This is a genomic window from Streptomyces sp. NBC_00354 (assembly GCF_036106915.1).
Lineage (GTDB): Bacteria > Actinomycetota > Actinomycetes > Streptomycetales > Streptomycetaceae > Streptomyces.
The window spans coordinates 5,815,538-6,040,861 of record NZ_CP107983.1 but is presented as its reverse complement, the minus strand read 5'-3'; the positions used below and the strand labels follow the sequence as shown (position 1 = coordinate 6,040,861).

The 225,324-nt window shown below is 72.0% G+C and carries 207 protein-coding genes, 1 other RNA gene and 1 riboswitch (2 of these 209 only partly in view); of the genes, 93 read left to right on the top strand and 115 right to left on the bottom strand.

Annotated elements, in window-relative coordinates; all coding sequences use genetic code 11:
- On the top strand, window positions 1-23 hold the final stretch of the coding sequence (locus OHT74_RS27695; protein ID WP_328621716.1) for a DUF4396 domain-containing protein. Its footprint begins 511 nt before the window's first position; 23 of the gene's 534 nt are visible here — the last part of the coding sequence; the start codon falls outside the window, past its left edge; the stop codon is at window positions 21-23.
- Window positions 24-36: 13 nt separating this feature from the next.
- Here OHT74_RS27695 and OHT74_RS27690 read toward each other — a convergent pair whose 3' ends face one another.
- Window positions 37-669 (bottom strand): sulfite oxidase-like oxidoreductase, encoded by a 633-nt coding sequence (locus OHT74_RS27690; protein WP_266667809.1) that lies wholly within the window; start codon window positions 667-669, stop codon window positions 37-39.
- Between the two features lie 201 nt (window positions 670-870).
- Here OHT74_RS27690 and bfr point away from each other — a divergent pair, with 201 nt between their 5' ends.
- The gene (gene bfr / locus OHT74_RS27685) at window positions 871-1,350 is read left to right on the top strand and encodes a bacterioferritin (RefSeq protein WP_030291847.1); all 480 of its coding nucleotides are present in this window, start codon (window positions 871-873) and stop codon (window positions 1,348-1,350) included.
- 29 nt (window positions 1,351-1,379) lie between these two features.
- Here the strand turns inward: bfr and OHT74_RS27680 are convergent, their stop codons facing one another.
- On the bottom strand, window positions 1,380-1,619 hold the full coding sequence (locus OHT74_RS27680) for a (2Fe-2S)-binding protein (RefSeq protein WP_328621715.1): 240 nt from the start codon (window positions 1,617-1,619) through the stop codon (window positions 1,380-1,382).
- A gap of 171 nt (window positions 1,620-1,790) precedes the next feature.
- The gene (locus tag OHT74_RS27675) at window positions 1,791-3,155 is read right to left on the bottom strand and encodes a class II 3-deoxy-7-phosphoheptulonate synthase (protein WP_443047580.1); all 1,365 of its coding nucleotides are present in this window, start codon (window positions 3,153-3,155) and stop codon (window positions 1,791-1,793) included.
- 256 nt (window positions 3,156-3,411) lie between these two features.
- Between OHT74_RS27675 and OHT74_RS27670 the strand changes: the two genes are divergently transcribed.
- A complete protein-coding gene (locus tag OHT74_RS27670) occupies window positions 3,412-5,322 on the top strand; it encodes an anthranilate synthase family protein (RefSeq protein WP_328621714.1) in 1,911 nt (636 codons plus the stop codon).
- Here OHT74_RS27670 and OHT74_RS27665 read toward each other — a convergent pair.
- The 6 genes from OHT74_RS27665 to OHT74_RS27640 all read right to left on the bottom strand — a co-directional run bounded on the left by OHT74_RS27665 (window position 5,319) and on the right by OHT74_RS27640 (window position 10,708).
- On the bottom strand, window positions 5,319-5,633 hold the full coding sequence (locus tag OHT74_RS27665; RefSeq protein ID WP_328621713.1) for a hypothetical protein: 315 nt from the start codon (window positions 5,631-5,633) through the stop codon (window positions 5,319-5,321). The two genes, OHT74_RS27670 and OHT74_RS27665, sit on opposite strands and share 4 nt — an antisense overlap.
- A gap of 68 nt (window positions 5,634-5,701) precedes the next feature.
- The gene (locus OHT74_RS27660; protein WP_328621712.1) at window positions 5,702-6,700 is read right to left on the bottom strand and encodes a 2-hydroxyacid dehydrogenase; all 999 of its coding nucleotides are present in this window, start codon (window positions 6,698-6,700) and stop codon (window positions 5,702-5,704) included.
- Window positions 6,701-6,805: 105 nt separating this feature from the next.
- Window positions 6,806-7,834 (bottom strand): 6-phosphofructokinase, encoded by a 1,029-nt coding sequence (locus OHT74_RS27655; RefSeq protein WP_328621711.1) that lies wholly within the window; start codon window positions 7,832-7,834, stop codon window positions 6,806-6,808.
- 176 nt (window positions 7,835-8,010) lie between these two features.
- Entirely contained in the window at window positions 8,011-8,655 is a 645-nt protein-coding gene (locus tag OHT74_RS27650; protein WP_048480546.1) for a response regulator, read from the bottom strand.
- Between the two features lie 50 nt (window positions 8,656-8,705).
- Window positions 8,706-9,917 (bottom strand): MacS family sensor histidine kinase, encoded by a 1,212-nt coding sequence (gene macS / locus OHT74_RS27645; protein ID WP_328621710.1) that lies wholly within the window; start codon window positions 9,915-9,917, stop codon window positions 8,706-8,708.
- Between the two features lie 59 nt (window positions 9,918-9,976).
- Complete coding sequence (locus OHT74_RS27640) at window positions 9,977-10,708, bottom strand: lysophospholipid acyltransferase family protein (RefSeq protein WP_266673110.1); 732 nt, start codon at window positions 10,706-10,708, stop codon at window positions 9,977-9,979.
- Window positions 10,709-10,868: 160 nt separating this feature from the next.
- Here OHT74_RS27640 and OHT74_RS27635 point away from each other — a divergent pair, with 160 nt between their 5' ends.
- A complete protein-coding gene (locus OHT74_RS27635; protein WP_266667795.1) occupies window positions 10,869-11,648 on the top strand; it encodes an alpha/beta hydrolase in 780 nt (259 codons plus the stop codon).
- A complete protein-coding gene (locus tag OHT74_RS27630) occupies window positions 11,641-12,201 on the top strand; it encodes a hypothetical protein (RefSeq protein WP_266667793.1) in 561 nt (186 codons plus the stop codon). The genes OHT74_RS27635 and OHT74_RS27630 overlap by 8 nt, the downstream gene beginning before the upstream one ends.
- Window positions 12,202-12,252: 51 nt before the next feature.
- Here the strand turns inward: OHT74_RS27630 and OHT74_RS27625 are convergent, their stop codons facing one another.
- The 6 genes from OHT74_RS27625 to OHT74_RS27600 form a co-directional block, all read right to left on the bottom strand.
- Entirely contained in the window at window positions 12,253-13,026 is a 774-nt protein-coding gene (locus OHT74_RS27625; protein ID WP_328621709.1) for an endonuclease/exonuclease/phosphatase family protein, read from the bottom strand.
- A 59-nt stretch (window positions 13,027-13,085) separates the two neighbouring features.
- On the bottom strand, window positions 13,086-14,027 hold the full coding sequence (locus OHT74_RS27620) for an ROK family glucokinase (RefSeq protein WP_266667789.1): 942 nt from the start codon (window positions 14,025-14,027) through the stop codon (window positions 13,086-13,088).
- Between the two features lie 61 nt (window positions 14,028-14,088).
- Entirely contained in the window at window positions 14,089-14,577 is a 489-nt protein-coding gene (locus OHT74_RS27615; protein WP_328621708.1) for a DUF5304 domain-containing protein, read from the bottom strand.
- Between the two features lie 76 nt (window positions 14,578-14,653).
- Complete coding sequence (locus OHT74_RS27610; RefSeq protein WP_266667786.1) at window positions 14,654-15,901, bottom strand: ArsA family ATPase; 1,248 nt, start codon at window positions 15,899-15,901, stop codon at window positions 14,654-14,656.
- Window positions 15,902-15,904: 3 nt separating this feature from the next.
- Complete coding sequence (locus OHT74_RS27605; RefSeq protein ID WP_053785166.1) at window positions 15,905-16,345, bottom strand: SRPBCC family protein; 441 nt, start codon at window positions 16,343-16,345, stop codon at window positions 15,905-15,907.
- 144 nt (window positions 16,346-16,489) lie between these two features.
- Window positions 16,490-17,272, bottom strand: a complete 783-nt coding sequence (locus OHT74_RS27600; protein ID WP_266994027.1) for a metallophosphoesterase family protein — start codon at window positions 17,270-17,272, stop codon at window positions 16,490-16,492.
- 229 nt (window positions 17,273-17,501) lie between these two features.
- Between OHT74_RS27600 and OHT74_RS27595 the strand changes: the two genes are divergently transcribed.
- On the top strand, window positions 17,502-19,298 hold the full coding sequence (locus OHT74_RS27595) for an AMP-dependent synthetase/ligase (RefSeq protein WP_266667781.1): 1,797 nt from the start codon (window positions 17,502-17,504) through the stop codon (window positions 19,296-19,298).
- Window positions 19,299-19,310: 12 nt separating this feature from the next.
- Here OHT74_RS27595 and OHT74_RS27590 read toward each other — a convergent pair whose 3' ends face one another.
- The 8 genes from OHT74_RS27590 to OHT74_RS27555 all read right to left on the bottom strand — a co-directional run bounded on the left by OHT74_RS27590 (window position 19,311) and on the right by OHT74_RS27555 (window position 28,541).
- The gene (locus tag OHT74_RS27590) at window positions 19,311-20,927 is read right to left on the bottom strand and encodes a GMC oxidoreductase (protein WP_266667779.1); all 1,617 of its coding nucleotides are present in this window, start codon (window positions 20,925-20,927) and stop codon (window positions 19,311-19,313) included.
- Window positions 20,928-21,045: 118 nt separating this feature from the next.
- A complete protein-coding gene (locus OHT74_RS27585; protein WP_266999390.1) occupies window positions 21,046-21,807 on the bottom strand; it encodes an SDR family NAD(P)-dependent oxidoreductase in 762 nt (253 codons plus the stop codon).
- A gap of 164 nt (window positions 21,808-21,971) precedes the next feature.
- Complete coding sequence (locus OHT74_RS27580) at window positions 21,972-23,114, bottom strand: glycosyltransferase family 4 protein (RefSeq protein WP_266667777.1); 1,143 nt, start codon at window positions 23,112-23,114, stop codon at window positions 21,972-21,974.
- A 56-nt stretch (window positions 23,115-23,170) separates the two neighbouring features.
- Window positions 23,171-24,301, bottom strand: a complete 1,131-nt coding sequence (locus OHT74_RS27575; RefSeq protein ID WP_328621707.1) for a hypothetical protein — start codon at window positions 24,299-24,301, stop codon at window positions 23,171-23,173.
- A 25-nt stretch (window positions 24,302-24,326) separates the two neighbouring features.
- On the bottom strand, window positions 24,327-25,370 hold the full coding sequence (locus OHT74_RS27570; protein ID WP_328621706.1) for a C40 family peptidase: 1,044 nt from the start codon (window positions 25,368-25,370) through the stop codon (window positions 24,327-24,329).
- 244 nt (window positions 25,371-25,614) lie between these two features.
- Entirely contained in the window at window positions 25,615-26,643 is a 1,029-nt protein-coding gene (locus tag OHT74_RS27565; RefSeq protein WP_266667773.1) for a C40 family peptidase, read from the bottom strand.
- A 253-nt stretch (window positions 26,644-26,896) separates the two neighbouring features.
- Window positions 26,897-28,261 (bottom strand): NYN domain-containing protein, encoded by a 1,365-nt coding sequence (locus OHT74_RS27560; protein WP_328623405.1) that lies wholly within the window; start codon window positions 28,259-28,261, stop codon window positions 26,897-26,899.
- Between the two features lie 40 nt (window positions 28,262-28,301).
- A complete protein-coding gene (locus tag OHT74_RS27555) occupies window positions 28,302-28,541 on the bottom strand; it encodes a hypothetical protein (RefSeq protein ID WP_030291802.1) in 240 nt (79 codons plus the stop codon).
- A 127-nt stretch (window positions 28,542-28,668) separates the two neighbouring features.
- Here OHT74_RS27555 and OHT74_RS27550 point away from each other — a divergent pair, with 127 nt between their 5' ends.
- Complete coding sequence (locus OHT74_RS27550; protein ID WP_266667770.1) at window positions 28,669-29,391, top strand: rhomboid family intramembrane serine protease; 723 nt, start codon at window positions 28,669-28,671, stop codon at window positions 29,389-29,391.
- Complete coding sequence (locus tag OHT74_RS27545) at window positions 29,388-29,669, top strand: Lrp/AsnC ligand binding domain-containing protein (RefSeq protein ID WP_030291798.1); 282 nt, start codon at window positions 29,388-29,390, stop codon at window positions 29,667-29,669. The genes OHT74_RS27550 and OHT74_RS27545 overlap by 4 nt, the downstream gene beginning before the upstream one ends.
- Window positions 29,670-29,901: 232 nt before the next feature.
- On the opposite strand, the gene OHT74_RS27540 is transcribed toward OHT74_RS27545, so the two are convergent.
- The 6 genes from OHT74_RS27540 to ctaE form a co-directional block, all read right to left on the bottom strand.
- The gene (locus tag OHT74_RS27540; protein ID WP_443047579.1) at window positions 29,902-31,317 is read right to left on the bottom strand and encodes an aminotransferase class V-fold PLP-dependent enzyme; all 1,416 of its coding nucleotides are present in this window, start codon (window positions 31,315-31,317) and stop codon (window positions 29,902-29,904) included.
- A 219-nt stretch (window positions 31,318-31,536) separates the two neighbouring features.
- A riboswitch (SAM riboswitch) is annotated at window positions 31,537-31,653 on the bottom strand.
- Window positions 31,654-31,744: 91 nt separating this feature from the next.
- Window positions 31,745-32,809: an anthranilate phosphoribosyltransferase gene (gene trpD, locus OHT74_RS27535; protein WP_266994033.1), complete on the bottom strand. Its 1,065-nt coding sequence runs from the start codon at window positions 32,807-32,809 to the stop codon at window positions 31,745-31,747.
- Between the two features lie 167 nt (window positions 32,810-32,976).
- Entirely contained in the window at window positions 32,977-34,602 is a 1,626-nt protein-coding gene (gene qcrB / locus OHT74_RS27530) for a cytochrome bc1 complex cytochrome b subunit (RefSeq protein ID WP_328621705.1), read from the bottom strand.
- Window positions 34,599-35,657, bottom strand: coding sequence for a cytochrome bc1 complex Rieske iron-sulfur subunit (gene qcrA, locus OHT74_RS27525; protein WP_328621704.1), 1,059 nt, complete (start codon window positions 35,655-35,657; stop codon window positions 34,599-34,601). The genes qcrB and qcrA overlap by 4 nt, the downstream gene beginning before the upstream one ends.
- Window positions 35,654-36,463, bottom strand: coding sequence for a cytochrome bc1 complex diheme cytochrome c subunit (gene qcrC, locus OHT74_RS27520; protein WP_266667761.1), 810 nt, complete (start codon window positions 36,461-36,463; stop codon window positions 35,654-35,656). Before qcrC ends, qcrA begins: the two co-directional genes overlap by 4 nt.
- Before the next feature lie 76 nt (window positions 36,464-36,539).
- The gene (gene ctaE, locus OHT74_RS27515) at window positions 36,540-37,160 is read right to left on the bottom strand and encodes an aa3-type cytochrome oxidase subunit III (protein WP_266629975.1); all 621 of its coding nucleotides are present in this window, start codon (window positions 37,158-37,160) and stop codon (window positions 36,540-36,542) included.
- Between the two features lie 198 nt (window positions 37,161-37,358).
- Between ctaE and OHT74_RS27510 the strand changes: the two genes are divergently transcribed.
- On the top strand, window positions 37,359-37,763 hold the full coding sequence (locus tag OHT74_RS27510) for a hypothetical protein (RefSeq protein WP_266667759.1): 405 nt from the start codon (window positions 37,359-37,361) through the stop codon (window positions 37,761-37,763).
- Window positions 37,764-37,962: 199 nt separating this feature from the next.
- Here OHT74_RS27510 and OHT74_RS27505 read toward each other — a convergent pair whose 3' ends face one another.
- The 4 genes from OHT74_RS27505 to ctaC form a co-directional block, all read right to left on the bottom strand.
- Window positions 37,963-39,210, bottom strand: a complete 1,248-nt coding sequence (locus OHT74_RS27505; RefSeq protein WP_266667757.1) for a L,D-transpeptidase — start codon at window positions 39,208-39,210, stop codon at window positions 37,963-37,965.
- A gap of 115 nt (window positions 39,211-39,325) precedes the next feature.
- Window positions 39,326-39,724, bottom strand: a complete 399-nt coding sequence (locus tag OHT74_RS27500) for a cytochrome c oxidase subunit 4 (RefSeq protein ID WP_266629969.1) — start codon at window positions 39,722-39,724, stop codon at window positions 39,326-39,328.
- The gene (gene ctaD, locus OHT74_RS27495; protein ID WP_266667755.1) at window positions 39,721-41,451 is read right to left on the bottom strand and encodes an aa3-type cytochrome oxidase subunit I; all 1,731 of its coding nucleotides are present in this window, start codon (window positions 41,449-41,451) and stop codon (window positions 39,721-39,723) included. The genes OHT74_RS27500 and ctaD overlap by 4 nt, the downstream gene beginning before the upstream one ends.
- Complete coding sequence (gene ctaC, locus OHT74_RS27490) at window positions 41,448-42,422, bottom strand: aa3-type cytochrome oxidase subunit II (protein WP_266667753.1); 975 nt, start codon at window positions 42,420-42,422, stop codon at window positions 41,448-41,450. The genes ctaD and ctaC overlap by 4 nt, the downstream gene beginning before the upstream one ends.
- Window positions 42,423-42,705: 283 nt before the next feature.
- On the opposite strand from ctaC, the gene OHT74_RS27485 reads away from it, so the two are divergent.
- Window positions 42,706-44,085 carry a cysteine desulfurase/sulfurtransferase TusA family protein gene (locus OHT74_RS27485; RefSeq protein WP_328621703.1) on the top strand — a complete coding sequence of 460 codons (1,380 nt, stop codon included), beginning with the start codon at window positions 42,706-42,708 and terminating at the stop codon, window positions 44,083-44,085.
- A gap of 64 nt (window positions 44,086-44,149) precedes the next feature.
- On the opposite strand, the gene OHT74_RS27480 is transcribed toward OHT74_RS27485, so the two are convergent.
- Window positions 44,150-45,127 carry a carbohydrate kinase family protein gene (locus OHT74_RS27480; RefSeq protein ID WP_328621702.1) on the bottom strand — a complete coding sequence of 326 codons (978 nt, stop codon included), beginning with the start codon at window positions 45,125-45,127 and terminating at the stop codon, window positions 44,150-44,152.
- A gap of 132 nt (window positions 45,128-45,259) precedes the next feature.
- On the opposite strand from OHT74_RS27480, the gene OHT74_RS27475 reads away from it, so the two are divergent.
- Window positions 45,260-45,493 (top strand): hypothetical protein, encoded by a 234-nt coding sequence (locus OHT74_RS27475; RefSeq protein WP_266667747.1) that lies wholly within the window; start codon window positions 45,260-45,262, stop codon window positions 45,491-45,493.
- Window positions 45,494-45,607: 114 nt separating this feature from the next.
- Window positions 45,608-47,056: a hypothetical protein gene (locus tag OHT74_RS27470; protein WP_328621701.1), complete on the top strand. Its 1,449-nt coding sequence runs from the start codon at window positions 45,608-45,610 to the stop codon at window positions 47,054-47,056.
- An 88-nt stretch (window positions 47,057-47,144) separates the two neighbouring features.
- Here OHT74_RS27470 and erpA read toward each other — a convergent pair whose 3' ends face one another.
- Window positions 47,145-47,501, bottom strand: a complete 357-nt coding sequence (gene erpA / locus OHT74_RS27465) for an iron-sulfur cluster insertion protein ErpA (protein ID WP_008738845.1) — start codon at window positions 47,499-47,501, stop codon at window positions 47,145-47,147.
- A 306-nt stretch (window positions 47,502-47,807) separates the two neighbouring features.
- Here erpA and nadA point away from each other — a divergent pair, with 306 nt between their 5' ends.
- Entirely contained in the window at window positions 47,808-48,995 is a 1,188-nt protein-coding gene (gene nadA, locus OHT74_RS27460; RefSeq protein WP_266667743.1) for a quinolinate synthase NadA, read from the top strand.
- Window positions 48,996-49,076: 81 nt separating this feature from the next.
- Here the strand turns inward: nadA and OHT74_RS27455 are convergent, their stop codons facing one another.
- From OHT74_RS27455 to OHT74_RS27445, 3 genes are all read right to left on the bottom strand, one after another.
- Window positions 49,077-52,217, bottom strand: coding sequence for an efflux RND transporter permease subunit (locus tag OHT74_RS27455; protein ID WP_328621700.1), 3,141 nt, complete (start codon window positions 52,215-52,217; stop codon window positions 49,077-49,079).
- A 199-nt stretch (window positions 52,218-52,416) separates the two neighbouring features.
- Window positions 52,417-53,118, bottom strand: coding sequence for a response regulator transcription factor (locus OHT74_RS27450; protein WP_328621699.1), 702 nt, complete (start codon window positions 53,116-53,118; stop codon window positions 52,417-52,419).
- 39 nt (window positions 53,119-53,157) lie between these two features.
- Window positions 53,158-53,991 carry an adenosylcobinamide-GDP ribazoletransferase gene (locus OHT74_RS27445; protein ID WP_328621698.1) on the bottom strand — a complete coding sequence of 278 codons (834 nt, stop codon included), beginning with the start codon at window positions 53,989-53,991 and terminating at the stop codon, window positions 53,158-53,160.
- Window positions 53,992-54,078: 87 nt separating this feature from the next.
- Here OHT74_RS27445 and OHT74_RS27440 point away from each other — a divergent pair, with 87 nt between their 5' ends.
- Entirely contained in the window at window positions 54,079-54,849 is a 771-nt protein-coding gene (locus tag OHT74_RS27440; protein WP_266667735.1) for a hypothetical protein, read from the top strand.
- A gap of 72 nt (window positions 54,850-54,921) precedes the next feature.
- Here the strand turns inward: OHT74_RS27440 and pspAA are convergent, their stop codons facing one another.
- Window positions 54,922-55,200, bottom strand: a complete 279-nt coding sequence (gene pspAA, locus OHT74_RS27435; protein ID WP_266667733.1) for a PspA-associated protein PspAA — start codon at window positions 55,198-55,200, stop codon at window positions 54,922-54,924.
- A 13-nt stretch (window positions 55,201-55,213) separates the two neighbouring features.
- Window positions 55,214-56,008 (bottom strand): PspA/IM30 family protein, encoded by a 795-nt coding sequence (locus OHT74_RS27430; protein ID WP_078987145.1) that lies wholly within the window; start codon window positions 56,006-56,008, stop codon window positions 55,214-55,216.
- 322 nt (window positions 56,009-56,330) lie between these two features.
- Here OHT74_RS27430 and OHT74_RS27425 point away from each other — a divergent pair, with 322 nt between their 5' ends.
- The gene (locus tag OHT74_RS27425) at window positions 56,331-56,939 is read left to right on the top strand and encodes a DUF3043 domain-containing protein (protein WP_266667731.1); all 609 of its coding nucleotides are present in this window, start codon (window positions 56,331-56,333) and stop codon (window positions 56,937-56,939) included.
- 65 nt (window positions 56,940-57,004) lie between these two features.
- Complete coding sequence (locus OHT74_RS27420; RefSeq protein ID WP_266667729.1) at window positions 57,005-57,748, top strand: class I SAM-dependent methyltransferase; 744 nt, start codon at window positions 57,005-57,007, stop codon at window positions 57,746-57,748.
- A 74-nt stretch (window positions 57,749-57,822) separates the two neighbouring features.
- On the opposite strand, the gene OHT74_RS27415 is transcribed toward OHT74_RS27420, so the two are convergent.
- Complete coding sequence (locus tag OHT74_RS27415) at window positions 57,823-58,035, bottom strand: hypothetical protein (protein WP_266667727.1); 213 nt, start codon at window positions 58,033-58,035, stop codon at window positions 57,823-57,825.
- Between the two features lie 114 nt (window positions 58,036-58,149).
- On the opposite strand from OHT74_RS27415, the gene OHT74_RS27410 reads away from it, so the two are divergent.
- The 5 genes from OHT74_RS27410 (at window position 58,150) to OHT74_RS27390 (ending at window position 64,445) form a co-directional block, all read left to right on the top strand.
- The gene (locus tag OHT74_RS27410) at window positions 58,150-59,379 is read left to right on the top strand and encodes a bifunctional adenosylcobinamide kinase/adenosylcobinamide-phosphate guanylyltransferase (RefSeq protein WP_328621697.1); all 1,230 of its coding nucleotides are present in this window, start codon (window positions 58,150-58,152) and stop codon (window positions 59,377-59,379) included.
- Window positions 59,380-59,450: 71 nt separating this feature from the next.
- Window positions 59,451-60,524 (top strand): nicotinate-nucleotide--dimethylbenzimidazole phosphoribosyltransferase, encoded by a 1,074-nt coding sequence (gene cobT, locus OHT74_RS27405; protein WP_328621696.1) that lies wholly within the window; start codon window positions 59,451-59,453, stop codon window positions 60,522-60,524.
- A gap of 36 nt (window positions 60,525-60,560) precedes the next feature.
- Window positions 60,561-62,459, top strand: a complete 1,899-nt coding sequence (locus OHT74_RS27400; protein ID WP_328621695.1) for a phosphatidylglycerol lysyltransferase domain-containing protein — start codon at window positions 60,561-60,563, stop codon at window positions 62,457-62,459.
- Entirely contained in the window at window positions 62,456-63,190 is a 735-nt protein-coding gene (locus OHT74_RS27395) for a hypothetical protein (protein ID WP_328621694.1), read from the top strand. Before OHT74_RS27400 ends, OHT74_RS27395 begins: the two co-directional genes overlap by 4 nt.
- Before the next feature lie 82 nt (window positions 63,191-63,272).
- Window positions 63,273-64,445, top strand: coding sequence for a sensor histidine kinase (locus OHT74_RS27390; protein WP_328623404.1), 1,173 nt, complete (start codon window positions 63,273-63,275; stop codon window positions 64,443-64,445).
- A 22-nt stretch (window positions 64,446-64,467) separates the two neighbouring features.
- Here the strand turns inward: OHT74_RS27390 and OHT74_RS27385 are convergent, their stop codons facing one another.
- The 5 genes from OHT74_RS27385 to OHT74_RS27365 all read right to left on the bottom strand — a co-directional run bounded on the left by OHT74_RS27385 (window position 64,468) and on the right by OHT74_RS27365 (window position 71,168).
- The gene (locus OHT74_RS27385) at window positions 64,468-65,304 is read right to left on the bottom strand and encodes an endo alpha-1,4 polygalactosaminidase (RefSeq protein ID WP_328621693.1); all 837 of its coding nucleotides are present in this window, start codon (window positions 65,302-65,304) and stop codon (window positions 64,468-64,470) included.
- Window positions 65,301-65,948, bottom strand: a complete 648-nt coding sequence (locus tag OHT74_RS27380) for a spherulation-specific family 4 protein (protein ID WP_266673102.1) — start codon at window positions 65,946-65,948, stop codon at window positions 65,301-65,303. Before OHT74_RS27380 ends, OHT74_RS27385 begins: the two co-directional genes overlap by 4 nt.
- A gap of 45 nt (window positions 65,949-65,993) precedes the next feature.
- A complete protein-coding gene (locus OHT74_RS27375) occupies window positions 65,994-67,532 on the bottom strand; it encodes a hypothetical protein (protein WP_328621692.1) in 1,539 nt (512 codons plus the stop codon).
- Window positions 67,529-69,049, bottom strand: a complete 1,521-nt coding sequence (gene pelF, locus OHT74_RS27370) for a GT4 family glycosyltransferase PelF (protein WP_328621691.1) — start codon at window positions 69,047-69,049, stop codon at window positions 67,529-67,531. The genes OHT74_RS27375 and pelF overlap by 4 nt, the downstream gene beginning before the upstream one ends.
- Window positions 69,050-69,140: 91 nt before the next feature.
- Window positions 69,141-71,168 carry a hypothetical protein gene (locus tag OHT74_RS27365; protein WP_328621690.1) on the bottom strand — a complete coding sequence of 676 codons (2,028 nt, stop codon included), beginning with the start codon at window positions 71,166-71,168 and terminating at the stop codon, window positions 69,141-69,143.
- Window positions 71,169-71,514: 346 nt separating this feature from the next.
- On the opposite strand from OHT74_RS27365, the gene OHT74_RS27360 reads away from it, so the two are divergent.
- From OHT74_RS27360 to OHT74_RS27330, 7 genes are all read left to right on the top strand, one after another.
- Complete coding sequence (locus OHT74_RS27360; RefSeq protein ID WP_266667709.1) at window positions 71,515-73,047, top strand: leucyl aminopeptidase; 1,533 nt, start codon at window positions 71,515-71,517, stop codon at window positions 73,045-73,047.
- A gap of 343 nt (window positions 73,048-73,390) precedes the next feature.
- Window positions 73,391-74,779, top strand: coding sequence for a dihydrolipoyl dehydrogenase (gene lpdA, locus OHT74_RS27355; protein ID WP_266667707.1), 1,389 nt, complete (start codon window positions 73,391-73,393; stop codon window positions 74,777-74,779).
- Window positions 74,780-74,832: 53 nt separating this feature from the next.
- Entirely contained in the window at window positions 74,833-76,611 is a 1,779-nt protein-coding gene (gene sucB / locus OHT74_RS27350; protein ID WP_328621689.1) for a 2-oxoglutarate dehydrogenase, E2 component, dihydrolipoamide succinyltransferase, read from the top strand.
- A 117-nt stretch (window positions 76,612-76,728) separates the two neighbouring features.
- Window positions 76,729-78,090, top strand: a complete 1,362-nt coding sequence (locus OHT74_RS27345; protein WP_328621688.1) for a lipase/acyltransferase domain-containing protein — start codon at window positions 76,729-76,731, stop codon at window positions 78,088-78,090.
- A gap of 86 nt (window positions 78,091-78,176) precedes the next feature.
- Entirely contained in the window at window positions 78,177-78,800 is a 624-nt protein-coding gene (locus tag OHT74_RS27340) for a GntR family transcriptional regulator (RefSeq protein WP_030291700.1), read from the top strand.
- A gap of 221 nt (window positions 78,801-79,021) precedes the next feature.
- A complete protein-coding gene (aceE, locus tag OHT74_RS27335; protein ID WP_266994057.1) occupies window positions 79,022-81,703 on the top strand; it encodes a pyruvate dehydrogenase (acetyl-transferring), homodimeric type in 2,682 nt (893 codons plus the stop codon).
- Window positions 81,704-81,971: 268 nt separating this feature from the next.
- Window positions 81,972-82,490, top strand: coding sequence for a DUF4240 domain-containing protein (locus OHT74_RS27330; protein WP_266667699.1), 519 nt, complete (start codon window positions 81,972-81,974; stop codon window positions 82,488-82,490).
- Here the strand turns inward: OHT74_RS27330 and OHT74_RS27325 are convergent.
- The gene (locus tag OHT74_RS27325) at window positions 82,487-83,257 is read right to left on the bottom strand and encodes an SDR family NAD(P)-dependent oxidoreductase (protein WP_328621687.1); all 771 of its coding nucleotides are present in this window, start codon (window positions 83,255-83,257) and stop codon (window positions 82,487-82,489) included. The two genes, OHT74_RS27330 and OHT74_RS27325, sit on opposite strands and share 4 nt — an antisense overlap.
- 87 nt (window positions 83,258-83,344) lie before the next feature.
- Here OHT74_RS27325 and OHT74_RS27320 point away from each other — a divergent pair, with 87 nt between their 5' ends.
- Window positions 83,345-84,028 (top strand): TetR/AcrR family transcriptional regulator, encoded by a 684-nt coding sequence (locus OHT74_RS27320; protein WP_328621686.1) that lies wholly within the window; start codon window positions 83,345-83,347, stop codon window positions 84,026-84,028.
- Window positions 84,029-84,236: 208 nt separating this feature from the next.
- Complete coding sequence (locus tag OHT74_RS27315; protein ID WP_328621685.1) at window positions 84,237-85,334, top strand: trypsin-like serine peptidase; 1,098 nt, start codon at window positions 84,237-84,239, stop codon at window positions 85,332-85,334.
- 62 nt (window positions 85,335-85,396) lie between these two features.
- Here OHT74_RS27315 and OHT74_RS27310 read toward each other — a convergent pair whose 3' ends face one another.
- Both OHT74_RS27310 and glnA read right to left on the bottom strand, forming a co-directional pair.
- The gene (locus OHT74_RS27310; protein WP_266994061.1) at window positions 85,397-85,720 is read right to left on the bottom strand and encodes a hypothetical protein; all 324 of its coding nucleotides are present in this window, start codon (window positions 85,718-85,720) and stop codon (window positions 85,397-85,399) included.
- Between the two features lie 189 nt (window positions 85,721-85,909).
- Window positions 85,910-87,319: a type I glutamate--ammonia ligase gene (gene glnA, locus OHT74_RS27305; protein WP_266667689.1), complete on the bottom strand. Its 1,410-nt coding sequence runs from the start codon at window positions 87,317-87,319 to the stop codon at window positions 85,910-85,912.
- Window positions 87,320-87,503: 184 nt separating this feature from the next.
- Between glnA and OHT74_RS27300 the strand changes: the two genes are divergently transcribed.
- Window positions 87,504-87,971, top strand: coding sequence for an RDD family protein (locus tag OHT74_RS27300; protein ID WP_266667687.1), 468 nt, complete (start codon window positions 87,504-87,506; stop codon window positions 87,969-87,971).
- A gap of 107 nt (window positions 87,972-88,078) precedes the next feature.
- On the opposite strand, the gene OHT74_RS27295 is transcribed toward OHT74_RS27300, so the two are convergent.
- From OHT74_RS27295 to OHT74_RS27240, 12 genes are all read right to left on the bottom strand, one after another.
- Window positions 88,079-88,777: a DUF4191 domain-containing protein gene (locus tag OHT74_RS27295; protein WP_266667685.1), complete on the bottom strand. Its 699-nt coding sequence runs from the start codon at window positions 88,775-88,777 to the stop codon at window positions 88,079-88,081.
- Window positions 88,778-88,787: 10 nt separating this feature from the next.
- Complete coding sequence (locus tag OHT74_RS27290) at window positions 88,788-88,985, bottom strand: SCO2195 family GlnR-regulated protein (protein WP_266673099.1); 198 nt, start codon at window positions 88,983-88,985, stop codon at window positions 88,788-88,790.
- 384 nt (window positions 88,986-89,369) lie between these two features.
- Window positions 89,370-90,317 (bottom strand): lipoyl synthase, encoded by a 948-nt coding sequence (gene lipA, locus OHT74_RS27285; protein ID WP_266667683.1) that lies wholly within the window; start codon window positions 90,315-90,317, stop codon window positions 89,370-89,372.
- 111 nt (window positions 90,318-90,428) lie between these two features.
- A complete protein-coding gene (gene lipB, locus OHT74_RS27280; RefSeq protein WP_328621684.1) occupies window positions 90,429-91,226 on the bottom strand; it encodes a lipoyl(octanoyl) transferase LipB in 798 nt (265 codons plus the stop codon).
- 77 nt (window positions 91,227-91,303) lie between these two features.
- Window positions 91,304-91,609, bottom strand: coding sequence for a hypothetical protein (locus OHT74_RS27275; RefSeq protein ID WP_328621683.1), 306 nt, complete (start codon window positions 91,607-91,609; stop codon window positions 91,304-91,306).
- 160 nt (window positions 91,610-91,769) lie between these two features.
- Window positions 91,770-92,105: a tyrosine-type recombinase/integrase gene (locus OHT74_RS27270; RefSeq protein WP_443047576.1), complete on the bottom strand. Its 336-nt coding sequence runs from the start codon at window positions 92,103-92,105 to the stop codon at window positions 91,770-91,772.
- Window positions 92,106-92,461: 356 nt separating this feature from the next.
- Window positions 92,462-92,716, bottom strand: coding sequence for a hypothetical protein (locus tag OHT74_RS27265; protein ID WP_328621681.1), 255 nt, complete (start codon window positions 92,714-92,716; stop codon window positions 92,462-92,464).
- A 129-nt stretch (window positions 92,717-92,845) separates the two neighbouring features.
- A complete protein-coding gene (locus OHT74_RS27260) occupies window positions 92,846-93,070 on the bottom strand; it encodes a hypothetical protein (protein ID WP_328621680.1) in 225 nt (74 codons plus the stop codon).
- Entirely contained in the window at window positions 93,070-93,282 is a 213-nt protein-coding gene (locus OHT74_RS27255) for a hypothetical protein (RefSeq protein WP_266667671.1), read from the bottom strand. The genes OHT74_RS27260 and OHT74_RS27255 overlap by 1 nt, the downstream gene beginning before the upstream one ends.
- A 90-nt stretch (window positions 93,283-93,372) precedes the next feature.
- Window positions 93,373-94,203, bottom strand: a complete 831-nt coding sequence (locus OHT74_RS27250; protein ID WP_328621679.1) for a helix-turn-helix domain-containing protein — start codon at window positions 94,201-94,203, stop codon at window positions 93,373-93,375.
- Window positions 94,200-94,697 carry a DUF6879 family protein gene (locus OHT74_RS27245; protein WP_328621678.1) on the bottom strand — a complete coding sequence of 166 codons (498 nt, stop codon included), beginning with the start codon at window positions 94,695-94,697 and terminating at the stop codon, window positions 94,200-94,202. The genes OHT74_RS27250 and OHT74_RS27245 overlap by 4 nt, the downstream gene beginning before the upstream one ends.
- Entirely contained in the window at window positions 94,681-94,887 is a 207-nt protein-coding gene (locus OHT74_RS27240; RefSeq protein ID WP_328621677.1) for a hypothetical protein, read from the bottom strand. The genes OHT74_RS27245 and OHT74_RS27240 overlap by 17 nt, the downstream gene beginning before the upstream one ends.
- Window positions 94,888-95,274: 387 nt before the next feature.
- Between OHT74_RS27240 and OHT74_RS27235 the strand changes: the two genes are divergently transcribed.
- Window positions 95,275-96,738 carry a regulator gene (locus OHT74_RS27235; protein WP_328621676.1) on the top strand — a complete coding sequence of 488 codons (1,464 nt, stop codon included), beginning with the start codon at window positions 95,275-95,277 and terminating at the stop codon, window positions 96,736-96,738.
- 77 nt (window positions 96,739-96,815) lie between these two features.
- On the opposite strand, the gene OHT74_RS27230 is transcribed toward OHT74_RS27235, so the two are convergent.
- From OHT74_RS27230 to OHT74_RS27220, 3 genes are all read right to left on the bottom strand, one after another.
- Complete coding sequence (locus OHT74_RS27230; RefSeq protein ID WP_328621675.1) at window positions 96,816-98,072, bottom strand: FAD-dependent oxidoreductase; 1,257 nt, start codon at window positions 98,070-98,072, stop codon at window positions 96,816-96,818.
- Between the two features lie 212 nt (window positions 98,073-98,284).
- Window positions 98,285-99,178, bottom strand: coding sequence for a TIGR01777 family oxidoreductase (locus tag OHT74_RS27225; protein WP_328621674.1), 894 nt, complete (start codon window positions 99,176-99,178; stop codon window positions 98,285-98,287).
- 179 nt (window positions 99,179-99,357) lie between these two features.
- Window positions 99,358-100,059 carry a VIT1/CCC1 transporter family protein gene (locus OHT74_RS27220; protein WP_266667657.1) on the bottom strand — a complete coding sequence of 234 codons (702 nt, stop codon included), beginning with the start codon at window positions 100,057-100,059 and terminating at the stop codon, window positions 99,358-99,360.
- Between the two features lie 89 nt (window positions 100,060-100,148).
- Here OHT74_RS27220 and OHT74_RS27215 point away from each other — a divergent pair, with 89 nt between their 5' ends.
- Window positions 100,149-101,318, top strand: a complete 1,170-nt coding sequence (locus OHT74_RS27215; protein WP_443047575.1) for a PP2C family protein-serine/threonine phosphatase — start codon at window positions 100,149-100,151, stop codon at window positions 101,316-101,318.
- Between the two features lie 170 nt (window positions 101,319-101,488).
- Here OHT74_RS27215 and OHT74_RS27210 read toward each other — a convergent pair whose 3' ends face one another.
- On the bottom strand, window positions 101,489-101,746 hold the full coding sequence (locus OHT74_RS27210; protein WP_266629880.1) for a hypothetical protein: 258 nt from the start codon (window positions 101,744-101,746) through the stop codon (window positions 101,489-101,491).
- A 107-nt stretch (window positions 101,747-101,853) separates the two neighbouring features.
- Between OHT74_RS27210 and OHT74_RS27205 the strand changes: the two genes are divergently transcribed.
- The 3 genes from OHT74_RS27205 (at window position 101,854) to OHT74_RS27195 (ending at window position 104,524) form a co-directional block, all read left to right on the top strand.
- A complete protein-coding gene (locus OHT74_RS27205) occupies window positions 101,854-102,219 on the top strand; it encodes an ArsC/Spx/MgsR family protein (protein WP_266667655.1) in 366 nt (121 codons plus the stop codon).
- A gap of 89 nt (window positions 102,220-102,308) precedes the next feature.
- Window positions 102,309-103,877, top strand: coding sequence for a MocR-like pyridoxine biosynthesis transcription factor PdxR (gene pdxR, locus OHT74_RS27200; RefSeq protein WP_328621673.1), 1,569 nt, complete (start codon window positions 102,309-102,311; stop codon window positions 103,875-103,877).
- Between the two features lie 38 nt (window positions 103,878-103,915).
- Window positions 103,916-104,524 (top strand): hypothetical protein, encoded by a 609-nt coding sequence (locus tag OHT74_RS27195; RefSeq protein ID WP_328621672.1) that lies wholly within the window; start codon window positions 103,916-103,918, stop codon window positions 104,522-104,524.
- A 48-nt stretch (window positions 104,525-104,572) separates the two neighbouring features.
- On the opposite strand, the gene OHT74_RS27190 is transcribed toward OHT74_RS27195, so the two are convergent.
- Window positions 104,573-105,502, bottom strand: coding sequence for a Gfo/Idh/MocA family protein (locus OHT74_RS27190; RefSeq protein WP_328623402.1), 930 nt, complete (start codon window positions 105,500-105,502; stop codon window positions 104,573-104,575).
- 236 nt (window positions 105,503-105,738) lie between these two features.
- On the opposite strand from OHT74_RS27190, the gene glnII reads away from it, so the two are divergent.
- Both glnII and OHT74_RS27180 read left to right on the top strand, forming a co-directional pair.
- Window positions 105,739-106,758, top strand: coding sequence for a glutamine synthetase (gene glnII / locus OHT74_RS27185; RefSeq protein WP_266667649.1), 1,020 nt, complete (start codon window positions 105,739-105,741; stop codon window positions 106,756-106,758).
- Between the two features lie 512 nt (window positions 106,759-107,270).
- Window positions 107,271-107,867, top strand: coding sequence for a winged helix-turn-helix domain-containing protein (locus OHT74_RS27180; protein WP_266667645.1), 597 nt, complete (start codon window positions 107,271-107,273; stop codon window positions 107,865-107,867).
- Window positions 107,868-107,972: 105 nt separating this feature from the next.
- Here the strand turns inward: OHT74_RS27180 and OHT74_RS27175 are convergent, their stop codons facing one another.
- Both OHT74_RS27175 and OHT74_RS27170 read right to left on the bottom strand, forming a co-directional pair.
- Window positions 107,973-109,514, bottom strand: a complete 1,542-nt coding sequence (locus OHT74_RS27175; RefSeq protein ID WP_328621671.1) for a PepSY-associated TM helix domain-containing protein — start codon at window positions 109,512-109,514, stop codon at window positions 107,973-107,975.
- Between the two features lie 88 nt (window positions 109,515-109,602).
- On the bottom strand, window positions 109,603-110,355 hold the full coding sequence (locus OHT74_RS27170) for a hypothetical protein (RefSeq protein ID WP_328621670.1): 753 nt from the start codon (window positions 110,353-110,355) through the stop codon (window positions 109,603-109,605).
- Between the two features lie 65 nt (window positions 110,356-110,420).
- Here OHT74_RS27170 and OHT74_RS27165 point away from each other — a divergent pair, with 65 nt between their 5' ends.
- The 8 genes from OHT74_RS27165 to OHT74_RS27130 all read left to right on the top strand — a co-directional run bounded on the left by OHT74_RS27165 (window position 110,421) and on the right by OHT74_RS27130 (window position 119,039).
- Window positions 110,421-111,023 carry a rhomboid-like protein gene (locus tag OHT74_RS27165; RefSeq protein ID WP_328621669.1) on the top strand — a complete coding sequence of 201 codons (603 nt, stop codon included), beginning with the start codon at window positions 110,421-110,423 and terminating at the stop codon, window positions 111,021-111,023.
- A 155-nt stretch (window positions 111,024-111,178) separates the two neighbouring features.
- Entirely contained in the window at window positions 111,179-111,976 is a 798-nt protein-coding gene (locus tag OHT74_RS27160; protein ID WP_328621668.1) for a tyrosine-protein phosphatase, read from the top strand.
- 97 nt (window positions 111,977-112,073) lie between these two features.
- Entirely contained in the window at window positions 112,074-114,017 is a 1,944-nt protein-coding gene (locus tag OHT74_RS27155; RefSeq protein ID WP_443047574.1) for a hypothetical protein, read from the top strand.
- 163 nt (window positions 114,018-114,180) lie between these two features.
- Window positions 114,181-115,641: a hypothetical protein gene (locus tag OHT74_RS27150; protein WP_443047733.1), complete on the top strand. Its 1,461-nt coding sequence runs from the start codon at window positions 114,181-114,183 to the stop codon at window positions 115,639-115,641.
- 121 nt (window positions 115,642-115,762) lie between these two features.
- Window positions 115,763-116,659, top strand: a complete 897-nt coding sequence (locus OHT74_RS27145) for a metal-dependent hydrolase (protein ID WP_328621666.1) — start codon at window positions 115,763-115,765, stop codon at window positions 116,657-116,659.
- Entirely contained in the window at window positions 116,656-117,702 is a 1,047-nt protein-coding gene (locus OHT74_RS27140) for a PDR/VanB family oxidoreductase (RefSeq protein WP_328621665.1), read from the top strand. Before OHT74_RS27145 ends, OHT74_RS27140 begins: the two co-directional genes overlap by 4 nt.
- Window positions 117,703-117,732: 30 nt before the next feature.
- Window positions 117,733-118,461, top strand: coding sequence for a TetR/AcrR family transcriptional regulator (locus OHT74_RS27135; RefSeq protein WP_266667629.1), 729 nt, complete (start codon window positions 117,733-117,735; stop codon window positions 118,459-118,461).
- A gap of 41 nt (window positions 118,462-118,502) precedes the next feature.
- Window positions 118,503-119,039 carry a GNAT family N-acetyltransferase gene (locus OHT74_RS27130; protein WP_266667627.1) on the top strand — a complete coding sequence of 179 codons (537 nt, stop codon included), beginning with the start codon at window positions 118,503-118,505 and terminating at the stop codon, window positions 119,037-119,039.
- Here the strand turns inward: OHT74_RS27130 and pulA are convergent.
- The gene (gene pulA / locus OHT74_RS27125) at window positions 119,026-124,368 is read right to left on the bottom strand and encodes a pullulanase-type alpha-1,6-glucosidase (RefSeq protein WP_328621664.1); all 5,343 of its coding nucleotides are present in this window, start codon (window positions 124,366-124,368) and stop codon (window positions 119,026-119,028) included. The two genes, OHT74_RS27130 and pulA, sit on opposite strands and share 14 nt — an antisense overlap.
- Before the next feature lie 97 nt (window positions 124,369-124,465).
- Window positions 124,466-126,175 (bottom strand): carbohydrate-binding module family 20 domain-containing protein, encoded by a 1,710-nt coding sequence (locus OHT74_RS27120; RefSeq protein ID WP_328621663.1) that lies wholly within the window; start codon window positions 126,173-126,175, stop codon window positions 124,466-124,468.
- Window positions 126,176-126,662: 487 nt separating this feature from the next.
- On the opposite strand from OHT74_RS27120, the gene OHT74_RS27115 reads away from it, so the two are divergent.
- Both OHT74_RS27115 and OHT74_RS27110 read left to right on the top strand, forming a co-directional pair.
- Window positions 126,663-127,727, top strand: a complete 1,065-nt coding sequence (locus OHT74_RS27115) for a gluconolaconase (protein ID WP_266667621.1) — start codon at window positions 126,663-126,665, stop codon at window positions 127,725-127,727.
- A 53-nt stretch (window positions 127,728-127,780) separates the two neighbouring features.
- Entirely contained in the window at window positions 127,781-128,938 is a 1,158-nt protein-coding gene (locus OHT74_RS27110) for a hypothetical protein (RefSeq protein WP_328621662.1), read from the top strand.
- Window positions 128,939-129,009: 71 nt separating this feature from the next.
- On the opposite strand, the gene OHT74_RS27105 is transcribed toward OHT74_RS27110, so the two are convergent.
- The 5 genes from OHT74_RS27105 to OHT74_RS27085 form a co-directional block, all read right to left on the bottom strand.
- A complete protein-coding gene (locus tag OHT74_RS27105) occupies window positions 129,010-130,029 on the bottom strand; it encodes a LacI family DNA-binding transcriptional regulator (RefSeq protein WP_443047572.1) in 1,020 nt (339 codons plus the stop codon).
- Window positions 130,014-131,624, bottom strand: coding sequence for a glycoside hydrolase family 13 protein (locus tag OHT74_RS27100; RefSeq protein ID WP_266994090.1), 1,611 nt, complete (start codon window positions 131,622-131,624; stop codon window positions 130,014-130,016). Before OHT74_RS27100 ends, OHT74_RS27105 begins: the two co-directional genes overlap by 16 nt.
- A gap of 75 nt (window positions 131,625-131,699) precedes the next feature.
- Complete coding sequence (locus tag OHT74_RS27095) at window positions 131,700-132,572, bottom strand: sugar ABC transporter permease (RefSeq protein WP_266667613.1); 873 nt, start codon at window positions 132,570-132,572, stop codon at window positions 131,700-131,702.
- Window positions 132,569-133,597 (bottom strand): carbohydrate ABC transporter permease, encoded by a 1,029-nt coding sequence (locus OHT74_RS27090; protein ID WP_053785089.1) that lies wholly within the window; start codon window positions 133,595-133,597, stop codon window positions 132,569-132,571. The genes OHT74_RS27095 and OHT74_RS27090 overlap by 4 nt, the downstream gene beginning before the upstream one ends.
- 8 nt (window positions 133,598-133,605) lie before the next feature.
- Entirely contained in the window at window positions 133,606-134,877 is a 1,272-nt protein-coding gene (locus tag OHT74_RS27085; protein ID WP_266667606.1) for an extracellular solute-binding protein, read from the bottom strand.
- Window positions 134,878-135,099: 222 nt separating this feature from the next.
- On the opposite strand from OHT74_RS27085, the gene OHT74_RS27080 reads away from it, so the two are divergent.
- The 3 genes from OHT74_RS27080 to OHT74_RS27070 all read left to right on the top strand — a co-directional run bounded on the left by OHT74_RS27080 (window position 135,100) and on the right by OHT74_RS27070 (window position 138,763).
- Complete coding sequence (locus OHT74_RS27080) at window positions 135,100-136,728, top strand: glycoside hydrolase family 13 protein (RefSeq protein ID WP_328621661.1); 1,629 nt, start codon at window positions 135,100-135,102, stop codon at window positions 136,726-136,728.
- Window positions 136,729-136,754: 26 nt separating this feature from the next.
- On the top strand, window positions 136,755-137,801 hold the full coding sequence (locus OHT74_RS27075; RefSeq protein WP_266994092.1) for a LacI family DNA-binding transcriptional regulator: 1,047 nt from the start codon (window positions 136,755-136,757) through the stop codon (window positions 137,799-137,801).
- Window positions 137,802-137,869: 68 nt separating this feature from the next.
- Window positions 137,870-138,763 (top strand): phosphatase PAP2 family protein, encoded by an 894-nt coding sequence (locus tag OHT74_RS27070; RefSeq protein ID WP_266667602.1) that lies wholly within the window; start codon window positions 137,870-137,872, stop codon window positions 138,761-138,763.
- A gap of 24 nt (window positions 138,764-138,787) precedes the next feature.
- On the opposite strand, the gene OHT74_RS27065 is transcribed toward OHT74_RS27070, so the two are convergent.
- Window positions 138,788-140,314 (bottom strand): IPT/TIG domain-containing protein, encoded by a 1,527-nt coding sequence (locus OHT74_RS27065; RefSeq protein WP_328621660.1) that lies wholly within the window; start codon window positions 140,312-140,314, stop codon window positions 138,788-138,790.
- Between the two features lie 172 nt (window positions 140,315-140,486).
- Here OHT74_RS27065 and OHT74_RS27060 point away from each other — a divergent pair, with 172 nt between their 5' ends.
- Window positions 140,487-140,963 (top strand): hypothetical protein, encoded by a 477-nt coding sequence (locus OHT74_RS27060; protein ID WP_328621659.1) that lies wholly within the window; start codon window positions 140,487-140,489, stop codon window positions 140,961-140,963.
- Between the two features lie 132 nt (window positions 140,964-141,095).
- Here the strand turns inward: OHT74_RS27060 and OHT74_RS27055 are convergent, their stop codons facing one another.
- Both OHT74_RS27055 and OHT74_RS27050 read right to left on the bottom strand, forming a co-directional pair.
- Window positions 141,096-141,353, bottom strand: a complete 258-nt coding sequence (locus OHT74_RS27055; protein ID WP_328621658.1) for a DUF397 domain-containing protein — start codon at window positions 141,351-141,353, stop codon at window positions 141,096-141,098.
- A complete protein-coding gene (locus OHT74_RS27050; protein ID WP_328621657.1) occupies window positions 141,350-142,198 on the bottom strand; it encodes a helix-turn-helix domain-containing protein in 849 nt (282 codons plus the stop codon). Before OHT74_RS27050 ends, OHT74_RS27055 begins: the two co-directional genes overlap by 4 nt.
- A 378-nt stretch (window positions 142,199-142,576) precedes the next feature.
- On the opposite strand from OHT74_RS27050, the gene OHT74_RS27045 reads away from it, so the two are divergent.
- A complete protein-coding gene (locus OHT74_RS27045) occupies window positions 142,577-143,434 on the top strand; it encodes a helix-turn-helix domain-containing protein (protein WP_328621656.1) in 858 nt (285 codons plus the stop codon).
- Window positions 143,435-143,630: 196 nt separating this feature from the next.
- Window positions 143,631-144,860, top strand: coding sequence for an esterase/lipase family protein (locus OHT74_RS27040; protein WP_443047571.1), 1,230 nt, complete (start codon window positions 143,631-143,633; stop codon window positions 144,858-144,860).
- A 127-nt stretch (window positions 144,861-144,987) separates the two neighbouring features.
- On the opposite strand, the gene OHT74_RS27035 is transcribed toward OHT74_RS27040, so the two are convergent.
- Window positions 144,988-147,975 carry a bifunctional [glutamine synthetase] adenylyltransferase/[glutamine synthetase]-adenylyl-L-tyrosine phosphorylase gene (locus OHT74_RS27035; protein WP_328621655.1) on the bottom strand — a complete coding sequence of 996 codons (2,988 nt, stop codon included), beginning with the start codon at window positions 147,973-147,975 and terminating at the stop codon, window positions 144,988-144,990.
- Window positions 147,976-148,559: 584 nt separating this feature from the next.
- On the opposite strand from OHT74_RS27035, the gene OHT74_RS27030 reads away from it, so the two are divergent.
- Together OHT74_RS27030 and OHT74_RS27025 are read left to right on the top strand one after the other, a co-directional pair.
- Window positions 148,560-150,599 (top strand): PIG-L family deacetylase, encoded by a 2,040-nt coding sequence (locus OHT74_RS27030; RefSeq protein WP_328621654.1) that lies wholly within the window; start codon window positions 148,560-148,562, stop codon window positions 150,597-150,599.
- 216 nt (window positions 150,600-150,815) lie between these two features.
- Window positions 150,816-152,906: a PIG-L family deacetylase gene (locus tag OHT74_RS27025; RefSeq protein ID WP_328621653.1), complete on the top strand. Its 2,091-nt coding sequence runs from the start codon at window positions 150,816-150,818 to the stop codon at window positions 152,904-152,906.
- Between the two features lie 63 nt (window positions 152,907-152,969).
- Here the strand turns inward: OHT74_RS27025 and OHT74_RS27020 are convergent, their stop codons facing one another.
- On the bottom strand, window positions 152,970-153,638 hold the full coding sequence (locus tag OHT74_RS27020) for a histone deacetylase (protein WP_266667584.1): 669 nt from the start codon (window positions 153,636-153,638) through the stop codon (window positions 152,970-152,972).
- An 86-nt stretch (window positions 153,639-153,724) separates the two neighbouring features.
- A complete protein-coding gene (locus tag OHT74_RS27015; protein WP_266667582.1) occupies window positions 153,725-155,086 on the bottom strand; it encodes a glutamine synthetase family protein in 1,362 nt (453 codons plus the stop codon).
- 218 nt (window positions 155,087-155,304) lie between these two features.
- Between OHT74_RS27015 and OHT74_RS27010 the strand changes: the two genes are divergently transcribed.
- The 4 genes from OHT74_RS27010 (at window position 155,305) to OHT74_RS26995 (ending at window position 157,668) form a co-directional block, all read left to right on the top strand.
- Window positions 155,305-155,688 carry a hypothetical protein gene (locus OHT74_RS27010; protein WP_328621652.1) on the top strand — a complete coding sequence of 128 codons (384 nt, stop codon included), beginning with the start codon at window positions 155,305-155,307 and terminating at the stop codon, window positions 155,686-155,688.
- 72 nt (window positions 155,689-155,760) lie between these two features.
- Window positions 155,761-156,414 carry a DUF3105 domain-containing protein gene (locus tag OHT74_RS27005; RefSeq protein WP_266994107.1) on the top strand — a complete coding sequence of 218 codons (654 nt, stop codon included), beginning with the start codon at window positions 155,761-155,763 and terminating at the stop codon, window positions 156,412-156,414.
- Entirely contained in the window at window positions 156,411-157,127 is a 717-nt protein-coding gene (locus OHT74_RS27000) for a DUF305 domain-containing protein (protein ID WP_328621651.1), read from the top strand. Before OHT74_RS27005 ends, OHT74_RS27000 begins: the two co-directional genes overlap by 4 nt.
- A gap of 121 nt (window positions 157,128-157,248) precedes the next feature.
- A complete protein-coding gene (locus tag OHT74_RS26995) occupies window positions 157,249-157,668 on the top strand; it encodes a CBS domain-containing protein (RefSeq protein ID WP_266667574.1) in 420 nt (139 codons plus the stop codon).
- Here OHT74_RS26995 and OHT74_RS26990 read toward each other — a convergent pair.
- Both OHT74_RS26990 and OHT74_RS26985 read right to left on the bottom strand, forming a co-directional pair.
- The gene (locus tag OHT74_RS26990; RefSeq protein ID WP_328621650.1) at window positions 157,653-158,597 is read right to left on the bottom strand and encodes an alpha/beta fold hydrolase; all 945 of its coding nucleotides are present in this window, start codon (window positions 158,595-158,597) and stop codon (window positions 157,653-157,655) included. The two genes, OHT74_RS26995 and OHT74_RS26990, sit on opposite strands and share 16 nt — an antisense overlap.
- Window positions 158,594-159,322 (bottom strand): DUF998 domain-containing protein, encoded by a 729-nt coding sequence (locus OHT74_RS26985; protein ID WP_328621649.1) that lies wholly within the window; start codon window positions 159,320-159,322, stop codon window positions 158,594-158,596. Before OHT74_RS26985 ends, OHT74_RS26990 begins: the two co-directional genes overlap by 4 nt.
- A 71-nt stretch (window positions 159,323-159,393) precedes the next feature.
- Between OHT74_RS26985 and OHT74_RS26980 the strand changes: the two genes are divergently transcribed.
- The 4 genes from OHT74_RS26980 (at window position 159,394) to OHT74_RS26965 (ending at window position 164,878) form a co-directional block, all read left to right on the top strand.
- Window positions 159,394-159,966 carry a hypothetical protein gene (locus OHT74_RS26980; RefSeq protein ID WP_328621648.1) on the top strand — a complete coding sequence of 191 codons (573 nt, stop codon included), beginning with the start codon at window positions 159,394-159,396 and terminating at the stop codon, window positions 159,964-159,966.
- 112 nt (window positions 159,967-160,078) lie between these two features.
- The gene (locus OHT74_RS26975; protein WP_328621647.1) at window positions 160,079-161,698 is read left to right on the top strand and encodes a multicopper oxidase family protein; all 1,620 of its coding nucleotides are present in this window, start codon (window positions 160,079-160,081) and stop codon (window positions 161,696-161,698) included.
- A gap of 125 nt (window positions 161,699-161,823) precedes the next feature.
- The gene (locus OHT74_RS26970) at window positions 161,824-163,059 is read left to right on the top strand and encodes a DUF4190 domain-containing protein (RefSeq protein WP_328621646.1); all 1,236 of its coding nucleotides are present in this window, start codon (window positions 161,824-161,826) and stop codon (window positions 163,057-163,059) included.
- A 64-nt stretch (window positions 163,060-163,123) separates the two neighbouring features.
- The gene (locus OHT74_RS26965; RefSeq protein ID WP_266667562.1) at window positions 163,124-164,878 is read left to right on the top strand and encodes an NAD+ synthase; all 1,755 of its coding nucleotides are present in this window, start codon (window positions 163,124-163,126) and stop codon (window positions 164,876-164,878) included.
- Between the two features lie 63 nt (window positions 164,879-164,941).
- Here OHT74_RS26965 and OHT74_RS26960 read toward each other — a convergent pair whose 3' ends face one another.
- Entirely contained in the window at window positions 164,942-165,970 is a 1,029-nt protein-coding gene (locus OHT74_RS26960) for an endonuclease/exonuclease/phosphatase family protein (protein ID WP_266667560.1), read from the bottom strand.
- Window positions 165,971-166,310: 340 nt separating this feature from the next.
- On the opposite strand from OHT74_RS26960, the gene panB reads away from it, so the two are divergent.
- The 3 genes from panB (at window position 166,311) to OHT74_RS26945 (ending at window position 169,165) form a co-directional block, all read left to right on the top strand.
- Entirely contained in the window at window positions 166,311-167,171 is an 861-nt protein-coding gene (gene panB / locus OHT74_RS26955; RefSeq protein WP_266629775.1) for a 3-methyl-2-oxobutanoate hydroxymethyltransferase, read from the top strand.
- A 120-nt stretch (window positions 167,172-167,291) separates the two neighbouring features.
- Window positions 167,292-168,317: an ATP-binding cassette domain-containing protein gene (locus OHT74_RS26950; RefSeq protein ID WP_328621645.1), complete on the top strand. Its 1,026-nt coding sequence runs from the start codon at window positions 167,292-167,294 to the stop codon at window positions 168,315-168,317.
- A complete protein-coding gene (locus tag OHT74_RS26945) occupies window positions 168,314-169,165 on the top strand; it encodes an ABC transporter permease (RefSeq protein ID WP_266667554.1) in 852 nt (283 codons plus the stop codon). Before OHT74_RS26950 ends, OHT74_RS26945 begins: the two co-directional genes overlap by 4 nt.
- 59 nt (window positions 169,166-169,224) lie before the next feature.
- Here the strand turns inward: OHT74_RS26945 and OHT74_RS26940 are convergent, their stop codons facing one another.
- Window positions 169,225-172,557, bottom strand: a complete 3,333-nt coding sequence (locus OHT74_RS26940; protein ID WP_328621644.1) for an AfsR/SARP family transcriptional regulator — start codon at window positions 172,555-172,557, stop codon at window positions 169,225-169,227.
- 72 nt (window positions 172,558-172,629) lie between these two features.
- On the opposite strand from OHT74_RS26940, the gene OHT74_RS26935 reads away from it, so the two are divergent.
- Window positions 172,630-173,430 carry a site-2 protease family protein gene (locus tag OHT74_RS26935; protein WP_328621643.1) on the top strand — a complete coding sequence of 267 codons (801 nt, stop codon included), beginning with the start codon at window positions 172,630-172,632 and terminating at the stop codon, window positions 173,428-173,430.
- A 12-nt stretch (window positions 173,431-173,442) separates the two neighbouring features.
- Here OHT74_RS26935 and OHT74_RS26930 read toward each other — a convergent pair whose 3' ends face one another.
- Both OHT74_RS26930 and npdG read right to left on the bottom strand, forming a co-directional pair.
- On the bottom strand, window positions 173,443-173,628 hold the full coding sequence (locus OHT74_RS26930; protein ID WP_266667548.1) for a hypothetical protein: 186 nt from the start codon (window positions 173,626-173,628) through the stop codon (window positions 173,443-173,445).
- Between the two features lie 246 nt (window positions 173,629-173,874).
- The gene (npdG, locus tag OHT74_RS26925) at window positions 173,875-174,603 is read right to left on the bottom strand and encodes an NADPH-dependent F420 reductase (RefSeq protein ID WP_266667546.1); all 729 of its coding nucleotides are present in this window, start codon (window positions 174,601-174,603) and stop codon (window positions 173,875-173,877) included.
- Window positions 174,604-174,718: 115 nt separating this feature from the next.
- Between npdG and OHT74_RS26920 the strand changes: the two genes are divergently transcribed.
- Complete coding sequence (locus OHT74_RS26920; protein ID WP_328621642.1) at window positions 174,719-175,324, top strand: hypothetical protein; 606 nt, start codon at window positions 174,719-174,721, stop codon at window positions 175,322-175,324.
- An 18-nt stretch (window positions 175,325-175,342) separates the two neighbouring features.
- Here OHT74_RS26920 and OHT74_RS26915 read toward each other — a convergent pair whose 3' ends face one another.
- Window positions 175,343-175,582, bottom strand: a complete 240-nt coding sequence (locus OHT74_RS26915; RefSeq protein ID WP_328621641.1) for a hypothetical protein — start codon at window positions 175,580-175,582, stop codon at window positions 175,343-175,345.
- Between the two features lie 82 nt (window positions 175,583-175,664).
- On the opposite strand from OHT74_RS26915, the gene map reads away from it, so the two are divergent.
- A complete protein-coding gene (gene map, locus OHT74_RS26910) occupies window positions 175,665-176,522 on the top strand; it encodes a type I methionyl aminopeptidase (RefSeq protein ID WP_328621640.1) in 858 nt (285 codons plus the stop codon).
- Between the two features lie 173 nt (window positions 176,523-176,695).
- Window positions 176,696-177,343, top strand: coding sequence for a biliverdin-producing heme oxygenase (locus OHT74_RS26905; protein WP_328621639.1), 648 nt, complete (start codon window positions 176,696-176,698; stop codon window positions 177,341-177,343).
- Window positions 177,344-177,403: 60 nt separating this feature from the next.
- On the opposite strand, the gene OHT74_RS26900 is transcribed toward OHT74_RS26905, so the two are convergent.
- The 3 genes from OHT74_RS26900 to OHT74_RS26890 form a co-directional block, all read right to left on the bottom strand.
- Window positions 177,404-178,075: a PhzF family phenazine biosynthesis protein gene (locus OHT74_RS26900; protein ID WP_266667536.1), complete on the bottom strand. Its 672-nt coding sequence runs from the start codon at window positions 178,073-178,075 to the stop codon at window positions 177,404-177,406.
- Window positions 178,076-178,094: 19 nt separating this feature from the next.
- Entirely contained in the window at window positions 178,095-179,504 is a 1,410-nt protein-coding gene (locus OHT74_RS26895; RefSeq protein WP_328621638.1) for an HtaA domain-containing protein, read from the bottom strand.
- Between the two features lie 79 nt (window positions 179,505-179,583).
- Complete coding sequence (locus OHT74_RS26890; protein ID WP_328621637.1) at window positions 179,584-181,062, bottom strand: HtaA domain-containing protein; 1,479 nt, start codon at window positions 181,060-181,062, stop codon at window positions 179,584-179,586.
- Between the two features lie 125 nt (window positions 181,063-181,187).
- On the opposite strand from OHT74_RS26890, the gene OHT74_RS26885 reads away from it, so the two are divergent.
- The 6 genes from OHT74_RS26885 (at window position 181,188) to efeU (ending at window position 187,802) form a co-directional block, all read left to right on the top strand.
- On the top strand, window positions 181,188-182,225 hold the full coding sequence (locus OHT74_RS26885) for a heme/hemin ABC transporter substrate-binding protein (protein ID WP_328621636.1): 1,038 nt from the start codon (window positions 181,188-181,190) through the stop codon (window positions 182,223-182,225).
- An 85-nt stretch (window positions 182,226-182,310) separates the two neighbouring features.
- Complete coding sequence (locus OHT74_RS26880) at window positions 182,311-183,360, top strand: FecCD family ABC transporter permease (protein ID WP_328623400.1); 1,050 nt, start codon at window positions 182,311-182,313, stop codon at window positions 183,358-183,360.
- Window positions 183,361-183,362: 2 nt separating this feature from the next.
- A complete protein-coding gene (locus OHT74_RS26875; RefSeq protein WP_443047732.1) occupies window positions 183,363-184,235 on the top strand; it encodes a heme ABC transporter ATP-binding protein in 873 nt (290 codons plus the stop codon).
- A gap of 185 nt (window positions 184,236-184,420) precedes the next feature.
- On the top strand, window positions 184,421-185,569 hold the full coding sequence (gene efeO, locus OHT74_RS26870) for an iron uptake system protein EfeO (protein ID WP_266667526.1): 1,149 nt from the start codon (window positions 184,421-184,423) through the stop codon (window positions 185,567-185,569).
- 21 nt (window positions 185,570-185,590) lie between these two features.
- Window positions 185,591-186,907, top strand: a complete 1,317-nt coding sequence (efeB, locus tag OHT74_RS26865; protein WP_328621634.1) for an iron uptake transporter deferrochelatase/peroxidase subunit — start codon at window positions 185,591-185,593, stop codon at window positions 186,905-186,907.
- A 25-nt stretch (window positions 186,908-186,932) separates the two neighbouring features.
- On the top strand, window positions 186,933-187,802 hold the full coding sequence (gene efeU, locus OHT74_RS26860; RefSeq protein ID WP_328621633.1) for an iron uptake transporter permease EfeU: 870 nt from the start codon (window positions 186,933-186,935) through the stop codon (window positions 187,800-187,802).
- Window positions 187,803-187,861: 59 nt separating this feature from the next.
- Here efeU and OHT74_RS26855 read toward each other — a convergent pair whose 3' ends face one another.
- The 3 genes from OHT74_RS26855 to OHT74_RS26845 all read right to left on the bottom strand — a co-directional run bounded on the left by OHT74_RS26855 (window position 187,862) and on the right by OHT74_RS26845 (window position 190,131).
- Entirely contained in the window at window positions 187,862-188,440 is a 579-nt protein-coding gene (locus OHT74_RS26855; protein ID WP_328621632.1) for a GNAT family N-acetyltransferase, read from the bottom strand.
- The gene (locus OHT74_RS26850) at window positions 188,437-189,297 is read right to left on the bottom strand and encodes a PhzF family phenazine biosynthesis protein (protein WP_266667518.1); all 861 of its coding nucleotides are present in this window, start codon (window positions 189,295-189,297) and stop codon (window positions 188,437-188,439) included. Before OHT74_RS26850 ends, OHT74_RS26855 begins: the two co-directional genes overlap by 4 nt.
- A gap of 72 nt (window positions 189,298-189,369) precedes the next feature.
- Window positions 189,370-190,131, bottom strand: coding sequence for an SDR family oxidoreductase (locus OHT74_RS26845; protein ID WP_328621631.1), 762 nt, complete (start codon window positions 190,129-190,131; stop codon window positions 189,370-189,372).
- Window positions 190,132-190,239: 108 nt separating this feature from the next.
- Here OHT74_RS26845 and OHT74_RS26840 point away from each other — a divergent pair, with 108 nt between their 5' ends.
- Together OHT74_RS26840 and OHT74_RS26835 are read left to right on the top strand one after the other, a co-directional pair.
- Entirely contained in the window at window positions 190,240-191,595 is a 1,356-nt protein-coding gene (locus OHT74_RS26840) for a multidrug effflux MFS transporter (RefSeq protein WP_328621630.1), read from the top strand.
- Window positions 191,596-191,736: 141 nt separating this feature from the next.
- Window positions 191,737-192,744 carry a small ribosomal subunit Rsm22 family protein gene (locus tag OHT74_RS26835; RefSeq protein WP_328621629.1) on the top strand — a complete coding sequence of 336 codons (1,008 nt, stop codon included), beginning with the start codon at window positions 191,737-191,739 and terminating at the stop codon, window positions 192,742-192,744.
- A 3-nt stretch (window positions 192,745-192,747) separates the two neighbouring features.
- On the opposite strand, the gene ddaH is transcribed toward OHT74_RS26835, so the two are convergent.
- Entirely contained in the window at window positions 192,748-193,578 is an 831-nt protein-coding gene (gene ddaH / locus OHT74_RS26830) for a dimethylargininase (RefSeq protein WP_443047569.1), read from the bottom strand.
- A 111-nt stretch (window positions 193,579-193,689) separates the two neighbouring features.
- On the opposite strand from ddaH, the gene OHT74_RS26825 reads away from it, so the two are divergent.
- Together OHT74_RS26825 and OHT74_RS26820 are read left to right on the top strand one after the other, a co-directional pair.
- Window positions 193,690-194,319, top strand: coding sequence for a TetR/AcrR family transcriptional regulator (locus OHT74_RS26825; protein WP_328621627.1), 630 nt, complete (start codon window positions 193,690-193,692; stop codon window positions 194,317-194,319).
- Window positions 194,320-194,531: 212 nt separating this feature from the next.
- Window positions 194,532-195,278, top strand: coding sequence for a bifunctional DNA primase/polymerase (locus tag OHT74_RS26820; protein ID WP_266667503.1), 747 nt, complete (start codon window positions 194,532-194,534; stop codon window positions 195,276-195,278).
- A gap of 55 nt (window positions 195,279-195,333) precedes the next feature.
- Here OHT74_RS26820 and yaaA read toward each other — a convergent pair whose 3' ends face one another.
- Entirely contained in the window at window positions 195,334-196,134 is an 801-nt protein-coding gene (gene yaaA / locus OHT74_RS26815; protein ID WP_266667501.1) for a peroxide stress protein YaaA, read from the bottom strand.
- 242 nt (window positions 196,135-196,376) lie between these two features.
- On the opposite strand from yaaA, the gene OHT74_RS26810 reads away from it, so the two are divergent.
- Window positions 196,377-196,640: a hypothetical protein gene (locus OHT74_RS26810; RefSeq protein ID WP_266667499.1), complete on the top strand. Its 264-nt coding sequence runs from the start codon at window positions 196,377-196,379 to the stop codon at window positions 196,638-196,640.
- A gap of 51 nt (window positions 196,641-196,691) precedes the next feature.
- Here the strand turns inward: OHT74_RS26810 and OHT74_RS26805 are convergent, their stop codons facing one another.
- Both OHT74_RS26805 and OHT74_RS26800 read right to left on the bottom strand, forming a co-directional pair.
- Window positions 196,692-197,579: a hypothetical protein gene (locus OHT74_RS26805; protein ID WP_328621626.1), complete on the bottom strand. Its 888-nt coding sequence runs from the start codon at window positions 197,577-197,579 to the stop codon at window positions 196,692-196,694.
- Window positions 197,576-198,313 carry a MerR family transcriptional regulator gene (locus tag OHT74_RS26800; protein WP_266667495.1) on the bottom strand — a complete coding sequence of 246 codons (738 nt, stop codon included), beginning with the start codon at window positions 198,311-198,313 and terminating at the stop codon, window positions 197,576-197,578. The genes OHT74_RS26805 and OHT74_RS26800 overlap by 4 nt, the downstream gene beginning before the upstream one ends.
- A 79-nt stretch (window positions 198,314-198,392) precedes the next feature.
- Between OHT74_RS26800 and rnpB the strand changes: the two genes are divergently transcribed.
- The 3 genes from rnpB (at window position 198,393) to OHT74_RS26785 (ending at window position 199,461) form a co-directional block, all read left to right on the top strand.
- An RNA gene (gene rnpB / locus OHT74_RS26795) (RNase P RNA component class A) lies at window positions 198,393-198,794 on the top strand.
- Window positions 198,795-198,934: 140 nt separating this feature from the next.
- Entirely contained in the window at window positions 198,935-199,210 is a 276-nt protein-coding gene (locus tag OHT74_RS26790) for a type II toxin-antitoxin system Phd/YefM family antitoxin (RefSeq protein ID WP_266667493.1), read from the top strand.
- Window positions 199,207-199,461: a Txe/YoeB family addiction module toxin gene (locus tag OHT74_RS26785; protein ID WP_328621625.1), complete on the top strand. Its 255-nt coding sequence runs from the start codon at window positions 199,207-199,209 to the stop codon at window positions 199,459-199,461. The genes OHT74_RS26790 and OHT74_RS26785 overlap by 4 nt, the downstream gene beginning before the upstream one ends.
- 61 nt (window positions 199,462-199,522) lie before the next feature.
- On the opposite strand, the gene OHT74_RS26780 is transcribed toward OHT74_RS26785, so the two are convergent.
- From OHT74_RS26780 to OHT74_RS26770, 3 genes are read right to left on the bottom strand one after another with little or no spacing between them, the layout of a single operon-like run.
- Window positions 199,523-200,854: a bifunctional RNase H/acid phosphatase gene (locus tag OHT74_RS26780; protein ID WP_328621624.1), complete on the bottom strand. Its 1,332-nt coding sequence runs from the start codon at window positions 200,852-200,854 to the stop codon at window positions 199,523-199,525.
- Complete coding sequence (locus tag OHT74_RS26775) at window positions 200,854-201,597, bottom strand: zinc ribbon domain-containing protein (RefSeq protein WP_266999400.1); 744 nt, start codon at window positions 201,595-201,597, stop codon at window positions 200,854-200,856. The genes OHT74_RS26780 and OHT74_RS26775 overlap by 1 nt, the downstream gene beginning before the upstream one ends.
- A complete protein-coding gene (locus tag OHT74_RS26770; RefSeq protein ID WP_266667487.1) occupies window positions 201,594-202,451 on the bottom strand; it encodes a Nif3-like dinuclear metal center hexameric protein in 858 nt (285 codons plus the stop codon). The genes OHT74_RS26775 and OHT74_RS26770 overlap by 4 nt, the downstream gene beginning before the upstream one ends.
- Before the next feature lie 294 nt (window positions 202,452-202,745).
- On the opposite strand from OHT74_RS26770, the gene OHT74_RS26765 reads away from it, so the two are divergent.
- On the top strand, window positions 202,746-203,810 hold the full coding sequence (locus OHT74_RS26765; RefSeq protein ID WP_328621623.1) for a hypothetical protein: 1,065 nt from the start codon (window positions 202,746-202,748) through the stop codon (window positions 203,808-203,810).
- Here the strand turns inward: OHT74_RS26765 and OHT74_RS26760 are convergent.
- A complete protein-coding gene (locus OHT74_RS26760; RefSeq protein WP_266667484.1) occupies window positions 203,746-204,987 on the bottom strand; it encodes an ROK family transcriptional regulator in 1,242 nt (413 codons plus the stop codon). The genes OHT74_RS26765 and OHT74_RS26760 overlap by 65 nt on opposite strands.
- Window positions 204,988-205,091: 104 nt before the next feature.
- Here OHT74_RS26760 and OHT74_RS26755 point away from each other — a divergent pair, with 104 nt between their 5' ends.
- The gene (locus OHT74_RS26755; RefSeq protein ID WP_266667482.1) at window positions 205,092-205,361 is read left to right on the top strand and encodes a hypothetical protein; all 270 of its coding nucleotides are present in this window, start codon (window positions 205,092-205,094) and stop codon (window positions 205,359-205,361) included.
- Window positions 205,358-205,948, top strand: coding sequence for a hypothetical protein (locus OHT74_RS26750; RefSeq protein ID WP_328621622.1), 591 nt, complete (start codon window positions 205,358-205,360; stop codon window positions 205,946-205,948). Before OHT74_RS26755 ends, OHT74_RS26750 begins: the two co-directional genes overlap by 4 nt.
- Here the strand turns inward: OHT74_RS26750 and OHT74_RS26745 are convergent.
- From OHT74_RS26745 to OHT74_RS26735, 3 genes are read right to left on the bottom strand one after another with little or no spacing between them, the layout of a single operon-like run.
- Window positions 205,945-206,886, bottom strand: coding sequence for a 3-oxoacyl-ACP reductase (locus OHT74_RS26745; protein WP_328621621.1), 942 nt, complete (start codon window positions 206,884-206,886; stop codon window positions 205,945-205,947). The two genes, OHT74_RS26750 and OHT74_RS26745, sit on opposite strands and share 4 nt — an antisense overlap.
- A gap of 14 nt (window positions 206,887-206,900) precedes the next feature.
- Window positions 206,901-207,980: a Zn-dependent alcohol dehydrogenase gene (locus OHT74_RS26740; protein ID WP_266667476.1), complete on the bottom strand. Its 1,080-nt coding sequence runs from the start codon at window positions 207,978-207,980 to the stop codon at window positions 206,901-206,903.
- A 25-nt stretch (window positions 207,981-208,005) separates the two neighbouring features.
- Window positions 208,006-208,860 (bottom strand): MaoC/PaaZ C-terminal domain-containing protein, encoded by an 855-nt coding sequence (locus OHT74_RS26735; RefSeq protein WP_328621620.1) that lies wholly within the window; start codon window positions 208,858-208,860, stop codon window positions 208,006-208,008.
- Window positions 208,861-209,121: 261 nt separating this feature from the next.
- Between OHT74_RS26735 and OHT74_RS26730 the strand changes: the two genes are divergently transcribed.
- The gene (locus OHT74_RS26730; RefSeq protein WP_328623399.1) at window positions 209,122-209,538 is read left to right on the top strand and encodes a DNA-binding response regulator; all 417 of its coding nucleotides are present in this window, start codon (window positions 209,122-209,124) and stop codon (window positions 209,536-209,538) included.
- Between the two features lie 118 nt (window positions 209,539-209,656).
- Window positions 209,657-210,085, top strand: coding sequence for a hypothetical protein (locus OHT74_RS26725; RefSeq protein WP_266667472.1), 429 nt, complete (start codon window positions 209,657-209,659; stop codon window positions 210,083-210,085).
- A gap of 12 nt (window positions 210,086-210,097) precedes the next feature.
- Here OHT74_RS26725 and OHT74_RS26720 read toward each other — a convergent pair whose 3' ends face one another.
- The 8 genes from OHT74_RS26720 to OHT74_RS26685 all read right to left on the bottom strand — a co-directional run bounded on the left by OHT74_RS26720 (window position 210,098) and on the right by OHT74_RS26685 (window position 219,876).
- On the bottom strand, window positions 210,098-210,613 hold the full coding sequence (locus OHT74_RS26720; RefSeq protein WP_328621619.1) for a YcxB family protein: 516 nt from the start codon (window positions 210,611-210,613) through the stop codon (window positions 210,098-210,100).
- 43 nt (window positions 210,614-210,656) lie between these two features.
- Complete coding sequence (locus OHT74_RS26715) at window positions 210,657-211,850, bottom strand: lipid-transfer protein (RefSeq protein ID WP_328621618.1); 1,194 nt, start codon at window positions 211,848-211,850, stop codon at window positions 210,657-210,659.
- 12 nt (window positions 211,851-211,862) lie between these two features.
- A complete protein-coding gene (locus OHT74_RS26710; protein WP_328621617.1) occupies window positions 211,863-213,995 on the bottom strand; it encodes an acyl-CoA dehydrogenase in 2,133 nt (710 codons plus the stop codon).
- Between the two features lie 72 nt (window positions 213,996-214,067).
- The gene (locus OHT74_RS26705) at window positions 214,068-215,645 is read right to left on the bottom strand and encodes a serine/threonine-protein kinase (protein WP_328621616.1); all 1,578 of its coding nucleotides are present in this window, start codon (window positions 215,643-215,645) and stop codon (window positions 214,068-214,070) included.
- 67 nt (window positions 215,646-215,712) lie between these two features.
- Window positions 215,713-217,275: a serine/threonine-protein kinase gene (locus OHT74_RS26700; RefSeq protein WP_328621615.1), complete on the bottom strand. Its 1,563-nt coding sequence runs from the start codon at window positions 217,273-217,275 to the stop codon at window positions 215,713-215,715.
- Window positions 217,272-218,804: a serine/threonine-protein kinase gene (locus OHT74_RS26695; protein WP_328621614.1), complete on the bottom strand. Its 1,533-nt coding sequence runs from the start codon at window positions 218,802-218,804 to the stop codon at window positions 217,272-217,274. Before OHT74_RS26695 ends, OHT74_RS26700 begins: the two co-directional genes overlap by 4 nt.
- Window positions 218,805-218,807: 3 nt before the next feature.
- On the bottom strand, window positions 218,808-219,068 hold the full coding sequence (locus OHT74_RS26690; RefSeq protein WP_328621613.1) for a DUF397 domain-containing protein: 261 nt from the start codon (window positions 219,066-219,068) through the stop codon (window positions 218,808-218,810).
- The gene (locus OHT74_RS26685) at window positions 219,028-219,876 is read right to left on the bottom strand and encodes a helix-turn-helix domain-containing protein (protein ID WP_328621612.1); all 849 of its coding nucleotides are present in this window, start codon (window positions 219,874-219,876) and stop codon (window positions 219,028-219,030) included. Before OHT74_RS26685 ends, OHT74_RS26690 begins: the two co-directional genes overlap by 41 nt.
- 147 nt (window positions 219,877-220,023) lie before the next feature.
- On the opposite strand from OHT74_RS26685, the gene OHT74_RS26680 reads away from it, so the two are divergent.
- Both OHT74_RS26680 and OHT74_RS26675 read left to right on the top strand, forming a co-directional pair.
- A complete protein-coding gene (locus OHT74_RS26680) occupies window positions 220,024-220,425 on the top strand; it encodes an ATP-binding protein (RefSeq protein ID WP_328621611.1) in 402 nt (133 codons plus the stop codon).
- An 83-nt stretch (window positions 220,426-220,508) separates the two neighbouring features.
- Window positions 220,509-221,513, top strand: coding sequence for a polyprenyl synthetase family protein (locus OHT74_RS26675; RefSeq protein ID WP_266673076.1), 1,005 nt, complete (start codon window positions 220,509-220,511; stop codon window positions 221,511-221,513).
- Between the two features lie 18 nt (window positions 221,514-221,531).
- Here the strand turns inward: OHT74_RS26675 and OHT74_RS26670 are convergent, their stop codons facing one another.
- Both OHT74_RS26670 and OHT74_RS26665 read right to left on the bottom strand, forming a co-directional pair.
- Entirely contained in the window at window positions 221,532-221,687 is a 156-nt protein-coding gene (locus tag OHT74_RS26670) for a hypothetical protein (RefSeq protein WP_328621610.1), read from the bottom strand.
- A 185-nt stretch (window positions 221,688-221,872) separates the two neighbouring features.
- The gene (locus OHT74_RS26665; RefSeq protein WP_328621609.1) at window positions 221,873-223,384 is read right to left on the bottom strand and encodes a serine/threonine-protein kinase; all 1,512 of its coding nucleotides are present in this window, start codon (window positions 223,382-223,384) and stop codon (window positions 221,873-221,875) included.
- Between the two features lie 133 nt (window positions 223,385-223,517).
- On the opposite strand from OHT74_RS26665, the gene OHT74_RS26660 reads away from it, so the two are divergent.
- On the top strand, window positions 223,518-225,324 hold the 5' portion of the coding sequence (locus OHT74_RS26660; protein ID WP_328621608.1) for a serine/threonine-protein kinase. It continues 20 nt past the right edge of the window; only the first 1,807 of its 1,827 coding nucleotides appear in the window; it begins with the start codon at window positions 223,518-223,520; its stop codon lies beyond the right edge, outside the window.

Below are 225,324 nucleotides of genomic sequence, written 5' to 3'. Positions count from 1 at the left end.
TCGTGCACCGGTACCACCGCTGAGGGCGGACACCCCCTACAGCTCGGGGCCGTCCCCCGGCTCCTCCTGGTACGAGTAGCGCTGTTCGCGCCAGGCGTCGCCGATGTTGTGGTAGCCGCGCTCCTCCCAGAAGCCACGGCGGTCGGCGGTCATGTACTCGACGCCGCGGACCCACTTCGGGCCCTTCCAGGCATACAGGTGCGGGACCACGAGCCGCACCGGGAAACCGTGCTCTGCGGTGAGCAGTTCACCACCCTCGTGGGTGGCGAAGACGGTGCGGTCGGAGGCGAAGTCGGCCAGCCGCAGATTGGAGCTGAAGCCGTACTCGGCCCACACCATCACATGCGTGACCTGCGGCGACGGCGGCGCCAGGGCAAGGATGTCGCGGGCGAGGACCCCGCCCCATTCGGCGCCCTGCATGCTGAACTTCGTCACGCAGTGCAGGTCCGCCACGACCGACTCGAACGGCAGGGCCGTGAATTCCTCGTGGTTCCAGCAGTGCTTGTCACCGTCGGCGGTGGCCCCGAAGACGCGGAACTCCCAGCGGTCCGGCTTGAACTTGGGGACCGGGCCGTAATGGGTGACCGGCCAGCCGCGCTGCAACCGCTGCCCCGGGGGAAGCTCCAGCTGCTCTACTCCCGGAGATTCCCGGCTTTCCGGCTGACCCATGCCTCCATGGTGACAGACGTGGCGGGGTGGTCACGACCAGGTATGCCCCTATACGGGCAAGTCATGGCAACTCACACTAAGGAGGCACTTACTGGACGGCCTCCTGCGGCGGTGCAAGGATGCGCGCACTCCCCCGGCCACGGCTGGGAGGTACCCCCAGACCCGTCACACAGCTGACATTGCCTGGAAGGAGCCTCTGCGATGCAGGGCGACCCCGAGGTCCTCGAGTTTCTGAACGAGCAGTTGACCGGCGAGCTCACGGCGATCAACCAGTACTGGCTCCACTACCGGATCCAGGACAACAAGGGTTGGACCAAGCTCGCGAACTACACCCGTGCCGAGTCCATCGACGAGATGAAGCACGCGGACAAGATCACCGAGCGCATCCTCATGCTGGACGGGCTGCCGAACTACCAGCGGCTCTTCCACGTACGGGTCGGCCAGACACTGACGGAGATGTTCCAGGCGGACCGGCAGGTCGAGGTCGAGGCCATCGACCGTCTCAAGCGCGGGATCGAGGTGATGCGCGGCAAGGGTGACGTGACCTCGGCGCGCCTCTTCGAGGAGATCCTGGGGGACGAGGAGCACCACATCGACTACCTCGACACCCAGCTGGAGCTCATCGAGAGCATCGGGGAGCCGCTCTACATCGCGCAGCTGATCGAGCAGCCGGAGAGCTGAGCCCCAGCGAGACCCTGCGGGCTCACGCCTTAGGCGGCTTCCGCGAGCTCCGGCTCGACGGCGAGCACGGCTGCCGCGTTGCCCTTCTCCAGCAGCTCCCGGCGCGGGCAGGCCCCGCGGCCCAGGATGCCCTGGATGGTGCGTACGCAGGATCCGCAGTCGGTGCCGGCCTTGGTGACCGAGGCGATCTGGCGGGGGGTGCAGGCCCCGGCGGCCGCGTGATCCTTGACCTGCTTGTCGGTGATCCCGAAGCAAGAGCAGACGTACACGCGGTTCACCTCCCTGGCAGGAATGGTCTCTGCAGCCATCCCCTATTCGGTGAGGCTTACCTAACCGTACCCAAAGTGAGGCTTACCTAAAAGCCCTGGCAACGACTGTGGGGCACGGATCACATCGATCCGTGCCCCACAGTCGTACGTTTCTACGTATTCAAACGGTGCTTACTGATCGCGGTACATCTCGGCGACCAGGAACGCCAGGTCCAGGGACTGGCTGCGGTTGAGCCGCGGGTCGCAGGCCGTCTCGTAGCGCTGGTGCAGGTCGTCGACGAAGATCTCGTCGCCGCCGCCCACGCACTCGGTGACGTCGTCACCGGTGAGCTCGACGTGGATGCCGCCCGGGTGCGTGCCGAGGCCCTTGTGGACCTCGAAGAAGCCCTTGACCTCGTCGAGCACGTCGTCGAAGCGGCGCGTCTTGTGGCCGGAGGCCGCCTCGAAGGTGTTGCCGTGCATCGGGTCGGTGACCCAGGCGACGGTCGCGCCCGAGGCCGTGACCTTCTCGACCAGCTCGGGGAGCTTGTCGCGGACCTTGTCGGCGCCCATGCGGACGACGAAGGTCAGCCGGCCCGGCTCGCGCTCGGGGTCCAGGCGGTCGATGTACGTCAGCGCCTCGTCCACGGTGGTGGTCGGGCCGAGCTTGATGCCGAGCGGGTTGGCGATCTGCGAGCAGAACTCGATGTGCGCGTGGTCCAGCTGGCGCGTGCGCTCACCGATCCAGACCATGTGGCCGGAGGTGTCGTACAGCTTGCCGGTGCGCGAGTCGGTGCGGGTCAGCGCGCCCTCGTAGTCGAGCAGCAGCGCCTCGTGGGAGGCGTAGAACTCGACGGCCTTGAACTCGGCCGGGTCGGTGCCGCACGCCTTCATGAAGTTCAGCGCGTTGTCGATCTCCCGCGCGAGCTGCTCGTAGCGCTGCCCGGACGGGGAGGACTTCACGAAGTCCTGGTTCCAGGCGTGCACCTGGCGCAGGTCGGCGTAGCCACCGGTGGTGAAGGCGCGCACCAGGTTCAGCGTCGACGCGGACGCGTGGTACATGCGCTTCAGCCGCTCGGGGTCCGGGATCCGGGCCTCTTCGGTGAAGGCGAAGCCGTTGACGGAGTCGCCGCGGTAGGTCGGCAGGGTGACGCCGTCGCGGGTCTCGGTGTCCTTGGAGCGCGGCTTGGAGTACTGGCCCGCGATGCGGCCGACCTTGACGACGGGCACGGAGGCCGCGTACGTCAGGACGGCGCTCATCTGGAGCAGCGTCTTCAGCTTGGCTCGGATGTGCTCGGCGGACACGGCGTCGAAGGCCTCGGCACAGTCGCCGCCCTGCAGCAGGAACGCCTCGCCCTTGGCGACGGCTCCCAGACGGGCGCGCAGCTGGTCGCACTCGCCCGCGAAAACGAGCGGAGGATACGACTCGAGGTCCGCGACGACAGCGCGCAGTGCCTCGGCATCGGGGTACGAAGGCTGCTGCGCCGCGGGAAGGTCTCGCCAGGTCGCCTTGGCGGCGGGGGCTTGGGTTTCAGCGTTCACGGTCACCTCGTACACATTACGGCGTCTTGCGCCACGTCCAGCCCGGCGCCCACTCCGTGAGACGGGTGTCTCTGCCGGGGCGGGTGGGCTATCGTCGGCGGCATGTACGCGCTCTCGAACCAGAACTGGTGGTGGCCCGCTCCCGGCGGCCCACTTCTCGCGCGTACCCACTGACACGCACGACGCGAAGGCCGCCCGAGGGGCGGCCTTCGGTGCTTTCCGGGCCCGGCCGCTCCTCTTCACCCCGCCGATGGAGAAGGACGCCCGCCCCATGGATACCAGCCGCCTGGAACCCAGCCGCCTGCTCGGCCTGCTCGACGACTCCTGCCCGCCGTTCGCCCTGCTGCGCCGCCGGACCCCCGGCCGCGACCACGACGCCGTCGAGGTGCTGATCGGCCCGGTCCACGAGGCCGGGCGCCTCGCCGAGCTGCCCGTACGGGAGCTGCCCACCCTCGCCCTCGTCCCGTTCCGGCAGATCCGCGAGCGCGGGTTCGACGTACGCGACGACGGCACGCCGCTGAGCGTGCTGGCCGCCGAGGAGGCGTACGAGGTCCCCCTCGCGGAGGCGCTGGCCGCGCTGCCGGACCATCCGGTGCGGGTCGAGGGCGGCGGCTTCGACGTCCCCGACGAGAAGTACGCGGCGACCGTCGAGCGGGTGATCCGGGACGAGATCGGCCGCGGCGAGGGCGCGAACTTCGTCATCCGGCGCACGTACGAGGGCCGGATCGACGGCTTCGGGCGGGCCGACGCGCTCGCGCTGTTCCGGCGGCTGCTGCTGGGCGAGCGGGGTGCGTACTGGACGTACGTCGTGCACACCGGGGACCGGACGCTGGTCGGGGCCAGCCCCGAGGTGCACGTGCGGATGTCCGGAGGCACCGTCGTGATGAATCCGATCAGCGGCACCTACCGCTATCCGGCCGGGGGCCCGACGGCCGAGTCCCTCCTCGCCTTCCTCGGCGACCGCAAGGAGACCGAGGAGCTCTCCATGGTCGTGGACGAGGAGCTGAAGATGATGTGCACGGTCGGCGACCGGGGCGGGGTCGTCGTCGGGCCGCGGCTGAAGGAGATGGCGCACCTCGCGCACACCGAGTACGAGCTGCGCGGCCGGTCCTCGCTGGACGTACGGGAGGTGCTGCGCGAGACGATGTTCGCGGCGACGGTGACCGGGTCGCCGGTGCAGAACGCCTGCCGGGTGATCGAGCGGTACGAGGCCGGCGGGCGCGGCTACTACGCGGGGGCGCTGGCCCTGCTGGGCGTGGACGCCTCGGGGTCCCAGACGCTGGACTCCCCGATCCTGATCAGGACCGCGGACATCGCGGCGGACGGCACGCTGCGGGTGCCGGTGGGCGCCACGCTGGTCCGGCACTCGGACCCGGCGGGCGAGGTGGCGGAGACGCACGCGAAGGCGGCCGGGGTGCTGGCGGCGCTCGGGGTCCGCCCGGCGGCCCCGCGGCCGGCGTTCGGGGCGACCGGCCTCGCGGCCGACCCCCGGGTCCAGGCGGCCCTCGCGGCGCGCCGCCAGGACCTGGCGCCGTTCTGGCTCCGGATGCAGGACCAGCCCCCGGCCCGGGTCGGCCACGTGCTGGTGGTGGACGGGGAGGACACCTTCACGGCGATGCTGGCCCATGTGCTGCGGGTGACGGGGCTGGAGGTGACGGTACGCCGCTACGACGAACCCGGGCTGCGGGAAACGGCCCTGCCCTGGACCGGCCCGATCGTCCTGGGCCCGGGGCCGGGGAACCCGGCGGACGCGGCCGACCCGAAGATGCGGATGCTGCGCGGGCTGGCCGGCGAACTGCTGGCCGGGCACCGGCACGGGCTGCTGGGCGTCTGCCTGGGCCACGAGCTCCTGGCGGCGGAACTGGGCCTGCCGCTGATCCGCAAGGCGGAGGCGGCGCAGGGGGCGCAGACGCGGATCGACCTGTTCGGGGTCGAGGAGGTGGTCGGCTTCTACAACACGTACACCGCGCACTGCGACGACGCGCTGGCCGGCCGGCTGGCCGCCGAGGGCGTGGAGGTCTCCCGCGATGCCGCGACGGGCGAGGTCCACGCCCTGCGCGCGCCCGGCGCCGCCGTCGCGGGCCTCCAGTTCCATCCCGAGTCGGTCCTGACCCTGCGCGGAGCCGAGCTGCTGCGCGAGCTCCTGTCCGGGGTGACGGCCCCCGTCCGGCCGAGGTCTTAGCCGGGCAGGCCGGCGGGTCCGGCGGGGCCCGCCTTCGCCTCCCGGCGGGCCCGCACGTCGCGCACGCCCTTCCACGCGATCACCACGCCCAGCAGGGCGAGCGCGCCGACCGCGATCTCCCAGTGCTCCCCGGCCAGGGCGAAGGAGGTGACGAGCACCGCCCCCAGGCCGTGGTCGGCGGCGTCGAGCAGCGACCCGGTCCGCCTGCCGGGTCCGGCCCGGCGGGCGCTGCGCAGCGACCGTACTGCGAGCAGGAGGCTCACCAGCGCGAGGGCGAGCAGGGCCCAGCGGGCCACCACGGGTATGTCCATGCGGCCGAATCTAGGCCCCTGCGCCCGCTGCGCTCATGGCCGGGGGCTGAACTCCGGCCGAACTCCCGTCAGCCGGGGACCAGGGTGTTCTCGGAGCGGCGGCCGGCCAGGTAGTCGGCGACGTTGCCGACCGTCGTCTCGATGATCTGGCCCACCGCGTCGTGCGTGTAGTACGCCTGGTGGGAGGTGACCACCACGTTCGGGAACGTGATCAGGCGTGCCAGGGTGTCGTCCTCGACGGCTTCCAGGGACTTGTCCAGGAAGAACAGCCCGGCCTCCGCCTCGTACACGTCGAGCCCGACCCCCTCGAAGCGCCCGGACCGCAGCTCGGACACCAGCGCCTGCGAGTCGATCAGCCCGCCGCGGCTGGAGTTCACCAGGATCGCGTCGTCCTTCATCATCCGCAGCGCGGCCGCGTCGATGATGTGGTGCGTCGCCTCCAGCAGCGGCAGGTGCAGGCTGACCAGGTCCGCGGACGTGAGCAGCTCCTCCTTGTCCACGTACTTCATGCCCAGCTCCACGCATGCCGGGTTCTGCACGACGTCCCAGCCCAGCAGGTTCATGCCGAAGCCGTGCGCGATCCGGGTGAACGCCTCGCCGATCTTGCCGGTGCCGAGCACGCCCACGGTGCGGCCCCGCATGTCGCGGCCCATCAGCCCGTTCAGCCGGAAGTCGAAGTCCCGTGTCCGGTTCGACGCCCGGACGATCCGCCGGTTCACGGCCATCGCCAGGGTCCAGGCGAACTCGGCGACGGAGTAGGGGGAGTAGTACGAGACCCGGCTCACGGTCATGCCGAGCTGCCGGGCCACGTCCAGGTCGATGTTGTTGAAGCCGGTGGACCGCTGGGCGATCATCTTCGTCCCGCCCCCGGCCAGGGTCCGCAGCACGCGCCCGTTCAGATCCGAGTTCACGCTCGACGAGACGATCTCGTACCCGGCAGCGATCGGGGCGGTGTCCTCGGTGAGGAACACGTTCAGGCAGCGCACCTCGTGGTGCCCCGCGGCCGCGAACGCCTTCTCGATCAGCGGCTGCTCGTCCCCCTGCACCCCGAATGCCAGGATTTCCACGTTCGCTCCCGTGCTGCGCGATGGGTCGGACCGGAAGAGTCGGACCATGGGTCGTTTCGTCACCTTACGGCCGTTACGACCCACAGCCCGCCCGCCCGCTCCGGCTCAGCCGAAGAACACCCCGACCTCCTTGTACAGCGCCGGGTCCACGGTCTTCAGCTTCGCCGTCGCGTCCGCGATCGGCACCCGCACGATGTCCGTCCCCTTCAGCGCGACCATCTTCCCGAAGTCACGGTCGTGCACGGCGTCGATCGCGTGCAGCCCGAACCTCGTCGCCAGCCACCGGTCGAACGCGCTCGGCGTGCCCCCGCGCTGGATGTGACCGAGCACCGTGGTCCGGGCCTCCTTGCCCGTCCGCGCCTCGATCTCCTTGGCCAGCCACTCCCCCACGCCCGACAGCCGGACGTGCCCGAACGAGTCGGTGGTGGCGTCCTTCAGCACCATCTCCCCGTCCTGGGGCATGGCCCCCTCGGCGACCACCACGATCGGCGCGTAGCTCGCCTTGAACCGGGAGGTCACCCACGCGCACACCTGGTCCACGTCGAAGCGCTGCTCCGGGATGAGGATGACGTTGGCGCCGCCCGCCAGCCCCGAGTGCAGGGCGATCCAGCCGGCGTGCCGGCCCATCACCTCGACGACGAGCACCCGCATGTGCGACTCGGCCGTGGTGTGCAGCCGGTCGATGGCCTCCGTGGCGATGCCCACCGCCGTGTCGAAGCCGAAGGTGTAGTCCGTGGCCGACAGGTCGTTGTCGATGGTCTTCGGGACGCCGACGCACGGGATGCCGTACTCCCCGTACAGCTTGGCGGCCACGCCCAGGGTGTCCTCGCCGCCGATCGCGACGAGGGCCTCGACCTCGTACTTCGCGAGGTTCTCCTTGATCTGCCGGACCCCGTTCTCCTGCTTGAACGGGTTGGTCCGCGAGGAGCCGAGGATGGTGCCGCCGCGCGGCAGGATGCCGCGGACGGCGGGGATGCCGAGGGGGACGGTGTCGCCCTCGACCGCGCCGCGCCAGCCGTCCTTGAACCCGACGAACTCGCACGCGTACTCCTGGACGCCCTTGCGGACGACGGCCCGGATGACCGCGTTGAGCCCCGGGCAGTCGCCGCCGCCCGTCAGCACTCCGACCTTCATGGAATCTCCCTTCGCCACAGGGCCCACCGAGCCCGCATGACGGTCACGCTAGTGGTGACTCAGGTCACAGCAAGGGCCTGGGAAGGGTCAATTCCGGTGGAATTACGGGGCGTTGCGTCCCCCCGTTCACTCGTACGAGGACGTAGGTACGACGTACGACACCGCGCGCGCCCCCGTTACGCGTCGTCGAGGCCGCGCTCTATCGCGTACCGGACGAGCTCCACCCGGTTGTGCAGCTGGAGCTTGCCCAGGGTGTTCTGCACATGGTTCTGCACCGTGCGGTGGGAGATGACGAGTCGCTCCGCGATCTGCTTGTACGAGAGCCCCTTGGCCACCAGCCGCAGCACCTCGGTCTCCCGGTCGGTCAGTTGCGGGGCCTTCGGCTCGTCGGGGGCGGCGGGCGCCGGGTCGGTGGCCAGGCGCCGGTACTCGCCGAGCACCAGACCGGCCAGGCCCGGGGTGAACACCGGGTCGCCGGCCGCGGTGCGGCGGACCGCGTCGATCAGCTCCTGGGCGCCCGCGGACTTGAGCAGGTAGCCGGTCGCGCCGGACTTCACGGCCTCCAGGACGTCGGCGTGCTCACCGCTGGCGGACAGGACCAGGACGCGCAGCGCGGGGTTGGCGCCGACGAGCTCCTTGCAGACCTGCACCCCGGGCATGCCCGGCAGGTTGAGGTCGAGGACCAGGACGTGGGGGGCGGCGGGCACGGCCCTGCGGACCGCCTCGGGGCCGTCGCCTGCGGTGGCGACCACGTCGAAGCCCGCGGCGGCCAGGTCGCGGGCGACCGCGTCCCGCCACATCGGATGGTCGTCGACGACCATCACCTTGATCGCGCCGAGCTCGTTCCGCTCGTTGGCCGCGTCGGTCTGGCTCACTGGGTTCTCCCCCTAGGTACTTTCAGTTCCACTTCGGTGCCCTGTCCGGGGACGGACACCAGCTCGGCGCTGCCGCCGAGGTCCCGCAGCCGGCCGCGGATGGACAGGGCCACGCCCATCCGGCCCTCGCCCTCCGCCTGGTCGAGCCGGCCCGCCGGGATGCCGGGGCCGTCGTCGCGAACGGTCACGATCACCTCGTCGCCCCAGTCCTCGACCAGGATCCAGGCCCTGGCCCCGTCCCCGGCGTGCTTGCGCACGTTGTCGAGGGCGGCGCCGACCGCGGCGGCCAGCTCCTTCGCCGCGGGCACCGGCAGCAGCACCGGCGTGCCCGGCTCGGCGAAGCTGACCCGCGATCCGGCGTACGGGGCGAGGAGGGCCCGCAGATCCAGCTCGCCCTCGTCGGCGCCGGGCTCCTCCACCTCGTACGCGTCCACCAGCGCGCCGAGCGACTCGTCGCGGGAGATCCGGGAGGCGGGCAGCAGCCCGCTGGAGACCAGGGTGCGCAGCGCCACCTCCTGCTCCCCGGCCATCCGGCCGAGCTCGGCGGCCTCGCCGCCCAGCTCGGTGCCGCGCCGCTGGACCATGGCGAGGACCTGGAGGACCCCGTCGTGGATGTCGCGGGCGAGGCGCTCGCGTTCGCGGGTGGCGGCTTCGATCTCCAGGGCGCGGGCGAGGGTGGCCTCACTGGCCCGGGCGACCTCGACGACGTACCCGATGGCGATGGAGGCGACCCAGACCAGCAGCACGTTGTGCAGGGTGTCGCGGGTGGGATTGCCGCCGTGGACCAGGACGTTGGCCGCGGCCACGAAGGTCGAGGCGAATCCCGCCCAGCGCCAGCCGCCCTTGATCGCGAAGGCGAGGACGGAGCCCGCCGTCCAGATGCTGGGGAGGGTGGGGCCGCCCCCGGCGATCCGCTCGTACGTGTCCGCGACCGGGGTGAGCAGGATCCCGACGAGGGCGACGGTGAGGTCGGCCCCGAGGAACCGCTTGGTGCAGCTGACGGCGTTCGCCACCTTGCGGTGGGTGGCCACGGTCCAGACGGCGAGGCCGGCGAGGTAGCCGGCCGCGACCCAGGGGCGGTCGAAGTCCTTGTACGCCGAGGCGAACAGCAGGGCGGCGTAGACCATGGTGATCAGCCGGTAGGCGGTCAGGGCCCGCCACAGCGGCTGCTCGACCGACATGCGCACGACGCGCTCGCGTTTCGCCATCTCCCCCACCCCGTGCGGGCGGTGCCGCCCGTTCTTCCCGCCCTTCCCGCCCTGCTCCGCTACTCCGCGCTCTTGCCGGCGCTCTTCTCGGCGGCGGCCCTGGCGGCCTTCTCGGCCTTCTCCGCGTCCGCGATCTGGCGCTTGGCGGCCGTCGCGTAGATGTCGACGTACTCCTGGCCGGACAGCTTCATGATCTCGTACATGACCTCGTCGGTCACCGAGCGCAGGATGAAACGGTCACTGTCCATGCCCTGGTAGCGGCTGAAGTCCAGCGGCTTGCCGATCCGGATGCCCGGGCGCATCAGCTTCGGGACGACCTTGCCGGGCGGCTGGATCTTCTCGGTGTCGATCATCGCCACGGGGATCACCGGCGCACCGGTGGCCAGGGCCACCCGGGCCAGACCGCCGGGCTTGCCGCGGTAGAGGCGGCCGTCGGGTGAACGCGTCCCCTCGGGGTAGATACCGAACAGCTCCCCGCGCTCGATGACCTCGATGCCGCTCTTGATCGCGGCCTCGCCCGCACCGCGCGCGCCGGAGCGGTCCACCGGGAGCTGGCCGACGCCCTTGAAGAAGGCGGCCGTCAGCTTGCCCTTGACGCCCGGGGAGGTGAAGTACTCCGCCTTCGCGATGAAGGTGACCTTCCGGTCCAGCACGGCCGGCAGGAAGAAGGAGTCGGAGAACGACAGGTGGTTGCTCGCGAGGATCGCCGGCCCCTCGGCGGGAATGTTCTCGAGGCCCTCCACCCACGGCCTGAAGGCGAGCTTCAGGGAACCCCCGATGGAGAACTTCATTGCGCCGTAGATCAACTCGAAAGCCTTCCTGTGTCTGTCGAACAGACCATATCCCCTGGCTCGGGCGTGAGCGGTCGACGACCCTGGTCGGTGTCATCCCCGTCGCGTACGGTGAAGTCACACAGCGCTACGCACCCCCCACCCGTCGAAGGAGACCCTGGTGCCCGTCCTCCCTGGAGCTGAGCCCTTCCGCCACGAGGGCGGAGAGGTCGGCGTCCTCCTCTGCCACGGCTTCACCGGTTCCCCGCAGTCGCTGCGCCCGTGGGCCGAGTATCTCGCCGGGCAGGGCCTGACGGTGTCGCTGCCGCTGCTGCCCGGGCACGGGACGCGGTGGCAGGACATGCAGCTCACGGGCTGGCAGGACTGGTACGCGGAGGTCGACCGCGCGCTGCGGGAGCTGCTGGACCGGTGCACGCAGGTGTTCGTGTTCGGCCTGTCCATGGGCGGGGCGCTGAGCCTGCGGCTGGCGGCGAAGCACGGGGACGCGATCAGCGGGCTCGTGCTCGTCAACCCGGCCAACAAGGTGCACGACCCGCTGGCCGTCGCCCTCCCGGTGGCCAAGCACTTCGTCCGCTCGACCCCGGGCATCGCGAGCGACATCGCGAAGCCGGGCTCGGACGAGGTCGGGTACGACCGGGTCCCGACCCGGGCCGCGCACTCGCTGCGGAAGTTCCTGCAGATGCTGGACACCGAGCTGCCGCAGGTGACGCAGCCGGTGCTGCTGCTGCACAGCCCGCAGGACCATGTCGTACCGCCGGTCGACTCGGCGCGGATCCTCGCGCGGATCTCGTCGACGGACGTCACCGAGACGCTGCTGGAACAGAGCTACCACGTTGCGACGTTGGACTACGACGCGGAGCAGATCTTCGCGGACAGTTATGCGTTCGTCGGGCGGCTCGCGGAGAGCGTCGGCAGGGAGGGGGCGGCCAGCGGTGGCTGAGCACGAGGAGTCCTCGGGGGGTGTCCCCCCGCTGGACGAGGAGGCGGCCTGGGCGGCGATCGTCGCCGGGTACGGGCAGGAGCCGCCGGACCCGCCGGGGTCGAGGCCGTTCCGGCCGATCGAGAACCTGATGCTGCCGGAGGAGGACGTGGAGCCGGCTCCGGAGCCTCCTGCGGACAAGGAACCCCCGGCTCCGGCGCTGGGCAGCTCGGTGGTGTTCGCCCCGGGCGTGGGTGTGGGCGTGAGCGGTACCGGTCCCGGGACCGGGCCCCGGGACCACACGCCGGCGGAGCCGGATGGGAAGGACGAGGGCCACTTCGTCCCGCCGGAGCCGGAGCTCCCGCCTGCGGACACGACGGCGAAGTTCGCGTGGCTCGCGGTGGTCGGCGGGCCGGTGCTGCTGCTGGTGGCCGTGCTGCTGCAGTGGGACATGACCTGGTGGCTCACGACCCTGGGCATCGGCGGCTTCCTCGGCGGCTTCGCCACGCTGGTGGCCCGGATGTCGCAGGGCGACGACGAGGACGACGACCCGGGCCGCGGCGCGGTGGTGTAGGCCGCGGCCGCGGACCCTCCCCCAGACTCCGTCCGGGGGTACCCCCACGCCTCAGGCGTCGGCGGGGCCGGATTTCCCGGCCGGTAGGCGGAGGGTGGCCAGGACCGGGAGGTGGTCCGTGGCTGCCCGGAGGTCGTCCTGCGTGATGCCTGGTAGAGGGGTTGGGACGCCGCAGGTCAGGATCTGCACGCCCGGCGTCGCGAAGATCGCGTCGATCCGCCTCGGCGGGCCGGAGCGGACGAAGGTGTGCTCGCCGCCCCAGGGGGACACCGTCCAGCCGTCCTGGAGGGCGGCGGAGAGGCGGCGGAACGCCGGGCCCGACGGCGTCTCGTTGATGTCGCCCGCCGCGATGGCGTACGGGGCGTCCGCGGACGCGAGGCGGTCCAGGAGGATGTCGGCCTGCGCCCGGCGTTCCGCCCCGTCCAGCGACAGGTGCGCGCTCAGCACCGCCACCCGCGCGGCCCCGAACCGGACCACCGCCGTGGCGAAGCCCCGCCGGTGCAGGCCCGGGGTGAGTGGGAGCAGGACGTCCTCCGTCCGCTCCACGAAGGCCCGCAGGGAACAGAGCAGGAGCGGGCCCGCAGCCGTGGCGCCGCCGCTCAGCACCACCAGGTCCGTCTTCGCGGCCAGCCGCGCCGCATGCTTGCGCCAGCGGAAGAACCGCGGCGCCTCCTGGATGAACACCAGGTCGGGTGCGCACGCGCGGATCACCCTGGCCAGCGCCTCCTCGTCGTCCCGCATCGAGCGGATGTTGTAGCTGAGGGCTCGGATCACCGCGGAACCGTCGGGTTCCGTCACAGAGTTCGGCAGCATGGACGGCAACATAGCCAGACTGCCCGCCGTGCCACAGAGGGCGCGGCGGGCAGTTCCGACAACGGACGGCGTCAGCCCTGGCGGGCCAGGTCCGCCGCGCCGACGAGGCCGGCCTTGCCGCCCAGCTGCGCGGCCAGCACCTGCGCGTGCGGGCGCCACGCGCCGCCGACCAGCCAGCGCTTGAAGGACTTGCGGATCGGGTCGAGGACGAGGTCGCCCTCGTCCGAGACCCCGCCGCCGACGATGAACGCCGACGGGTCGAACAGCGACGCCAGGTCCGCGAGACCGGCGCCCGCCCAGCGGGCCAGCTCGCGGAAGGCCTCGACGGCCACCAGGTCACCGGCCCGCGCGGCCTCGCTGACGTGCTTGCCCTCGATGCCCTCGACGGTGCCGTCGCCGAGCGCGAGGAGGACCGCCGCGTTCTCGGGGGTGGCGTTGGCACGCTGCTTCGCGTACCGGACGAGCGCGCGGCCGGAGGCGTACTGCTCCCAGCAGCCCTGGCTCCCGCACCCGCACAGCAGGCCGTCCGGGACCACCCGGATGTGCCCGAATTCGGCGGCGACGCCGAAGCGTCCGCGGCGCAGCTTGTTGCCGATGATGATGCCGCCGCCCAGGCCCGTGCCGAGCGTGATGCAGATGACGTCCTCGTGGCCCTGGCCGGCGCCGAAGCGGTACTCGCCCCAGGCGGCGCAGTTCGCGTCGTTCTCCACGACGACCGGCAGGCCGATGCGCTGCTCGACCTTGTCCTTGAGCGGCTCGTGCCGCCAGTTGATGTTCGGCGCGAAGAGTACGGTCGCGCGCTTGTCGTCCACGTAGCCGGCGGCGCCGATGCCGACGGCTTCGATGGTGTGGCTGCTGCTGACTTCGGACACTGCGGCGCAGATCGCGTCCGTCACCCCGTCCGCGGTCGGCGGGGTGGGCACCTTGTACGTCTCAAGGATGGTGCCCTCTTCGTCGACCACGCCGGCCGCGATCTTCGTGCCGCCGATGTCGACGCCGATGGTGAGTCCCATTAGTCCCTCGGTTTCCGGTCAAACCCCGCCACGGCCAACGGTACCCGAGGGCGGCAGTGTCTCAGTCGAGATCGATCCGCTGCGTCGGACCGCTCCCGCCCTCGTCACGGGGGTCGGAATGGTCCCCGGAGGGACGGTCGCCGGAGGCGCCGTCCGGGCCCGCGCCCGACGCGGGCTCGTCGCGGGTCCAGCGGCGCTCGTGGCCCTCGACGGCCGAGCGGTACGCGGCGAGCAGCTCGGAGCCGGCGGCCGCGAGGTGGTCGAAGACGTCGGGATTGCGCTCGACGACGGGCTTGGCGGCGGCCTTCGCCTGGTTGACGAACTGGCGTACCGCGCCCTGGGCGGCGGCGCCGAGCAGCGGGTTGTTCAGCCCGGAGACCTTGTCGGCGACGGCCTCGAACAGCTTGAAGAGCTCCTCTGCGGCGGTCCCGGTGCCGGCGTCGGTGCCGCCCTGCCGGGCCCGGCGGCGCTCCTGCTCCGCGGCGAGATCCTCGGCGCAGGCCTTGGCCCAGGCGTCGTCGTCGGTGGGACGGTCGGTGGCCTCGCTCATGGCGGACTCTCCTGCGGCAGCTGCTGGGCGTGCGGTACGTACTACCTTCGACGTTACCCGAACGGGGGTACGCGGTTCAGGGCCTGCGGGGCCAGAGCCCCGGGTCCGGCGTGAAGCGGATGCGGAGCTCCCCGTCGGCGAGGGCGGCGCCGGAGACCGTGCAGCGGCGCAGCGCCGAGGGCAGCGGAACGATCCTGCGGTACGGGCCGGCCGCGAGCAGCAGCTCGTCGCCGCGCCGGACCAGGTCGAGGTCGCGCTTGTTCGCGCCGGGCAGCGGCACCACCCAGACGAGTACACCGTCCTCGGCGAGACGGTCCTCCACCACCCAGGCCCGGCGGTCCCGGGCAGCGTCCCGGGCCCTGTCCCCGGCCTCCCCGCAGGCCGCCGGAACGAGCCCCTCCGCCCCGGCGAGCCGTGCCAGGTCCTCCGGCCCCCGGGGGTCCCGCCCGAGGTGCCCCAGCGGCAGCACGGGCGCGTCCCCGGCCGGCTCGGCCCCGGCCCACTGGGCGGCGTACTTCTCCTGCTGGGCGGCGAGCCCGGCCAGCCAGGGGTCGGGCGAGCCCTGCGGCACCATCCGGTTGGCGACGATCCCGGCGACCGGCAGCTGTTCGAGGGCGAGGCCGAGCAGCCCGGTCCGCAGCGCGGCGTCGGCGCCCGGTCCCGGCTCGGCGACCACCCGCAGCGAGGTGGCGGGGGCCTCCACGACGGCCTGGACGGCCGCGAGCTCCTCGTCCCAGCGCGCGGCGGCCTCGTACAGCCACTGCGCGGGCATGGGTACGCCGGCCAGCTGGGCCAGTACGGGCCGCAGGGCGCGGGCCGCCTGCCGCTCGGCCGGGAGCAGCCGGGCCAGGTAGCGGCGCAGCTGGGCGGGGAGGGCGAGGGTGGCCACGGCCTGGTGGAGCGGGGGCATGTCGACGACGACGAGGTCGATGCCGGGTGCGGCGGCGGCCCGGCGCAGGGCGCGCAGCAGGGCGAACTGCTCGGCGCCGGGCAGCTCGGTGAGCTCCTCGGCCCCGAGGGGACGGGCCCCGACCATGCCGAGCAGGGCGGATCCGCGCTCCTGGAGGGCGACGAGCTCCGCGCGGAACTCCTCGCCGGAGTCCACGCGGGCCGCGAGGACCCCGCCGGCGGGTACGGCCGTCAGCCCGGGCGCGGCTTCGACCGGCCGGCCCGTGGGCTCCCCGAGCAGTGCGGACAGGGGGTTCCCGGGGTCACCGGAGAGCAGCAGCACCCGCTGCCCGGTCCGCGCGGCGGCGACGGCGGTGGCCGCGGCCACGGTGGTGCGGCCGGCCCCGCCGGGGCCGGTGATCAGCAGGATGTGCATGGATCAGGCCGATTCGACGCGCTTCTTCAGGCCGGCCAAGGCACGGTCGATGATGACCTTCTCGGCCTTGCGCTTGATCATGCCGAGCATCGGGATCTTGACGTCCACGGTCAGCTGGTACGTGACCTCGGTGCGCTTGCCGCCTTCCAGCGGGGCGAGCCGGTACGAGCCGTCGAGCTGGCGCAGCATCTGCGACTTGTCCAGGGTCCAGCTGACCTCGTCCGTACCCTTCCAGGTGTAAGCGAGGGTGTGGTCGTCCTTGATCGCGCCCGCGTCCAGCAGCAGCCGGACCTTTTCGGCGCGGCCGTCGGCGTCGGTGGCCAGTACCTCGGCCTCCTTCACCTCGCCGGTCCACTCGGGGTAGCGGGCGAAGTCGGCGATCACGGCCATGACGTCGGCCGGCGCCGCCTCGATCGTGATGCTCGAGCTGGTGTGTTCGGCCATGGCGGTCGCCCCTCCAGGGATTGTTCGAGGAAGTGTGCGGCCTGCGGCCGCCGCGTGCAGGCTACCGTGCGTGCGGACGTCGCCACTCCAGGGCCCGGGGCTCACCGCTCAGGGCCCGGGGCTCACCGCTCCAGGGCCCCGAGGTCACCACTCCAGCGCCCAGGGCCTTCCGGTGGCGGCGAAATGCCCGACGTTCACGCATTCCGTGCCGCCGATCCGCATGCGCCGGGCCATCGGCTGGTGCACGTGTCCGAACAGCGCGTACCGCGGGCGGGTCCGCCGGATCGCCGCGAGCAGGGCCTCGCTGCCGCGTTCGAACCGGCGCGCGACCGTGTCGTAGCAGAGCTCGGGAACCTCCGGCGGAATGTGCGAGCAGAGCACGTCCACCTCGCCGAGCGCCTCGACCTTGGCGGCGTACTCCTCCTCGTCCACCTCGTACGGGGTGCGCATCGGGGAGGGCAGTCCGCCGCCGACGAAGCCGAAGACGCGGCCGCCGATCTCCACCCGCTGCCCGTCGAGGACGGTGATGCCGGGGCCGGCGTACTCGGGCCACAGACCCGGGATGTCGACATTGCCGTACGTGGCGTACGTGGGCTGCGGGAACGCGGCGAACATCTCGGCGTACTGGCGGCGCACCGCGCCCTCGATCAGCTGTTCCCGGTCCAGCCCGGCCCACAGCCGCCGCCCGAGGTCACGGGCCTCGTCGAAGCGGCGCGCGGTGCGCAGCTCCACGATCCGGTCGGCGTTCTCCACGCCGAACAGGTCGGGGAAGATGCCGCGCGAGTGGTCGGCGTAGTCGAGGAAGAGCACGAGGTCGCCGAGGCAGATCAGCGCGTCGGCGCCGTCCCCGGCGCGGGCGAGCGCGTCGGCGTTGCCGTGGACGTCGCTGACGACGTGGACTCGCGTACTGCTTTTCCTGCCACCCATGCGCCCCACCCTAGGGGGACCCGGGTGCCGCGGGTAGAGGAACCTTCACAGGCTCCCTACCTGCGGTTACTTCCGAGTTGCAAACGGGGTCGACTACTGTCGGCATGGCACGGCCGTGGCGTGTGACGCACGGAACATCTGGCCGGTTCCCTCTATCCGGAACCCACTACCGGTGGGTAACGTCCGGTCGGTCCACATGGTGGCGATGGCGCCCAGAGGAGCAGCAGTCTTGCGCGAGTTCAGCCTTCCGGCCCTGTACGAGGTCCCGTCGGACGGGAACCTGACGGATCTCATCCGCCGCAATGCCTCGCAGCATCCCGACACAGCCGTCATGGCCCGCAAGGTCGGCGGCGAGTGGCAGGACGTGACCGCGACCGAGTTCCTCGCCGAGGTGCGGGCCGCCGCCAAGGGCCTGATCGCGGCCGGCATCCAGCCCGGCGACCGCGTCGCCCTGATCTCCCGCACCCGCTACGAGTGGGTGCTCTTCGACTTCGCGATCTGGAGCGCGGGCGCCGTCACCGTCCCCGTGTACGAGACCAGCTCGCCCGAGCAGATCCAGTGGATCCTCGGCGACTCCGGCGCGGTCGCCGTGGTCGTGGAGAGCCCGGGGCACAGCGCGGCCGTGGCCTCGCTGCGCGACCGGCTGCCGGAGCTGCGCGAGGTCTGGGAGATCGAGCAGGGCGCGCTGGCGGCGCTGCAGGCCGCCGGCGCGGACGTGACGGAGGACGAGGTCGACCGGCGCAGCTCGCTGGCGAACGCCGACGACCCGGCCACCATCGTCTACACCTCGGGCACCACCGGCCGCCCCAAGGGCTGTGTGCTGAGCCACCGCAACTTCTTCGCCGAGTGCGGCAACGTGGTGGAGCGCCTGAGCCCGCTGTTCCGCACCGGCGAGTGCTCCGTGCTGCTCTTCCTGCCGGCCGCGCACGTCTTCGGGCGCCTGGTGGAGGTGGCGGCCGTCCTGGCGCCGATCCGCCTGGGCTGCGTACCGGACATCAAGAACCTCACCGACGAGCTGCAGTCCTTCCGGCCCACGCTGATCCTCGGCGTGCCGCGCGTCTTCGAGAAGGTCTACAACTCGGCGCGCGCCAAGGCGCAGGCCGACGGCAAGGGCAAGATCTTCGACGCGGCCGCCGAGACGGCGATCGCGTACAGCCGGGCGCTGGACGCCCCGGGCGGCCCGTCCTTCGGCCTGAAGCTGAAGCACAAGCTGTTCTCCAAGCTGGTCTACAGCAAGCTCCACACGGTCCTCGGCGGGCGCGGCGAGTACGCGATCTCCGGCGGGGCCCCGCTGGGCGAGCGGCTCGGCCACTTCTTCCGCGGCATCGGGTTCACGGTCCTGGAGGGCTACGGACTGACGGAGTCGTGTGCCGCCACGGCCTTCAACCCGTGGGACCGTACGAAGATCGGTACGGTCGGCCAGCCGCTGCCGGGCTCCGTGGTGCGGATCGCCGACGACGGCGAGGTGCTGCTGCACGGCGAGCACGTGTTCAACGGGTACTGGAAGAACGAGGCGGCGACCGCCGAGGCGCTGACCGACGGCTGGTTCCACACCGGCGACGTCGGCACCCTCGACGAGGACGGCTACCTCGCGATCACCGGGCGCAAGAAGGAGCTCATCGTCACGGCGGGCGGCAAGAACGTCGCGCCCGCGGTGATCGAGGACCGGATCCGGGCGCACGCGCTGGTCGCGGAGTGCATGGTGGTCGGCGACGCGAGGCCGTTCGTGGCCGCGCTGGTCACGATCGACGAGGAGTTCCTCGGCCGCTGGGCCGCGGAGCACGGCAAGCCGGCCGGGGTCACGGCGGCGGAGCTGCGCGAGGACGCGGACCTCATCGCCGCCGTCCAGAAGGCCGTGGACGACGGCAACGCGGCGGTTTCCAAGGCGGAATCGGTGCGGAAATTCCGCATTCTGCCCTCCCAGTTCACGGAGGAGTCGGGTCACATCACGCCTTCGCTGAAGCTGAAGCGGAATGTGGTGGCGAAGGACTTCGCGGACGAGATCGAGGCCCTGTACCGCGGCTGAGCCCCTCGTGCGCTACCGGGGGTCCTCGGCGAGGATCCGCGCCATGTTCCGCTCCGCGAGCGCGGTGATGGTGACGAACGGGTTCACCCCGAGCGAGCCCGGGATCAGGGAGCTGTCGACCACGTACAGCCCCTGGTAGCCCTTGGCGCGGCCGTAGTTGTCGGTCGCGTCGCCCAGGACGCAGCCGCCGAGCGGGTGGTACGTGAAGTTGTCGGCGAAGTTCCTGTTGTCGCCGAACAGGTCGTACCGGTAGATCGTGAAATTGGCCCGGTTGATCCGGTCGAAGAGGTTCTTGGCGGCCTGGACCGACGGGGTGTTCTGGTCGCGGCGCCAGTTGAGCCGCGCCGAGTCGGTGGCCGCGTCGTACGTGAAGTGCCCGCGCTCGGGGTTCTTGGTGATGGCCAGGTACATCGAGATCCAGTGCTCGAAGCCCATGGGCAGCGGGGCGATCTCCGCGAACACCGGGTTGGCGGCGTTGTCCCAGTCGTCGATCCCCAGGGCGGGCATGGTGGCCTGGTTGCAGCCGACCGTGTCCCACAGGTGGTTGGCGCGGGCGGTCATGATGTTGCCGTTGTGGCCCCAGCCGAGCCCGACCTTCTCGCTGAGCGCGGGCAGGGTGCCCCGCTCCCGGGCGCGCAGCAGGATCTCGGTGGTGCCGAGGCTGCCGGCGCCGAGGAAGAGCTGTTTGCAGCCGAGTTCCCTGACCTGGGTGACCCTTCCCGTCAGATCGCTGGTCCGGACGGTGAGTACGTAGCCCCCGGCCGGGTCCTGGCGTACGCCGACGACGCGCTGCATGGTCTCGATGGTGACGTTGCCGGTGCCGATCGCGGCCGCGAGGTAGGTCTTGTCGACGCTCTTCTTGCCGAAGTTGTTGCCGTAGATCACCTCGCCGGCCAGCGCCGAGCGGGTGGCGGTGCCGGCGGCCTCGCGCTGCATGTACTGGAAGTCGTACACGTTGGGCACGAAGGTGGTCCGCAGACCGGTGTTCTGGGCGTGCTTGCGGGAGATCCGGGCGAACCGGTACCACTCCGTGGACTCGAACCAGCCGGGGTCGATGTCGTTGACGCCGAGCATGGCGCGGGCGCGGGGGTAGTACGTGCCGTACATCTCGTCGGCGTCGACCTGGGGCAGCACCTCGGAGAAGTACGAGCGCCGGGGCGTCGGGGCCATGCCGCCGTTGACGAGGGATCCGCCGCCGACGCCGCGGCCGACGTACACGGACATGTCGCCGTGGTTCACGCGGTCGAGGACGCCCGGGTACGGGCTGATGTCGCGGTTGACGACGTCGAGCCAGAGGAACTGGGCGAGCGGGGCCTCGGTGCGGGTGCGGAACCACATGGACCGCTGGTCGGGGGCGGACGTGGAGGGGAAGACCTTGCCGTCCGGGCCGGGGGTGTTCCAGAGCCGGCCCATCTCGAGGACGACGGTCCGTACGCCGGCCTGCCCGAGCCGGAGGGCGGCGACCGCCGAGCCGTAGCCGGAGCCCACGACGATGGCGGGGGCGTACTGCGCGGCGGCGGGCTCTGCGGCCGCGGCCGATTGCAGGCCTATGCGGGTGAAGCCGAGGGCGGCGGCGGTCTGGAGGGCGCCGATGCCCAGGAAGTGACGGCGCGTCAGCTGAGGTGTCATGGCCGCATCATGGGCGGAATCCGGCCGTCCACCCAGAGGCGGTGTTGACAGACTTCTGAGGAACAGTCAGATGTGGCGGAGGATCACCGCGCCGGTCCGGGGCGAGCCGGAACCGGCCTCAGACCTGCTCGGTCGGCCGGACGAGCATCTCCGCCACCGCGACCCGCCGCGGCCGCGTGACGATGTACACGATCGCGTCCGCGATGTCCTGCGCCTGCAGCCGCTCGATCTTCCCGAGCATCTGCGCCAGCGCCTGCTGCACCTCAGGGGCATTGTGCTCGCGCAACTCGGTGTCCACGCTGCCGGGCTCGACGAGGGAGACCCGTACGTGCTGCCGCGCCAGCTCCTGGCGCAGCGCCTCGCTGAACGCGACCACGCCGAACTTCGTGGCGCAGTACGCGGCGCCCATGGCCGCGGCCTGGCGGCCCGCCACGGAGGACACGTTGACGATGTCGGAGACCTGCCGGGGCCCGTCCCCGGCGGCGTTCGCCAGATGCGGCACGGCCGCGTGCGTGGTGTGCATCAGGCCGGTCAGGTTGATGTCCACCATGCGCTTCCAGTCGGCAAGAGCCGACTGCGCGGCGCGGCCCAGGATCATCAGGCCCGCGTTGTTCACCAGGGTGTCCAGCCGCCCGAGCTCGTTGACCGTGCGCTCCACCACGCGCGCGGCCTCGGCCTCGTCGGTGATGTCGGCGGGCAGGACGAGTGCCGCGCCGCCGCCGGCCTCGATCTGGGCCGCCAGTTCCGTGAGCCGGTCCCCGCGCCGCGCGGTGAGCGCGACGGTGGCTCCCCGCCCGGCGAGCGCCAGGGCGGCCGCCCGGCCGATCCCGCTCGAAGCGCCGGTCACCAGGGCCACGGTGCCGCGCAGCACGTCGTCCATCGGTCCTCACCACTCCTCACCGGCGCGCAGCCGTCGTGCACGTCCGCAGACATGCCTTCCGTGTCCGGCGGGCCATGCACGGCCGGGGCCCCGACGCGCCCTGGTCGGCGTAATCGCCGAGGAGTACGAGGGGTACGAGGAGTACGAGGGGTACGGGACCGGGCTCAGAGCAGCTCGCGCAGGCGGTCGGCCAGGAGGTCCCAGCGCCACTTCTCCTCGACCCAGGCGCGGCCCCGCTCGCCCATGCGGCGGCGCAGCTCCGGGTCCTGCAGCAGCGCGATCACGCGGTCCGCCGCGTCCTCGGGGACTCCTCCCCGGACCACCCAGCCCGTCTCGCCCTCCAGCACCGCGTCCGGCGCCCCGCCCGAGTCGCCTGCGACCACCGGCAGGCCCGTCGCCGAGGCCTCGAGGTAGACGATGCCGAGGCCCTCCACGTCCAGTCCGCCCCGCCGGGTCCGGCACGGCATCGCGAAGACGTCCCCGGCGCCGTAGTGGGCGGGCAGCTCGGCCCACGGAACCGCGCCCGTGAAGACCACCGAGTCCGCGACCCCGGCCGAGACGGCCAGCGCGCGCAGGTCCGCCTCGTACGGGCCGCCGCCGACCACCAGCAGTACGGCGTCCGCCGCCGCGGCCAGGATCCGCGGCATCGCCTCGATCAGCGTGTCCTGTCCCTTGCGGGGGACGAGCCGCGAGACGCAGACCACCACGGGCCGGTCCGACAGCCCCAGCCGGGCCCGGATCTCGTCGCCGCCCGACCCGGGGTGGAAGGTCTTCTCGTCCACCCCCGGCGGGAGCTGCACCATCCGCGCCGCCGCCCGGTCCGTCAGCGCCGAGGCGATCCGCGAGCGCGTGTACTCGCCCAGGTACGTCAGCGTGTCCGTGCCCTCGCCGATCCGGCGCAGCAGCTGCCGTGCCGCCGGCAGCTGTGCCCAGCCCGCCTCGTGCCCGTGGGTGGTCGCCACGATCCGCTTCGCCCCGGCGCGGCGGAGCGCCGGGCCCATCAGCCCCAGCGGGGCCGCCGCCCCGAACCACACCGACTCGCAGCCGTGTTCGCGCAGCAGCCCGACCGCCCGCCGGGTCACCCGCGGGGTCGGCAGCAGCATCGTCGTACGGTCGCGTACGACCTGGAACGGCTGCTCGGCGTCGAAGGCGGCGGTGGCCTCGCGGCCCTCCGCGCCGTGCTTCCAGGTGGAGGCGTAGACGACGATCCGGTCGGGATCCAGCCGCAGCGCCATGTTGTGCAGGAAGGCCTGGATGCCGCCGGGCCGCGGCGGGAAGTCATTGGTCACGATCAGCGTCTTGTGCATCGCCAGCCAAAGTACCGGACGCCCCCACGCGGCCCCTGCCCAGCCGCCGGACACCCCTACGGCGCGCCCAGCTCCTGGCGGAGGCTCGCCTGCCAGGCCAGCGTCAGGCCGGGCAGATCGCCGCCGATCGTTTCCTCCAGGGCCGTCGCCAGGGGCCCCCGGCCTGCCAGCTCGTAGAGGCGGACCAGTGTGGCGTCGCCCCACTTGGCCGCGATCAGGCGGCAGGCCAGCCATGCGCCCTCGTACCCGCGGGCCAGTGCCTCCGGGTCGCCGCCGAAGGCGAACGCCTCGTCGGCGGGGAGCGCGCCCGGCAGCTCGCCTCGGCGGACCGCGCGGGCCAGTGCCGGCGCGGCCTGCTGCGGGGTGGTCGCGCCGCCGCGGTACGCCGCCCAGTCCGCGAAGCCCTCCGAGAGCCACAGCGGGGTCCGGGCGGAGGTCGCGGCGCGGGTGGCCACGTGGGTGACCTCGTGGGTCAGGACGACGCCGCGGCCCGCCGCGCTGAGCTCCGCCCAGCCCTCCGGGTTGACGACGACCCGGTCGGCGGGGGCCGCGGCGGCGCCCACCCGGCCCGTCGTGACGGCTCCCATGCCCCGGTACTCGGCAGCCGGCCGCCCCAGCAGCTCCGCCATCCGCTCCAGCGAGTCCGGCACCAGCACGACCACCCGGCCCGCCCACGGCCCCGGCCAGGCGGCGCTCGCCGCGGGCACCGCCCGGTCCGCCTCCGCCCCGATCTCGGACAGGGTCTGCGGGGACCGGCCGACGCCGAGCACCAGCGCGTGCGCGCCCCGGACCACCGCCACCGGCCCCTGGTCCCACAGCTGCGGCGGGGCGCCCGGCGCGGGCCGGTCCCCGGTGACCCGCCACCCTCCGCCGTCCCCGCCGTCCCGGCTCAGCCGCACCTCGCGCGCCGACCCGGCCGGGGCCGTGTCGTAGCCGGTGAGCCGGTAGTGCAGTTCCGCCCGGGCCGTGGCCTCGGCACCGTCCCGCCGGACCGCGGAGACCTCGTACGCCCATCCCTCCAGCGGGATCCCGGCGAGTTGCGCGGGCGGTGTCCGTGACCAGGCGGCCACGGCCTCCCGGATGTCCCCTTCGGCTGCGTCCCGCGCCGCAGGCGCCCCGCACCCCGCGAGCAGCACGCTCAGCAGGAGCGGCAGCGCGCGTACGAGGAGCCGACGGACCGGGGACATCCGACGATCGTACGCACGGCCTGCATCAAGGGCGCGTCACCGAGGACACCGGCATCATCCCGACCGGGTCGTACCGCACCCGCGCCCCCGGGTACGGGGCGTGCACCACCTGCCCGTTCCCGACGTACATGCCGACGTGGCTGGCGTCCGAGCGGTACGTGACCAGGTCGCCGGGCTGCGCCTGCGAGAGCGGGACCTGGCGGCCGGCGTACCGCTGGGCCTGCGAGGTACGCGGCAGGGAGACGCCGGCCTGCCGGTACGACCACACCATCAGCCCGGAGCAGTCGAACCCGGAGGGCCCGGTGGAGCCCCAGATGTACGGGCGGCCGACCGCGGCCCGGGCCGCCATCACGGCGGTCGCGGCGCGCCCCGAGGAGGGGCCGAACGAGTTCGGCTCGGGCAGGCCCTCCGGGCGGTCGCCGGAGCGCGAGGCCCGCTCGAAGTCGGCCCGCTCCTGCGAGGGCATGGCGTTCAGGAGCCGGCGGGCCGCGGCGAGCTTGGCGGTGACGGCACGCTTCTGGCGGGCCACGTCGGCGCGTACGGCGTCGAGTTCGGCGAGCTTCTGCGAGGCCTCGTGGCGCTGCTGGCCCAGCCGGCGCTGCTCCTTGCGCAGTTCGTCGAGCCGGCGGGCCTGCCGGTCGGTCAGCCGGTCGAGTTGGGAGGCCTTGTCGAGGTACTCGTCCGGGTCCTCGGAGAGCATCAGCTCGACGGCGGGGTCGATGCCGCCGGAGCGGTACTGGGCTCCGGCGAAGGTGCCGAGGACGCCTCGCATGGTGTTGATGCGGTCCTGGCCGCGGGCCAGTGCGTCCTGGGCCCGGTCGATCTCGGTGCGCAGCCGGTCGGCGCGCTCGCCCGCCTTGTTGTAGCGCTCGGTGGCCTGTTCGGCCTCCTCGAAGAGCCGGTCGACCTGGGCGCGGGCGCCGGCCGGGGGCTCCTGCGGCTGGGCCGGGGCCGCGCTCGCCGCCCCGCCCACCATGACTGCCGCGGCGGTGGCCGCGGCGGCGGTGAGGACGGTGACCTTGGTGTTCCGGTCGAGACTGCCGAGCCCGGGCCGGCGATGGGACGCCACGAGGAACCGCTCCCTTCCGCTGCGCGGGACCGGGTCCGCCCCCCGTGGACGGCCGTGTGCCGGGTTCCGCGCTGGCAGACAGTAGCCGCGCGGCCACACACCGGCCAACGACCGCGGAAGGGCACACACAGTGACGCCCCGCCGGAGACGCAGGTCACCGGCGGGGCGTGTGGTCACAGCGGGGCCGCGGAATTCGCCCGGATGGGCGGTGTACGGCGCGTCCCGCGAGGGAGACCCGGGAGGGTCAGCCGATGCGGACGCCGAACTGGAACGGCATGTTGTTGATGGACTCGTACTTGACGCCGCCGCGCGGGTTGGAGGCGTGCAGGACCATGCCGTTGCCCGCGTACAGGGCGACGTGGTGCAGGTCCGAGTAGAAGAGCACCAGGTCGCCGGGCTGCAGCTGGCTCTTGCCGATGCGCGTGCCGTCGTTGGCCTGGGTGTAGGTGGTGCGCGTGATGCTGACGCCGGCCTGCTTGTAGGCCCACTGGGTCAGCCCCGAGCAGTCGTAGGCGCTCGGGCCGGTCGCGCCGGAGACGTACGCGCTGCCCAGCTTGGTCTTGGCGGCCGCCAGGGCGGCGCCGGCGCGGCCCGAGGCCTTGACGTTGCCGAGGTCGGCGCGGTCGCTGTCGCTGCGGCTGGCGCGGGTGTCCTCGTCCTTGAGGGCCGCGCGGTCCTGCGCGGTCAGGGTGTTGAGGAGGGCCTGGGCCTCGGCGAGCTTGTCCTGCGAGGCCTTCTTCTTCTCGCCGAGCTCCTTGCGGGTGGCGTCGAGGTCCGCGAGCTTGCCGGAGGCCTCCTGGCGCTGCTGCGCGAGCGAGCGCTGCTTGGCCTGGATCTTCTGGACCGCTTCGACCTGCTTGCCGCTCAACTGCTCCAGGGTGGAGGCCTTGTCGAGGTAGGTCTCGGGGTCGCCGGAGAGGAAGAGGGCGACGGACTGGTCCATGCCGCCGGTGCGGTACTGGGCGCTGGCCATCGAACCCAGCGTGGTGCGCAGCTGGTTGAGCTCGTCCTGGCCGCGGGCGACCTGGTCCTGGAGCTGGCCTATCTCCTTCTCGAGCTTCTCCTGGCGCTCCTTGGCCCCGTTGAACTTCTCGGTGGCCTGCTCCGCCTCTTCGTAGAGCGAGTCGACCTTGGCCTTGACCTCGTCCTTGCTCGGCTGGGCCGGAGCGGCGGAGGCGCCGTGTGCGGAGAGGGCGACGGCCGCGGCTGCCGTGACGGTGAGCACGGTCACACGAGTGCGGGTCGGCTGCTTGGGTCGACGGTGGGACGCCACGAAGGCGAGCTCCTTCTTCCTGGAGCCGCCGAAGGAACACAACTCGGCGACACCTTCGCCGCCACCCCGAATGAGTGATCTACCGCACGAAGGTTTGACCAGACCCTAGTGACCCGGCTGTGATCAGTTCAAATCCTGTCGAGAAAAAAATCGCTTGCCGACCAGGTTCTTTACCTACAGCCCACGCTCTGTGCAGGGCACTTGACGGTACGTTCCCTGTCGGCCATGCCAAATCGGGCATTCCGTCGACGAGTTACGAAACGCGCGAAAGCCGCTTCAGCAACAAAGCGGACGCCACCGGCCGGGCACCGGCCTTCGCCACCCCGTCGGCCACCTCGCGGTCCGTGGAGACCACGACCACGGGCCGGCCGGGGGGCTCCGCGCGCACCAGCTGGCGGATCAGCTCGTCCGCCGTCACACCGGCCTTCGAGAACAGCACGCGCACCCCGCGCGGCGGCGCGAGCAGCACCGGGGCCGCCAGTTCCGCGCCGTCGAAGACACAGGTCATCTCCGCGCCGGTCTGCGCGGCCAGCATCGACAGCCCGCCCAGCAGCCGCAGCCGCTGCTTCTCCAGCGGCATCGTCGGATAGCCGGTCTTGGTCACGTTGTAGCCGTCGACCACCAGATGGGCCTGGGGCAGCGCCAGCAACTGGTCCAGCAGCGCCGGATCGGTCTCCGACAGGGCCCGCGCCGCGATGTCCTTCGGGGTCATCCGGCCCGGCTCCACCGCGTCCACCGTGTCGGCCGGCCGCGTCGACACCGGCGGCAGCGCCAGCTCGCGGCGCAGCCCCTGGGCCGCGTCCAGCACGGTGTCCAGCAGCAGCCGCAGCCGCATGTCCTCGACGCTGCGGCCCTCGCGGGTGACCCGGCGGGAGCTCTCCAGCGCCGCCTCGACCTCCGCGAGGCGGGACTTGAGCCGCCGGGTCTCGCTCTCGGCGGCGGCCACGTGTGCGGCCGCCTCGCCCCGGATCCCGTCGATCTCGGCGGTGACCTTGCGCAGGGCCGCCTCGCCGCGCTTCACATCACTCTGGGCGCTGCGCAGCTTGCGCTGAAGCGATTCCGCTTCCTTGCGCGCCGCGTCCAGCTCGGCCCGCACCTGCTCGCCGCCGAGGCGCTGCAGGTCCCGTGCGTGGGCCAGTTCCTCGCGGAGCCGGTCCATTTCGCGCCGGGTCTCCTCGCCGAACCGCTCGGCGTCGGCGCGCTGCGCCTCCTCGCCGGCGGCGGCCACCAGCTTGACCCAGCCGACCGGCCGCAGCACGTACGCGGCGGCCGCCACGTCCAGCGGGTCCGCGGCGGCGGGCGGCGCACCGGACTCCAGCGCACCGGCCAGCTCGGCCTGCGCCTCGCGCAGCTTCTCGGCGACGCGGCCCCGGAAGACGGCATCCGCCTCCACGGCCGCGGCCATGGCGTTGCCCGCGAACTTGGCGCGCCGGGTCGGGGTGAACCGGGCGTACTGGCGCAGCTGCGCCGGGAGGTCCGCGACCGTCAGTCCGCCGAAGGCGTCCGAGACGAGCGCGACGACCCGGCGCCGCACGCCTTCCGGCAGCGGGCGGTCGAGCACCTCTGCGGCGTCGCCGGCCGCGTCGGCCGGCTCAGCGCCGCTTGCTGGCTCCACAATCCGTCACCCCTACCGTGATCTACCTGTGGGCCCGGCTCCGTCAGGAGTCCGTGCCCGGCCTGTCCACGAGCTCGATCTGGTCCACCGCGTTGCACCACCGGCAGCGGACCGACTCGATGGTCTCATTGACCACCTCGCGTTCCTCGACCTTGGGCTCCCCGGCAAGATCCAGGTGGACGTACTCCACGACCTTCGACGAACGAGTGACGTCGAAACGCGTGAGGTTGCCGCACAGCGTGCAGCGCCACCGGGTGGTGTCGGTCGGCAGGGGAACCGTCATCAGGCCGCTCTCTCCTTCGTAACTGTTTCAATTAAAGCCGCCGTCTGCGTCAATCGGCGGACCGCAGCACGTAACCCTACGGCCTGCCGGTGCTCCGGGTGGGTCCGCTTGGGTCATGCTCAACCGCATGATCGTAAGGTGGCAGGCCCTCCGGGAGGCCGTCCGGGGCCCGGTGGTCGTCCACGTGCTGATCGCCGGCTGCTGCGTGGTGTTCCTGCTCGGCCCGGCCTCGGGGCTGAACCCCTCGTACGGCACGGGCGAGCGGTTACTGGAGACGGGGACCGCCTACTTCCGGCGCTGGGGGGTGGTCCCGGACGAGCTGTTCACCGGGTCGGCGCGGGCGCTGCTGACCCCGCTCACCGCGTTGTTCGTGCACGGCAGCTGGCTGCACCTGCTCGGCAACATGCTCTTCCTCCACGTCTTCGGCGTGATGACGCAGGAGCGGATGGGCCGACCGGAATTCCTGTCCTTCTACGTCTGTACGGGTTACCTGGCCCTGGCGGCGTACGCGGCGGCCAACACCTCCTCGGCCCAGACCCTGGTCGGTGCGTCGGGCGCGATCTCGGCGGTGCTGGGGGCCTTCTTGTGCCTGTTCCCCCGGGCGAGGGTCACGAGCCTGTTCCCGTTCCTCCTCTTCCTGCCGCTGCGCTTCCCGGCTTGGATCGTCCTGCTGTTCTGGTTCGGCCTCCAGTGGCTGGCGGCGCACCGCGCGGGCAGCGGCCCGGGGGTGGCGTACCTGGCCCATGTGGTGGGCTTCTCGCTCGGCTTCGTCTACGCGTGGGTGCGGTATCGGCGTACGACTAGAGTGAGGAGACCAGCGACGGCCACCGAGGGAGACAGCCAGCCGTGATCACCGCGATCGTGCTCATCAAGACCAGCGTGGACCGCATCCCCGAGATCGCCGAGTCGATCGCCGCGCTGGACAACGTCAGCGAGGTCTACTCCGTCACGGGGACGTACGACCTGATCGCGCTGGTCCGCGTGGCCCGCCACGAGAACCTGGCGGACATCATCCCGGGCCGCATCAGCAAGATCCCGGGCGTGGAGGCGACGGACACGCACGTGGCGTTCCGCACCTACTCCCAGCACGACCTGGAAGCCGCGTTCGCCATCGGCCTCGACGCGTAGCGCTGCCCGGTTCGTCCCGGCTCGCGGATCCCGGCCGCATCAGAGCCGCACCCGGCGGCGGTGACCTCTCGTCCTCGACTCACCACCGCAGTGCCCCCACCCCACCTGCCGGTGTCCGGCCGCGCCCCGCCTCCGCTCTCCCTGTGAGGCCCGGGTGGGCCCCATCGAGCCCCGCCGGCGCTTGAGGCGCCGGGGTTGCCTCACCCGGTCGCCCCGCCACGGCGGATGCGTGTCACACGGCCGGCACGCAGCGGCCTTCCTCCGTGCGGTACTGCCACTTGGCGCCGTCGGCGACGAGTTCCCCGACCGCGCGGACGAAGCGGTCGACGTGCTCGTCGGGGGTGCCCGCGCCGAAGCTGACGCGGATCGCGTTCAGCGAGCGCTCCCCCGGGGCCGCCTCGGGGGCTCCGCACTCGCCCTGGGCCTGCGGCTCGCTGCCCAGCAGGGTGCGGACCAGCGGGTGGGCGCAGAACAGGCCGTCGCGGACGCCGATCCCGTACTCCGCCGACAGCGCGGCCGCGAAGTGCGAGCTGTTCCAGCCGTCCACGACGAAGGAGATGACGCCGACCCGCGGGGCCTCGTCCCCGAAGAGGGAGAGGATCCGGACCGCCGGAACCTCCGCCAGGCCGCTGCGGACCTTGGCGATCAGGTGGCGCTCCCGGGCGACGAGGCTGTCGAAGCCCGCCTCGGTCAGGGCCTTGCAGGCGGAGGCGATCGAGTACACGCCGATGACGTTCGGGGAGCCGGCCTCGTGGCGGGCGGCCGTGGTGTGCCACTCGACGTCGACGCCGCCGTCCGCGCGGCGGGCGACCTTCCGGGAGGCGCCGCCGCCGGCCAGGTACGGCTCCGCCTGCTGCAGCCAGTCCGCGCGGCCGGCCAGCACGCCCGAGCCGAACGGCGCGTACAGCTTGTGCCCGGAGAAGGCCACCCAGTCCACGTCCAGCTCCTGCACGGAGACGGGGTGGTGCGGGGCCAACTGGGCGGCGTCCAGGACGATCCGCGCGCCGTGGGCGTGCGCGGCAGCGGCGAGCTCCTTCACCGGCCACAGCTCGCCGGTGACGTTGGACGCGCCGGTGACGCAGACCAGCGCCGGGCCGTAGCCCTCTTCAATTGATGCAGTACGGTCGGCCAGCGCCCGCTCGAGGGTCTCGACGGCCTGGGCCGGGGTCCGCGGGGCGTTGAGGTAGGTGACCTGCGCGTCGGCCCACGGCAGCAGCGAGGCGTGGTGCTCGGTCTCGAAGACGAAGACCTGGCAGCCGGCCGGGAGTACGGCGGCGAGCAGGTTCAGCGAGTCGGTGGTGGACCGGGTGAAGACGACCTGGTCGGCGGGGCGGCAGTCGAGGAACTCGGCGACCGTGGCGCGGCTCTGCTCGAACAGGTCGGTGGACAGCTGGGAGAGGTACCCGGCGCCGCGGTGCACGCTGCCGTAATAGGGGGCGTACGCGGCGACGTCGTCCCAGACCCGCTGGAGCGCGGGGGCACTGGCCGCGTAGTCGAGGGCCGCGTACGTGACCTCGCCGCCGGTGACGAGGGGGACGGTGACGTCCCGGCCGAGGACCGGCAGCGGCTCGGCACAGGCGGGGTCGGCAGGGGCGGCAACGGGGGCGGTCACGGCGGCGGTGGCGACGGCGTTCGGGTACGTGGACATGGCGGTATCTCCCGGCGGGACAGGCTGAATGGCTTCGGACGGCCCGTACGCGGGTGCACGGATGCACGGATGCGCATGCGGCGGTGGGGTACGGGAGTTGCCTCGACGCACGGACGGCTGAGGGCCGTGCGGAGGGTGAAGAGGGGGCGGAGTCGCCCTATCGCATTCGCTTGCTCACGGAAAACGCTCCTCGAGAGACCAGGACCCCTGGTGTCGAGGGATCCGCGCTTGCCGTAGGCCTTTCTGCCTACGACCTGGTCATCACCCGGGGCACCCCGCCACGGAAGGAGGGTTGCCGGACAGCAAGCCGGGGCCTAAACGCTGTCACTCGTGACCTGGTCTGCATCCTGCCACAAGATCCCTCACGCGCAAGACCCCGGTCCGCATGCTGGACCGGGGCCACCTGTTTCACGCCTTTCTCGTACCGCTACGCGTTGCTGGCCGCCACCCAGCGGTCCAGGGCCGCCCGGGCGGCGCCCGAGTCGACGGCTTCCGCCGCCCGGGCGATGCCCGCGCGGATCTGGTCCTCCAGGGAGCCCGTGCCGGGGTCCAGGGCCACCAGGGCCGCCGCCGAGTTCAGCAGCACCGCGTCGCGGACCGGGCCCGTCTCGCCGGCCAGCAGGCGGCGGGCGACGTCCGCGTTGTACGAGGCGTCCGCGCCCCGCAGCGCGGAGACGTCGACCAGCGGGATGCCCACGTCGCGCGGGTCGAAGGACTGCTCGTCCACCCGGCCGTCGCGGACCCACCACACCCGGGAGGTGGCGGTGGTCGTCAGCTCGTCCAGGCCGTCGTCACCGCGGAACACCAGTGCCGAGGAGCCGCGCTCCGCCAGCACGCCCGCCACGATGGGGGCCACCCGGGCGTCCGCGACGCCCGTGGCCTGCGCCCGTACCCGCGCCGGATTGGTCAGCGGGCCGAGGAAGTTGAAGGTGGTCCGGATGCCCAGCTCCCTGCGGGCCGCGGCCACGTGACGCAGCGCCGGGTGGAACTTGACCGCGAAGCAGAAGGTGATCCCGGCCTCCTCCGCGACCTCGACGACCCGCGCCGGGCTGAGGTCCAGGTTGACCCCGAGCTTCTCCAGCACGTCCGACGAACCGCTCGCGCTCGACGCGGCCCGGTTGCCGTGCTTGACCACCTTGGCACCCGTACCGGCCACCACGATCGACGACATCGTCGAGATGTTCACGGTCTTGGCCCCGTCGCCACCGGTGCCGACGATGTCCACCGTCCGGCCCGGCACCTCGATCAGGTTGGCGTGCCCGTACATGGACCGTACGAGGCCGTTGATCTCCGCGACGGTCTCCCCCTTGGCCCGCAGCGCCACCACGAAGCCGGCGATCTGGGCGTCGGTGGCCTCCCCGCGCATGATCCGGTCCATGGCCCAGGCGGTTTCCTCGGCGCGCAGGTCCTGGCCGGTCAGCAGGGCGTCGAGGACGCCCGGCCAGCCACGGGCCGCCACGCTGTCGCCGCCTGCCGGGGTCACAACGTTCATGGTCCGCTCCTGCTGTTGGTCGGCCACCCGATGTCGGGGTCCAGGTCGAATGGGCAGGGCTCCAGCCTATCCAGCCCCGGGGACGGCAAAGAGCCCCGTCCGGACACTGGACGGGGCTCTCGCCGTGGCGACACCAGGACTGACCGAAATCAGTCCCTCAAGCGGGATCAGTGGTGGCCGTGGCCGCTCTGGATCTCCTTGTACTCCTCCACCGTGGGCTTCGGAATCTGGCTGTCCTCCGCGTAGTAGCCCTTGCTGAGCTTCGCGCGGAGCTTCTCCATACGGCCGACCTTGCGCTCGACGCCGTTCTCGTCGACCGTCGGGCCGATCTCGACCGGCTTGTACTGCTCGTGCGCGGTCAGCGTGTGCAGCTTGCCCTGATTCAGCGGCTCGTGGATCTCGACGAACTCACCGTGCGGCAGGCGCTTGATGATGCCGGTCTCGCGACCGTGCAGCACCTTGTCCCGGTCCCGGCGCTGGAGGCCGAGGCAGATCCGCTTGGTGATGACGAACGCGATGACCGGGCCGACGAAGAAGCCGATACGGGCGAACCAGGTGATGTTGTTGATCGACAGGTGGAAGTACTGCGCGAACATGTCGTTTCCACCGGCGATCAGCAGGATGACGTACCACGTCAGCCATGCCACACCGAAGGCCGTGCGGGTCGGGACGTTGCGCGGGCGGTCCAGGATGTGGTGCTCGCGCTTGTCCCCGGTGACCCAGGACTCGACGAACGGGTACACCGCGATCGTGGCCAGTACCAGCGGGAAGATCACCAGCGGGATGAACACGCCCAGGACGAGCGTGTGGCCCCAGAGGTTGATCTCCCAGCCGGGCATCGCACGGATGAGGCCCTCGGAGAAGCCCATGTACCAGTCGGGCTGCGCGCCGGTGGACACGTGGTCCGGGCGGTACGGGCCGAGCGCCCAGATCGGGTTGATCGAGGCGATCGCCGCGATGGCCGCGATGACACCGAAGACCAGGAAGAAGAAGCCTCCGGCCTTGGCCATGTAGACCGGCAGCAGCGGCATGCCGACGACGTTGTTGTTCGTCTTGCCGGGACCCGCGAACTGGGTGTGCTTGTGGTAGAAGACCAGGATCAGGTGGGCCACCAGCAGGCCCATCATGATGCCGGGCAGCAGCAGGATGTGGATCGAGTAGAACCGCGCGACGAAGTCGCCGCCGGGGAACTCGCCGCCGAAGAGGAAGAACGACAGGTACGTGCCGACGATCGGCACGGAGAGGATCGCGCCCTCCATGAAGCGGACACCGGTGCCCGAGAGCAGGTCGTCCGGCAGGGAGTAACCGGTGAAACCGGTGAACATGCCGAGGACCAGCAGCAGGAAGCCGAAGATCCAGTTGACCTCGCGCGGCTTGCGGAACGCGCCCGTGAAGAAGACGCGCATCATGTGCACGAGCATGCCCGCGACGAAGATCAGGGCCGCCCAGTGGTGGATCTGCCGGATGAGCAGACCACCGCGGACGTCGAAGCTGATGTCCAGCGTCGAGGCGAAGGCCTCGGACATCTGGACGCCCTGCATCGGCACGTACGAGCCGTGGTACACGACCTCGTTCATGCTCGGGTGGAAGAACAGCGTCAGGTACACACCCGTGAGGATGATGATGATGAAGCTGTAGAGGCAGATCTCACCCAGCATGAAGGACCAGTGGTCCGGGAAGATCTTGCGCATGTTGGACTTGGCCAGGCTGTAGATGCCCAGGCGTCCGTCGGCCCAGTCGGCTACCCGCTCGCCGGCCGGCGCTTTGCGCTTCGAATCGGTGGCAGTGCTCATCCGCGCTCCCAGAATGCAGGACCGACGGGCTCTTCGAAGTCGCCGAGCGCCTCGAGGAAGCCTTCGCCGTTCACGCCGATCCGCAGCTGCGGAAGCGCGTGGCCGGCCGGGCCGAAGATGACACGGGCGCCGTCGGAGAGGTCGAAAGTGGACTGGTGGCACGGGCAGAGCACGTGGTGCGTCTGCTGCTCGTACAGGCTGATCGGGCAGCCGACGTGGGTGCAGATCTTCGAGTAGGCCACGATGCCCTCGTGGGACCACTCGAGTTCCTGCTTGTCCTTGATGTCCTCCGGCTTGATGCGGACGATCATCAGGGCGGCCTTGGCGATCTGCGTCTGGAAGTCGTGCTGCTCCTCCTCCAGGCCCTCGGGCCTGGCGAAGGTCAGCGAACCGACCTGCACGTCCTCGGGACGCAGCGGCTCCAGCGTGTTGTCGTTGATGAGCAGCTTGCCCTTGGCCCACACCGTGTGGCGCAGCTTGTCCTCGGGCAGCGGGCCCAGGTCGCGCATGATCATGACGGCGGACAGCGGCAGCATGGCCAGCGCGCCCAGCATCGTGTTGCGGATCAGCGGACGGCGGCCGATGGCGGACTCGTTCGCACCGTCGGCGAAGTCCGACAGGACCTTCGCCTTGACCTCCGGCGGCGCCGCGATCTCGTGGCGCTCGTCGGCGACCTCCACGTCGGACATCAGGGTGCGGGCCCAGTGGACCGCGCCCGCGCCGATGCAGAAGAGGGCGACGCCCAAGGTCATGCCGAGGGCGAAGTTGAGCCCGCTCACCTTCCCGATCGGGAAGATGTAGACGATCTTGTCGACCGGGATGGTCACGTACGAGGCGATGAAGCCGATCGTGGCCAGCATCGACAGCGTGAACAGCATGGCCACGGTGCGCTCGGAGCGCTTCGCGGCCCGCTCGTCGATGTCCTGGATACGGGGCTTGTGGACCGGCAGGCCCGGGTCGGCGAACGGGTCGTCCGCGACTGCTACGCCACCGTGGTGCGCGTCGCCCTGCTCGCTCGGCAGGTGCTTCTCTTCGGGAATGTCTTGGCTACTCATGACTTCTTGGCCTTAGCGGTGTGGGCCGCGACCCAGACGGCGACAGCGATCAGCGCACCCAGACCGAAGATCCAGCCGAACAGACCCTCGGAGACGGGGCCGAGGCCGCCGAGATCGAGGCCACCGGGGCTGGTCGACTTATCGCCGTTGACGTGCTGGAGGTACGCGATGATGTCCTTCTTCTCCTTCGTCGGCATGGTGCTGTCCGGGAAGGAGGGCATGTTCTGCGGGCCGGTGAGCATGGCCTCGTAGATGTGCTTCGGCTCGACGCCCTCGAGGTTGGGGGCGTACTTGCCGTTCGTCAGTGCGCCGCCCTCGCCGGTGAAGTTGTGGCACTGCGCGCAGTTGTTGCGGAAGAGCTCACCACCCCTGGCGATGTCGGCGCCCGCCGGGTCGTACTGCTTCTCGGTCGGCACGATCGGGCCGGCGCCGAGGGAGGCGATGTAGGCGGCGAGCTGGTCGGTCTGCGCTTGGTCGAAGACGACCGGCTTCTTCGGCACCTGCACGCCGGGCTGCTGGGCGGGCATGCGGCCCGTGCTCACCTGGAAGTCGACGGCCGCGGAGCCGACGCCTACCAGGCTGGGGCCGTCAGTGGAACCCTGACCGCCGGTTCCGTGGCAGCTTGCGCAGCTCACGGCGTAGAGCTTCTTGCCCTCCTCGATGGCGAGGGACTGGGCGGTTTCATCGGCCTGCGCCTTGCCCGCGGGGGCGAAGGCGGCGTACAGCCCCCCGGTGGCCGCCAGCGCGAGGAGTAGAACGACGACCGCCGCCAGCGGATGGCGTCGTCGTGCGGAGAGCTTTTTCACGGATTACCCCGGTGTCAGGATCTTCTGCGTCGGTGTTTCTGGATGGAGTGCCGGGTCTCGCCCGGTGACGTGTTCGCTACTTGATCAGGTAGATCGTCGCGAAGAGGCCGATCCAGACGACATCGACGAAGTGCCAGTAGTAGGACACGACGATGGCCGACGTGGCCTGTTCGTGGGTGAACCTCTTGGCCGCGTACGTCCGGCCGAGGACCAGCAGGAAGGCGATGAGACCGCCCGTCACGTGCAGACCGTGGAACCCGGTGGTCAGGTAGAACACGGAGCCGTACGGACCGGACGAGAGGCTCATGCCCTCGTGCTTGACCAGCTCGGTGTACTCGAACACCTGGCCGCCAATGAAGATCGCACCCATGACGAACGTGATCATGAACCACGACCGGAGCTTCTTCACGTCACCGCGCTCTGCGGCGAATACGCCGAGCTGGCAGGTGAGGGAGGAAAGCACCAGGATCGTCGTGTTCGTCGCCGAGAAGGGCAGATTCAAGGCCGAAGCCTGCTCTGCCCAGTACTCGGCACCTGTCACGGATCGCAGGGTGAAGTACATCGCGAAGAGGGCCGCGAAGAACATCAGCTCGGAACTCAACCAGATGATGGTTCCGACGCTGACGAGGTTCGGCCGGTTGACCGTCGGGTGCGCGTGCCCGGTATCTACTGTCGTTGCTGTCGCCACGACCGACATTATGTCGGTCGCTTATCCCGCCCTCACCCCGGGGGGTGCCGTTCGGAGTGTCAGGGGCGTGTGCAAGGCCCGAACGGCCCATCAGATCGGCCCGGCGCGTTCATCGGCGGGGCTGTCCGAACCGATGTTGACACCGGGTCGGACGGAGTAGCATCCCGCGCAACATCAACGTTATTCACGGCACCGTGGAGGAACGAAATGCGGTCGACTGCACGGGTTCTGGTCTACAGCGACGATGCGAGCACCCGGGAGCAGGTGCGGCTGGCGGCCGGGCGCAGGCCGGCCGCGGACCTGCCGCCGGTCGAGTTCGTGGAATGCGCCACGCTCCCGGCCGTCCTGAGCGAGCTGGACGCGGGCGGGATCGACGTGTGCGTGCTGGACGGCGAGGCGGTTCCGGCCGGGGGCATGGGTGTGTGCCGGCAGATCAAGGACGAGATCTTCCGATGCCCGCCTGTGCTGCTGCTGATGGGGCGTCCGCAGGACGCCTGGCTGGCCACCTGGAGCCGTGCGGACGCGGCGGTGACCCTGCCGGTCGACCCGGTGGAGTTCGCGGACGCCCTGGCGGGCCTGCTGCGCCCCCGCCTCGCCGCCAACTCCTCCTGACCGCACCCTTTCGGCTCCCGTCAGGGGGACACCACCGCTCGTGCCCGGCCGAAGCCTGCACGGGTCGGCTGAGCCGAAGGGGCCGCGTCGGCGAAGGCGGGCGAGCGCCCGGAGGAAACCGCGAGGAACGAGCGGTTTTCGAGGACGCACGCCCGCCTGGAGCCGACACCAGCGGCCCCGGAGGCGAAGCCGACCCCATTTAGACCGTCGGCCGCAGGCGGGCCTTGTCGATCGGACTGCGGCCTTCCTGGGTGCCCTTGAGGAGGGCGCTGCCCTCGCGCCACTCCTTCCAGTCCAGGTTCCAGTCGCCGAAGCCGTTGCCGAAGGGCTCCATGTCGTCGCCGATACTGTTGATCACCCGGACGATGTCGCCCTCGGTGATGTTCTCGTAGAACCAGGCGGCGTTGCCCGTGCTCATGCCGGTGCAGCCGTGGCTGACGTTCTCGTAGCCCTGCGAGCCCACGGACCACGGCGCGGCGTGCACGTATTCACCACTCCAGGTGACGCGGGTCGCGTAGTAGACGGGCAGGTTGTAGTACTCGCTACCGCCGATGCCGACGGTGTCGCCGCGCATCTGGACGAAGTACTGCTTGCCGAGGACCACCTTGACCCCGTTGCGGGTGGAGAAGCCGGGCTTTCCGGTGGTCACCGGAATGGTGTTGATCACTTCTCCGTTGCGCTCGAACGTGAGGTAGTGCGAGGACGCGTCGGTGGTGACCTCGACCCGGTCCCCGATCTCCAGCGCCAGCGGCTTGCTGGCGGCCCCGTGGAACTCGTCGGAGATCTTGATGCCCTCCAGATTGCTCCGTACGGAGACGGCGGAGTGGGCGGGCCAGTAATCCTTCGGGCGGAAGTGCAGGTGCTTGTCGTCCACCCAGTGCCAGGCGCCCTCGACGCCCGGCGGGGTGTCGACGACCAGGCCCCGCTCCACGATCGCGCGGGCGGCCTTGTCCGTGAGGGGCTCGTTCAGTTCGGCCGTGATGGGCTGCCCGACGCCGTACTTGCCCTCGTCCGGCCCGAATTCGACCTTCAGGACCTGCTTGGCCGGAGTGGTCTTGAACGTCAGCCTGCGCTGCCCTGGAGCCCCGCGCTCGTCCTCGGTGTTCACCAGGACCGTGTAATGGGCGCCGGCGGCCATCGGGGCGGTGCTGTGCCATCGGTCGCCCTTGGCGCTCAGCTCGCCGGCGAGCCTGCGGCCCTGGGCGTCGACGGCGGACACGTCGGTGATCCGGTTGCGGCCGGTCCCCTTGGCGGTGATCTCCAAGGGCTTCTCGGGGTCGAGGGGCCGGCCGCCGGGGGGCTGGTTGAAGACGACCTGGTCGCCCGCGTCGTACGGGCGGGCTGACAGCGGGTTGTCTCCGGGCCCGCAGGCGGTGGCGCCGGCCCCCAGGGACGCGACCAGCACGGAGCAGCTGAGTACCGTCCTAAGACGCGGTGAGTGCTTCATGGAGCCAACGCTATGAAGGTATGACCATTACTGCGCGCGGGGTGACTGCAAACGAGGGGCCCGGACTCCTCCGTTGGAGATGTCCGGGCCCCTGGTCTTCGTTCTGCTTGCGGTGCTACTGGTTCTGGTTCTCACCGCGGTAGTACTCGTACACCCAGCCCCACAGGCCGATCACGATGATCGGGGCCGAGAAGTACATGAGCCACCAGCCGAAGATGACGCCCATGAACGCGAGCGCACCGCCGATGCCCAGCGAGAGCGGCTGCCAGCTGTGCGGGGCGAAGAACCCCAGCTCGCCCGCCTCGTCGGCGACGTCGGCCTCCAGGTTGTCCTGGGCCATCTCGTCGACGCGCTTGGCCGTGAAGGCCAGGTAGTAGCCGATCATGACGCTCAGGCCGAAGGCCAGGAAGAGCGCGGTGGTTCCGACGGGCTCCTTCGACCACACGCCGTACACGACGGCCATGATCAGGATGAAGAAGGAGAGCCAGAGGAACATCTTGCCCTGGATCTTCACTTGTCGGCCTCCTTGCCGCCGGTGACGGCCTTGGCGGCGACGCTGTGGTCCTCGAGGTGGTCGAGGGCCGCGATCTCAGGGTGGTGCAGGTCGAACGCCGGGGATTCGGAACGGATCCGCGGCAGGGTGAGGAAGTTGTGCCGCGGCGGCGGGCAGGACGTCGCCCACTCGAGCGAACGGCCGTAGCCCCACGGGTCGTCGACCTCGATCTTCTTGCCGTACTTCGCCGTCTTCCAGACGTTGTACATGAACGGCAGCATCGACATGCCCAGCAGGAACGAGCTGATCGTCGAGATCGTGTTCAGGGCGGTGAAGCCGTCGGCCGCGAGGTAGTCCGCGTAACGACGCGGCATGCCCTCGGCGCCCAGCCAGTGCTGCACCAGGAACGTGCCGTGGAAGCCGATGAACAGCGTCCAGAAGGTGATCTTGCCGAGGCGCTCGTCCAGCATCTTGCCCGTGAACTTCGGCCACCAGAAGTGGAAGCCGGCGAACATCGCGAACACCACGGTGCCGAAGACGACGTAGTGGAAGTGCGCGACGACGAAGTACGAGTCGGAGACGTGGAAGTCCATCGGGGGCGAGGCCAGGATGACGCCGGTCAGACCACCGAAGGTGAAGGTGACCAGGAAGCCGATCGTCCAGAGCATCGGAGTCTCGAAGGACAGCGAGCCCTTCCACATGGTGCCGATCCAGTTGAAGAACTTCACACCGGTCGGTACCGCGATCAGGAAGGTCATGAAGGAGAAGAACGGCAGCAGCACACCGCCGGTGACGTACATGTGGTGGGCCCACACGGTCACGGAGAGGCCGGCGATCGCGATCGTCGCACCGATCAGACCGATGTAACCGAACATCGGCTTGCGGGAGAAGACCGGGATGATCTCGGAGACGATTCCGAAGAACGGTAGCGCGATGATGTACACCTCTGGGTGCCCGAAGAACCAGAAGAGGTGTTGCCAGAGCAATGCTCCGCCGTTCGAGGCGTCGAATACATGCGCACCGAACTTGCGGTCGGCCTCCAGCGCGAACAGCGCGGCGGCCAGCACCGGGAAGGCGAGCAGGACCAGGACACCGGTCAGCAGCACGTTCCAGGTGAAGATCGGCATGCGGAACATCGTCATGCCGGGGGCGCGCATGCAGATGATCGTGGTGATGAAGTTGACCGAGCCGAGGATCGTGCCGAAGCCCGAGAAGGCCAGACCCATGATCCACATGTCGGCGCCGATGCCCGGCGAGCGGACCGCGTCGGACAGCGGGGAGTAGGCGAACCAGCCGAAGTCGGCGGCGCCGTTCGGCGTGACGAAGCCGGCCACCGCGATGGTCGAGCCGAAGAGGTACAGCCAGTACGCGAACATGTTCAGCCGCGGGAACGCCACGTCGGGCGCGCCGATCTGCAGCGGCATGATCCAGTTCGCGAAGCCCGCGAAGAGCGGGGTGGCGAACATCAGCAGCATGATCGTGCCATGCATGGTGAACGCCTGGTTGAACTGCTCGTTCGACATGATCTGCGTGCCCGGACGGGCCAGCTCGGCACGCATGGCGAGCGCCAGCAGACCGCCGATGATGAAGAACACGAACGACGTGACCAGGTACATCGTGCCGATGGTCTTGTGGTCGGTAGTGGTCATCCACTTCACGACGACATTGCCCGGCTGCTTGCGCCGCACCGGCAGCTCGTTTTCATACGAGTCGGCGGCGGCACCCTGAGATTCGTTGAGGATGCTCACAGTTTGTTCGTCTCCGCATTCCGGGCCGGGTCAGTCTGCTTGATGCCGGCCGGGAGGAAGCCGGTCTGCCCCTTCTCGGCCAGTTCCTTGAGGTGCGCCCGGTAGGCCTCGGGCGAGACGACCTTGACGTTGAAGAGCATCCGGGAGTGGTCGACGCCGCAGAGCTCGGCACACTTGCCCATGAAGGTGCCCTCCTGGGAGGGGATGACCTCAAAGACGTTGGTGTGGCCCGGGATGACGTCCTGCTTGAACAGGAAGGGGACCACCCAGAAGGAGTGGATGACGTCGTTCGACGACAGGATGAAGCGGACCTTCTCACCCTTGGGCAGCCACAGCGTGGGGCCGGGGTTGCCGGTCTCCAGGTTGCGGTCGCCGGGAACGCCCTTCTCGTAGACGCCTTCGGCGCCCGCGGGGAATTCCTTGGTGAAGCGGTCCGGGATGTTGGCGAGCTCCTTGGGAACCTCGCCCGCCTTCGGGGTCACCGCATCGCCGTCGACGTTCTCGACGTAGTTGAAGCCCCAGCTCCACTGGAAGCCGACCACGTTGATCGTGTGCGCCGGCTTCGGGGTGAGCGCGAGCAGCTTCGACTCGTCACGTGCGGTGAAGTAGAAGAGCACCGAAACGATGATCAGCGGTACCACGGTGTACAGCGCCTCGATGGGCATGTTGTACCGGGTCTGCGGGGGGACCTCCACCTTCGTCCGGCTGCGCCGGTGGAAGATGACGCTCCAGATGATCAGGCCCCAGACCAGGATGCCCGTGATGAGAGCAGCTGCCCACGACCCCTGCCACAGGGACAGGATGCGAGGCGCCTCCTCCGTGACCGGATAGGGCATTCCGAGCCGGGGGAAGTCTTGCCAGTTGTACGAGCAACCAGTGGCGGTCGCCAGGACCGCGCCCGCAGTCAGCGCCTGCAGCAGCTTCCGCCGCATCGGGCGCCGCGGCGAGCGGTCGGAGCCGTAGGGACTCACGTAGCGCCTTCCCGAGAGTCTCGGCCCGCGCGGCCGGCCGCGGCCGTATTCGGGTCGGTCGCCGGCCCTGACGCAGGCAGGGGTTTGGATGTTTATGCGGACCAAACCCTACTGGACGCTATTTGGGGTCGCGCGGGGAGGGTGCCCAACGCGCCGCTACTGCCCCCGAAGGGATGGATCCGCCGTACGGGGGACGGCCCAACACCCCCTGAATGGCGGCCTCCGGGGGGCATCTGACGGCCCCTGACCTCGAACGGTCCCGGCCGCCGGTTAGCGTGGCCGGATGCCCTACTTCGACACCGCGTCCGCCGCTCCCCTGCACCCCGTGGCCCGGCAGGCGTTGCAGGCCGCCCTGGACGAGGGGTGGGCCGACCCCGCCCGGCTCTACCGGGAGGGCCGGCGCGCGAGGCTCCTGCTGGACGCGGCGCGCGAGGCGGCGGCGGAGGCCGTGGGCTGTCGCCCCGACGAGCTCGTGTTCACTCCTTCGGGGACGCACGCGGTTCACACCGGGGTCGCGGGAGCCCTCGCCGGGCGCCGGCGCGTCGGCGGTCATCTGGTCGTATCAGCGGTAGAACACAGTTCTGTCCTCCATGCGGCGGAGGCGCACGAGGCCGCCGGCGGGACGGTGACGCAGGTCCCGGTGGACCGCGCGGGGGCGGTGTCCCCGGCCGGGTACGCCTCCGTACTGGACGCGACGACGGCCCTGGCCTGCCTCCAGTCGGCCAACCACGAGGTGGGCACGGTCCAGCCGGTGGCGGAAGTGGCCGAGGTCTGCGCGGCGGCGGGGGTGCCGCTGTTGGTGGACGCGGCGCAGTCGCTGGGCTGGGGCCCGGTCGAGGACGGCTGGTCGGTGCTCACCGCGAGCGCGCACAAATGGGGCGGCCCGGCGGGAGTCGGGCTGCTGGCGGTCCGCAAGGGCGTCCGCTTCTCGCCCCAATTCCCCGCGGACGAACGGGAGTCGGGCCGATCCCCCGGCTTCACCAACCTCCCGGCGATCGTGGCGGCGGCGGCCTCGCTGCGGGCGGTGCGGGCCGAGGCCGACGCGGAGGCGGCCCGGCTGCGGATCCTGGTGGACCGCATCCGGCGGCGCGTGGCGCGGCTGGTGCCGGACGTGGAGGTGGTCGGTGACCCGGAGCGGCGGCTGCCGCACCTGGTCACGTTCTCCTGCCTGTACGTCGACGGCGAGACGCTGCTGCACGAGTTGGACCGGGCGGGCTACTCCGTCTCGTCGGGCTCCTCCTGCACCAGCTCCACGCTGACCCCGAGTCATGTGCTTCAGGCGATGGGCGTGCTGTCGGAGGGGAACGTACGGGTCTCCCTGCCGTCGGGGACGACGGCGCAGGAGGTGAACGGCTTCCTGGAGGTCCTGCCCGGGGTGGTGGCGGGGGTCCGCGCCACGCTCGGCGTGGGTGAACCGGTGGCCGTGGCGCCGGTGTCGGACGCGCGGGAGATCGACGCGCTGGGCCTGCGCTGCCCGCAGCCGGTGATCGAGCTGGCCCGGGTCATCGGCACGGTCCCGGTCGGCGGGACCGTGACCGTCCTGTCGGACGACGAGGTGGCCCGCCTGGACATCCCGGCCTGGTGCACGATGCGCGGCCACACGTACGTGGGCGAAGCCCCCCGCCCGGTGGGGGTGGCGTACACGGTCCGCCGGGAGGTGTGACGCCGGCGGGTGGGACGCCGGCGGGGCTGATTTCAGCCCCGCCAGCCCATCCCGGCCCCAGCGGCTACACCGCCAGGTGGGCGCGGACCTCCGAAGCGGCGGGCTCGCCGTAGGCCTTCGTGAAGCGCTCCATGAAGTGCGCACGCGCCAGCGTGTACTCCTGGGTGCCCAGCGTCTCGATCACGAGCGTGGCCAGCATGCAGCCGACCTGCGCGGCCCGCTCCAGCCCCACACCCCAGCCCAGACCGGTCAGGAACCCGGCGCGGAACGCGTCGCCGACGCCCGTCGGGTCGACCTTCGCCGTCTCCTCGGGGCAGCCGACCACGATCGGCTCCTCGCCGACCCGCTCGATCCGCACGCCCCGCGAGCCCAGCGTCGTCACCCGGGTGCCGACCTTGGCGAGGATCTCCTCGTCCGACCAGCCGGACTTCGACTCGATGAGGCCCTTCTCGTACTCGTTCGAGAACAGGTACGTCGCGCCCTCCATGAGGGTGCGGATGTTGTCGCCGTCCATCCGGGCGATCTGCTGCGAGAAGTCCGCCGCGAACGGGATCCCCCGCGTCCGGCACTCCTCCGTGTGGCGCAGCATCGCCTCGGGGTCGTCGGCGCCGATGAGGACCAGGTCGAGCCCGCCCACCCGGTCCGCGACCGCCTTCAGCTCGATCAGGCGGGCCTCGCTCATCGCGCCCGTGTAGAAGGAGCCGATCTGGTTGTGGTCGGCGTCCGTGGTGCACACGAAACGCGCGGTGTGCAGGACCTCGGAGATCCGCACGGAGTCGGTGTCGACGCCGTGCCGGTCCAGCCACGCGCGGTACTCGTCGAAGTCGTACCCGGCCGCGCCGACCAGGACCGGGCGGATGCCGAGCTGGCCCATGCCGAAGCAGATGTTCGGGCCGACACCGCCCCGCCGTACGTCGAGGTTGTCGACGAGGAAGGAGAGGGAGACCGTGTGCAGCTGGTCCGCGACGAGCTGGTCGGCGAAGCGGCCGGGGAAGGTCATGAGGTGGTCGGTGGCGATGGAGCCGGTGATGGCGATACGCACGGCGTGGACGCTCCTGCGAGGGACGGCGAGGGGGACATTCAAAACTACCCGGTCGCCGCCCCGCGGCCGACCGCACGAAACTACCCCGTAGTAGGTCTTTCTTCGCCCGCTGCGCCGTGCCTACCGTGCCCCATGACCTATTCCGATGGTTTCGGGTACGCCGCGAACGGCGGAAAAGCCGAGAAGACGGCCGACACGCAGCCCGGCTTCGCCCGGCTGCTGGGTGACTGCGCCAGGATGGCCCCGCACTGGACGGTCCCGGCGGACCCCCGGCCGGACCGGGTGGCGCCCTCCCAGATCCACGGGATCAGCGTCCCGCCGGCCTCGGCCCGCCTGATCGCCTCCACGGCCGAGTACGGCGAGTAGGGCCGGTCCTCCGGAAGCTCCTTCCGGAAGCTCCTCCCGGAGCTGCGGAACCGGTTCGCCGTCTGTTCCGTCACAGCCGCATCAGCCACTGCGGTACGGGCGAAGGAGCAAGCGGTGACCAGCGAACAACCCGACACATCACGCGGCACACGGCGGCGGCCGGCCTGGGCCATCGGCTCGATCGCGGCCGCCGTCCTGCTCACCGGCGGCGGTACGGCGTACTGGGCGTCGACGGCCTACGGCGACGGTACGCCGGGCGGCCGTACGGGTGACAGCGCGGCCTCGGCGCCCCGCGTCGCACCGAGCCCCCCGGGGCCGGGCATCGCCCCCGGAGAGCCGGATCCGCACGGCAGCGGGGTGACGTACCGGGCGGACATCGCCCTTCCCGAGGCTCCGGCGACCGCGCCGGCCTTCGCCGTGACCGGCGAGGTCACCTCGGAGGAGGTGGCCCGGCTCGCGACGGCCCTCGGCATCCCGGGCACCCCGCGGCTGACCGGCGACGTCTGGCAGGCCGGGGAGAGCGCGGACGGCGCCGGACCCCGGCTCACGGTGAACCGCAAGGCGCCCGGCATCTGGAACTTCTCCCGCTTCCAGGGGACGGGCGGCGCCGGTGACGACTGCAAGCGCGGCAAGGACACCTGCGGCCCGGCCACGCTCCCCCAGGGCGCCCAGGAGGCCGACGGCGCGGGCGGCAAGGGCGGTGCACCGGTGAGCGAGGAGGCAGCCAAGGCCGCCGCCGCCCCGGTGCTCGCGGCCGCCGGCCAGGGTGGGGCCAAGCTGGACGCCCGGCTCGTCCAGGGCGCCGTCCGCGTGGTCAACGCCGACCCGGTGATCGACGGGCTGCCCACGCAGGGCTGGTCCACGAAGGTCAGCGTGGGCGCGGACTCCCAGGTGGTGGCGGGCAGCGGCGAGCTGAAGGCGCCCGTGCGCGCCGCCGAGCAGCCGGTGGTCGGGGCCGTCGAGGCGCTGGCCCGGCTGAACCGGTCCTCGGCCGGGACGGGCGGTACGGACCCGGGGCCGAGCGGCTGCGCGACCTCGGTTCCGCTGACCCCGGACACCCCGGTCGGGCCCTCGGACACGCCGCCCTGCAACCCGGAGCCGCGCCCGATGAAGCCGCCGCGGACGGAGACCGTGAAGGGGGCCGTGCTCGGGCTGGCCCCGGGGACCGTGGACGGCGCGCGCGGGCTCGTGCCGGCCTGGCTGTTCGAGGTGGCGGGCAGCAACGGCGGGCCCGGGCGCACGGTGGTCCAGCCGGCCGGTGAGAACGGCTCGACTGCGCCTTCGGCCCCCAAGGGCGGCAAGACCGTGCCCGGGTTCTCCTACAAGGAGGCCGACAAGAAGCTGACCGTGAACTTCTGGGGCGGGGTGTGCAGCACCTATGCCCTGGAGGCGCGGGAGGAGGCCGGGTCGGTCATGGTGAAGATCACGGACACCCCGAACGAGCCGGGCCGGGCCTGCATCATGCTCGCCCAGGACATGACGGTGTCGACGACCCTCCAGCAGCCGCTCGGCGAGCGCAAGGTGGTCGACGTGACCTCGGGCAAGCCGCTCCCCCGGCAGTAGCCCCGTACGACGAAAGGCCCCCGGCACCGAGAGGTGCCGGGGGCCTTTCGTCGTACAGGCTCGCTCCGGGCTCAGCCGGACGGCGGGCTTAGCTGAACGAGTCGCCGCAGGCGCAGGAGCCGGTGGCGTTGGGGTTGTCGATGGTGAAGCCCTGCTTCTCGATGGTGTCGACGAAGTCGATCGAGGCACCGTGCAGGTACGGGGAGCTCATCCGGTCCGTGACGACCTTCACGCCGTCGAAGTCCTTGACGACGTCACCGTCGAGGGAGCGCTCGTCGAAGAAGAGCTGGTAGCGCAGGCCGGAGCAGCCGCCGGGCTGGACGGCGACGCGAAGCGCCAGGTCCTCGCGGCCTTCCTGCTCCAGCAGGGTCCTGACCTTCTCGGCGGCGGCGTCGGACAGGAGGATGCCGTCGCTCACAGTGGTCTTGTCGTCCTGTACGGACATCTGCATTCACTCCCGGGGTGGGCGGCTCCCCGCCGGAAGCAGGGAAACGTCGGACTCTTGCCGTCGATGGCAACGAGCGGGGCCGCGGATTCATTCCGGACCCGACGTATGTCTTAGATATTCATGCTCGCACACCGTCGTGGGCAGCTGGGCCCGACGGACCGAGTGCTTCGTCTCAGGGGAATTCGTCACATCGACACTATCGGCATCGTCAAAGTGACATGAAGCAGCTATGATAGATAGCGTCAAATAGACGAGAAGTCGAAGCCCTGCTTCAGAAGTTCCCCTTGTCGCAGAACAGAAAGGGTGCGTGTCGTGACCACCGCCCAGCCTTTGGACGTCCAGCCGACGCCCCTTGCCCTGCTGCTGCTCGGCCGTGAGGCCGACCCCAAGAGCGAGCGCGGGGTGGAGTGCCCCGGCGACCTGCCCTCGCCGTCGGACCCGGACCTGGTCGCGCGCGCCCGCGCGGCCAAGGAGAAGCTCGGGGACAAGGTCTTCATCCTCGGCCACCACTACCAGCGTGACGAGGTGATCGAGTTCGCGGACGTCACCGGCGACTCCTTCAAGCTGGCCAAGGACGCGGCCGCCAAGCCGGAGGCCGAGTACATCGTCTTCTGCGGCGTGCACTTCATGGCCGAGTCCGCGGACATCCTGACCTCGGACGACCAGAAGGTCGTCCTGCCCGACCTCGCGGCCGGCTGCTCGATGGCCGACATGGCCACCGCCGAGCAGGTCGCCGAGTGCTGGGACGTGCTCACCGAGGCGGGCATAGCCGACGTGACGGTCCCCGTCTCGTACATGAACTCCTCCGCCGACATCAAGGCGTTCACCGGCAAGCACGGCGGCACGATCTGCACGTCGTCCAATGCGAAGAAGGCCCTCGACTGGGCCTTCGAACAGGGCGAGAAGATCCTCTTCCTCCCGGACCAGCACCTGGGCCGCAACACCGCCGTCCGCGACATGGGCATGTCCCTGGACGACTGCGTGCTCTACAACCCGCACAAGCCGAACGGCGGCCTGACCGCCGAGCAGCTGCGCAACGCCAAGATGATCCTGTGGCGCGGCCACTGCTCGGTGCACGGCCGCTTCTCGGTCGACTCGGTCAACGACGTGCGCGCCCGCATCCCCGGCGTGAACGTCCTCGTCCACCCCGAGTGCAAGCACGAGGTCGTGGCGGCCGCGGACTACGTCGGCTCGACGGAGTACATCATCAAGGCGCTGGAGGCGGCCCCGGCCGGCTCCAAGTGGGCCATCGGCACCGAGCTGAACCTCGTCCGCCGCCTGGCGAATCGATTTGCCGCGCAGGACAAGGAGGTCGTCTTCCTCGACAAGACGGTCTGCTTCTGCTCGACGATGAACCGCATCGACCTCCCCCACCTGGTGTGGACCCTGGAGTCCCTGGCCGAGGGCACCCTGGTGAACCAGATCCAGGTCGACAAGGAGACGGAGAGCTTCGCGAAGCTCGCCCTGGAGCGCATGCTCGCGCTGCCGTAGCGGTCCCCTCCCGCACGCCCGAAGGCCGCCTCTCCCTCGATCGAGGAGGAGGCGGCCTTCGGGCGTCCGTCGGACCGTGCGTCAGACCGTGGCCGGGGACTCCTCGTCCGCGGACTCCGGCGTCGGGACCACCGTCAGACGGGCCGTGCGCCTGGCCTCGCGCTTCGCGCGGCGGCGCTCCTTGCGGAGCTCGATCATCGTGTACAGCGTCGGCACCAGGAGCAGCGTCAGCAGGGTCGAGCTGACGAGGCCGCCGATCACCACCACCGCGAGCGGCTGCGAGATGAACCCGCCCTCGCCGGTGACGCCGAGCGCCATCGGGAGCAGCGCGAAGATCGTCGCGAGGGCCGTCATGAGGATCGGGCGCAGGCGGTGCCGGCCGCCCTCGATGACGGCTTCGACGACGCCGAGGCCCTGGGCACGGTACTGGTTGACCAGGTCGATCAGGACGATCGCGTTGGTCACGACGATGCCGATGAGCATCAGCATGCCGATCATCGCCGGGACGCCCAGCGGGGTGCCGGTCACCAGCAGCAGGCCGAGCGCGCCGGTCGCCGCGAACGGGATCGACACCAGCAGGATCAGCGGCTGGATCAGCGAGCGGAACGTGGCCACGAGCAGCATGAACACGATCGCGATGGCCGCGAGCATGGCCAGGCCCAGGGAGGCGAAGGCCTCGCCCTGGTCCTCGGAGACGCCGCCGATGGTGGCCGTGGCCCCCTCGGGCAGGTCCAGTGCGCTGATCTTCGTCTGGAGCGCGGCGCCGATCGCGCCGGTGTTGTCGCCCACCGGCTTCGCGGTGACGGTGGCGGCGCGGGCGCCGTCGATCCGGGTCATCGAGACCGGGCCGGGGACCTCCTTGACCTCGGCGACGTCGCCGAGCTTGACCGGGCCGACGGGGAGCGCCTGCAGTTCGGCCAGGGTGGTGGCCGGCTGCGCGGACTTGATGACGATGTCCCGCTCGGTGTTGTCCAGTACGGCCTTGCCCACCGGGTTGCCGCGTACGGCCTGGGCCACGATCGCGCCGAGCGCGGCCTGGTTCAGGCCCGCCTCGGCGGCCTTCGGGGTGGCGGTCACCGAGATCCGGGGCACGGACTGGGACAGGTCGCTCTGTACGTCGGTGACGTCGTCGAGCGTGGCCACCTCGGCCCGGACCTGCTCGGCGGCCTGGGCGAGGACGGCCGCGTCGCCCGCCTTGACGACCACGCTCAGGTTCTGGCTGCCGAAGCCGCCGCCCGCCGAGATGCTGGTGTCGCCGATGCCGTCGAGTTTGCCGAGGGCGTCCTCGATGCGCTTCTTGACGCCCTCGGAGTCGCCGGAGTCCTCGAGGGTGACCTGGTACGAGGCCTGGTTGGAGCCCGTACCGCCGCCGAAGGCGGCCAGGAAGCCGGAGGAGCCGACGGTGACCTGGTAGTCCTTGACGCCCTTGACCTCGGTCAGGGCCTTCTCGACCCGCCGGCTCGCCGCGTCGGAGGCGGCCAGCGAGGTGCCCGGGGGCAGCTGCTGCTTGACCGTCAGGACGCTCTGCTCACCCTGGTCGAAGAAGTTGGTCTTCAGCAGCGGGGCCATCCCGAAGGTGGCGATGAGGACGACGACCGCGACGGCCAGGGTGGCGATCCGGCGGCGTGTGACCAGGCCCAGGGCCCGTACGTAGAAGCGCTGGAGGCGGCTCTTCGCCTCCTTCTCCTCGGCTTCGCGCCGCGCCTTCGCTGCGCTCTCGGGGTCCCCCGCCGTCACGCCCTTCGGCGCGCGCAGGAACCAGTACGAGAGCACCGGCACGACCGTCAGGGACACGATCAGCGAGGCCAGCAGGGCCGCGGCGACGGTGAGGGAGAACGGGCCGAAGAACTCGCCGACCATGCCGCCGACGAACGCGATCGGCAGGAAGACGGCGACGGTGGTCAGCGTGGAGGAGGTGACCGCGCCGGCGACCTCCTTGACCGCGGCGATGATGGCGGCCTCGCGTTCCTCGCCGTAGCCGAGGTGGCGCTTGATGTTCTCCAGGACCACGATCGAGTCGTCGACGACGCGGCCGATGGCGATGGTGAGCGCGCCCAGGGTCAGCATGTTCAGCGACAGGTCGCGGGTCCACAGCACGATCAGCGCGAGGACCACGGACAGCGGGATGGAGACCGCGGTGACCAGCGTCGAGCGCAGCGAGGCCAGGAGGACCAGGATCACGATCACCGCGAAGAGCAGGCCGAGCAGGCCCTCGGTGGTGAGGCTGGAGATGGACTTGGCGACGGGCGGGCCCTGGTCGCTGACGACGGTCAGCTCGGCGCCGGCGCCGAGCGCGGTGCGCAGCTCGGGCAGCTTGTCCTGGACGGCGTCGGAGATCGCGACGGCGCTGCCGTCCTTGTCCATGGTGACGACGAGGGCGAGGCTGGGCTTGCCGTTGGTGCGGGTGATGGAGACGGCCTTGGCGGGCTCCTGCTTGACGGTGGCGACGTCGGCCAGGCGCACGGCCGGCTTGCCGGGGCCGGCGCTCAGGCGCAGGTCCTCGAGCTGGGCGAGGGAGGTGTAGCCGCCACCGACGCGGACGGTCCGGTTCTTGCCCGCCTCGTCGAAGGAGCCGGCGGGGACCGTCGCGCCGCCCGCCTGGAGGCCCTGCGCGAGGGCGGCGCCGTCGAGGCCCGCCGCCGCGAGCTTGGCGTTGTCGGGGGTGACGGCGACCCGGAGGTCCTGGACCCCGTCGACGCTGACCTGGCCGACGCCCTCGATGTCCTCGAGGACGGGGACGACGGAACGGTTCAGCTGGTCGGCGAGTGCCTGCTGGTCCTTGTCCGAGGTGACGGCGAGGACGACGGTCGGGATGTCGTCGGTGGAGCCGGCCACGACCTGCGGGTCCACCTCGGCGGGCAGCCGTACGCGGGCCCGGTTCACGGCCTGTTGGACGTCGGCGACGAGCTGCTTGGTGCCGCTGTCGCCGTAGTCGAACTTGGCCATGATGAGGGCGTTGCCCTCGCTGGCGGTGGAGGTGATGCCGGTGATGCCGTCGACGCCCTTGAGCGTGGCCTCGATCGGCTCGATGACCTGCTTCTCCACCACGTCGGGCGAGGCGCCCTGGTACGGCGCGAGCACGGACACCATCGGCAGTTCGATGGACGGCAGCAGCTGCTGCTTGAGCTGCGGGATGGCTATGGCGCCGAAGAGCAGCGCGGTGATCGACACGAGGCCGATCAGCGCTCTTTGGGCCAGGCTGAAGCGGGACAGCCAGGACATGGGTGGGATCTCTCTGCTGTGGCGTGCGCGGGGCTGGGCCTGAAGGCCGCGGGCCTTCAGCCTTCCGCACGCCGGGGCGGTACTGCGTCGCCCCCAGGTGCCGCGTCTTTATGTGCCGCATACCGCGTCCGCAGTACGCGGCCGTACTCCACAGCGCTGCGCGCCGGCCGTACGCGTCGGCCCTCGGGCGGCCGCGCCGCTACTCGGCCCGGGGCCGGACCAGTCCCGATTCGTAGGCGATGACCACCAATTGGGCCCGGTCGCGGGCACCGAGCTTGGCCATGGCCCGGTTCACATGGGTCTTGACGGTGAGCGGGCTGACCTCGAGCCGGCCTGCGATCCCGTCGTTGGACAGGCCCGCGGCGACGTGGACGAGGACCTCGCGCTCCCGGACGGTCAGCGCGGCGAGCCGTTCGGCGTGCACGGCGGCGGGGCCGCCGGGGTCGGCGCCGCCGCCCTGGGCGAGGAAGGTGGCGATGAGCCCTTTGGTGGCGGCCGGGGACAGCAGGGCCTCCCCGGCGGCGGCGACGCGGATGGCGTTGAGCAGCTCCTCGGGCTCGGCGCCCTTGCCGAGGAACCCGGAGGCGCCGGCCCGCAGGGACTGGACGACGTACTCGTCGACCTCGAAGGTCGTCAGCATGACCACGCGGACGGCGGCGAGTTCGGGGTCCGCGCTGATCATGCGGGTGGCTGCGAGGCCGTCGGTGCCGGGCATCCGGATGTCCATGAGCACCACGTCGGGCCGGGTCTGCCGGGCCAGCTCGCAGGCCTGGGCGCCGTCGGAGGCCTCGCCGACGACCTCCATGTCGGGCTCGGAGTCGACCAGCACCTTGAAGGCGCTGCGGAGCAGGGCCTGGTCGTCGGCGAGCAGCACCCTGATGGTCGTCGGCGTCTCTTCCACGCCCCGAACCCTACGTGTTCCCCTCCGGGAGCTGGGGGGTCAGCCCAGGGCCAGGATGACGAGGGCCGTGGTCGCCGCCATCTCGGCGAGGGCGCCGAAGACGTCGCCGGTGACCCCGTCGAAGCGGCGTACGCAGCGGCGGAGCAGGTGTTCCGCCGCCGCCAGGGCGATCAGGACCGCGCCCGCGCTCTGCACGGCGGCCCCCGGGCCCACCGGCAGCGCGGCGGCCCCGGCCAGGACGGCCACCAGTGCGGCGATGGCGGCGGCCGAGCCCTTGGGGAGCACCCCGGCGACCGCCGCCCCCAGCCCTTCGTGGCGGGCCGGTGGTACGCCGTCACGGGCGGCCAGCGTCATGGCCAGCCGGGCGGTGACGGCCGCGATGACCGTCGCCAGGGCCCCGTGGACCCAGCTCTCGGCGTAGAGGTCGGCCAGCGCCCCGACCTGGACGAGCAGCACGAGCAGCAGCGCCACCACCCCGAAGGGGCCGATGTCGGACTGCTTCATGATGCGCAGCGCCGCCTCGGCCGGCTTGGCGCTGCCCAGCCCGTCGGCGGTGTCGGCGAGGCCGTCGAGGTGCAGCCCCCGGGTCAGGGCGGCCGGTACGGCGACGGTGACGGCCGCCGCGAGCAGCGGGCCGCCGCCCAGGATCAGCAGCAGCGCCCCCGGCACGGCCGCGAGCAGGCCCACGACGAGCCCGGCGAGCGGCGCGCAGGCCATGCCGGTGCGGGCCGCGGGCCGGTCCCAGCGGGTGATGCGGGCGGGCAGCACGGTGAGCGTGCCGAAGGCGAAGCGCAGGCCGTCGCGCAGCGAGGCGCGCTCCGCGGGCGGCGTCAGGGGCGACGCGGGGGGTGGGTCGTCGAACGAATCTTTCATCGGCGCGAACGCTACCCGTTCGCCGAGGGCGGTAAATTGCCGCATACGGGAAAATTGGGGAGCTGCCCACAACAGGGAGCCGGCGATATGGGTCACTGGTGGTACCGGAACATCGTCGAACCGGGGAAGCTCCCGCTGCTCCTCGCCCTGCTTTCGTTCGTCATGTCGTTCCTCGTCACCCGCGTGATCACCCGGCTGATCCGGGCCGGGCGGGGACCGTTCAAGAACATCACCCCGGGCGGCGTGCACATCCACCACGTGGTGCCGGGCGTCGTCCTCGTGATCATCGGCGGGTTCGGGGCGGTCGGCAGCGGCCGGTACGGCTTCGGCGCGCTGCTCTCCGCCGTCATCTTCGGGCTGGGCGCCGGCCTGGTGCTGGACGAGTTCGCGCTGATCCTGCACCTCGACGACGTCTACTGGAGCGAGCAGGGCCGCAAGAGCGTCGAGATCGTGGTCCTGACGGCCGCGCTGGTGGCGCTGGTGCTGGGCGGGTTCCTGCCGTTCGGCGTCAACGACCTGACCGCCGATGAACGGCAGAGCCGCGGGCTCATCATCATGAACACCGCCACCAACTTCTTCCTGGCGCTGATCGCCCTGTGGAAGGGCAAGGCGCGGACCGCGTTCTTCGGCACGGTCGTCCCGTTCGTGGCGCTGATCGGGGCGATCCGGCTGGCCCGGCCCGGCTCCCCGTACGCGAAGAGGTTCTACGCGAAACGCCCGCGGGCCCGCGCCAAGGCCAAGCTGCGCGCGTTCCACCACGACCGGCGCTGGGCGGCCCCGCGCCGCAAGTTCGAGAACTTCATCGGCGGGACCCCGGATCCGGAGCGGGCGGCGGTCACGAAACCGACGAAACACTAGGCGGCGCCCGGCCCGCCCCCGCGCAGGGGGACGGCCGGGCGCCATCACATCCGTGTCCTGCTGCCGGGCGGCTCAGCCCGGGATCAGGCCGTCGTCGCTGAGCATCTCCCTGACCTCGTCGAGCGAGGCGTCCTGCGCGGGCAGGATCAGCTCGGACGGCTCCAGCGCATCGTCCGGCAGCGGCTCGCCGAGCCGCCGTACGGCCTCGAGCAGCGCGCCCAGCGTGCGCCGGAAGCCCTCCTCGTCGCCGCTCTCCATCTCCCCGAGCAGGTCGTCGTCCAGCGTGTTGAGCTCGGTGAAGTGGCTGTCGGCCACCCGCACCTGGCCTTCCCCCATGATGCGGACAATCATGACGGGCCCCGTCCTACTGCTTGTCGAACCGGTGCTGGGTCTGCGGCTGCTGGGCGCTGCCCGGGGCACCGCCCTCGATGGCCTGCTGCTGCGCCGACGGGCCGCCCGCCAGCTCGGCCTTCATCCGCTGGAGCTCCAGCTCCACGTCCGTACCGCCGGAGAGGCGGTCAAGTTCGGCCTGGATGTCGTCCTTGGAGCCGAGGCCGCTCTGGTCGTCGAGGGCGCCGGAGGCCAGCAGCTCGTCGATCGCGCCGGCGCGGGCCTGCAGCTGGGCGGTCTTGTCCTCGGCCCGCTGGATGGCCAGGCCGACGTCGCTCATCTCCTCGGAGATGCCGGAGAAGGACTCCGCGATCCGGGTCTGCGCCTGCGCAGCCGTGTACGTGGCCTTGATGGTCTCCTTCTTCGTACGGAAGGCGTCCACCTTGGCCTGCAGGCGCTGCGCGGCGAGGGTCAGCTTCTCCTCCTCGCCCTGCAAGGTCTGGTGCTGCACCTCCAGGTCGCTGACCTGCTGCTGCAGCGAGGCACGCCGGGACAGCGCCTCGCGGGCCAAGTCCTCGCGGCCCAGGGCGAGGGCCTTGCGGCCCTGGTCCTCGAGCTTGGCGGACTGGCCCTGGAGCTGGTTCAGCTGCAGCTCCAGGCGCTTGCGGGAGGTCGCCACGTCGGCGACGCCGCGGCGCACCTTCTGAAGCAGCTCCAGCTGCTTCTGGTACGAGTAGTCGAGGGTCTCGCGCGGGTCCTCGGCCCGGTCCAGGGCCTTGTTCGCCTTCGCGCGGAAGATCATCCCCATACGCTTCATGACACCGCTCATGGGCTTCGCGCGCCCCCTTCTGACGGACTTCGCTCCAGGTCACCAGCCATGGCGATCACCCCGGCCTGCCGGGCCGACCACCATCAGAACCCACAGTACGGGCCCTGTCTCCATTACCGCACTGTTCGTGTACGGATGCGCTCCTCCTCCAGGACGACTCCGCCCCCGCCCTTGTCAGGCGTAGGGAGTAGGTGCTCCCCCGACGCGCGCCGGAGAGTCCGGGAAGGCCCGACCCGCTGTACGAACCCTGCACAGGGAAGACGCCCGCCGTTGCCGGATCGTTCCCCGGCGGAGTGGGGTACCCGCCCGCAACCACGTAGGCTTGGGTTTTGTGTTTGGTAGCCGTTCCTCCAAGGAAGAGAAGGCCGCAGCCACCGACAAGGTGACCGCCGACCTCTCGCAGCCCCGTGACCCGCAGGCCCCGAAGGGCCGCCCGACCCCGAAGCGTGCTGTGGCCCAGTCGCAGCGCAAGGCCGTCGTGGCATCGACCGGCAATCGCAAGGAGGATGCAAAGCGCGCTCGCGAGCGCCGTCGCGAAGAGATGGCGAAGCAGCGCGAGGCCCTCGCCAACGGCGACCAGCGCTATCTGCCGGCCCGCGACAAGGGCCCCGTGCGCAAGTTCGTCCGCGACTTCGTGGACTCCCGCTTCTCCGTCGCCGAAATGTTCCTGCCGCTGGCAGTGATCATCCTGGTGCTGAGCATGGTGCGGGTGCCGTCCATCCAGAACATCGCCCTGCTGCTGTGGCTGGCCGTGATCGCCCTGATCATCGTCGACTCCGTCGCCATGGGCTTCCGCATGCGCAAGGCCCTCGCCGAGCGCTTCCCCGACGAGCCGCGCCGCGGCGCCATCGCGTACGGCCTGATGCGCACCCTCCAGATGCGCCGGCTGCGCCTGCCGAAGCCGCAGGTCAAGCGCGGGGAACGGCCCTGAGCGGAGGCAAGCCCGGAGCGTCGGGAGACGGCTTCGCGGGGGGCGCCAGGCTGTGGCTCGAGGGCTTGGGCGGACTGCGCAACGCCGTCCGCCAGGAACTCGTGGGCCGGCAGGTCGACGAACAGATCGCGCACCGCTTCCCGGTCGGGCAGCGGCTGCGCGTCCTGGACGTCGGCATGGGCCAGGGCACCCAGGCGCTGCGTCTCGCCCGCGCCGGGCACAAGGTCACCGGACTGGAGCAGGACCCCGCGATGCTCGCCGTCGCCCAGGAGGCGCTGGCGGCCGAGCCCGCCGGGATCCAGGACCGGGTCCGGCTCATGGAGGGCGACGGCCGCGAGACCGGCGCGCACTTCCTGCCGGGCAGCTTCGACGTGGTGCTGTGCCACGGCGTTCTGATGTACGTGCCCGAGCCGGACGCGATGCTCGCCGGGCTGGCCCGGATGCTGGCGCCCGGCGGACTGCTGTCCCTGCTGGTGCGCAACGGCGACGCCCTCGCGATGCGGCCCGGACTGGACGCCGACTGGCCGGCCGCCCTGGCCGCCTTCGACACCATCGACTACACGAACCGGCTGGGCCTGGACGTACGGGCCGACCGGCTGGCCGGGCTCACGGCCACGCTGTCCGGGATCGGCGCACCGCTGCAGGCCTGGTACGGCGTACGCGTCTTCACCGACGGGACCGAGGCCGGCGAGAAACTTCCCCCGGACGAGGAGCTGGAGCGGCTGCTGGCCGCCGAGGACCGTGCCGGGCGGACCGACCCGTACCGCGGGGTCGCGGCGCTGCTGCACCTGTGCGGCGTACGGGGCTGACCCGCCCCCGGCACGACTTGCCGGAGAAGCCCGGACCCCGACGGGTCCGGGCTTCCTGCATCGGCAGCCGCCGCTCAGGCGTTCAGAGCCTCACGCAGGCTCATCGTGTACAGCTCGGTGCCGTTGTCGTCGGACAGCTTCACCTGCTCGGTGCCGCCTTCCAGCAGCTCCTTCCAGACCTCGCCGATCCACGACTCCGCGTCGCCCTGCGTGGTGAACTCCTCCGGCACGACCGCCGGGCTCGTCTCGGTGCCGTCGGCCTTCTCGAAACGCCACGTCCACGCCATGTCCGCCTCCGTTGCTCGTCCGCTGCTCGCACGTTCCCGCACGCTCTTCGTCTTGAGTCTGCCCGCAGAGTAGCCGGGCGCGCAGCAGTCCCGGCGACGCGGGAGGATCTTCTCGTGGAACTCACTCTGCTCGGCACCGGCACACCCGAAGGACTGCCCCGCCCCGGCTGTCCCTGCGCGGCCTGCGCGGTCTCCGTCGGCCCCCGGTCGCGCGCCGCGACCTCCCTCCTCGTCGACGGGGCGCTGCTGCTCGACCTGACCCCCGGGGCGGTGCTGGCCGGCGCCCGCGCGGGGCATTCGCTCGCCGGCGTACGGCAGGTCCTGCTCACCCATCCGCACGACGGGCCGCCGGTCGAACTGCCGCCGGGGCTGCCGGCCGCCGGGCGGGTACCGGACGGGCGGGAGCTCGCGGTGATCAGCGGGCACCGGGTGCGGGCGGTGCCGATGGACGCGCCGGGCACCGGGTACGAGGTGACCGGGCCGGACGGGAGCCGGCTGCTGTACCTGCCGCCCGGCGGGGCGCCGGCCGGCTGGGGGTCCCCCCGGACGGAGTCTGGGGGAGGCGCCGTCGGGCAGCGGCCGTACGACTTGGTCCTCGCGGACGTGCTGGGCCGGCCGGAAGCGCTGGCGCGGCTGCGGGCGAGCGGCGCCGCCGGGCCGACCACCGACGTGATCGCCGTCCACCTGGACCACGACACCCCGCCGGGCCGGGAACTGGCGCGCCGGTGCGCGGCGGCCGGGGCGCGGGCGGTGCCGGACGGGACGACGGTGACGGTCGGCGAGTACCACGCGGCGGCGGACCTGCCGCGCCGGACGCTGGTGCTCGGCGGCGCCCGCTCGGGGAAGTCCTTCGAGGCGGAGCGGCGGCTGGGGAGCTTCCCGGAGGTGGTCTACGTGGCCACCGGCGGCTCCCGGGACGGCGACGCGGAATGGGCGGCGCGGATCGGCCTGCACCGGGAGCGGCGGCCGGGGAGCTGGCGCACGGTGGAGACGTGCGAGCTGGCGCCGCTGCTGGTGGAGGGAGGGCCGCCGCTGCTGATCGACTGTCTGGCACTGTGGCTGACCGACGCGATGGACCGGGCGGGGGCCTGGGACGACGCCGTCTGGGCGGCGCAGGGTCAGAAGGAGCTCCGGGAGCGGGTGGCGGAGCTGGTGGCGGCCGTGCGGGCGACCCGCCGCACGGTGGTGGCCGTCAGCAACGAGGTGGGCTCGGGCATCGTTCCCGCGACCGCGTCCGGCCGGCGTTTCCGCGACGAACTGGGGCGCCTGAACAGCCTGGTGGCCGCCGAGTGCGAGCACGTCCTGATGGTGGTCGCGGGGCAGGCGGTGGTCCTGAAGGACTGACTCCGCACCCCGCCCGGCGAGCAGCGCGGACGGGGCTTGGGGAGGGCCTTACCCGCTGTACGCTCTGGCAGATGACCACGCTGAATCTCGACGACTTCTCCGATCTGATCGAGCGCCCCGACGGGGGCGTCCGGCGTGACGCCGAGGAACGCCGTGAGCGGCTGGCCGTGCCGGCCGGAGCGCTGGGGCGGCTCGACGAGCTCGCCGAGTGGCTCGCCGCCGCGCAGGGGCGGGTGCCCGTCCGTCCGATCGAGCGGCCCCGCGTCGTGCTGTTCGCCGCCGACCACGGGATCGCCGCCGAGGGGGTGTCCGCCCGCGCCGCCGGCAGTGCGCACGAGCTGGTGCGCTCCGTGCTCGACGGGAACAGCCCCGTCTCGATCCTCGCCGGGCGCCTCGGCGCCACCGTACGGATCGTGGACGCCGGCCTGGACTGCGAGCCCGGGCTGCTGCCGCAGGACGTGGTCCGCCATCGCGTACGCCGTGGCAGCGGGCGGATCGACATCGAGGACGCGCTCACCCTCGAGGAGGCCGACGCGGCCCTGCGGCTCGGGATGCGGATCGCCGACGAGGAGGCCGACTCCGGCACCGACCTCGTGGTCCTGGGGGACGTGAGCGTCGGGGGGACCACGGTCGCGGCGGTGCTCGTCGCCGCCCTGTGCGGAACCGATGCTTCTGTGGTCACCGGGCGCGGCGGGCTGCCCATCGACGACCTGACGTGGATGCGCAAGTGCGCGGCGATCCGCGACGCGCTGCGCCGGGCCCGCCCGGTCCTCGGCGACCAGGTGGCCCTGCTCGCGGCGGTCGGCGGCGCCGACGTGGCCGCGATCACCGGGTTCCTGCTCCAGTGCGCGGTCCGCCGTACGCCGGTCATCCTCGACGGCATCGTCTCGGCGGCCTGCGGGCTGGTGGCCCAGCGCGCCGCGTTCCGGGCCCCCGACTGGTGGCTGGCCGGGCAGGCAAGCGGCGAGCCGGGCCAGACGAAGGCCCTGGACCGGATGGCACTCAACCCGGTGCTCGACCACGGCGTCACTGTGGGAGAAGGAACCGGGGCATTGCTGGCTCTCCCCATGGTCCAGGCGGCCGCCGCACTCTCGGCGGAACTCCCGGAGCAGGCGGTCCGGCAGCCGGAGGAGCCGAAGGACTGAGCAACCGGTCGGCGGCGCCCCATATGATCGCGTTTCATGGGAGAGGCCCGCTTGACCAGCGCAGACATCGACCGGCCCGCACAGGCTGCCAAGGCAGCACAGGGATCCGGCAAGGACACGAACAGCAGGAAGGACGAAGGGGGCGGCCGCGAGACCGGCCGGGGGTCCGCCCGGGGGTCCGCCCGGTCACGGCGCAGCGCTGCGTTCGCGGTCTGGTACCTGCGCGCCGTCACCTTCGTCAATTTCCTCAGCGCGGTGTGGCTTTCGCTCGGGCAGGACCTGCGCCGGCACAACACCGCCGATTTCTACACCCCGTACCTGCTCACGGCGGGCTTCGCGTCCGGCCTGTTCTCACTGCTGCTCGCGGTCACCATGGGCCGCCGCAAGCGGGCCGCGTGGATCCTGAACCTGGTGCTCAGCGGCATGCTGCTGCTGGCCTTCGCCACCGCGGCCTTCGCCCCGTGCACCAGCGGCGATTTCAACCTCTGCTACCCGGAGTTCCGGGACCACACCCAGAACTGGGTCTCCCTCGCGCTGACCGCGGCCTTCGTCGGCGCCCTGCTGCTCGGCCGCCGGGAGTTCTACGCCAAGGGCGACCGCTCCAACCCCAAGCTGGCCACCATCGTCGGCGCCGTCGGCCTGCTGGTCACCTCGCTGCTCGCCGCGCTGATCGTCGGCTCCGCCAACACCGACCCGGACGCCGCCGACGCCACGTTCCTGGCCCGCTGGCGGTACGGCGTGATGCGGCTCATCACCCTGGAGCCCAACGCCCGCGACTACGCGGCGATCACCACGCCCGGCTGGGTGGACATCGTCATCAACGTCATGTCGACGCTGCTGCTGATCGCCGTGCTGCTCGCCGCCTTCCGCTCGCGCCGCGCCGTCGACCCGCTGACCGAGGAGGACGAGGAGAAGCTGCGCGCGCTGCTCGCCAAGCAGGGCGACCGCGACTCGCTCGGCTACTTCGCGCTGCGCCGCGAGAAGTCCGTCATCTGGTCCCCCACCGGCAAGGCCGCCGTCACGTACCGCGTCGTCGGCGGGGTCTCGCTGGCCTCCGGCGACCCGATCGGCGACCCCGAGGCATGGCCCGGCGCCATCGAGCCCTGGCTGGCCGAGGCCCGCGAGCACGGCTGGGTGCCGGCCGTGATGGGCGCGAGCGAGGAAGCCGGGCAGATCTACGCGCGGCACGGTCTGGACGCGCTGGAGCTGGGCGACGAGGCCATCGTCGAGACCGACGAGTTCACCCTGGAGGGCCGCGCCATGCGGACCGTCCGGCAGGCTTACAACCGCGTCAAGCGCGCCGGGTACACGGTCCGGATCCGCCGCCACGCCGACATCCCGGCCGAGGAGATGGACGTACTCCTCACCCGGGCCGACGACTGGCGCGACGGTGCGACCGAGCGCGGGTTCTCCATGGCGCTGGGCCGACTGGGCGATCCCGGCGACGGCCAGTGCGTGATGCTGGAGTGCACCGACGGCAACGGCGATCTGCGCGCCGTGCTGTCCTTCGTGCCGTGGGGCCCCAAGGGTCTGTCGCTGGACCTGATGCGCCGCGACCGCGATTCCGAGAACGGTCTGATGGAGTTCATGGTCATCGAACTCCTGGAACGCTCCAAGGAGATCGGCGTCACACAGGTCTCGCTCAACTTCGCGATGTTCCGTTCCGTCTTCGAGCGGGGGTCCAAGCTCGGCGCGGGTCCGGTGCTGCGCATGTGGCGCTCGCTGCTGAGCTTCTTCTCCCGCTGGTGGCAGATCGAGTCCCTCTACCGGGCCAACGCCAAATACCGGCCGATCTGGGAACCGCGGTTCATGCTCTTCGAGAAGAGCTCCGACCTGCTGCGGATCGGTATTGCGGCGGGCCGGGCCGAGGGCTTCCTGGAGGCTCCCGGGCTGCCGAAGTGGCTGAACCGCAGACATCTGGAGACCAATCGTTGACGGCGTGGACGACCACCCCCCTCCGGCGGTTCGCCCGCCGCGAGTGGGGGCCCTTGTTCTGGACCGTCCGGGACGCCCTCGTCCGCGACAAGTGGCGGGCCGCCCCGATGACGCTGGGGGCCGTCTGCCTGACGTCGGTCTTCCAGATCGTCCAGAACACGTCCTGGGGGTTCCAGCCGGTCCAGAACCTCGGGTCGGTCAAGGCCGTCGACCCGCTGTGGCTGGCCGTGCTGCGCACCCCGCTGTCCCTGTTCGTCCCCGCCCTCGACCTGCCCGTGTGGGGGGCCCTCGCCCAGATCCTGCTGGTCTTCGGGATCTCGGAGATCTGCATCGGCTGGTGGCGCACGCTGCTGATCGGCTACGTCGCCACCCTCGCCGGGACCACGTACGCGCGGATCGGGCTCTCGCTGGGCCCCGACCACCCCTTCGGCCTGCCGGTGTCCGACCGCGTCGTCAACGACACCGGCCCGTCGGCGGCGGTGGTCGGCCTCGCGATCTACGTGTGCTGGCGCTACCGGGCGTACCTGACCGGCGCCGCAGTGATCGTGGTGATGATCGGCGAGGTGCTGGTCAAGGACAACCTGGCGGGCAAGGAGCATCTCGCGGCCATCGCCGCCGTCATGGCGGTGTGCGTGGTCCGCGCGAAATGGGGCCCGGCACGCTCCCGCGCCCCCCTCGGCCGGCGCCCGCCCCCGGCCACCCCGCTGCCCCCGCAGCGTCCCGGCTTCTGACGCCGCCCGCCCGGCCGGAGGCAGGCCGTACCGTATCGGGGTGACGACAGACCTCGGGCCGTTCGCCCCCACCCGGCACTGGATGCGGACCCATCCGCTCGCCACCGATGCCGTTCTCGCGCTCGGGGCGCTCGTCTCCATGGTCGTCGGCTCGTTCGCCGATCCGCACGGCCCGCACGGGCCCACCTTCGGGACCCGGACCCCCGAGCCGTTCTCCCTGCTGCTGATCGTGCTGGGCGCGGCCGCGCTGGTGTTCCGGCGGCGGCACACCCGCACCGTGCTCGCCGTGACCATCGGGCTCTGCCTGCTGGAGCTGACCACCGGCGAGCCCCGGGCCCCCGTCGCCATGTCCACGGTGATCGCCCTGTACACGCTGGCCTCCCGCACCGACCGGCCCACCACCTGGCGGATCGCCCTGCTCACGATGGCCGGGCTGACGGGCGTGGCCATGCTGGCCGGCCCGCTGCCCTGGTACGCGCAGGAGAACATCGGCATCTTCGCCTGGACCGGGATGGCCGCGGCCGCCGGCGACGCGGTGCGCAGCCGGCGGGCGTTCGTCGACGCGATACGGGAGCGGGCCGAACGGGCCGAACGGACCCGCGAGGAGGAGGCCCGGCGGCGGGTCGCCGAGGAGCGGCTGCGGATCGCCCGCGACCTGCACGACGTGGTGGCCCATCACATCGCCCTGGTCAACGTGCAGGCGGGGGTGGCCGCGCACGTCATGGACAAGCGTCCCGACCAGGCCAAGGAGGCCCTGGCCCACGTACGGGACGCGAGCCGCTCGGCGCTGAACGAGCTGCGGGCCACGGTCGGCCTGCTGCGCCAGTCCGGCGACCCGGAGGCGCCGACCGAACCGGCGCCCGGGCTGGCCGTACTGGGCGAGCTGGTGGACACCTTCCGGCACGCCGGACTGCCGGTGAAGGTGATGGTCGAGCTGGGCCGGGAGCGGGACCCGCTGCCGGCCGCCGTGGACCTGGCGGCGTACCGGGTGATCCAGGAGGCCCTGACCAACGTGCGCAAGCACGCGGGCCCGGAGGTCCGGGCCGAGGTCAGCGTGGTCCGGGTCGGCCCCTCGGTGGAGGTGACCGTGCTGGACGACGGCGGCACCGCCGAGCTCCCCGCGGACGACGACGCGGGCGGCGGCCACGGGCTGCTCGGCATGCGCGAGCGGGCCACGGCACTGGGCGGCTCCTGCTTCGCCGGGCCCCGGTACGGGGGCGGCTACCGGGTGCACGCGGTCCTCCCGGTGGCCTAGGTGTATTGCCCCGGGAGTGTCGTCAGTCCTTGTCCTTGGGCGGACAGAACTGCCGCCAGACGCCCAGTTCGTACTTCTTCTGCAGCGAGCTGAGCTCCAGCTCCTGCGAGCGCCCGCACCACTGGCCGATCCGGCTCTCGTACTCCACGTGGAAGACGGCCTTGCCCGCCGCGATGAAGGGGGTGAGCCGCTCGCACTCGTCGTACTCGGCGCACTGCTCGTTGACCGCGAAGTCGAAGTCCCCCACCAGCTGCGGGATCTGGTCGAGGTCGTTCTTCAGCCCGACCGCGAGTCCCCGGTCGTGCGCCAGCTTCGCGATCAGCCGGTTGTACTTCAGCTGGTCGTCGGCGGTGAGCGGGAAGCCCGACTTGTTGCGGTAGCCGTCCATGTTGTCCGGCTCCACCGCGTCGAAGCCCTTGGCCCGGCACATGTCGAACCGCTTCGCGATCAGCGGCTCCAGCTCGGCCAGCCGCCGGATGTCCAGCCAGCGCTCGCCCTCCCAGCCGTTGCCCTCGCCGAGCATCGTCTTCGGGAAGGCCCCGGCGTCGGGGCGGAAGTCCTCCCAGGCGCCGGTGGACAGGTAGCAGACGGTCCGCCGGCCGGCCTTGTTCAGCTCGGCGACCTGCTCCCTGGTGGTGGTGAACCCGTCGACGTCGTACACCGCGGCCTTCACCGAGGTGTCCAGTTTCCCGGTCAGCTGCCACTGCCAGCTGACCCCGGGCTTCGGCTGCCAGCGCTCCCCCGGAGCCGGAGCGGGAGACAGGTCGTCCGGCTCGTCCGGCCGCTCGGTGGTGCAGGCGGCCAGCACGAGCAGCAGGAGCAGCGGCAGTGCGCGGCCGCGCCGGAGCGAGCGCGTCATCCGGTGGCCTCCAGGGCGTACGGGAGGGTCCCCCACGGGTGCGCACCGGTCCCGGGGACCGCGCAGTGCACTGCGGCCCCCCGCTGCCGGGCGAGCTCGGCGGCGGGCGCGCCGGGCGGGACCGCGTACACGAGGTGGCAGAACCGCTGGGCGGGGTGGTCGGCCGTCCAGGGCGGCACCGACGCGTCCCGGTAGGCGTCCCAGGGGCCCTCGAAGGTGACCAGCAGATCGGCGAGTCCGGCGTAGCCGGGGTGCGGGTGGACCCCGTGGTTGAGGACGACGGTACGGGCGCCGGCGGCCCGGGCGGCGACGGCGAGCCGCCCGTAGTGCGGCAGCAGTGCAGGATCGGCGGAGGCCTGGTCGAGGAAGGCCCCGTCGGCGCCGTACCAGTCGCGGTGGCGCAGCAGGTCCGCCACGACGGCGGCGTGCGGACGCCGCCCGTAGTCGGTGTCGGTGTAGCCGAGGACGGGCACCCCGGCGTCGCGCAGCCGCTCCGCGACGGCGGCGAACCGCTCGTCGGGGGCCTCGCCCGGCCCGCTGGCCGGGTTGAGGACCACCGAGTGCAGCCGGCCGGCGGAGCGGATCAGCAGCTCCCAGTCCTCGGGCCGGTCGGCGGGGTGCTCGTAGAGGGGCACCAGCAGCATGAGGTCCTTCTTCTTGTACGGGGTCACGTTGTACGGGTCCTGGAATCAGCGGTGGGCCGTCGCGCGGCCGAGGAGCAGGCAGACCAGCGTGCCCAGCGCTGCCGCGGCCGCACCGGCCACGACGAGCTGGACCAGCCGTGGCTGCCCCAGCCCCAGCAGCAGCGCCAGGCTCTGGGCGACGGCCGCCGAGGCGCAGACCACGGCCGCGGGCCGGACCGCCCCGAAGGACTGGAGCAGCAGCCCGGTCCACATGACGGCGCCGAGCAGCAGCAGGGTCGCGACCCGGACCACGGTCAGGCCCGGGGCTCCCGGCCAGAGCAGGGTGCCGACCAGTCCGAGGAGGAGCAGCACCGCCAGGTACGCGGCGAGGCAGCGGCCCAGCGTGCCGAGCATCCGCAGCCAGAACTGCCGGGGCGAGCGGGCCGCCCGCAGCCCGGCGAGGCTCCCGCTGCGAAACCGGTGGAGCAGCCATTCGGCGGGACCCATGCTGAGGGTGAGCGCCACCGCCGAGGGGGCGGCGACGGCCTCGGCGGGACCCCCGGCGAGCACCTCCCCCAGGGCGGCGTACAGCACCAGCAGGCCGGTCCCGAGGCCGAACACCCCGTACGGCACGGAGTCCCCGATGCGGGGTCCGCGCGGGCCGTACTCCTCCTCGGCGCCCCGCAGCATCCGCCAGCGCACCGGGCCCTCGCCGGGCCGGTGTCCGGCCCAGCCCCGGATCCGGCGCACGCCGGCCCGTACGCCCTCGGCCAGTGGCAGCTCCCGTACGGCGAGGGTGCAGGCGGCCAGCAGGGACACCAGCAGCAGGCCCACCCGTACGGGCAGGGGCGGGTCGGTGAACAGCGCGAGCAGCGACCCCGCGGCCATCGGAGCGAGCGCGGCGAGCAGCACCCGCTCCCGGCCGAGGACCAGCAGCACGGTGGCGGCCCCGACGTACAGGGCCTGCCCGGCGGCGAACGCGTACGAGAACGGCGGCCCGCCGGGCACGGTCAGAGCGGCTGCCATGCCGAGCAGGGCGCCGGCGGGGGCCCCGACGAGCAGGGTCCGCCCGGCGGCGGCCCGGTCGCCCAGGCCCATCCAGGAGTAGGCGCGGTGGGACAGGGTCTGGTCCCACACCCAGCCGATGAGCGCCCCGGCGAGCAGGGTCAGCGTGCCGGCGGGCAGCCCGAGCCGGTCCTGCGGGCCCTCCAGCAGCGGGGCGCCCAGCACGTACGCCAGACCGGGCAGCGCGAAGATCACCCCGCGGAGCAGGCAGGCGGTGAGGGAGACCTTCCAGGGGTCGGGGACGTGCTCCGGCTCCGGGAAGGCGCGGGGCACCCGGGCGTAGAGCTCCTCGGCGAGGCCGAAGGAGTCGTGGCGCCCGTAGGTGAGCCGGATGTGCTCGTCGGTCATCCCGTCGGATTCGAGGATGGCGGCGATCTCGTCGGGGTGGACGGCCGCCGCGATGAAGGGGCCGAGGCGGTCGGCGAGTTCCTCCATCGGGTCGCCTGCGGGGCCGGGGTCCCCCGGCCCGGTGTGCCGGGGCCGGGGGAGGGTGGGCAGGGTGTCGCCGCCGGGGACGCGCAGCCAGAGGGATCCGCTCACCACAGGCTCCCGTCGGCGGCGAGTTCGCGGTACCAGGGGTCGGCGACCCGCTGCGTCCAGTCGTCGCCCGCGCGAACGGGCGTGACGGGCTGCCCGGCTTGGGCGAGGCCGCGGTAGATGTGCCGGAAGCCGTCCACGGACTGGTGGAGCGTGAACTTCTCGATCACCCGCCGGCGGGAGCGCCGACCGAGTTCGGCGCGGCGTTCGTCGTCGCGGAGCAGCGCGAGGGTGGCGCGGGCCATGGTCTCCGGTTCGCGCGGCGGGACCACGAGCCCGGTGTCGCCGACGGCCTCCCGCACGCCGCCGACGTCGGTGGAGACGGTGGTGCGCCCGCAGGACATGGCCTCGATGATGCTGAAGGGGAAGCCCTCGCTGATGCTGGAGAGCATCACGACGCTGCCCGCCGCGTAGGCCCGGGCCACCTCCGCGATGCGGCCCTCGTACGAGATGCCGTCGCTCACCCCGAGTTCGGCGGCGAGCTTCTCCAGGCGGAGCTTGTACTCCTCGCAGCCGGCCGGGACCGGGCCGAACAGGCGCAGCCGCAGGGCGGGCATTTCCTCGCGCATGAACGCGTAGGCCCGGATGAGGGTTTCGAGGTCCTTGATCGGGTCGATGCGCCCGCACCAGCTGAGGGTGGGCACCTCGGGTTCGGGTCCGGCGTCGGGGAAGGCGTAGGGGTCGACGCCGTTGTAGACCGTGCGGATGCGGTCGGGGGCGGCGCCGCCGCGCTCCTCCCAGCGGCGGTTGTACTGGTTGCACGGGGTGATGAGGTCGGCCTGCCGGTAGCCCTCGGTGTTGAGCTCCCGGTAGAAGCCGAGCATCAGCGCCTTGACCGGCCAGCGCTGTTCGGCGGTGCGGTAGCCGAGGTAGCGCTCGCGCAGGTAGATGCCGTGCTCGGTGAGCAGGAAGGGCACCTGGTCGAGGTACTTGGCGGCGAGGGCCGGGAGCGTGGCGAGCCCGCTGCTGACGGCGTGCGCGACGCTGTCGGGCGGGATCCGTACGGAGAGCGGCCGCAGCGCGTGCTCGAGCAGGTCGGTGGCGGTGAGCGCGTCGTGGACGGTGGGCTCGGCGGCGGCGGTGACGAGGCCGGGGCGGGTCCACACGGTCATCAGCAGCCGCAGGACCGTTTCGGAGCGCAGGGCCGGGGCGAGGCGGCCGGCCCGGGCCAGGACGGCGAGTTCGTGCAGGGCCTCGGAGAATCCGCCGCGGTCGGGATCGAGGAGCGAGAGCAGGAAGGTTTCGTAGGTCTCTGTGAAGCGGCGGTGCGCCTTGCCCCGCAGGGCGGAGCGGCGGCTGCGGCCCGGCGGCGGTCCCCAGAGCGGGACGGCGGTGTGCCGGTAGACGTTGCGCGGCAGCTCCCAGGTGACCGGCTCGCGCCCGGAGCCGGTCAGGGCTATGACGTTGAAGTCGACCTCCGGCATCCCGCGTACCAGCTGGTCGCACCAGGTGCTGACTCCCCCGTGGACGTGCGGATAGGTGCCTTCGGTGAGCATGGTGACATGACGCCCATGGCTCATGCGCGTGTCCCCCCAGGACGGAAAAGGGGCCGGCGCCCGTGGTGTGCGGAGCGCCGGCGCTGGTGGTACTGGCGTCGGAGTGACGCGGTGGTCAGCTGGGCAGCTTGAGCGTGACCGCGCTCTGCAGCAGCTCGGGCGCGGTCCACGCCGAGCGGTTGCCCGCGTAGGCGGTGCCGAAGTCGGCGGTGCCCAGCAGGAGCTGCTTCTTGGTGCCGGTGGGTGCGGTCATCGGGGCGACGATCCCGGAGGGCGCCTTGACGGTGACGGCGGTCCCGATGCGGTAGGCGGTGACCTGGTTGTTGGCGACGGCCTTGTCCCAGGCGGCCCGGCGGCTCAGCTCGACCCCGGTGTCCTTCATGCTCTGGTTCACGATCGGGGCGCTGGGCGCGTAGAGCGCGCGGTAGCTGTCGAGGACCTGGTCGAGCACCGGGTAGAGGGTGCGGTCCTCGGCGAGGTTGGACTGGTGGACGTAGTGCGGACGCGGGTCGTTGGCCAGGACGTGGCGCAGGGCGGTCCGCGCCTCGGCCGGGACGATGTAGTCCAGGTAGCCGGTGGTGGTGTTGAGCGGGGCCGGGAGGCAGGTGGAGGTCGCGGGGTTGTCCTCGCAGACTCCGCTGCCGCCGGCGGCGCGGCTGGTGTAGATCCAGTTGTACTCGTCGGCCATCTCCGCGTTGGTGCCCGTGTTGTAGTACACGTTCATCGGGTAGCGGGGGACGGTCAGGGCGGCGCCGACCGCGCGCTGTGCGGGCTCGCGCGAGTTGTCGCTGCCCGCCCACTTGACCCCGTTGTCGGCGAGCGCGCCCGCCAGGTTGGGGTTGTCCTGGGCCTGCTGCGGCAGGGTCTTGAGGCCGGAGTGCTCGCCGGTGACGAGCTCGGTGCGGTCGGTGGTGATGCCCTTGGCGGCGGCCCAGTTGTTGTTGTCGCGGATCTGGGCGGAGATGTCGGCCCGGCTCATCCAGTTGATCGCGCCCGCGCTGTTCTTCGTACAGGTCCACGGGATGGTGGCGGTGTTCTGGACGCAGCCGAGGAAGGGGTGCGTGTACGTGTGGTTCATCCAGCGGTACTTGGCCCGGTCGGCGACGAGCTGTGCGGTGAGGGCGTCGGTGCCGCCGTTCTCGGCCTTCCATTCCTCGCCGGCGCCGGCGTTGAAGAGGAGGTCGAGTTTGAAGTTCTTGCCCGTCTGCCACTGCGCCGCGTACTGGGCGTCGGCGGCGGTCATGCGGATGGTGCTCTCCTTGCCCTCGCCGCCCGCACAGGCGTAGTCGCCGGGCGTGCAGTTGAGGTCCTTGCTCCAGCGGGCGTCCGGGGCGAAGACGTCGTCGACGTGGACCGCGAAGTAGCTGCGGCTCTGGCCGAGGTGGACCCCCTGGGTGAGCCAGTCGACGATGCCGCGGGCCAGCAGCCGGAACTGCTGCTGGTACTGGTTGTAGCCGAAGGTGACGACCAGTTCGCTGCGTCCGTCGTGCGTGTACTCGCCGACGAGCGAGGCCCGGCCGCCGGCGACGGGTGCGTCGAGGTAGCTGGTGTAGCCGGCCCGCGGCTTGCCCATGAACCCGTAGCTCTCCGGAATCAGGGTGGAGTTGTCCTCGAAGGCGACTTGACCGGTGAGGTAGTTGAAGGGGCCCGCCTTGCCGGCGGCGGTGACGGCGGCCTGGGTGCCGTCGAGCTGCCCGCTGAAGCCGCCGTTGTCCGTGTACTCGAGGCCCACGCCGGGGTGGGCCCAGGTGTACGCGTCGACCTGGCGGATGTTGTACGCCGTCTCGTACGCGGTGAGCGCGGCCATCTCGGCCGAGCCCTCGCCGAACGGGTTCTCGTTCGGCAGCACGACGCCCTGGTACTTGGCGCGCGGCCGGCCGTCGACCGTATCGCTGAGGAATGCGGCGTTGATCACCGGGCGGCCGGAGCCGCCCAGCAGGACACGCGTGTAGGGGACTCCGGTGTCCCGGAGTTCCGCGGTGATCGCCTCGACCGAGCTGCCGCCGTCGTCGACGACGAGCACCTTCAGGTCGATGCGCGGTGTCACGGCCGCCTGTGCGGTCGCAGCGGGCATTGCCACGGACATCAGCGCTGCCACCGCCATTGCGGCGGCAGCCCTGTTCATCCGGTTCTTGTTGACCATTTCGGCCTTTCCCCCCGCAGGCATCACTCGACAGCGGCCCTATGGCGGTCGGCCGGGCCGAGGAGGCTCTGTGGAAATCATGCAAAGGGACCCCGCGTCCCCTTGCGAGAGTGGCTCGAGTCTCTCGGACCTCGTCAGGTCTAAAGGGCAAACCTGGTCCGGAAGCCACGGATGGGTGAACCGGGCACCGGCTTGATCGAACAACTTGCCAAACCTTCGAGTGGCGTACGGACCAGCCGGTACGCGTAGGCTCATTTCTGGCGGCCGTCGGGCCGGAATACGATCGCTACGGATGGCCGTCCACCCACTCGGCCCACTACACAAACGGAAGCGAGACTTCACCACCGTGACTGCTCTGACTCTCAGCACTGCCGGCGCGGCGACGCTGCGCGCCGACGCCCTCGTGGTCGGCGTGGCGAAGGGCCCCAAGGGCCCGGTCGTCGCCGCAGGCGCCGAGGCCGTGGACAAGGCGTACGACGGAAAGCTCGCCGCTGTGCTCGACGCACTCGGCGCCTCCGGCGCCGAAGGCGAGACCACCAAGCTGCCTGCGCCGGACGGCCTGAAGGTCCCGGTCGTGCTGGCGGTCGGACTCGGCCCCGTCCCCGAGAAGGACGAGTCGTTCGACGAGGAGGCCCTGCGCCGCGCCGCCGGCGCCGCCGCCCGTGCGCTGCACGGCACGAAGAAGGCCGCCTTCGCCCTCCCCCTGGACGACGCCTCCGCCGTCACGGCCGTCGCCGAGGGCGCGCTGCTGGGCGCGTACGCGTTCACCGCCTACCAGGGCGGCGAGAAGAAGGGCTCCGGCAAGAACGGCGGCCCGAAGCAGCCGCTCGCCGAGGTCGCCCTGCTGGGTGCCAAGCCGCGCGACAAGGAGCACAAGGCCGCCGCCGAACGCGCCACGGTCGTCGCGACCGAGGTCAACATCGCCCGCGACCTGATCAACACCCCGCCGAACGACCTCACCCCCGAGGCCTTCGCCGCCGTCGCGTCCGCGACCGCCAAGGAGCACGGGATCAAGGTCCAGGTCCTGGACGAGAAGGCGCTGACCAAGGGCGGCTTCGGCGGCATCATGGGCGTCGGCAAGGGCTCCGAGAACCCGCCGCGCCTGGTGAAGATCGCCTACACCCACCCCAAGGCGGAGAAGCACCTGGCCTTCGTCGGCAAGGGCATCACCTACGACTCGGGCGGCATCTCCCTGAAGCCGGCCGGCCACAACGAGACGATGAAGTGCGACATGTCCGGCGCCGCCGCCGTGTTCGCCTCCGTCGTGGCCGTGGCCAAGCTCGGCCTCGAGGTCAACGTCACCGGCTGGCTCGCGCTCGCCGAGAACATGCCCTCCGGCTCCGCCACCCGCCCCGGCGACGTGCTGCGCATGTACAGCGGCAAGACCGTCGAGGTCCTGAACACCGACGCCGAGGGCCGCCTCGTCCTCGGCGACGCGCTGACCAAGGCCTCCGAGGACAACCCGGACGCGATCGTCGACGTCGCCACCCTGACCGGCGCGATGGTGATGGCCCTGGGTAACCGGACCTTCGCGATCATGGCCAACGACGACGCCTTCCGCACCGCGATCCACGAGATCGCCGAGGAGGTCGGCGAGGCCTCCTGGCCGATGCCGCTCCCCGCGGACCTGCGCAAGGGCATGGACTCCCCCACCGCCGACATCGCCAACATGGGCGAGCGCATGGGCGGCGGCCTGGTGGCCGGCCTCTTCCTGCAGGAGTTCGTCGGCGAGGGCATCGCCTGGGCGCACCTCGACATCGCGGGCCCGGCCTTCCACGAGGGCGCCCCGTACGGCTACACCCCCAAGGGCGGCACCGGCTCGGCCGTGCGCACCCTGGTGCGGCTGGCCGAGCGTACGGCCACGGGCGACCTGGGCTGACGTACCTCACATACGGCGCGTACCACGCGTAAGGCGTGCCGTTTGACGCGTGATGTGTGACGCGTGACGCACCCCGGGGCCTCGAAGATCAGCCGATCGAGGCCCCGGGGTCGTTCACCCCCAACGAAATCCGTAGGTTTCTACGCCTCGGTAACCCCTGCTTCGGGCAGAAGGACCTGCCACAGTCCGGGCCCGGCGTCCCGCGTTCCCCCGACAAATGCGAAGATGGGTTCTCGGCAGGACAGGGCCCCCACCACAGGGCCGAAGAAACAAGCGGCCGTATACCAGCCGCCGCCCGGTCACAGAGGACCGGTGCTCGGCGCACATGCATGGAGGACGTGACGTGGCGAACGACGCCAGCACCGTTTTCGACCTAGTGATCCTCGGCGGCGGCAGTGGCGGTTACGCCGCGGCTCTGCGCGCATCCCAGCTGGGTCTGGACGTTGCCCTGATCGAGAAGAACAAGCTCGGCGGCACCTGCCTGCACAACGGCTGCATCCCCACGAAGGCGCTGCTCCACGCGGGCGAGATCGCGGACCAGGCGCGCGAAGCCGCCCAGTTCGGTGTGAAGGCCACCTTCGAGGGCATCGACATCGCGGGTGTGCAGAAGTACAAGGACGAGGTCATCTCGGGCCTGTACAAGGGCCTGCAGGGCCTGGTCGCCTCCCGCAAGGTGACGTACATCGAGGGTGAGGGCCGCCTTTCCTCGCCGACCTCCGTCGACGTGAACGGCCGGCGCATCCAGGGCCGCCACATCCTGCTGGCGACCGGCTCCGTGCCGAAGTCGCTGCCGGGCCTGAACATCGACGGCAACCGCATCATCTCCTCGGACCACGCGCTGGTCCTGGACCGCGTCCCCGAGTCGGCCATCGTCCTGGGCGGCGGCGTCATCGGCGTCGAGTTCGCCTCGGCGTGGAAGTCCTTCGGCTCCGACATCACCGTGATCGAGGGCCTCAAGCACCTCGTCCCGGTCGAGGACGAGAACAGCTCGAAGCTCCTCGAGCGCGCGTTCCGCAAGCGCGGCATCAAGTTCAACCTCGGCACCTTCTTCGACAAGGCCGAGTACACCGAGACCGGCGTGCGCGTCACGCTGGCCGACGGCAAGACCTTCGAGGCCGAGGTGCTGCTGGTCGCCGTCGGCCGCGGCCCGGTCTCGCAGGGCCTCGGCTACGAGGAGCAGGGCGTCGCGATGGACCGCGGCTACGTCCTGGTCGACGAGTACATGCAGACCAACGTGCCGACGATCTCGGCCGTCGGTGACCTCGTCCCGACCCTGCAGCTCGCGCACGTCGGCTTCGCCGAGGGCATCCTGGTCGCGGAGCGTCTGGCCGGTCTGAAGACCGTCCCGATCGACTACGACGGCGTTCCGCGCGTCACGTACTGCCACCCCGAGGTCGCTTCCGTCGGCATCACCGAGGCCAAGGCCAAGGAGATCTACGGTGCGGACAAGGTCGTGGCCCTGAAGTACAACCTTGCGGGCAACGGCAAGAGCAAGATCCTGAAGACCGCGGGCGAGATCAAGCTCGTCCAGGTCAAGGACGGTGCCGTGGTCGGCGTCCACATGGTCGGTGACCGGATGGGCGAGCAGGTCGGCGAGGCCCAGCTGATCTACAACTGGGAGGCCCTGCCGGCCGAGGTCGCGCAGCTCATCCACGCGCACCCGACCCAGAACGAGGCGCTCGGCGAGGCCCACCTGGCCCTGGCCGGCAAGCCGCTTCACTCCCACGACTAATCGTCCCGGGCGCGACGACCACTTCCGCACTTTCGTAAGGAGCAACAGAAACCATGTCGGTTTCCGTAACCCTTCCGGCGCTCGGCGAGAGCGTCACTGAGGGCACTGTCACCCGCTGGCTGAAGGCCGAGGGCGAGCGCGTCGAGGCCGACGAGCCGCTGCTCGAGGTCTCGACCGACAAGGTCGACACCGAGATCCCGTCGCCCGTCTCCGGCATCCTGGCGTCCATCAAGGTCGCCGAGGACGAGACCGTCGAGGTCGGCGCCGAGCTGGCCGTCATCGACGACGGCTCCGGCGCGCCGGCTGCCGCCGAGGCCCAGACCGTCGTCGCCGAGGTTCCGGCGCCGGCTCCGGTCGCCGAGGCTCCCGCGGCCCCGGCCCCGGTCGCCGAGGCTCCGGCCGCCGCCGCTGCGCCCGCCGCGTCCGGCACGGACGTCGTTCTCCCCGCCCTGGGCGAGAGCGTCACCGAGGGCACCGTCACCCGCTGGCTGAAGCAGGTCGGCGAGTCCGTCGAGGCCGACGAGCCGCTGCTCGAGGTCTCCACGGACAAGGTCGACACCGAGATCCCCGCGCCGGTCTCCGGCACGCTGCTGGAGATCCGGATCAACGAGGACGAGACCGCCGAGGTCGGCACCGTCCTGGCCGTCATCGGCGCCGCCGGTGCCGCCCCGGCCGCCGCCCCGGCCCCGGTCGCGGCTGCCCCGGTTGCCGCCCCGGCCCCGGTTGCCGCTGCTCCCGTTGCCGCTCCGGCTCCGGTCGCGGCTGCTCCGGTCGCCGCTCCGGCTCCGGTTGCCGCCGCTCCGGTCGCCGCTCCGGCCCCGGTCGCGGCTGCTCCGGTCGCCGCTCCGGCCCCGGTCGCCGCTGCTCCGGTCGCCGCTCCCGCCGCCGCGGTCCCCGCCGGTGACGAGGGCGCGTACGTGACCCCGCTGGTGCGCAAGCTCGCATCGGAGTCCGGCGTCAACCTGGCCGCGGTCTCGGGCACCGGCGTCGGTGGCCGTATCCGCAAGCAGGACGTCCTGGCCGCCGCCGAGGCCGCCAAGGCCGCCGCTGCCGCCCCGGCTCCGGCTGCTGCCGCCCCCGCCGCCAAGGCTCCGGCCGCCGCGGTGTCGGAGCTGCGTGGCCAGACCGTCAAGATGACCCGCATGCGCAAGGTCATCGGCGACAACATGATGAAGGCGCTGCACTCGCAGGCTCAGCTCAGCTCCGTGGTCGAGGTGGACATCACCAAGATCATGAAGCTCCGCGAGCAGGCCAAGGCGTCCTTCCTGGCCCGCGAGGGCGTCAAGCTCTCGCCGATGCCGTTCTTCGTCAAGGCCGCCGCCCAGGCGCTGAAGGCCCACGCGGTCGTCAACGCCCGGATCAACGACGACGAGGGCACCATCACCTACTTCGACTCGGAGAACATCGGCATCGCCGTGGACTCCGAGAAGGGCCTGATGACCCCGGTCATCAAGGGTGCCGGTGACCTCAACCTGGCGGGCATCTCCAAGGCGACCGCCGACCTGGCCTCCAAGGTCCGCGGCAACAAGATCACGCCGGACGAGCTGTCGGGCGCGACCTTCACCATCAGCAACACCGGCTCGCGCGGTGCGCTGTTCGACACGGTCATCGTGCCCCCGAACCAGGTCGCCATCCTGGGCATCGGTGCCACGGTCAAGCGCCCGATGGTCATCGAGACCCCCGAGGGCACCGTCATCGGCGTCCGCGACATGACGTACCTGACCCTGTCCTACGACCACCGCCTGGTGGACGGCGCGGACGCGGCCCGGTACCTCTCGGCCGTCAAGGCGATCCTCGAGGCCGGCGAGTTCGAGGTCGAGCTCGGCCTCTGAGGCTGACGCCTCATCGGCAGAACGCCACGCACGGCGCCGCCGCCCGGAACCACTTCGGGCGGGGGCGCCGTCGTCATACCCTGGTGGGTCCATGTGTGACATCTCGGGGGGCGTCGTATGGCACGGGCACGGGCACAGGTGACGGATCTTGTCGTGGTACTGCCGGGCATCACGGGCAGCCGCCTGGCGGACGCCGACGGCACGGCGGTCTGGGACCTGTCCGGCGCCGCCCTGTTACGCGGCCTGCAGACCTTCGGCCGCTCCGTGACGGCCCTGCGCCTCCCGAAGGACATCGGCGACGGGGACCCGGGCGACGGGGTCGTCCCCGTGGGCCTGATGCCCGATCTGCACGCCCTCCCCGGCATCTGGCACCCGGTGGACGGCTACACGGACCTGCTGCGCTGGCTGGAGCGGCACTTCACCCTGTCCGTGGCGGACAACCTCCTCACCTTCCCGTACGACTGGCGTCTGTCCTGCCGGTACAACGCGGAGCGGCTGAAGGGCCGCATCGACCTGGAGCTGGAGCGCTGGCGGGCCTCGGCCCCCGAACGCCGCGAGGCCCGGGTGGTCTTCCTCTGCCACTCGCTGGGCGGGCTGGTGGCCCGGCACTACGTGGAGCGCCTCGGCGGCCACGAGATCACCCGCCGCCTGATCACCATGGGCACCCCGCACCAAGGCTCCGTGGAAGCCCTGGCCAACCTGGTCAACGGCAGCTGCCCGGCGGGCCCGGACCTCGGCGCGTTCGCCCGCAGCCTGCCGTCCCTGCACCAGCTGGCCCCCGACTACGCGTGCGTGACGGGGCCTCAGGGTCTCGCGTACGCCCGCGACCTGCCGGGCCTGCCGGGCGTGGACGCGGCGCTGCTGGCGGACGCGGCCCGCTTCCACGCGGACCTGCGCAGCGCCCCGCCGCGGGCCGAACTGCACGCGGTCGCCGGCGTCGGCCAGCCCACGGCGGCGAGCGCCTCGTACGCGGACGACCGCCTGACGCTCCTGCCGGAGCTCGGCGGCGCCGCCGGGGGCGGCGACGGCACGGTCCCGCACCTCGCGGCCCTCCCGGCGGACGCGCACGGCGGGGGCTGCGCGGTGACCGAGTCCTTCACGCCGTACGAGCAGCACGGCTCCCTGCACCACAACCGGGGTGTCCGGGACGCCCTGTGGGGCCTCCTGGGCCACACGCCCCCGCCCCGCCGGCGCGAGCACCCCGCCGCGGCCCGCCTGGGTGTGCAGGCACCCGCCGTGCTGGCGGCCGGAGCACCGTACGAGGTCACGGTCACGGCCCCCGACGCGGATCTGCGGCTCACGGCGGAACTGCGCCCGGCGGACGGCAGCCGGCCGACGGCCCGCACCCTGCGCAGTCTGGGCGGCGGCCGCTACGCCGCCGCGTTCCCGCCGCCCCAGCCGGGCGCGTACCGCCTGTCGGTGGGCCGGGTCACGGCTCTGGGCGTCGTGCTTGTTACCAGCCTCACCCAACGGCCCTGACCAGGAACGCATCCCAGCGGGCCACTGCGCCGTATTGTCTACGCATCAGAGCTCTGCATGCCCCCACAGGAGATGAAGCCCGGATGATCACCCCACCCGTCGTGCACTCGCTGCGCGAGCAGATCCGCGAGCACATCGTGGAGGGGATCGTCAGCGGGCGCTGGAAGCCCGGCGAGCGCATCGTCGAACGGCGGATCGCCGTCGAGCTCGAGGTCAGCCAGACTCCGGTGCGCGAGGCACTGCGCGAGCTGGAGACGCTGCGGCTGATCGAGTCGGCGCCGAACAAGGGCGTACGCGTACGGAACCTGTCGGCAGCCGACCTGGAGGAGATCTACCCGGTCCGGGCCGGCCTGGAGCAGATCGCGGCCGAGCTGGCCGCGCCCCGGCTGGCGGCCGACTGCTCGGCGCTGGAGCCGCACGTGGCGGCCCTGTGGGAGGCCGACCGGACCGAGGACGGGACCGCGCAGGTGCGGCACACCGTCGGGTTCCACCGGGAGCTGGTGCGGGCTGCCGGGAACAGCGTGCTGCTGCACACCTGGGAGAGCCTGGGCATCGAGGTCTTCACGGCCCTGTCCATCCGCTGGCTCGGAACCGTCCAGAAGTCGTACGCCGAGGAGCACGCGGCCCTCGTGGAGGCGTTCCGCAATCAGGATCCGGACATCGGCGTGCTGGTGAAGCGGCATGTCCTGGGGTGCGCACCCCGCGCCTGACGGATCACTCTGTCCCGGTTTGCCCGGCACCGGGTGCCTGATTCCATGGCACCGGGTGCCGACTTTTGGCCGGATGGCCATTTCAATGTCACATTCATTTGATCGATCATCGATCAGCGATTTACAGTCGTCGACGGACCCCACCCGGGCCCATCGACCCTGTCCTGCCCGTCAGGGATTTCTTCACCACCTCTCCTTTGTCCGGAAGGCGGCGCACACCGATGTCCGACCCCGTAGGAAAGCTTCCGAGCGAGCTCGACCAGCTCCCGGACCGCGACACCGAGGAGACCGCCGAATGGGCGGCCTCCCTCGACGCCGTCGCCAAGGCCGCCGGTACGCGCCGCGCCGAATACCTGCTCCGCCGCACCCTCCAGCACGCCGAGGCCGCCGGCCTCGCCCTGCCGAAGCTGCTGGAGACGGACTACGTCAACACCATCCCCACCTCCGCCGAGCCCGAGTTCCCGGGCGACGAGGAGATGGAAGCCAAGATCACCGCATGGAACCGCTGGAACGCGGCCGCCATGGTGACCCGCGGCTCCAAGTACGGCGTCGGCGGCCACATCGCCACCTTCGCCTCGGCGGCCTGGCTCTACGAGACCGGCTTCCAGCACTTCTTCCGCGGGAAGGAGGCCGACGGATCGGGCGACCAGCTCTACATCCAGGGCCACGCCTCCCCCGGCATCTACGCCCGCGCCTTCCTCGACGGGCGGATCTCCGAGCAGCAGCTCGACAACTTCCGCCAGGAGTCCGGCGGCAACGGCCTGCCGTCCTACCCGCACCCGCGGCGCCTGCCGTGGCTGTGGGAGTTCCCCACGGTCTCCATGGGCCTCGGCCCGCTCTCCGCGATCTACCAGGCGCGCTTCAACCGCTACCTGCAGAACCGGAGCATCAAGGACACCGCGGGCTCGCACGTCTGGGCCTTCCTCGGCGACGGCGAGATGGACGAGCCCGAGTCGACCGCCGCCCTGGCCCTGGCCTCCCGCGAGCAGCTCGACAACCTGACCTTCGTCATCAACTGCAACCTGCAGCGCCTCGACGGTCCGGTCCGCGCCAACTTCCGCGTGGTCCAGGAGCTGGAGGCCCAGTTCCGCGGCGCCGGCTGGAACGTCATCAAGTCGCTCTGGGGCTCCGCCTGGGACGAGCTCTTCCAGCTCGACACCACGGGCGCCCTGGTACGCCGCCTGCGCGAGGTACCCGACGCGCAGTTCCAGACGTACGCGACCCGCGACGTGGCCTACATCCGCCAGCACTTCTTCGGCGCCAACGCCGAGCTCGTGCAGCTGGCCGGCGTACTGTCCGACGCGAAGATCGCCGAGTGCTTCCACAGCTCCCGCGGCGGCCACGAGCCCCGCAAGGTGTACGCCGCGTACAAGGCCGCCCTGGAGCACAAGGGCGCGCCGACGGTCATCCTCGCGCAGACCGTCAAGGGCTACACGCTGGGTGCCGGGTTCGAGTCGAAGAACGCGAACCACCAGATGAAGAAGCTGACGACCGACGAGTTCAAGAGCATGCGCGACCTGCTCGGACTCCCGATCCCGGACAGCGCCTTCGCCGACGGCCAGGTCCCGTACGGCCACCCGGGCGCCAACAGCCCGGAGGTCCAGTACCTCAACGAGCGCCGCGCGGCCCTCGGCGGCCCCGCCCCGGCCCGCAAGGTCAAGCACGTGGCCCTGCCGGCCCCGGCCGAGCGCTCCTTCGCCCCGCTGCTCAAGGGCTCCGGCAAGCAGGAGATGGCCACCACCATGGCCTTCGTCCGGCTCGTCAAGGACCTGATGCGGGACAAGGAGACCGGCAAGCGCTGGGTGCCGATCGTCCCCGACGAGGCCCGCACCTTCGGTATGGAGTCCCTCTTCCCGTCGGCCGGCATCTACTCGCCGCTGGGCCAGACGTACGAGCCGGTCGACCGCGACCAGCTCATGTACTACAAGGAAGCCAAGGACGGCCAGATCCTCAACGAGGGGATCACCGAGGCCGGCGCCATGGCCGACTTCATCGCCGCCTGCACGTCGTACGCGACGCACGGCGAGCCGATGATCCCGTTCTACATCTTCTACTCGATGTTCGGCTGGCAGCGCACCGCCGACCAGATGTGGCAGCTCGCCGACCAGCTCGGCAAGGGCTTCATCGTCGGCGCCACGGCCGGTCGTACGACCCTGACCGGTGAGGGCCTGCAGCACGCGGACGGCCACTCGCACCTGATCGCGTCCACGAACCCGGCGTCGCTCAACTACGACCCGGCGTTCGCGTACGAGATCGCGGTGATCGTCAAGGACGGTCTGCGCCGCATGTACGGCGAGAAGCCCGAGGACGTCTTCTACTACCTCACGGTCTACAACGAGCCGAAGGTCCAGCCGGCCATGCCGGAGGGCGTGGAGGAAGGCATCCTGCGCGGCCTCTACCGCTTCAACGAGGCCTCCTCGCTGGAGGCCGCCCCGGCCGCCGACGCCCCGAAGATCCAGCTGATGGCCTCGGGTACGGCGATCCACTGGGCGCTGGAGGCGCAGCGGCTGCTCGCCGCCGACTGGAACGTGGCCGCCGACGTCTGGTCCGCCACCTCCTGGGGCGAGCTGCGGCGCGACGCGCTGGAGTGCGACGAGGCGCTGCTGCGCGGCGAGATGCGCACCCCGTACGTCACCCGCGCGCTCGAGGGTGTCACCAGCCCGGTCCTCGCGGTGTCCGACTGGATGCGCCAGGTCCCGGACCAGATCAGCCAGTGGGTGGAGCAGGACTGGACCTCGCTCGGTACGGACGGCTTCGGCCTGTCCGACACCCGTGAGGGCGCCCGCCGCCACTTCGGTGTCGACGCGCAGTCGATCGTGGTGGCCGCGCTGGCCCAGCTCGCCCGCCGCGGCGAGGTGCCGGCGTCCGCCATCAAGGAGGCGCGCGAGCGCTACGGCCTCTGAGGCTCGAGCGCTGCACGGCGAAGGCCGGTATCCGTCCCTTTGGGGGATGGATACCGGCCTTCGCCGTACGCGCGGTGGCGTCGATGCGGTCCAGCCGTGATGCTGGAGCGGTGGTGACTCCTCCGTGACTCCTCCCCCGGACGAATCCGGGCGGATTCTCACCCGGGACCGTGGTCCTCATGAAGGTCAAGCCCTGACCTCTGCCCGAAGGCAGGCGGCACATGTACTACGGCACGTCATCAGCGCGGGCAGTTTCCGAGAGGATCGCATGGACGAGACGGAGTTCTGGGAGATCGTCGACCGTACCCGCGAGGCCGCCGAGGGCGACCCCGAGGAACACGCCGAGCTGCTCGTGGAGCGGCTGGCGCAGCTCGACCCGGACTCCGTCCTGGACTTCGCCCGGCACTTCGAGTCCCGGTACAACCGGGCGTACACGTGGGACCTGTGGGGCGCGGCCTGGGTGCTGCTCGACGGGGCGAGCGACGACGCGTTCGACTACTTCCGGTGCTGGCTGATCGGCCAGGGCCGGGAGGTCTTCGAGGGCGGGGTGCACGACCCCGACGCGCTCGCGGAGCTCTTGGACGAGTTCGACGAGGACATCGACGGGGACGGCGAGGAGCTCGGGTACGCGGCCGACGAGGCGTACGAGCAGCTGACCGGGGCGGTGGCGCCGGACTTGGGGATCCCGCTCCAGGCGGCCGAGCCGGAGGGCACCCCGCTGGACTTCGAGAACGAAGCCGTGCTCGCGGAGCGCTTCCCCCGGCTGTGGGATCGTTTTCGCTCTTAGTAGTGGGTACCGCCGTCGATGCGGATCTCGGTACCGGTGATGAAGGCTCCGTCCTCGGAGCCCAGCATGGCGACGACGCCGGCGACGGTCTGCGGGCCGGCGAAGCCCTGGCCGATGGCCGGGGCCAGCTTCGTGAACAGGCTCCAGTCGGTGTCCTCGGGCAGGCCGGGGCCGTTGCCCGTGGTCATGCCGCTCTCGATGGAGCCGGGCGCGACGGCGACGAAGCGCAGGCCCTGCTTGCTGTACTCGGCGGCCAGCGCGTGGGTCATGGACTGGATGCCGCCCTTGCTGGCCGCGTACGCGGACATGTAGGGGTGGGCGAAGGACGCCGAGGTGGAGCTGAAGTTCACGACGACCGGCTGGTCGCCCTCCAGCAGCGCCGGGAGCGCCTCGCGGATCACCAGGAAGGTGCCGGTGAGGTTGACCGCGATGACCTTGTTCCAGAACTCGAGCGTGGTCTGGTGGGTGTGCGCGGAGCGCAGGATGCCCGCGGCGTTGACCAGTACGTCGAGCCCGCCGAGCGCCTGGACGGCGGCGGCGATGCCGGCCTGCACGGCGGCCTCGTCGGATATGTCGAGGACGGCGGTGGTGAGCCGGTCGGCGCGCCCGTCGGCGGTGGCCTGCTCCGCGGTGCGCTTGAGCCCTTCCTCGTTGACGTCCACGGTGTGGACGCGGCCGCCCTCGGCGAGGATGCGGTGGACGGTGGCCCGGCCGATGCCGGAGCCGCCGCCGGTGATGAGGACGCGACGTCCTTCGTAACGGTTCATGGGGGCGAGCGTACCGAGTCGATGACACGTTTTGCCAGAGTGTCAAAGCATGCAATCTGTCTCGTTCCCGGGAGGTAGGCTTCACCCGTGAGATCCCCTCGTCCGTACTCTCCCCAGGCCGGCCCCGGAGCCCAGTCGCTCACCGAGCGCCGCAAGGCGGCCACCCAGCTCGACATCGCCCGCGCAGCCTGCGAACTCTTCGCCGAGCACGGTCCCGACGGCACCACCGCCGAGGACATCGCGCACCGCGCCGGCGTGGCACTGCGCACGTTCTACCGGTACTTCCGCAACAAGCAGGAGGCCGTGGCCCCGCTGCTCGCCGGCGGCGGCGACGCCTGGCGCGCACTGCTCGCCGAGGAGGACCCCGGCACCCCGCTCGACGAGGCCCTGGAACGCGCGGTGACCCGCTCGCTCAGCGATTCCCAGGCGGTCGAGGAGGGCCTCCAGGTGACCCGCGGCCTGCTCCGCGCCGCCTCGACCGACGAAGCGCTGCGCGCGGTCTGGTACCGGGTGAACCAGGACTCCGAGGAGCGACTGGTCCCGGTGATCGCCCGGCTGGCCGGCGAGGACGCCGACCCCCTGGGCGTCCGCCTCCTCGCGGCGGCCGCCACGGACGCCATCCGCATCTCCCTGGAGCTCTGGTCGACCACGGAAGCCCCGGTGGCAGGCCCCGGCTCCCCACCGGAACTGGCGGTCCGCTGCCTGCGCGAACTGACGGGCTCGATGCCGCTGCTGCGCAGGGCCGGGGGAACCGGCCCGGCTTCAGCCTGAGCTGCCCGGCGGCACTCTGCGCGGCGAATCAACTTTCCACCGCTGGTGGGAAGTTGACCCGTGGTCCCGTCCAGATGTCTCACACAGCGCGTTCACAGAATGCCCATGCCCGTGGTGTTCACTTACACGGCGCGACAGGAGGAAACGTCAACTGGAGAGGTAGAGCGTGTTAATACGCAGTGCCCGCAGGACGACAGCAGCCGTCCTCATGGCCATGGCTCTGATCCCGGCCACCCTCACGACCGCCTCGGCGGGCGAGACCCCCACAGCACCGGCAGTCCCGGCGGTGACGGTCGGCAAACAGGCCGCCGACCCGCAGAAGGTCCGGGACTTCTGGACCCCGGAGCGCGTCAGGAAGGCCCTCGCCAACGAGAAGGGCGACCAGACCGTCATCGCCCGTGATGCGAAGGCCGCCGCCGAGAAGGCGGCGTCCGAAGCGGCTGACACCACCCGGAAGGCGGCAGGTGCAGGCTTGACGGCCGAGGCTCCGCAGGCTCGCCCGGCCAGGAAGACCGCCGCGGCCTCCACCATGACGGCCGCGGCCGACGTGCCCGAGATGCCCGTCGCCCGCAAGGTGCCGTTCCCGCAGAACTCCCCGGCCACCGTCGTCGGGAAGATCGTGTTCATCGACGACGCCGGTAAGGAACACGGCTGCACCGGGGCGTCGATCGCCGCCGACGGCAACAACACCGTCTGGACCGCGGGACACTGTGTCCACCCCGGCGACGGACGCGGCGCGGACGGCTTCTACGACCTCGTGCTCTTCATCCCCGGCTACAAGGAAGACCCCACCAGCCCCGGCGACTACCAGGCCCCCTGGGGCGAGTGGGTCGCCCGGTCGTTCGTCGCCCCGCAGGCATGGACCCGCGACAAGAACTACGAAGAGGGCGACCTCGCCGCCTTCACCGTCTCCGCCCCGACCGGCTACACGAACCTGACCGACACCGTCGGCGCGCTCGGCTACAAGTTCGGGTACGGCTCCGACTGGTCCGACATCATCGACTCCGGGTTCCCCGGCGAGGGCTTCAACCGCACCGACATGGACGGCTACATCCAGTTCTACTGCACGGGTGACGTCGTGGACGCGGTGGACTGGTATCCGTGGGACAACCGCCTGGAGATGGACTGCGACATGGGCGCGGGCGCGTCCGGCGGCCCCATGGCGACCCCCGAGGGTCAGATCGTCGGCGCGAACTCTCACGTCGAGACCGACGACAACGACAACCGCATCAACGACAACCTGTACTCCTCGGACCACGGGGACCAGGCCGTCGCGGTGATCAACGCGATCAACGCCGGCAACTAGCCCTGCACCGCAGAGGGGCCCGCAGCCGGACGATCGGCTGCGGGCCCCTCCGCTGTGCCCGATCAGTCGGCCCGGCGGGCCATGCCCGGGTCGATGTCCTCGGCCTTCGGGGCGTTGACCACCTTCTGGTGCAGATACCGGCCCCGGATCTCCTCCGTGGTCAGCACCTCCCACCCTTCCGGCAGGCCCTTGCCCGCCTTCTCCAGCTCAGCCGTCCACGCCGCCACGAGCGCCTCGCGAGACTGTGGCACCGCCGCCCCGGACGCAGCCTGCGGGCTGATCGTCACCTCGGGAGTCCGGTCCCACAGCACCCCGGAGAGGAACCCGCCGGCCGCCCCGACGAGCAGCAACCCGGCCCCCGCACCCCACAACAACCTACGCGTCATCGTGCTCCTCCATCCGCAGCCGCACCCCAACCACCGTGCCACACCGGCCCGCGGACCGATACGGCGATGCCCGACAGCCGGGCGGGAGCACGAAGGGCCGCCGACGGCGTCTTCCGCAAGGGCGGAGACACCGGCGACGGCCCAGAGACGGCCCGGGAGGACGGAAAAGCGTCCCGACCTGCGGCTGACTTAAATGTCGAAGTAGAGCTCGAACTCGTGCGGGTGCGGGCGCAGGGCGATCGGGGCGATCTCGTGCGTGCGCTTGTAGTCGATCCAGGTCTCGATCAGGTCCGGGGTGAAGACACCGCCGGCCAGGAGGTACTCGTGGTCGTCCTCGAGGGCCTTGAGGACGTCCTCGAGGCTGGTCGGGACCTGCGGGACGCTCGCGTGCTCGTCGGGGGAGAGCTCGTAGAGGTCCTTGTCGATCGGCTCCATCGGCTCGATCTTGTTCTTGATTCCGTCGAGGCCCGCGAGCAGCAGCGCCGAGAAGGCGAGGTACGGGTTGGACGACGGGTCCGGGGCGCGGAACTCGACGCGCTTGGCCTTCGGGTTCGAACCCGTGATCGGGATGCGCATCGCGGCGGAGCGGTTGCGCTGCGAGTACACCATGTTGACCGGTGCCTCGAAGCCCGGCACCAGGCGGTGGTACGAGTTCACGGTCGGGTTGGTGAACGCCAGCAGCGACGGGGCGTGCTTGAGGATGCCGCCGATGTAGTAGCGGGCGGTGTCCGACAGGCCCGCGTAGCCGGCCTCGTCGTAGAACAGCGGGTCGCCGTTCGCCCACAGCGACTGGTGGACGTGCATGCCCGAGCCGTTGTCACCGAAGATCGGCTTCGGCATGAAGGTCGCGGTCTTGCCGTTGCGCCAGGCGACGTTCTTCACGACGTACTTGAAGAGCATCAGGTCGTCGGCCGCGGCCAGCAGCGTGTTGAACTTGTAGTTGATCTCGGCCTGGCCGCCGGTGCCGACCTCGTGGTGCTGACGCTCGACCTGGAGGCCCTGGGCGTCCAGCTCGAGGGAGATCTCGGCGCGCAGGTCGGCGAAGTGGTCGACCGGGGCTACGGGGAAGTAACCACCCTTGTAGCGGACCTTGTAACCACGGTTGTTCTCCTCGGAGCCGGTGTTCCAGGCGCCGGCCTCGGAGTCGATGTGGTAGAAGCCCTCGTTCGCGGTGGTCGCGAAGCGCACGCTGTCGAACACGTAGAACTCGGCCTCGGGGCCGAAGTACGCGGTGTCGGCGATGCCGGTGGAGGCGAGGTACGCCTCGGCCTTCTTCGCGATGTTGCGCGGGTCGCGGCTGTAGGCCTCACCCGTGATCGGGTCGTGGATGAAGAAGTTGATGTTGAGCGTCTTGTCCTTGCGGAACGGGTCCAGGCGCGCGGTGGTGATGTCGGCACGCAGCGCCATGTCGGACTCGTGGATCGCCTGGAAGCCGCGGATCGAGGATCCGTCGAAGGCGAGCTCCTCCGCCGGGTCGAATGCCCGAGCCGGGATCGTGAAGTGCTGCATCACACCAGGCAGGTCGCAGAAGCGGACGTCGACGAACTTGACGTCGTTCTCCTCGATGTACTGCTTCACTTCGTCGGCGTTCTGGAACATCCAACTCCTCCTACTCCCGACCCCGGGGCAGGGCGGGCTTTATAGCTCGTGGTGCGTCAGTGCGGTGCCGCACGCTGACCCGACCATAAGCAGACGGGATTTCTCAAGCATGACCCATTTGTTTCGCACAAGTTAACCAGGGTCCCGCCGGAACGCCGTGGAGCCGCACAGGTACCGTGTTCGGGTGGACAACAGGCAAGCACTCGGATCCTGGCTCTCCGGCCCCCGCGCGGCCGCCGAGGACATGGGCGTCGACTTCGGCTACCCGGGCCAGCGGCTCGGCCTGCCCCAGCAGGGCTCCGGCTCGGCGGCCCGGTTCGGCCGCCGCCTCGGCGGGGTCGCCATCGACTGGGTCGGCTGCCAGGTGATCGCATACGGGCTGATCACGGGCGGCAACGCGGCTGCCACGGGCAACTGGACGCTGGCGCTCTTCGTGGTGCTGAGCATCCTCACCGTCGGCACCGTGGGATTCACCCCCGGGAAGCGGCTCGTGGGCCTGCGTGTCGTCGCGGAGGGCGGCGGCCGCCTCGGTCTCGGCCGGGTCGTGCTGCGCACCGTGCTGCTCGCCCTCGTCATCCCGGCGCTGGTCTGGGACCGGGACGGGCGCGGCCTGCACGACCGCCTCGCCCGCGCCGTCCAGGTCCGCATCTAGCCGGAAGCGGTACGACAGACAGGCGCGGTACGGCAGACAAAGGGGCGCCCCCGGACCGATCGGTCCGGGGGCGCCCCTTCTTCGTATACGAAAATCAGCTGAGCCGGTCAGCGCATCTTTCCGCCGCGCGGCATCCGCATGCCCTTCGGCATCGGACCCTTCGGCAGCGGCATGTTGCTCATGAGATCGCCCATGGCCCGCAGCTTGTCGTTGACCTGGGTGATCTGCGGGCCGGCCAGTACGCGCGGCAGCTTGAGCAGCGTCGTACGCAGCTTCTTCAGCGGGACCTCGCCCTCGCCGGTGCCCACGATGAAGTCGTGCACCGGGATGTCCGGCATGATCCGGGCCAGCTTCTTCTTCTCGGCCGCGAGCATCGGCTTCAGCCTGTTCGCGTTGCCCTCGGCGATCAGAACGACGCCCGCCTTGCCGACGGCCCGGTGGATGATGTCCTGGCTCCGGTTCATCGCGACGGCGGGGGTGGTCGTCCAGCCCCGTCCCACGTTGTCCAGTACGGCCGCTGCCGCGCCCGGCTGTCCCTCCATCTGCCCGAAGGCAGCCCGCTCGGCCCGCCGTCCGAAGACGATCGCCATCGCGAGGAACGCCACCAGGAAGCCCAGGATGCCCAGGTAGACCGGGTGGTCGATCAGGAAGCCGATCGCAAGAAAGACACCGAAGGTGACGATTCCCACGCCCGCGACGATCAGACCGACCTGCGGGTCGGCCTTGCGCGTCATCTTGTACGTCAGGGCGATCTGCTTCAGTCGCCCGGGGTTCGCAGCAGTCTCTGCGTTTGACTTCCTCGCCATACAGCGAAGTTTACGTGGCCTGCGAGGTCCGGGTCGCCGCGGCCTCGAGTACGTGCTCGGTTTCGACCCGGTCCTTGGCTCTGCGGCGGTCCTCGAGGACGGCGGTCCATGCGTTGCGGCGGGCGCCGCTCATGAGCAGCGACTCGAAACCCCGGAAGGCGTCGGTGAACGACGGAATGGCAATGGCGCGTACGGGCGCGGCCTGCATGATGTCGATCCCTTTCACGGTGCTCAAGTCGGTCCGGGTGGGCAGCGGGCGTGCGTCAGCGGTGTGCGACGGTGTGCGCGGTGCGTGGACCTATCGTCACTGACTGGTGTTACCAGGGCATGACCGGCCGGTCAAACGGTGATGAAACATTTACGCGGCCCGCCGGGCTCTTCGTTACAAAAGAGCCTAGGGGCCGCGTCGATGCGGTGTTACCCGTTGGTAAGACTTTGTGCGTGAGTTCACACAGTCCGTGCGGTAGTGCGCGTCACACGGTCGCGCGCTCAGACTCGGCTGCGCTTCTCTGCGCCTACCGTCGAGCTCCGCCTCGCCACCGCTCCGGCCGAGTGCCCGCCCTCGTACCTCGGGCGGACCCTCAACCTGCGCTCAGACTCGGCTGCGCTTCTCCATCGCCTGCTGGTAGAGGCGTCCGGCCCGGTACGAAGAACGGACGAGCGGGCCCGACATCACACCGGAGAAGCCGATCTCCTCGGCCTCCTTCGCCAGCTCCACGAACTCGGCCGGCTTCACCCAGCGCTCCACGGGGTGGTGCCGCGGCGAGGGCCGCAGGTACTGCGTGATGGTGATGAGCTCGCAGCCGGCCTCGTGGAGGTCCTTCAGCGCCTGCGAGACCTCCTCGCGCTCCTCGCCCATGCCGAGGATCAGGTTCGACTTGGTGACCAGGCCGTACGCGCGGGCCTTGGTGATCACCTCGAGCGAGCGCTCGTAGCGGAAGCCGGGGCGGATCCGCTTGAAGATCCGCGGCACCGTCTCGACGTTGTGCGCGAACACCTCGGGGCGGGAGGCGAAGACCTCCTCCAGCAGCTCCGGGACCGCGTTGAAGTCGGGAGCCAGGAGCTCGACCTTGGTGTGGCCGGCCTCGCGGCCCGCCGTCTGCTCGTGGATCTGGCGCACGGTCTCCGCGTACAGCCAGGCACCGCCGTCGGCCAGGTCGTCGCGCGCGACGCCGGTGATGGTGGCGTAGTTCAGGTCCATCGTGACGACCGACTCGCCGACACGGCGCGGCTCGTCCCGGTCCAGGGCCTCGGGCTTGCCCGTGTCGATCTGGCAGAAGTCACAGCGCCGGGTGCACTGGTCGCCACCGATGAGGAAGGTGGCCTCGCGGTCCTCCCAGCATTCGTAGATGTTGGGGCAACCGGCCTCCTGGCACACGGTGTGCAGTCCTTCGCCCTTCACCAGGGCCTGCATCTTCGTGTACTCGGGGCCCATCTTCGCCCGGGTCTTGATCCACTCGGGCTTGCGCTCGATGGGGGTCTGGGCGTTACGGACCTCGAGGCGCAGCATCTTGCGTCCGTCGGGTGCGACTGCGGACACGACCGGCTCCCTGTGACTTCGATTCTTCGGCGTCCACCAGGGTACGCCCGTAATTTCATACGCTCTTACGTCCGCCAACCTGGGGGCGGGCGGACACATTCCCCCCGGCTGTCAGCCGGCGGCCGGCTCCGTCTCCCGGGGCCGCAGCTCGGCCTGCTCCAGTACGTCCTTCAGGTGGCGTTCGACGACCGGCAGCACCTCGGCGATGGTGATCTCCCGGCCCAGTTCGTACGAGAGCGAGGTCACACCGGCGTCCCGGATCCCGCACGGGATGATCCGGTCGAACCAGGTGCTGTCCGGGTTCACGTTGATCGCGAAACCGTGCATCGTGACGCCCTTGGCGACGCGGATGCCGATCGCGGCGAGCTTGCGGTCCTCGCGGCGCTGGCCGGCGTTGGAGGGGGCGTACTCGGGACCGTTCAGGCGGGGGTCGAACTCGTCGTCCGTCAGCCGCGGGTCGAAGTCGAGCGAGAGGCCCCCGATCTTCGGACGCTCCTGGATCGGGTCGCCGAGCACCCACACTCCGGAGCGGCCCTCGACCCGGGTGGTCTCCAGGCCGAACTCGGCGGCGGTGCGGATCAGCGCCTCCTCCAGACGGCGCACGTGCGCGACGACGTCGACCGGGCGGGGCAGCTTCATGATCGGGTAGCCGACCAGCTGGCCCGGGCCGTGCCAGGTGATCTTGCCGCCGCGGTCCACGTCCACGACGGGGGTGCCGTCCAGCGGCCGCTCGTTGTCGGCGGTGCGCCGCCCGGCGGTGTAGACGGGCTCGTGCTCCAGCAGGAGGCAGGTGTCGCCGATCTCGTCCGCGAAGCGCGCGGCGTGAACCCGCCGCTGCTCCTCCCAGGCCCGGGTGTACTCGACGTAATCGGGTCCGAAGCCCAGATGGACAAACCCAAGCTCAGCCACCGCAGCGCCTCCTCGTTGAACCTGCCGTGTGCACGTATCGCACCCAGCCAAGAGTACGGCGGCCGGTTTCCGCCCCCTCAGTCGCCCGTCGGCGGCCCGTCCTGCGGGCCCGGAGGCAGCGGCCTGGGCCGCCTGCGGCCCCGGGGCGGCCGGTCCGGGTCCTCGTCCGCCCGCGGCAGCCGCCGGTGGCCCTCCGAGTGGTCGTTGACCCAGCCGCAGACCCCGCACGCGTACCGGCCGTCCAGACCCGCGATGTACGTGCCGCACCGGCGGCACTCGGCCTCGGTCAGCTCGGGCGCCGTCAGCGGCGCGGGCAGCTCGGGCGCGGTCGGTGGCGCGGTGGCGTCGGCGGAGGGCTCCGCCGCGGTGGGCCTGCGGGTCATGTCGCGCAGCGTACGCGGACGGAAGGGGTCGGTCCGTAAAGAGCCCTACCGATTCTGCACACAAACGAGTGAGTGTCGGTTTGACCTGTACGTATGGGCTGCTCCATGTGCTAACGCCAGCACATCTCAGCACGGGGTCATCACCCGTGCCGAGTCGCCGTTACGCGGCCAGCCCCATGATCCCGTCGAGCACGTTCACGGCCCGGTCCATGGAGTCCGGCGTCATGTGGCCGTACGTGTCGGCAGTGATCGTGATGGAGGCATGTCCGAGCCAGCGGGACACAGCGAGGATGGGCAGGCCGTTCAGGAGGCACGTCGAAGCGAAGTAGTGCCGGAGGTCGTGGGCGCTCCACTCGTGCCGCACGGTGGCGGGCACCTGCCGCCAGACGTACCCGAAGTCATCCCGGGCCGCGAGGCTCCCCCGCTGGTTCTTGAAGAGTCCGCCATCGGGGCGAGTGTCGTGGGCGCGGATGTGGAACTTCACGCGGTGCCACACAGAGGTAGGGACGGGCACGTCTCGCCAGTCGCCCGGCTACCGGTGCTTGAGGGCCGTGTATGTGGCGTGCTGCCTGCCGTCCGCCCCCTTTAAGTGCCGGCGGAGGAAAATGACCTGGAGGTTTTCGGGAGAGCGCCACTCGACACCAGGGGTCAGGGGGCCGACCACGGCCACTTCCCCAATGCCTCGGCCGTCGAGGGAGTGTGTGGCGTAGCCGAAGACTGTGCCGAACATCCGGAACACGGTTACTCGACTCTGCCCTGAAACAGTCTCATCAACTGCCATGCGGTCTAACCTCTGTTCATGGGCGAGCCCCGGGTGCATTGACCGCACCCGGGGCTCACCTCTCAGGTGGATCAGCAGCCGTCGCCGTCACCGCAGCACGCGGGCGGGTTGCACTCCTTTGCAGCACCCCACAGCCGGTCGTCCACGTGGAACCCGGCGGCCCTGACGCGGTCCACGACGGAGCCGATCAGCGGGCGCGTGCGGACGGTGGCCTTGGGCTCGTGCCCGAGGAAGAACCCGAACTGTTCGTCACACCACGTGGCGTATGCCTGGGTGTGGAGGACGAACGAGTGCCACCCGGGGTCAACCGCGTCCGACGGGGTCATGTCGATCGGATCAGCTGACGGGCGGGGGCGGGAACTGGTCCCCGCCGGAACCTCCGGACTTGTCTCCGGGTTCGGTCATACGCTCACCCCCCTGATCTGCTTGACGGCCCATGAGGCCGTCCCCCGCCCTCAGCGGGCGGAAGTCTCGGTGACCCTCATGGCCTCGGCCATCTGCTCCACCACGTCAGCCGGAAGCATCCCCAGGTGGACGTACGGAAGGCCGTTGAAGGTGACCGTGGGCCGTATGCCGCTCCACGCGGCCTCAGAGATGCCGAGCGCCGCCAAGGCTGCCCGGAAGCACTCGGCTGCGTCCGTGGCACGCGTACGGCCGTCCCGCCATACCTGCATCTCCATCAGGCGGCCACGGTCTGCGTCGTCGGGCACTCGTTGTGCCGGTAGACGACGGCGGGCGCACCCGACGTGCGGTCAACGGCTCCCCGGCGGACAGGTTCGAGCGGCTTGACCGTACGGGAGCAGGCCGAGCACTTGTGGCCGGGCGCGTAGGTCAGGTACTCCCACTCATCCCGGTCAAGCGTCGGGGCCTCTGCCTTTTTCGCCCTTGCCATGTCGCACCCCTCGCGGTCGCCTTCGCTGCGGGGCAATCCTTCACCGCTCAGCGGCGGCTCAGCGCGATCATGCACGTCATGGACTAAAGATCATCTGAGGGCGGCTGCGCACGCCCCGAGAAAGGCCCGTGCGTCATCCGCGAACAGGGCCCGATCCTCAAGGTGGGAGAACTCCTCAACATGGCTCGCCACGTCCCTGGGGTCCCTGAAGACCATGACCCCTGTGGACAGCTCGACCGTGGCAATGCGGTCGTCGTAGACCGTGAAGGTGTTCAGCGGCGCCGGTCCGGTCGGCACGGTCAGCGGGATCACTCCGAGCCGCACGTTCGGGAGGTGCGTGAGCGAGGCCAGGTGGTCAATCTGGACGGCCAACGCGTCCGGGCCGACGAGGGGCCACCGAACGGCCTGCTCGGTGAGTATGAACGTGAACCGCTTTGAGCGGTCGTAGAGAACCTGTTGCCGTTCCAGCTTCCTGGCGATCGTCTTGGAGTGGTCGCCGGGGATGTGGGCGAGGCTCGCCCGGATGTACTCAGGGGTCGAGAGCAGGCCCGTGATCATCGAGAGCAGGAAGAACCGGAATTCGGCTGACGATGCTTCGAGGCCGGCCAGCTCAAGCTGCTTCTTGTCCAGGCCCTTGCGCCGCATGCCCCGGGCGCCCTGCCACTCCGTGTTGGCCAGGCGCGCCAGGGTCATGACCTGTGTGACCAGAGGGGGAGCCGCATCGCAGGCTCTGAGTAGTTGCTCTACGTCCACGAGGGACGGGCGTACCTTGCCGTTCTCGATCCGGCTGACCTTCGACTGAGACATGTTGCAGCGGGCGGCGGCCCGAGCCCCTGAGAGCCCGGACCGCTTGCGTACCGCCTTCAGCAGGGCCGCCAGTTCCTCGCCTGACTGGCCGAGCTCCTCTGGTTCGACACTCACGTACGGATGTACTCCAGGAACGGCACAGAAGCCTCTACGGCGATGCGCTGGTACTCGATGAACGGGGCAGGGTCACCCTCGTACAGTTCGCGGCTGATCTGCCTGCCGTCCGGTTCGTAGTGCATGAGCACCACAGTGGAGCGGTCGAACATCCAAAAGTCTTCGACCTCGGGCAACGGGTTCGCCCGGTCGGTCACGTCGAGGATGCGGACGTCTTCTCCGGCCGGAGCCTGGTGCTGGTAGTACCGCTCGAACTCGAACCGCAGGTAGTCACTCAGCGGCTGAGTCAGGACGTGTACGCGTCCGACGTTCCGGGTGCGCACCCTCTCCGTCCACGAGTCCTCGTACGGGCCAAGGAACCGGGCGCCTGCCTTGAAGGCTGCGAACTCTTCCGCTTCCTGCGGTACGAGGTACTGCGGCAACGTCTCAAGCCGCCAGGCTTCCGTCTGGAACGTCTTGAACTTCGACGCCCAGTCCTCACCATCCAAGAGCACGGAACGCCTCCCTGAGCACTGCCTCGGGGATCTCTACGAGTCCCTCGCCGGTCGGCGGGGTGAAGGCGTCGGATGCATCGCCCTGGACGATGAACGAGCCGGACTTGGTCCGGTAGACGTTCGGGCAGTCGCCCTGCCCGCACTCGCCGTTTCCGTTGCCTGTGAGCCGGGTCAGTTCCTCACATGCCATGTGAAGCCCCCTCGGTGCCAGGCCCCCGCTGGGTCTGATGACCATGACCGTACGGAGCGACGGGCGAAGCCGTCTATGCGCGAACGCGACTATGCACGTCTTCGCATAAAGAGACCCCCGGCCCTTGGCGGCCGGGGGTCTGCGTGCGCTGGATTCCAGCACGGTGCCGGCACCGCTACACCTATCCAGCATTGACCTGTCTAGATGTGCCGGTTATCAGCCAACGGTCCTTCCTGGCCACGGGTGGCTGTCCACCCCGGGCTCTGTTCTGCACACGATCGGATGAATGTGGGACAGAGGGGGCGGCATGAGCGGAGTTCGCCGCTACATTCACGCCGTTCACAGGGCCGGGACTCCGGTCCGTCACGTCAGGAAACCGTGGAGCCGATGACGGAACGACCTGCCCAGCGCGTCCCCAACCGGCAGCTCGCGGCGCTGATCGCGGAAGCCGGGTTCTCCAACGCCGGTCTGGCCCGCCGCGTCGACCAGCTCGGCCTGGAGCACGGTCTCGATCTGCGGTACGACAAGACCTCCGTGACCCGGTGGCTGCGCGGGCAGCAGCCGCGAGGGACCACCCCGGCGCTGATCGCCGAGGTCTTCACCCGGCGCCTGGGCCGGCGGCTCTCCGCACAGGACCTGGGCCTGGACGCCTGCGCGCCCGTCTACGCCGGTCTGGAGTTCGCGGCCACCCCGGAGGAGGCCGTGGACATCGCCAGCGGGCTCTGGCGCAAGGACTCCGGCTCCCACGCCGAGCTGCGGAAGATCGCCTTCACCCCGGCCGGGCTGGTCGTGCCCAGCCGGGACTGGCTCATCGGGCGGGCCGACGAGCGCGTGGGCCGCGGCGCGGACCCGGCGGCCGCGGCCGCGGCAGCTGCGGCGGCGGGCCGCGTCCCGGTGCAGGGGCGCAGCTCGGTGCCCCGGCAGCGGCAGATCGACCGGGGCCCCGGCCAGCGGGTGACCAGCGGGGACATCGCGGCGCTGCGGTCGGTGGGCGAGCTGTTCCGGACCCTGGACCAGACCTACGGCGGCGGGCACGCCCGGCAGGCCCTGGTGCGCTATCTCGAGCACGAGGCCGAGCCCATGCTCCGCGGCACCTACGGGGAGAGCACCGGGCGGCGGCTGTTCTCGGCCGCCGCCGACCTGACCCGGCTCGCGGGCTGGACCTCGTACGACATCGCCGCGCACGGGCTCGCCCAGCGGTACTTCGTGCAGGCGCTGCGCCTCGCGCAGGCCGCCGGGGACCGGCCGTACGGCTCGTACGTGCTGGTGACCATGAGCCGGCAGGCGGTGTACCTCGGCCACGGCAGGGAGGCCGTGCAGCTGGCCCGCGTCGCGCAGCAGGGCGTCGGCTCCGGCCCGCCGCCGGTGGTGCAGGCGCTCCTGCACTCGGCCGAGGCGCGCGGGCACGCGGTGCTCGGCGAGGTCCGGGCGGCGACGGCCTCGCTGGTGCGGGCCGAGCGCGCGCTGGGCGCGGCCCGGCCCGGGGACGACGTACCGCACTGGGCACGGCTGTTCGACGAGGCGCAGCTGGCGGACGAGTTCGGGCACTGCCACCGGGACCTCCAGCAGTACCGGGCCTCGGCGCAGCACGCGGAGCGGTCCCTGCAGTTGCGGGCGCCCGGGTTCGCGCGCTCGCGGCTGTTCTGCCGGGTGGTGCTGGCCACGGCGCGGCTGGGGCTGGGCGAGCTGGACCAGGCGTGCGCGCTGGGTGCGGAGGCGGCGCAGCAGGCGATGGAGATGCGGTCGGTGCGCGCGGTGGAGTACGTACGGGACTTCGAGCGCCGGCTGGAGCCGTACCGGGACGCCTCGGCGGTGCGGACGTACCGGGACCGGGTGGCGGCACTGTCGTGAGCTGCCGATACGGGGTCAGGGGTCAGGCGTGGGCCCGGTTCCCTGGGGGGAACCGGGCCCTGGAGCCGTGGTGGTTCTCAGGCCACCGCCGGAAGGGCGGGCTCCGCGCTCGCCGGGAGCCGGATGCCGAAGTCGCGCAGGGCGGCCGTGGCGGCGCGGCGGGCCGAGTGCAGCGCCCCCTGGACGGTGTTGGAGTCGCGGTGGTCGCCGCACACGTACAGCCCGGCCAGGACCCGGACCGGACGGCGCAGGTCGTACGGCGGCGGCATCGCGGGGACGGCCTCCGGGGCGTGGTGGACGGCCAGCAGCTCCCAGTCCCGGGTGCCGGTCTCGTACAGCCGGGCGAGGCGCGAGGCGACCGTACGGGCGGGCGGCGGCGGGCCGAGCACGGTGGTGGTGACCAGGCTCCGGCCGGCCGGGGCCCGCGTCGGGTCGACCGCGCTCATCACGGCGGTGTGGGCGACGGGCCACCTGGGATCGCCGTCGAGCAGGAGCGAGCCGTCCCACGGGAGCGGGGCGGTGGTGGCGTGGTGGATGACGGTGACCTCGTGGAACTCCGGCACCCGCAGCCCCGGCAGCAGTTCGGCGGCGGCCCGCGCGCCGGTGGCCAGGACGGCGGAGCGGCAGCTGAAGTCGCCGTGCTCCTCGGTGGTGACCAGGTTGGTCGCCACCGAGCGGACCCGGACCCCGGTGCGCACCGTGCCGGGCGGCAGGGTGGCTGCGAGCAGCTCGGGCAGGGTGGCGGCGCCGCCCTCGGGCACGGCGAGCCGGCCGCGGGCGAAGGTGCGCAGGGCGAGGTCGGCGACCCGGCTGGAGGTGGTGAGCTCCGGATCGCGCAGCAGGGCGGCGAGCAGGGGCCGCAGGGTCGTGCCGTGGGCCCGGGAGCGCAGGGCGGCGAGTGCCGTGCGCTCGGGGCGGGCCAGTACGCGTTCCACGGGCACGGCGGCGAGCCGGCCGAGGTAGGCGCTGAGCCGGGCCTGGTCGAAGGAGCCGCTGGCCAGCGCGCGGGCCGGGGTCAGCGCCCCGGCTCGGAGCTGCCTGCCGTCCGTGTGGACGAGCACCCCCGGAGCGAAGGGCCGCAGGACCAGGCCGGCCAGGCCGGGGGTCCGGTCGAGCTCCGTGTACGAGGTGTTGAGCAACTGCCCGATCCGGTCCAGCCGGAATCCGTCGGCGTGCTCGGTGGCCATCCGGCCGCCGGGATCGTCGGCCGCCTCCAGAACGGTGACCGTGACCCCTGCCGCGATCAGGTGGTGTGCCGCCGCGAGTCCTGAGACCCCGGCTCCTACGATGACGACGTCCGCATGCTGTGCGGCGCGGTGTGAGCTGCTGAGCACGTGCCCCTCCCCGAGGTCGGCGCGGCTGTGTGGGAATCCTCCTTCCCCCAACGAGCTCCAGGGGAACCCGAGTTCGGTGGCGTATTACGCCCAACTCCGGTCGCACACCGGTCGCATCCGGGTCACAAGCGGTCGCACACCGCCGAACCGCGCGCCGCGGTGGGGTCTCGGGGCGGGTCGGGGGCCGCGGCGCGGCGGGGCGGGGTCGGGGGCTATCGGGCGAGCGCGGCGCGGATCGCTTCGTCGATGCCCGGGTACCGGAACGTGAACCCCGTCTCCAACAGCCGGGCGGGCCGCACCCGCTGACTGCCGAGCACGTCCCCCGCGAACTCCCCCAGCACCACGCGCAGGGCGGGCGCCGGTACGGGGAACAGCGTCGGCCGGTGCAGTACGCGGCCCATCGCGGCGGTGACCTCACGGTTGGTCAGCGGCTCGGGGGCGGTCAGGTTGACGGGGCCGGACAGCTCCGGGGTGTCGATGGCATGCCGCAGGGCGGCGATCTCGTCGTACATGGAGATGAAGGACCAGTACTGCCGGCCGTTGCCGAGCCGGCCGCCGATCCCGGCGCGGAAGATCGGGAACAGCTTGCCCCAGGCCCCGCCCTCGGCGGCGACGACCAGTCCGGTCCGGGCGAAGACCGTCCGTACGCCGGCCTCCTGGGCGCGGGCTGCGGCCGCCTCCCACTCGATGCAGACCTCGGGCAGGAAGCCCTGCCCCGCCGGGGCGTGCTCGTCGACGGCGCGGTCGCCGGTGTCGCCGTAGTAGCCGATGGCGGAGCCGCAGACGAAGACGGCGGGCGGCGCGTCGAGCGCGGCGATCGCACGGGCCATCGCCTCGGTCCCCGCCACCCGGCTGTCCCGGATCTCCTTCTTGTACGCGGCGGTCCACCGGTGTTCGCCGACCCCGGCCCCGGCGAGGTGGACGACGGCCCCGCAGCCGGCGAGTCCGGCGGGGTCGACGTAGCTGCGCCGCGGGTCCCAGGCCGCCTCGTCGGGCGCGGCGGGCGTGCGGCGCACGAAGCGGACGACGTCGTGGCCGTCTGCGCGCAGGGACCGTACGAGGGCCTGGCCGATGAGGCCGGTGGAGCCGGTGATGGCGATACGCATGGGCCCATGATGCAGGTCCGCTGCGCGGTGCGTCCGGCGGCGCTGCGCGGGCTTCCTCCCCTCCCCGCCCCGCCCTTCCCCCGTTCCCCGGGCCACCCGGACCCGGCCCGACCCGCCTCGGGGCTCCGCCCCCATGCCCGCCCGAGGGACCTCCGCCGGCTGCGCCCGTACGGGTGGGGTCAGGTGGTGCCGAGCCAGGTGCCCACCGCGTACGTGACCGTCATCGCCAGGGCGCCGCCGGCGACGTTGCGCAGGACCGCCCGGAGGGGAGGTGCGCCGCCGAGGCGGGCGCTGATCACCCCGCACAGCGTCAGCGTCGCCAGCACCGCCGCCACCGTCACCGGCACCCGCTCCGACGGCCCCGGCAGCACGATCGCCAGCAGCGGAAGCACCGCACCCACCGTGAACGCGACCAGGCTCGCGAACGCCGCGTGCCAGGGGTTGACCAGCTCGTCGGGATCGATCCCGAGCTCCACCCTCGCGTGCGCCTTCAGCGCGTCCCGCTCCGTCAGCTGCTCCGCCGCCTCCCTCGCCAGCTCCCGGCTCAGCCCCCTGGCCTCCAGCATCTCGGTCAGTTCCGCCAGCTCCGCCTCCGGATCCTGCGCCAGCTCCTGCCGCTCCGTCTCCAGCGCGGCCCGCTCCGAGTCCCGCTGGGAGCTCACCGAGACGTACTCCCCCGCCGCCATCGACAGCGACCCCGCCAGCAGCCCGGCCACCCCCGCCGCCAGGATCGACGCCCGCGAGGTGGTGGCCCCGGCCACGCCCACCACCAGGCCGGCCGTGGAGATGATCCCGTCGTTCGCGCCGAGCACCCCCGCCCGCAGCCAGTTCAGCCGCGTGCTGATCGCCGCGCTCTGCCCCACCCCGTCCGTGTCCGTCACGGGACCACTGTCGGCGCCCGGACCCCGCAGGTCCACCCGGCAGGCCGGTCCGGCGTGCGCGGCCCGGGCCCCGGTACCAGGGTGGAGGGGTGAGACGCCGACGCGAGGAGCCTGGCTGGCTGCACGGGAAGCCGCCACCACGCTGGGCGCGGCTCGCGCCCCCCGTGGCGCTGGTGGCGCTGGTGCTCGCACAGACCGCCACCCCGGGCGACATCGAGCTGGGCTACTTCCTGGCCGGCCTGCCCCCGGTCGCGGCCTTCGCGTACGGGGCGGCCGGCACCGCCGTCTTCGCCGGGATCGTCCTGCTGCTGCTCGGCGTGTCGTCGCTCGGGGTCGGGCACGCCCAGGGCGCGGACCTGGCCACCGTGGCCGTGGTCGCGCTGCTCAGCGTGGTGATCGCCTGGGTCCGGCGGCGCCGCGACGCGCAGCTGGTCAGCGTACGGACCGTCGCAGAGGCGGCGCAGCTGGCGGTGCTGCCGCCGGTTCCGGAACGGGTCGGTCCGGTGCGCTGCGCCGGGCTGTACCGGGCCGCCCAGCGCGGCACGCTGGTCGGCGGCGACCTGTACGACGTACGGGTCGGGCCGTACGGGGTGCGGGCGCTGGTCGGGGACGTGCAGGGGCACGGCCTGGCGGCGGTCGGCACGGTGGCGGCGCTGCTCGGCGCCTTCCGTGAGGGGGTGCTGGACGATCCGGAGCTCGCGGGCGTGGCCGCCCGGCTGGACCGCAGACTGCTGGCGGACACCGCGGGGGCGGCGGGCTCCGCACACTCGGCGCGCCCGGCCGGCTCGGCCGGCCCGCCGGGCCCGGCCGACCCGGCTGACGCCGCCGTCGAGCATCCGGAGCTGTTCGCGACGGCGCTGCTGCTGGAGTTCCCACCCGGGCTGGACCTCGTTCGGATCGTCTCGTGCGGGCATCCGCCGGCGCTGCTGCTGCGGGCATCCACGGTGTCGGAGGTGGCCGTGGAACCTGGGCCTCCGCTGGGGCTCGGGCTCGCCGGCGCAGACCTCGCGGTGGTGGCCGACGTACCGCTGCTGCCGGGCGACAGGCTGCTCGCGCACACGGACGGGGTGACGGAGGCCCGGGATCGGGCGGGCGACTTCTACCCCCTGGCCACCCGGATCCCGGCCCTGGCCAAGGACCCGGCCGAGCTGGTGGAGGCGGTGTGGCAGGACCTGGTGGCGTTCACCGACGGCGGCCCGCGCGACGACGTGGCCCTGCTGGTGCTGTCCCTCCCGGACGCGGCGGGAGTCCCTGGATGACCGAGCAGTCCTGATCATGTGGGCTGACGCGCATCACGGCGCTCGCGAGAGCGACGGCCGTGGCCCCCACCCCGTTCACTGCGCCGCCCCCTCACGGCGTTCTGCATCGTCGGGCAGAGCGTTCGGGAACGCTCTGCCCGACGCGGTCGACCGTCGACCCTGTCGGTTGCTCAGGCTCCGTTGCTGATGATGAAGGCGCGGACCAGCTTGCACGTGACGTTCGACGGGCGGTGGATCCCCGTGCGGACGGCCATGGTGCGGATCTTCCGGTTGGTGGCGCGACGGGCGTCGTACGTCCCCGAGTCGAGCAGGGATATCGCCAGCCGCATCGCCTTCAGACGGCGGTTGTGGCTCTCGTACCACTCGCGGGGCAGCCCCGCCGGCAGCGGCTTCTTCTTGACGGGCTCAATGGTCGTGGCAGTGGCCATCTACAGCCTCCCAAACGGTAGTTGGCTTCCTGTCGTTCTCCTTCGATTTTACCGGGGACCACTGACAGAAGCCCCTGGCCAGACAGGCTCTGGCTAGGCTGGGGGCCATGGAGATCTGGATCAATCCCGCCTGTTCGAAGTGCCGCAGCGCGCTGACCCTGCTGGACGCGGAGGGCGCCGAGTACACCGTGCGCCGCTATCTGGAGGACGTGCCGTCCGAGGGCGAGATCCGCGAGGTCCTGGGCCGGCTCGGCCTGGAGCCGTGGGACATCACGCGCACCTCGGACCCGCTCGCGAAGGAGACCGGCGTACGGGACCTGCCGCGCGAGGAGACGGACGAGGCCCGGGGCCGCTGGATCGCCCACCTGGCGGCGCACCCGAAGCTCATCCAGCGCCCGATCATCACGGCGCAGGACGGCACGGCGGTCATCGCCCGCTCGGAGGAAGCGGTCCGCGAGGCCATGTCCCGCTGAGGCCTGCCTTTCGCGGCGGCGGCGGAACCCGGGCCGACCTGCGCGGGCGACCCCGTCGGCGGTTCGGCGCGCCCGCCTACGCTCCCGGTATGACGTCCGACCACACGGCCCCCGCAGCCACCGCATCCGGCACGGACACCGGCACCACCACCGCCGGACCCGGCGACGGCACGGGCCCGGGCCCGTGCCCGGGCCCAGGCACCGGTGACGGCTCAGGCACCGGCACCGGCACCGGCACCGACCTGCATCTCGAGCTGCCCCCGCACGGCGCCCGGCGTACCGCCCTCGCCCAGGCCCTCCGCGAAGCCGTGCGCAGCGGGCGGCTCGCCGGCGGGACCCGGCTGCCGCCCTACCGGGCGCTGGCCGCCGACCTCGGGCTGGCCCGCAATGCCGTTGCCGACGCCTACGCCGAGCTCGTCGCCGAGGGCTGGTTCACCGCCCGGCAGGGCTCCGGCACCCGGGTCGCCGAGGGGGCGGCCACCGCCGCCGCGCCGGCCGCCCCGGCGACCCCGGCCGTCCCCGAGGGTCCGCGCCACGACCTGCTCCAGGGCAAGCCCGACCCCGCCTCCTTCCCGCGGGGCGCCTGGTCCGCGAGTGCCCGGCGGGCCCTCGCGGAGGCCCCCACCGAGGCCTTCGGGCCCGGCGATCCCCGGGGCCGCCCGGAGCTGCGGCGGGCGCTGGCCGCGTACCTGTCCCGGGCGCGTGGCGTGCGTACCGGCCCGGAGAACGTCGTCGTCTGCTCCGGCTTCGCGAACGGCCTGCGGCTCCTCGCGTCGCTGCGGCCCCGCGACTGGGCCGTGGAGGAGTACGGACTCCCCTTCCACCGCGGCATCCTCGAAGCCTCCGGGGTCCGCCCGCACCCCGTCCCCGTCGACGAGGACGGCGCCCGCCCGGACGGGATCCCGGCCCGGGCGCGCACCCTGCTGCTGACCCCGGCGCACCAGTTCCCGACGGGCGCCGCGCTGCTTCCGGCGCGGCGGGCCGCCGCCGTGGAGTGGGCCCGTACGACGGGCGGGCTGATCGTGGAGGACGACTACGACGGAGAGTTCCGCTACGACCGCAAGGCGGTCGGCGCCGTACAGGGCCTGGACCCCGAGCACGTCGTCTATGCGGGCTCGCTGAGCAAGTCCCTCTCCCCCGCCGTCCGCCTGGGCTGGCTGGTGCTGCCGGACCACCTGGTCGACCGGGTCCTGGCGGCGAAGGGCCTGCGGGAGTCCTGGGCGAGCGCCCTGGACCAGCTGGCACTGGCCGACTTCATCGCATGCGGTGCGTACGACCGCCACATCCGCCGCATGCGACACCGCTACCGCGGCCGTCGCGACCAGCTCGTCTCCGTACTGGCGTCCCGCGCCCCGGAGTTGCGGGTGACGGGCATCTCGGCGGGACTGCACGCGGTCCTGGAGCTCCCGCCGGGGAGGGAGGCGGCGGCGCTGGAGGCGGCCCGCGCGGCGGGCCTGGCGCTGGACGGCCTGTCGGAATACCGGCACCCGGCCGCGGCCGGGGCGGGCAGGGAGGGACTGGTGGTGGGGTACGCGGCGCCACCGGAAGCCGCATTCGGCCGAGCGGTGGAAGCACTGGCGGAAGCGATGAGCCCGCACACACGGGCCGCTCGCACTCGTACTCATCCCGCCCTCACCTCCTCACCCCATAGGGTGTGAAACCAAGCAAATGGGATGTATTGGATCGAGGGGCCGGGATGAACCACGGACAGAACGACCCGACCGAAGAGAACGAGCCGAACCGGCATCAGGCACAGCCCTTCCCCGCCGATCCCCGGCCCGACGCCCCGTCCCGGCAACCCGCCGCCGCGCCCCGCCTCCCCCCGCCGCGCCGAGGGGCCGACTGGATGTTCGGCGGGGTCTACGGGACGGTGCTCGCGTCCGCGCTGCTGGCCGCGCTCGATCAGGCGGGCGACGCGTTCACCCCGTTCTACGACGCCAGCTGGGTGCTGGTCACCGCCTGCGCGGCCGCCCTCGCGCACGGCTACTCGCACCACATGACCACCCATCAGCCCGGCTCCGCCGCCCACCGCTGGCGGGTGCTCTCGCGGGCGCTGTGGAACGAGTGGCCGATGATCGTGGCCGCTCTTCCCACGGTCCTGCTGCTGGTCGTCGCCGGGCTCACCGACTGGGACTCGTACGGGGTGACCGCCGTCGGGCTCGGCCTGAACACCGCGCTGCTGTTCGCCTGGGGCTCCTTCGTGGCGCTCCGCGTCGGCTACCGGTTCGGTTCGGCCCTGCTGATGGGCCTCGCGGACGCCACCATCGGGCTGGCCATCATCGTGGCCAACGCCGTCATCAAGTAGGCCCGGCCGGCTCGCCCGCGAGCCCCGGACCCGCCCCGGCCCGCCCCCTCAGTCCGGCAGCTGCGCCTCCGCCTCCGCCAGGATCTCCGTCAGCCGGGCCGCGAACTCCGCGTCGCGCGGGTCCGCGACCCCCGTCCGGGCCGCGGTGAGCAGCGCGTCCAGGGCGCGCCCGTACGCACCGGGTACGTCGGTCCAGTTGGGCAGCGAGAACACGCCTTCGGCCCCGCGCACCTCCAGCCCCACCCCGGCCGCCGCGGTCGGCGCGCCGAGGCTGAGCACGGCGGTGCTGGCGGCGCCCGAGGCGTGGCGCAGGGCGAGCTGGACCACGTCGGAGGGCCCGCGGGTGGCGGTGACGGACGTGACGTCGCCCAGGACCGGGATCAGGACGGACAGGGCGTGCGGGCCGACGTCCCAGAGCCCGCCCTTGGCCTTTCGCCAGGGCGAGGCGGCGTACGCGCTGGGCATGCCGTCGGGCGGGAAGACGGCGCCGAGCCAGTGGGCGCTCGCCGTGAACCAGCCGGAGCGGCCCGCCTGCTCGGCGACCCAGCCGGCCGCGGGCTCGGCGAAGCGCAGGGTGAGGAAGACGACGGAGGCGACGCCGTGCCGGGCGACGGCGTCGGCCACGGCCCGGGCGTCCCGGGCGGTCGTGGCGACGGGCTTGTCGAGCAGCAGTTGGCAGCCCGCCGCGGCGGCGCGCACCGCGAGCGGGGCCTGTACGTCGGGCGGCAGGGCGAAGGCCGCGACGTCACAGTCGGCGAACAGTTCGTCGGGGTCTTCGTACACCTTCACGCCGTACGCGTCGGCCAGCTCGGCGGCGGCTTCGGGGCGGCGGCCCCACACTCCGGCGAACTCGGAGGCGGCGTGCGCGGCAAGGGCGGGGGCATGGGTGCGGTGGGCCCAGGGGCCGGTACCCAGCAGGCCGACCCGGGGGCGGGCCGGCAGGCGGGGGGAGTCCGTGGGGGCGGCGGCAGAGGTCAAATCGTACGAAATGCTCACCTGCTCAGTCTGCCCCACTCGGACGGGTGTGCTGCCACCAACCCGCACAACCCACCCGACCTGCAGCGTAAACCTCGGTAACACGGGGTTCACACCCGGGCAACGGAAGAGAAATCGCGAGCGGGCACGCTGCGGTCAACACCGCAGCGACATCGCAACACCACGAACGCAGCACCCGCAGAGTCTGCGCCGGAGCGACGCACCGAAGGATGGGGCCCGTGAGCTACAAGGCTGAGTACATCTGGATCGACGGCACCGAGCCGACGGCGAAGCTGCGCTCCAAGACGAAGATCCTGGCTGCCGGCGACGCGCTGCCGATCTGGGGCTTCGACGGATCGAGCACCAACCAGGCCGAGGGTCACGCCTCCGACCGCGTGCTGCAGCCGGTGTTCTCCTGCCCGGACCCGATCCGCGGCGGGGACAACCTCCTCGTGCTGTGCGAGGTCATGAACATCGACATGACCCCGCACGAGTCGAACACCCGCGCTCTGCTGCGTCCGATCGCCGAGCAGTTCGCGGACCAGGAGCCGATCTTCGGCATCGAGCAGGAGTACACCTTCTTCGACGGCATCCGGCCGCTCGGCTTCCCGGTGGGCGGCTTCCCGGCCGCGCAGGGCGGCTACTACTGCGGTGTCGGCTCGGACGAGATCTTCGGCCGCGAGATCGTCGAGAAGCACCTGGACCACTGCCTCGCGGCGGGCCTGAGCATCTCCGGCATCAACGCCGAGGTCATGCCCGGCCAGTGGGAGTTCCAGGTCGGCCCCGTGGGCCCGCTGGAGGTCTCCGACCAGCTGTGGATCGCGCGCTGGCTGCTCTACCGCACCGCCGAGGACTTCAACGTCTCCGCGACGCTGAACCCGAAGCCGGTGAAGGGCGACTGGAACGGCGCGGGCGCGCACACCAACTTCTCCACGAAGGCGATGCGCGAGGACTACCGCGCCATCATCACCGCGTGCGAGTCGCTGGGCGAGGGCTCGAAGCCGCTGGACCACGTCAAGAACTACGGCGCCGGCATCGACGAGCGCCTGACGGGCCTGCACGAGACCGCCCCGTGGAACGAGTTCAGCTACGGCGTCTCCGACCGCGGTGCCTCGGTCCGCATCCCGTGGCAGGTGGAGAAGGACGGCAAGGGCTACATCGAGGACCGCCGCCCGAACGCGAACGTGGACCCGTACGTGGTGACCCGCCTGATCACGGACACCTGCTGCACGAGCCTGCAGAAGGAGGGCCTGGTCTAGGACCCGGCCTCCCCTCCCCCTCCCGCAGCCGACACTGCGACACGACGCGCGACGCCCGCCGAGCCCCCGTGGCCCGGCGGGCGTCTTGCGTCGTGCGTCCACGCAACCGACCAGCATGCGATACGGGGCGCCGGTACGGATGCCCGGACCGGCGCCACTCGGTGACGTTTTATCCGGCATTGTCCATCACAAGTCGAGGAATGATCGCGGAATTTGAGATTCCGCTCCACGACCTGAGACGGGGCCTGCCCCGCACCCGTTACGTCTGCTTCAATGAGCTCATGGCCAGCCACTCGCACACCTCGAACGGTCGCAGCGACCTCGAGCCGTTCTGGCCCTCCCGTCAGGACCACGATTTCGACCGGGTGTGTCGCCGCGTGAAGAACGCGCCGACCCTCTAAAGCCTTCCGGGAACTCCCACCGGACCTTCCCCGAGGCCTTCGGTCTGCGCGGAACGCGATGACGTACGTACGTCTCCTGCCGACCACTCCGCGTGAAAGAGCTGACCACTCATGTCTCACACCCGTTCCCTGACGTCCGCCGCCTCCGCCGCGACCGCTGCGACCACGCCCTTCGCCTATCCGCCCAGTCCGCGCCACCGGCTGCGTGCCGTGGACCGCGACGAGGTCGCCCGCGTGGCCGACCTCCTGCCGCCCGGCGCCACCTGGCTGCCCGCGCCGCAGCACACCCTGCCGACGCTGCCGGGCCAGCCGCCGATGGTCGGCTACCTGGTCCTCGTACCGGCGGACCAGCAGCCGCCGATCGCCTTCGCCCCCCAGTCCGTTCCCGCCCCGGCCGCTCCCCGGCCGGCCCCGGCCACCACCGGGGACGAGCTCGTCCGCATCGACGCGGCGCAGCGCACCGCCGAGGTCGACGGCCGCGTACTCGACCTGACGTACCTGGAGTTCGAGCTGCTGGCCCACCTGGTGGCGCACCCGCACCGGGTGCACAGCCGGGACCAGCTGGTGACCACGGTCTGGGGCTACGGCCACGTCGGCGACGGCCGGACCGTGGACGTCCACGTCGCCCGCCTGCGCCGCAAGCTGGGCGCGGCGCACCGCGGTGCGATCCAGACCGTGCGCCGGGTGGGCTACAAGTACGCGCCCTGAGTGCCGGTTCGGCGCGCCACGGCAGGGCACCGCGCACGACGGTGGGCCCGTACTCCGTGACGGAGTACGGGCCCACCGTGCGCGTCGGGACGGACCGTCCGGGCTCTACGGCGCGGTGGCCGCCTTCGTGCGGCGCGCCGCGAACAGCCCCAGCAGCACGTCGACCGCCAGGAAGGCCACGAGGCTGATGCCGAGCAGCGGTACGAACCACCCGACCACGGCGATCACGGCCGCCAGCGGGAGCAGCATCGTCAGCGGCACCTTGCGCCAGGCTCCGCGCGGCTGGGCGCGGCCGACCGAGAGGGTGCGGTCCTTGGTGGGCCGGCGCAGCCACCACATCCGGTAGCCCCAGAAGACCAGGAACATCACCGCGACCGCGAGCGCGGCGAGCGCGATCTGGTTGGCGAGGCCGAAGGTCTTCCCCATGTGCAGGTCGATGCCGAAGCGCGTCAGCTGTGCGAGGACCGGGTAGTCGGCGAAGCGGAGTTCGTCCATGATCCGGCCGTCGGCGGGGTCCACGGCGACGGAGTCCAGGTGGACCGGCAGCTGCTTGTCCTGCTCCTTGACCACGTAGCCCTTGCCCTTCGCGGGCAGGGTGATGCGGAGTTCCTCGGTGACCCCGGCGGCGCGGGCGGCGGCCACGGCCTTGTCGATGCCTATGTCCGCGGCGGACGGCGTCCCGGGCATCTCCATGCCGCCGGTCCCGCCGTGCCCGGCGTGCTCGCCGGAGCCGGAGCCCGAGCCGGAACCCGAACCGGAGCCGGAGCCGGCAGCGGAATCCGAACCGGGCGCGAGGGCCGCGGACACGGACGGGGTGGCGCCGCCGAGGCTGTCCTGGAGCTGCCCGATGTTCTCGCCCGCGTACTTCGACCAGGTCAGGCCGGTGGCGGACAGCGCGACGAGTCCGGCGACGGCCCAGAGGCCGACGGCCCCGTGCCAGGAGAGGGTCTTGCGGCGGCCGGCGGCGGCGCGGTCGGGCAGGACGAGCAGGGCCTTGCGGGACCGGCGGCGGCCGATCCACAGGGCGAGTCCGCCGAGTGCGACGACCCACAGCCAGCTCGCGGCGAGCTCGCTGTAGTTCCGGCCGAACTCGCCCAGCTGGAGGCTGGAGTGGAACTCGCTGAGCCAGGCGCGCAGCGGCAGCGCGTCGCCCTCGGTGGTCAGCTGCCCGTTGACGTGGGCCGTATACGGATCCACGAACACGGTCTGCGTCCGGCCCTCCTCCAGCCCGGGGACCTCCATGATCACGCGGGTGGTCGCCTCGGCGTCGGGCGCGGGCCACACGCCCACGACCTTGCCCTCGGGAACGGTGGCCCGGGCGGCCGTGACCTGGGCACTGAGCGGCGCCGTGCTCTCGCGGACCTGGGTGACGGTCAGTTCGTCGGAGTAGATGATCTTCTCGGCCTGCCAGGAGGCGGCGTACAGCAGGCCGGTGGCGGCGGCGAGGAACAGCAGCGGGGCTATCAGGATCCCGGCGTAGAAGTGCATGCGCAGGAGCAGCGGCCGCAGCGCCGCCCAGGTGCCGGGCTTCGAGGGCGCCTCGGCCGAAGCGACCGCGCCGTCCGTTGTGGGAGTGGCAGGTGCGATGGGTGCAGCGGGTGTGTCGGCGTCCGGGGTGCGGACGTCCTGAACCTCTTCAAGGGACATGTGGGTCCTAGGTGTTGGCCCTGTGGGCGAAGACTCGGGTGAACCGGCCCCGGGTCCCGCCACCTCGCCGATGAAGGAGGTGCGCCGGTCAGGCGCAGGCAGGACGGCCGGGGGCCGTGGCGCGGGTGTCTCGCCACCCGGGCGGCCCGCGGCGCACCAGGGCGTGCGCGGGCACGGCCCCGCGCAGCCTGCGCGGGGGTTCGTACGCGGGGCGGGGCGCGGGCCGCGGCGGTACGGGGGCCACGCGGGCCCGGACCAGGGCGACCGCGCGGGCGAGCGGCCGGGCCGCCAGCAGCGCGGCGGAGCCGAGGACGGCGGCCAGCCGGAACACGGCGGCCTCGCCCCACGCCAGCCAGGCGGCGCAGAACAGCCCGGCGAGCACGTGCGCGGCGATCATGCCGAGACCGCCGTGCCCGGCCATGTCGGCCATGCCCGCCATCCCGCTCATGTCAGCCATCCCGGCCATGCCGTCCGCCGCCTCGGGCAGCGCCGTGCCCGCCAGGTGGTGGTGCCCGGGCATCGGCTCGGGCATGGACATGGGCAGGGGCATGGACTTCGTGGTGTGACCGGTGTGGCCGCCGTGACCCGCCTGGCCGCCGGAGAAGACCAGGTGCAGTACGCCCTGGACGGCGAGCAGCGCCGCACTGATCGCGACGGGCCCGCGGCGGCGCCCGGCTGCGAGCCGTGCAAGCCCGCCGGTCACCCCGAAAGCACCCAGAAGGCCTATCAGTGGAATATCCGTGCCGGACATGTGCGAATGCCCCACGGCGCCCAATGCGGTGCACACCGCCGCGAACATCGCGGCCCGTGCGGTGCGCATCGGCGCGGGGATCTCTGGCATGGCAGGAACATGCTCGCACGGGACCCGGTTCCGCCAGTCCGAGGGCCGTATCCGATCATGATCGGATGAATTCACTGCCATGGCCTCCGCCGACGCTCGGCGTGGTGTACGCGGGCGGGGTCCAGCTCGGTGCGTACGCACTGGACCGGCTCGGGGCGGCAGAGCGGGACCGGGTGCTGCGGGGCTGCTCGACGAACGTCGACAACCTCGCCGCCGGCCGCTGGGAGACCCTGCTGAGCAGCGCCTTCGTCGTCGAGGAGCCCATGCCGCTGCCGTACGCGCTGCTGCTCGTCGCGGTCCTCGGGTACGCGGAGTACGCGTACGGGGCCTGGTGGACGGCCGCGGTGTTCGTGTTCGGGCACGCCACGGCGACGCTCCTGATCCACGGCGCCCTGCGCCGTACGGCCGATCCGCTGACCAGGCGGGCCCTGGACGTGGGGACCAGCTACGGGTTCAACGCCGTGCTCGGCGCACTGACCTCCGCGCTGCCGCGCGGGCCGGTCCGTACGGCCGCCCGGGTGGGGCTGCTGGCTCTCGCCGCGGTGCCGGTGCTGAAGCGGGACCGGACCTTCACGGACGCCGGGCACCTGGCGGCCCTGGGGATCGGGGTCGGGCTCTCGCTCGCCCTCGATTACCGATCGGGGACGAAACATCTGAAAATCGGGTGAACACGCACCATCCGCAACACCCTCCGCACCACCCGCACTGCCCGCACCACCCTCTGCACCGCTCGCACCACCCGCACCACCCTCTGCACCGCTCGCACCACCCGCACCACCCTCTGCACCGCTCGCACCGCCTGCACACCGCTGGAGCCGCCACGATGACCACCACCACCCCCTCCACCACCGTCGCCAACCTGCGCGACCTGGGCGGCACCCCCCTCTCCGGCGGTCGCACCGTCCGCCCCGGGCTGGCCCTGCGCTCCGGCCAGCTCGACCGGCTCGACGTCGACGCCGACCCGGTCGTGGCCGCGCTGGGCCTGCGTACGGTCATCGACTTCCGCACCGATGCCGAGCGCGCCGACCACCCGGACCGGATACCGGCGGGCGCCCGCCTCCTGATCGGCGACGTCCTCGCCGACAAGCTGAGCTCCGGCAAGATGCCGGCCGCCACGCAGCTCAAGGACCTGCTGTCCGACCCGGCGATGGCGGAGGAGCACCTGGGTGGCGGCAAGGTGCAGAAGCTGTTCGCCGACACCTACCAGTCCTTCGTGAACACCGCTTCCGCGCAGGCCGCGTACCGGACCCTGCTCACCGAGCTCGCGGACCCGGACGCGGGCCCGCTGCTGTTCCACTGCACGGCCGGCAAGGACCGTACGGGCTGGGGCGCGACCGTCGTCCTGTCGCTGCTCGGCGCGGACGACGAGACCCTGATGGCCGAGTACCTCTCCGTCAATCCGGCGGTCAAGCAGGCCTTCGCGCCGCTGATCGAGGGCTTCACCGTCGCCGGCGGCAACCCGGACATCGCGCTGGGCCTGATCGGCGTCTTCCCCTCGTACCTGGAGGCCGCGCTCGACGAGGTGAACACGCGGTACGGCTCGATGGAGAAGTACGTGCGCGAGGGCCTCGGCGTCCCCGACGAGACGGTCGAGGCGCTCCGCGCCCGCCTCGCGGCCTGATCCGGACCTGGCCCGACCCCTTCCGCGGCCGGCATTCGACCCGAACGTGTGACCTGGGGGCGGGTGACCATCCGACGATTCGCTCGTTCTGCTGAACGTGACTGCGCCGGATACCGCCACCCGCCCCCCGTCTCCCGTGCCGCCCGACGTCGAGCTGGCCGAGGCCGCCATCGTCGAGCACTACCCGCGGCTGGTGCGGCTCGCCTATCTGGTGCTGCCGCCCGCCCTCGGCCGCAACCGGCGGGTGCTCACCGCCCATTCGCTGGCCCAGCGGGCCCTGCCGCGCGGTCGGCGCGGCGCCGGTGCAGAGGCCGCCGCCGCAGCCGCCGTACAGGGCGGGGTTCCGGGCCAGCGCGGGACCGCGGGCGCCGAGTCCGGGTACGCGTACGTCCGGCTGCGGGTGCTGCGCGCCGCCCTGGAGGCCGGGATTCCGCTGACCTTCCGGGCGCTGCCCCGGCGGGCGCAGCTGCCTCCGCTGCTCCCCCAGGTGTGGGGGCTGCGGCTGTTCCCGCGCTCGGGCGGGGCCGAGGAGCTGGCCCTGGACCAGTGGCTGGCCACCCTCGACGGGCCCGGCCGGGCGGCCTGCGTCCTGCGCGCCCTCGAACGGCTGCCGGAGCCCGAGGTGCTCCGGGTGCTGACCGAGGCCGGGGTCGCGAACCCCGCCGCCGCGGTCGCGGAATCGGGGGATCCGGCCAACGACGCCCTGTTCGCCTCCCCCGAGTTCGATCCGTGCGTACTCCAGGCGCGGCCCACCGACCTGCTGCGCCGACGGCGGTTCGTCCGGGCCGGGCTGGCCGCCGCGGCCGCCCTCGCCGTGTGCGGGGCGCTGCTCGCGCTGCCCGGCGGCGGCTGGGGCGCGGACGGAGCCGCGGCCCCGCCGTACGCGCGCAACGCGGCGTCGGAGCAGGCCCTGGATCCGGGCAAGCTGGTCCGGGTCGCGCCCACGCTCTGGCGTACGTCCTCCCGTACGGGCTTCTCCACCTGGCCCGCGCGCGGCGACCGGGCCGACGACGCCGAGCTGCTGCGCCGGGCGCTGGCCGTCTGGGCCCGGCCGGGCTCGACGGTCGTCGCGTCGGCCACCCCCGGCACGCCGCCCGGACCGCCGATGGGCCCGCCGCAGCTGCTGTTCGCGGGCACCGTCGACCAGGCGGTCGTGGTCCTGCTGTACGACGGCCTGCGCGTGGTCCGGTACGCCGAACCGCGCACCGGGACCTCGGTCGCCGCCCTCGACTTCGCCCGGACCGACGGCGCCTCGGCGGAGAACTCGGCCGCGCTCGTACTGAGCCGGGTCGACGGCAACGTCCGCTACCTGACCGCGCCGTGGGTCACCGGAGTGGGGCTGCGGGACCTGCTGAAGCCCGGTGACGCCCCGACGGTGCTGAAGCCGGGCCAGGACGGGATCACCCCGCCGGTGGCGAGCCCCGCACCGTCGGGCAACTGCACCGGCTGGAACGCCCTGGCGCTGACCGGCAACGGCTCCACCCGGCTGGTCACCGACCTCGGCGAGCTGACCCCGGCCCGGCTGACCTCGGGCGCGCCGGGCGCGGAGCGCGATGTGGCGGAGGGTGCGGAGCTCGGCGACTGGTCGCGGATCGCGTGCCTGCTGCCGTCGGTCCGCTCGCACGGCGTCCGCAGCGTCAACGCCTGGACGTACGCGAAGCAGCCGCTGCCCGAAGGCGACGGCACGGCGACCTGGCTGTGCACCCGGGCGGAGACCTGGGCGGGCACGGAGGACCGGGTGCAGGCGCAGTTCCTGACCCCGGGCGCACCGCTGGCGGCGCAGGCGGCGAAGGCGGAGGGCTCGCCCGCGTGCGGGCCGCGGGAGCCGCGGGTGCTGGCGGGCGTGCTGTGGAAGTCGAAGGCGGGCCAGTGGTACGTGCTGGCGGCGGGCAGTGCGCAGTTCGCGTCGCTGTCGGTGTCGGGCGGCGGGGTGAACGGGTCGGCGAACGCCAACCGGCTGGCGGTGAAGGCGCCGGCGGGTGCGCAGGTGGAGCTGGCGGGCAAGCTCACGGACGGTACGAAGGCGGGGGTGCTCCGGTAGCCGCCCAGCAGGGTGGGTGAATCTTCAACCGTCAAGAACGGTCGGGGAGTTGGCGGGATCCGGACATGACTGCCGCAGTGTGCACATGGCATGATCGGTTCCGGTTACCACGCGGTAACCCGCCAACACCCCCCTCACGTACTGAAGGTTCACCCACGTGCGCATGCTTGCCCGACGGCTCCTGCTCCCCGGCCTGACCACACTTGCACTCACCGCCACCGGCTGCTCCTCGACACCGCACACCGTCGCCGCCGACGCGGCCGCCCCCGCCACCCTCGCGCCCGCGGGCGACGGCACGTCGCAGCAGCTCGACGTGGCCGCGGCGCCGCAGGGGACCCCCACACCGGCGGCCGTGGCCCGCGCCGGCGGGAAGGGCAAGACCGAGAAGTCCTCGCTCAAGGTCGCCTCGTACGACCAGGCGAGCGGACGGGCCGTCATAGCCAAGGCCCCGCAGGGGCCCGCCAAGTCCCCCGCGCCGGGCAAGAAGCCGGAGGCGGGCAAGTCCGCAGAGGCGGGCAAGGCCCCCGCTGCGGGTACGTCGCCCGAATCGGGCGCGTCCCCCGAGGCCGACAAGCCCGTCGCCGTGGGCGACGTCATCGCCAGCGCGCCGGCGCCCGGCGCCCCCAACGGCCTGCTCGCCAAGGTCACCGAGGTCGTCGGGAAGACCGACCGCGGCACCGAGGTCAAGACCGCCTCCACGACGCTGGCCTCCGTCCTGAACGACGACAAGGCCGACGGCAAGGTCCCCGTCGACCCCTCGTCGGTCACCGTCGAGCCCCTGATGAAGGGCGTCACCTTCTCCTGGGCCAAGAGCCAGGGCGTGAAGTTCGGCCCCGAGGGCGCGAAGCTGCCCCTGGGCAACCTGCGGCTCGACGTGAACGCCGCCGTCGACACCGCCCCGGACGCCCCCGCCTCGGCCGGCGCCTCGGTGTCCGGGTTCGTCCAGCTCGCCCCCCAGGTGGAGTTCTCGTACGACGGGGGCGGCGCCACCGGTCCGCGGTCCGCCTTCCTCGGCATGAGCGGCGACTGGTCCTCGCAGTGGAAGCTCCAGGGCCGCGCCGCCGCGAGCACCGGGGCCGCCAAGCGGATCCCGTTCGCCAAGCTGCACAGCGCTCCGGTCATCCAGGTCGGCCCGGTGCCGGTCGTCGTCAACCTGGACCTGACCTGCTACGTCCAGGTGGAGGCCGACGGCCGCGTGACCCTCGACGTCCAGCAGGACGTCAAGGGCGACTTCAAGGTCGGCGGCAGCTACGCGACGGGCAAGGGCTGGACGCCGGTCAGCGCGTCGAACGTGCAGAGCACGCCGGTCAAGGCGAGCGTCACCGCCTCCGGCAAGGTCAAGGGCGCGCTCGGCGCCGAGGCCTCCGTCGGCCTGTACGGGGCCGTGGGCGTCAGCGCGGACTTCGCCCCGTACCTGCGCGGCGAGGCCGACGCCAAGGCGAGCGCGTCCAGCGACGGCAAGACCTCCCTCAGCGGCTCCTGGGCGCTGTACGGCGGCTTCGACCTGAGCGGGAACCTGCACCTGCAGCTCTCCCTGTTCGGCACGCCGCTCTTCGAGCGCAAGATCCCGCTGGGCACGCTCAACCGCGAGTGGGCCCTCGCGAGCGGCCACGCCGAGCGCTAGCCGGACGGGCCGGACGGCAGACCTGAGTCCCCCGGGCGCGGTGCGCGCCCGGGGGACTCTTGCGTGAAGTGGTGGGCGCAGAGGGGTTTTCCTCCGTCCTACCCCTCAGTACATTGACGCCATGTCTAATACGCCGCCCGCGCCCGCCCCCGTGGCGTCGGAACACATGGAGCTCAAGGCGCGGAACGTGTCCTTCGGCTGGGAGGACACCCCGCTCCACTGGCTGCCCGGCGACCCGTTCGCCACGCACACCATCAACGTGCTGCACCTGCTGCTGCCCGCGGGCGAGCGCTGGTTCGTACACGTCTACAAGCAGGTGCTCCCGTACATCAAGGACGAGCAACTGCGCGCGGACGTCGTCGGGTTCATCGGCCAGGAGGCCATGCACGCCGCCGCGCACGACGATGTGCTCCCCCACCTGAAGCGGCTGGGCCTGGACCCGACCCCGTACACGGCGCAGGTGGACTGGCTCTTCGAGAAGCTGCTGGGCGACCGGACGCTGCCCCCGGGCAAGGCCCGGCACTGGTGGCTCATGGAGCGGGTCGCGATGATCGCGGCGATCGAGCACTACACGGCGTTCCTCGGGAACTGGGTGCTCAACGCGGACGAACTGGACCGCCGGGGCGCGGACCCGATGATGCTGGACCTGCTGCGCTGGCACGGCGCAGAGGAGGTGGAGCACCGCTCGGTGGCCTTCGACCTCTTCATGCACGTGGACGGCGGCTACCGCCGACGGGCCCGGACCTGGGCGACCGCGTTCACCGCCCTCGTCTTCCTGTGGCAGCGGGGCGCCCGCTTCTTCATGGAGAACGACCCGGAGCTGGCCGGTGCCAAGGCCTCCCTCGGCCAGTTCTTCCGCGCGGGCCGGCAGGGCACGCTCCCCTCGACGGGCGCCATGCTCAAGTCGATCCCGACGTACCTCTCCCGTACGTACCACCCCTCCCAGGAGGGCTCGACGGCCCAGGCCGTGGCCTATCTGGCCTCCTCCCCCGGTGCGAACGGCGGTGCCACCGCATGAGCCGCGTCCTGAAGGTGGCGGCGCTGGCGGGCGCGGCGCTGCTGACCCGCCGCGCCCTGCGGGGGCGCATCGCCCGCTCCCCCCTGTGGCCCCTCCCGGCGCTGGAGACCCCGGTCTCGGGCCACTCCCCGCGGCGTTGGCTGCCGGCCCTGATCGTGTTCCGTACGGAGCCCGCGGACGGGGTCCTGATGCTGACCCTCGAATCCCCGGAGCTCCCGCCGTGGACCCCGGGCGCGCACGTGGACGTACGGCTCCCCTCGGGCCTGATCCGCCAGTACAGCCTCTGCGGCGACCCGGCCGACGCGGGCCGCTACACGATCGCGATCCGCCTGATCGAGGACGGCCGCGGCGGCTCCCGCGAGGCGCACGCCCAGCTGGTGGCGGGTGCGGAAGTCCCCGTACGCCCGCCCCGCAACCGCTTCGAGCTGGAGCCGTCCTCCTCGTATCTCTTCGTGGCGGGCGGAATCGGCATCACGCCGATCCTCCCGATGCTGCGCGAGGCCACGGCGGCGGGTGCGGACTGGACCCTGATCTACGGCGGCCGCACGAGAGCCTCCATGCCGTTCGCCGCCGAACTCGCGGCCTACGGCTCCCGGGTCACCATCACCCCGGAGGACGAGGCGGGCCTCCCCGACCTGTCCCCGCTCGCCGCAACGGGCCCGGACACCCTGATCTACTGCTGCGGCCCGGCCCCCTTGATGAAGGCGGTCCAGGAAGCAGCCCCACCCACCACGCCGGTCCACGTGGAACGCTTCACCGCGGCTCCCGCCGCCGGGACCGCCCACCCCTTCACGCTGGAACTCCACCGCTCGGGCCGCACGATCGAGGTCGCGGCGGACGAATCCACCCTGGCCGCAGTCCGCCGGGAACTCCCCGCCACCCCGTACTCCTGCGAACAGGGCTTCTGCGGCACCTGCCAACACCGCGTCCTGGCAGGCGAGGTGGACCACCGCGACACCCTCCTCACGGACCGGGAGCGCGAGGACTCGATGCTCCTGTGCGTCTCCCGCGCCAAGGACAACCGCCTGGTCCTGGATCTCTGAGCCCTGCTGCGGGCCCAGTAGGGTGTCCGCATGACTACCGGGACGCGGCGCAGGATGGGTGTCGAGGAGCGGCGGCAGCAGCTGATCGGGGTGGCCCTGGAGCTGTTCAGCCACAGGTCGCCCGACGATGTGTCGATCGACGAGATCGCGGCGGCCGCGGGGATATCCCGGCCGCTCGTCTACCACTACTTTCCGGGCAAGTTGAGCCTGTACGAGGCCGCGCTGCGGCGGGCCGCCGATGAGCTCGCGCAGCGGTTCGTGGAGCCGCAGGAGGGCCCGCTCGGGGCGCGGCTGGTGCGCGTCATGGGCCGGTTCTTCGCGTTCGTCGATGACCACGGGCCCGGATTCTCGGCGCTGATGCGCGGCGGGCCGGCGGTCGGGAGCAACCGGACCAACGCGATGATCGACGAGGTCCGGCAGGCTGCCTACGAGCAGATCCTCACGCACATCGGGATCGAGAAGCCGCCCGCGCGGCTGGAACTCGTGGTGCGGTCCTGGGTGTCGCTGGCCGAGTCCACCGCGCTGATCTGGCTGGAGGGGCGGAAGATCCCGCGGGCCGAGCTGGAGCTGCAGCTCGTGCACGACTTCGCCGCGCTGGCCGCCGTGAGCGCCGCGTACGACGGGGAGATGGCCGGGATCCTCGGGCGGATCCTCGCCGACGAGCCGGCCGACGGGCCGTTCGGGGAGCTGGTCGGGCGGCTCGGGGGGCTCGTCCCCACCGCCACCGCCGCCGAGCACGCGGTGCCCGGCCCGCGCTGACCTGACCTGCCCCCGGTGATCATCCGCGTGATAATACCCGCGTGATCATTGATGACGGGATCTTGTTCCGGCGGGCCGTGGAGAAGGACGCCGCCACCCTGGTGGCCCTGCACGACCAGGCCGCCCGGTGGATGCGCAAGCACGGGATCGACCAGTGGAAGCCCGGCGACAAGGACGCCGCGCACTTCCTGGCGAAGATGCGCGAGGGCGAGGTGTGGCTCGCCGGGGACAGCGACGGGCGGATCATCGGCGCGTACGAGCTGTGGTGGTCCGACGAGGAGGCCTGGGGCGTGCAGCCGCCGGTCGCCGGCTACGTGCACCGGCTGATGGTGGAACGCGAAACCGCGCCCGCGGGAGCCGGGCGCCGGCTGCTCGAACATGCCGAGCGCCGGATCGCCGGGTCAGGATTGCCGCGGGCGCGGCTGGACTGCGTCTCCACCAACCCCCGGCTGCTCGCGTACTACCGGGCTGCGGGCTACCGGGTGGTCGGGGAGTTCCCCCACAAGGAGGGCAAGGACGGCCGGGTGTACGGGGTGATCCTGCTCGAGAAGCGCCTCGATCAGCTCACCGTCGTGTGAAGACCGACACCGTGCGGGGCGGGGTCGTGAACTCTCCTGTCCGTGCGTCGTACGCCGCCTGCTTGACCGCGGGGTCGGACCCGGTCGCCTGGACCGGGTGCAGGGCGTAGCCGGTGCCCGCGAGGGCCGGGATGCGCTGGGTCTGGGCGGCGGGCGTGGCGTTGAAGACCACCACCAGGTTGCCGAGGGTCATGGTGATCACCCCGGGGGTCTCGTCCTTGCCGGAGAGCGGGAAGGCCAGCGCGGCCTGGACCGCCTCGGGTGTGGTGAGGGCGAAGGCCGGTTCCGTCGTACGGATCCGCAGCAGGTCGCGGTAGGCCGCCGAGGCTCCGGTGATGTCGGCGCAGGCGGGTGCCGTGCGGCCGGCCAGCAGGGGCTTCGCGTACAGCCACTTGGAGCCGTTGTCGGCGGCCGGCGGCAGCCCGCGGCCGAAGCCGTTGCCGTCACGGCAGTCCCAGTGGACGGCGTTGAACCAGTCGCCGCTGTCGTACGAGTTGCGGTCCAGGGACTTCGAGCGGAGCAGGTCCGTACCCGCCTGGGACAGCGACGGGCCCTGGGAGAGGGTGCCGACTGCCATGGCCAGGACCTGCATACGGGCCTGGTCGGCGGTGGAGGTGCCGTCCGGGAGCTTGTACGTCAGGGCGTCGGCCAGGGTTTCGTTGTCGTGGGCGTCCGCGTAGGCGAGGGCGTCGCCCGGGGCCGCCGCGTAGCCGGCCGGCGATCCGTTGTAGTCCACCTCGGAGCCCTTGGTGCGCCGGCCCGCGGTGTCCGTGAAGGCGTACGAGGCGAGGTTGCCGGACAGCCCGACCTTGATCAGGTCCTGGGCGTGCAGGAGCCGGGCCCGCTGCTGGTCCGCGGTGCCGTTGGCGGGTGAGGCGTTCGGGGCCGTGAACAGGCCCGAGGCGAAGCCCTGGACGCGCGGGTCCTCGTCGAAGGGGCCGCCGCCGCGGACCGCGTCGCGCGAGCGGTCCGAGAAGGTGGCGATGCCGGTGCCGGCCATGTTCTTCTGCGTGGCCTGGACGAAGCGGGCGTCGTCCGCGACCTCGCCGAAGTTCCAGCCCTCCCCGTAGAGGATGATCTTCTTGCCGTCGACGCCGTCCTTGGCGACGGTCAGCGCGTCGAGGGCCTTACGGACGGCCAGGATGTTCGCCTTCGGGTGGTGGCCCATCAGGTCGAAGCGGAAGCCGTCGACCTTGTACTCCTTGGCCCAGGTGACGATCGAGTCCACGACGAGCCGGCCCATCATGGCGTTCTCGGGAGCCGTGTTGGCGCAGCAGGTGGAGTTGGCGACCGAGCCGTCCGCCAGCAGCCGCTGGTAGTAGCCGGGCACGATCCGGTCGAGCACCGACTTGTCGGACTGGCCGGACGCCACGGTGTGGTTGTAGACCACGTCCATCACCGTGCGCAGGCCGGCCCCGTTCAGCGACTGGACCATCCTGCGGAACTCGACCGTCCGGGCCGTGCCGTCGGGGTCGCTCGCGTACGAGCCCTCCGGCACCGTGTAGTGCAGCGGGTCGTAGCCCCAGTTGTAGGCGTCCTTCGCGGCCGCGGCGGCCACGCAGGCCTGCTGCTCCGGGGAGTCCGGCGCGTACACCTTCAGGTCGCAGGCGGGCTCGGTGCGGTCGGAGGCCTTCTCCGGGATGGTCCCGATGTCGAAGGCGGGCAGGAGGTGGACGTACGAGGTGCCGGACGCGGCCAGCGCGCGCAGGTGCTGCATGCCCGCCGAGCCGGTGTCGGTGAAGGCCAGGTACTGGCCGGGGTGGGTGCTCGTACGGTCCGCGACCGAGAAGTCGCGGATGTGGAGCTCCTGGATCTGCGCCGAGGTAAAGGGGACGGGCGCGGGCTTGCGCAGTACCCCCCAGCCGGGCGGGGCCAGCTTCGGGTCGGCCAGGTCGACGGCCAGGCTGTACGTGGAATCGGTGGTCAGGGCGGTGGAGTACGGGTCGGTGACCAGGTTGCGGACCACCTGGCGGGTGCTCGGGGCCCACACGGTCACGGCGTAGCGGTACGGCTTGCCGGTCCAGTTGCGCTCGCCGCGCACCGACCAGACGCCGGTGGTGTCGTCGCGGTGCATGGCGACGGTGCGGCCGTCGAGCTCGAGGGCGACCTGCTGGGCGGTGGGGGCCCAGACGGAGAGGGTCGGGCGGCCGTCCTTGAAGACGGGGCCGAGTGTGGCCGTGTTCGCGTACAGGTCGTCGAGTACGCCGGCGAGCTGCACGCCGGTGGCGGCCAGGACGGCGCCGTTCGCGGCGCGGGCGCTCGCGACGAGCTGGCCGCGCAGGGCCTCCCGTACGCGGTCCCGGTCGCGCGGGTCGACGGAGTAGGCGGCGTACGTCGCCAGGTGGGGGAACTTCTGCTTCTGGGCGGCGGTGAGCTCGGCCTTGGACAGGCGCAGCCACTGCGCGCCGTCCGCGTGCAGGATGCCGTTCTCCGCGGTGATCGTGCCTTCGCGGGAGGCGAGGAGCTGGACGGAGGCGGCGGCAGCGGGGGCGTTCCAGGCGAGGGTGTCGCGGTCGATCCAGACGGCCTGGGCCTTGGTGAGGTCCAGGGCGGCGGAGGAACCGGCGGGCTGCGGGAGGAGGTACGGGGCCCGGCCGCCCAGCATCCAGACCTCGTGGCCGGTGGCCTTCAGGTCCAGGGACTGGTCGGAGGGGAGGTCCTTCTCGTCGCCCTTGTGGAGGATGTAGCTGAGGCTGGTCGCCCCGGCCGCGAGCGGGACCTCGTACACCGCGCCGTAGGCGTCGGTGCGGACGGGCAGCAGCGGCTTGGACCAGTCGGTCGGGGTCGCGGCGCCGGTCCAGACGTGCAGGCCCCAGCCGTCGTAGGCGCCGTCGGCGCGCCGGTGGTGGAGGACGGCCATGGTCTCGTCCTGCGGCGGGTAGGCGGGGCGGTCGGTGCGGGCCGCTTCCTTGCCCTGCTCGAGCCAGACCTCGCCGGTCTTCGTCACGTCGAGGGTGCGGTCGGCGGCGACGTCCTTGTTGCCGTCCTTGTCGATGACGAGGTAACCGACGGAGGAGGCACCGGGCTTGAGCTTGACGTAGGCGAAGGCGCCGTACGCGTCGCGGCCGGTGAAGTCGTGGCCGGCGGGCCAGGGCGTGGCTTCGCCGTCGGCGATGTCGCCCCAGGCGTAGAGCCGCCAGTCGGTGTAGTCGCCGTCGGGGCGGTTGTAGTGGACGACCGCGTAGTCGCGCTGGGTGGCGGTCGGGGGCTGCACGGGCGGGACCTGGCCGGCGACGGACTCGGCGAGGGCGCTCGCGGTACGGCCGGCGGAGTCGACGGCGACGGCCTTGTAGCGCAGCGCGGTGCCGGCCGGGGCCGTGATGTGCTGGGTGACCTTGTACGGGGCGTGGTCGGCGGAGCCGAGGACCTGCCACTTCCCGGTGCCGGTCTGGGCGGCGAAGACGACCCGGTTCAGGCCGCCGCCGGTGAGGTCGGCGGAGAGCTCGACCGTGCCGGTGGCGCCGGGGGCCGGGGCTTTGAGGGTGAGGGCGGGCTTGGCGGCGGGGGCGGCGAGGGGGGCGGTGGCCTGGAGGACCACCGAGCCGAGGGCGGGGACGGTGACGGTGAGCTTGCCGGCCGCCGAGGACCGGATCAGCGCGGTGCCGCCGTACAGGGTGCGGTACTGGGCGCCTGCCGGGGCGTCGAGTTCGACGGTCCGCGCCTCGGCGGCGTTGTTGGCGGCGACCAGGTACTCGGTGCGGCTGCGGGCGTCGGTACGGGCGAAGGCGTAGACGGATCCGTCGGAGAAACGTTCACTCTGGACGCCGTCCCGCAGGGCCGGGTGGTCCTTCGTCAGCTTCGAGAGAGCGCTGATCTGCTTGTAGAGCGGGTGTCCCGGATCATAGGCGTCGCTCGCATGCGTGCGCACCGTTCCGAGCTGGTCGTCGTCCAGGTAGTCGGCGACCTTCGTGGCGAACAGCGGCTGCCGCGAGTCCTTGTCACCGCCGGCGCCCGTGAAGCCCTGCTCGTCGCCGGAGTAGACCACCGGGTTGCCCCGGGAGAAGAACATCAGCTCGTTGGCGAGCCTGTACCGGTCCAGCAGCTCCTGCTCCCCCGCCCCCGGCCGGTCCTGCTTCAGGAAGCTCGCGAAGCGGCCCATGTCGTGGTTGCCGAGGAAGGTGACCTGCTCGTACGCGTTCGCCTTGTCCGTGGTGTACCGGTAGTCGTCACCCAGTACGGAGCCGAGCCGCGAGGCCGCCGCGCCCTGGGAGGCGTACGCGCGGATCGCGTCCTGGAGCGGGAAGTCGAGGGTGGCGTCGAGGCGCCCGCGCGTCACGTACGGGGAGGTGACGGCGGTGTCGGCGGAGTAGACCTCGCCGAACATGAAGAAGTTCTTCCGGCCGCGCTGGGCGGCGTACTTGTCGAGGGCGGTGGCCCACTGGGTCCAGAACTCGGTGTTGACGTGCTTGACCGTGTCGATGCGGAAGCCGTCGATCGCGAAGTCCTTGACCCACTTCTCGTATATCTTCTCCATCCCGCCGACGACCTCGGGGCGCTCGGTCCACAGGTCGTCGAGGCCGAAGAAGTCACCCTGGTCGGAGGACTCCCCTGCGAAGGTGGAATCGCCCCGGTTGTGATACATCGTCGGATCGTTGAGCCAGGCGGGAGCCTTCAGCCCCTTCTTCGCATCGGGCACGAACGGTGTCCGCGGGAAGGACTCGGCGTCGGCCTGCGGAAACTTCTTCTTCCCGTCCGCGTAGTCGGCATCCTCGAACGGCACCCCGCCCTTGGTCAGATAGGGAAAGGCCCCCTTCGACAGGTAGGAGTACGACTGCTCCCGGTAGTCGACGACATCGGCGGTGTGGTTGGTGATGACGTCGAAGAAGACCTTCATCCCCTTCGCGTGCGCCTTGTCGATCAGCCGCTCCAGGTCGGCGTTGGTGCCGAAGTGCGGGTCGACCTGCGTGAAGTCGGTGATCCAGTACCCGTGGTACCCGGCGGAGACATCGGCCCCCTTCCCCTGCACCGGCTGGTTCTTGAAGATCGGCGCCATCCAGATGGCGGTGGTGCCGAGCCCCTTGATGTAGTCGAGCCGGTCGGTCAGCCCCTTGAGGTCGCCGCCCTGGTAGAAGCCCTTGTCCGTCGGGTCCAGCCCGGTCTCGAGCCGCGTGCCGGTCAGGCCGCCGGTGTCGTTGCGCGGGTCGCCGTTCGCGAACCGGTCCGGGAGGACGAAGTAGAACTGCTCCCGGGTCAGGTCGTGGCGTGCCGGCTCGGCGGCCAGCTTCGCATCCGAGGGCGGGGCGGGCGGCGCGGCGGCCGCTGCCGGGAGGGCGGGCAGGAGCGTCACGGCCAGGGCGGCGGCGATCACTCCTGCGGCGGGGCGTATCAAGGCAGGTCTCCTTGTGTACGTGTCACGTGGATGAGGGCCGCCCGGCGGATGGCGGGGTTCTGGATGCCGGGCGGCCCTGGTCTGCGGAGGGAGGGGTTCAGTTGCGCCAGGTGTCGTTCAGCACGACCTTGCCGCTCGCCGGGACGGTGGCGGCGCGGTTGGCCCCGCCCTCCCAGGTGACGTTCCCGGCGGCGTCCTTGCGGAGGTACTTGTACGAGAAGGCGGTCCCTGCCGGGAGCGACACGTCGAGCTTCCAGACGGGATAGGCGGCGGGGTCGAGCTTGAGGGCGCTGCCCGTGTTCCAGCCGCCGAGCTCGGCGCGGTCCCCGGTGACGTAGATGTTCTGCCCGGGAGCGGTGGTGGCGTTGACGGCGAACGAGGCGCCTGCGGCCGCCGGCGGAGGCGTGGTCCCGCCGCCGGTGCAGGTACGGGCGTTCACGTGCAGGGCGAGGGCGGTACCGGCCCCGAGGGTGGCGGTGAACTGCCCGGCCGAATTCACGCTGACCGCACGCCCGCTCTGCACATCGCAGTAGTCGCCGGCCGGGAGCGAGCTCTGGAAGGTCCGGGTGAGGGCCGCGCCCTCGTGGTTGATGGCGACGTACGCCTTGGCGCCGCGCCCGAAGGCGATCTGGTCGCCGCCGTTGTCCCACCAGTTGGTGACGGCCTGGCCGCGGGCCGCGTTGCGGAAGCCGACCATGGAGGAGATCTCCCGCCAGGCGTGCTGGCACTTCCACCCGTCGCTGTAACAGGCGTTCACCGTACCGCCGTTCGGCGGGCCGGCGTCCTTGTCGGTCCACTCGTACCCGGAGTGCACGTCGGGGGACCCGTACGGCCAGGCCAGCATGAAGACGCCCGCGAGGGTGTAGGCGGAGCCGTCCTTGTAGTTGAGGGTGTCGCCGACCCGCTCGGTGTCGTGGTTGTCGACGAAGACGGCGGACTGCCCACTCGCCATGTACCCCCAGGCCTCGCCGAAGTTCTTCAGGTAGGCGAGGTTCTCGTTCTGGAACACCCGCTTCAGGTCCCGGGCGTAACGGAACTCCTGCACGTCGCCGTTGCCGAGGTACTCGGAGGGCGAGACGGCCTCACCGGCGCCGTAGATCGCCTCCTGCTTCCAGTACACGCCCGGGTTGGTCAGCCGGGCCTTGATGTTGGCCAGGTCGGCGGCGGGCATGTGCTTGGCGGCGTCGATCCGGAAGCCGTCGACACCCAGCGACAGCAGGTCGTTCAGGTACCCGGCGATCCGGCCCCGCACGTAGTCCTCGCCCGTGTCCAGATCGGCCAGCTGCACGAGCTCGCAGTTCTGGACGTTGGCCCGGTCCTGGTAGTTGGAGATGGTCGCGCGGCAGTCGTCCATGTCGGAGCCGGAGTAGACCCCGGGATAGCCGTACTTCGTGTACGAAGATCCACCGGTCCCGATACCGTCGGCGGCCGCCATGTGGTTGATCACGGAGTCGGCGACGACCTTGACCCCGGCGGCGTGGCAGGTGTCGACCATGGCCTTGAACGCACCCCGGTCCCCGAGCCGACCGGCGATCTTGTAGCTGACGGGCTGGTACGAGGTCCACCACTGCGAGCCCTGGATGTGCTCCTGGGGCGGCGAGACCTGGACGTACCCGTACCCGGCGGGCCCGAGCGCATCGGTGCAGGCCCTGGCGACGGACTCGAAGCGCCACTCGAAGAGGACGGCGGTGACGTCCTTGTCGCCGGGCGCGGCGGCAACGGCCTGCGGTGCCGGGCCGGTGAGGGCGGCGGCGGCAAGTGCGGTCGCGGCGAAAAGAGTTGCAGCTCTGACGGCTCTGGCAGGCATGCGGGGGGCCTCCTGGCGGGAGAGGTGGGGATTCCAGCGACCGTAAGGGCCAGGTAAGGACGCTGCAAGAGTTTGCGCAAGAGATTGCAGAATTGTTTCCGGGGCGTGTCCTGCCGGACAGGTGGGGCGGCCATCCCCGGACGGCCCGACCAACTCCGGCCGACTCCGGCCGACTCCGGCCCGCACCGGTGCACTCCCGCGAAAGCGGCGCGTTCCCGGCAACGGCACATCCCCGCCACTTCCCGACCACCCCCGGCCCCGTACGCGGTCCGGGACCGCGGATCCGGCCACACCGGACGTCCCGCGCCGCCGGGGGACGGGTCGGTCCGACCTTCACCGAAAGGGTGATCCCCGCAGGTGGAGCGGGGGTTGTCCGATTTTCACCCCATGACCATTTTCGCTCGATGATCATCTTGCACCGGCCGCGTAGTTTCACCATGCACCGGAAAGATCATTCATTTCCGCGACTCAGGGAGACCTCAGGTACATGTCGGAGAAAAGCGCGAAGAGTGATGTGGGCAAGGCCTATATCAACGACGTGTTCATGCGCCACCCGCTCACCACGCGGAACCAGGACGAGCTCGAAATCCCGGCCAAGGCCGAAGCCATCCTGGAGCGGAACAAGCAGCGGGGCGCGCTGAAGAGGACCCCCGAAGGAGGGGGCGAGCCGATCAGCCCCATCGGGTTCTCGTTGAACAAGAAGCGCTACGGCGAGTTTCCCGAGGACGAGAAGACGGCGCAGGAGCGCGGGTGGCGCGCGTTCATGAACATGGGCGTACCGGTCGTCGAGGAACGGAGCGACATCACGCAGCCCCCGCCCGACATGATCTCCAAGCAGACGTACATCAACGGAACCGACCCCGTCAAAATAACCGTGACGGACACGGTCGAGTTCTCTGTCTCGAACACCGTCAGCTGGTCGCTCCAGGGCGAGGTGAAGCTCACCTTCGGGGCGAAATCCATCGCATCGCTCCAGCAGGAGATGCAGAAGAGCATGGCGATGCAGCAGTACCAGAAGACCACCCTGAAGAACAGCAAGGACAACCAGGGCGTCGACCAGGAGTCCCAGACGGAGGCGACGAGCACGACGCAGGCCACGACCACCGCCACGGGCACCGGTGAGCTGTGGGCGGACCTGCTGCTCGGCGTCACCGCCTCCGTCAGCGGTTCGCTGACCACCGAATGGAAACACCAGTCGTCGGTCAGCCTGGAAGTGATGAGCCGGGCGGACGTCATGGCCACGACCCGCCGCCAGGTGAGGCAGTTCGACTACGAATTCCCGGTCACCTTCGGCGGTTGGGTCGCCTTGTACTACCCGAAGCCGGTGGAGGTCAGGGGAACTCCCCCGCAGGCCAAGGAGCCGAAGTACTCCCGGGTCGTCGCATGGAAACTCGGCGACTCCGTCGAGGACCGCAGCAACTTCGATCTGGCCGATGAAGGCAAGAGGTTCATGCAGAAGGGATCGGCCGAAATCGTGGCCGTCCGCACCGGGGAACACCGGGTCTTCCAGCCCGAGACACTCGACTACGAGAGCCAGAAACAGCCTCTCTGAAAAGGCGACCACCCACCGGGCAGGCCAGAACAGCCACATCAGGAGGAACTCTCGTGTCATTCGGAAACATCTTCGACGGTGGCGGCAGCGAAGCCGACTCCGCCAAACAGTCCGGTGAAGCACTGGGCAAGGACACCCCCGGCGCCGGCGACGTATCGGAAGCCGTACGCAAAATGGAGAGCGAGCGCGACCCGTGGCTCGTGCGCCAGACGGCGCACGGCGCGTTCGACGTCATGGGTTTCCTGGGTCCCCTCTTCCAGAAATTCCATGATGCGTCCGCCGATCAGCGTCAGGTCGCCGAGAACCCCGGTTCGACGTCCGCCATGGCCTCGTCGACCCTGAAGGCGGCCGGACCGCCGAGGGTGAGCATCGGCGAGGACGACATGCCGAAGCTCGAAGACCTGTCGAAGCTCATGGCCACCCGGCGGAGCTTCGCCCTCATCGCGACGGGCCTGGGCACTTCCGAGGGCCTCGCGGTGGACCCGTCGCAGAACACGGCGTACGTCGCCGACCGGGGCGGCCAGAAGCTGTCCGCGGTGAAGCTGGCCACCGGCGCGCAGCGCGTGGTCGCGAGCGGCCTGGGCGACATCTGCGATGTGAAGCTGGACCGCAAGGGCAAGGCCTACGCCGCCGACTACGGCAGCGGGCGCCTGCTCGCGGTGGACCTGTCCACCGGCACCTCCAGCACGGTCGCCAGCGTCCCGGGCGCGTACGGCCTCGCGCTGGACGGGGCGGGCAAGGCCTACGTCGTCAGCCACAGCGAGGGGAAGCTGACAGCGGTCGACCTGCAGAACGGGCAGAAGACCACGGTCGCCACCGGCCTGCCCGTCGGCGTCTCCGCGGTGGCGCTGGACGGCAAGGGCAAGGCGTACGTCGGCCAGAAGGACCACGGCTACAACCTGTACGAGGTCAACCTGGCCGACGGCGCGAAGCGCCTCGTGACCGCCCTCCCCACGGCGAGCACCATCCGCGTGGAACTCACCGGCGACGGCAAGGCGTTCACCATCGACCACGTGAACGGCCGCCTGTACGAGATCACCCTGGCCGACGGCTCGCAGCGCGTGGTGGCCAGCGGCCTGGCGAACTGCGAAGGCCTCGCACTGGACACCGCCGGCGGCCAGATCTACGTCAGCAACCGTGAGGCCCAGCTCTGGCAGATCACCCAACGCGACACGCAGCCCATGGGCGGCGTAGGCAAGGTCTCGGCGTAGGACGTCCTCCACGGCCGGGCGGGCATGGGCAAGACGTTGCCCATGCCCGCCCCGCCCCGCCCCTTGGTCCTCTAGTCCTCCGGGACCTGGGCCGTCGACCCCCTCACCACCAGTTCCGGTTGGAACACGTACTCCGTGCGCTGGACCGGGGTGCCGCCGACCGCCTCCAGGAGGGCTCCGACCGCCGCCGTCGCCATCGCGCGGACCGGCTGGCGGATCGTCGTCAGCGGCGGGTCCGTGAAGGCGATCAGCGGCGAGTCGTCGAAGCCGACCACCGACACGTCCTCCGGTACCCGCAGCCCCCGCTCGCGCACCGCGCGGATCACGCCGAGCGCCATCGGGTCGCTGCCGCACACGATGCCGGTGCAGCCGCGGTCCAGCAGGGCTCCGCCCGCCGCGTGGCCGCCCTCCACCGTGAACAGCGTGCGCTGGATGAGCCCCTCCGACTCCGCATCCGGCACAGCGCCGACGAACCCCTGCTCCTTGCGGGCCGAGGGGACGTAGCGCGTCGGCCCTATGGCCAGGCCGATCCGCCGGTGCCCCAGGTCCGCCAGGTGACGTACCGCCATGTCCGCCGCCGCCCGGTCGTCCGGGGAGATGAACGGGGCGTTCACGTGCTCGTTGAAGCCGTTGATCATGACGAAGGGGACATTTCTCGCGGACAGCCGCTGGTAGCGGGCCGGGTCCAGCGTCGAGTCCGCGTGCAGGCCGGACAGGAAGACGATCCCCGTGACCCCCCGCTCCTCGAGCTGCTCCACCAGCTCGTCCTCGGTGGCCCCGCCCGGCGTCTGCGTGCACAGCACCGGCGTGTACCCGTGGCCGGCCAGCGCCTGCTCTATGACCTGCGCGAACGCCGGAAAGATCGGGTTGGTGAGCTCCGGGATCAGGAGCCCCACCAGCCCGTTGCTGCGCCGGCGCAGCCGCACGGGCCGCTCGTAGCCGAGCAGGTCCATGGCGGCGAGCACCTTGTGCCGGGTGCCGGCCGCCACGCCCGCCTTGCCGTTGAGCACACGGCTGACCGTCGCCTCGCTGACCTGGGCCTGCGCGGCGATGTCCGTCAGCCGGAGCGGGGAGGTCACCCCTGCCACCACACCGCCGTGTCGGCCCCGAGGACTCCCGGATCCGCCTGGTCCGCCACGTCGCCGCTCACCAGGAGCACCGTCCCCGGCGGGGACATCCGCACCGGCTCCCCCGTCGTGTTCACGGTGCAGACGAAGTCACCGCGCCGGAACGCCAGCACGCCCTCCGGCGCCTCCAGCCACTCCACCGCGTCGCCCGCGCCCAGGTCGGCCCGCTCCCGGCGGATCCGCAGCGCCGCCCGGTACAGCTCCAGCGTCGAGGCGGGGTCGCCCGTCTGGGCCGCCACGCTCAGGCCCGCCCACTCGGCCGGCTGCGGCAGCCAGCTGCCGCCGTCGCCGAAGCCGTACGGGGCCTGGTCGCCCGACCACGGGATCGGCACGCGGCAGCCGTCGCGCAGCCCGTCCTGGCCGTTCTCCTTGAAGAAGGAGGGATCCTGGCGCACCTCGTCCGGCAGGTCGGTCACCTCCGGCAGGCCGAGCTCCTCGCCCTGGTAGACGTACGCCGACCCGGGCAGCGCCAGCATGAGCAGCGCCGCGGCCCGCGCCCGGGCCAGGCCCTGCGCGCCGCCGCCGTACCGCGTCACGTGCCGTACGACGTCGTGGTTGGACAGCACCCACGTCGTCGGCGCCCCCACCGGACGCATCGCGTCGAGCGAGTCGTCGATGGCGCCGCGCAGCGCAGCCGCGTCCCAGCCGGTGTTCAGGTAGTGGAAGTTGAACGCCTGGTGCAGCTCGTCGGGCCGCAGGTACAGGGCCGTACGGTCCGCGCTCGGGGTCCAGGCCTCGGCGACGCCGATGCGGTCGCCGGCGTACTCGTCGAGCACGGTCCGCCAGGAGCGGTAGATCTCGTGGACGCCGTCCTGGTCGAAGAACGGCAGCACCTGGTTGCCGAGCAGCTTGAGCTGCTCGTCGCGGCCGAGGTCGGGCAGGCCGGGGGCCTTGACCAGGCCGTGGGCGACGTCGATCCGGAAGCCGTCGGCGCCGAGGTCGAGCCAGAAGCGCAGGATCGAGCGGAACTCGTCCTGGACGGCCGGGTGTTCCCAGTTGAAGTCGGGCTGCTCGGGGGCGAAGAGGTGCAGGTACCACTCGCCGTCGGCGACGCGCGTCCAGGCGGGCCCGCCGAAGATGGACTCCCAGTCGTTCGGGGGCTCGGAGCCGTCGGCGCCCTGCCCCGGACGGAAGTGGAAGCGCTCGCGCAGCGGGGAGCCGGGGCCTTCCCGCAGCGCCTGCTTGAACCATTCGTGCTGGTCGGAGCAGTGGTTCGGAACGAGGTCCACGATGATCCGCAGGCCCAGCTCGTGCGCTTCGCGGATCACGGCGTCGGCGTCGTGCAGGGTGCCGAACATGGGGTCGATGGCCCGGTAGTCGGCGACGTCGTAGCCGGCGTCGGCCTGCGGGGAGGCGTAGAACGGGCTGAGCCAGACGGCGTCGACGCCCAGCTCCTTGAGGTAGGGCAGTCGGCTGCGGATGCCTTCGAGGTCCCCCATGCCGTCCCCGTTGGAGTCGGCGAAGCTGCGCGGATAGACCTGGTAGATCACCGCTTCTCTCCACCAGCCGGGCCGGGTGCCGGTGGTGGTGGGAAGTGCGTCGGCGAGGTGCTGGGTCATGTCGTCCTTGGAGAGATCGGGCCGGGGGTGAGAGGGGGCAGGCAGGGGGGTCAGCCCTGGGTCGCGAGAGGGGCGTCAGCCCTTGGTCGCGCCTGCCGTCATCCCGGCGACGAGGTGACGCTGGGCGAAGAGGAAGAAGATGGCCGCGGGGATGGCGATGAGGACCGAAGCGGCGCTCATCGCACCCCAGTTGGAGGTGTACTGCGTGACGAAGGTCTGCAGGCCTCCGGCGAGGGTGAGGTGTTCGTCGCCGACCATGAAGGCGGAGGCGTACGCGACTTCGCCCCAGGCGGTGATGAACGAGTAGAAGCCGGTGACGGCGAGGCCGGGCTTGGCCAGCGGGAGGATGAGGCGCCAGAAGGTGCCGAAGGGGTTGAGCCCGTCGACGCGGCCCGATTCGTCGATCTCGACCGGGATGGTGTCGAAGAAGCCCTTCATCATCCAGGCGCAGAACGGCACCGCGATGGTGAGGTACGTGATGATCAGGCCGAGCGGCTGGTTGAGCAGCCCCAGCTGTCCCATGAGGTTGTAGAGCGGGACGATGAGGATGGCCATCGGGAACATCTGCGTGATGAGCAGGGTCCACATCAGCGGCTTCATGCCGGGGAACTTGAACCGGCTGACCGCGTAGCCCGTCGTGGCGGCGATGAACACACCGAGGACGGTGGTGATGCCGGCGACGAGCACGGAGTTGCCGAACCAGGTGAAGAAGGAGGTCGACTCCACCAGGTAGCGGTAGTTCTCGAGGGTCGGTTCCTTCACGAAGTCCGTGGAGATGGCGTGCTTCGCGGGCTTGATCGAGGTCAGCAGGACCCACAGCACCGGGAAGACGGCGATCACGGACGCGACGATCAGGGTGACGTGCAGTCCGGCGGAGGCGAGCGGGGAGCGCTCGCCCCGCTTGCGCACGGAAACCTCGGTTGCCACGGTGTCGGTCGTCACGGTCACCACACCTCTCCCTGCTTGCGCAGCGAGCGCCGGTAGACCAGCGCGAAGATCATGAGCAGGGCGAGGATGAGCACGCCCCAGGTCGCCGAGCCCGCGAAGTCGCGCGGGCTGGCCACGAAGGCCTCCCGGAACGCCTGGGTCACCAGGATCTCGGTGGAGTCGCCCGGTCCGCCCCGCGTCAGCAGGAAGATCACCGGGAACATGTTGAAGGTCCAGATGGTGGAGAGCAGGATCACGGTCATGCTCACCGTGCGCAGCCCGGGCAGGGTGATGTGCCGGAACCGCTGCCAGGCCGTGGCGCCGTCCATCTCGGCGGCCTCGTACAGCTCACCCGGAATCGACTGCAGCCCGCCGAGCAGGGCGACCATCATGAAGGGGACGCCGAGCCAGACGTTGACGGCGACGACGGAGAACTTCGCCCACGTCGGGTCGTCGAGCCACGGGATGGCCGAGATGCCGCCACCGTCGAGGATCTTGTTCAGGATGCCGCTGTCGCGGTTGAACAGGAATCGCCAGGCGAAGACGGAGACGAAGCCGGGGACGGCCCAGGGCAGGATGAGCGCCATCCGGTAGGCGGCGCGGCCCCGGAAGTCCCGGTTGAGCATGTTGGCGAGGGCCAGTCCGAGCGTGAACGTGATCGACACGCACAGGACGGTCCACATCACCGTCCACACCAGCCGCTGCAGGAACACCGGGTCGGCCAGGACGTCCGCGTAGTTGTCGAGGCCGACGAACTTGTACGTGGCCTCGATGTGGTTGGCGCCGATGGTACGGGCGACATTGCGCTCGTTGGCGTCGGTCAGCGACAGGTAGATGCCGCGGACGAGCGGCCAGCCGATGATCACCCCGAGGACGAGCACCACCGGGGCGACCATGGCCCAGGCGTACCAGTGGGTGGCCAGGGCGCGCCCCAGTCCACCGCGCTTCGCGCTGTCAGTCCTGCGGCTCCGGCCGCGGGCGGCGACGGTGTCTTCCCCGTCGCTGCCCGCGGCCTTCGCCACCGACTGGCTGGTGTGAGCAGCCATCGTCTTGTCTACTTCCAGCCCTTGAGGATCTTGCGGAACTCGACGCCGGCCGCCTTGGCCGCGTCCTCCGGGCTCGAGGCCCCGGTGATCGCCTTGGTGTATTCGACCTTCAGCGGCTCGAAGAGGGAGCCGTTCTCCGGGATCCAGGCGCGCTCGACGGCCTTGTCCACCGCCGGCTTGAAGAACTGGACCATCTCGCTGGACTTGACGTCGGGCTGCTCGTAGGCCGCGGTCCGCGTCGGGAGCAGGCTGAGCTCCTTGGCCGACTGCACCTGGACCTCCTGCGAGGTCATGTAGTCGACGAAGGCGTGCGCCGCGGCGGTGTTCTTGGATCCGGCGTAGACGGCGAGGTCGTGGCCGCCCTGCGGGGCGCCGGCCTTGGCGGAGCCGGCCGGGACGGCGGCGACGCCGAGGTTGGCCTTGTCCTTGAACTGGTCACCGGCGTAGGTGTCGGCGACGGCCCACGGACCGTTGATCATCATCGCGGCTTCGCCCGACTTGAAGGCGGTCTGCATGTTGACCCAGCCGTCGGTGGCGTTGGTGATCGCCGCGCCCGAGGTGACCAGGTCGCGGGCGGTCTTGAACGCCTTGACGCCGGCCGCGTTGTCGACGGTGACCGTCTTGTTCTTCGCGTCGACCAGGTCGCCGCCCTCTCCGTAGATGAGGGGGAGGAACCAGTAGGAGTCGTCGCCGCGCAGGTAGAGGCCGGCCTTGCCGGTCTTGGCCTTGATGGCCGCGGCGGCGGTCTTCACCTCTTCCAGCGTCTTGGGGGGCTGGACGCCGGCGTCGGCGAGCATCTTCTTGTTGTAGAAGAGGCCGAGGGTGTCGATGACCTGCGGGACGGCGTAGGTCTTGCCCTCGTACTTGCCGCTGGCCGCGGCCTGGGGCAGGAACTCGGCGTCGACCTTCTTGGCCGTCTCGGCCGGGACCTCGTCGAGGTAGCCGAGCGAGGCGAAGTCGGCGACCCAGCCGACGTCCGCACGGATCACGTCAGGGGCTTCGGAACCGCTGCTGAAGGCGTTCTTGACCTTGTTCTGCGCGTCGCCGTACGGGACGTTGACGTACTTGACGGTGACCTTCGGGTGCTTCGCGGTGAACGCCTCGGCGATCTTCTGGAAGCTGGCCTTCTCGGCGTCGTTCGAGGTGTCCCACCACGTGACCGTGCCGGAAAGCTCGCCGCCCGCCTTGGTCCCGCTGTCGTCCTTGGTGTCACCGCCGCAAGCCGTCGCCGCGAGCGCCAGGGTCGCGACCAGCGCGGTGGCCGCTATGCCACGCCGCATATGAACTCCTTCGATGATCCCGGCCGCTCCCTCGCGGTCCCGAGTTGCAGGGAACGTAACAAGCCTGAAAGCCGACCGAAAGACCTTGCGGCAATTTTCTGCAAGCAGGGCTGATCGTTACATCCGTGTGTCCTGACGGTTGCCGCGGCTTGCTGGTTGTTCGAACTTCCTTCGGGTCATCAGGCCCGCAACCAGGGGGCATGTACCCGCGTTGACACCGGTATGACCCATGAGCTGACCGCATCCCGGCTTGCAAGCGCTTCCAGCAAGGCGACCGAAAGTGTCGGCTGGTGGCGCGATGCCGTCATCTACCAGGTATACGTGCGGTCCTTCGCGGACAGCGACGGCGACGGCATCGGCGACCTCCGCGGGGTGCGCACGCGCCTGCCCCACCTGGCCCGGCTCGGGGTCGACGCCGTGTGGCTCACCCCCTTCTACGTCTCCCCGCAGGCCGACGGCGGCTACGACGTCGCCGACTACCGGGCCGTCGATCCGCTCTTCGGGGACCTCTCCGACGCCGACGAGCTCGTCCGGGCCGCCCACGCGCTGGGGCTGCGGGTCATCGTGGACGTGGTCCCCAACCACACCTCCGACCGGCACGCCTGGTTCCAGGAGGCCCTCGCCGCGGAGCCGGGCAGCCCGGCCCGGGCCCGGTACCACTTCCGCCCCGGGCGCGGACCCGGAGGGGAGCGGCCGCCCAACGACTGGGAGTCCGTCTTCGGGGGGCCCGGCTGGAGCCGGACCCCGGACGGCGCGTGGTACCTGCACCTCTTCGCGCCCGAGCAGCCCGACCTGAACTGGGAGCACCCCGAGGTCGCGGAGGAGTTCGCCTCCGTCCTGCGCTTCTGGCTCGACCTCGGCGTCGACGGCTTCCGCATCGACGTCGCCCACGGCATGGTCAAGGCCTCCGGCCTGCCCGACATCGGCCGCGGCGCCCAGGCCACCCTGATCGGCACCGAGCCGCTCCCCTTCTTCGACCAGGACGGCGTCCACGAGATCCACCGCTCCTGGCGGCGGCTGCTCGACTCCTACCCGGGCCCGCGCATCGGCGTCGCCGAGGCCTGGGCGCCGACCTCCGAGCGGCTCGCCCTGTACGTCCGGCCCGACGAGCTGCACCAGGCCTTCAACTTCCGCTTCCTGAACTGCCCCTGGGACACCCGGGCAATGCGGACCGTCATCGACGAGTCCCTGGCCGCCACCGCCTCCGTCGGCGCCCCCACCACCTGGGTGCTGTCCAACCACGACGTCGTACGCCATGTCACCCGCTACGGCGGCGGCGCGCAGGGCCTGGCCCGGGCCCGGGCAGCCGCCCTGCTGATGCTCGCCCTGCCCGGGTCGGCGTACCTCTACCAGGGCGAGGAGCTCGGCCTGCCGGAGGTCGCGGACCTCCCCGACGCCGTACGCCAGGACCCCGCCTTCCTGCGCACCGCCGGGCAGGACGGACTGCGCGACGGCTGCCGGATCCCGCTGCCCTGGTCCGGCGAGCGGCCCCCGTACGGTTTCGGCCCGGCCGGCAGCTGGCTCCCGCAGCCCGCGGACTGGGCCCCGCTGAGCGTCGCCTCCCAGACCGGCGACCCCCACTCCACCCTCGAGCTGTACCGCGCCGCCCTGGAGCTGCGCCGCGCACTGCCGGGCCTCGGCTCCCCCGACGCGGGCCCGCTGACCTGGCTGTCCGCACCCGCGGGCGTCCTCCTCTTCACCCGGCCCGGCTTCGCGTGCACCCTCAACAGCCGGTCCGAGCCGCTGGAGCTGCCCTCGCCGGGGCGCCCCGTACTCTCCAGCGCGCCGGTGGAGACGGACGGCCGGACCGTGCTGCTGCCCCCGGATTCGTGCACGTGGTGGGCGTTGTGAGCCGGGGACCGGTACAGTCCAATCCCGTGACCGCACGGCTAGCCGACATCGCAGCCCAGGCGGGGGTCAGCGAAGCCACAGTCAGCCGCGTGCTCAACGGCAAGCCCGGTGTGGCCGCAGGCACCCGCGAGTCCGTGCTGGCCGCGCTCGACGTGCTCGGCTACGAGCGCCCCGTCAAGCTGCGCCAGCGCAGCGCGGGGCTCGTCGGCCTGATAACCCCCGAGCTGGACAACCCCATCTTCCCGGCGCTCGCGCAGGTCATCGGCCAGGCTCTGACCCGGCAGGGGTACACGCCGGTGCTGGCCACGCAGACGCCCGGCGGGTCCACCGAGGACGAGCTCACCGAGATGCTGGTCGACCGCGGGGTCTCCGGCATCATCTTCGTCTCCGGGCTGCACGCCGACACCACCGCCGACATGGGCCGCTACGACCAACTCCGCGGGCAGGGCGTTCCTTACGTCCTCATCAACGGGTTCTCCGACAAGGTGCAGGCCCCCTTCGTCTCCCCGGACGACCGCGCCGCGATGCAGCTCGCCGTGACCCACCTGACCGCGCTCGGGCACACCCGGATCGGGCTCGCGGTCGGACCCAAGCGGTTCGTGCCCGTCCTGCGCAAGATCGAGGGCTTCCGGCTCGGGATGAAGGAGCGGCTCGGCCTCGACGAGGCCGAGGTCGAGGAGCTCATCCAGCACTCCCTTTACACGCTGGAGGGCGGGCAGGCCGCCGCGGCCGCGCTCATCTCGCGCGGCTGCACGGCCATCGTGTGCGCGAGCGACATGATGGCGCTCGGGGCGATCCGGGCGGCCCGGCAGCAGGGGCTGCGGGTGCCGCAGGACGTCTCGGTCGTCGGCTTCGACGACTCCCCGCTCATAGCGTTCACCGATCCGCCGCTCACCACCATCCGGCAGCCCGTGCAGGCCATGGGGCAGGCCGCGGTCCGCACGCTCCTCGAGGAGATCGGCGGTACGCCGGCCCCGCACAGCGAGTTCGTCTTCCTGCCCGAACTGGTGGTCCGCGGATCCACCGCCTCCGGTCCGCAGCAACGTAGGGGACCGTCTCGTCCCCAGGGGTGAGCCGCTGCGCCGGAGACCCTCCCGAGGGATGATCGAAGGCGAGAACGCATCTGGCAGACTCTTCCCCCATGGGTGAATCGAGCGTGAAGACACTGGAAACCCGGACGGAAGTCTCGTCACCCGAGGTGACCGAGAGCCAGACTCGTCCGGGCGATCAGCGCACCCATTTGTCCCGGTTGCGAGCCCCGCGCCGGCCCCGGATCTGGTTCGAGATCCTGCTCATCGGGGTCAGTTACTGGACGTACTCGCTCATCCGCAACGCGGTGCCCGAGCAGAAGGCGGACGCCCTCGCGAACGCCGACTGGCTGTGGGACCTCGAGCGCACCCTCGGCATCGCCGTGGAGCAGTCGGTCAACCATGCGGTCAACTCGGTCACGTGGCTCATCGTCGGCATGAACTACTACTACGCCACGCTCCACTTCGTCGTGACCATCGGCGTCCTGGTCTGGATCTACCGCTTCCATCCGGGGCGCTACGCGGCCACGCGCATGGTCCTCTTCGCCACCACGGGCGTGGCCCTGGTCGGCTACTACTTCTTCCCGCTCGCGCCGCCCCGGCTGATGAACGGGCAGAGCTTCGTCGACACCGTGCTGGTCCACCACACCTGGGGCTCCATGGCCTCCGGCAACCTCAAGCACATGTCGAACCAGTACGCGGCGATGCCCTCCATGCACATAGGGTGGTCGCTCTGGTGCGGGCTGACGATCTTCGCGGTCGCCTCCGCCCCCTGGGCCCGGATCCTCGGCCTGCTCTACCCGACGGCGACCCTCGTGGTGATCGTGGCCACCGCCAACCACTTCTGGCTGGACGCCGTGGGCGGCATGCTCTGCCTGGCGTTCGGCTACACGGTCTCGCGCAGCTGGTACGGCTCGCTGCCGCACCGGCTGCCGCGCCACCCGGAGGCCACCGGCCCCCACCCGGCGACGGCCGCCTTGCTGAACCGGTTCCGCACCCGCGCCTAGAGCACGTGTGCCCGCCTTCCCGGGTCAGGTCGTGTAGCTGAACTCGTCCGCCGGGCTCGCGGGGGACGAGTAGCCCTGCGACAGCACGGTCACGTTCACGGTCATGGGCTTGCCCGGACCGATGGTGGGCGCGGGTGCGGTGACGACGATCGTGTTGGGGGGCGTCAGCTGGACGGGCGGGGCGACGTTGTCGCCGAAGTAGACCTGTGCGTCGGAGCCGAAGTTCACGCCGGTGATGGTGACCTTCTTGTCGGTCCATCCGCTGTCCGGGCTGATGCCGGTGACCACCACGGGTGCAGGGCCGCCGTAGGCGAACTGGCCGAGCGGGACGGCCGGGGAGGTGCCCAGGACGGTGGTGACGCGGACGGCGACGACGCCGACGCCCTCAGGCGCGTAGGCGGTGATCTGGGCGCCGTCATCACTGACGTCGAACTGGGAGCACGGCACCGTGCCGAAGTCGACCGCGGTGCCGGCGCCGAAGCCGCGGCCGGTGATGGTCACCTCGGTGGCCGCCCCGCCGGAGCTGGGGCTGATGCCGGTCACCACCGGGCCCGACGGCGGGTCGGGCGCGCCGAGCAGGTACAGGTAGACGGCGTTGGCGTGCTGGAAGGCGGCCTGGCCCATGAAGTCCTGGAGCGACTTCTTGACCAGGTCCGGGTCGTAGACGCTGCCGGGGTTGCCATAGGGCACGACGTTCAGCGGACAGTCGCCGCCCGGCTGCCCGTAGGCGTTGGGGCCGGGGAGGGCGGCGATCGCCGAGATGGCCGCGGTGACGTCGTCGTCCGCCGCCGGGCCGGGACCGGGGTACCACTGCTTGGCGTCGTCGAGGCTGGTCCAGGCCAGCGGCACGAGGTCGTAGCAGTTGTGGTGGCGCTCGTTGGCGACCCATTTGAAGGAGTTGTCGATGGAGGACGCGAAGTCCGGACCGCCGGCGGTGGGCGCGGCGAAGGTGTAGAGCGAGAACTGTGGGGTGGTGGGCCAGGACTGCGTCTGGAGGTAGGGCCCGACCATGGTCGCGATACAGCCGCCGAGGCTGTGGCCGGTCACGTAGAGTGCCGGGTCCGGCTCTGCCTGGTCGAGCGCGGCGGCCAGCGCCTGCACCAGGGTGACCCCCGCCGTGCTCATACTGATGACCTGGGTGAACGCCTCCATCGCACCCTTGGAGACGGAGACCGGGTTCTTCGGCGATCCGACGGCGGTGAACGGGACCACCGTGCCGACGTCCAGGTCCTCGAGGAGGTCGGTCACGTTGCCGACCGTGCCGCGGATGACGACGGCGAGCTCGTTGGAGCCGTCGGTGTTCTTCGCGAGGTACGCCATGTTCGCGTTGTCCGCGCTCAGCCCGACCCATTGCAGTACCCAGGTGCCCCCGGTCATGAGGAAGGGCTGGGCCAGCTGCTGGTTGATTCCCATGAAGATCCGGTTGATCTGCTCCACCGGTGTCTCCCCCGATGGGCGCGGGGTGGCCGCGGTCGCCGCGATCGCGGCCAGCGTCATGGCCTTCATGGCAGCCGTCGAGGGCGCCGTCGATTGGAGCTGTTCGCTGGACATGCCCACTCCCTTGTGCTCGCCCGAGCGAGCCGCCGTAGGTAGCCCCCAACCTACTGATCATGGAGAGAATCTGACGGCAAGTCAGCTATGGGTTCAGGCCTTCGGGCTAGAGCGTGTCTCTTGGCTGTCGGCCGCGCTCGCCTTGTCGGTGGCCGGCCATAGGGTTCACCGGGTGAGTGACATCCATGAGCTGATGATTGCCGTCGACCTGCGGGACGAGATCTCCGAGCCTGAGCTCGCCGAGCTGAGCTGGCATCTGGGGATCGGGCCCCAGCCGGAGCACCTGTCCATCGTCACCGAGTTCCCGGTCGTGGTGGTGGACGACTCAGGGATCCCGGTGATCGAGGACGATCCCCGTCCACTGCTGGCCGGGCGGGGCGCGGCATGGCGGGTGGGTGGTGTGCTCTGCTCGGCACTGGCCCCTCGCGCGGACCTGGCGCGGAAGGGCTGGTCGCTGACGTCCCGTCAGGAGATCCACCCGGACGAGTTCGAGAAGGTCGGTGAGCTGCTCTGCTGGCTGGCCACAAGGGCTCACGACACGCACCTGCTCGGGGACGGCGCGGTCGGGGTCGGATTCCTCAGGTTCTACGAAGCCGAGGTTCCGGATGTACTCAAGGTCGACAGCGGGCAGGTCGGCTGGCCGGCCTGAAGAGCGTTGCAGGGGGATTGGTGAGGCCCCCCGAGTCGCCCCGATCGCAGACGGCCGTGACGACGACTTCCCAGCACTCCGGATCCGGCCGCCGGCAGCGGAACACCGCCTTGACGGCCGAACCCGGTGTTCTCACGCGGTCGCGTAGGTGACGAAGCCGAGCCAGGTGGCCGGGGTGACGGCCAGGCGGGCGGCCTCGGGACGCTTGGAGTCCCGGACGAGGACGGTCCCGGGAGTCCGGGCGACCTCGACGCAGTCGGGTCCGTCGGCGGTGCTGTAGCTGCTCTTGGTCCAGGCGACCTCGACGCACTCAGGCCCGTCATTGGTGCTGTAGCTGCTCTTGACCCACGTCAGTGCAGAGACGCCCTCTCCCGACGGCTTGATGCTCATGTCTCCCCCAGTACCTTCTCAATGAACGTCAGCGATTCACGAGGCGTCAGAGCCTGTGCCCGGATCATGCCATAGCGCATGTCCAGGATCTGGACATCTTTGGGCTCGGTGATCAAGCGGCTGACCAGCTGACCTTCGTTGTGTCCCACGGTCGTCCCATCCTTGAGGCGCATCAACTGGAGTGAACCTGCGAGCCCTGCGTGTTCCTCCACGGCGGTGGGCATGACCTGGATCTCAACGTGCCGCAGACTGCCAGCCTCCAGTAGGCGTTCCAGTTGGCCCCGCAACACCATCTTGCCCCCGACCGGCCGCCGAAGCACTGCCTCCTCCTGCACGACTGTCAGCAATGGGGCCGTAGGTTGGCCGAGAACCTGTTGACGCGCCATGCGAGCCGTTACCAAGCGCTCGATCTCCTCGTCGGGGTAGGCAGGTCGACGCAGCCCGTAGAGGGCACGGACGTACTCCTCCGTCTGTAGCAGCCCGTGTACGACGATGCTGGCGTAGGCGCCGAGTTCAACGGCCTCGGATTCCAACTTGGCCAGATCCCGAACCTTCTTGGGGTAGCGGGCCTTTTCGACGTCCACCTTCATCGCGGCGATCTTTCCGCCCGCTCCGAGAACCCCGTCCGCCTTGTCCAGGAACTCCGGACGCGGAATGCGGGTGCCACTCTCGATTTTGCGAGTCAGGTCCGCCCCGTAGCCCATCCGTTCAGCGAAAGTGGATCGGTCGAGTCCGGCCGCCTCCCGCCACATTTTCAACTGGCGTCCCACCGCCGCTACGACCGCCCCGGATTCGTCCTCCGGGTCGAGTGCCCAGCTCGACTCGTCGGTGCCCTCTGCGCTCACTGCCACCTCCGTTGGCCTGCAACTCCGTTCAGGCTACGCACGGGTGGCCACGCCGAGTCACGTGAATCAGGAAATCCGCCTCGTCTCCCCCGACCCCGCTGCGGAGAGTCCGATTTCACCGGATCGAGGTTTCCACGACCCGGTGGATCAATGACCGGTACCGCTCGACGCCTAAAGACCAATAACCGGGGGAAACAACCTCTCCCCACCTCCCCCCTCCCCCTCTCACTCGGTCGGGTGAATCAGTCCAATCCGGCTGGCGCATATGCCAATTCGACGGGCACTCTGACTGCCGACAACCCCATAAACGCAATCGGCCCTCGTACGGGACTGCAATCCCGACCGAGGGCCTGACCACAGAGGAAGCAGCAACTTCCCATGGCTGATCAGCACTTTAGCGCGCCCACGCGCGTCCCGTCGGGCATCCGGCACATCAACCACGATCACCGTCGCGGCTACGTCAAGATCGGCAACCATCTCGCCCAGCACCGGGAGCTGAGCCTGACGGCGATCGGCCTGGCCACGCACATCCAGTCGCTCCCGACGGGCGCCAAGGTCACCATCAAGGCCCTCGCCGAACGCTTCCCGGAGGGCGAAGTCCGCATCGCCGCCGCCCTGCACGAGCTGGAGGACCGCGGCTACCTGGCCCGGTTCCAGGAGAGGCTTCCGAGTGGGCGTGTGGTGACCCGCACGGTCTCGTACAACAACCCGCCCGCGATGTCGGAGGAGACGGCCCCTGAACGGCGAGTCCACAGCTCCGGACCCGAGCCGGAGCCGACCCCCGAGCCGGAACCCGAGCCCGAGCCGGATCCCGAGCCCGCCCCGGACCCCGATCCCGAGCCCGCCCCGCCCGTCTCCGAAGCCGAGCTCCAGGCCCGGGAGTTGCTGGCCCGGCTGCGGCTTCGCGATCCACGGCTGGTGCTGTCCGAGCGGGACACGGTGCGGCTGGCGCCCGCCGCGGCCGTCTGGCTGGAGCGCGGGCTGACCCCGAGCGCCGTCGCCGCCGTCCTGACCCGCACACTGCCGATGACGCCGATCCACTCCCCTGCGGGGCTCCTCACCCACCGCCTGCGGGAGCTGGTCCCGCCCCGGCTGCCGGACCCCGGCGCGGCGCGCCCCGTACCCCCGGACCGCAACGTGCACCCTCTCCGCACGTGCGACGGCTGCGACCGCGCCTTCCGCTCCCCCACCCCCGGCCACTGCCGGGACTGCGCCCCGTCGGCGGACGCCGCTTAGCGCGACACCGTTCCCCGTACGCCGATCCAAACGCAGCCGTCGAAGGTCCCCCCTAACGAGCGAATGTCGCGCTGCGTAATCGACTATTACGCTCCGTGCACACATGATGAGTCGGCATCACTCATCACCCCGCACCGCCGCGCGTCCGGCCTGGCCGGACTGCCGAGCCGTGCGCGTAATCAGTAAGGAGATACCCGTGCCCGCAGCCCAGAACGGCAAGGACGCCCAGGCGGAACAGATCAGCGGAAGCCTGATCGCAGCGGCACCGCTGAGTTCGCAGCCGCCCGTCCAGGTTCCCGTGCATCAGCGCGACACGGAGTGGGAGCTGCCGAACGGCTTCGCCTGGGTCTACTACGGCGAGGGCACCAGCCACATCCAGAAGCCGATCATCATGGCCGACGGCTTCAACCTCGGCCGAAGCGATCTGCAGTGGCTCGCCCAGGGCCTGGACGGCGGGGAGTACAAGTTCCTGACCGAACTGCGCAAGCAGGGGCGCACCGTGATCCTGGTCGGGTTCGACGAGCGCACCTCGCGGATCCAGGAGAACGCCGACACCGTGATGGCGGCGATCCAGCGGACCATCGGGGAGCGCGTCGGTGACGACCGGCTGACCGTCGGCGGCTTCAGCATGGGCGGCCTGATCACCCGCTACGCGCTGGCCAAGCTGGAGACGGAGCGGATGGACCACCAGACCGCGCTGTACTTCTCCTACGACACCCCGCACCGCGGCGCCGTGATCCCGATCGGCCTGCAGGCGTTCGCGCACTTCATCCCGCTGGCGAACGACTTCGCACGGCAGATGAACAGCCCGGCGGCCCGGCAGCTGCTCTGGCGCCACTACAACAGCGAGACCGACAAGGACGAGATCGACCCGCTGCGCACCGAGCTGCTGAAGGACCTGCGCCGGATGGGCGACTGGCCGATGATCCCCCGCAAGATCGCGGTGGCCAACGGCACCGGCGACGGCATGGGCCTCAGCATCCCGCCCGGCGAGATGGCGCTGAAGAGCACCGGCCTGATCGCCTTCCCCGGTACGACCTTCTACACCCAGGCCACCGGCAACAACGTCACGGTCGCCCAGCTGAAGCGGCTGTTCCCGCCCGCCTCCAAGCCGGTCACCGTCAGCGGATACCCCGAGCTGGACGGCGCACCGGGCGGCACCCTCGCCTCCTACAAGATCGTGGCGGACGAGCTGGTGTCGAAGGGCGGCAAGGTCGACCTGCGGCACGAGTCCATCTGCTTCGTCCCGACCGTCAGCGCGGTGGCGATCCGCGACATCGACAAGCAGGAGGACCTGTACGCGAAGGTCGCTTCGCTCGACCCGAACGAAAGCGAGCTGGACGAATTCTTCTGGTCCTCGTCCACCACCCCGCACACCGCGATCACCCGGGAGCTGTGCGAGTGGATCATCGAGCGGCTTCCGTAGCGAAGCGGCGTCATCACCGCTGATCCAACCGGTGTGCCGGCCGCCCGCCCCGGATCCCTCTGCGCCGGGGTGGGCGGCCTCGCGGCGCGCTGACACCGGGCCGTAGCGGTCCGGGGACCCCGGACCGCTACGCCCCGTAGAACAGGTCGTCCACGACCGCCCGGGCGCGCCGCGTGATGCGGCGGTAGTCGTCGAGCAGCTCGCCGACCGTGCCCTCCGCGTAGCCGAGGTAGCGGCCCACGGCCGCCAGTTCGCGGGCCTCCGACGGGAAGGTGTCCCCGGCCCGGCCGCGGACCAGCATCACCGCGTTGCGGACCCGGGTGGCGAGCACCCAGGCCTCGTCCAGGATCTGCGCCTCCTCGGCCGGGATCAGCCCGGCCGCGTGGGCGGCGGCCAGGGCCTCGCGGGTACGGGTGGTGCGCAGGCCGGGCTCCGACCAGGCGTGCTGCATCTGGATCAGCTGGACGGTCCACTCGACGTCGCTGAGGCCGCCGCGGCCGAGCTTCGTGTGCAGGGTCGGGTCGGCGCCGCGTGGCAGCCGCTCGGATTCCATGCGGGCCTTCAGGCGGCGGATCTCCCGTACGGCGTCCTCGCCGAGGCCCTCCGCCGGGTAGCGCAGCGGGTCGATGAGCTCGATGAAGCGGGCGCCGAGTTCGGCGTCGCCCGCGACGGATTGGGCGCGCAGCAGGGCCTGGCTCTCCCAGGTCAGGGACCAGCGCCGGTAGTACGCGGCGTACGAGGACAGGGTGCGTACGAGCGGGCCGGAGCGGCCCTCGGGGCGCAGGTCGGCGTCGATGAGCAGCGGCGGGTCGGCGGTGGGGAGTTGGAGCAGCCTGCGCATTTCGGCGATGACGGCCTGGGCGGCTTTCGCGGCTTCCTGTTCGTCGACGCCCTCGCGGGGTTCGTGGACGAACAGGACGTCGGCGTCGGATCCGTAGCCGAGTTCGTGGCCGCCGAAGCGGCCGACACCGATGATCGCGAAGCGGGTGGGCAGGGTCTCGCCCCAGTGGTCGCTGACGGCGGCGCGCAGGGCTCCGGCGATGGTCGCGGCGGTGAGGTCGGAGACGGCGTTGCCGACCCGGTCGACGAGGGCGCCGGGGTCCTCCTCGGCCGGGCTGTCCTCCGTACCGTACGAGCGGATGATGTCGGCGGCGGCGGTGCGGAACAGCTCGCGGCGGCGGACCCCGCGGGCGGCGGCGACGCCGGCTTCGGCGCTGTCGGCGCGGCCGACGGCGGCGAGCACCTCCTGCTCCAGGGCCTCGTGCGTACGGGGTCCGAGCCCGTCGGGGTCGCCGAGCAGGGCGACGGCCTCGGGGGCGCGCATCAGCAGGTCGGGGGCGAGCCGGCCGGCGGACAGGACGCGGGCCAGGTTCTCGGCGGCGGCGCCCTCGTCGCGGAGCAGGCGCAGGTACCAGGGGGTCTTGCCGAGGGCGTCGGAGACCTTGCGGAAGTTCAGCAGGCCGGCGTCCGGGTCGGCGGAGTCGGCGAACCAGCCGAGCATGACGGGGAGCAGGGTGCGCTGGATGGCGGCCTTGCGGGTGACGCCGGAGGCGAGGGCTTCGAGGTGGCGCAGGGCCGAGGCCGGGTCGGCGTAGCCGAGGGCTTCGAGGCGCTGGCCGGCGGCGCGCGGGGAGAGCCGGGTCTCGCCGGGGGAGAGCTGGGCGACGGCGTCGAGCAGCGGCCGGTAGAAGAGCTTCTCGTGCAGGCGCCGGACCACGGAGGCGTGCCGGCGCCAGGCCTTGTTGAGCTCGGCGACGGGTTCGGTGCGCAGGCCGAGGGAGCGGCCGAGGCGGCGCAGGTCGGCCTCGTCCTCGGGGACGAGGTGGGTGCGGCGCAGCCGGTAGAGCTGGATGCGGTGTTCCATGGCGCGCAGGAAGCGGTACGCGTCGTTCAGCTGGGCGGCGTCGGCGCGGCCGACGTAGCCGCCGGCGGCGAGGGCGTGCAGGGCGTCGAGGGTGCTGCCGGAGTGCAGGCCGGCGTCGCTGCGGCCGTGGACGAGCTGGAGCAGCTGGACGGCGAACTCGACGTCGCGCAGGCCGCCGGGGCCGAGCTTGAGCTCGCGGTCGACCTGCGAGGCGGGGATGTTGTCGACGACGCGGCGGCGCATCTTCTGGACGTCGGCGACGAAGTTCTCGCGTTCGGCGGCCTGCCAGACGAGGGGCGTTATGGCGTCGATGTACTGGGCGCCGAGGTCCGGGTCGCCGGCCACGGCGCGGGCCTTGAGCAGGGCCTGGAACTCCCAGGTCTTGGCCCAGCGCTGGTAGTAGGCGAGGTGGGAGGCCAGGGTGCGGACGAGGGGGCCGTTGCGGCCTTCGGGGCGCAGGTTGGCGTCGACGGGCCAGATGGTGCCTTCGATGGTGGTCTCGGAGCAGATGCGCATGAGGTGGGAGGCGAGGCGGGTGGCGGCCTGGACGGCCTTTGCCTCGTCGGCTCCGTTCGGCGCGTCGCCGACGAAGATGACGTCGACGTCGGAGACGTAGTTCAGCTCGTTGCCGCCGCACTTGCCCATGGCGATGACGGCGAGCCGGCAGGCGGCGGCGTCGTCGGGGGCGGCGGCGGACGCGATCCGCAGGGCGGCGCGGAGGGTTGCGGTGGCGAGGTCGGCGAGCTCGGCGGCGGTCTGGGCGACGTCGATGGTGCCGCAGACGTCGCGGGCGGCGATGGAGAGCAGGCAGCGGCGGTAGGCCACGCGCAGGGCGATGGGGTCGTGGGCCTGGCTCAGCCCGTGCTCGAACTCGGCGAGGCCGGGATGCAGGTCGGCGGCCTCGTACGTGACGAGCGCGTGCCAGTCGCGGGGGTGGCGGGCGAGGTGGTCGCCGAGCGCTTCGGACGCGCCGAGCACGCCGAGGAGGCGGTCGCGGAGCGGTTTGGCGCTGACGAGGGTGTCGAGGAGTACGGGCCGTTCGTCGTCGCTCTGCGCCTCGGCGAGCCGGACCAGCCCGAGGAGGGCGAGATCCGGATCGGCGGTGGCCCCGAGGGCGTCGAGGAGCACCGGGTCGGTGCGTACGGAGGCCAGCGCCTCGGAGTCGAGCAGCCGGGCCGCGGCCGAGGGGTCGGTGAAGCCGCTGCGCAGCAGCCGGATGAAGGTACTGCTCCTGCGTCCCGGGACTGTCATCCCGCCGCCTCCCGCGTACGTCGCCGCCACTGCCCAAGCGTGCCTGGAAGGAGCCTAGCCGGAGCAGGCGTTCGACTCACCGGCGTGGGTGGACACGTACCATGGGGCGGATTATCGGACTATCTGAATATTTATTCGGAACATCCCATTCCATTTACGTGCCCCCTCCTTCGGGCCCGCTCCCTGCCCGACCGCCCCCAAGGACGCACATGCCCGACGGACCCGCCGCCCCGGGCCCCTGGCTCCCCGACGACCCGGGAGCCTCGCCGTATCCGGGACAGGCCGGATGGTCATGGGGCCCGGCGGGACCCGAAGCCGCTCGGCCGGGCCACCCGTCGGGGGCCACCGACCAACCCACCGGGCGCGCTTCGCGCCGTTCCGGCACCGACCGGCCGCCCACTCCCGGCGGCCGCCGGGCCGCACGGCGTTCCCGTACCGCCGTCCCCGCAGACGCAGACGCAGCCGCAGCCGCCGGCCGACGCGCCGACGCCGGCCCGGGCAGCGGGCGGGCCTCCCGCCGTGCCGGCAGGGCCAAATCCTCGCGAGGCCGGGGGCGGCGCAATGGGGGGCGGGTCGTCAAGGGCGTGGGGCTCTGTGCCGCCATCGCCGCCTGCGGCGTGTTCGTGCTCCGCGCCGGCGAGGCGAGCGGAGGCATCGCCGACGGGAAAGCCGCCCCCGCGGCCACCGCCGACGCGCCCGACCCCGGCCGGGTGCTGCAGATCGTCGCCCACCCCGACGACGACCTCTACTTCATGAACCCGGACCTGCGGTACTCCATAGCCGCCGGCCACCCCGTCACCACGGTCTATCTCACCGCCGGCGAGGCTGACGGCATCAACGCCACCGAAGGCAAGCAGGCCTCCACCCCGCCCAACAAGCCCGCCTACGCCGAGGCCCGCCAGAACGGCATCCGCGCCGCCTACGCCAAGATGGCCACCGGCGACCGCAGCAGCGCCTGGAAGCGCACCGTCGTCCCCACCAAGGGCGGCGGCCACGCCGAGGTCGACGTGCTCGTCGCCAAGCCCGAGGTCAACCTCGTCTGGCTGCAGCTGCGCGAGGCCGGCACCGTCTACGACAGCGCCCCCGACAGCCTGCACGGCCTGTGGGACGGCAAGATATCCGCGCTCGGCGCGCAGCTCGCCTCCGGCACCCCCGTCAAACAGCGGTTCTCGTACTCGAAGGAGCAGGTCGTCCAGACGATCGCCGGCGTCCTGGAGCAGTACAAGCCGACCACCGTCCGCGCCCAGGACCCCACGCCCGGCCGGTTCCCCGACAAGCGGTACACCGACCACCAGGACCACTTCTACGGGGCCCGTTTCGTCCAGGCCGCCCTGGCCGCGTACGCGAAGGGCATCGACGTCAAGGACCGCCCGCACTTCGCGGTGCAGAACTACCTCGGCTACTCCAACGGCTCCCTGCCCAGCGCCCTGGACCCGGACGAGGCCAAGGCGAAGCTGGACATCCTTGACACCTATGCCTGGCTGGACCGGCAGAACCACTGCGCCAGCGACGCCGGCTGCGGCGACCTCAAGGTGGCCGACCACCCCGCCGGCAACGGCTGGACATCAACCGTCAACTACGCCCGCGGCACCGGCACTTCCTGGCTGACCTCCGACAAGGAGCACGGCCTGTGGGCCTTCAAGGTGCTCGACGGCCAGGTCGCCGTCTGGCACCGGTCCGGCCCGATCGGCGCCTGGAGCGGGCCGCGCCTGCTGCCCGGCACCGGCATGGACCCGGGCATCTCCACCGTCACCCTGCCGGACGGGCGGATCGCCGCCTTCGGCACCCGTACCTCCTTCGGCGCGCGGCCGGCGGACTACCGGCGCGAGGTCGGGTACGTCGTCCAGAAGGGCCCGGGGACGGAGGAGTTCGGGGACTGGCAGTCGCTGGGCACGCCCGAGGCCGCCGACGAGAACTGGACCTCCGACATCAGCGCCCCCGCCGTCTCGGTCGACGGCACCGGCCAGTTGGCGGCGTACGTCCGCGACGGCGCGTCCGCCCTGCGCGGGCGGGTGCAGCTCGCGAACGGCACCTGGGGCCCGTGGGCGCAGTTCGGCGGCGCCGACCTGCACGGCACGCCGGTCACCGCCACGGACGGCGCCGGGCGGCGCATGGTGTTCGCGGCCACGGCCAAGTCGGTGCTGGGCTGGGCGCAGCCGAAGCCGGGCGCGCCGCTGGGCCCGGCCACGCCCACGGGGCTGCCGGACACGACGCTGCCGCTCACCGCGGAGGGGCGCGAGGGCGGGGTGCGGCTGTGGTTCCGCAAGCCGGGCTCGGGCAACGTCCGTACCGCCCTGGTGACGGGCGACGGCGGGCTGAAGGTCAACCACCTCACCGACCTCGGCGGGCTCCAGGGCTTCGGCTCGGTGGCGGCGAGCGGGCACGTGCTGGCCGGCCGCACGGCGGGCGGTCAGCTGGGCTCGGACCTCGGGTCGGGGCGGCCGTGGGAGCGGTCGCCGCTGATGTTCGTCGGGGCCCCGTCTTCCACGGCGACCGGCCGGAACACGGTCAGCCTGGCGGTGGTAGGGCTCGACGCGCGGCTGTACGTGACCTCCTCGGCGGACGACGCGAACGCGCACCTGGCGCCGTGGCTGCCGGTGGGGCCGCGGAACACGGGCCGCTGAGAACCCTTCTCCGGCGGACCAAGTGCGTCCACATCCTGGGCACTTACACGGATCAAAAGGTCACACGCCACAATCGCATCCGGTCGTTTCCGGAAAGCAGGAGTCATCGAGCACATCGGTGAACCAAGTCCCCCGATTTGGCCTCTCACTGACTGAGCTGACTGAACTGACTGAACTGCCGTTCTTCCCGCCCGGAACGACCCCAAGGCGTGACCGATGCCGATTGCCCGTCGCCGCTTCCTCCTCGCTGCCCTCCTGCCCGTACTCACCGTCGGTGCCACCGGCGTGCTCGCCGTCGCCACCGGCCAGCAGACGTCGGCCGAGGCCACCCAGGAGAAGAACCCGGCCGTCGCGCTCCCGGCGAGCACCACGGCCGGATCGGTCGTCCAGGTCGTCGCCCACCCCGACGACGACCTGTTCTTCATGAACCCGGACCTCAGCCGCTCGCTGACGGCCGGGCTCCAGCTCACCACCGTCTACCTGACCTCCGGCGAGGCCGACGGCCGCAACGAGGCCAACGGGGCCGGCGCCAAGGACCCGGAGCAGCCCGCCGACCGCGCCCACTACGCGGAGGCCCGGCAGAACGGCATCCGCTCCGCCTACGCCCAGATGGCCACCGGGGACCGCACCAGCGCGTGGAAGCGCACGGTCATACCCACCGCGGGCGGCGGCCAGGCCGAGCTCGACGTGCTGATCGCCCGGCCGCAGGTCAACCTGGTCTGGCTGCAGCTGCGCGAGGCCCGCAACCCCACCGCGGAGAACCCGGACAGCCTGCGCGGCCTGTGGAACGGCAAGATACCCGCGCTCGGCGCCCAGCTGTCCTCCGGAAGCCCGGTCAAGCAGCCGTACACGTACACCAAGGACCAGGTGATACAGGCGATAGCCGGGCTGCTCGGGGTCTACAGGCCGACGACGATACGCATGCAGGACCCGACGCCGGGCCGGTACCACGACACCGGCAAGTACACCGACCACCAGGACCACATGTACGGCGCCCGCTTCGTGCAGGCCGCCACCGCTGCGTACGCCGCCCAGGCCGGCGACCGCCCGCGGTTCTCGGTGCAGAACTACCTCGGCTACCACAACGGCACCCTCCCGCACGCCCTGGACCCGCAGACGGCCGATACGAAGATCGGCTACCTCAAGACGTACGCCTGGCTCGACCACCAGAACTACTGCGGCAGCCCCTCCGGTTGCGGCGACCGCAAGGTCGCGAGCAGCCCCACCGGCCGCAACTGGGCCCAGTCGCTGCGCTACGCCCGCGCCGACACCACCTCCTGGCTGGTGGCGGGCGCCCCCGGCCGGCTCTACGCCTTCGCCGCCCTGGACGGCCGGATGGCCGTCTGGACCCGGCAGAACGGCCCGGCCGGCTGGACCGGCCCGGTCCTGCTCCCCGGCACCGGCATCGACCCGGGCGCGAGCACGGCCCGCTTCCCCGACGGCCGCACAGCGGTCCTCGCCACCCGTACGGTCTTCGGCCCGGCGCCCGCGGACTACCGGCGCGAGATCGTGTACGCCGTCCAGGCCGCGCCGGACGGCCCGTTCGGGCCGTGGCAGTCGCTCGGCACCCCCGAGGGGGCCGACGAGGAGGGCACCTCCGCCATCAGCGCGCCCTCGGCGGCCGTGGCCCCGGACGGCCGGCTGACCGTCTACGTCCGCGACTCCCGCCGCACGCTGCGCGCCCGCGAGCAGCAGCCGGACGGCGCCTTCGGCCCCTGGCAGCACCTGGGCGGCGAGGACCTGCAGAGCGACCCGGTGACGGCGGTCGACGCCGCCGGGCGGCGCCAGGTGTACGCGGCCACCACCAAGTCGGTCCTGGCCTGGACCCAGCCCGCCCCGGGGGCCCCGCTCGAGGGACCGTTCCAGACGGGCCTGCCCGCCACCACGGTCCCGCTCTCGGCGGCCCCGGAGGGCGCGGGCATCCGGCTCTACTTCCGCCGCCCCGACTCGGGGGTCGTCCGTACGGCCCTGGTCACGGCGGGCTCCGGCAAGCCGCAGGTCTCCAGCGTCTCGGAGGCCGGCGGCCGGGCGGGCTACGGCGCGGTCGGCGTCGCGGGCCGCCTCCTGTCGGGCCGCGCGGACACGGGCACGGTCAGCACGACGGGCCTCGGCGGCCCGCCCGCGTGGACGGAGTCGAAGATGCTCTTCGCCGGCGCCCCGGCCGGCATCCTCGAACCGGCGGGCGCGACGACGACGGCGGTCCTGGGCCTGGACGCCGAACTCCACATCACCACGACCCCGCCCGCCACCCCGGACCCCGCCCACCCCTCCCGCACCACCTGGCACCGGGCGGTCCCTCCGGCGTAACCCCGCCCGTCACCGGCCGAAGCCGGAGGCCGGCCACTCCCGGAGGCCGGCCACTCCCGGAGGTCAGCAACTCCCGGAAACCAGCAGCTCCCGTACCTGCTCGGGCGTCCAGTGACCGGCGGCGCCCGGGCAGGCGGCCAGGTACTCGGCGATGTCCTGCTCCTCCCAGGGGCCGGACTCCAGGAGGCCGCCGGCCAGGTAGCGCAGGTACACGGCAGAGGGCGGGAGTACGTCGACTTCGCCGAGCGTCCACGGCGCGGTGAACGTCAGGACGGGGATGTCCTCGATCGTGCCGGGGCAGATCAGCGTCTCGTACCGCCCCGGCCCGAGTTCATCGCGGCCGTGCCGCAGCGCCGCCGTGAGGTCGAGGTCCGTCCCGGGTTCGTCGCCCATCTCCTGCGCGGCGATGTCGGACACCTGGCCGACCGTCACCAGGTGCGCCCGCCCGCGCATCCGCCCCGGAGCCGTCGGGTCGTACAGCCCGCGGCCCCCGCCCCACACGGCGGACTCCGTGGCGAAGTACAGGCGGCCTTGCAGCTCGACCGCGAGCGAGCGCTCCGGCGCCCGCCGGTCCCGGCAGCCCGGATAGGTGCGCGCCGCGCCGGCGGGGGTCCCCCCGGCGATGTACGCGGCCAGGCGGTCCATGTGCATGTTGGAGCCGTAGGAGGCGTACCAGACCCGCTCGGGCATGGGCAGCGCCCCGTCGAGCGGCGTCGCGGTGTGCACGGTCATACGCGTGTCCTCGCACCTCGGGGCCGACGGCGTCGCGCCGCCGGCCCCGAGTGGTGTTCCGGCCCGGAAAAGGCTCTGACCTGCCCTTACAGCACCGGGAGGTTCTTGCGGAGTTCGAAGGCCGTGACCTCGCTCCGGTACTCCTCCCACTCCTGCTTCTTGTTGCGCAGGAAGAAGTCGAAGACGTGCTCGCCGAGGGTTTCGGCGACCAGTTCGCTGCGTTCCATCAGGGCGATGGCCTCGCCGAGGTTCTGCGGGAGGGGTTCGATGCCCATCGCGCGGCGTTCCGCGTCGGAGAGGGCCCAGACGTCGTCGTCGGCGCCCGCCGGGAGTTCGTAGCCCTCCTCGATGCCCTTGAGGCCCGCCGCGAGGAGCACCGCGTAGGTCAGGTACGGGTTGGCGCCCGAGTCGATCGAGCGGACCTCGACCCGGGAGGAGCCCGTCTTGCCCGGCTTGTACATCGGGACCCGGATCAGGGCCGAGCGGTTGTTGTGGCCCCAGCAGATGTACGAGGGGGCCTCGCCGCCCGCGCCGGCGCTGCGGGAGGAGCCGCCCCAGATGCGCTTGTAGGAGTTGACCCACTGGTTGGTGACCGCGGCCGTCTCCGCCGCGTGCTTCAGGAGGCCCGCGATGAAGGAGCGGCCGACCTTGGAGAGCTGGTACTCGGCGCCCGACTCGTAGAAGGCGTTGCGGTCCCCCTCGAAGAGGGAGAGGTGGGTGTGCATGCCCGAGCCGGGGTACTCGGAGAACGGCTTCGGCATGAAGGTGGCCTGGACGCCCTGCTCGAGCGCGACCTGCTTCATGACGAGGCGGAAGGTCATGATGTTGTCCGCCGTGGAGAGCGCGTCCGCGTAGCGGAGGTCGATCTCCTGCTGGCCCGGGGCGCCCTCGTGGTGGCTGAACTCGACCGAGATGCCCATGGATTCGAGCATGGTGATCGCCTGGCGGCGGAAGTCCATGCCGACGTTCTGCGGAGTGTGGTCGAAATAGCCAGAGTTGTCCGCCGGTACCGGGCGGGTCCCGTCCAGCGGCTTGTCCTTCAGCAGGAAGAACTCGATCTCGGGGTGGGTGTAGAAGGTGAAGCCCAGGTCGGAGGTCTTGTTCAGGATGCGCTTGAGGACGTACCGCGGGTCCGCGAAGGACGGCGACCCGTCCGGCATCAGGATGTCGCAGAACATCCGGGCGGTCCCGGGGGCCTCGGCGCGCCACGGCAGTATCTGGAACGTGCTGGGGTCCGGCTTGGCGATCATGTCGGATTCGTAGACCCGCGCGAAGCCCTCGATGGCCGATCCGTCGAAGCCGATGCCCTCGTCGAAGGCCTGCTCCAGCTCGGCGGGGGCGACCGCGACGGACTTCAGGAAGCCCAGTACGTCGGTGAACCACAGGCGCACGAACCGGATGTCGCGCTCCTCGAGCGTCCGGAGGACGAATTCCTGCTGCTTGTCCATGCCTTCATCCTCGCAGTTCAGACGGCCTGTGCACCACCTCCCCCGAGGGCGGGGGCACAGTCGGGCGGGCCCAGTATCGCCAGCCGTGGTTTCCGCCACATTACGCACCTCTGAAACCTCGTGGCACCCCCGCACTGACCTCGGACCCGTCATGAGCATTACCATCTGCGCCCATGGGGGGCTGGGAGCACATGCGGCGCGGGCGCGCAGGGCGTCGGATGCCTCGGCGCGCCGTCATCACGGTCGCCCTCTGCGTGCTGCTCGGAGCGCTGTTCCTGTGCGTACGGCCGGGTGAGCCGCACGCCGTCACCGCCGTGTCCGGCGCGACCGCCGCGACGGCCCCGGCCGGCGTGTCGGCCGTACGAGGGCCCGCCGGCGGGCACGGGACACGCGCCGTCTGCGTGTCCCCCGACGAGCCGCCCGGCTGCTCCCCCTTCTCGCACGTGGCCCCCGGCGTACTGCCCGCCCCGCCGCCCGCCGTGACCGTGGCGGACTCCGCCCCGGATCCCGTCGGGCGCGCCGCCGGCGGCGGGCCGGCCCGGCCGCACGGGACGCTCGCCCGGGCCCCCGACCTCCATGCCCTCCAAGTGCTGCGGACCTGACCGGTCCGGGCGCCGTACCGCGCTCCACCGGATCCATCCCTCCACCCCCCTCAGCAGAAGGATTCAGGGCACATGGCCAGCAGGACCCCGTACGACAGCAACTCCCCCCAGGCCCGCATAGCCGAGATGCGCCGCGCCGAGCGGGCCCGCGACCGGCGCAACGCGGCCATCGCGATCACGGTCTCGGTGGCCGTCGCCGCCGGTCTCATCGGCTTCGGCGCGTGGGTGCTGATCGACAAGCAGGAGAAGAAGGACGCCGAGGCGGCGGCCCGCAAGGCTCCGGTGAACGGCGAGCAGACCTGGGACGCGAAGGCGCTGGGCCGCAACCACGTCGACACCCCGGTGAAGTACCCCATGAACCCGCCGGTCGGCGGCGACCACAGCCCCCGCTGGATGAACTGCAACGGCGACGTCTACAAGAACCCGGTCCCCGAGGTCAACGCCGTCCACTCGCTGGAGCACGGCGCGGTCTGGGTGACGTACAACGAGAAGGCCGCCAAGGGCGACCTCGACGCGCTCGCCGGGACCGTGGCCAAGACCCCGTACACGCTGATGAGCCCGGTCAAGGAGCAGGCCGGCACGATCACGCTGAGCGCCTGGGGCAAGCAGCTGACGGTGGACAAGGCGGACGACCCCCGCGTCGCGCAGTTCTTCACCAAGTACGTGCAGGGCCCGCAGACCCCCGAGCCGGGTGCGGCCTGCACCAGCGGGCTGGCCGAGAAGTGACCCGTACGTACTGGGCGGCCGGGACCGCCGTCCTGCTCGCGCTGCTGTTCGCGGCGGGGGCCACGGTCACCGCCGCGAGCGACGGTGACGGCGACGGTACGTCGGCCCGCGCACCGGGCCTCTACTCACCGGATGCGGGCTTCGCCCGGGACATGGCCGTGCACCACCAGCAGGCGGTGGAGATGTCGTTCATCGTGCGGGACCGCACCCAGGACGAGCCCGTGCGCGGGCTCGCGTACGACATCGCCAACACGCAGGCCAACCAGCGGGGCATGCTGCTGGGCTGGCTGGACCTGTGGGGGCTGCCGAAGGTGGTGGCCGACGAGCCGCCGATGTCCTGGATGGGGTCCGCGGACCAGCACGGCGGCCACACCGGGCACGGCACGGGCGGGCAGGACGCGGGCGGCCACGACATGGCCGGGCACGACACGGGCGGTGCCGCCGCCAAACCCGGCGCGCTGATGGCCGGCATGGCCACCAAGGAGGAGCTCGCGCAGCTCGGCGCCGCCGAGGGCCGGGACGCCGAGGTGCTCTACCTCCAGCTGATGACCGACCACCACAAGGGCGGGGTCGCGATGGCCCGGGGCTGTGCGACGCAGTGCAAGACCCCCGCCGAGCGGGATCTGGCCCGGGGGATGGTCGAGGCGCAGCAGTCGGAGCTCACCCTCATGGCGGACATGCTGAAACAGCGAGGAGCTGCGCCGCGCGGGTGACGGGCCACGCCCGTACGGTGGTGGGAGGGCGTCCTCATCAGGCCCTCCCCCACCGGCCTGCGGAGGGTGCCGAGGCGGGCGCATCCGCGCCCGGCCGCATCGGCAGTCAGGGAGGTAACCAATGACCACCGCGGCAGACATCATGCACCCCGGGGCCCAGTGGATCCCCGCCACCGCGACTCTGGACAAGGCCGCTCAGCTGATGAGCCGGCTCAATGTGGGCGCCCTGCCCATCAGCGACGCCGCCGAGCGGCTCTGCGGCATCATCACCGACCGCGACATCGTCGTGAACTGTGTGGCCCAGGGTCTGAACCCGTCCGAGATGACCTGCGGTGACATGGCCAAGGGCACCCCGCGCTGGATCGACGCGGGCGCGGACGTCTCCGACGTTCTGGGTGAGATGGAGAGCCACCGGATCAAGCGGCTCCCGGTCATCAAGGACAAGAAGCTGGTCGGCATGATCAGCGAGGCCGACCTGGCCCAGCACCTCGACGAACACCAGCTGGCGGGCTTCGTGGAGAAGGTCTACGCGGCGCGCTGACCCGGCCGATCCGCCCGGCCCGGCTGATCCGCCCCGCCAGGCTCCCTTTCCGCAGCGTCCAGGATCGCCCGTGCCACCCGGCCCGGGCGGTCCAGCATGACCAGGTGCCCCGCCGGTTCGGCGACCTCGAAGCGGGCGCCGAGCCGGTCGGCCAGCTCCGCCTGGCGCTCACACCAGCGCAGGGCCCCCCGCCCGGCCGAGCCGTCGTACCCGGTGAGGACGGTGACGGGCGCGGCCGGCGGGCGCCCGGTCCGCAGCGCGAGGACCTCGGCGGCGGTGTCGGGGTAGCGGGAGTTCTCCAGCAGGGCGCCGCGCCAGACCCGGCCGGTGCGGTAGCAGCGTCGTACGAGGTCCCGCGCGGCTGGGTCGCAGCCGCCGGTGCGGGAGGCCCGTACGGCGGCGCGGCGGGCGAGCGGACCGAGCGCGGCGGGCAGCCCGGCGGCGGTCAGGGCCCGGCCGAGCACGCGGGCGACGGCGGTGCGCAGCCCGGCGGGCCAGACCGTACGGGGGTCCTCCTCGATGCTGGTGTCGACCAGGACCAGGGCGGCGGTGCGCTCGGGGTACAGGCGGGCGAAGGCCTCTGCGTGGAACCCGGCGATCGAGTGCCCGGCGACGGTGACCGGGCCGGGCAGGCCGAGCGCGTCGAGCAGTCCGGCGATGCGGCGGGCCTCCCCGGCGGCGGTCGCCGGAGCGGTGGCGGGGGCGCTCAGCCCGTGCCCGGGGCGGTCGAAGCGGACCACGGTGCGGCCCTGCGCGACGAGCAGCGCGGCGACGGGATCCCAGTCGAACCAGGCCATGGCGAGCCCGGCGCTCAGCACCACGGGCGGCCCGCTCCCCTCCACGAGGACGTGCAGCGGGACGCCGTCCACCGGTACGAAGCGGCCGGTCCGGGCGGTGCCGATTCCGTGTGCGGTCGTGTGCCGTGTCATGTGCGGCGCTCCTTGTGGACCGAGTACGCGAGCAGGCCCAGCCAGAGCGCCACGAGCAGCACCTGGAGCCGCTGCCCTGCGCCGAGCGCCCAGGTCCCGCGCCCGGCGGTGAACAGCGCGATGGCGGACAGGGTCCAGGCGGTGGCGAGCAGTTCCAGCGCGACCAGGACGGGCCCGTAGCGGGCGAGCGGGGCGAGCCGGCCGTAGCGGCGGGCGGCGACGGTGAGGGCGACGATCCCGACGAGGGCGCCGGTCATGGCGAGGCTGCTGCTGACGGCGTGCGCCTGGTGGGTGGCCGGGACCAGGCCGGCGGTCTCCCGGGCCGCGCACACGGGGTCCACGGTGGGTGTGCAGCTCAGCGGCAGCCAGGCGTCGGCGGCGGTGGCCGCGCCGAAGAGGGTGACACCCGCCCAGCCCACGACCGACCAGGGGCGGCGGGATCCGTCGCGGCGCAGCAGCCCGGCCAGGGCGAGCAGGCCGCCCGCGAAGGCGAGCAGTCCGGCGGTGAAGTCGGTGGCCCGGAACAGGCCGCCGAGCGGCTGGTCCTGGGCGGCGAGCTCGCTGACGTACGTCTCGATGGGGTTCAGGCCGGTCGAGAGGACGACTTCGAGCACCCACGCGGTGTACGCGGCGGCGCCCAGGCCGATGAGGAGGGCGACCGGCCACGCACTGTTCGCGAAGAGCCCCTTCAGCCCCCTCAGCCCCTTTTCGGCTTTTGTGGACATACTGCGCATCATCCTCAACACGGCAGACCCGGTCCTACGATCAGATACCCACCCGGGGTAGGGTTCCGCCCATGACGCGCCCTGCCCTGCGCACCGACCGGCGAGCAGCCCGGTGGCCCCGGCTGCTGCTGCTCGCTGCGCTGCTCCTGGGCATCGTCACCATGCACACCCTGGGCCATCCGAGTCGGTCCCACACCATGGAGGACGCGGCTCCGGCCGTCGCCGTTGCCTCGGCCGGGCGTGCCGCCGACCACACGCCGGTCCACGCGCCGGGCCACGCGTCCGCCGACAGGGCGGACACAGTCGCGGGCGCGGTCGCGGACACAGTCGCGGGCGCAGGCGCAGGCGCAGGCGCAGGCATGGTCACGGGCCCTGGCGCGGGCACGCTCACCGTCCCGGCGCACGCTTCCCACGACCGGGGGCCCGCCGCCGAGTCCCCGCCGCCCGGCTCCGGCATGGACCCCATGTCGGTGTGCCTGGCCGTGCTCGGCGGACTCACCCTGCTGATCCTGGGCGCCGGACCGGCCGGCCTCCGCGACGCCGCGCCGCTCGGGGGTGCGGCCCGCGGGCCGGGCCGGTCCGGCGGGCCGGACCCGCCCTCGCCCCGCGAACTCCTCACGAGGCTGGCGGTACTGCGCGTATAGCGACGGGCCCGCTGCCGCCCCCGCATGCCTGCACGCGCCCCGCGCGCCGGGCCCGAGCAGCGGCAGCAGACGGCGCCCATCTGCTCTTACGACCACACCACGAGGTGCTTCCATGCGCTCTCTTCCCAGCCGTCCCACCCGCCGCGCCGTTCTCGGCGCCTCCGCCGCCCTCGCCGGTTCGGCGCTGCTCGCCGCCTGCTCCGACGGCTCCAACGGCTCCGGCCCGGACCACGGCTCCATGAACCACGGCGGCTCCTCCCCCGCCGCCTCGCCGGGCGGCTACGTCGACCCCGCCGGGCCCGAGGTCCAGGCCGCCGAGGCGGCCCGCAAGGCCGCCGGACCGGTCTCCGAGGTCAAGCTGACGGCCACCGCCACCCCGCTCGACCTGGGCGGCGGGCTCACCGTCCGCTCCTGGGCGTACGGGGACCGGCTGCCCGGCCAGGAGGTCCGGGTCACCGCGGGCGGCACCCTCGCCCTGACCCTGGCCAACAACCTCCCGCAGGCCACCTCCCTGCACTGGCACGGCCTCGCCCTGCGCAACGACATGGACGGGGTCCCGGGCCTGACCCAGCGGGATATCGCGCCGGGCGGGTCCTTCACGTACAGGTTCGCCGTCCCGAACCCGGGGACGTACTGGTTCCACCCGCACTCGGGCGTCCAGCAGGACCGCGGCCTGTACGCCCCGCTCATCGTCGAGGACCCGAAGGAGCCCCTCTCGTACGACAAGGAGTGGGTGGTGGTCCTGGACGACTGGGTCGACGGAGTCGACGGCTCCACCCCGGACGCGGTCCTGGCCGAACTCCGCAAGGGCATGGACATGCGGTCGGGCGGCGGGCACGCGGGCCACGGCGGCGCGGCCTCGCAGCCCCCGGCCGGCGGCGGGCCCTCGCGCCTGCTCATGGGCGGGGAGAGCGACGTCCTCGGCAAGGACCCGGGCGATGTCGCGTACCCGCACTACCTGGTCAACGGACGGACGGCGCAGGACCCGTCGGTCTTCACGGCCAAGCCCGGCGACCGCATCCGGCTGCGGATCGTCAACGCGGGCGGGGACACCGCCTTCCGGATCGCCCTCGGCGGCCACGAACTGACGGTCACCCACACCGACGGCTACCCGGTGGAGCATGCGAAGGCCGGCTCGCTGCTGCTCGGCATGGGCGAGCGGTACGACGTACTGGTCACTGCGCAGGACGGGGTGTTCCCGCTGACCGCGCTCGCCGAGGGCAAGGAGGGCAAGGGCGGGCCGGCATCCGCGCTCGCCCTGCTGCGCACGGGGGCGGGGGCGGCGCCCACCGCCGCGACCCGGCCCGCCGAGCTGGCCGGGAAGCCGCTGACGGCGGACCGGCTGCGCGCCGCCGAGCCCGCCGTACTGGCGGCGCGCGAGCCCGACCGGACGATCGGGATCAAGCTGACCGGGGGGATGGAGAAGTACGACTGGGCCTTCGACGGCAAGCCGTACACGGCCGACCAGCGGCACCCGGTGAAGGCGGGCGAGCGGGTCCGGCTGGAGTTCAACAACTCGACAACGATGTGGCACCCGCTGCACCTGCACGGGCACACGTTCGCGCTGGGCGGCGGCCGGGGCGGCGCGCGCAAGGACACCGCGCTGATCCTGCCGAACGGGAGTCTGACGGTCGACTTCGACGCCGACAACCCCGGTCTGTGGATGGTGCATTGCCACAACGTGTACCACGCGGAGGCCGGGATGATGACGGTGCTCGGGTACCGGCGGTAGCCGCTGCGCGGGGTTCGGCCCCCGGCCTGCGGGCCGGGGGCCAAACCCCCTTGGAGCGATGCGGGGCGCATGGCAGGCTTGGTGATCACCGCGCACACCACCCCCCGTGAGGACTTCCGCCAGGTATGAGCACGCCCCCGAACCCGCCCAGCAGCCCGTCCGGTCCGCCGACGGAGCCCGCGGGCACGCCCATACCGGAGCCGGCCTCCGCACCCTCCGCACCCTCCGCGCCCGAGCCGGCGCAGCCGCTGTCGCTCCAGAAGTCCCCGGAGCCGGAGCCGACGCCGCAGCCCGCCCCGCAGCCCGCCCCGGAGCCCGCGCCGACGCCGGAACCCGAAGCGCAGCCCGAGCCGGCCGCGGCCCCCGCGCCGCAGCCCGAGCCCATACCCGCCCCCGCGCCCGCGCCCGTCGACGCCTTCGCGCCGCCCGCGCCCACCGACGGCTTCGCGCCGCCGACCGCGCCCCTGCACGCGGCTTCCCCGGCCCCCTCGTTCGGCGCGCCCATGCCGCCCGGCGGTCCCGGTGCGCCCGTGCCGCCCGCCAACCCCTGGGGTGCCCACGCCGGCCCCGGCGCCGGTCCCGGCAACCCGTGGGGCGCGCCCGCCCGGCCCGCCACCAACGGCCTGGCCGTCGCCGCCCTGGTCATCGGCATCGCCGCCGTGGTCCTGGGCCTCATCCCGTTCGTCTTCTGGGCGGGCGGCCTCCTCGCCGTCGTCGGCACCGGCATCGGCATCGGCGCCCTCGTCCGCGCCTCGGGCGGCGCCGGGCGCAAGACGATGGCCGTCGTCGGCACGGTCCTCGCCGTACTCGGCCTCGGCGCCTCGGTCGGCGGCTTCCTCCTCACCGGCCTCGTCATCGAGAAGGTGGCCGACGACCGGCTCGACGACGACTGGGACCCGCCGGCCGACCTCCGCCGGAGCATGCCGCCGACCCCGAAGGCCTCGCCGACGCCTTCGCCCTCGCAGGTCCCCGGCATGACGACCCCGCTGCCGTTCGGCGAGACGTACACGTACCCGAACGGCATCAAGGTGACCCTCTCGACGCCGAAGAAGTACGTCACGAAGAGCAGGTACTCCCAGGTCGGCAATGCGGTCGAGATGACGCTCACCATCACCAACGGCTCGTCCGCCGCGCACAACGTCATCTACGCGATGCCCAACGTCCGCGACGAGAAGGGCATGACCGCCAAGCTCGTCTTCGACGGCGACGTCCCGAAGATGATCAAGGGTGACATCCTGCCGGGCGAGTCCGCCAGCGGGGTCGTGGCCTTCGAGGTGCCCGAGGGCACGGAGCGCATCAGCGCCGACATCTCGCCCGGAATCATGATGCCGAACGCGAAGTTCAGCGGCTCGATCGGCTGACGCAAACGCACGAGAAGTGCGGGGCCCAGGACATCGCGTCAGAAAGACGATTAGACTGGGCCCCGTGCCTCAACTTCGCCTCGCTCTGAATCAGATCGACTCGCAGGTCGGCAACATCGCCGCCAATGCCGACTCGGTCGTCCACTGGACCCGGCACTCCGCCGAGCAGGGCGCCCACCTGGTGGCGTTCCCGGAGATGATGCTGACCGGGTACCCCGTCGAGGACCTCGCCCTGCGCGGCTCCTTCGTCGACGCCTCCCGTACGGCGCTGCTCGAACTCGCGGAGCGGCTGGCTGCCGAGGGCTTCGGCGAACTGCCGGTCGTCGTCGGCTACCTCGACCGCTCCGGGAAGGCCGCCCCGCGGCTCGGCCGCCCCGCCGGCTCCCCGGAGAACGCGGCCGCCGTGCTGTACGGAGGGAAGGTCGTCCTCCGCTTCGCCAAGCACCACCTCCCCAACTACGGCGTGTTCGACGAGTTCCGCTACTTCGTCCCCGGCGACACCCAGCCGGTGATCCGGGTGCGCGGCGTCGACGTGGCCCTGGCGATCTGCGAGGACCTCTGGCAGGAGGGCGGCCGCGTCCCGGCCACCCGCTCCGCCGGGGCCGGCCTGCTGATCTCCGTCAACGCCTCCCCGTACGAGCGCAACAAGGACGACCTGCGCCTCGAACTGGTCCGCAAGCGCGCCCAGGAGGCCGGCTGCACCCTCGCCTACCTGGCCATGATCGGCGGCCAGGACGAGCTGGTCTTCGACGGCGACTCGATCGTCGTCGACGACGGCGGCGAGGTCATCGCACGCGCCCCGCAGTTCTCCGAGGGCTGCGTCCTCGTCGACCTCGACCTGCCCGCGGCGCGTGCCGACGCCCCCGAGGGCGTGGTCGACGACGGCCTGCGGATCGACCGCGTGGTCCTCTCCGAGGAGCCGGTGGAGCCGTACGAGCCGGTGGTCACCGGCGGTTACGCCGACCGCCTCGACGACGACGAGGAGATCTACGACGCGCTGGTCGTGGGCCTGCGCGCGTACGTCAAGAAGAACGGATTCCGCTCCGTCCTGATCGGGCTCTCCGGCGGCATCGACTCCGCGCTGGTCGCCGCCATCGCCTGCGACGCGATCGGCGCGCAGAACGTGTACGGCATCTCGATGCCCTCGAAGTACTCCTCGGACCACTCCAAGGGCGACGCGGCCGATCTGGCCGACCGGACCGGCCTGAACTTCCGTACGGTGCCGATCGAGCCGATGTTCGACGCGTACATGGGCTCGCTGGGCCTGACCGGCCTGGCGGAGGAGAACCTCCAGTCCCGGCTGCGCGGCACGATGCTGATGGCGGTCTCCAACCAGGAGGGCCACATCGTGCTGGCCCCGGGCAACAAGTCGGAGCTGGCCGTCGGCTACTCCACCCTGTACGGCGACTCGGTGGGCGCGTACGGCCCGATCAAGGACGTCTACAAGTCGGACGTGTTCCGGCTCGCGCAGTACCGCAACCGGGCCGCGGCCGAGCGCGGCGAGACCCCGCCGATCCCGGAGAACTCGATCGTGAAGCCGCCGAGCGCCGAACTGCGCCCGGGCCAGGTGGACACGGACTCGCTGCCGGACTACCCGGTGCTGGACGCGATCCTGGAGCTGTACGTGGACCGCGACCAGGGCCTGGAGGCGATCGTCTCGGCCGGATTCGACCGCGAGCTGGTCGCCAGGACGCTGCGGATGGTGGACACGGCGGAGTACAAGCGCCGCCAGTACCCGCCGGGCACGAAGATCTCCGCGAAGGGCTTCGGCAAGGACCGCCGGCTGCCCATCACGAACGGCTGGCGCGAACAGGCGTAAGGGGTGTCCGGCGAAGGGGCCCCGCCGCCGATGCGGCGAGGCCCCTTCCGGAACAGGTGCGGGTTACTTCTTCACCGTCAGCCGCGCAGCGATCGGCAGGTGGTCGCTGCCGGTGCGCGGGAGGGTCCAGGAGGCCTCCGGCGTGATCCCGCGGACCATGATCTGGTCGATGCGGGCCATCGGGAACTGGGCCGGCCAGCTGAAGCCGAATCCGTCGCCCGCGGCGCCCTGGGTGGAGCGCATCTGCGAGGTGACCTCGGACAGGGAGCGGTCGTTCATGGTGCCGTTGAGGTCGCCGAGCAGGATGACCTTCTTCAGCGGTTCGGCGGCGAGCGCGGCGCCCAGGGCCCCGGCGCTGTTGTCGCGCTGGTTGGCGGTGAATCCGGCGTTGAGCTTGACCCGGACGGAGGGCAGGTGGGCGGCGAAGACGGCCATCTGGCCGTACGGGCTGTCCACGGTGGTGCGCATGGCGCGGGTCCAGCCCATCTTTATGTCGACGGGCGCGGCGGCGCTCAGCGGGTACTTGCTCCACACGCCGACCGTGCCCTCGACGGAGTGGTACTTGTACGTGCCCGCCAGGGCCTCCTCGTAGACGGGGACGACGCTGCCCTTGAGCTCGGTCAGGGCCAGGATGTCGGCCCCGGACTTCGCGACCCGGGCTGCGGTGCCGCGCGGGTCGGGGTTGTCGGCGTCGACGTTGTGGGTGGCGACCATCAGGTTGCCGCCGGAGCCGGACTTGTCGAGGACCAGGCTGCCGAAGAGGTTCACCCATACGACGGCCGTCAGCAGTATCGCGATCAGCGCGGTGGCGGACTTGCGGACGACGGCGGCGACGAGCAGGAGCGGCACGGCCAGCCCCAGCCAGGGCAGGAACGTCTCGGTGAGGCTGCCGAGGTTGCCCACGTCGTTCGGCAGCTCGGCGTGGAAGATCATGACGAGCGAGGTCAGGGCGGCCAGGGCCGCGGTCACGATCCCGCGCCGCCAGATGCCCCGGTCTCTGCGCAGCCCGGCCAGTCGGCGCCGGAGGCGGGATCCGGAGGGCTCGGGCTCCGAGCCGCCGTTCCCCGTCTCCGTCATGTACGCCTGTGCCATGCCACTGCCCTCGCTGCCGTGCTTGCGCTCCGTCCCCGCTCCTTGACCCTAGGCGATGGACGCAGCCTTCCGTGCCGTTGTTCCGGCCGTACGTCCGGGAGGACGAACGGCCGTGTGGCCGAGGTTCCGCTTGTCACGAAACGCGTACATTGGCTCTCGCGCGCGTCGAACCGCCGCGGAGGGGACCATGAAGGGGCCAGGAGTGGTCCTGGTGTGAGCCAGGAGTGTGACGCACAGGTCTTCGCGCCACTTTCGCCACGGCCCGGGCAGGTGCCACCATGGTGGGTGAGTCCGGGGACGCCGTAAGGGCGCCTCGAGATGACATCAAGGAGCAGTTGCAATGACGCATGCCGTTTCGCCTGCCCGCGAAGCCGCCTCCCCCACCCTGTACGGAGGCACGGGCACCCGGCGGATCACCGTCCGCGACCTCACCCTCGCCAAGGAGCGCGGCGAGAAGTGGCCCATGCTCACCGCCTACGACGCGATGACCGCGTCCGTCTTCGACGAGGCCGGCATCCCGGTCATCCTCGTCGGTGACTCCATGGGCAACTGTCACCTCGGCTACGACTCCACCGTCCCGGTGACGATGGACCAGATGACCATGCTCTCGGCGGCCGTCGTACGCGGCACGAGCAGGGCCCTGGTCATCGGCGACATGCCGTTCGGCTCGTACCAGGAAGGCGCCGTGCAGGCGCTGCGCAGTGCCACCCGCCTCGTGAAGGAGGCCGGCGTCGGGGCCGTGAAGCTGGAGGGCGGCGAGCGCTCGCTGCACCAGACCGAGCTGATCGTGCAGTCCGGCATCCCCGTCATGTCCCACCTGGGCCTGACCCCGCAGTCCGTGAACGCCATGGGCTACCGGGTGCAGGGCCGCGGCGACGAGGCCGCGCACCAGCTGCTGCGCGATGCCAAGGCGGCGCAGGACGCGGGCGCCTTCGCGGTGGTGCTGGAGCTGGTTCCGGCCGAGCTGGCCGCCGAGGTCACCCGGTCCCTGCACATCCCGACGGTCGGCATCGGCGCGGGCGCGGAGTGCGACGCGCAGGTGCTGGTGTGGACCGACATGATGGGCCTGACCGGCGGGAAGATGCCGAAGTTCGTGAAGCAGTACGCGAACCTCCGCGCGACCATGGGCGACGCGGCGAAGGCCTTCGCCGAGGACGTGGTCGGCGGAACGTTCCCGCAGGCCGAGCACAGCTTCCACTGATCGAATAGGCGCCCCGTCCGACAGCCCGCCGACGCGTCGTCGGCGGGCTGTCGGTTGCCTGTCGGTTGCCTGTCGGTCCGCTGTCGGTGCGTTGTCGGTGGCGGGTGGTCCCATGTGCCCATGACGCGAAACGACAAGAATCCCCTGAACGGCTCGAACGCCGTCGAGGTACGGGGACTGGTCAAGCACTACGGCGAGACCAAAGCCCTGGACGGTGTCGACCTGGACGTCCGCGAGGGCACCGTCCTCGGGGTCCTCGGGCCCAACGGCGCCGGCAAGACCACCCTCGTGCGCTGCCTCTCCACCCTGATCGTCCCGGACGCCGGGACCGCGAGCGTCGCGGGCTACGACGTGGTCCGCCAGCCGCGGCAGCTGCGCCGCACCATAGGCCTGACCGGCCAGTACGCCTCGGTCGACGAGAAGCTCTCCGGCTGGGAGAACCTCTACATGATCGGCCGGCTGCTCGACCTGTCCCGCAAGGACGCCCGGTCGCGCGCCGACGAGCTGCTGGAGCGCTTCTCGCTCACCGACGCCGCCAAGAAGGCCGCGATGAACTACTCCGGCGGCATGCGCCGCCGGCTCGACCTGGCCGCCTCCATGATCGGCCGCCCGGCCGTGCTGTACCTGGACGAGCCGACCACCGGCCTGGACCCCCGTACCCGCAACGAAGTGTGGGACGAGGTGCAGCGGATGGTCGCCGAGGGCGTCACCGTCCTGCTCACCACCCAGTACATGGAGGAGGCCGAGCAGCTCGCGAGCGAGCTGACGGTCATCGACAAGGGCAAGGTCATCGCCAAGGGCAAGGTCGACGAGCTGAAGGCCCGGGTCGGCGGCCGGACACTGAAGATCCGCCCCGCCGCCGCGTCCGACCTGCCGGGCATGGCCCGTGCACTGGCGGAGGCCGGGCTCGACGGCGTGGCCGGTTCGCAGGCCGTGCCGGACGAGGGCGTGCTGCTGGTCCCGATCCTGAGCGACGAGCAGCTGACCGCCGTGGTCGGCCTGCTGGCCGCCCGCGGGTACGCGATCGCCGATCTCGGCACGTACCTGCCCAGCCTGGACGAGGTGTTCCTGGCCATCACCGGCCAGCGGCCCACCTCCGTCGAGGATTCCGTTCCCACCGAGAAGACCGAGGAGGTCGCGCCATGAGCACCGTAACCACGACGAAGCCCGCTCCCACCGCGCCCGGTCCGGCCCCGGTGGACGTCCGCTCCGACGAAGGCCGGATCGGCCTGCGGGCCAACCTGCGGCACATCGGCGCCCTGGTGCGCCGCAACGCGCTGCAGATCAAGCAGGACCCCGAGTCGATGTTCGACGTCCTGCTCATGCCGATCATCTTCACCCTGCTGTTCGTGTTCGTCTTCGGCGGCGCGATCTCCGGCAAGGGCCAGCAGGAGGCGTACGTCAACTACGTCGTCCCGGGCCTGATGGCCATGATGGGCATGAACATCGCCATGGGCGTCGGCACCGGCGTCAACGACGACTTCAAGAAGGGTGTGATGGACCGCTTCCGGTCCATGCCGATCGCCCGGTCGTCCGTCCTGATCGCCAAGATCGTCGTCGAGCTCGGCCGCATGATGGTCGCCATCGCGATCCTGCTCACCGTGGGCTTCATGCTCGGCCTGTCGATCAAGACCTCGGTGTTCGACCTGCTGCTGTCCATCGGCCTGTCGGCGGTCTTCGGCGCCTCGCTGATGTGGATCTTCATCCTGCTCGGTCTGACCATGAAGACCGCGCAGGCCGTCCAGGGCATGGCGATGCTGGTCCTGATGCCGCTGCAGTTCGGCAGCTCGATCTTCGCCCCGCCGTCGACGATGCCCGGCTGGCTGCAGACCTTCACGGACTACAACCCGCTGTCCAACCTGGCGGACGCGGCCCGTGGCCTGATCAGCGGCGGTGCGGTCGCCCACCCGGTGACGGTGACGCTGATCTGGTCGGTGGCCATCACGGCGGTCACCATGCCGCTCGCGGTCCGCAAGTTCCGCCAGAAGACCTGACCCGGGACGACCGGTCCGTTCCGGATCGCGTCCCGGACGGGCCCCGCACGGGGGCCGGGTCAGATGAGGGCGGTGGCCTCCTCCAGGGTGAGGCCACCGCCTTCGGCGTATGCGGACTCGTACGCGGCGTCGCCGAGCGCGGCGCGCGTCAGCTCCTCGGCCCGGGCGGCGTCCTCGCGTTCCGTGCTGACCGGGAAGTGCCGGGGCGGCAGGTGGGCCCGGTACGCGCCGAGCAGCCGGGCGGCTTCGTAGGCGTGCTGCGGGCCGCCGAGGCCGGCGCGGGAGAGGGCCGCCGTCATCAGGTACACGGCGGGCATCTGCGGGGCGACCATCAGGGCGAGCGGGTCCTGGGCGGTCCCCATGGCCTGCCGGAGCATGGCGAGGGCCTCCGTGTACTTGCCCTCCCGGTTCTCCAGCCAGGCCATCGTGCCGAGCAGGAACCCGTCGAAGATGGCGAACGCGCCGAACGCGAACTCTTCGCGCAGCAGCTGGAGCTGGCGGCGGGCCTCGGGGATGCGGCCGGTGCGGCCGTAGATCCCCGCGAGGAACATCAGGGCGGCCGGCATCGCCTCGTTGCCGTAGGTGAAGGGGGTGCTCAGGACCCCGGTGAGGGTCTCCTCGGCCTCGGCGAGCTCGCCGTTCTCGACGAGGGTCCCGGCCATCCGCACGCGCAGGACCGTGACCTGGGACGGGGCGCCGAGCCGCTCGGCGTGCTCGATCGCGGACCGGTAGTCCTCGGCGGCGGCCGCGTACTCGCCCCGCTTCTCACGTGCTTCGGCGCGGGCGGAGAGGGCCTCGGCGCAGCCCCAGTCGTCGCCCAGCGACTCGAAGAGGGCGTGGCTCTCGTCGGCGTCGCGGGCCGCGTCCCCGGACCAGGCGGCCCGGTTGGCGAGCCAGTTGGCCCTTACCTGGAGGGTGGCGGCCAGCTCCCAGCGGTAGTCCAGCTTCCGTGCGGTGTCGACGGTGGTGTCGAGGACCTGCTGGAGCAGTTCGGAGTTCCCGGCGATCATCACGGCGTAGATCCACAGGCCCGCGGGGGTCCGGCAGGTCTGCGGCAGACCGGGCCGGTAGGCGGCGAGGATCCCCTCGATCTGGTCCCGGACCTCGGGCGCGTTCCAGCTCTCGTTGGTCTGGTCGCGCGAGGCGAGCTGGATCAGCCGGATCCCGCGCCAGGCCTCGGTGAGCAGTTCCCCGCCGTACGGCGGGGGCGCGTCCACGAGCTGTGCGTTCACCGGCTCGGCTGGGGTGACGGGCGCGGCGAAGGGGTCGGGGCCGAGCTCGCCGGCGGCGTCGGACCAGTGCCGGGCCTCGGCGCGCAGGTCGTGCATCTGCCAGTACCAGGAGAGGGAGTGGACCAGGCAGAGCACCTCGTCGGTGTCGCGGGCGGCGACGGCGCGGCGCAGGGCGGTACGGAGGTTCTCGTACTCGGCGGCGAACCGCTCCGTGGCCTCGCGCTGGCGGCGGCCGCGCAGCAACGGCTCGGTGGTGCGGGCGAGTTCGCGGTAGTACGTGAGGTGGCGGCGCTCGGTGTCGGCGCGGTCCCCGGCGGCCTCGGCCAGCCGCTCGGCGGCGTACTCGGCGACGGTCTCGAGGAGCCGGTAGCGCATGCCGCCGCCCTGGCCCGGGGCGGCGACGACGAGGGACTTGTCGACGAGGGAGCCGAGGACGTCGAGGGTGTCGGGGTCGGCGCACACGGCTTCGGCGGCGGCCACGTCGCAGCCGCCGGCGAAGACGGAGAGCCGGCGCAGGACGGCGCGCTCGGGCTCGTCCAGCAGGTCCCAGGACCAGTCGACGACGGCGCGCAGGGTCTGCTGGCGGGGCAGCACGGTACGGGCGCCGCTGGTCAGGAGCCGGAACCGGTCGTCGAGGCGGTCGGCGATCTGGCGCGGGGTGAGCAGCCGCAGCCGGGCCGCGGCCAGCTCGATGGCGAGCGGCAGCCCGTCGAGGCGGCGGCAGATCTCGGCGGCGGCGGCCGGGTCGTCCTCGACGCTGAACCCGGGCCGGGCGGCGGCCCCCCGGTCTCCCAGGAGCCGGAGCGCGACGGGGTCGGGCAGCGGTTCCACCGGCCGCAGCAACTCCCCCGGCACGCCGAGGGGTTCGCGGCTGGTGGCCAGGATCCGGACGCCGGGGCAGCGCGCGAGGAGTTCCTCGGCCAGCTCGGCGGCGGCGCCGACGACGTGCTCGCAGTTGTCCAGGATCATCAGCATCCGCCGCCGCGCGCAGTGCTCCGCGAGCCGGTCGAGGGGCTGGTCCCCGGCCCGGTCGGTCAGCGCCCGCAGCTCCTCGGCGGCGGCGCCGCGCAGCTTGGTCTCCCGCGCGCCGAGCGCGGTGAGCGCGGCCTCGGCGACGTCCTCGGGATCGTCCACGGGAGCCAGCTCCACGAACCAGACGCCGTCGGGCCAGGCCACGGCGGCGCGCTCGGCGGCCTCCTGGGACAGCCGTGTCTTCCCGGCCCCACCGGGCCCGAGCAGCGTCACGAGCCGGGCCCGCGCCAGATCCTCCCGGATGACCCGGATATCCCCCTCCCGCCCCACGAAACTGGTCAACCGCACCCGCAGGTTCCCCTGCCCGGTGGGTACGGGGCCACCGGCCGGCTCGGCGCCCGGCCCCCGGCCCGGCTGCGCCGGGCCGGGGGCCGGAGGCTGCGCGCCGCGCGGGGCGGAGGGCGGTGCCGGGCTCGGGGCCGGGGCCAGGAGGGATGCGTGGAGGGCTTGGAGGGCGGGGCCCGGGCTGGTGCCCAGGCGGGTGGCGAGGGTGCGGCGGACGGTGTCGTAGGCGGCCAGTGCCTCCGCCGGGCGGCCCGCGTCCTGCATTGCGCGGATCCGCAGGACCTGGAGCGGCTCGTCCAGCGGGCGCTGCTCGCACAGGGCGGTCAGCTCCGGGAGGGCGCGCTCGGCCTCGCCCAGGGCCAGGGCCGCCGCGAGCCGGCCCCGGCGCGCGTCCAGGCGTACGGCCTCCCACCGGGCGGACTCGGCCGCCGGGTCCGGCAGATCCGCCAGTGCCGGACCGCGCCACAGCGCCAGGGCCTCGTCGTACAGGGCGGCCGCCTCGGCCGGGTCCTGCGCCGCGGCTCCGGCCCGCGCGAGCCGCTCGAAGCGGTACAGGTCGACGTCCTCGCGCGCCGCGACCAGCAGGTATCCGCCCTCCGCCGACCGCACCGCCCCGTGTCCCAGCGCCCTGCGCAGCCGGGCCACCAGTGCCTGCAGCGCGGCCGGCGCATCCGCCGGCCCGTCCCCGTCCCACACCTCGCCCACGAGCAGGTGCACCGGCACCGCCCGCCCCGGGCGCAGCGCGAGCGCCGTCAGCAGCGCCCGCAGGCGCGCTCCGCCGACGGCGACGGGGGTCCCGTCGTCGCGGATGGCCTGGGCCTTGCCGAGAATCGCGTAACGCACCGGCCCATTGTCGCTGGCCCCACCCCCGGCCCCGTACTCCTTTTGGCCCCGTGTCCGGGTAGGTTTCGCCGCATGGGTCATCAGGGCGTCCGCAGCGAGCGGCAGATCAGTTCCGTATTCCTCGGCATCTTCGCCGTCATGGCGGTCACCGGTTGGGCCGTGTGGACGGGGTACTCGACGAGCACCGGGCTCGCCGTGTTCCTCTTCGTCACCTCGGCCTGGATCGTCTCGCTCTGCCTGCACGAGTACGCGCACGCCCGCACGGCCCTGCACAGCGGCGACCTCTCGGTCGGGGCCAAGGGCTACCTGACGCTGAATCCGCTGAAGTACACGCACGCGCTGCTCAGCATCGTCCTGCCGGTGATCTTCGTGATCATGGGCGGACTGGGCCTGCCCGGCGGCGCCGTGTACATCGAGCGCGACCGGATCCAGGGCCGCTGGAAGCACAGCCTGATCTCGGCGGCGGGCCCGCTGACCAACGTGGCCTTCGCGATCGTGTGCACGGCGCCGTTCTGGCTGAACGCCCTCGACGGCGTCCCGCTGCCGTTCCGCTTCGCGCTCGCCTTCCTCGCGCTGCTCCAGGTCTCGGCGGCGATCCTGAACTTCCTGCCGGTCCCGGGCCTGGACGGCTACGGGATCATCGAGCCCTGGCTCTCGTACCGGATCCGCCGCGAGGTGGCGCCGCTGGCGCCGTTCGGACTGATCGCGGTCTTCGCGCTGCTGTGGATCCCGGAGGTCAACGAGTCCTTCTTCGACGTGGTGCGCAATCTGCTGTCCACGCTGGGCGTGTCCGACCTGGAGACCTACTGCGGCCGCGACCTCTACCGCTTCTGGCAGGACGCGAACGGCTACTGCACGGCCCCGCAGTCGTAGGACCGCGCCTGCCTAGCCCGCTGAGCGCGCGGCCTTCTCGGCCTTCGCCTTGCGCAGGTAGTACCAGGCCATGTTGGACGTGAGCCCGGCCAGCAGCACCCAGATGATCCCCAGGAAGCTGCCCTCCACGAAGGCGACCACGGCCGCGGCCACGGACAGCGCGCAGACGACGATGGCGAACAGGGCAAGGCGGGGCATGGGGAACAGCTCCTCGGCGACACGGAACGGGGTCGAGCCCCACCAGTGTCCCCCATGCCCTGCAGTGCTCCCGTAAAGCCCCGCGCATTCCGCTTCCGACCCCCCGGCGACGCCGACGTCTCGGTGCTCCTCGGGTGGTGGCGCACCTGGGCCCCGTCGAGGCGCACGCCGGCAGCCGCCGGGGCTGACGGAGTCCCCTGTGACCGGCGGCCGCTTCAAAGGCCGCCGGGCACAGGGGCGGCCGCCTCAGACGTCCGTGACGCGCAGGCCCGTGTGGGCCTTGTAGCGGCGGTTGGCGGAGATCAGGTTGGCGACCAGGGACTCCACCTGGTGGGCGTTGCGCAGGCGGCCCGCGAAGACCCCGCGCATGCCCGGGATACGGCCGGCCAGGGCCTGCACGATGTCCGTGTCGGCGCGGGATTCGCCGAGGACCATCACGTCGGTGTCGATCTCCTCGACGGACTCGTCCTGGAGCAGGACCGCCGAGAGGTGGTGGAAGGCCGCCGTCACCCGGGAGTCGGGGAGCAGGGCCGCGGCCTGCTGGGCCGCGCTGCCCTCTTCGACGGGGAGGGCGTACGCGCCCTGCTTGTCGAAGCCGAGCGGGTTGACGCAGTCCACCACGAGCTTGCCCGCGAGGTCCTCGCGGAGGGCTTCGAGGGTCTTGGCGTGGCCCTCCCACGGCACCGCGATGATCACGATGTCGCTGCGGCGCGCGCACTCGGCGTTGTCCGCGCCCTCCACGCCGAGGCCCAGTTCGTCGGCGGCGCTCTGCGCGCGGTCGGCGGCGCGGGAGCCGATGATCACCTTCTGGCCGGCCCGGGCGAGCCGGTAAGCCAGGCCCCGGCCCTGGTCGCCGGTGCCGCCGAGGACGCCGACGACGAGGCCGGAGACGTCCGGCAGGTCCCACGGGTCCTTGGCCGGCGCCTTGGCCGGCGCCGTCGCGGGGGAAGTCTGAGTGCTGTCTGAGGAGGTCATGGGGGCGAGGGTAATGCCGGGATCCGCAGAGTCGAACGGGGACGGGGCCGCACCCGGCCGGGCGAAGCGGGGCGAAGCGCTCCCGTATGTCCCTTCCGTGCGGCAGGATGCCGATATGGACGCCGTGAGGGTCGCGCTGCTGCGTGAGGTGCTCGCCGGTACGCAGTGGCCCGGTGCCGCGCGCCGCTTCGCCGGATCGCTGCGGCGCTCCGTCGCACCGGCCGGCGGGAATCTGCTGCTGGTGGGGACCGAGCAGTACGAGCCCTGGCACCTGGCGGCGCACCTGGTGGACGAGGCCGCCTGGTCCGGGCTGCCGGAGCTGGCGCCCACGCTCGTACGCCACCGCGTGCTGCCCGGGGAGCCGGCGCACCTGTCGGTGGGGCTGGGCCGGCTGGAGGCGGCCCGGCGCGGGCACACCCTGCTGGTGGTGGCGCCGCAGGAGCCCGGGGCGGGGCTGCTGGAGCGGCTGCACGACGCCCGGCGCGCGGGGGCGACCGTACTGTGCCTGGACGGTGGGGATCCGGATCTCGCCGCGCTCGCGCACGACGCCCTGTCCGTACGGGAAGGGGCCGGCGAGCTGGACCTGGACACCGTGCAGCACCTGGTCAGCGCGGCGGCCGGGGAGAACGGCCTGCCGGTGCAGCGCGGGCCGCGGCGGCTGCGGGACCGGCTGGCGCGGCTGGCCGACCGGCTGACCGCGCCGCCGCCCAGCCGCTGGTAGACCTTCGGGCCCCCGGCCCTACGGGGCGGCCGTGCCCTCGTCCTCGTCGCGGGACTTGTCGTTCCACCTGGGGTCGGTCTCCCATTCGAGGTTGCGTTCCTGCGCGCTCGCCATGGCGCGGGCCGCCTCTTCCGGCGACTCGTACGGGCCGAAACGGTCCTTCGCCGGGCACTCCGGGCCTTCCTCGACCTTCTGGTGGACCAGGCAGTAGTACCACTCGCCGGGTTTGCCCACCTGACGCTTCTTGAACAGGGCCATCGTCCTCGGGCTCCTCTCGATACCTCTCGATACCGCTCTCTGCCGCCATGCTGCCCCATCCCCGCTGGATACACTCGCTTGCATGTCTGGCCAGTCGCTGCTCGTACCAGGCGAGCTCTCTCCCGCCCGTTCCGTTCCCGGAAACATCCGCCGGCCCGAGTACGTGGGCAGGCCCGCGCCCACTCCGTACACCGGACCGGAGGTGCAGTCGGCCGCGACCATCGAGGCCATGCGCACCGCCGGCCGGATCGCCGCCCAGGCGATGGAAGAGGCCGCCAAGCTGATCGCCCCGGGGGTGACCACCGACGAGCTGGACCGGGTCGCGCACGAGTACATGTGCGACCACGGCGCCTACCCGTCGACGCTGGGCTACCGGGGCTTCCCGAAGTCCCTGTGCTCCTCGGTCAACGAGGTCATCTGCCACGGCATCCCCGACTCCACCGTCCTGCGCGACGGCGACATCGTGAACCTCGACGTCACCGCGTTCATCGGCGGCGTGCACGGCGACAACAACGCCACGTACCTGTGCGGTGAGGTGGACGAGGAGTCGCGGCTGCTGGTGGAGCGCACCCGCGAGGCCCTGAACCGGGCGGTCAAGGCCGTGAAGCCGGGCCGCCAGATCAACGTGATCGGCCGGGTCATCGAGTCGTACGCGAAGCGCTTCGGCTACGGCGTGGTCCGGGACTTCACCGGGCACGGCATCAACTCGTCCTTCCACTCCGGCCTGATCATCCCGCATTACGACAGCCCGCACGCCACGACGGTCATCGAGCCCGGGATGACCTTCACGATCGAGCCGATGCTGACCCTGGGCACGCACGAGTACGACATGTGGGCCGACGGCTGGACCGTCGTGACGAAGGACCGCAAGCGCACCGCGCAGTTCGAGCACACACTGGTGGTGACGGACACGGGAACCGAGATCCTCACCCTGCCGTAGACGCCGGAGAGCCGGAGTACCCGTCGGGGAATCTCCGCCGGAGGCGTTTTACCGACAAGACGTCGGGAAGACATTGACTTAGGTAAGCCTAAGCACGAGGATCGGGCGTGGCGGACGTGCCGTCACGCCCGGCGGGCCCGCCCGCCTCCTCGTCCCGTCTCCGGAGGATTGTCTTGGACGCCTTCTCTACGGTCATCCGCGTCGCGTCGCACGAGCAGCACACCGAGGCAGAGACCTCGACCTTCATGAGCGACCTGCTCGGCGGCCGGCTCGGGGTGGACGCGTACACCCGCTACACCGAGCAGCTGTGGTTTGTGTACCGGGCCCTGGAGGACGCGGCCGAGTCCCTGAGGGACGACCCGGTGGCCGGCCCGTTCATACAGCCCGAGCTCATGCGCGTCGCCGAGATCGAGCGCGACCTGGCACACCTGCGCGGGCCGTCCTGGCGCGAGACCCTGATCGCGCTGCCCGCCACCGAGTCCTACGCGGCCCGCGTGGCGCAGTGCGCGGCCACCTGGCCCGGCGGGTACGTCGCGCACCACTACACCCGCTACCTGGGCGACCTCTCCGGCGGCCAGATCATCCGCGACAAGGCGGAGCGGACGTGGGGCTTCACGCGCAAGGGCGACGGTGTCCGGTTCTACGTCTTCGCGGACATCGCCAATCCCGCGGCCTTCAAGCGGACCTACCGCGAGCTGCTGGACGCGATCGCCGCGGACGACCTGGAGAAGCAGCGCATCATCGACGAGTGCAAGCGCGCCTTCGACTTCAACGGCGCGGTCTTCCGCGAACTGGGCAGGGAGTTCCCGCTGAGCGCCTGACGCGCTCCGGTCTCCACCGCGGCGTCCGCACCGGGTCGGTGCGGACCCCGCGGTGCGCGCCTACTCGGTCCGCGCCTCGGGCAGCTTCGCGAAGCGGACGCGGCCGCCGATCTCGACGGTGCCGTCCGGGCCGGGCGCGGTGAGGATCTGGGAGCCCGCGCCCTGGGTGATGTTCAGGGCGCGGTTCAGCTCGGCGGTCAGCAGTATCGCGGCCGATCCGGTGGCCTCGTCCTCGGCGATGACCCCGTCGGGGCGGCGCGGGAAGCCGCGGGCCCGGATGCGGCCCGCGGTCTCGTCCTCCCAGGCCCAGGCGTACAGCCAGCCCTCGCCGGGCGGCGGCGCGGGCAGCGCGTCGACCTCGGCGGGGCTCGCGTACTGCTCGGTGCGCTTGCCCTCGACCCACTCGGGGAGGGCCGTGATCCAGGTGAACTCCCCGTCGTCACGGGCCCATACGGAGCCGGCCGGCGGCTGGAGCTCCTCCACGTCGAGCAGCCACGCGACCCCGACCAGCGGATGGCCGGCGAAGGACATCCGCGTCCCGGGTGTGCGGATGTCGACGACCCCACGCTCGGGGTCGTCGACGAACACCGTCTCGCTATAGCCGAGTTCGGCGGCCAGTGCCTGCCGCGACGCATCGTCGGGGCAGGTCCGGCCGTCACGGACGACGCCGAGCAGGTTGCCGTGCCGCCCGTCCCCAGCGCAGAAGACCTTGAGCACATCGAGATCGTTCACGCTGGAATTGAAACACGGTTCAGATCTGGACGGCGCGCCGCCTGCGTGCAAGGAAGACCGCGCCGGCACCGGCCGCGACGACCGCACCCGAAGTGGCGAGCAGGGCTCCGGCCGGGACTTCGGCGCCGGTGCTGGCGAGGCTCCCGCCGACGGTGGCGGCCGCGACCCCCGTACCGCCCGTGCTGCCGGCGTTCGGGGTGGGGCCGCCCGTCGGGAGGGTGGCGTCCTTGTCCACCGCCACGGAGAGGCTGAGCGGGTCGACCGCGTCCCCGGCCTTGTACATGGAGCCGGTGGTGTCGTTGGCGAAGGAGGCCGCGCCCTCGGCGGTGAAGGCGGCCGGAACGGCGTTCAGCGCCAGTACGCCGCCCTTGGTCTTGTAGTCCGTCTTCGACAGGTCGAGCGTGGCGAACGGGACGTCCGTCCTGCTGCCGGAGGCGTTCTTGACGTCCATGTAGAGGGTGCCGGTCTTGCCGGCGGCGGCGACGCGGGGGTTGGCGAAGGTCATGTCGATGCCGTGGGCCGCGTACTGGAAGCGGAGGCTGCCCTCGAAGGAGGCGTTCAGCGTCTGCTTCTTCGCGTCGAGTTCGCCCTTTCCGAGGGCGAACTCGAAGAGATCGCCGTTCTTGGCGGCGCCGCCGGCCGGGGTGATCGAGCCCGCGCTCAGGACGTACTTGCGGAAGGACTCCTTCACGCCCCACGTCAGCTTGGCGCTGAGGATCTTCTGCGGGCCGTCGGCCGGAACCGTGGGCGTTGCGGAGGGGGTCGCCGACTCCGTCGGGGTCGGGGACGGGGACTCCGACTTCGTGGGGGTCGGTGAGGGGGCGGGCGGGGCGGGCTTCTCGAACTCCAGCTTCGCGGTGAGCGGGTCACCCGCCTTGTTCTCGTACGAGGCCGAACCGAGCGCGTCCGCGGCCTCCTTGGTGAGGGTGGTCGCGAGGCCGTTCATCGACTGGCCGGCGAAGGCCACCGCAGCCAGCGGCACGTCCTGGGTCGTGGCGCTGCCCTTGGTGACGTCCGCGGTGACTTTCTTGGTGCCGGTGTCGATGCGGAAGTCCGAGAGCTTGACCTCGAAGCCGTGGCCGGCCGGCGGGGCGGGCGAGGAGAAGGTGACGCTGCCCTTGAAGGCGGCCTTCACGACGTGGCCGGCGGCGGGCTCGTACTGTCCGGTCGGCTCGCCGAGGCGCAGGCTGCCGTCCTCGTTCTGCTTGGCGCCGTCCGCCACGGTGATGGTGCCCTTGGCCATGCCGGTCACGTAGGCGCGGTAGCTGGCGAGCACACCCCAGTCGAGGGTGCCGCCGACGATCTTCACCGGGGCCGTCGGGGGACCGTCCGCCGCCGTGGCGGGCAGGACGAAGGCGGTGGCGCCGAGTGCGGCGGCGGTGGCAACGGCGGCCGCGAGGACGAGCGGACGGCGGTGGGACGAGGACATTGCAGGGGCCTCCTGAAAGGCGACGGGGGGTGGCTGACGGGGTGAGGTGCAAGGGCTGCCGGGGCGGGCGGGCAGGCGGTCAGGGCTTGGGCTGCTGCGCGTCCGCGGACCCTGCCGGGCCGGCCGAGTCGGCCGGTGCGGCCGCGGCGGCCGCGGCGGCCTCCGTACGGCGGTTGCGACTCAGCACGAGGTAGGCCGCGCCGCCGGCCAGGACCAGGACGGCCACCCCGAGGGCGGCGTACAGCCCGGTGTTCGAGGACTCCCGCTCCTTCGCGGCGGGAGCGGCGGACGCGCCGGGGGCCGCAGGCGCGGCGGGCGAGGCCGTGGAGCCCAGGTCGGGCAGGGCCGGCAGCTTGGCAGTGGCGTCGAGTGCGACGGCGAGCGAGACGGGGTCCATCTCGGTGCCCGCCGCATACATGGAAGAAGTGGCCATGGATGTGAAGGCCTGCGAGCCGTCCTCGGTGAGGATGGCCGGGGCTTCGGTGAGGGTGGCGAGGGCGCCCTCGGTCTTCAGCCCCCTGGCGTCGAACTCGACGAGCGCGACGGCGTTCTTCGTCTCGCCGCCGGTGGTGACGTCGGCGGACAGGACGCCCTTGCCGTTCTCCACCTTGACGCCCAGCTTGCCGAGCTTCAGGTCCAGATGGGCGCCGGTGAAGTGGATGGTGCCGGCGAAGGCGGCGTCGAGGGTCCCCTTCCGGCCGTCGTACGCGCCCTTGCCCTGCGGGAAGCGGAACAGCGCGCCGCCGTCCTGGGCCCCCTCGGCGAGGGTCCACTTGCCCTGGCCGACGGAACCGGTGACGTACTCGCGGAACGTGCGCCGGACACCCCAGTCGACGGCGGCGTCGGCGAACGCGCCCAGGGCGGCCTGCGGGTCCTGCGAGGTCTGGGCCGGGGCGCTCGGGGACGGCGGGGTCTCGGCGGCCGGGGCGGCCTTGACGTCGGCGGAGAGCGAGACGGGGTCGAGCTGGGCGCCCGCCGAGTAGTAGCCCGCGAAGGCCTCGGCGCCCTGGTCGGTGAGGGTGGCCGGGATGTTGGTCAGGGCGATCGGGCTGCCGCCGCCCTTCATGTCGACGCCACCGAGGCCGAGGGTGGCGAAGGGCACCTGGGTCCGGGTGGTGACCGCGCCGGTGTCCTTGGCCTTGCTGGAGACGTCCGCGTAGAGGGTGCCGCTGCCGCCGTTGATCTTGATGGTCGGGCGGCTGACCGTCAGGTCCAGTTCGTACGAGCCGTCCGGCTTCTGGTGGCCCTGGAAGCCGACGCCGCCGGTGAAGGCGGCCTCGAAGGCGCCGGTGTCCGGATCGTAGGAACCGGTGGCCGAGTGGAAGCGGAACAGGCTGCCGCCGACCGTGGCGGCACCGTTCTTCAGCTTGAAAGAGCCTTTCGCGACCGGGCCGGTGACATAACTCTGGAAAGACGACTTGATGCCCCAGTCGAGCCGGCCCCCCTGCACGGTGCGGCCGGCCGCATGGGCGGCGGTGACCGGGAGCAAGGCGCCCAACAGGGCCGCCAGGGCCGCCAACAGGGCGACTGCGGATGCGCGGGCGGGTCGCGAGGGCATGAATGTCCCTTCCGGGTCTGGTTAATAAGGTTAGGCTAACCTAAGCTACCTCCAGTCGGAGGGGAACCCCCGACTCCCCGGAACCTCAGCCCGACCTCCAGCCGGACGATCAGGACGGTGCCTTCGTGCCTACGCCCGCCGCGTCAACCCGCGCCCCCCGCCGCGCCCTTGCCCTCGCGCTCACCTTCTCCGCGCTGGCACTGGCCGCCCTGACGGGGTGCGCAGGCACGTCCGCCACCGGACCCGGCGCCGCCGCCCGCCCCGCCGCCGCGCCGGACCGCGTGGAGCCGCTCTCCCCGGCGCCACTGCCGGCGCTCCCGGTGACCGTGCCCTCCGCGGACGGCCGCGAGGTGACGGTGACCTCGACGGAGCGGGTGGTCCCGCTGACGGGCAGCCTCAACGAGATCGTCCAGACGCTGGGCCTCGGCCCCCAGGTCGTCGCCCGCGACATCACGGCCACGTTCGAACAGGCCGCGCAGCTGCCGGTGGTGACCCGGGGCCACGACGTCTCGGCGGAGAGCGTGCTGTCGCTGCGCCCGACGCTGGTACTGGCCGAGACCACCTCCGGCCCGGCCGAGGCGATCGGGCAGATCCGCGACGCTGGCATCCCGCTGCTGGTGGTGGCTCCGGCCAAGTCGCTGGAGGACGTACCGAAGCGGATCGCGACGGTGGCCGGCGCGCTGGGCGTCAAAGACGCCGGGGCGCAGCTGAACCAGCGCACCGCGGACCGGATCTCCGCCGCCCGCAAGGCAATCCCCGCCGATGCGGCCACCGGGAAGAAGGCGCGGGTGGCCTTCCTGTACCTGCGCGGCACCGCGTCCGTGTACCTGATGGGCGGCTCCGACTCGGGCGCGGCCTCGCTGCTCGAAGCGGCCGGCGCCGTGGACACGGGCAAGGAATCGGGGCTCGGCAAGGACTTCACGCCGATCACGAGCGAGGCACTGGCGGCTGCCGCACCCGACGCGATCCTGGTGATGTCCAAGGGGCTGGAGTCCGTGGGCGGTAGGGACGGCCTGGTGAAGATCCCGGGCGTCGCACAGACCCCGGCGGGGATGGACCGGCGGGTCGTCACCGTCGACGACGGCGTGCTGTTGAACTACGGCCCCCGGACCGACCAGGTGTTGAGCTCGCTGATCTCCCAGCTGTACGGAAAGACCGCGTGACGTGACGGGACGGAACACAGGTGCGGCCGAGTTGTCGGGGGCCGGCTCCCGAACGGCTGCGCCGCAGACGCCGGCGGAGCCGGATCTGCCCCAGGCGGGCAAGGCACCCCGCCGCACCGGTGCCTGGCTGATCGTGGCGTTGGTGCTCGTGCTCGGCGGGCTGGCGTTGGTGTCCGCCGGGGTCGGAGCCTACGGAATTCCGGTCGGGGACGTGCTCGGCTCCGTGCAGCACCGGCTGGGGCTCGGCGGAGCCGCGCTCGACCGGGTCGGCGAGAGCGTGCTGTGGAACGTACGGCTCCCCCGGGTGGTTCTCGCGCTGCTCGTCGGCGGGAGCCTGGGCTGCGCGGGGGCCCTGATGCAGGGGGTGTTCGGGAATCCGCTCGCCGAGCCCGGCGTCATCGGGATCTCCGCGGGCGCCGCCGTCGGCGCGGTGGCCGCCATCGGACTCGGGCTCAGCTTCTTCGGCAACTGGACCGTCACCGCCTGCGCGTTCGTCGCCGGGCTCGTCACCGTCGGCTCCGTCTACCTCCTCTCCCGCAACGGCGGCAGGACCGAGGTCGTCACGCTCATCCTCACGGGCATCGCCGTCAACGCCTTCGCCGGCGCCCTGATCGGCCTGTTCGTCTTCTTCGCGGACAGCGGCCAGGTCAACCAGATCACCTTCTGGCAGCTCGGCTCCCTCGCCCAGGCCACCTGGCCCAAGGTGCTCGCCGTCGTGCCCTGCGCGCTCGCCGGCCTGTTGGTCGCCCCCTTCTACGCCCGCAAGCTGGACCTGCTCTCGCTCGGCGAGCGGCCCGCCCGCCATCTCGGCGTGGACGTGGAGCGGCTGCGCCGCACGCTCATCCTCGTCGTCGCGCTGCTCACCGCGGCCGCCGTCGCCGTGGCCGGTGTCATCACCTTCGTCGGGCTGCTCGTCCCGCATCTGCTCCGCATGGCGAACGGCCCCGGCCACCGCTTCCTGGTCCCGGGCAGCGCGCTGGCCGGCGCCGTGGTCCTGCTCGGCGGCGATCTGGCCGCCCGGACCATCGCCCGGCCCGCCGAGCTGCCGCTCGGTGTGCTGACCGCCCTGATCGGCAGCCCGTTCTTCTTCTTGCTGCTGCGTCGCACCCGCCGCAAGCAGGGAGGCTGGGCGTGAGCATCCCCTTCTTCCGGCGCAGCGGGCGCAGCGTCCCCGCCCGGCCGTCCCCCAGCGCCGCCTTCGCCGAGGCCGTCGGCCTCCACGTCCGGCTCGGCGAGCGCGCGGTGCTGGCCGGGATCGACCTGACCGCGCGGGCCGGCGAGGTGCTGGCCCTGGTCGGCCCGAACGGCGCCGGCAAGTCCACCCTGCTGGCCGCCCTCGCGGCCGATCTGCCCGCCGCCGAGGGCCTCGTACGGATCGACGGGCGCCCGGTGGGCGACTGGGCGGCCCCGGACCTGGCCCTGCGCCGGTCCGTGCTCCCCCAGTCCGCGGAGATGTCCTTCCCGTTCCCGGTGGGGGACGTCGTCCGGATGGGCCGCGCCCCCTGGGCAGGCACCCCGCTCGCCGGATCCGACGAGGAGGCGGTGGCCGCCGCCATGGCCGTGACGGAGGTGGCCGGCTTCGCCGCCCGCCCCTTCTCCGCGCTCTCCGGCGGCGAACGGGCCCGGGTCGCGCTGGCCCGGGTGCTGGCCCAGCAGGCCCCGCTGCTGCTGCTCGACGAGCCGACCGCCGCCCTGGACCTGCGCCACCAGGAGCTGGTGCTGCGGATCTGCCGGGAGCGGGCCGCGGCCGGGGACGCGGTGGTGGTCGTCCTGCACGACCTGGGCCTGGCCGCCGCGTACGCCGACCGGGCCGCCGTACTGCACGAGGGGCGGATCGCGGTGGACGGACCGCCGACGGAGGTGTTCGGGGACGAGCTGCTGAGCCGGGTCTACCGGCAGCCCGTCGAGGTCCTCCCGCATCCGCGGACCGGGGTTCCGCTTGTGGTCCCCGTACGGGACGACGCCCCTTCCGGCGTACGGAACGGCCACTTCGGCTTGACCTCTGCTTGACCTTCCCATGGGTTCCTGCTGAAGGTCCCGTGACGGCCCCGTGTCCGGTGGCCGGAGGTGTGTGCTGAATCACTGGACGCGCGGGTATGGGTCAGGTAAGCCTCGGTTAAGTTAGGTCCGCCTCACCGGCCGCCCCCCTTGATCGGGGCGGCCGTCTGCCGAACGCCACACAGCCAGGAGCCCGCATGCGTCCCGCCCGCCTCACCGTCCTCACCGCGGTCGCCGCCGTGGCTGCGCTCACCGCCGTCACCGGCTGCGCCGAGAAGAGCGGCGCCGGCGACGGGGCCGTGAAGGTCGCCGCCTCCGACAGCGCCTGCGAGGTCTCCAAGACGGAGTTCCCCGCCGGAAAGGTCACCCTCGAGGTCGAGAACAAGGGCTCCAAGGTCACCGAGGTCTACGTCCTCTTCCCGGACGACCGCATCGTCGCCGAGCGCGAGAACATCGGCCCCGGCACCAAGGCCTCCATCACCGCGGAGATCAAGGCCGGCGAGTACGAGATCGCCTGCAAGCCCGGCATGAAGGGCGACGGCATCCGCCAGAAGGTCAAGGCCACGGGCAACGGCGCCGCCGAGAAGCGCAGCCCCGAGCTGGACGCCGCGGTCGCCGAGTACCGCAAGTACGTGCAGGAGCAGGCCGACCAGACCCTCCCCAAGGCCCAGGCCTTCGCGGACGCGGTCAAGGCCGGCGACGTCGAGGCCGCCAAGAAGGCGTACGCCGCGTCCCGCATCGGCTGGGAGCGCACCGAGCCGGTCGCCGAGTCCTTCGGCGACATCGACCCGAAGGTCGACGTCCGCGAGGACGGCCTGGAGGCCGGCCAGGACCCGGCGAAGGACTGGACCGGCTGGCACCGCCTGGAGAAGGCCCTGTGGGCCGACAACAAGATCGGCGACGACGAGAAGAAGCTCGCCGACCAGCTGATGACCGATCTGAACGACTGGGTGAAGAAGGTCGGCCAGGCGGAGATCACCCCCACCTCGATGGCGAACGGTGCCAAGGAGCTGCTGGACGAGGTCGCCAGCGGCAAGGTCACCGGTGAGGAAGAGCGCTACAGCCACACCGACCTGGTCGACTTCAAGGCCAACGTCGAGGGCGCCCAGAAGGCGTACGAGCTGCTCAAGCCGGTCGCCGCGAAGAACGACCCGGCCCTGTCCGCGGAGCTGGACAAGCAGTTCGCCGCGATGAACACGCTGCTCGACAAGTACCGCGCCGACAAGAACACCTACGACTTCACGTCGTACGAGACCGTCGGCCAGGACCAGCGCAAGGAGCTCTCGGACGCGGTCAGCGCCCTCGGGGAGCCGCTGTCCAAGCTTGCCGCCGTCGTCGCCAAGTAACGCGGATCAGGGGTAACGGACATGTCTGACGACACCAGCACCACCGGCGCGGCCACCGAGGCCGCCGCCGAGGCCACCGCCAAGGACGCCTCCGGTGAAGCAACCGGCGGACCGTCCCGCCGGTCCGTGCTCGGCTGGGGCGGTGCCGGGCTCGCGCTCGGCGCCGCCGCGGCGGGCGGTACGGTCGCCGCGCTCACCGGCACCACGGACGCCGTTCCGGCTGCGCTCAGCGGCTCCGCCGTGCCCTTCCACGGCGCGCACCAGGCCGGTATCGCCTCCGCCGTCCAGGACCGGCTGCACTTCGCCGCGTTCGACGTGAAGACGAAGGACCGCGCGGAGCTCGTCCAGCTCCTCAAGGACTGGACGCGGGCCGCCGAGCGGATGACCGCCGGACTCCCCGTCGGCGAGGGCGCGGTCGGCGGCCTCCCCGAGGCCCCGCCGGACGACACCGGTGAGGCGCTCGGCCTCAAGCCGTCCCGGCTGACGCTGACCATCGGCTTCGGCGCCTCGCTCTTCGCCAAGGACCGGTTCGGTCTGGAGGGCAGGCGTCCGGAGGCCCTGGTCGACCTGGAGCTGTTCCCCGGCGACAACCTGGACCCGGCCAAGAGCGGCGGCGACATCTGCGTGCAGGCCTGCGCGGACGACCCGCAGGTCGCGGTGCACGCGATCCGCCAGCTCGCCCGGATCGGCTTCGGCAAGACGGCGGTGCGCTGGTCGCAGCTCGGCTTCGGCAAGACCTCGTCCACCACCCCGGACGAGCAGACCCCGCGCAACATGATGGGCTTCAAGGACGGCACCCGGAACATCTCCGGCACCGACACCGCAGGCCTCGACAAGCACGTGTGGGTCGCGGACGAGGCCAAGGGCGGCTCGGCGTGGATGGCCGGCGGCTCGTACCTGGTCGCCCGCCGGATCCGCATGAACATCGAGATCTGGGACCGCACTCCGCTCCAGGAGCAGGAGGACATCTTCGGCCGGGACAAGGCCGAGGGCGCGCCGGTCGGCAAGTCGAAGGAGCGCGACGAGCCGTTCCTGAAGGCGATGAAGCCGGAGGCGCACGTCCGCCTCGCGCACCCGGACAGCAACAGCGGGGCCACGATCCTGCGCCGCGGCTACTCGTTCACCGACGGTTCGGACGGACTGGGCCGCCTCGACGCCGGCCTGTTCTTCCTCGCCTACCAGCGCGACGTCCGCAAGGGCTTCGTCCCGATCCAGCGCAACCTGGCCAAGAGCGACGTGCTCAACGAGTACATCCAGCACGTCAGCTCGGCCCTCTTCGCCGTTCCGCCGGGCGTCCGCGACAAGGACGACTGGTGGGGCCGGGCGCTGTTCGCGTAGTTCCGCGGCACGGAAAGGAACCGACGTGTTCAGCAATTATCTGATCGGCCTGCGCGAGGGGCTCGAGGCCAGCCTGGTCGTCTGCATCCTCATCGCGTACCTGGTGAAGACCGGGAACAAGCACAAGCTGGGGCCCCTGTGGCTCGGCGTCGGGCTCGCGGCCGCGCTCAGCCTGGCCTTCGGCGCGGGGCTCGAATTCGGCACCTCGGAGCTGACGTTCCAGGCGCAGGAGGCGATCGGCGGCAGCCTGTCGATCGTCTCGGTGGGCCTCGTGACGTGGATGGTCTTCTGGATGAAGCGCACCGCGCGGCACATGAGGGCCGAGCTGCAGGACAAGCTCGACGCGGCCCTCGCGATGGGCACGGGCGCCCTGGTCACGACGGCGTTCCTGGCCGTCGGACGGGAGGGCCTGGAGACCTCGCTGTTCGTGTGGCGGTCGGTGCACGCGGCCGGAAACGGCGCGGGCCCGCTGGTGGGCGTGCTGCTCGGGATCGGCTCGTCGATCCTGCTGGGCTGGCTGTTCTACCGCGGCGCGCTGAAGATCAACCTGTCCAAGTTCTTCACCTGGACCGGCGGGATGCTGGTCGTGGTCGCCGCGGGCGTGCTCGCGTACGGGGTCCACGACCTCCAGGAGGCCGAGTTCCTGCCCGGCCTCATGAACAAGGCCTTCGACGTCACCTCGGCGGTCCCGCCGGACAGCTGGTACGGGACGCTGCTGAAGGGCACGTTCAACTTCCAGCCGGATCCGACCTGGTTCCAGGTCGCGGTGTGGGCGGCGTACCTGGTCCCGACGCTGCTCCTGTTCCTCGGGGTGCTCGGCCGTACGACGGCCCCGGCCGCCCCGGCGGCCCCGGCGAAAGCGGTCTCCGCGGAGGCCGGGACCAGCGGCTCGTAAGGCATGCGGAGGGGCCCGGATCGACATGATCCGGGCCCCTCCGGCATGTCCGGGCCGGGTCACCAGAGGCGGTCGACGAGCCCCGGGTACAAGGCGATCCGTGCTCCCGCGAAGGCCGCGGCATCGGTGTCCGGGCCGGGGAAGTCGGCCAGGACCTCCTTGGCGAAGCCGGGCGCGTCCGTGGCCAGCGGCTCCTCGGGCGTCCCGCCGACCAGTACGGTCCCGGGCAGCCGGGTGAAGCCGGCCGCCTCGTAGAAGGGGACGAGCGGCCGGTCGCAGCTGAACAGCACGAGGTCCACGGCCGGGTCGGCGGCCAGCGCCGCGCGGGCCGCCGCCACCAGCCGGCCGCCGTACCCGCGGCCCCGCGCGGTGTCCCTGGTCACCACCGCGCTCAGCCCGGCCGCGCGGTACGTACGCCCCTCGTGCCGGACCGGCTTGTGGAGCAGCGCCAACGAGGCGGCCACCGTGCCGTCCTCGTCCAGCAGCAGCATCACCCGGGGGGCCAGCGCGGGGTCGTGCCCGGCGCCGGCGCCGGGCCAGGCCTGCGCCTCCAGCGCGGCGACCTGCGCGGCGAGCCCGGCCGGCAGCTCGGCTTCCGCGTACGTCAGCACCGTCGCCGCGTGCGGGGCGGGGCTCATGCGATGCGGACCCCGCTGCCCCCGACCCGGACCCGGGGGTCGCCGGCGCGGAGTTCCACCGTGAGGACGCCCGGGCGGCCCATGTCCTCGCCCTGGTGGAGGGTGAGGACGGCGTCCGCCGGGGCCAGGCCGAGCTCGCGCGCGTACGCCCCGAAGGCGGCCGCGGCGGCTCCGGTCGCCGGGTCCTCCACGACGCCGCCGACCGGGAAGGGGTCCCGTACGTCGAACAGCGCCGGGCCCGCCCGGTGCACCAGCTGGACGGTGGTCAGGTCCAGGCGACGCATCAGCGCCTCCAGCCGGGGGAAGTCGTACGCGAGGTCCGCGAGCCGGGCCCGGGTGGCGGCGCCGAGCACCAGGTGGCGGTTTCCGGCATAGGCGATCCGCGGCGGGATGGCCTGGTCCAGGTCGGCCTCCGGCCAGTCCAGCGCGGCCAGCGCCTCGGCGAGGTCGGCCGGGTCGACGTCCTCGACGTGCGGTTCGACGCTGGTCAGGACGGCCCGCAGACCGCCCTGCCCGTCCCGGGTCACCGACACCGGCACCGTGCCCGCGCGGGTCGCGAAGACCAGCTCGCCCGGCCCGATCCGCTCGCCCAGCGCGACGGCGGTGGCCACGGTGGCGTGCCCGCAGAAGGGAACCTCCGCCTTCGGGCTGAAGTACCGCACGGTGAAGGCCCGTCCGGCCTCCCCGCCGAGGCCCTCCGGCGGGGCGGTGAGGAAGGCCGTCTCGCTGTAGCCCAGCTCGGCGGCGATACCGAGCATGTCGGCCTCGTCCAGCCCGGTCGCATCGAGCACGACCCCGGCGGGATTGCCCCCGGCCGGGTCGTCGGAGAAGGCGGTGTAACGCAGCACGTCAGTCATGATCACCCCAACTCCCGGCCCGCCGCCCGCATTCCCACGGCCCCGACCCCGACCTCGGCCCCGGCCAGGGGATCAGCCGCGCCCGATGTACGGCATCGTCGTCGCCATCACCGTCGCGAACTGCACGTTCGCCTCCAGCGGCAGCTCCGCCATGTGAAGCACCGTGCGCGCCACGTCGGCGGCGTCCATCACCGGCTCCACCGCCAGCTGCCCGTTCGCCTGGAGGATCCCGGTCTGCATCCGCTCGGTCATCTCGGTGGCCACGTTGCCGATGTCGATCTGCCCGCAGGCGATCCGGTACGGCCGCCCGTCCAGCGAGAGCGACTTCGTCAGGCCCGTCATCGCGTGCTTGGTCGCGGTGTAGGCGACCGAGTTCGGCCGTGGCACGTGCGCGGAGATCGAGCCGTTGTTGATGATCCGGCCGCCCTGCGGGTCCTGCGCCTTCATCTGCCGGAAGGCCGCCTGCGCGCACAGGAAGGACCCGGTCAGGTTGACGTCGACCACCGAGCGCCAGGCCTCGTACGTGAGGTCCTCCAGCGGGACGCCGCCCGGGCCGAAGGTTCCGGCGTTGTTGAAGAGGAGGTCGAGGCGCCCGTAGTGCTCGCGCACCGCGGCGAACAGCGCGGCCACGTCGTCCGGATCGCTCACGTCCGCCCGTACGCCCAGCACGTCCGCACCGGCCCCGGCCGCCTTCGCCGTGTCCTCCAGCGGTTCGGTCCGGCGGCCGGCGACGGCCACCGACCAGCCGGCGGCGGCCAGGGTCAGCGCCACGGAGCGGCCGATGCCGGAGCCCGCCCCGGTGACCAGGGCGATCTTCTTCCCACTTGCGTTCATGGGGCCGCAGGCTACGTCACATGTCGCATCGGTCCACGGACGTTCCGACAGCTGAGAGCATGGGTCGGTCGGGGGTGTGAAAAGACGACGAAAAGACTGGAGTTCCGCATGCCGGAGAGAGGCCCCGCGACGGCCCCCTCGCACGAGCCGTCGCCCGAGACGCCCTCCGCACCGCAGACCGCTTCCGCACCGCAGACCGCTTCCGCACCGCAGACCCCTTCCGTACCGGGGCCCGCTTCCGCCCCGCTCACGTCCGCCCGCCGTACCGGACTGCTCGTCACTTTCATACTCGGCGGGCTCAGCGCCCTCCCCCCGCTGTCCATGGACATGTACCTGCCGGCCCTGCCGGAGGTCACCGACGCCCTGGACAGCCCGGCCGCCACCATCCAGGTCACCCTCACCGCCTGCCTCGCCGGCATGGCGCTGGGTCAGCTCGTCATCGGCCCGATGAGCGACAAGTGGGGCCGCCGCCGGCCCCTGCTGTTCGGCATGGTCGTGTACGTACTCGCCACCGCGATCTGCGCCCTCGCCCCGACCGCCGAGCTGCTGATCGGCTTCCGGCTGCTCCAGGGCCTGGCCGGGTCCGCCGCGGTCGTCATCGCCCGGGCCGTCGTACGCGACCTGTACGACGGGGTCGAGATGGCCCGGTTCTTCTCCACACTGATGCTCATATCCGGCGTGGCCCCGGTCGTCGCCCCGCTCATCGGCGGCCAGGTGCTCCGCTTCTCCGACTGGCGCGGGGTGTTCGTCGTCCTCACGGCCGTCGGCGCCCTGCTCACCCTCGTCGTCTGGCGCAGCCTCGGCGAGACCCTGCCGCCCGGGCAGCGGCAGACCGGCGGCGTGGGCTCCGCGCTGCGGACCATGCGCGGGCTGCTCGCCGACCGGGTCTTCGCCGGGTACACCCTGGCCGGCGGCTTCGCCTTCGCCACGCTCTTCTCGTACATCTCCGCATCGCCCTTCGTGGTGCAGGAGATCTACGGGGCTTCGCCGCAGGCCTTCAGCCTGCTGTTCGGCCTCAACTCGGTCGGCCTGATCGCCGCCGGACAGGTCAACGGCAAGCTGCTGGTCGGCCGGGTCCGCCTGGACAAGGTGCTCGCGGGCGGGATCGCCGTCATCACCGCCGCCTCGGTGGCGCTGCTGCTGATGGCGGCCGGGGCGTTCGGGGAGGTCGGGCTGGTCCCGATCGCCGCCGCGCTGTTCGTGCTGATGTCGGCGATGGGCGTGGTGCTGCCGAACACCAACGCGCTGGCGCTGATGCGCACCCCGCACGCGGCCGGGTCGGCCTCGGCGCTGCTGGGCACGTCCTCCTTCCTGGTCGGGGCGATCGCCTCGCCGCTGGTCGGCATCGCGGGCGAGGGCACGGCGGTGCCGATGGCGGTGGTCCAGCTGGTGTGCTCGCTGCTGGCGGCCGCCTGCTTCGCCGGCATGTGCCGGCCCTGGCAGAACCGGGAGTCCGCGGTCTGAGCCGGACGCCCGGGCCCCGGCCGGACGGCGGGGTGTGAGCCGGACGGCCCGGGCCCGGGCGGAGGCGGGGGCTCGGGCACGGGCACGGGCGCGGGCGCGGGCGCGGCGTCCGGGGTGTCCCGGGCGCCGTAAACTTCGCTGGTGAACGCCTCCGCCTCCGTCCCCACCAGCGCCGAAACCCTGCGGTCCGCACTCGGCGGGCTGCTCGACGGGCTCCCGCCGAAGCAGGCCACCGCCGCCGTCGACCGGCTGATCGCCAACTACCGCGGCCGGACCCCGACCGACGCGCCCGTCCTGCGCGACCGCTCCGACGTGGCGGCGTACGCGGCGTACCGGATGCCGGCCACCTTCGAGGCCGTACGGTCCGCCCTCGACGCGCTCGCCGAGGCCGCGCCGCAGTGGTCCCCGGCCTCCCACGTCGACGTGGGAGGCGGCACGGGCGCGGCGACCTGGGCGGTGGACGCCATCTGGGAGGGCCCGCGCGGCACCACGGTCCTGGACTGGGCGGAGCCGGCGCTGGCCCTCGGCAAGGAGCTCGCTGCGTCCTCCGGCTCGGAGGTGCTGCGCACCGCCGAGTGGCGGCGGGCCGTCATCGGATCCGGGCTGGCCCTCCCCGATGCGGACCTCGTGACGGTGTCGTACGTACTCGGCGAGCTGACGCCGGAGGCCCGCCGGGCCGTGGTCGCCGAGGCGGCCCGCGCCGGGCAGGCGGTGGTGCTGATCGAGCCGGGCACGCCCGAGGGGTACCTGCGCATCCGCGAGGCCCGCGACCAGCTGATCGGGGCGGGGCTGAAGGTCGCCGCCCCGTGCCCGCACGACGGCACCTGCCCGATCGAGGTCGGGCAGGACTGGTGCCACTTCTCGGCGCGGGTCAGCCGGTCCTCCCTGCACCGGCAGGTCAAGGGCGGGTCCCTCCCGTACGAGGACGAGAAGTTCAGCTACGTGGCAGCGACCCGCTTCCCGGTGGAGCCGGCCACCTCCCGGATCACGCGGAGGCCGCAGATCCGGAAGGGGCTCGTCCTGCTGGAGCTGTGCGGTCCGCAGAGCGAGGGCCTGACCCGGGTCAACGTGACCAAGCGCCACGGTGACCTGTACAAGGCGGCGCGGGACGCCGACTGGGGCCATGAGTGGCCGCCGGCCACCCCGTAGCCGCTACATCCGCAGCTCCTGGGTGCAGCACTTCACGCTGCCGCCGCCCTTGAGCAGCTCGCCCAGGTCCATCGGGACCGGCTCGAAGCCCCGGTCCCGCAGGGGTGCGAACAGCCCGGCCGCCGCCTGCGGGAGCAGGACGTGCCGGCCGTCCGAGACGGCGTTCAGGCCGAGGGCCGCCGCGTCCTCGGCGCCGGCGATCAGCGCGTCCGGGAACAGCCGCCCGAGCACCGCCCGGCTGCCGGGCGAGAAGGCCGGCGGGTAGTACATGACCTCGTCGCCGTCGAGCACGCACAGCGCCGTGTCCAGGTGGTAGTACCGCGGGTCCACCAGGTCGAGGCCGATGACCGGCCGGCCGAAGAACTCCTGCGCCTCGTCGTGCGAGAGCGGGCTGGAGCGGAAGCCCCGGCCGGCCAGGATGTAGCTGGCGGTGACGGCGAAATCTCCCTCGCCCTCGTTGACATGGGACGGCTCGTGGACCTCCTGGAAGCCGTGGGTCCGGAACCAGTCGAGGTGGATCTCCGCCTCGGCGGCGCGCTCCGGGTAGGCGAACCGGGCGCCGAGTACCCGGCCGTCGACGACGAGGGCGCCGTTCGCGGCGAAGACCATGTCGGGCAGCTCGGGGTCCGGTACGAGCGTCTCGACGGTGTGGCCGAGGGAGCGGTAGCGGTCCCGGAGGTCTTCCCACTGGGCGTGTGCGAGGGGCAGGTCCACCGGTTTCGTGGGATCCATCCACGGGTTGATGGAGTACGTGACCTTGAAGTGTGCGGGTGGGCACATCAAGTAGCGCCGGGGTGTGGCGTCTCTGCGCAAAGAAGGCTCCTCACGACTCACGGGAGATGTGGAGAGAATCGTCTCTCCTCGACGGAGACCGCGCAGTGGACTGATGGGGTGATTTACGGAATGACACAAAGACGAGACGTCTCGCGTTGATAATTTGTCCGAATGAGCAGCAGAACGTCCGACGGTAAGGCCCCCGACCCCGCCCGCCGCAGCGACCGCTCCCGGCGGGCCATCCTCGACGCGGCGCTCGCACTGGTCGGGGAAGTCGGCTACAACAAGCTGACCATCGAGGCCATCGCCGCCCGCGCGGGCGTCGGCAAGCAGACGATCTACCGCTGGTGGCCGTCGAAGGCGGCGGTCCTGCTGGACGCCTCGCTCGCGCTCTTCGGGGACGCGGAGACCGAGGCCGGCTGGACCGGCTTCCCGGACACCGGGGACCTCGCGGCGGACCTCAAGCTGGTGCTGCGGATGACGGTGGACCAGTTCAACGACGAGAAGTACGACGCCCCCACGCGTGCCCTGACCGCCGCCGGGGCGACCGACCCCGAGCTGAGCACCCGCTTCACCGAGCAGCTGCTGGAGCCGCAGCTCGCCCTGTACGAGGCACGGTTGCGGGTGGCCCGGGAGGCCGGGCAGCTCGCGGCGGACGTGGACCTGCGCCTGACGGTGGAGATGCTGGTCGGGCCGCTGACGTACCGCTGGCTGCTGCGGACGGCGCCGCTGACGCACGCTTATACGGACGCGCTGGTGGACCGGGTGCTGGGCGGGGTGTCGAAGGTCACCGCCGGCTGACGGGAAGGTGACCGGCCGGTGGTCGGCGGGTGGCGGGTGGCGGCGGGGACAATTGGCCGAATTTAACTGGAATGTGACGGTATTCCGCCTACCGTTCCGCACGCTCCTTACACCTCTCCACCACCCCCCGGTTGGGGAGTGCGGTCACCCGGAGCGCAGGATGGTGGGACCATGTGAGGGTCTGCCGGGGAAACGGTGAGGTGAGGGGATAGATGGGGTCTGAGTCCGGCCGCGTCAAACGCGGCGAGCAGAGCAGGATTTCCCAGTGGCTGCGCCGGCGGCCCAAACCCTCCCCCGAAGATCCCGAGCGCGCACGCGAGGCCCTTCTGCTGGCCGTGGCCGCCGCAGGCCTGCCGCTCGCCCCCGCCGCCCACCCCGCCGGCTACCGGTGTTCGTGCGAGCGGATCGGCTGTCCCACGCCCGCACGGCACCCCCTCTCCTTCGCCTGGCAGACGCAGTCGTCGACCGACCGCGCGCAGATCGAACGCTGGGCACGCAACCAGCCGCAGGCGAACTTCATCACCGCGACGGGCATGGTCCACGACGTACTGGACGTCCCCCTCGAAGCCGGGGCGAGCGCACTGGCCCGCCTGCTGGCGGCGGGCGTGGAGGTCGGCCCGGTCGCGGAGTCGGGCGGTACGGGCGACCAGGCCCGGATGCTCTTCTTCACGGCGACGCGCGGGACCCCCGAGGACGAGGACGAGTGGTGGCCCTGCGAGCTGGACTGCCACCCGGAGACGATGGACGAGCACCCGGGGTTGCGGTGGCACTGCCGTGGCAGCTACGTGCTGGTTCCCCCGGCCGCCCTCCCCGGCGACCTGGCGGTGACCTGGATCCGCGGTATGGAGCATCCGCTCCCGGATCCCCTCACGCTCCTGGAAACGCTGACGGACGCCTGCGCCACGTACGCGGGCGCGTCCGACCGGACCCCTTCAGCGGCCTGGCCCCTGAGCCGCTGACCCGGGCGAGCCGCTGCGCGGGGCGCAGCGGGCCCGGGTCACGGACCGGCTGCGGTCAGTGGATCCGGGTGACCACCACGTCCAGGGACCAGGCCTTGGCCGGCTTTGCGGGGGCTTCGCCCTCGACGGCGTAGCCCAGGTCGCGCAGCGCCGTGACCAGGTCCGCCGGGGTCGAAGGAACGGCGCCCGCGACGAGCAGGTCCCGCACCAGCCGACCCTTCGTCGCCTTGTTGAAGTGACTCACCACCGACCGCTTCTCCACGCCGTCCACGACCTGCGAGTGCAGCACCCGCACCGTCGCCGTCCGCCCCGCCACCTCGCCCTTGGGCTTCCACGCCGACCCGTACGCCGAGGAACGCAGGTCCAGCACCAGCCCGTCACCCGCCGCAGCCGGCATGACCGCCGCCATCGGCTCCCGCCAGTACGCCCCCAGCGCACCCAGCGCCGGCAGCTTCACGCCCATCGAGCAGCGGTACGAGGGGATCCGGTCCGTCACCCGGACCGCGCCCCACAGGCCCGAGAACACCAGCAGGGACTGCTCCGCCAGCGCCCGCGCGCCCGCCGGCAGGTCCGCCAGGCCCAGTGCGTCGTACAGCACGCCGGTGTAGATCTCCCCCGCCGGCCGGGCCACCGCGGACCGCAGCCCGGCGTTCTTCGCCACCTCGCCGCGCAGCCCCTCGCTCAGGCCGAGCACCTCGCGGGCCTTCAGCTCGTCCCCCGCACACAGCTCGACCAGTTCCGCCAGCACGGCCGCCCGCGCCTCGGCCAGTCCGGGCAGTGACAGCGTCTCCGGCTCCAGGGGCGCGCCGGAGCCGTCGGCGGCCTTTCCCTCGGACGGGGGCAGCAGCACGAGCACGGTGGTTCTCCTTCAGTACGACACGGCGCAGGGGGTGCGGCCCCCGAGCCAGGGTAAGGCTCTCGCCGTGCCACCCCGAGCCACCGGCCCCAGGGTGCACGGCCCTGCGCGGTGCCGGCGTGCGTGCGGCGGCGGGCTGCCCTAGCGTCGAAAGGAGAGGGGCAGCCGTCCGGCGCCCCGACCGGACCCGCGAGCGACCGGATCCGCGAGTCCCCCGACCGCCCGGAGAGCAGGTGCCTCCCATGCGCATGTCGGTTCGTATCGCCGGTGTCCTCACCGGCCTGACCCTCGTACTCGGCGGCGGTGCCTTCGCCGCCCACGCGGACATCCCGGCCTGCACGAACCTGGTCGCGAGGTCGGGAGTCGACGTCTCGGACGCCGTCACGTCGGCCTGCGTCCAGGGTGTGCACGGTGACCTGCAGGGCTGTGCGAGCGCCCTGACCGCGGCCGGCGTGGCGGGCGGCGCCGCGAACGGCGCCTGCCGGTACGCGGCCAACCCTCCGTGAGCTGCCAGTTCGTGCTGCCGTAGGCACTTCGTGCTGCTGTAGGCCCCGGCGTCACCGGGCCTCCGCGCCGGCATCGTCCCGGGCCCCCGTCCGTGGCGGGGCCCCGTCCGGGCCGGACCGGCGCAGCGCGGCCACCAGCGTGTGCGGGTCGTCGGCGTGGAAGCGGATGGTGCGGGCCTCGGCCCGGGAGCCGAGCGGCCGGACGAACGGGAGCGGACGGGTCAGCTCCAGGGTCACCGTGGTCTGGCTGCCCACGATCAGGTCGAGCACGCCGTCCTCGGAGAGGGAGACGAGCCGGCCCTCCGGGTAGCGCCGGTCCACCCGGACGGAGGCCACTCCGTCCGCCGGGACGGTGAGGTCGAACAGGGCCCCGTAGCGGATCCGCAGGGAGCCGTCCCGGCGGACCACGTGCGGCCGGGTCACGCAGGCGGCGTGCATCGCCAGCACCAGCAGCACCCCGTACACGTCGAGGACCAGCACCACCCGGTGCACGGCCGGCCACGGGATCAGGAAGGCCAGCGCGACGGTCTCGATGACCGATACGAACACGAAGCCGTACATCATGGCGGTCTGCGGTCCCGTGTACCGCGCGGCGAGCTCGCCCGCGGCCACCCCGTGCGGCGGCCGGCGCAGCACCCACCGCGTCAGCGAGGCCATGGCGCGCAGCTCGTGCAGCAGCAGTTTCCGTACGGGCGCGGGCACGACGGCACGCACGGCCTCCCGCCAGGCGCTCCCGCGGTCGGCGCCGCGGCCGCGCCGGTCGGCGTACAGCCTGCCCAGCACCGTGGCTTCGAGCAGCAGCACGCAGAGCACCAGCGCCTCCGCGACGGCGAGCGCCCAGCCGGGCAGCCGCACCCCGGCGGCCCCGCACACCAGCAGGACCAGCTCCCCCGGCAGGACGGCTCCGGCCGCCCACCGCGCCGCCCGTATGCCGCTCATCCCCGGCCCCTCTCCATGAATGCCTTCATCACCCGGCGTACGACTTCCGCCTGCGCGGGGGCGTACTCGGCGAGCAGCGCCTGCGTGAACCCCTCGCCGGCCGGCCGCCCGTCGGCCGGGATCGCCGCGAACGCCTCGTCGGGGACGGCCGCCACCAGTTCGGCGGCGAGCGCCGGGATCCGCGGGTCGTCGACCGGGGCGTCGGCCAGCTCGTCCAGCCGCTCGTACAGCGCGAGGACGGACGGATCGGCGGCCAGCGGGGCGAGCGCGGCGTAGAGCTCCTCGCCGGCGGCGCCGGACACGTCGAGCAGCGTCAGGTGCTCGCGGTCCATCGCCGCGCTCGGCGAGGCGGTCTTCGGCGCCTTGGCGAGCAGCGCGGCGAGCGCGGGCGAGACCGGTTCGGTCTCCCCGGGCGGCGCGGCCAGCAGCACGGCGAGCCGGCGCCGGCGCTCGGCCAGCTCGGCCTCCTGCCGGGCCAGGTCTGCGTCCAGCTCCTCGAGTACGTCGGCCAGCTCGCGCCCGGCGTCGTCCGCGAGGACGTCCCGCACTTCGTCGAGGCTCAGCCCGAGCTCGGTGAGCCGGCGCACCCGCGCCAGCAGCACGGCGTCGCGCACGCTGTAGGCGCGATAGCCGTTGGACCTGCGCTCCGGCTCCGGGAGCAGGCCGACATGGTGGTAGTGCCGGATGGCCCGGGTGGTGACCCCGACCAGCGCGGCGATCTCTCCGATCCGCATGCCGTCCAGTAGAAACCCTGCCGCTGCGTCAAGGTCAAGCCGCGGGTGGCACAGCCGGTAACATGGTCGCCACGGCAGACGAGTCGGCCGGGCGGCCGCGTCGGGATCTCCGGATCCCGCCGAGGAACGTCCGGGCTCCACAGGGCAGGGTGGTGGCTAACGGCCACCCGGGGTGACCCGCGGGACAGTGCCACAGAAAGCAGACCGCCGGGGGCTTCGGTCCTCGGTAAGGGTGAAACGGTGGTGTAAGAGACCACCAGCGCCTGGGGTGACCCAGGCGGCTAGGTAAACCCCACCCGGAGCAAGGTCAAGAGGAGCCGTCTTCGGACGGCTCTGCGCGAACGCTCGAGGGCTGCCCGCCCGAGTTCGCGGGTAGACCGCACGAGGCCGGCGGCAACGCCGGTCCTAGATGGATGGCCGTCTCCCCGGCGACCGCGAGGTCACCGGGAGACAGAACCCGGCGTACAGGCCGGCTCGTCTGCCGTACCTCTCCGATCCGCGCATGCGCGGGACCCGGGGAGGCTCTTTTTTTGCCCTCAGACGCCACACACGGAGGACTGGTACGGTAAAGCCGTACGGCTCGTAATGTCGTACGGCTCATGAATACCTGGAGGTCAGCCCATGCCGATCTCGGCGAACGAAGCCCGCACCCGCTTCTACCCACTGATCCGACAGGTCAACGAGGATCACGAACCGATAGAGGTCACCTCCCGCGAGCACGGCGACGTCGTCATCATGGCCGCCGAGGACTTCCGGTCCTGGCAGGAGACGGTCTACCTCCTGCGCTCGCCTCGTAACGCGCAGATCCTCATGGAGTCCATCGCCGAACTCGACGCCGGCCACGGGCAGGCGCGTGAACTCATCGAAACGGTGGATGACGCGGGGTCCGCCGCGTGAAGGTGGTGTTCTCCAGCCGTGCGTGGGACCAGTACACCTACTGGGCGACGGCCGATCCGAAGATCCTCAGGAGGATCAATCGGCTGATCAAGGAGATTCAGCGAACGCCGTTCGAAGGGGCCGGGAAGCCCGAGCCGCTCAAGGAGAATCTCTCCGGGTGGTGGTCCCGGAGGATCACCGACGAGCACCGTATCGTCTACCGGATCAAAGACCAGGCCGTGGAAATCGCGCAGGCTCGATACCACTACTGAGCGGCGCCGCGAAAAGGCCCCCGCCCCCGGCGAATCCAGGGGGCGGGGGCTTTCCCGTCGGCTACCGCAGGTGCGACGTGTCGTTCAGGAGGCGGACCGAGGCGTTGCCGTCGGCGTAGTAGGCCACCGCCGAGAGCGAGGCCGCGGAGAGCTCCATCCGGAACAGCGACTCCGGCGGGGCGCCGAGCGCGAGGCGCACCAGCATCTTGACCGGGGTCACGTGCGTGACCAGCAGCACCGTGCGGCCCGCGTGCACGGCCAGCAGCCGGTCCCGGGTCGCCGAGATGCGGCGGGTGGCCGCCGTGAAGCTCTCGCCGCCGCCCGTCGGGGCCGCCTTCGGGGAGTCGAGCCAGGCCTGGAGGTCGTCCGGGAAGCGCTCCTTCACCTCGGCGAAGGTCAGGCCCTCCCAGGCGCCGAAGTCCACCTCGCGCAGGCCCTCCTCGACGGTGACCTCCAGCCCGAGGCGGTCCGCGACGGCCTGCGCGGTCTCCCGGCAGCGGCGCAGCGGGGAGCTGACGATCGTCTGGACGGTGCCGCGCGCGGCCAGCGCCTCGGCCACCGCCGAAGCCTGGCGGCGGCCGGCCGGGGACAGCTCCGGGTCGGCGCCGCCGCTGCCGGAGAAGCGCTTCTGCGGAGTCAGGGCCGTCTCGCCGTGGCGCAGCAGGACGAAGGTCGCCGGGGTCCCCATGTCGGGGCCCCAGCCCGGCGTGGCGGTCGGGGCCTGGGCCTGGGCGGCCGCCGGGGCGGGGACGTGTCCCGGGGCGGTGGCGCCGGGCTCCGCGAACAGGGCGTCGGCTCCGGCCTCCTCGCGTGCCGGGGCGGTGGCCGGCGTACGGGAGGTGAAGGCGAGGGCGGCCCGTACGGCCGCGGCACCCTTCGCGGCATCTCCCGGAAGGCCCGCCGGCGGGGTGGCCAGGGCGCGCGCCGCCGAGGTGTCCAGGGCCGCCGACGAAGCCGACGGCTCCCACTGCTTGCCGCGCTTGCCCGCGTCCATCGCCTCGTTGGCGAGCCGGTCCGCGTGCTTGTTCCGCTCGCGCGGGATCCACTCGTACGTGACCTGCGCGCGGGGCAGGATCGTTGCCGCCTCCGCCGCGAGGGGCTTCATGTCCGGGTGCTTGATCTTCCAGCGGCCGGACATCTGCTCGACGACCAGCTTGGAGTCCATGCGGACCTGGACCACGGCGTCGGGGGCCAGTTCGCGGGCGGCCTTGAGGCCGGCGATCAGCCCCTTGTACTCGGCCACGTTGTTCGTCGCCACGCCGATGTACTCGGCGCGCTCGGCCAGCGTCTCGCCCGTCGCCGGGTCCAGGACGACGGCGCCGTAGCCGGCGGGCCCCGGGTTGCCCCGGGAGCCCCCGTCCGCCTCCACGACGAACCGGACAAGCCTCTGCATCAGATGCCCGAGTCGGCCGTACGGACCAGGATGCGGCCGCAGTTCTCGTGACGTACGACCTGGTCGCGGGCCGCGGCCTTGATCTCGTTGACCTCGGCCAGGTCGAGCTCCAGGCGGCAGCCCTCGCAGCGGCGCTGGTACAGGCGGGCTGCGCCGACGCCGCCCTGCTTGACGCGGATCTTCTCGTACAGGGCCATCAGGTCGGCCGGCATCGAGGCGACGATGACCTCGCGGTCCTTGGCGATCTTCGCGGCCTCGGCGTCGAGCTCGCCGGTGGCCGCGTCACGGCGGGCGGTGGCGTCCGTCAGCTTGGCCTCGAGGGTGGAGACCCGCTCGGTGAGCTCGGTGACCCGCTCCTGCGCGCCCTCCAGGCGCTCCATGACCTCGAGGACGACGTCCTCCAGGTCGGCCTGGCGCTTGGCGAGGGAGACGACCTCGCTCTGCAGGTTCGCCAGGTCGCGGGCCGAGACGCCGGCGCCGGACTCGAGCCGCTGCTGGTCGCGGGCCGCGCGCTGGCGCACCTGGTCGACGTCCTGCTCCGCCTTGGTCTGCTCGCGGGCGGCGTCGCTCGCCTGCGTCTGGGCCGCCACGAGCAGGTCGCGCTGCTGCGTCAGGTCCTTGCCCAGGGACTCGACCTCGGTGTGCTCCGGCAGCGACTTGCGCTTGTGGGCGAGCTGAGACAGCCGGACGTCCAGGGCCTGGATGTCGAGGAGTCGGATCTGGTCGGCGGGCTCGGCGTTCAGTTGGGGGCTCCAGAGATAGAAGGGGGTGTGACGGACGGCGCGTGCGCCGTCCACGGGTCGGTGACCGTGCGCGAGACGTGGGTGCGCAGACCCCAGCCGTGGCGCTCGGAGATCGCGTCGAGCTGCGCGGCCGCCTGCTCGCACCAGGGCCACTCGGTGGCCCAGTGCGCGGCGTCGACGAGGGCGAGCGGGCTCTGCTCGCGGGCCTCGGACACGGGGTGGTGGCGCAGGTCGGCGGTGAGGTAGACGTCCACGCCGGCGGCGCGGACGGCCGCGAAGTTGCTGTCGCCGGAGCCGCCGCTGACGGCGACGGTACGGACGGGCATGTCGGGGTCGCCGGCGACGCGGATGCCCTGCGCGGTCTGCGGCAGCCGGGCGGCGGCGCGGGCGGCGAACGCGCGCAGGGTCTCGGGGTGGTCCAGCTCGCAGATCCGGCCGAGGCCGCGGCGGCCCTCGGGGTCGCTCGGATCGGGGATCAGCGGGCCGGTGATCCGCAGGTCGAGGGCGCCTGCGAGGGCGTCCGAGACGCCGGGGTCGGCGGTGTCCGCGTTGGTGTGGGCGACGTGCAGCGCGATGTCGTTCTTGATCAGCGTGTGCACGACGCGGCCCTTGAACGTGCCGGCCTCGACGGTGGTGGTGCCCCGCAGGTAGAGGGGGTGGTGGGTGACGACCAGGTCGACGCCGAGCTTCACGGCCTCGTCGACGATCTCCTGCACGGGGTCGACGGCGAACAGGACCCGGGAGACCTCGGCGTCGGGATCGCCGCAGACGGTTCCGACGGCGTCCCACTGCTCGGCCCGCGAGGGGGGCCAGAGAGCGTCCAGCGCGGCAATGACTTCAGAGAGACGTGGCACAGGCCAAGGCTACCGTCCGTACGGGAGCGGCAGAGTCCGTACGGGGTCCCGGCCGCCCGTACGTCTGCTCCGTACTTGCTCGACGACTTGCCCGACGGCTTAGCCGACGACTTAGGCGACGGCGGCGGTTCCGCGGCGTCGGAAGGACATGTCGGATCTGTATCGCACAGCACAACCGCCCCCGCCACCACTGCCGAACCGCCGGGCGGCCACCCGTATGTGTGAAGCGGGGAAGGTCGCACTGTTCGGGCCGAACTGCGAAAACTAGCTTTCCTCCCCGGAGGTGACGCACGGATGACTGTCTGTGCCATCGAGATCACGACGACGGCCCCGTTCACCATCGCCGCGGACGGGTCGTACGCTGCCCGGCTGGCCGGGGACGGTGAGGCCCGCTACCCCGAGCGCTGGACGCTGGCCGGGCCCGAGCCGTACGCGGTGCCGCTGCCGCTCGCGCAGCCCGAGGAGGCCGACAGCGAGGTGCTGGCGCTGGCCGACGGGCGGGTGCTGATCCACCGTCGGGTCGCGCAGCGGCACGCCTTCGCGCTGCTGTACCCGACGGGCGGCGCCGCGGCCGGGCCCCGGACCGGGGAGCTCCCGCTGGGCTCGGTGGAGCCCGGGGACGGCGGCGTACGGGTGTCCCTGCTGCCCCCGTCGCCGGACGGATGCGGCGCCTTCGCCCTGGCCGCCTCGGACGCCGGGACCACGGTCTGGCAGGTGGCCGGGGGCGCCTTCGGGCAGGTCGCCCGGATCCCGGGCCGGTGCTCGGGCGGCGTCTGGCTCGACCGGGCCGGCCGGATACTGGCGCTGGACCGCGAGCTGGAGGGCACCACCAAGGCCGTCGCGGTGGACCTGGGCCGCGGCGGCGAGGTGTCCCCGCTGCTCCAGATCGCGGAGGGCAGCGACGACCGGCTGCTGCTGGCCGACCCCGACAGCGGGCTGCTGCTGATCCGCTCGGACGCCCCGGGCGAACCGCGCCTGGGCTGGGGGGTGCTGGGCAGCTCCCTCCCGGTGCGCTTCCCGGAGTGCCTGCGCGGGGAGGCGGGGATCCCGTTCGCGGTGCAGCCGGGCCAGGCCCTCATGCCGGAGACCTGCGGGGTCGCGCTCCGGCTGGAGGACGGTGGGATCGGCCTGTGGCGGCCCGCCGACCGGCACGTCTTCCGCCTCGGGGCGCCCGACGGCTGGCTCGGTACGGGGCTGTGGAGCCGGGAGGGCCGTCTGCACCTCCCGTACGCCACCCCCGAGGTCCCGTGCGGGATCACGAGCCTGACCCTGCCGGTGGCCCCGCCGCCCCCGGTCAGGCTCGACCCGCCGCCGCCGGCGGCGCCGCGGCCCGTACCGCTGCAGCAGGCTCCGCTGTAACTCGGCGGCCTTCGAAGGCCAGGTCGCGGGCCGCATCGAGCGCCGTGGCCACCGCGCCCAGCAGGACCGCGTCCTCCCCCAGGCTGCTGGGCGCCACCTTCGGCCGCAGCGGTGTGAGGGTGCGCAGCGTCTGCCGGACCGTGCGCAGCAGGTCGGCGTTGCGGCCGACCCCGCCGCCGAGGACGACGAGGTCCGGGTCGAGGACGGCGGAGACCGCCGCGACGGTGTGGGCGAGGCGTTCGCCCTCGAGTTCCACCGCCCGGGCGGCGGCCGCGTCTCCCGCCCGGGCGGCGTCGAAGACGTCCTTGGCGGTGAGGGGCCCGGTCATCCCGTGGGCGCGGGCCGTCTGGACCACGGCCTCGGCGGAGACGGCGTCCTCCATGCTGTCGGCCTCGGGCTCCGGCTCCCGGTGGCCCGCCCACGGCAGGAAGCCGATCTCGCCGGCGCCGCCGTGCGCCCCGGTGAACAGCCGGCCCTCGTTGACGATGCCCATGCCGAGGCCGGTCCCGATCATGACGTAGACGAAGAGCCGGCTGCCCGCGCCGACGCCGTACGTGTACTCGCCGAGCGCCGCGAGGTTGGCGTCGTTCTGGACGGCGACGGGCAGGCCGAGCCCGTCGCGGATCCGGTCGAGCAGCCCCGGGCGGCCCCAGCCGGGCAGTTGCTGGGCGTACCGGACCCGGCGCTCGTCCTCGTCGTAGACGCCGGGTGTGCCGACGACGGCCTGGGTGACCTTGCCCGGGTCCAGTGCGGAGTCGGCGACGAGCCCGCGGGCGGCGGACACGGCGAGGTCGGCCATGCTGTTCGCGGTGCGGGCCTGGTTGCGGACGTCGGAGCGGGCGACGACGGTGCCGTCGAGGTCGGCCAGGGCGACGCGCAGCCAGCTCCGGCCGATGTCGAGTCCGAGGGCGTAACCGGCCGTCGGATCGGGGGCGTAGAGCACGGCGATCCGGCCCCGCTCGGGTGCGTGCGTACCGGCCTCCCGGACCAGGCCGGCCTGTTCGAGGGCGGCGAGCGCGCTGGAGACGGTGGGCTTGGACAGCCCCGTCTCGCGCGCGAGCTGGGCCCGCGAGGCGGCCCCGCCGGACCGCAGCCGGTCCCACAGCAGCCGCTCGTTGGCGCTGCGCTGCCGTTGGGGGTTCCAGGGCTGCTCGGCGCCCTCGTCGCTGCTGGTCATCAGGTCATTCTCGCGCAGCGGGGGGCGCTGCGGCGGTGCGGCTGACCCGGGAAGGGCGTCAAGGAATTCTTGACAACTCGACCGCGTCAAGGTTTCCTTGACGCATGTCGATCTTGAATTCGAAGGCCCGGCACCGGGTCGCCTTTCCCACCACCACATCCATGGCCGCCGTACTGCCGCTCGCCGTGAGCCTGCCGGCCGTGACGGTGATGTTCGGCGACGGGCTCGGTACCTCCGCCACCGTCGCCCTGATCGTCGCGGGCCTCGCACTCATCGCCTGCACGGCCGGCCTGACCGCCCGCAATGCCGAGCAGGTGCGCCGCGACGAGGAAGTCCTCGACGCCCTCGAACCCCTTGCGGGACTGCGCCGATGAACGACGGACCCCTGCTCCACCCTGCGGAGATGGACCGGATCCGGGAAGGGATCGCCGCAGCCGTCCTCGGCGCGCCCGAGGGACTGGCCGACTCGCTCGAGCACGACGCGCACGGCTACCTGCGCCTGGTGGACGCCTCGCGCGTCGGAGCCGAGGAGGCGAGCCGGCTGCTGCGCGAGGCCGTCCAGGGCGCCAGGGCCGCCGGCCACAGCTGGGACACGGTGGGCCGCGTCCTGGGAGTGAGCCGCCAGGCCGCCCAGCAGCGCTTCGCGGGCAAGGCTGCGGGTGCGGGCTCGCCGCCGCCCGCCGAGGGCCCGAACGCCCCGAAGCGCCGCACCCTCAGCGGGTTGACCGCGTTCAACGAGATGGCCGCCCTGGACGAGGCCGGCCGCGACGGCTGGCACATGGTCGGCTACGGCCCCTTCTTCCACGAGGTGGAGGCTTCCACCCACCCCTGGGAGCACTGCCGGGTGACGCTCCCCTCCATCGCGCGACACCGGCGGATGGAATCGGAAGGATGGATTCCGGTCGGCGTGGGATGGTTCCCGTGGCGGTACTACAAGCGGCCCCTCCGCCCCGCCGGCTAGTCGTGCTTGAGGCCCAGGACCTCCACCGCGGCGAACGTCTCGTTCGCCGGACGGGCGTCGTAGTGCGGGGTGAGCAGCTCGTCCAGCTCCTCGTAGGAGAAGGCCTCCTTGCCCGTGTCGAACTTCGCGGCCACCTTCGGGCGTTCCATCACGACCACGATCCCGCCGTGCACGACGAACAGCTGCCCGTTGGCCTTCGCCGAGGCCGGCGAGGCCAGGTAGCCGACCAGCGGCGAGACGTGCTCGGGGGCCAGCGGGTCGAGCCTGCCCTCCTCCGGGACCTGGAAGCCCGCGAACACGTCCTCCGTCATCCGGGTCCGGGCGCGCGGGCAGATGGCGTTGGCCGTCACCCCGTACTTGGCGAGGGCCAGGGCGGTCGAGGTCGTCAGGCCCACGATGCCGCCCTTGGCCGCCGCGTAGTTCGGCTGGCCGGCCGAGCCGCCGAGGAAGGCCTCGGAGGATGTGTTGACGATCCGGCCGTAGACCGGCCCGCCCGCCGCCTTCGAGCGTTCGCGCCAGTGCACGGAGGCGAAGTGCGTGGTGTTGAAGTGGCCCTTGAGGTGGACCCGGATGACCGAGTCCCACTCCTCCTCCGACATGGAGAAGACCATCCGGTCGCGCAGGATGCCCGCGTTGTTGACCAGGATGTCGAGCTTCCCGAAGCTGCTCACCGCCAGCTCGACCAGCTCGCGCGCCTGCTCGAAGTCGGCCACGTCACCGAGGTGCGCCACCGCCTGCCCGCCCGCGGCGCGGATCTCGGCGGCCACCTCCTCCGCCGGGGCGGCCGAGGCCTCCCCGGAGCCGTCGCGTCCGCTCTGGCCGAAGTCGTTGACGACCACGCTCGCGCCGAGCCGCGCGAGCTCGATCGCCTCGGCCCGGCCGAGCCCGCGGCCGGCGCCGGTGACAATGGCGCAGAGCCCCTCAAGTGGCAGTGACATCTACCGGATTCCTCTCAGAGTTCGATGCAGGTGCGCAGGGCGACGCCCGTACGCATCTGGTCGAGGGCGTCGTTGATCTCGGCGAGGTGCACCCGGTGGGTGATCAGGCCCGCCAGGTCCACCCGGCCCGCCCGCCACAGCGCGATGGTGCGCTCGTACGAGCGGAGCACGTCCCCGCCCCCGTACATCGACGGCAGGATCTTCTTCTCGTCGAAGAACAGCGAGAACATGTTGATCGAGTAGTTGTCGTCGAGCGCGCCCGCGCCGACCACGACGACGGACCCGCCGCGCCGGGTCATCTCGTACGCGGTCTGCGTGGTGGCGGACTTGCCGACGACCTCGAAGACGTAGTCGAAGCCCTCACCGCCCGTGATGCGGTTCTTGGCGTCGGCGAAGGCCTCCGGTGCGACCCCCTCGGTCGCGCCGAAGCGCAGCGCCGCCTCGCGCCGCGAGGCCACCGGGTCCACGGCGATGATCTGCGCCGCGCCCTGCACCTTGGCGCCCTGGATGACGGAGATGCCGACGCCGCCGCAGCCGATGACGGCGACGGAGGACCCGGCCTCCACCTTGGCGGTGTTGATGGCCGCGCCGAGGCCGGTGGTCACCCCGCAGCCGATCAGCGCGGCGATGTCGTACGGCAGGTCGTCGGGGATCGGTACGGCGCACGCGGCGGGCACCACCATCTCCTCGGCGAAGGTGCCGGTGCCGGCGAAGCCGAAGATGTCCCCGCCGCCCGTGCGGCGGAAGTTGGGCGTGACCACGTTCGCGAACGACTCCAGGCACAGGTGGCCCTGGCCGCGCTTGCAGGCGGGACAGTGCCCGCACGGCGGCAGCCAGCAGACGAGGACCCGGTCGCCGATGGCGTGGGTGGTGACCCCGTCGCCGACGTCGACGATCTCGCCCGAGCCCTCGTGGCCGGGTATGAAGGGGGCGGGCTGCGGCAGCACGCCGCTCATCGCGGAGAGGTCCGAGTGGCACAGGCCGGTGGCCTTGATGCGGATACGGACCTTGCCGGGGCCGAAGCCCGCGGTCTCCATGTCCTCGACGACCTCGAGCTTGTCCTGGCCTATCTCGCTCTGCAGTGCTGCGCGCACGGTGCGGCTCCTTTGTGGTCGGGCGTTACGCGTGTTCGACGACGGTGTCGGCGAGGACCGGCGCGTCGTCGCGTTCGACGGCGGTCACCGAGACCCGGACCTGGCCCGGCTCCTCCCACATCCGGATCCGCAGGGTCTCGCCCGGGAAGACGATCCCGGCGAAGCGCGTGCGGTAGGCCCGGACCCGCGAGACGTCCCCGCCCAGCGCCGTGTCGACGACGGCCTTGAGGGTCATCCCGTACGAGCACAGGCCGTGCAGGATCGGCCGGTCGAAGCCGGCCAGCTTGGCGAACTCGGGGTCGGCGTGCAGGGGGTTCCAGTCGCCGGAGAGCCGGTACAGGAGCGCCTGCTCCTCACGGATGTGCCGCTCCTCGACCCGGTCGGGCGCCCGCTCGGGCAGCTCGGTCTTGACGGAGGGGCCGCGGTCGCCGCCGAACCCGCCTTCTCCCCGTACGAAGATCTGCGCGTCGCTCGTCCACAGCGGCCCGTCGGCGTCCGCGACTTCGGTGCGCAGCACGATCACGGCGGCCTTGCCCTTGTCGTAGAGGGCGGCGACCTTGGCGGAGGAGGTGGCGCTGCCCTTGACGGGGATGGGGCGGTGCAGCTCGATGGACTGGCCGCCGTGCAGGACGTTGGCGAGGTTGACCTCGATCCCGGGAGCGGCGAGGCCGCCCATCATGGCCATCCCGGCACCGGCGACGGTCGCGAAGCTGGGGAGTACGTGGAGTCTGGACTCGAGGGTGTAGCGCAGCTCGTCGGGGTCGGTGGCAGGGATGCCTGCGCCGAGGCCGAGGTGGTAGAGCTGGATGTCCTTGTGGTCCCAGGCGATGTCCCCCTGGCGGGGGTCTGCGGCGAGGGCCCTGGCGGCATCGATCGGCATTGAGGATGCTGCTCCTTGTTTCGGTTCCCGTTTGCTTCTGCTTGGAAGACCTCGGTGCGGTCGTCCGCACCGTCGGCCGCACCGAGGTCGTTTGCGGGACCGGCCGTCTTCTAGAACGCGTTCTAGGTCGAGCCGGTGAAGGAATGTATAACGCACGCCCCAGCAGTTGGGAAGACTCCTGACTCCACGTCAGGATGACGTTGGCCGGAGCTGTTGCCGGGCACTCGGGGGTCGGGGCCCTAGGGTGGCGGGGTGGACGAGATGCCCCGGAATTTCCGTACGGCGAGGTCGTTGCGGGTCCTGCTGGCGGAGGGTCCGGGCACGTCGGCCGGCGCGCTGGCGGTTCTGCTCGGGCTGGAGCCGGACCTCGACGTGGTCGCCCGGGTCGCGCCCGGTGCGGACGTGGGCGCGGCGGCGCTGACGGCCTGTCCGGCCGTGGCGCTGGTGGACGCGGACCGGCCGGAGGTGCTCGCGGAGGTGGCGGCGGTGTGCCGCGAGGCCCCGGAGTGCCGGGTGCTGCTGCTGGCCGGGTCGGCCAGGCCGGGCCTGGTCGAGGGGGCGCTCGCCGCGGGAGCGGCGGGGGTGGTGCTGCGGGACGACCCTCCCGGAGCACTGGCCGACGCCGTCCGCCGCGCCGTGACGGGCGAGACGGTCACGGACCCGACGTTCGAACCGTAGCGCGGCCGGGCGGGGCGGTCGTTCCCGGCCACCGATTGACGGATTCCGCCGCAGCGCGCCGTCCGGGTGCCGGACCAGGATGGGACGCCCTTCAACCTAGCTTCGTGGAGACGGAACCATGCGCGTATCCGCCCTGTCCGCCACCGTCGTACTGGTCGCCGCCGCGCTCACGGCAGGCGCCGCCCCGGCCATCGCCGACACCCCGGCCGGCCCGGTCCTCAGTGTCCCGCTGGAGGCCGGTACCGGCCTCCACCACAACACCGGAACGGTGATCTACGAGCGCGTCGACGGCGAGGTGAACTCGGTCAGGATCATCTCGGTCAGCATCACCAGCGGCGAGCGCGACTGCGCCTGGGTGTCGTGGAACGACCCGCACGACCCGAACGGCTGGTCCAACCTGACCAGCGAGCCGTCCTGCAACGGCACCGGCCTGGGCGAGTCGCCCGACCGGATCATCAAGGCGCCGGCCGGCCATCCGCTCAAGGTGCGCCTGACCGCCACCCACCCCGGCTCCGACCTGGTGCACAAGGACGTCGAGAAGCTCTGACCGGGCCGGGCGCTACGAGCGGTCGCCTGCGCGCGCGTGGGCGAGGGCGGCCAGCAGGTCGCTCTCGCCCGGGACCGTGAACAGGCGCTTGGGCAGCACCACGAGGCAGGTCCGGCGGCGCGCGCGGCCCACGAACACGTGCAGCCGCGGCGTCTCGTGGTACCAGCGGACCTCGTCCCACGCGAGCCGCATCGACTCCCCGCCGCGGAACGCCGTGATGCCCTCCCGGTCCACCACGGCCCGCTTCTGCTCGGCGGCCCGGCCGGAGCGGAACCCCAGGGCCACCGTCAGTCGCGGCAGGACCAGCAGCACGACCAGGCCGTACGCCACCGCGATGCCGAGGGAGACGGGGTGCACGGTCAGGCCGTCCGAGGACGGCGACACGCTCGCCGCGCCCAGGAAGACCGTGCCGAGAGCGGCCACGGCGCGCCCCCTCCGGAACAGCCCGGCGGCCTTGGCGGCCTCGGTGTACTCGTCCCGGGTCACGTTGCCGGTGACACTGAAGGAGGTCTCGCGTATGTCGCTCACGGGGGCGGAGCCTATCCCTGTGCCCCCGGAGCGGCGGTCGGGGTCAGCCGCGCCGCAGTAGCGTCACGACGGCCGCACCGCCCAGGCCGATGTTGTGGGCCAGCGCGACCCGGGCCTGCGGGACCTGGCGGGGGCCGGCCTGGCCGCGCAACTGCCAGACCAGTTCCGCCGCCTGCGCGAGCCCGGTGGCTCCCAGGGGGTGGCCCTTCGAGATCAGGCCGCCCGAGGGGTTCACCACCCACCGCCCGCCGTACGTCGTCGCGCCCGACTCCACCAGCTTCCCGGCGGCGCCCTCCTCGCACATGCCCAGCGCCTCGTACGTCAGCAGCTCGTTGATCGAGAAGCAGTCGTGCAGCTCGATCACGTCCACGTCCTCGATGCCGAGTCCCGAGGACGAGAACACCGCCCGCCCCGCCGCCGCCGTCATCGGCTTGCCCACCACGTCGATGCACGAGCCGGAGGCGAACGACTCCTCCGTGTCCGTCGTCATCGCCTGCCCGACGATCTCCACCGCCTTGTCGTGCAGGCCGTGCCGGACGACGAACCGCTCCGAGACGACCACCGCGGCCGCCGCCCCGTCCGACGTGGGCGAGCACTGCAGCTTCGTCAGCGGCTCGTGGATCGGCTTCGCCGCCAGGATCTCCTCCACCGTGTACACGTCCTGGAACTGCGCGTTCGGATTGTTCGCCGAGTGCCGGTGGTTCTTCGCCCCCACCGCCGCCAGCTGCGCGGCCGTGGTCCCGTACCGCTCCATGTGCTCGCGCGCCGCGTTCCCGAAGATCTGCGCGGTCGGCGGGGACATCTCGAAGCCGTGGCCCGCGGCCATGATCCCGTAGTGCCGGGCCACCGGCGAGGTCTTGAAGTCGGAGCCCGCGTCGGCGCCACCGCCCAGCGCGCCCCGCTTCATCTTCTCGAAGCCCAGCGCGAGCACGCAGTCGCTGATCCCGCCCTCCACGAACTGCCGCGCCATCATCAGCGCCGTCGACCCCGTCGCGCAGTTGTTGTTCACGTTGTAGACCGGGACCCCGCTCAGCCCCAGCTCGTACGCGGCCCGCTGCCCGGCCGTGGAGGCCTGGAAGCAGTACCCCACCGGCACCTGCTCGACCTCCTCGTACGAGATCCCCGCGTCCGCCAGCGCCGCGGTCCCGGCCTCCTTCGCCATGTCCCAGTACTGCCAGTCCCTCGACTCCGGCTTCTCGAACTTCGTCATGCCGACGCCCACGATGTATGACTTCATGCCCGACAACTCCTAGTCCCTGGGGAGGCCGAGGATGCGCTCGGCGACGACGTTGAGCTGGACCTGTGTGGTGCCCCCGGCGATGGTCAGGCAGCGGGACATGAGCATCCCGTGCACCGCCCGCTCCCCCGCCCCCTCCCGTACCGCGCCCGCCGGGCCCAGCAGTTCGAGCGCGAGCTCGGCGGTCCGCTGCTGGTGCGGGGTCTGGACGAGCTTGCGTACGGACGCACCCGCGCCCGGCTCCAGCCCCGACACCTGCTGGAGCGTGGTGCGCAGCCCGATGCAGGCCAGGGCGTGCGCCTCGGCGGCGAGCGCCCCGATCCGCGCCCGGTACGCGCCGTCGAGTTCCGCCGAGCGGGCGATCAGCGCTTCAAGTCCGGTGTCGAAGGTCATCTGGTCGGCCATGTGGACCCGCTCGTTGCCGAGCGTGTTGCGGGCGACCTTCCACCCACCGTCGGGGGCGCCGACGAGGGCGTCCGCGGGCAGCAGGACGTCGTCGAACCAGACCTCGTTGAAGAGGGCCTCGCCGGTGATCTCCTTGAGCGGGCGCACGCCGATCCCCGGCGTGTTCTTCATGTCGACCACGAAGTAGCCGAGCCCCTTGTGCTTGGGGGCGGCCGGGTCGGTCCGGGCCAGCAGGATCCCGAAGTCGGCACTGTGCGCGGAACTCGTCCACACCTTCTGTCCGTTCACCTTCCAGGCGCCGTCCGCCGTCCGCTCCGCCCTGGTCCGCAGCGCGGCCAGGTCCGAGCCCGCCCCCGGCTCGGAGAACAGCTGGCACCAGGTGACGTCCCCGCGCAGGGTCGCCGGCAGGTACCGCTCCCGCTGCGCGTCGGTCCCGTAGGCGAGCAGCGAGGGCACGACCCAGGTGGCGATCCCGAGGTCGGCGAGCCTGACCCCGGCCGCGCGCAGTTCCTGCTGGACGACGAGCTGCTCGACGGGCCCGGCGCCGAGCCCGTGGGGCGGCGGCAGGTACGGGGCCGCGTACCCGGTGGGGGCCAGGATCCGCCGGGCGGCCGCCGGACCGAGTCCGCGCGCGTCCTCGATGGCGGTACGGGCCTTCGCGCGGTGGGTCTCCGCCTCCGCGGGCAGTTCCAGGCGCAGCTCGCGCCGGGCTCCGGCGGCCGCCAGCCGGACGGCCCGTACGCGGTGCCCGTCGCCGGGCCCGAGGAGCTGGCGGGCGACGACGGCCCGGCGGAGGTAGAGGTGAGCGTCGTGCTCCCAGGTGAAGCCGATCCCGCCGAGGACCTGGATGCAGTCCTTGGCGCAGGAGTAGGCGGCGTCGAGCGCGCTCCCGGCGGCCAGTGCGGCCACGAGCGAGCGCACCGGGGCTGGCTCGTCCATCACCTGGGCGGCGTCCCAGGCCAGGGCGCGGGCCTGTTCGAGGCGCACCAGCATGTCGGCGCACAGGTGCTTGACGCCCTGGAACTGCCCGATGGGCCGGCCGAACTGCTCGCGGACCTTGGCGTACTCGGCGGCGGTGTACAGCGCCCAGGCGGCGGTGCCGCAGGCGTCGGCGGCGAACAGGGCGCAGGCCAGGTCCCGGACCAGGGCCGCGTCCAGGCCGACCAGGCGCCCGGGCGGCACGGTGACGGCGCGGGCGCGCACCTCGGCGGTGGGCCGGGTCGGGTCGGCGCTCTCGTGCGTACGGATGTCCAGTGCGGCGGCGTCCACGGCGAACCAGCACGTGCCGTGCGCGGCCTCGGCGGCGAGCAGCACGAGGTCGGCCTCCCCGGCGCCGAGCACCGGGGGTGCGTCGCCGTCGAGCAGGTATCCGCCGCCCTCGACGGCGACGGCGGTCAGGGTCCCCGGGCCGAGGGCGACCGCGCCGACCCGCCCGTCGAGGGGTTCGGACCCGGCCCGGTCGAGCAGTACGGAGGCCAGCACGCTCGGCAGGAACGCCCCGGGCAGCGCCGCCCGGGCGGCCTCCTCGACGACGACGGCCAGGTCGAGCAGGGTGCCGCCCTCCAGGTGCGGCTCGAGCAGCCCCTGCGCGGCCATCGCGTCCCAGTAGGCCGGCCGCGCCCCGGTCTGCGGCGGGGTGTCGAGCAGCTTGCGCACCTCCTCGGGCGGCACGGCCCGCGCCACCCAGCCTCGTACGGCCCCGGCCAACTCCCGCTGTTCCCCAGTGATTCCGATGCCCATGCGCGGCAGGCTAGAACACGTTCCATTCTGACGGAAGGTCAGACAACTGTGTTCTTCGGCCGGGGTGCCGGATCAGCGAGTGGCGGCCTTCAGCGCGGCGCGGGCCACCTCCTTCGCCTTCGTCTCGCAGTCGCCCTTGGCGTACGGCTTCGCCTGGAGGCCCACCCAGACGGAGAGATTGCCCTCGCGGACGGAGAGGACACAGCTCCAGTCCGAACCGGGAGAGCCCCAATAGGCCTCGGTGCCGAACCCGAGGCGGGGCGCCTCGCGCCGGCCGGTCGCCTCCCCTTGGAAACGCCGCCTCTGCGTCGCCGCGTTGGTGTCCGCGTTCCCGCCGAGACTCAGGTCCCACCGGACCAGTCCGGCCGGCGAAGCGGCGCTGTGGAGCCCGTCCCAGTTGCAGCCCGCCTGCACGCCCTTGGCCGTCTCGGAGCGGGTGTCACCGGCCGGCGACGCGAACGCCAGGGGCACTTTCCCGTACGCCGTCTGACAGGTCGGGACGGCCGTGTACGCGAGGGGGGCCGTGACCCGGTCCCGTACGTACAGCGCGACCCCGGTACCGGCCACAACGAGGACACCGGCCGCCGCCAGGGCCGCGATCCGGCGCGGAGCGCGCCACGGGCTGCGGGAGCGGGGGGTGTCCGGGGGGACGGCCGGTGTGGGCGGGACGGACGGGATCCGCGGGACGCGCGGCGGGGGCTCCTTCGTGTCCGCAACCGCCGGACCCTTCTGCGGCTCGGATGCGGGTCGGGGTACGGGGGCCGGGACGGGCGGCGCCGAGGGCTCGGCGTCGAGCAGCCGGTCGATGTCCGCCCGCTGCGCGGCGATCATCCCGTACACGGCGGAGGGCCACTGCCGGCCCGCCGGTGCCACCGGACCGATCAGCTCGCGCAACCGCGCCGGGCACGGCCGGGCGGCCGGGTCCTTGGCCAGGCAGCTCGCGACGACCTCGCGCAGCCCCGGCGGAACGGCGCTCAGGTCGGGCTCGGCGTGCACCACGTCGTAGAGCGTCCGGAGGGTGGAGGATCCGGCGAACGGGCTGCGGCCGGTCACCGCCATGGCCAGCAGCGAGCCGAGCGAGAACACGTCGCTGGCAGGGGTGAGCGGCTTGCCCTCGGCCTGCTCGGGCGACATGAACGCGGGCGAGCCGACGACCCAGCCGGTCCGCGTCAGCCCGGTGTCGCCCTCGGCGCCGGGCTCCGTCGCCCGCGCGATGCCCAGGTCGATGACCCGTACGCCGTCCTCGGCGAGCAGCACGTTGTCGGGCTTGAGGTCCCGGTGCACCAGCCCGGCCCGATGGATCTCCGCCAGGGCGGACGCCAACCCGGCCGCGAGGCGGCGCACGACGTCCTCCGGCAGCACCCCGACCGCCCCGACGACGGCGCCCATGGACGGCCCGGCCACGAACACCGAGGCGAGCCAGGGCGTCGGGGCCTCCGCGTCGGCGTCGATCACCGCCGCCGTGTAGGCGCCGGACACCTTCCGCGAGGCCGTGACCTCACGCCGGAACCGGGCCCGGAAGCCCTCGTCGTCGGCGTAGTGCGCGAGCACCTGCTTGACGGCGACGAGCCGCCCGTCCGGCCCGGCGGCCAGCAGCACCCGCCCCATCCCGCCCTGCCCGAGCACGCCGAGCACGTTGAACGGTCCCACGTGCTTCGGTCCCGAGGGCCCTAGGTCTTCCATACCGCCCTGTTCCACCTCTCCACTCGGCCCTCGCTCAGCGGGGCATCGCCGCCAGCGCGGCCCGGGCGATCTCCTTCGCCTCGCTCTCGCAGGCCGCGGCGGGATGCTGCGGACCGCCGAGGGCCACCCGCACCAGGAGGTTGCCGTCGCTCACGCCCAGCGAACAGGTCTGCGCGGTCATCGGAGTCGACCAGCGCGCGCCGTCCCCCACCCCGAGACCGGTCTCGGGCCGCCCGCTGCCCAGATTGAACCGCGTGCGCTCCGCCCCGCTGCCCGGGACGCGGCCGCTGCGCTCCACGGACCAGCTGACGTACGCGTGCGGCGGCGGCTTCTCCTCGCCGGCGGACTCGTCGAAGGCCACCACCCAGTCACAGGCCACGTACGACTTCACGGGTGAGTCGTTGTCGCCGGCCTGGCGCATTTCCTGCTGCGGCAGCGGCAGCTTTCCGGCCGCCTCCGCGCAGAGCGGCACGCTCAGGTACCGGTCCGCTTCGGCCGGCGGCGGCTCCTCCAGCGCGCGCAGCCCGTACGTCACACCGGCCCAGGCCGCCACGAGGACGCCCGCGGCCAGCAGCAGGTTCCGCGGGCGCAGGCGCAGCCGCCGGCCGCGCGGCGCGTGGGCCCGCTCCGGGCGGACCGCCGCCGCCGCGGTCGCGGTCGCCGCGTCCGGGTCCACGTCCGGGCCCCCGAGCGCGCGAGACGTGCCGTCCGGGTCCCGGAGCAGCCCGTCGATCTCCTCCTGCTGGGCGGCGGCCATCCGCTCGACCGCGGGCGGCCACCGCGTGCTGTCGGCCGCGCCGGTCAGGCCCAGGATCTCGGCCGGGGACGGCCGGGCCGCCGGGTCCTTGGCCAGGCACCGGGTGACGAGCTCGCGCAGACCCGGCGGGAGGCCGAGGAAGTCGGGTTCGGTGTGCACGACGTTGTAGAGGGTCAGCGCCACCGTCGCCGCCGCGAAGGGACTGCGCCCCGTCGCGGCCAGCACCAGGACGGACCCGAGGGAGAACACGTCGCTCGCCGGGGTCAGTTCGCCGCCCTCGGCCTGCTCGGGCGACATGAACGCGGGCGAGCCGATCGCCGTCCCGGCCCGCGTCAGCTCGGTGACCTCGCCGGGCCGGGCCACCCGCGCGATCCCGAAGTCGATCACCCGCACCCCGTCCCGGGCGAGCAGCACGTTGTCGGGCTTGAGGTCCCGGTGCACCAGCCGCGCCCGGTGGATCTCGGCGAGGGCCGTCGCCAGCCCCGCGGCGAGCCTGCGCACCGCCTCCTCGGGCAGCGCCCCGGCGCTCTCCACCGCGGCCCCCAGCGAGGGCCCGGCCACGAACACCGAGGCCAGCCACGGCGCGTCGGCGTCCGCGTCGGCATCCAGGACCGCGGCCGTGAAGGCGCCGGACACCTTCCGCGAGGCGGCGACCTCGCGCCGGAACCGGACCCGGAAACCGTCGTCGTCGGCGAGCCGGGCGTGCACCTGCTTGACGGCGACGAGCCGCCCGTCCGGTGCGGCGCCGAGCAGCACGCGGCCCATACCGCCCCGGCCGAGCTCGGCGAGCAGCCGGTACGGTCCCGCCGTGGCCGGATCGGCCTCCTTGAGCGGTCTCATCGGCTCCCCACCGACTCCACGACCGAGGCTGCGAGCTCCCGCGTGACGGCCGCACACGTGTCGGTCGGGTAGCGGGGGCCCGTCACCGAGACGTGGAGCGTCATGTTGACGTCCCGTACGTACAGCCGGCAGTTCGGAAACCTGTCGTCCTTGGGCGGCGGCTGCCACAGACCCTCGTCGGCGAACCCGAGGTCGATGTCACGCCGGGTCTCGCCGGGTTCGTTGAAGATCTCAAGGCGGTGCTTCGCCCGCTCGGCCCCGGTGCCCTCGCCCTTGCCGGTCGCGAAGAACGTCCACTCCGCTTCGATCTCGTCACCGGTCCGGTTGGTCCAGGTGCAGCGGGCATAGGCCGAGCCGGACTGCTCGACCGGCCCGAACCCCTCCGGTTGGTCGAAACCGGACGGCACGCGCACCTTGTCCCGGACCTGTTCACAGGACGGGGGCATCGCCGGGTACTTGTCCTTCTTCTGCGCCAGCCCTGTCGACCGGACATCCGATATGAATTCGCGGTAGGTGTCCACGAGGTACGGCCGCCCCACGGTCAGCCCGGCCACGGCCACGACGCCCGCCGCGGCAACCGCCACGATCAACGGCCGGGGCCAGCGGCGGCGCCACCAGGGTGCCGCTTCGGGAGCCGTTCCGGGAGCCGTTCCGGGACCCGTGGCCTGGCGCAGCAGCGCGCCCATCACGACCAGCTGGTCGTGGATCAGCGTGTTCACCGCCTCCGGCCACGGCCGCGCCGACGGCGTCAGCCCGCCGACCCTGCTCAGCAGCTCGCGCGGGGTCGGCCGGTCGGCCGGGTCCTTGGCGAGGCACCACGCGATGACCTCGCGCAGGCGGGGCGGCACCTCGCTCAGGTCCGGTTCGGCGTGCACGACCTCGTGCAGGATCCGCGGCACCGAGCTCCCGGCGAACGGCGGCTTCCCCGTACAGGCCATGACGAGGGTCGCTCCGAGCGAGAACACGTCACTGGCCGGGGTGAGTTCCTGCCCCAGCACCTGCTCGGGCGACATGAACGCGGGCGAGCCCATGAGCGACCCGTCGTGCGTGATCCGTGTCTGGTCGCCGACCGCCCGCACGATGCCGAAGTCGATGACCCGTACGCCGTCCTCGGCGAGCAGGACGTTGGACGGCTTGAGGTCCCGGTGGATCAGGCCCGCCCGGTGCACGTCGGCCAGGGCGTGCGCGAGCCCGGCGGCCAGCCGGCGCACCGCCTCCTCGGGCAGCGGCCCGGCGGTCTCCAGGGCCTGGTTCAGCGAGGGCCCCGGCACGAACTGCGAGGCCAGCCACGGCGTCTCCGCGTCCGGGTCGGCGTCGATCACGGCCGCGGTGTAGCCGCCGGCCACCCGCCGCGAGGCATCCACCTCACGGCGGAACCGCGCCCGGAACCCCTCGTCCCCGGCCAGCTCGGCATGCACCTGCTTGACCGCGACGTACCGCCCGTCCGGCCCCACCCCCAGCACCACCCGGCCCATCCCGCCCTGGCCGAGCACCGCGACCGTCCGGAACGGCCCTATGTGCTGCTCCACTCGCTAGAGGGCGCCGACGAACGCAGCGAAGGCGGCAGGACTCACGGTGAAGGCGGGGCCTTCGGGGTTCTTGGAGTCCCGGACGGCGATCCGACAGGGCTGGGCGGCAACCTCGACGCAATCACCGCCGGTGTCTCCGCTGTACGAGGCCTTGCGCCAGGCGGCGGCGCCGAGGGGGGCACACTCGACACAGTCGCCACCGGTGCCGCCGCTGTAGCTCGACTTACGCCACCGGGCAGCTGCCAGATCCTGATTGGTCCCCATAACGTTCCTCCCGTACGCGGGCGATCAGTGCCGCAGAGTCCTCCACAGAGAGGGCTGCAGCCTGCAAATGATCGTAACGGTGCGCACAGTCCCTGACCGTGTCCGGGTTGGCGGTCACGTTGGCCAATCCGTAGCTCTCGGCATAGACGATATCCGGGTCGTCCTCAAACCTGAGCACGTTGAACGAGCCCACCGTAGCGGGGTGTTGGCCAGCACTGAAAGGGAGCACCTGGATCCGGAGTTCACGCCTATCGCGGAAGCCCAACAAGTGGTCCAGTTGGTTCCGCATCACCTCGCGGCTGCCGAACGGTCGGTGCAGCACGGCCTCATCCAGCACCACCCAGACCAGGGGCGGACGCGCCGCGCTCAAGATGCGTTGCCGATCCAGCCTCGCGGCCACAGCCTCATCCAGCTTGTCCGACCAACCAGCCTTGAGCACCGCCCGCGCGTACTCCTCCGTCTGCAACAGCCCGTAGACCAACTGTGCCTGATAGCTGGAGATGTACGTCGCCTTCGCTTCCATCTCCGCGTACGCCTGAAACCAGTGCGGCAGTTGGCTCCTCAGCACCAGCCCCACCAGCCGGGAAAACATCCCGTCCGTGCCGAGTGCCGCGTCCACGCGTTCCGAGAAGTCCCTGGTCGGGACCTTCCGTGCGGTCTCGATCTGTCCGATCAGGGAGGCCGTGCAGAAGAGGATGTCCCCGAGCTGGCCCTGCTTCAGTCGGGCCTCCTCCCGCAGCCGGCGCAGTTCCGCGCCGTAGTAGTCCAGCGGGGACGCGCTGGGATCGAGATCACGGATGTTGACCATGAGGCGGTCACCCCCAAGTACACGCCTTGCGGCGTTCGTTTCGGTCCGTAGCCGAGCGTAACCACACCACCGCACTCTGGTGACGTGAATCACGTAACTGAGCATTCAGCAACCGGACTTGGCGAGAGCTACCGCATGGGCTTCACCGTGAGTGAGCACTCCGCCCGGCACATGCGGCGCATCCTGCAGATCTACCTGGCCAGCTGGGGCCTGGCCGGGCTGACCCACGCCGCCGAGCTGGCACTGACCGAGCTCGTCTCGAACGTCGTCCGGCACGTTCCCGGCCGGGCCTGCTCGGTGCTCATCCTGTGCGGGCCGGGCGGGCTGCGGGTCGAGGTGACGGACGACTGCCCGAGCCCGGTGCGCGTGGCGCGCGGCGACGGCGGGGAGCTCGCCGACGGCGGGCGCGGGCTGCGTCTGGTCGGGGCCGTGACCGACCGCTGGGGTGCGGAGCCGACGGTTACCGGGAAAACGGTGTGGTTCGAATGCGACGGACCCCGTACCGAACCGGCGCAGGCCCAAACCGGCCAAGTCCGGAAATCGCTCTAGCTCCCCTCAGTACCAAATGATCCAATCTGGGGCGTTCATGCCGACCCCATTTCACTTCAGGAAGGAAATCGCCTGTGAATTGCATGACGTACATGGACCTGCACCGGCAAGTCTCCTTGGACATCGAGGCGGAATTGGAGACCGCCCTCTTACGCCTCGCCGCGGCCTCGGGTACGGGCGCCGCCAAGAGCGCGGTGAGCAGACTCCTCCGGCATCAAAAACTGAGGCATCCGCTGTCCGTGCTCCCGATGATGGTGCACGCCATCGAGACGGGGGATCCCGGACCGGCCGTCCCGCTGTCCGCCGTGCACGTGCTGTGGTGGACCTCGGCCTGCTACCTCGACGACCTGGCCGACGGGCACGGCACGACCGCCTCCGACAGCCTGAGCCAGAACGAGGCGCTGCTGGCCTCGGTGCTCAGCGGGGCGGTGCTCCCGATCCAGATCATCCGGTCCCTCCCGGTGTCGGCGGCGGTCCAGGGCGCTTTGACGGCCGAGATCGCGACCGGCTGGGTGGTGGGCACCGAGGGGCAGCTGAGCGACATCGACGGAGATGCCGACGGCGCCACCCGGAACTCGGTGGTCGAGGTCTACCGCGGGAAATCCGGCGGGCCGTTCTCGATGATCACGGCGATGGCGGCGATATTGTCGGGCGCGAGTGACGAAAGAGTAGAACTGTGGCGGGAGTTCGGCTACATATTCGGCATCCTGTGGCAGTTGTTCAACGACCAGGAAGACATCCTCTCCGGCCGCAATGAGGACCTCCTCAACGGGACGGTCACTTATCTGCTCACCTGCGCCCTCGACGACGCGCCCACACCGCGGGCCCGCGAGGACATCCTGGGCCGGAGCGCCGCCGCCCGCCGCTCGGAGCGCGCCCGCGCGGAGCTCGCCCGCATCCTGCTCGCACCGGACGTCCTCGACCGCTACGCCGCGGACCTGGACGCCTTCCGCACCGAGGCCCACGCCCTCCTCGCCACCCTCGGCGGCGACAAACGCCACCTGCCGACGATGCGGCACCTCGTGGAGTACGCGGCCGAGATGCTCCTCCAGCCGGACCTCGCCGCTCCGGTGGCGGCCTCGGCGTAGGCCGCCACCCTCGGCGGATCAACGGCGCGTGGCCGCCAGTGCGGTCCGGGCAAGGTTTCTCGCGTCCTGCCTGCAGGACGGCCCGGGGTGGCGCTGGACCGACAGCTTCACCGTGACCAGCAGGTTGGCGTCGCGGACGGCCAGGGCACAGGTGGTGGTGGACCCCTCGTCCACCCAGCGGGCTCGTCACCGAAACCGAGACCGAGCTCCCGGCTGCCGTAACTCCCTGCCGTGGCGAAGCGGCGCTTCTGCTCGTCGACCGCGCCGTCGATCCCGGTCCCGCTGAAGAGCATCAGGTCCCACACGACCGCCTCGGACGGCGGCTCGGAGGCGCCGGTGGCGCGCCAGGTGCAGCTGGTCTACATGGTGAAGGTGTCCCGCTCATGGTGGTCCTCGGCCACGTTCCGCCCTTCGGGCAACCGTCCCGCCATCTCGGCGCAGGTGCGGATCCCCGAGTAATAGGGAAGGGGCACGGCGTCGGCAACGGACTCGGAGGCGGAAACGGAAGCGGAGGTGGGCGCGTTCCCCTTCCCGGCCGGCGAACCGCCCCCGCCCTCGGGCCACGCGGCCAGGGCGACGACGGCGGCCACCGTCATGGCGCCGGCCGCCCATGCCGCCCGACGCCACGGTCCCGTGCCCCCCGCCTCCGCCCCCGCCTCCGGCCGTGGCTGTGGCCGTGGCCGTGGCCGTGGCTGACCGGGCCGCGGCCGGGCCTCCTCGGTGGCCGAACCGGACGGAACCGCAGGCCCCGAACGCCGCCCCACCTCCGCCTCCGGCAGGGTCCGTGGCTCCGGCTCCGGCTGTGGGTCCGGCGTGGGATCCAGCGCCGGTTCCGGCTGCCGCTCGGGCTCCGGCCCCGGCCCCGGCTTCGGCCCCGGCCCCGGCCCCGGCTTCGGCCCCGGCCCCGGCTTCGGCTTCGGCTTCGGCTTCGGCTTCGGCTTCGGCTTCGGCTTCGGCGGTTTCACGGTCGCGGGGGCCTCGCCGTCGAGCAGCCGGTCGATCCCGGCCCGCTGCGCGGCGACCAGCTCGTACACGGCGGGCGGCCACTGCCGGCCGGCCGGGGCGACGGGACCGAGCAGGTCGAGCAGCCCGGTAGCGGTCGGCCGGGCGGCCGGGTCCTTGGCCAGGCACCGCTCGACGACGGGGCGCAGCCCCGAGGGGACCCCGCTGAGGTCGGGCTCGGCGTGCACCACGTCGTACAGCGTCTGGAGGGTCGAGCTCCCGGCGAAGGGACTGCTGCCCGTCGCGGCCATGACCAGCACCGACCCGAGGGAGAACACGTCGGCGGCCCGGGTCGGCTCCTTGCTCTCGGCCTGCTCCGGCGACATGAACGCGGGCGAGCCGATCACCCAGCCGGTCCGGGTCAGCCCGGTGCTGCCCTCGCCGTCCGCCGCCCGTGCGATGCCGAAGTCGACGACCCGTACGCCGTCCTCGGCGAGGAGCACGTTGTCCGGCTTGAGGTCCCGGTGGATCAGCCCGGCCCGGTGGATCTCCGCCAGCGCCGAGGCCAGCCCCGCCGCGAGACGGCGCAGGAACTGCTCGGACAGCACCCCGGCGGACTCCACCGCGGCCCCGAGCGAAGGCCCGGCGACGAACACGGAGGCGAGCCACGGTGTCGGGGCGTCCGGGTCGGCGTCCATCACGGCCGCGGTGTAGGCACCGGACACCCGGCGCGAGGCCGCCACCTCGCGCCGGAACCGGGCGCGGAACCCGTCGTCGCGGGCGAAGCGGTCGTGCACCTGTTTGACGGCGACGAGCCGCCCGTCCGGCCCGGCGCCCAACAGGACGCGCCCCATCCCGCCCTCCCCGAGCACACCCAACACCCGGAACGGCCCCACGTACGCCGGATCCGCCGGCCCTGCCCGATCCATACCGACTGCCCCTCCCCCGATAGGGATGCGGATCCTACCGAGACGGCGCTCACGAAGGCAGCGACGCACAAGGCGCCGACCCCCGCCGCCCACACGGGGACATAATGCTCCTGCCGAGCGGATGGATCATGGTGTGACGGGGGCCGAGCGCGTGCGGGAACTGATCGAAGACCGGTACGAGCTCGACGAGTTGCTCGGCCGGGGCGGATTCGGCGAGGTGTGGCGGGCCAAGGACAGCCGCGTGGGCCGCTGGGTCGCCGTCAAGATCGGATATCCGCAGACGTACGAGGACACCCGCCGGTTCGAGCGGGAGGCGAGCCTCGCCGGGAACCTCGCGCACCCCAACATCGCCACCATCCACGACTTCGGCCGCACCGAGCACGCCGGGCGCAGCGCGGTCTTCCTGGTCATGGAGCTGCTCCAGGGCCGGAGCCTGGCCGACATCCTGGCCGACGGTGTGCCACCGCTCGCCGACGCGCTGGACTGGGCGATGCAGGTGGCAGCCGCGCTCGGGGCCGCGCACGACGCGGGAGTCGTCCACCGGGACATCAAGCCGGCCAACGTGATGGTCACCGAGGGCAGCCGGGTCGCGAAGGTCCTCGACTTCGGCATCGCCAAGGCCCAGGACGGTCCCGGTACGGAGCTGACGGCCACCGGCATGGTCATCGGCTCGTTCCCGTACATGGCCCCGGAGCGCTGGACCGGCGGCGCGAACGGGGTTCCCGTAGACGGGCGGGCCGACCTGTACGCCCTCGGCTGCGTCCTCATGGAGCTGCTCACCGGCTCGCGGCCCTTCCCCGCCGCCGAGATGCACGAGCTCCTGGCCCTGCACCTCACGGCCGCGCCGCCCGCGCCCGGCTCCCTGCGGGCGGGGCTGCCGGCCGCGCTCGACCCCCTCGTACTCGACCTGCTGGCGAAGGACCCCCGCCACCGGCCCGCGAACGCCCGTGAGGTGAGCCGGCGGCTGGCGGAGGTCGCCCGGGACGAGCCGCACGGCCCCGGCGCGACGGCGGACGCCGTACCGGCATCCTGGCCGCCTCCACCCTCCTACTCCCCGACCGTGCACACCACGGCCGGGGATCCGGTCCGGGTGATGCTGGGCCACCGGCTGACCCGGCTGCTGGAGGACGCCCCGGCCGACCTCGCGGAACGGCTGGGCATGCTGGTGACCGACCTCACGGAGGAGCTCGGCGCGAACGACCCACTGACGGTACGGAGCGCTTACCACCGGGCCATGAGCGTGCGCAGGCAGTCCGCCACCGACCTGGAACGCATCCTGCCCCGGATGATGCGGGTCCTCGGACTGGAGCCCCCCGACACGATCACCGCCCGCGCGGTGTACGTCGGCGAGGCGGCGGCCAACGGCCCCGGCGACGGCCGCCGCCACGAGAGTGAGCTGCGCGAGATCATCGAGCAGGCGGGACGGGTGCTCGGCGCCCAGGATCCGGTGACGCTGGTCTCCCGGTACTACTTGGCCGGCGCCCTCCACCGCGGCGGGCGCGACCGCGACGGCCAGTGGGACCCGCGCACACCCGAGCGGGCGGAGAGCGAACGGGCCTGGCTGGGGCCGCTGCTGCCCGACCTGGAACGGGCGCTGCCGGCCGGCAGCCCGGTCCTGCTCGACATACGGCGCCGACTGGCGCACGACGCCTGGCTGGTCGGTGATTTCGCCGGCGCGGCGCCCCTGTACCTGAAGCTGTTCCCGGATCTCGAGGAACTCGTGGAGCACGGCGATCCGGAGGTGGGCTACCGCGTGCTCCGCAGCATCGGGGAGGCGGGTGATCCGGCACGCGCCCTGCCGCTCATCACTTCGCTGCTGCACCGGCTCCCTTTCGTCTTCGGCAACACCGACTGGCTGACCCAGGAGGTGTCCGACACCCGCGCCGACTTCCGCCGGGCACTGCGCGACCAACGCCGCTCGACCGGCCCGGGCACCTTGT

Bases quoted from the DNA above. Each gene is read 5' to 3' on its own strand.
- OHT74_RS27690 (WP_266667809.1), bottom strand. From the start codon at position 669: ATGGGTCAGCCGGAAAGCCGGGAATCTCCGGGAGTAGAGCAGCTGGAG.
- bfr (WP_030291847.1), top strand. From the start codon at position 871: ATGCAGGGCGACCCCGAGGTCCTCGAGTTTCTGAACGAGCAGTTGACC.
- OHT74_RS27670 (WP_328621714.1), top strand. From the start codon at position 3,412: ATGGATACCAGCCGCCTGGAACCCAGCCGCCTGCTCGGCCTGCTCGAC.
- OHT74_RS27665 (WP_328621713.1), bottom strand. From the start codon at position 5,633: ATGGACATACCCGTGGTGGCCCGCTGGGCCCTGCTCGCCCTCGCGCTG.
- OHT74_RS27655 (WP_328621711.1), bottom strand. From the start codon at position 7,834: ATGAAGGTCGGAGTGCTGACGGGCGGCGGCGACTGCCCGGGGCTCAAC.
- OHT74_RS27650 (WP_048480546.1), bottom strand. From the start codon at position 8,655: ATGGTCGTCGACGACCATCCGATGTGGCGGGACGCGGTCGCCCGCGAC.
- macS (WP_328621710.1), bottom strand. From the start codon at position 9,917: ATGGCGAAACGCGAGCGCGTCGTGCGCATGTCGGTCGAGCAGCCGCTG.
- OHT74_RS27640 (WP_266673110.1), bottom strand. From the start codon at position 10,708: ATGAAGTTCTCCATCGGGGGTTCCCTGAAGCTCGCCTTCAGGCCGTGG.
- OHT74_RS27625 (WP_328621709.1), bottom strand. From the start codon at position 13,026: ATGTTGCCGTCCATGCTGCCGAACTCTGTGACGGAACCCGACGGTTCC.
- OHT74_RS27620 (WP_266667789.1), bottom strand. From the start codon at position 14,027: ATGGGACTCACCATCGGCGTCGACATCGGCGGCACGAAGATCGCGGCC.
- OHT74_RS27615 (WP_328621708.1), bottom strand. From the start codon at position 14,577: ATGAGCGAGGCCACCGACCGTCCCACCGACGACGACGCCTGGGCCAAG.
- OHT74_RS27610 (WP_266667786.1), bottom strand. From the start codon at position 15,901: ATGCACATCCTGCTGATCACCGGCCCCGGCGGGGCCGGCCGCACCACC.
- OHT74_RS27605 (WP_053785166.1), bottom strand. From the start codon at position 16,345: ATGGCCGAACACACCAGCTCGAGCATCACGATCGAGGCGGCGCCGGCC.
- OHT74_RS27600 (WP_266994027.1), bottom strand. From the start codon at position 17,272: ATGGGTGGCAGGAAAAGCAGTACGCGAGTCCACGTCGTCAGCGACGTC.
- OHT74_RS27590 (WP_266667779.1), bottom strand. From the start codon at position 20,927: ATGACACCTCAGCTGACGCGCCGTCACTTCCTGGGCATCGGCGCCCTC.
- OHT74_RS27585 (WP_266999390.1), bottom strand. From the start codon at position 21,807: ATGGACGACGTGCTGCGCGGCACCGTGGCCCTGGTGACCGGCGCTTCG.
- OHT74_RS27580 (WP_266667777.1), bottom strand. From the start codon at position 23,114: ATGCACAAGACGCTGATCGTGACCAATGACTTCCCGCCGCGGCCCGGC.
- OHT74_RS27575 (WP_328621707.1), bottom strand. From the start codon at position 24,301: ATGTCCCCGGTCCGTCGGCTCCTCGTACGCGCGCTGCCGCTCCTGCTG.
- OHT74_RS27555 (WP_030291802.1), bottom strand. From the start codon at position 28,541: ATGACGGTTCCCCTGCCGACCGACACCACCCGGTGGCGCTGCACGCTG.
- OHT74_RS27550 (WP_266667770.1), top strand. From the start codon at position 28,669: ATGATCGTAAGGTGGCAGGCCCTCCGGGAGGCCGTCCGGGGCCCGGTG.
- OHT74_RS27540 (WP_443047579.1), bottom strand. From the start codon at position 31,317: ATGTCCACGTACCCGAACGCCGTCGCCACCGCCGCCGTGACCGCCCCC.
- trpD (WP_266994033.1), bottom strand. From the start codon at position 32,809: ATGAACGTTGTGACCCCGGCAGGCGGCGACAGCGTGGCGGCCCGTGGC.
- qcrB (WP_328621705.1), bottom strand. From the start codon at position 34,602: ATGAGCACTGCCACCGATTCGAAGCGCAAAGCGCCGGCCGGCGAGCGG.
- qcrA (WP_328621704.1), bottom strand. From the start codon at position 35,657: ATGAGTAGCCAAGACATTCCCGAAGAGAAGCACCTGCCGAGCGAGCAG.
- ctaE (WP_266629975.1), bottom strand. From the start codon at position 37,160: ATGTCGGTCGTGGCGACAGCAACGACAGTAGATACCGGGCACGCGCAC.
- OHT74_RS27510 (WP_266667759.1), top strand. From the start codon at position 37,359: ATGCGGTCGACTGCACGGGTTCTGGTCTACAGCGACGATGCGAGCACC.
- OHT74_RS27505 (WP_266667757.1), bottom strand. From the start codon at position 39,210: ATGAAGCACTCACCGCGTCTTAGGACGGTACTCAGCTGCTCCGTGCTG.
- OHT74_RS27485 (WP_328621703.1), top strand. From the start codon at position 42,706: ATGCCCTACTTCGACACCGCGTCCGCCGCTCCCCTGCACCCCGTGGCC.
- OHT74_RS27475 (WP_266667747.1), top strand. From the start codon at position 45,260: ATGACCTATTCCGATGGTTTCGGGTACGCCGCGAACGGCGGAAAAGCC.
- erpA (WP_008738845.1), bottom strand. From the start codon at position 47,501: ATGTCCGTACAGGACGACAAGACCACTGTGAGCGACGGCATCCTCCTG.
- OHT74_RS27455 (WP_328621700.1), bottom strand. From the start codon at position 52,217: ATGTCCTGGCTGTCCCGCTTCAGCCTGGCCCAAAGAGCGCTGATCGGC.
- OHT74_RS27445 (WP_328621698.1), bottom strand. From the start codon at position 53,991: ATGAAAGATTCGTTCGACGACCCACCCCCCGCGTCGCCCCTGACGCCG.
- OHT74_RS27440 (WP_266667735.1), top strand. From the start codon at position 54,079: ATGGGTCACTGGTGGTACCGGAACATCGTCGAACCGGGGAAGCTCCCG.
- pspAA (WP_266667733.1), bottom strand. From the start codon at position 55,200: ATGATTGTCCGCATCATGGGGGAAGGCCAGGTGCGGGTGGCCGACAGC.
- OHT74_RS27430 (WP_078987145.1), bottom strand. From the start codon at position 56,008: ATGAGCGGTGTCATGAAGCGTATGGGGATGATCTTCCGCGCGAAGGCG.
- OHT74_RS27415 (WP_266667727.1), bottom strand. From the start codon at position 58,035: ATGGCGTGGACGTGGCGTTTCGAGAAGGCCGACGGCACCGAGACGAGC.
- cobT (WP_328621696.1), top strand. From the start codon at position 59,451: ATGACCACGCTGAATCTCGACGACTTCTCCGATCTGATCGAGCGCCCC.
- OHT74_RS27400 (WP_328621695.1), top strand. From the start codon at position 60,561: ATGGGAGAGGCCCGCTTGACCAGCGCAGACATCGACCGGCCCGCACAG.
- OHT74_RS27390 (WP_328623404.1), top strand. From the start codon at position 63,273: ATGCGGACCCATCCGCTCGCCACCGATGCCGTTCTCGCGCTCGGGGCG.
- OHT74_RS27385 (WP_328621693.1), bottom strand. From the start codon at position 65,304: ATGACGCGCTCGCTCCGGCGCGGCCGCGCACTGCCGCTGCTCCTGCTG.
- OHT74_RS27380 (WP_266673102.1), bottom strand. From the start codon at position 65,948: ATGCTGCTGGTGCCCCTCTACGAGCACCCCGCCGACCGGCCCGAGGAC.
- pelF (WP_328621691.1), bottom strand. From the start codon at position 69,049: ATGAGCCATGGGCGTCATGTCACCATGCTCACCGAAGGCACCTATCCG.
- OHT74_RS27365 (WP_328621690.1), bottom strand. From the start codon at position 71,168: ATGGTCAACAAGAACCGGATGAACAGGGCTGCCGCCGCAATGGCGGTG.
- sucB (WP_328621689.1), top strand. From the start codon at position 74,833: ATGTCGGTTTCCGTAACCCTTCCGGCGCTCGGCGAGAGCGTCACTGAG.
- OHT74_RS27345 (WP_328621688.1), top strand. From the start codon at position 76,729: ATGGCACGGGCACGGGCACAGGTGACGGATCTTGTCGTGGTACTGCCG.
- aceE (WP_266994057.1), top strand. From the start codon at position 79,022: ATGTCCGACCCCGTAGGAAAGCTTCCGAGCGAGCTCGACCAGCTCCCG.
- OHT74_RS27330 (WP_266667699.1), top strand. From the start codon at position 81,972: ATGGACGAGACGGAGTTCTGGGAGATCGTCGACCGTACCCGCGAGGCC.
- OHT74_RS27325 (WP_328621687.1), bottom strand. From the start codon at position 83,257: ATGAACCGTTACGAAGGACGTCGCGTCCTCATCACCGGCGGCGGCTCC.
- OHT74_RS27315 (WP_328621685.1), top strand. From the start codon at position 84,237: ATGGCCATGGCTCTGATCCCGGCCACCCTCACGACCGCCTCGGCGGGC.
- OHT74_RS27310 (WP_266994061.1), bottom strand. From the start codon at position 85,720: ATGACGCGTAGGTTGTTGTGGGGTGCGGGGGCCGGGTTGCTGCTCGTC.
- glnA (WP_266667689.1), bottom strand. From the start codon at position 87,319: ATGTTCCAGAACGCCGACGAAGTGAAGCAGTACATCGAGGAGAACGAC.
- OHT74_RS27295 (WP_266667685.1), bottom strand. From the start codon at position 88,777: ATGGCGAGGAAGTCAAACGCAGAGACTGCTGCGAACCCCGGGCGACTG.
- OHT74_RS27290 (WP_266673099.1), bottom strand. From the start codon at position 88,985: ATGCAGGCCGCGCCCGTACGCGCCATTGCCATTCCGTCGTTCACCGAC.
- OHT74_RS27275 (WP_328621683.1), bottom strand. From the start codon at position 91,609: ATGACCCGCAGGCCCACCGCGGCGGAGCCCTCCGCCGACGCCACCGCG.
- OHT74_RS27265 (WP_328621681.1), bottom strand. From the start codon at position 92,716: ATGACCCCGTCGGACGCGGTTGACCCCGGGTGGCACTCGTTCGTCCTC.
- OHT74_RS27260 (WP_328621680.1), bottom strand. From the start codon at position 93,070: ATGGAGATGCAGGTATGGCGGGACGGCCGTACGCGTGCCACGGACGCA.
- OHT74_RS27255 (WP_266667671.1), bottom strand. From the start codon at position 93,282: ATGGCAAGGGCGAAAAAGGCAGAGGCCCCGACGCTTGACCGGGATGAG.
- OHT74_RS27240 (WP_328621677.1), bottom strand. From the start codon at position 94,887: ATGGCATGTGAGGAACTGACCCGGCTCACAGGCAACGGAAACGGCGAG.
- OHT74_RS27235 (WP_328621676.1), top strand. From the start codon at position 95,275: ATGACGGAACGACCTGCCCAGCGCGTCCCCAACCGGCAGCTCGCGGCG.
- OHT74_RS27225 (WP_328621674.1), bottom strand. From the start codon at position 99,178: ATGCGTATCGCCATCACCGGCTCCACCGGCCTCATCGGCCAGGCCCTC.
- OHT74_RS27210 (WP_266629880.1), bottom strand. From the start codon at position 101,746: ATGGCCACTGCCACGACCATTGAGCCCGTCAAGAAGAAGCCGCTGCCG.
- OHT74_RS27205 (WP_266667655.1), top strand. From the start codon at position 101,854: ATGGAGATCTGGATCAATCCCGCCTGTTCGAAGTGCCGCAGCGCGCTG.
- pdxR (WP_328621673.1), top strand. From the start codon at position 102,309: ATGACGTCCGACCACACGGCCCCCGCAGCCACCGCATCCGGCACGGAC.
- OHT74_RS27195 (WP_328621672.1), top strand. From the start codon at position 103,916: ATGAACCACGGACAGAACGACCCGACCGAAGAGAACGAGCCGAACCGG.
- OHT74_RS27180 (WP_266667645.1), top strand. From the start codon at position 107,271: ATGTCTCACACCCGTTCCCTGACGTCCGCCGCCTCCGCCGCGACCGCT.
- OHT74_RS27175 (WP_328621671.1), bottom strand. From the start codon at position 109,514: ATGTCCCTTGAAGAGGTTCAGGACGTCCGCACCCCGGACGCCGACACA.
- OHT74_RS27170 (WP_328621670.1), bottom strand. From the start codon at position 110,355: ATGCCAGAGATCCCCGCGCCGATGCGCACCGCACGGGCCGCGATGTTC.
- OHT74_RS27165 (WP_328621669.1), top strand. From the start codon at position 110,421: ATGAATTCACTGCCATGGCCTCCGCCGACGCTCGGCGTGGTGTACGCG.
- OHT74_RS27160 (WP_328621668.1), top strand. From the start codon at position 111,179: ATGACCACCACCACCCCCTCCACCACCGTCGCCAACCTGCGCGACCTG.
- OHT74_RS27150 (WP_443047733.1), top strand. From the start codon at position 114,181: ATGCTTGCCCGACGGCTCCTGCTCCCCGGCCTGACCACACTTGCACTC.
- OHT74_RS27145 (WP_328621666.1), top strand. From the start codon at position 115,763: ATGTCTAATACGCCGCCCGCGCCCGCCCCCGTGGCGTCGGAACACATG.
- OHT74_RS27140 (WP_328621665.1), top strand. From the start codon at position 116,656: ATGAGCCGCGTCCTGAAGGTGGCGGCGCTGGCGGGCGCGGCGCTGCTG.
- OHT74_RS27135 (WP_266667629.1), top strand. From the start codon at position 117,733: ATGACTACCGGGACGCGGCGCAGGATGGGTGTCGAGGAGCGGCGGCAG.
- OHT74_RS27120 (WP_328621663.1), bottom strand. From the start codon at position 126,175: ATGCCTGCCAGAGCCGTCAGAGCTGCAACTCTTTTCGCCGCGACCGCA.
- OHT74_RS27115 (WP_266667621.1), top strand. From the start codon at position 126,663: ATGTCGGAGAAAAGCGCGAAGAGTGATGTGGGCAAGGCCTATATCAAC.
- OHT74_RS27100 (WP_266994090.1), bottom strand. From the start codon at position 131,624: ATGACCCAGCACCTCGCCGACGCACTTCCCACCACCACCGGCACCCGG.
- OHT74_RS27090 (WP_053785089.1), bottom strand. From the start codon at position 133,597: ATGGCTGCTCACACCAGCCAGTCGGTGGCGAAGGCCGCGGGCAGCGAC.
- OHT74_RS27085 (WP_266667606.1), bottom strand. From the start codon at position 134,877: ATGCGGCGTGGCATAGCGGCCACCGCGCTGGTCGCGACCCTGGCGCTC.
- OHT74_RS27080 (WP_328621661.1), top strand. From the start codon at position 135,100: ATGACCCATGAGCTGACCGCATCCCGGCTTGCAAGCGCTTCCAGCAAG.
- OHT74_RS27070 (WP_266667602.1), top strand. From the start codon at position 137,870: ATGGGTGAATCGAGCGTGAAGACACTGGAAACCCGGACGGAAGTCTCG.
- OHT74_RS27065 (WP_328621660.1), bottom strand. From the start codon at position 140,314: ATGTCCAGCGAACAGCTCCAATCGACGGCGCCCTCGACGGCTGCCATG.
- OHT74_RS27055 (WP_328621658.1), bottom strand. From the start codon at position 141,353: ATGAGCATCAAGCCGTCGGGAGAGGGCGTCTCTGCACTGACGTGGGTC.
- OHT74_RS27045 (WP_328621656.1), top strand. From the start codon at position 142,577: ATGGCTGATCAGCACTTTAGCGCGCCCACGCGCGTCCCGTCGGGCATC.
- OHT74_RS27035 (WP_328621655.1), bottom strand. From the start codon at position 147,975: ATGACAGTCCCGGGACGCAGGAGCAGTACCTTCATCCGGCTGCTGCGC.
- OHT74_RS27025 (WP_328621653.1), top strand. From the start codon at position 150,816: ATGCCGATTGCCCGTCGCCGCTTCCTCCTCGCTGCCCTCCTGCCCGTA.
- OHT74_RS27020 (WP_266667584.1), bottom strand. From the start codon at position 153,638: ATGACCGTGCACACCGCGACGCCGCTCGACGGGGCGCTGCCCATGCCC.
- OHT74_RS27015 (WP_266667582.1), bottom strand. From the start codon at position 155,086: ATGGACAAGCAGCAGGAATTCGTCCTCCGGACGCTCGAGGAGCGCGAC.
- OHT74_RS27010 (WP_328621652.1), top strand. From the start codon at position 155,305: ATGCCTCGGCGCGCCGTCATCACGGTCGCCCTCTGCGTGCTGCTCGGA.
- OHT74_RS27005 (WP_266994107.1), top strand. From the start codon at position 155,761: ATGGCCAGCAGGACCCCGTACGACAGCAACTCCCCCCAGGCCCGCATA.
- OHT74_RS26995 (WP_266667574.1), top strand. From the start codon at position 157,249: ATGACCACCGCGGCAGACATCATGCACCCCGGGGCCCAGTGGATCCCC.
- OHT74_RS26990 (WP_328621650.1), bottom strand. From the start codon at position 158,597: ATGACACGGCACACGACCGCACACGGAATCGGCACCGCCCGGACCGGC.
- OHT74_RS26985 (WP_328621649.1), bottom strand. From the start codon at position 159,322: ATGTCCACAAAAGCCGAAAAGGGGCTGAGGGGGCTGAAGGGGCTCTTC.
- OHT74_RS26980 (WP_328621648.1), top strand. From the start codon at position 159,394: ATGACGCGCCCTGCCCTGCGCACCGACCGGCGAGCAGCCCGGTGGCCC.
- OHT74_RS26975 (WP_328621647.1), top strand. From the start codon at position 160,079: ATGCGCTCTCTTCCCAGCCGTCCCACCCGCCGCGCCGTTCTCGGCGCC.
- OHT74_RS26970 (WP_328621646.1), top strand. From the start codon at position 161,824: ATGAGCACGCCCCCGAACCCGCCCAGCAGCCCGTCCGGTCCGCCGACG.
- OHT74_RS26960 (WP_266667560.1), bottom strand. From the start codon at position 165,970: ATGGCACAGGCGTACATGACGGAGACGGGGAACGGCGGCTCGGAGCCC.
- panB (WP_266629775.1), top strand. From the start codon at position 166,311: ATGACGCATGCCGTTTCGCCTGCCCGCGAAGCCGCCTCCCCCACCCTG.
- OHT74_RS26950 (WP_328621645.1), top strand. From the start codon at position 167,292: ATGACGCGAAACGACAAGAATCCCCTGAACGGCTCGAACGCCGTCGAG.
- OHT74_RS26945 (WP_266667554.1), top strand. From the start codon at position 168,314: ATGAGCACCGTAACCACGACGAAGCCCGCTCCCACCGCGCCCGGTCCG.
- OHT74_RS26935 (WP_328621643.1), top strand. From the start codon at position 172,630: ATGGGTCATCAGGGCGTCCGCAGCGAGCGGCAGATCAGTTCCGTATTC.
- OHT74_RS26930 (WP_266667548.1), bottom strand. From the start codon at position 173,628: ATGCCCCGCCTTGCCCTGTTCGCCATCGTCGTCTGCGCGCTGTCCGTG.
- npdG (WP_266667546.1), bottom strand. From the start codon at position 174,603: ATGACCTCCTCAGACAGCACTCAGACTTCCCCCGCGACGGCGCCGGCC.
- OHT74_RS26920 (WP_328621642.1), top strand. From the start codon at position 174,719: ATGGACGCCGTGAGGGTCGCGCTGCTGCGTGAGGTGCTCGCCGGTACG.
- OHT74_RS26915 (WP_328621641.1), bottom strand. From the start codon at position 175,582: ATGGCCCTGTTCAAGAAGCGTCAGGTGGGCAAACCCGGCGAGTGGTAC.
- map (WP_328621640.1), top strand. From the start codon at position 175,665: ATGTCTGGCCAGTCGCTGCTCGTACCAGGCGAGCTCTCTCCCGCCCGT.
- OHT74_RS26895 (WP_328621638.1), bottom strand. From the start codon at position 179,504: ATGTCCTCGTCCCACCGCCGTCCGCTCGTCCTCGCGGCCGCCGTTGCC.
- OHT74_RS26890 (WP_328621637.1), bottom strand. From the start codon at position 181,062: ATGCCCTCGCGACCCGCCCGCGCATCCGCAGTCGCCCTGTTGGCGGCC.
- efeO (WP_266667526.1), top strand. From the start codon at position 184,421: ATGCGTCCCGCCCGCCTCACCGTCCTCACCGCGGTCGCCGCCGTGGCT.
- efeB (WP_328621634.1), top strand. From the start codon at position 185,591: ATGTCTGACGACACCAGCACCACCGGCGCGGCCACCGAGGCCGCCGCC.
- OHT74_RS26855 (WP_328621632.1), bottom strand. From the start codon at position 188,440: ATGAGCCCCGCCCCGCACGCGGCGACGGTGCTGACGTACGCGGAAGCC.
- OHT74_RS26850 (WP_266667518.1), bottom strand. From the start codon at position 189,297: ATGACTGACGTGCTGCGTTACACCGCCTTCTCCGACGACCCGGCCGGG.
- OHT74_RS26845 (WP_328621631.1), bottom strand. From the start codon at position 190,131: ATGAACGCAAGTGGGAAGAAGATCGCCCTGGTCACCGGGGCGGGCTCC.
- OHT74_RS26840 (WP_328621630.1), top strand. From the start codon at position 190,240: ATGCCGGAGAGAGGCCCCGCGACGGCCCCCTCGCACGAGCCGTCGCCC.
- OHT74_RS26825 (WP_328621627.1), top strand. From the start codon at position 193,690: ATGAGCAGCAGAACGTCCGACGGTAAGGCCCCCGACCCCGCCCGCCGC.
- OHT74_RS26820 (WP_266667503.1), top strand. From the start codon at position 194,532: ATGGGGTCTGAGTCCGGCCGCGTCAAACGCGGCGAGCAGAGCAGGATT.
- OHT74_RS26810 (WP_266667499.1), top strand. From the start codon at position 196,377: ATGCGCATGTCGGTTCGTATCGCCGGTGTCCTCACCGGCCTGACCCTC.
- OHT74_RS26805 (WP_328621626.1), bottom strand. From the start codon at position 197,579: ATGAGCGGCATACGGGCGGCGCGGTGGGCGGCCGGAGCCGTCCTGCCG.
- OHT74_RS26800 (WP_266667495.1), bottom strand. From the start codon at position 198,313: ATGCGGATCGGAGAGATCGCCGCGCTGGTCGGGGTCACCACCCGGGCC.
- OHT74_RS26790 (WP_266667493.1), top strand. From the start codon at position 198,935: ATGCCGATCTCGGCGAACGAAGCCCGCACCCGCTTCTACCCACTGATC.
- OHT74_RS26780 (WP_328621624.1), bottom strand. From the start codon at position 200,854: ATGCAGAGGCTTGTCCGGTTCGTCGTGGAGGCGGACGGGGGCTCCCGG.
- OHT74_RS26765 (WP_328621623.1), top strand. From the start codon at position 202,746: ATGACTGTCTGTGCCATCGAGATCACGACGACGGCCCCGTTCACCATC.
- OHT74_RS26760 (WP_266667484.1), bottom strand. From the start codon at position 204,987: ATGACCAGCAGCGACGAGGGCGCCGAGCAGCCCTGGAACCCCCAACGG.
- OHT74_RS26755 (WP_266667482.1), top strand. From the start codon at position 205,092: ATGTCGATCTTGAATTCGAAGGCCCGGCACCGGGTCGCCTTTCCCACC.
- OHT74_RS26750 (WP_328621622.1), top strand. From the start codon at position 205,358: ATGAACGACGGACCCCTGCTCCACCCTGCGGAGATGGACCGGATCCGG.
- OHT74_RS26745 (WP_328621621.1), bottom strand. From the start codon at position 206,886: ATGTCACTGCCACTTGAGGGGCTCTGCGCCATTGTCACCGGCGCCGGC.
- OHT74_RS26735 (WP_328621620.1), bottom strand. From the start codon at position 208,860: ATGCCGATCGATGCCGCCAGGGCCCTCGCCGCAGACCCCCGCCAGGGG.
- OHT74_RS26730 (WP_328623399.1), top strand. From the start codon at position 209,122: ATGCCCCGGAATTTCCGTACGGCGAGGTCGTTGCGGGTCCTGCTGGCG.
- OHT74_RS26725 (WP_266667472.1), top strand. From the start codon at position 209,657: ATGCGCGTATCCGCCCTGTCCGCCACCGTCGTACTGGTCGCCGCCGCG.
- OHT74_RS26715 (WP_328621618.1), bottom strand. From the start codon at position 211,850: ATGAAGTCATACATCGTGGGCGTCGGCATGACGAAGTTCGAGAAGCCG.
- OHT74_RS26710 (WP_328621617.1), bottom strand. From the start codon at position 213,995: ATGGGCATCGGAATCACTGGGGAACAGCGGGAGTTGGCCGGGGCCGTA.
- OHT74_RS26700 (WP_328621615.1), bottom strand. From the start codon at position 217,275: ATGAGACCGCTCAAGGAGGCCGATCCGGCCACGGCGGGACCGTACCGG.
- OHT74_RS26690 (WP_328621613.1), bottom strand. From the start codon at position 219,068: ATGGGGACCAATCAGGATCTGGCAGCTGCCCGGTGGCGTAAGTCGAGC.
- OHT74_RS26685 (WP_328621612.1), bottom strand. From the start codon at position 219,876: ATGGTCAACATCCGTGATCTCGATCCCAGCGCGTCCCCGCTGGACTAC.
- OHT74_RS26675 (WP_266673076.1), top strand. From the start codon at position 220,509: ATGACGTACATGGACCTGCACCGGCAAGTCTCCTTGGACATCGAGGCG.
- OHT74_RS26665 (WP_328621609.1), bottom strand. From the start codon at position 223,384: ATGGATCGGGCAGGGCCGGCGGATCCGGCGTACGTGGGGCCGTTCCGG.